The organism is Lyngbya sp. CCAP 1446/10, from assembly GCF_026130175.1.
Classification (GTDB): domain Bacteria; phylum Cyanobacteriota; class Cyanobacteriia; order Cyanobacteriales; family Microcoleaceae; genus Microcoleus.
On record NZ_JAIGNI010000001.1, the window covers coordinates 57,672 to 233,370 of the forward strand.

Annotated in this window: 172 protein-coding genes, 4 tRNA genes, 1 rRNA gene and 2 pseudogenes; 74 read left to right on the plus strand and 105 right to left on the minus strand. The window is 46.1% G+C overall.

The genetic code is table 11. From position 1 onward, the window contains the following. Positions 1–100: 100 nt before the first annotated feature. From K4039_RS00265 to K4039_RS00275, 3 genes are all read right to left on the minus strand, one after another. On the minus strand, positions 101–820 hold the full coding sequence (locus K4039_RS00265) for a pentapeptide repeat-containing protein (protein WP_265233111.1): 720 nt from the start codon (positions 818–820) through the stop codon (positions 101–103). 605 nt (positions 821–1,425) lie between these two features. Then, a complete protein-coding gene (locus K4039_RS00270) occupies positions 1,426–2,565 on the minus strand; it encodes a transposase (RefSeq protein WP_265233112.1) in 1,140 nt (379 codons plus the stop codon). A gap of 331 nt (positions 2,566–2,896) precedes the next feature. After that, positions 2,897–4,222 (minus strand): peptidylprolyl isomerase, encoded by a 1,326-nt coding sequence (locus tag K4039_RS00275; protein ID WP_265233113.1) that lies wholly within the window; start codon positions 4,220–4,222, stop codon positions 2,897–2,899. A gap of 237 nt (positions 4,223–4,459) precedes the next feature. Here K4039_RS00275 and K4039_RS00280 point away from each other — a divergent pair, with 237 nt between their 5' ends. Next, positions 4,460–5,011, plus strand: coding sequence for a peroxiredoxin (locus K4039_RS00280; RefSeq protein WP_265233274.1), 552 nt, complete (start codon positions 4,460–4,462; stop codon positions 5,009–5,011). 194 nt (positions 5,012–5,205) lie between these two features. Here K4039_RS00280 and K4039_RS00285 read toward each other — a convergent pair whose 3' ends face one another. Beyond that, positions 5,206–5,745 (minus strand): phosphate-starvation-inducible PsiE family protein, encoded by a 540-nt coding sequence (locus K4039_RS00285; RefSeq protein ID WP_265233114.1) that lies wholly within the window; start codon positions 5,743–5,745, stop codon positions 5,206–5,208. Positions 5,746–6,121: 376 nt separating this feature from the next. Between K4039_RS00285 and K4039_RS00290 the strand changes: the two genes are divergently transcribed. Together K4039_RS00290 and K4039_RS00295 are read left to right on the plus strand one after the other, a co-directional pair. Beyond that, the gene (locus tag K4039_RS00290; protein ID WP_265233115.1) at positions 6,122–6,724 is read left to right on the plus strand and encodes a superoxide dismutase; all 603 of its coding nucleotides are present in this window, start codon (positions 6,122–6,124) and stop codon (positions 6,722–6,724) included. Between the two features lie 501 nt (positions 6,725–7,225). Beyond that, positions 7,226–11,563, plus strand: a complete 4,338-nt coding sequence (locus tag K4039_RS00295) for an amino acid adenylation domain-containing protein (protein WP_265233116.1) — start codon at positions 7,226–7,228, stop codon at positions 11,561–11,563. A gap of 609 nt (positions 11,564–12,172) precedes the next feature. On the opposite strand, the gene K4039_RS00300 is transcribed toward K4039_RS00295, so the two are convergent. After that, positions 12,173–12,916, minus strand: a complete 744-nt coding sequence (locus K4039_RS00300) for an SGNH/GDSL hydrolase family protein (RefSeq protein WP_265233117.1) — start codon at positions 12,914–12,916, stop codon at positions 12,173–12,175. 290 nt (positions 12,917–13,206) lie between these two features. Then, positions 13,207–15,939 (minus strand): bifunctional acetate--CoA ligase family protein/GNAT family N-acetyltransferase, encoded by a 2,733-nt coding sequence (locus K4039_RS00305; protein WP_265233118.1) that lies wholly within the window; start codon positions 15,937–15,939, stop codon positions 13,207–13,209. Between the two features lie 477 nt (positions 15,940–16,416). Here K4039_RS00305 and K4039_RS00310 point away from each other — a divergent pair. From K4039_RS00310 to K4039_RS00330, 5 genes and pseudogenes are all read left to right on the plus strand, one after another. Continuing rightward, positions 16,417–17,859 (plus strand): annotated as a pseudogene (locus K4039_RS00310) (pyruvate formate lyase family protein); the annotation flags it as partial. 452 nt (positions 17,860–18,311) lie between these two features. Beyond that, positions 18,312–18,605 carry an ATP-dependent Clp protease adapter ClpS gene (clpS, locus tag K4039_RS00315; RefSeq protein WP_265233119.1) on the plus strand — a complete coding sequence of 98 codons (294 nt, stop codon included), beginning with the start codon at positions 18,312–18,314 and terminating at the stop codon, positions 18,603–18,605. A gap of 267 nt (positions 18,606–18,872) precedes the next feature. After that, positions 18,873–19,286: a hypothetical protein gene (locus K4039_RS00320; protein WP_265233120.1), complete on the plus strand. Its 414-nt coding sequence runs from the start codon at positions 18,873–18,875 to the stop codon at positions 19,284–19,286. 247 nt (positions 19,287–19,533) lie between these two features. After that, positions 19,534–19,710: a hypothetical protein gene (locus K4039_RS00325; protein WP_265233121.1), complete on the plus strand. Its 177-nt coding sequence runs from the start codon at positions 19,534–19,536 to the stop codon at positions 19,708–19,710. 115 nt (positions 19,711–19,825) lie between these two features. Next, positions 19,826–20,557, plus strand: coding sequence for a cytochrome c biogenesis protein CcdA (locus K4039_RS00330; RefSeq protein ID WP_375339772.1), 732 nt, complete (start codon positions 19,826–19,828; stop codon positions 20,555–20,557). Positions 20,558–20,704: 147 nt separating this feature from the next. Here the strand turns inward: K4039_RS00330 and K4039_RS00335 are convergent, their stop codons facing one another. After that, entirely contained in the window at positions 20,705–20,839 is a 135-nt protein-coding gene (locus tag K4039_RS00335) for a hypothetical protein (RefSeq protein WP_265233122.1), read from the minus strand. Between K4039_RS00335 and K4039_RS00340 the strand changes: the two genes are divergently transcribed. Further along, the gene (locus K4039_RS00340; protein WP_265233123.1) at positions 20,811–22,223 is read left to right on the plus strand and encodes a cytochrome c biogenesis protein; all 1,413 of its coding nucleotides are present in this window, start codon (positions 20,811–20,813) and stop codon (positions 22,221–22,223) included. The two genes, K4039_RS00335 and K4039_RS00340, sit on opposite strands and share 29 nt — an antisense overlap. 301 nt (positions 22,224–22,524) lie before the next feature. Next, positions 22,525–22,722 (plus strand): DUF2283 domain-containing protein, encoded by a 198-nt coding sequence (locus K4039_RS00345; RefSeq protein ID WP_265233124.1) that lies wholly within the window; start codon positions 22,525–22,527, stop codon positions 22,720–22,722. Positions 22,723–22,835: 113 nt separating this feature from the next. On the opposite strand, the gene queF is transcribed toward K4039_RS00345, so the two are convergent. Then, positions 22,836–23,255 (minus strand): preQ(1) synthase, encoded by a 420-nt coding sequence (queF, locus tag K4039_RS00350; RefSeq protein WP_265233125.1) that lies wholly within the window; start codon positions 23,253–23,255, stop codon positions 22,836–22,838. A 145-nt stretch (positions 23,256–23,400) separates the two neighbouring features. Here queF and K4039_RS00355 point away from each other — a divergent pair, with 145 nt between their 5' ends. Beyond that, complete coding sequence (locus K4039_RS00355; RefSeq protein WP_265233126.1) at positions 23,401–23,997, plus strand: hypothetical protein; 597 nt, start codon at positions 23,401–23,403, stop codon at positions 23,995–23,997. Between the two features lie 84 nt (positions 23,998–24,081). Here K4039_RS00355 and speD read toward each other — a convergent pair whose 3' ends face one another. From speD to K4039_RS00385, 6 genes are all read right to left on the minus strand, one after another. Then, on the minus strand, positions 24,082–24,504 hold the full coding sequence (speD, locus tag K4039_RS00360; RefSeq protein ID WP_265233127.1) for an adenosylmethionine decarboxylase: 423 nt from the start codon (positions 24,502–24,504) through the stop codon (positions 24,082–24,084). Positions 24,505–24,741: 237 nt separating this feature from the next. After that, positions 24,742–25,803, minus strand: coding sequence for a pentapeptide repeat-containing protein (locus K4039_RS00365; protein ID WP_265233128.1), 1,062 nt, complete (start codon positions 25,801–25,803; stop codon positions 24,742–24,744). A gap of 1,470 nt (positions 25,804–27,273) precedes the next feature. Next, entirely contained in the window at positions 27,274–28,482 is a 1,209-nt protein-coding gene (locus K4039_RS00370) for a general stress protein (RefSeq protein ID WP_265233129.1), read from the minus strand. A gap of 246 nt (positions 28,483–28,728) precedes the next feature. Then, positions 28,729–28,860, minus strand: a complete 132-nt coding sequence (locus K4039_RS00375) for a hypothetical protein (protein WP_265233130.1) — start codon at positions 28,858–28,860, stop codon at positions 28,729–28,731. Beyond that, on the minus strand, positions 28,857–29,333 hold the full coding sequence (locus K4039_RS00380) for a BON domain-containing protein (protein WP_265233131.1): 477 nt from the start codon (positions 29,331–29,333) through the stop codon (positions 28,857–28,859). Before K4039_RS00380 ends, K4039_RS00375 begins: the two co-directional genes overlap by 4 nt. A gap of 634 nt (positions 29,334–29,967) precedes the next feature. Then, the gene (locus K4039_RS00385; protein ID WP_265233132.1) at positions 29,968–30,513 is read right to left on the minus strand and encodes a hypothetical protein; all 546 of its coding nucleotides are present in this window, start codon (positions 30,511–30,513) and stop codon (positions 29,968–29,970) included. Positions 30,514–30,582: 69 nt separating this feature from the next. Here K4039_RS00385 and K4039_RS00390 point away from each other — a divergent pair, with 69 nt between their 5' ends. Together K4039_RS00390 and K4039_RS00395 are read left to right on the plus strand one after the other, a co-directional pair. Continuing rightward, entirely contained in the window at positions 30,583–31,983 is a 1,401-nt protein-coding gene (locus K4039_RS00390) for an S-layer homology domain-containing protein (protein WP_265233133.1), read from the plus strand. 489 nt (positions 31,984–32,472) lie between these two features. After that, positions 32,473–33,507: a histidine kinase gene (locus tag K4039_RS00395; protein ID WP_265233134.1), complete on the plus strand. Its 1,035-nt coding sequence runs from the start codon at positions 32,473–32,475 to the stop codon at positions 33,505–33,507. Between the two features lie 174 nt (positions 33,508–33,681). Here K4039_RS00395 and K4039_RS00400 read toward each other — a convergent pair whose 3' ends face one another. Next, entirely contained in the window at positions 33,682–34,428 is a 747-nt protein-coding gene (locus K4039_RS00400) for an FkbM family methyltransferase (RefSeq protein WP_265233135.1), read from the minus strand. 322 nt (positions 34,429–34,750) lie between these two features. Here K4039_RS00400 and K4039_RS00405 point away from each other — a divergent pair, with 322 nt between their 5' ends. Beyond that, on the plus strand, positions 34,751–35,797 hold the full coding sequence (locus K4039_RS00405) for a M42 family metallopeptidase (protein ID WP_265233136.1): 1,047 nt from the start codon (positions 34,751–34,753) through the stop codon (positions 35,795–35,797). A gap of 91 nt (positions 35,798–35,888) precedes the next feature. Next, positions 35,889–35,961, plus strand: a tRNA-Glu gene (locus K4039_RS00410). Between the two features lie 300 nt (positions 35,962–36,261). Here K4039_RS00410 and K4039_RS00415 read toward each other — a convergent pair. The 5 genes from K4039_RS00415 to K4039_RS00435 all read right to left on the minus strand — a co-directional run bounded on the left by K4039_RS00415 (position 36,262) and on the right by K4039_RS00435 (position 37,875). Further along, positions 36,262–36,468, minus strand: coding sequence for a hypothetical protein (locus K4039_RS00415; protein ID WP_265233137.1), 207 nt, complete (start codon positions 36,466–36,468; stop codon positions 36,262–36,264). After that, positions 36,465–36,641: a hypothetical protein gene (locus K4039_RS00420; RefSeq protein ID WP_265233138.1), complete on the minus strand. Its 177-nt coding sequence runs from the start codon at positions 36,639–36,641 to the stop codon at positions 36,465–36,467. The genes K4039_RS00415 and K4039_RS00420 overlap by 4 nt, the downstream gene beginning before the upstream one ends. A gap of 59 nt (positions 36,642–36,700) precedes the next feature. Then, positions 36,701–37,048 (minus strand): helix-turn-helix domain-containing protein, encoded by a 348-nt coding sequence (locus tag K4039_RS00425; RefSeq protein ID WP_265233139.1) that lies wholly within the window; start codon positions 37,046–37,048, stop codon positions 36,701–36,703. Positions 37,049–37,099: 51 nt separating this feature from the next. Next, positions 37,100–37,453: a helix-turn-helix domain-containing protein gene (locus K4039_RS00430; protein ID WP_265233140.1), complete on the minus strand. Its 354-nt coding sequence runs from the start codon at positions 37,451–37,453 to the stop codon at positions 37,100–37,102. A gap of 62 nt (positions 37,454–37,515) precedes the next feature. Then, complete coding sequence (locus tag K4039_RS00435; protein ID WP_265233141.1) at positions 37,516–37,875, minus strand: helix-turn-helix domain-containing protein; 360 nt, start codon at positions 37,873–37,875, stop codon at positions 37,516–37,518. Between the two features lie 136 nt (positions 37,876–38,011). On the opposite strand from K4039_RS00435, the gene K4039_RS00440 reads away from it, so the two are divergent. Beyond that, entirely contained in the window at positions 38,012–38,449 is a 438-nt protein-coding gene (locus tag K4039_RS00440; protein ID WP_265233142.1) for a hypothetical protein, read from the plus strand. A 33-nt stretch (positions 38,450–38,482) separates the two neighbouring features. Here K4039_RS00440 and K4039_RS00445 read toward each other — a convergent pair whose 3' ends face one another. The 35 genes from K4039_RS00445 to rplC all read right to left on the minus strand — a co-directional run bounded on the left by K4039_RS00445 (position 38,483) and on the right by rplC (position 61,065). Then, positions 38,483–38,971, minus strand: a complete 489-nt coding sequence (locus K4039_RS00445) for a hypothetical protein (RefSeq protein WP_265233143.1) — start codon at positions 38,969–38,971, stop codon at positions 38,483–38,485. Between the two features lie 46 nt (positions 38,972–39,017). Further along, positions 39,018–40,436 carry a type II toxin-antitoxin system HicA family toxin gene (locus K4039_RS00450; protein ID WP_265233144.1) on the minus strand — a complete coding sequence of 473 codons (1,419 nt, stop codon included), beginning with the start codon at positions 40,434–40,436 and terminating at the stop codon, positions 39,018–39,020. A gap of 138 nt (positions 40,437–40,574) precedes the next feature. After that, positions 40,575–40,943: a hypothetical protein gene (locus K4039_RS00455; RefSeq protein WP_265233145.1), complete on the minus strand. Its 369-nt coding sequence runs from the start codon at positions 40,941–40,943 to the stop codon at positions 40,575–40,577. A 309-nt stretch (positions 40,944–41,252) separates the two neighbouring features. After that, positions 41,253–42,347 (minus strand): peptide chain release factor 1, encoded by a 1,095-nt coding sequence (prfA, locus tag K4039_RS00460; RefSeq protein WP_265233146.1) that lies wholly within the window; start codon positions 42,345–42,347, stop codon positions 41,253–41,255. A 208-nt stretch (positions 42,348–42,555) separates the two neighbouring features. Next, on the minus strand, positions 42,556–42,852 hold the full coding sequence (rpmE, locus tag K4039_RS00465) for a 50S ribosomal protein L31 (protein ID WP_265233147.1): 297 nt from the start codon (positions 42,850–42,852) through the stop codon (positions 42,556–42,558). A 588-nt stretch (positions 42,853–43,440) separates the two neighbouring features. After that, on the minus strand, positions 43,441–43,854 hold the full coding sequence (rpsI, locus tag K4039_RS00470) for a 30S ribosomal protein S9 (protein WP_194067224.1): 414 nt from the start codon (positions 43,852–43,854) through the stop codon (positions 43,441–43,443). Then, entirely contained in the window at positions 43,854–44,309 is a 456-nt protein-coding gene (rplM, locus tag K4039_RS00475; RefSeq protein ID WP_265233148.1) for a 50S ribosomal protein L13, read from the minus strand. The genes rpsI and rplM overlap by 1 nt, the downstream gene beginning before the upstream one ends. A gap of 208 nt (positions 44,310–44,517) precedes the next feature. Then, the gene (gene truA / locus K4039_RS00480) at positions 44,518–45,360 is read right to left on the minus strand and encodes a tRNA pseudouridine(38-40) synthase TruA (protein WP_265233149.1); all 843 of its coding nucleotides are present in this window, start codon (positions 45,358–45,360) and stop codon (positions 44,518–44,520) included. A gap of 29 nt (positions 45,361–45,389) precedes the next feature. Then, the gene (gene rplQ / locus K4039_RS00485) at positions 45,390–45,740 is read right to left on the minus strand and encodes a 50S ribosomal protein L17 (RefSeq protein WP_242719721.1); all 351 of its coding nucleotides are present in this window, start codon (positions 45,738–45,740) and stop codon (positions 45,390–45,392) included. Between the two features lie 125 nt (positions 45,741–45,865). Continuing rightward, complete coding sequence (locus K4039_RS00490; protein ID WP_265233276.1) at positions 45,866–46,810, minus strand: DNA-directed RNA polymerase subunit alpha; 945 nt, start codon at positions 46,808–46,810, stop codon at positions 45,866–45,868. 174 nt (positions 46,811–46,984) lie between these two features. Next, positions 46,985–47,386, minus strand: coding sequence for a 30S ribosomal protein S11 (gene rpsK, locus K4039_RS00495; protein ID WP_265233150.1), 402 nt, complete (start codon positions 47,384–47,386; stop codon positions 46,985–46,987). Between the two features lie 87 nt (positions 47,387–47,473). Further along, positions 47,474–47,857 (minus strand): 30S ribosomal protein S13, encoded by a 384-nt coding sequence (rpsM, locus tag K4039_RS00500; RefSeq protein WP_265233151.1) that lies wholly within the window; start codon positions 47,855–47,857, stop codon positions 47,474–47,476. A gap of 83 nt (positions 47,858–47,940) precedes the next feature. Continuing rightward, entirely contained in the window at positions 47,941–48,054 is a 114-nt protein-coding gene (gene rpmJ, locus K4039_RS00505; protein ID WP_015178722.1) for a 50S ribosomal protein L36, read from the minus strand. A gap of 362 nt (positions 48,055–48,416) precedes the next feature. After that, positions 48,417–48,641 carry a translation initiation factor IF-1 gene (gene infA / locus K4039_RS00510; protein WP_006276978.1) on the minus strand — a complete coding sequence of 75 codons (225 nt, stop codon included), beginning with the start codon at positions 48,639–48,641 and terminating at the stop codon, positions 48,417–48,419. 292 nt (positions 48,642–48,933) lie between these two features. Continuing rightward, a complete protein-coding gene (locus K4039_RS00515) occupies positions 48,934–49,515 on the minus strand; it encodes an adenylate kinase (RefSeq protein ID WP_265233155.1) in 582 nt (193 codons plus the stop codon). Between the two features lie 5 nt (positions 49,516–49,520). Further along, positions 49,521–50,825, minus strand: coding sequence for a preprotein translocase subunit SecY (gene secY / locus K4039_RS00520; RefSeq protein WP_265233156.1), 1,305 nt, complete (start codon positions 50,823–50,825; stop codon positions 49,521–49,523). Between the two features lie 102 nt (positions 50,826–50,927). Continuing rightward, positions 50,928–51,374, minus strand: a complete 447-nt coding sequence (rplO, locus tag K4039_RS00525; RefSeq protein WP_265233157.1) for a 50S ribosomal protein L15 — start codon at positions 51,372–51,374, stop codon at positions 50,928–50,930. A gap of 144 nt (positions 51,375–51,518) precedes the next feature. Beyond that, positions 51,519–52,067: a 30S ribosomal protein S5 gene (gene rpsE / locus K4039_RS00530; protein WP_265233158.1), complete on the minus strand. Its 549-nt coding sequence runs from the start codon at positions 52,065–52,067 to the stop codon at positions 51,519–51,521. A 199-nt stretch (positions 52,068–52,266) separates the two neighbouring features. After that, a complete protein-coding gene (gene rplR, locus K4039_RS00535) occupies positions 52,267–52,629 on the minus strand; it encodes a 50S ribosomal protein L18 (RefSeq protein ID WP_265233159.1) in 363 nt (120 codons plus the stop codon). A gap of 2 nt (positions 52,630–52,631) precedes the next feature. Next, positions 52,632–53,180 (minus strand): 50S ribosomal protein L6, encoded by a 549-nt coding sequence (gene rplF / locus K4039_RS00540; protein ID WP_265233160.1) that lies wholly within the window; start codon positions 53,178–53,180, stop codon positions 52,632–52,634. A 122-nt stretch (positions 53,181–53,302) separates the two neighbouring features. After that, positions 53,303–53,707, minus strand: a complete 405-nt coding sequence (gene rpsH / locus K4039_RS00545; RefSeq protein ID WP_265233161.1) for a 30S ribosomal protein S8 — start codon at positions 53,705–53,707, stop codon at positions 53,303–53,305. A 22-nt stretch (positions 53,708–53,729) separates the two neighbouring features. Further along, positions 53,730–54,275: a 50S ribosomal protein L5 gene (gene rplE, locus K4039_RS00550; RefSeq protein ID WP_265233162.1), complete on the minus strand. Its 546-nt coding sequence runs from the start codon at positions 54,273–54,275 to the stop codon at positions 53,730–53,732. 113 nt (positions 54,276–54,388) lie between these two features. Next, positions 54,389–54,751: a 50S ribosomal protein L24 gene (gene rplX / locus K4039_RS00555; RefSeq protein WP_265233163.1), complete on the minus strand. Its 363-nt coding sequence runs from the start codon at positions 54,749–54,751 to the stop codon at positions 54,389–54,391. A 1-nt stretch (position 54,752) separates the two neighbouring features. Continuing rightward, complete coding sequence (gene rplN, locus K4039_RS00560) at positions 54,753–55,121, minus strand: 50S ribosomal protein L14 (RefSeq protein WP_193973611.1); 369 nt, start codon at positions 55,119–55,121, stop codon at positions 54,753–54,755. Between the two features lie 115 nt (positions 55,122–55,236). Further along, complete coding sequence (gene rpsQ / locus K4039_RS00565; RefSeq protein ID WP_265233165.1) at positions 55,237–55,485, minus strand: 30S ribosomal protein S17; 249 nt, start codon at positions 55,483–55,485, stop codon at positions 55,237–55,239. Positions 55,486–55,527: 42 nt separating this feature from the next. Continuing rightward, entirely contained in the window at positions 55,528–55,809 is a 282-nt protein-coding gene (gene rpmC / locus K4039_RS00570; protein ID WP_265233166.1) for a 50S ribosomal protein L29, read from the minus strand. Positions 55,810–55,959: 150 nt separating this feature from the next. Beyond that, positions 55,960–56,382, minus strand: a complete 423-nt coding sequence (gene rplP, locus K4039_RS00575) for a 50S ribosomal protein L16 (RefSeq protein WP_265233167.1) — start codon at positions 56,380–56,382, stop codon at positions 55,960–55,962. A 97-nt stretch (positions 56,383–56,479) separates the two neighbouring features. Next, entirely contained in the window at positions 56,480–57,208 is a 729-nt protein-coding gene (gene rpsC, locus K4039_RS00580; RefSeq protein WP_265233168.1) for a 30S ribosomal protein S3, read from the minus strand. A 193-nt stretch (positions 57,209–57,401) separates the two neighbouring features. Next, positions 57,402–57,761: a 50S ribosomal protein L22 gene (rplV, locus tag K4039_RS00585; protein ID WP_265233169.1), complete on the minus strand. Its 360-nt coding sequence runs from the start codon at positions 57,759–57,761 to the stop codon at positions 57,402–57,404. A gap of 97 nt (positions 57,762–57,858) precedes the next feature. Next, positions 57,859–58,140: a 30S ribosomal protein S19 gene (gene rpsS / locus K4039_RS00590; RefSeq protein ID WP_265233170.1), complete on the minus strand. Its 282-nt coding sequence runs from the start codon at positions 58,138–58,140 to the stop codon at positions 57,859–57,861. Continuing rightward, on the minus strand, positions 58,046–58,297 hold the full coding sequence (locus tag K4039_RS00595) for a hypothetical protein (protein WP_265233284.1): 252 nt from the start codon (positions 58,295–58,297) through the stop codon (positions 58,046–58,048). Before K4039_RS00595 ends, rpsS begins: the two co-directional genes overlap by 95 nt. Continuing rightward, positions 58,272–59,135 (minus strand): 50S ribosomal protein L2, encoded by an 864-nt coding sequence (gene rplB / locus K4039_RS00600; RefSeq protein WP_265233171.1) that lies wholly within the window; start codon positions 59,133–59,135, stop codon positions 58,272–58,274. The genes K4039_RS00595 and rplB overlap by 26 nt, the downstream gene beginning before the upstream one ends. Before the next feature lie 159 nt (positions 59,136–59,294). Beyond that, positions 59,295–59,603 (minus strand): 50S ribosomal protein L23, encoded by a 309-nt coding sequence (locus K4039_RS00605; protein WP_265233172.1) that lies wholly within the window; start codon positions 59,601–59,603, stop codon positions 59,295–59,297. Then, positions 59,596–60,228 carry a 50S ribosomal protein L4 gene (gene rplD, locus K4039_RS00610; protein ID WP_265233173.1) on the minus strand — a complete coding sequence of 211 codons (633 nt, stop codon included), beginning with the start codon at positions 60,226–60,228 and terminating at the stop codon, positions 59,596–59,598. The genes K4039_RS00605 and rplD overlap by 8 nt, the downstream gene beginning before the upstream one ends. Before the next feature lie 201 nt (positions 60,229–60,429). Then, complete coding sequence (gene rplC, locus K4039_RS00615) at positions 60,430–61,065, minus strand: 50S ribosomal protein L3 (protein WP_265233277.1); 636 nt, start codon at positions 61,063–61,065, stop codon at positions 60,430–60,432. A 429-nt stretch (positions 61,066–61,494) separates the two neighbouring features. Between rplC and K4039_RS00620 the strand changes: the two genes are divergently transcribed. From K4039_RS00620 to K4039_RS00630, 3 genes are all read left to right on the plus strand, one after another. Further along, positions 61,495–61,971: an NAD(P)H-quinone oxidoreductase subunit N gene (locus K4039_RS00620; protein WP_265233174.1), complete on the plus strand. Its 477-nt coding sequence runs from the start codon at positions 61,495–61,497 to the stop codon at positions 61,969–61,971. Between the two features lie 121 nt (positions 61,972–62,092). Next, the gene (locus K4039_RS00625) at positions 62,093–62,698 is read left to right on the plus strand and encodes a VWA domain-containing protein (protein WP_265233175.1); all 606 of its coding nucleotides are present in this window, start codon (positions 62,093–62,095) and stop codon (positions 62,696–62,698) included. Between the two features lie 220 nt (positions 62,699–62,918). Continuing rightward, positions 62,919–63,425 carry a salt stress protein, Slr1339 family gene (locus K4039_RS00630; RefSeq protein WP_265233176.1) on the plus strand — a complete coding sequence of 169 codons (507 nt, stop codon included), beginning with the start codon at positions 62,919–62,921 and terminating at the stop codon, positions 63,423–63,425. Between the two features lie 172 nt (positions 63,426–63,597). On the opposite strand, the gene K4039_RS00635 is transcribed toward K4039_RS00630, so the two are convergent. The 6 genes from K4039_RS00635 to K4039_RS00660 all read right to left on the minus strand — a co-directional run bounded on the left by K4039_RS00635 (position 63,598) and on the right by K4039_RS00660 (position 67,138). Then, positions 63,598–64,203, minus strand: a complete 606-nt coding sequence (locus K4039_RS00635; protein WP_265233177.1) for a dCMP deaminase family protein — start codon at positions 64,201–64,203, stop codon at positions 63,598–63,600. 43 nt (positions 64,204–64,246) lie between these two features. After that, entirely contained in the window at positions 64,247–64,675 is a 429-nt protein-coding gene (dut, locus tag K4039_RS00640) for a dUTP diphosphatase (protein ID WP_265233178.1), read from the minus strand. Between the two features lie 177 nt (positions 64,676–64,852). Continuing rightward, complete coding sequence (gene thyX / locus K4039_RS00645) at positions 64,853–65,575, minus strand: FAD-dependent thymidylate synthase (RefSeq protein ID WP_265233179.1); 723 nt, start codon at positions 65,573–65,575, stop codon at positions 64,853–64,855. Positions 65,576–65,787: 212 nt separating this feature from the next. Continuing rightward, positions 65,788–66,153: a DUF5615 family PIN-like protein gene (locus K4039_RS00650; protein WP_265233181.1), complete on the minus strand. Its 366-nt coding sequence runs from the start codon at positions 66,151–66,153 to the stop codon at positions 65,788–65,790. Between the two features lie 11 nt (positions 66,154–66,164). Then, complete coding sequence (locus K4039_RS00655) at positions 66,165–66,449, minus strand: DUF433 domain-containing protein (RefSeq protein ID WP_265233182.1); 285 nt, start codon at positions 66,447–66,449, stop codon at positions 66,165–66,167. A 101-nt stretch (positions 66,450–66,550) separates the two neighbouring features. Beyond that, complete coding sequence (locus K4039_RS00660) at positions 66,551–67,138, minus strand: Uma2 family endonuclease (protein ID WP_321161481.1); 588 nt, start codon at positions 67,136–67,138, stop codon at positions 66,551–66,553. Between the two features lie 65 nt (positions 67,139–67,203). Between K4039_RS00660 and K4039_RS00665 the strand changes: the two genes are divergently transcribed. The 4 genes from K4039_RS00665 to K4039_RS00680 all read left to right on the plus strand — a co-directional run bounded on the left by K4039_RS00665 (position 67,204) and on the right by K4039_RS00680 (position 69,602). Next, positions 67,204–67,779, plus strand: coding sequence for an HD domain-containing protein (locus K4039_RS00665; RefSeq protein WP_265233183.1), 576 nt, complete (start codon positions 67,204–67,206; stop codon positions 67,777–67,779). Between the two features lie 38 nt (positions 67,780–67,817). Further along, positions 67,818–68,951: an ABC transporter ATP-binding protein gene (locus K4039_RS00670; protein ID WP_265233184.1), complete on the plus strand. Its 1,134-nt coding sequence runs from the start codon at positions 67,818–67,820 to the stop codon at positions 68,949–68,951. An 82-nt stretch (positions 68,952–69,033) separates the two neighbouring features. After that, positions 69,034–69,198, plus strand: coding sequence for a hypothetical protein (locus K4039_RS00675; RefSeq protein ID WP_265233185.1), 165 nt, complete (start codon positions 69,034–69,036; stop codon positions 69,196–69,198). Beyond that, entirely contained in the window at positions 69,195–69,602 is a 408-nt protein-coding gene (locus K4039_RS00680; protein WP_265233186.1) for a hypothetical protein, read from the plus strand. Before K4039_RS00675 ends, K4039_RS00680 begins: the two co-directional genes overlap by 4 nt. A 73-nt stretch (positions 69,603–69,675) precedes the next feature. On the opposite strand, the gene K4039_RS00685 is transcribed toward K4039_RS00680, so the two are convergent. The 3 genes from K4039_RS00685 to rbfA all read right to left on the minus strand — a co-directional run bounded on the left by K4039_RS00685 (position 69,676) and on the right by rbfA (position 72,404). Further along, complete coding sequence (locus K4039_RS00685) at positions 69,676–69,909, minus strand: DUF4327 family protein (protein WP_265233187.1); 234 nt, start codon at positions 69,907–69,909, stop codon at positions 69,676–69,678. Positions 69,910–70,265: 356 nt separating this feature from the next. Beyond that, a complete protein-coding gene (locus tag K4039_RS00690) occupies positions 70,266–71,888 on the minus strand; it encodes a glycoside hydrolase family 3 N-terminal domain-containing protein (RefSeq protein WP_265233188.1) in 1,623 nt (540 codons plus the stop codon). A gap of 75 nt (positions 71,889–71,963) precedes the next feature. Then, positions 71,964–72,404, minus strand: coding sequence for a 30S ribosome-binding factor RbfA (gene rbfA, locus K4039_RS00695; protein WP_265233189.1), 441 nt, complete (start codon positions 72,402–72,404; stop codon positions 71,964–71,966). Between the two features lie 147 nt (positions 72,405–72,551). Between rbfA and sipA the strand changes: the two genes are divergently transcribed. Further along, complete coding sequence (gene sipA / locus K4039_RS00700; protein WP_265233279.1) at positions 72,552–72,776, plus strand: regulatory protein SipA; 225 nt, start codon at positions 72,552–72,554, stop codon at positions 72,774–72,776. On the opposite strand, the gene K4039_RS00705 is transcribed toward sipA, so the two are convergent. Both K4039_RS00705 and K4039_RS00710 read right to left on the minus strand, forming a co-directional pair. Beyond that, complete coding sequence (locus K4039_RS00705; RefSeq protein WP_265233190.1) at positions 72,763–72,942, minus strand: hypothetical protein; 180 nt, start codon at positions 72,940–72,942, stop codon at positions 72,763–72,765. The genes sipA and K4039_RS00705 overlap by 14 nt on opposite strands. 4 nt (positions 72,943–72,946) lie before the next feature. Beyond that, a complete protein-coding gene (locus K4039_RS00710; protein ID WP_375339774.1) occupies positions 72,947–76,312 on the minus strand; it encodes an EAL domain-containing protein in 3,366 nt (1,121 codons plus the stop codon). Positions 76,313–76,842: 530 nt separating this feature from the next. On the opposite strand from K4039_RS00710, the gene K4039_RS00715 reads away from it, so the two are divergent. From K4039_RS00715 to K4039_RS00725, 3 genes are all read left to right on the plus strand, one after another. After that, positions 76,843–77,283: a pentapeptide repeat-containing protein gene (locus tag K4039_RS00715; RefSeq protein WP_265233192.1), complete on the plus strand. Its 441-nt coding sequence runs from the start codon at positions 76,843–76,845 to the stop codon at positions 77,281–77,283. Between the two features lie 163 nt (positions 77,284–77,446). Continuing rightward, complete coding sequence (locus K4039_RS00720; protein ID WP_265233193.1) at positions 77,447–77,710, plus strand: type II toxin-antitoxin system Phd/YefM family antitoxin; 264 nt, start codon at positions 77,447–77,449, stop codon at positions 77,708–77,710. A 163-nt stretch (positions 77,711–77,873) separates the two neighbouring features. Further along, positions 77,874–78,110, plus strand: a complete 237-nt coding sequence (locus K4039_RS00725) for a type II toxin-antitoxin system RelE/ParE family toxin (protein ID WP_265233194.1) — start codon at positions 77,874–77,876, stop codon at positions 78,108–78,110. A 66-nt stretch (positions 78,111–78,176) separates the two neighbouring features. Here K4039_RS00725 and crtH read toward each other — a convergent pair whose 3' ends face one another. Continuing rightward, a complete protein-coding gene (gene crtH / locus K4039_RS00730) occupies positions 78,177–79,721 on the minus strand; it encodes a carotenoid isomerase (protein ID WP_265233195.1) in 1,545 nt (514 codons plus the stop codon). A 66-nt stretch (positions 79,722–79,787) separates the two neighbouring features. After that, on the minus strand, positions 79,788–80,006 hold the full coding sequence (locus K4039_RS00735) for a hypothetical protein (protein WP_265233196.1): 219 nt from the start codon (positions 80,004–80,006) through the stop codon (positions 79,788–79,790). A 310-nt stretch (positions 80,007–80,316) separates the two neighbouring features. Between K4039_RS00735 and upp the strand changes: the two genes are divergently transcribed. The 3 genes from upp to K4039_RS00750 all read left to right on the plus strand — a co-directional run bounded on the left by upp (position 80,317) and on the right by K4039_RS00750 (position 82,379). After that, positions 80,317–80,967, plus strand: a complete 651-nt coding sequence (upp, locus tag K4039_RS00740; protein ID WP_265233280.1) for a uracil phosphoribosyltransferase — start codon at positions 80,317–80,319, stop codon at positions 80,965–80,967. A gap of 352 nt (positions 80,968–81,319) precedes the next feature. Next, positions 81,320–81,787 (plus strand): TMEM165/GDT1 family protein, encoded by a 468-nt coding sequence (locus K4039_RS00745; protein WP_265233197.1) that lies wholly within the window; start codon positions 81,320–81,322, stop codon positions 81,785–81,787. Between the two features lie 298 nt (positions 81,788–82,085). Then, complete coding sequence (locus K4039_RS00750) at positions 82,086–82,379, plus strand: TMEM165/GDT1 family protein (RefSeq protein ID WP_265233198.1); 294 nt, start codon at positions 82,086–82,088, stop codon at positions 82,377–82,379. Positions 82,380–82,497: 118 nt separating this feature from the next. Here K4039_RS00750 and K4039_RS00755 read toward each other — a convergent pair whose 3' ends face one another. Beyond that, positions 82,498–83,001 (minus strand): DUF4149 domain-containing protein, encoded by a 504-nt coding sequence (locus tag K4039_RS00755; protein WP_265233199.1) that lies wholly within the window; start codon positions 82,999–83,001, stop codon positions 82,498–82,500. Between the two features lie 391 nt (positions 83,002–83,392). Here K4039_RS00755 and K4039_RS00760 point away from each other — a divergent pair, with 391 nt between their 5' ends. The 3 genes from K4039_RS00760 to K4039_RS00770 all read left to right on the plus strand — a co-directional run bounded on the left by K4039_RS00760 (position 83,393) and on the right by K4039_RS00770 (position 87,252). Continuing rightward, positions 83,393–84,673, plus strand: a complete 1,281-nt coding sequence (locus tag K4039_RS00760; protein ID WP_265233200.1) for an MFS transporter — start codon at positions 83,393–83,395, stop codon at positions 84,671–84,673. A 134-nt stretch (positions 84,674–84,807) separates the two neighbouring features. Next, positions 84,808–85,038, plus strand: a complete 231-nt coding sequence (locus K4039_RS00765) for a hypothetical protein (protein ID WP_265233201.1) — start codon at positions 84,808–84,810, stop codon at positions 85,036–85,038. A gap of 57 nt (positions 85,039–85,095) precedes the next feature. After that, positions 85,096–87,252, plus strand: a complete 2,157-nt coding sequence (locus tag K4039_RS00770) for an iron uptake porin (RefSeq protein ID WP_265233202.1) — start codon at positions 85,096–85,098, stop codon at positions 87,250–87,252. Positions 87,253–87,478: 226 nt separating this feature from the next. On the opposite strand, the gene hisIE is transcribed toward K4039_RS00770, so the two are convergent. After that, the gene (hisIE, locus tag K4039_RS00775) at positions 87,479–88,129 is read right to left on the minus strand and encodes a bifunctional phosphoribosyl-AMP cyclohydrolase/phosphoribosyl-ATP diphosphatase HisIE (RefSeq protein ID WP_265233203.1); all 651 of its coding nucleotides are present in this window, start codon (positions 88,127–88,129) and stop codon (positions 87,479–87,481) included. A gap of 327 nt (positions 88,130–88,456) precedes the next feature. On the opposite strand from hisIE, the gene hemL reads away from it, so the two are divergent. Further along, positions 88,457–89,758, plus strand: coding sequence for a glutamate-1-semialdehyde 2,1-aminomutase (gene hemL / locus K4039_RS00780; protein ID WP_265233204.1), 1,302 nt, complete (start codon positions 88,457–88,459; stop codon positions 89,756–89,758). A 106-nt stretch (positions 89,759–89,864) separates the two neighbouring features. Here hemL and K4039_RS00785 read toward each other — a convergent pair whose 3' ends face one another. Continuing rightward, positions 89,865–90,905 carry a tetratricopeptide repeat protein gene (locus tag K4039_RS00785; RefSeq protein WP_265233205.1) on the minus strand — a complete coding sequence of 347 codons (1,041 nt, stop codon included), beginning with the start codon at positions 90,903–90,905 and terminating at the stop codon, positions 89,865–89,867. Between the two features lie 428 nt (positions 90,906–91,333). Here K4039_RS00785 and K4039_RS00790 point away from each other — a divergent pair, with 428 nt between their 5' ends. Further along, on the plus strand, positions 91,334–91,543 hold the full coding sequence (locus K4039_RS00790; RefSeq protein WP_265233206.1) for a hypothetical protein: 210 nt from the start codon (positions 91,334–91,336) through the stop codon (positions 91,541–91,543). A gap of 94 nt (positions 91,544–91,637) precedes the next feature. Here the strand turns inward: K4039_RS00790 and K4039_RS00795 are convergent, their stop codons facing one another. From K4039_RS00795 to K4039_RS00820, 6 genes are all read right to left on the minus strand, one after another. Continuing rightward, on the minus strand, positions 91,638–92,411 hold the full coding sequence (locus tag K4039_RS00795) for a carbon dioxide-concentrating mechanism protein CcmK (RefSeq protein WP_265233207.1): 774 nt from the start codon (positions 92,409–92,411) through the stop codon (positions 91,638–91,640). Positions 92,412–92,615: 204 nt separating this feature from the next. Beyond that, the gene (locus K4039_RS00800; protein WP_265233208.1) at positions 92,616–93,281 is read right to left on the minus strand and encodes a carbon dioxide concentrating mechanism protein; all 666 of its coding nucleotides are present in this window, start codon (positions 93,279–93,281) and stop codon (positions 92,616–92,618) included. A gap of 388 nt (positions 93,282–93,669) precedes the next feature. Continuing rightward, positions 93,670–95,319 (minus strand): ribulose bisphosphate carboxylase small subunit, encoded by a 1,650-nt coding sequence (locus K4039_RS00805; protein WP_265233209.1) that lies wholly within the window; start codon positions 95,317–95,319, stop codon positions 93,670–93,672. Between the two features lie 155 nt (positions 95,320–95,474). Then, positions 95,475–95,780, minus strand: coding sequence for a EutN/CcmL family microcompartment protein (locus K4039_RS00810; protein ID WP_265233210.1), 306 nt, complete (start codon positions 95,778–95,780; stop codon positions 95,475–95,477). A gap of 284 nt (positions 95,781–96,064) precedes the next feature. Next, on the minus strand, positions 96,065–96,406 hold the full coding sequence (locus tag K4039_RS00815) for a carbon dioxide-concentrating mechanism protein CcmK (RefSeq protein WP_006635058.1): 342 nt from the start codon (positions 96,404–96,406) through the stop codon (positions 96,065–96,067). A 111-nt stretch (positions 96,407–96,517) separates the two neighbouring features. Continuing rightward, the gene (locus K4039_RS00820; protein ID WP_006635059.1) at positions 96,518–96,829 is read right to left on the minus strand and encodes a carbon dioxide-concentrating mechanism protein CcmK; all 312 of its coding nucleotides are present in this window, start codon (positions 96,827–96,829) and stop codon (positions 96,518–96,520) included. Between the two features lie 625 nt (positions 96,830–97,454). On the opposite strand from K4039_RS00820, the gene K4039_RS00825 reads away from it, so the two are divergent. The 3 genes from K4039_RS00825 (at position 97,455) to K4039_RS00835 (ending at position 102,693) form a co-directional block, all read left to right on the plus strand. After that, positions 97,455–99,329 (plus strand): NAD(P)H-quinone oxidoreductase subunit F, encoded by a 1,875-nt coding sequence (locus K4039_RS00825; RefSeq protein ID WP_265233212.1) that lies wholly within the window; start codon positions 97,455–97,457, stop codon positions 99,327–99,329. Positions 99,330–99,750: 421 nt separating this feature from the next. Then, on the plus strand, positions 99,751–101,265 hold the full coding sequence (locus K4039_RS00830; protein WP_265233213.1) for an NADH-quinone oxidoreductase subunit M: 1,515 nt from the start codon (positions 99,751–99,753) through the stop codon (positions 101,263–101,265). A 261-nt stretch (positions 101,266–101,526) separates the two neighbouring features. Further along, complete coding sequence (locus K4039_RS00835) at positions 101,527–102,693, plus strand: CO2 hydration protein (protein ID WP_265233214.1); 1,167 nt, start codon at positions 101,527–101,529, stop codon at positions 102,691–102,693. Between the two features lie 182 nt (positions 102,694–102,875). On the opposite strand, the gene K4039_RS00840 is transcribed toward K4039_RS00835, so the two are convergent. From K4039_RS00840 to K4039_RS00850, 3 genes are all read right to left on the minus strand, one after another. Beyond that, on the minus strand, positions 102,876–103,595 hold the full coding sequence (locus K4039_RS00840; RefSeq protein ID WP_265233215.1) for a PHP domain-containing protein: 720 nt from the start codon (positions 103,593–103,595) through the stop codon (positions 102,876–102,878). Positions 103,596–103,686: 91 nt separating this feature from the next. Beyond that, positions 103,687–106,089 (minus strand): bifunctional serine/threonine-protein kinase/ABC transporter substrate-binding protein, encoded by a 2,403-nt coding sequence (locus K4039_RS00845; RefSeq protein ID WP_265233216.1) that lies wholly within the window; start codon positions 106,087–106,089, stop codon positions 103,687–103,689. A 407-nt stretch (positions 106,090–106,496) separates the two neighbouring features. Next, positions 106,497–107,732, minus strand: a complete 1,236-nt coding sequence (locus tag K4039_RS00850; RefSeq protein WP_265233217.1) for a HetZ-related protein — start codon at positions 107,730–107,732, stop codon at positions 106,497–106,499. A 522-nt stretch (positions 107,733–108,254) separates the two neighbouring features. On the opposite strand from K4039_RS00850, the gene K4039_RS00855 reads away from it, so the two are divergent. Together K4039_RS00855 and K4039_RS00860 are read left to right on the plus strand one after the other, a co-directional pair. Next, entirely contained in the window at positions 108,255–108,431 is a 177-nt protein-coding gene (locus K4039_RS00855) for a hypothetical protein (RefSeq protein ID WP_265233218.1), read from the plus strand. 71 nt (positions 108,432–108,502) lie between these two features. Then, entirely contained in the window at positions 108,503–108,865 is a 363-nt protein-coding gene (locus K4039_RS00860) for a DOPA 4,5-dioxygenase family protein (protein ID WP_265233219.1), read from the plus strand. A gap of 83 nt (positions 108,866–108,948) precedes the next feature. Here the strand turns inward: K4039_RS00860 and K4039_RS00865 are convergent, their stop codons facing one another. From K4039_RS00865 to K4039_RS00880, 4 genes are all read right to left on the minus strand, one after another. Then, the gene (locus K4039_RS00865) at positions 108,949–112,335 is read right to left on the minus strand and encodes a tetratricopeptide repeat protein (protein ID WP_265233220.1); all 3,387 of its coding nucleotides are present in this window, start codon (positions 112,333–112,335) and stop codon (positions 108,949–108,951) included. Positions 112,336–112,364: 29 nt separating this feature from the next. Then, positions 112,365–113,267 carry a GPI inositol-deacylase gene (locus tag K4039_RS00870; RefSeq protein ID WP_265233221.1) on the minus strand — a complete coding sequence of 301 codons (903 nt, stop codon included), beginning with the start codon at positions 113,265–113,267 and terminating at the stop codon, positions 112,365–112,367. Between the two features lie 549 nt (positions 113,268–113,816). Continuing rightward, the gene (locus K4039_RS00875; RefSeq protein WP_265233281.1) at positions 113,817–114,971 is read right to left on the minus strand and encodes a GTP-binding protein; all 1,155 of its coding nucleotides are present in this window, start codon (positions 114,969–114,971) and stop codon (positions 113,817–113,819) included. A 492-nt stretch (positions 114,972–115,463) separates the two neighbouring features. Continuing rightward, on the minus strand, positions 115,464–115,865 hold the full coding sequence (locus tag K4039_RS00880) for a fasciclin domain-containing protein (RefSeq protein WP_265233282.1): 402 nt from the start codon (positions 115,863–115,865) through the stop codon (positions 115,464–115,466). Between the two features lie 432 nt (positions 115,866–116,297). Between K4039_RS00880 and K4039_RS00885 the strand changes: the two genes are divergently transcribed. Next, positions 116,298–117,203, plus strand: a complete 906-nt coding sequence (locus K4039_RS00885; protein WP_265233222.1) for a ferritin-like domain-containing protein — start codon at positions 116,298–116,300, stop codon at positions 117,201–117,203. A gap of 190 nt (positions 117,204–117,393) precedes the next feature. Further along, complete coding sequence (locus K4039_RS00890; RefSeq protein WP_265233223.1) at positions 117,394–117,897, plus strand: YbjN domain-containing protein; 504 nt, start codon at positions 117,394–117,396, stop codon at positions 117,895–117,897. A 95-nt stretch (positions 117,898–117,992) separates the two neighbouring features. On the opposite strand, the gene K4039_RS00895 is transcribed toward K4039_RS00890, so the two are convergent. The 3 genes from K4039_RS00895 to K4039_RS00905 form a co-directional block, all read right to left on the minus strand. Further along, positions 117,993–118,451, minus strand: a complete 459-nt coding sequence (locus tag K4039_RS00895) for a divergent PAP2 family protein (protein WP_265233224.1) — start codon at positions 118,449–118,451, stop codon at positions 117,993–117,995. Between the two features lie 14 nt (positions 118,452–118,465). Continuing rightward, on the minus strand, positions 118,466–119,395 hold the full coding sequence (gene crtE, locus K4039_RS00900; protein ID WP_265233225.1) for a geranylgeranyl diphosphate synthase CrtE: 930 nt from the start codon (positions 119,393–119,395) through the stop codon (positions 118,466–118,468). Between the two features lie 189 nt (positions 119,396–119,584). Next, positions 119,585–120,475 (minus strand): LysR family transcriptional regulator, encoded by an 891-nt coding sequence (locus K4039_RS00905; RefSeq protein WP_265233226.1) that lies wholly within the window; start codon positions 120,473–120,475, stop codon positions 119,585–119,587. A gap of 333 nt (positions 120,476–120,808) precedes the next feature. On the opposite strand from K4039_RS00905, the gene K4039_RS00910 reads away from it, so the two are divergent. Then, positions 120,809–121,573: a trans-aconitate 2-methyltransferase gene (locus K4039_RS00910; RefSeq protein ID WP_265233227.1), complete on the plus strand. Its 765-nt coding sequence runs from the start codon at positions 120,809–120,811 to the stop codon at positions 121,571–121,573. A gap of 144 nt (positions 121,574–121,717) precedes the next feature. On the opposite strand, the gene folD is transcribed toward K4039_RS00910, so the two are convergent. Then, complete coding sequence (gene folD / locus K4039_RS00915; RefSeq protein WP_265233228.1) at positions 121,718–122,593, minus strand: bifunctional methylenetetrahydrofolate dehydrogenase/methenyltetrahydrofolate cyclohydrolase FolD; 876 nt, start codon at positions 122,591–122,593, stop codon at positions 121,718–121,720. Positions 122,594–122,745: 152 nt separating this feature from the next. Between folD and K4039_RS00920 the strand changes: the two genes are divergently transcribed. Together K4039_RS00920 and K4039_RS00925 are read left to right on the plus strand one after the other, a co-directional pair. Beyond that, positions 122,746–123,177 carry a DNA-binding protein gene (locus K4039_RS00920; RefSeq protein WP_265233229.1) on the plus strand — a complete coding sequence of 144 codons (432 nt, stop codon included), beginning with the start codon at positions 122,746–122,748 and terminating at the stop codon, positions 123,175–123,177. Between the two features lie 142 nt (positions 123,178–123,319). Next, positions 123,320–123,742, plus strand: a complete 423-nt coding sequence (locus K4039_RS00925; RefSeq protein WP_265233230.1) for an NUDIX hydrolase — start codon at positions 123,320–123,322, stop codon at positions 123,740–123,742. A gap of 57 nt (positions 123,743–123,799) precedes the next feature. Here the strand turns inward: K4039_RS00925 and K4039_RS00930 are convergent, their stop codons facing one another. Continuing rightward, positions 123,800–124,348, minus strand: a complete 549-nt coding sequence (locus K4039_RS00930; RefSeq protein ID WP_265233231.1) for a 3-isopropylmalate dehydratase — start codon at positions 124,346–124,348, stop codon at positions 123,800–123,802. 180 nt (positions 124,349–124,528) lie between these two features. On the opposite strand from K4039_RS00930, the gene K4039_RS00935 reads away from it, so the two are divergent. The 3 genes from K4039_RS00935 (at position 124,529) to K4039_RS00945 (ending at position 130,130) form a co-directional block, all read left to right on the plus strand. After that, complete coding sequence (locus K4039_RS00935) at positions 124,529–125,401, plus strand: hypothetical protein (RefSeq protein ID WP_265233232.1); 873 nt, start codon at positions 124,529–124,531, stop codon at positions 125,399–125,401. Positions 125,402–125,929: 528 nt separating this feature from the next. Continuing rightward, the gene (locus tag K4039_RS00940; protein ID WP_265233233.1) at positions 125,930–128,152 is read left to right on the plus strand and encodes a GAF domain-containing sensor histidine kinase; all 2,223 of its coding nucleotides are present in this window, start codon (positions 125,930–125,932) and stop codon (positions 128,150–128,152) included. Positions 128,153–128,450: 298 nt separating this feature from the next. Further along, positions 128,451–130,130 (plus strand): AarF/ABC1/UbiB kinase family protein, encoded by a 1,680-nt coding sequence (locus tag K4039_RS00945; RefSeq protein ID WP_265233234.1) that lies wholly within the window; start codon positions 128,451–128,453, stop codon positions 130,128–130,130. Positions 130,131–130,304: 174 nt separating this feature from the next. Here K4039_RS00945 and K4039_RS00950 read toward each other — a convergent pair whose 3' ends face one another. Further along, positions 130,305–130,475 (minus strand): hypothetical protein, encoded by a 171-nt coding sequence (locus K4039_RS00950; RefSeq protein ID WP_265233235.1) that lies wholly within the window; start codon positions 130,473–130,475, stop codon positions 130,305–130,307. 230 nt (positions 130,476–130,705) lie between these two features. Between K4039_RS00950 and K4039_RS00955 the strand changes: the two genes are divergently transcribed. The 4 genes from K4039_RS00955 (at position 130,706) to K4039_RS00970 (ending at position 133,518) form a co-directional block, all read left to right on the plus strand. Further along, positions 130,706–130,912, plus strand: coding sequence for a hypothetical protein (locus tag K4039_RS00955; protein ID WP_265233236.1), 207 nt, complete (start codon positions 130,706–130,708; stop codon positions 130,910–130,912). A gap of 34 nt (positions 130,913–130,946) precedes the next feature. Beyond that, entirely contained in the window at positions 130,947–131,240 is a 294-nt protein-coding gene (locus K4039_RS00960; protein ID WP_265233237.1) for a BrnT family toxin, read from the plus strand. Beyond that, entirely contained in the window at positions 131,227–131,523 is a 297-nt protein-coding gene (locus K4039_RS00965; RefSeq protein ID WP_265233238.1) for a hypothetical protein, read from the plus strand. Before K4039_RS00960 ends, K4039_RS00965 begins: the two co-directional genes overlap by 14 nt. Positions 131,524–131,817: 294 nt before the next feature. After that, a complete protein-coding gene (locus K4039_RS00970) occupies positions 131,818–133,518 on the plus strand; it encodes an ABC-F family ATP-binding cassette domain-containing protein (protein WP_265233239.1) in 1,701 nt (566 codons plus the stop codon). 281 nt (positions 133,519–133,799) lie between these two features. Here K4039_RS00970 and K4039_RS00975 read toward each other — a convergent pair whose 3' ends face one another. Both K4039_RS00975 and K4039_RS00980 read right to left on the minus strand, forming a co-directional pair. Then, entirely contained in the window at positions 133,800–134,228 is a 429-nt protein-coding gene (locus K4039_RS00975) for a hypothetical protein (RefSeq protein ID WP_265233240.1), read from the minus strand. 35 nt (positions 134,229–134,263) lie between these two features. Continuing rightward, complete coding sequence (locus tag K4039_RS00980) at positions 134,264–135,181, minus strand: fructosamine kinase family protein (protein ID WP_265233241.1); 918 nt, start codon at positions 135,179–135,181, stop codon at positions 134,264–134,266. Positions 135,182–135,511: 330 nt separating this feature from the next. On the opposite strand from K4039_RS00980, the gene K4039_RS00985 reads away from it, so the two are divergent. From K4039_RS00985 to K4039_RS00995, 3 genes are all read left to right on the plus strand, one after another. Beyond that, positions 135,512–138,778, plus strand: a complete 3,267-nt coding sequence (locus K4039_RS00985; protein WP_265233242.1) for a DEAD/DEAH box helicase — start codon at positions 135,512–135,514, stop codon at positions 138,776–138,778. A gap of 12 nt (positions 138,779–138,790) precedes the next feature. After that, the gene (locus K4039_RS00990; RefSeq protein WP_265233243.1) at positions 138,791–139,615 is read left to right on the plus strand and encodes an SWIM zinc finger family protein; all 825 of its coding nucleotides are present in this window, start codon (positions 138,791–138,793) and stop codon (positions 139,613–139,615) included. Between the two features lie 623 nt (positions 139,616–140,238). Continuing rightward, the gene (locus K4039_RS00995) at positions 140,239–141,942 is read left to right on the plus strand and encodes a lipoxygenase family protein (protein ID WP_265233244.1); all 1,704 of its coding nucleotides are present in this window, start codon (positions 140,239–140,241) and stop codon (positions 141,940–141,942) included. A gap of 177 nt (positions 141,943–142,119) precedes the next feature. On the opposite strand, the gene K4039_RS01000 is transcribed toward K4039_RS00995, so the two are convergent. The 4 genes from K4039_RS01000 to K4039_RS01015 all read right to left on the minus strand — a co-directional run bounded on the left by K4039_RS01000 (position 142,120) and on the right by K4039_RS01015 (position 145,761). Next, positions 142,120–143,232, minus strand: a complete 1,113-nt coding sequence (locus K4039_RS01000; RefSeq protein ID WP_321161488.1) for a fatty acid desaturase — start codon at positions 143,230–143,232, stop codon at positions 142,120–142,122. Positions 143,233–143,765: 533 nt separating this feature from the next. Then, positions 143,766–145,031 (minus strand): glutamate-5-semialdehyde dehydrogenase, encoded by a 1,266-nt coding sequence (locus tag K4039_RS01005; protein ID WP_265233246.1) that lies wholly within the window; start codon positions 145,029–145,031, stop codon positions 143,766–143,768. Between the two features lie 4 nt (positions 145,032–145,035). Next, positions 145,036–145,440 carry a hypothetical protein gene (locus K4039_RS01010; protein ID WP_265233247.1) on the minus strand — a complete coding sequence of 135 codons (405 nt, stop codon included), beginning with the start codon at positions 145,438–145,440 and terminating at the stop codon, positions 145,036–145,038. Positions 145,441–145,689: 249 nt separating this feature from the next. Then, positions 145,690–145,761, minus strand: a tRNA-Gly gene (locus tag K4039_RS01015). Between the two features lie 221 nt (positions 145,762–145,982). On the opposite strand from K4039_RS01015, the gene K4039_RS01020 reads away from it, so the two are divergent. The 10 genes and pseudogenes from K4039_RS01020 to K4039_RS01065 all read left to right on the plus strand — a co-directional run bounded on the left by K4039_RS01020 (position 145,983) and on the right by K4039_RS01065 (position 156,552). Next, positions 145,983–146,123, plus strand: a complete 141-nt coding sequence (locus K4039_RS01020; protein ID WP_265233248.1) for a hypothetical protein — start codon at positions 145,983–145,985, stop codon at positions 146,121–146,123. 38 nt (positions 146,124–146,161) lie between these two features. Next, a pseudogene (locus K4039_RS01025) lies at positions 146,162–146,319 on the plus strand (IS1 family transposase); the annotation flags it as partial. 131 nt (positions 146,320–146,450) lie between these two features. Continuing rightward, on the plus strand, positions 146,451–148,751 hold the full coding sequence (locus tag K4039_RS01030; protein ID WP_265233249.1) for a family 2 encapsulin nanocompartment cargo protein terpene cyclase: 2,301 nt from the start codon (positions 146,451–146,453) through the stop codon (positions 148,749–148,751). A gap of 86 nt (positions 148,752–148,837) precedes the next feature. Then, positions 148,838–150,247, plus strand: coding sequence for a family 2B encapsulin nanocompartment shell protein (locus tag K4039_RS01035; protein ID WP_265233250.1), 1,410 nt, complete (start codon positions 148,838–148,840; stop codon positions 150,245–150,247). 148 nt (positions 150,248–150,395) lie between these two features. After that, positions 150,396–151,802, plus strand: a complete 1,407-nt coding sequence (locus tag K4039_RS01040) for a family 2B encapsulin nanocompartment shell protein (protein WP_265233251.1) — start codon at positions 150,396–150,398, stop codon at positions 151,800–151,802. A gap of 500 nt (positions 151,803–152,302) precedes the next feature. Then, positions 152,303–153,292, plus strand: a complete 990-nt coding sequence (gene crtE, locus K4039_RS01045; RefSeq protein ID WP_265233252.1) for a geranylgeranyl diphosphate synthase CrtE — start codon at positions 152,303–152,305, stop codon at positions 153,290–153,292. A 169-nt stretch (positions 153,293–153,461) separates the two neighbouring features. Continuing rightward, entirely contained in the window at positions 153,462–153,902 is a 441-nt protein-coding gene (locus K4039_RS01050; protein WP_265233253.1) for a hypothetical protein, read from the plus strand. A 226-nt stretch (positions 153,903–154,128) separates the two neighbouring features. After that, complete coding sequence (locus K4039_RS01055; protein WP_265233254.1) at positions 154,129–155,949, plus strand: ABC transporter ATP-binding protein; 1,821 nt, start codon at positions 154,129–154,131, stop codon at positions 155,947–155,949. A gap of 375 nt (positions 155,950–156,324) precedes the next feature. Then, positions 156,325–156,409 (plus strand) — tRNA-Tyr (locus tag K4039_RS01060). Positions 156,410–156,480: 71 nt separating this feature from the next. Then, a tRNA-Thr gene (locus K4039_RS01065) sits at positions 156,481–156,552 on the plus strand. Between the two features lie 160 nt (positions 156,553–156,712). Here the strand turns inward: K4039_RS01065 and K4039_RS01070 are convergent. Continuing rightward, on the minus strand, positions 156,713–156,886 hold the full coding sequence (locus tag K4039_RS01070) for a hypothetical protein (RefSeq protein WP_265233255.1): 174 nt from the start codon (positions 156,884–156,886) through the stop codon (positions 156,713–156,715). A gap of 318 nt (positions 156,887–157,204) precedes the next feature. Between K4039_RS01070 and K4039_RS01075 the strand changes: the two genes are divergently transcribed. Continuing rightward, positions 157,205–158,422: an HhoA/HhoB/HtrA family serine endopeptidase gene (locus K4039_RS01075; RefSeq protein ID WP_265233256.1), complete on the plus strand. Its 1,218-nt coding sequence runs from the start codon at positions 157,205–157,207 to the stop codon at positions 158,420–158,422. 199 nt (positions 158,423–158,621) lie between these two features. Here the strand turns inward: K4039_RS01075 and K4039_RS01080 are convergent, their stop codons facing one another. Then, positions 158,622–158,969 (minus strand): DUF760 domain-containing protein, encoded by a 348-nt coding sequence (locus tag K4039_RS01080; protein ID WP_265233257.1) that lies wholly within the window; start codon positions 158,967–158,969, stop codon positions 158,622–158,624. Positions 158,970–159,120: 151 nt separating this feature from the next. Here K4039_RS01080 and K4039_RS01085 point away from each other — a divergent pair, with 151 nt between their 5' ends. Then, entirely contained in the window at positions 159,121–160,257 is a 1,137-nt protein-coding gene (locus K4039_RS01085; RefSeq protein WP_265233259.1) for a transposase, read from the plus strand. 93 nt (positions 160,258–160,350) lie between these two features. On the opposite strand, the gene scpB is transcribed toward K4039_RS01085, so the two are convergent. The 5 genes from scpB to K4039_RS01110 form a co-directional block, all read right to left on the minus strand. Continuing rightward, the gene (gene scpB / locus K4039_RS01090) at positions 160,351–160,866 is read right to left on the minus strand and encodes an SMC-Scp complex subunit ScpB (protein ID WP_265233260.1); all 516 of its coding nucleotides are present in this window, start codon (positions 160,864–160,866) and stop codon (positions 160,351–160,353) included. 261 nt (positions 160,867–161,127) lie between these two features. Next, on the minus strand, positions 161,128–161,979 hold the full coding sequence (locus K4039_RS01095; protein WP_265233261.1) for an ABC transporter ATP-binding protein: 852 nt from the start codon (positions 161,977–161,979) through the stop codon (positions 161,128–161,130). A gap of 360 nt (positions 161,980–162,339) precedes the next feature. Then, positions 162,340–163,014, minus strand: coding sequence for a hypothetical protein (locus K4039_RS01100; RefSeq protein ID WP_265233262.1), 675 nt, complete (start codon positions 163,012–163,014; stop codon positions 162,340–162,342). Between the two features lie 65 nt (positions 163,015–163,079). After that, positions 163,080–163,331: a TIGR02450 family Trp-rich protein gene (locus tag K4039_RS01105; RefSeq protein WP_265233263.1), complete on the minus strand. Its 252-nt coding sequence runs from the start codon at positions 163,329–163,331 to the stop codon at positions 163,080–163,082. Positions 163,332–165,332: 2,001 nt separating this feature from the next. Then, a complete protein-coding gene (locus K4039_RS01110; RefSeq protein WP_265233264.1) occupies positions 165,333–167,168 on the minus strand; it encodes a caspase family protein in 1,836 nt (611 codons plus the stop codon). Between the two features lie 296 nt (positions 167,169–167,464). Here K4039_RS01110 and K4039_RS01115 point away from each other — a divergent pair, with 296 nt between their 5' ends. The 5 genes from K4039_RS01115 to K4039_RS01135 all read left to right on the plus strand — a co-directional run bounded on the left by K4039_RS01115 (position 167,465) and on the right by K4039_RS01135 (position 171,235). After that, a complete protein-coding gene (locus K4039_RS01115; RefSeq protein ID WP_265233265.1) occupies positions 167,465–168,166 on the plus strand; it encodes a V4R domain-containing protein in 702 nt (233 codons plus the stop codon). A 91-nt stretch (positions 168,167–168,257) separates the two neighbouring features. Further along, positions 168,258–168,524: a hypothetical protein gene (locus K4039_RS01120; RefSeq protein ID WP_265233266.1), complete on the plus strand. Its 267-nt coding sequence runs from the start codon at positions 168,258–168,260 to the stop codon at positions 168,522–168,524. A 116-nt stretch (positions 168,525–168,640) separates the two neighbouring features. Next, positions 168,641–169,114, plus strand: a complete 474-nt coding sequence (locus tag K4039_RS01125) for a phycobilisome protein (RefSeq protein WP_265233267.1) — start codon at positions 168,641–168,643, stop codon at positions 169,112–169,114. 46 nt (positions 169,115–169,160) lie between these two features. Further along, entirely contained in the window at positions 169,161–169,823 is a 663-nt protein-coding gene (locus tag K4039_RS01130) for a V4R domain-containing protein (protein ID WP_265233268.1), read from the plus strand. A gap of 245 nt (positions 169,824–170,068) precedes the next feature. Then, positions 170,069–171,235 carry a pentapeptide repeat-containing protein gene (locus tag K4039_RS01135; protein ID WP_265233269.1) on the plus strand — a complete coding sequence of 389 codons (1,167 nt, stop codon included), beginning with the start codon at positions 170,069–170,071 and terminating at the stop codon, positions 171,233–171,235. 19 nt (positions 171,236–171,254) lie between these two features. Here the strand turns inward: K4039_RS01135 and K4039_RS01140 are convergent, their stop codons facing one another. Further along, a complete protein-coding gene (locus K4039_RS01140) occupies positions 171,255–171,725 on the minus strand; it encodes a phycobilisome protein (protein ID WP_265233270.1) in 471 nt (156 codons plus the stop codon). Positions 171,726–171,763: 38 nt separating this feature from the next. Next, entirely contained in the window at positions 171,764–172,246 is a 483-nt protein-coding gene (locus K4039_RS01145) for a 2Fe-2S iron-sulfur cluster-binding protein (RefSeq protein WP_265233271.1), read from the minus strand. Between the two features lie 499 nt (positions 172,247–172,745). Here K4039_RS01145 and K4039_RS01150 point away from each other — a divergent pair, with 499 nt between their 5' ends. Together K4039_RS01150 and K4039_RS01155 are read left to right on the plus strand one after the other, a co-directional pair. Next, positions 172,746–174,668 (plus strand): serine/threonine-protein kinase, encoded by a 1,923-nt coding sequence (locus tag K4039_RS01150; protein WP_265233272.1) that lies wholly within the window; start codon positions 172,746–172,748, stop codon positions 174,666–174,668. Between the two features lie 964 nt (positions 174,669–175,632). After that, a 16S ribosomal RNA gene (locus K4039_RS01155) occupies positions 175,633–175,699 on the plus strand; the annotation flags it as partial.

Below are 175,699 nucleotides of genomic sequence, written 5' to 3' on the forward strand. Positions count from 1 at the left end.
ATTAGTCATTAGTCGGTCAACTGCCAACTGCCAACTGTCAACTGTCAACTGTCAACTGTCAACTGCCAACTGTCAACTGCCAACTGTCTTCAGACCGACTTTACTTTAAATTCAAGCCAATTTCTTCATTATTAATAGAGCCGTCGGGCATTATTGCCCCATTCAGCACCGCACCTCTGAGATTTGTTCCCGTTAAATTAGCACCTTCTAAATTAGCATTGCTGAGATTCGTAACTTGCTTGGAACCTCGGAAAAAGAAGCTGTGTAAGTCAGCATTTGTCAAATTACTGTCTGCCAAATTAGCATATTGCAAATCAGCACCGTGTAGCGTCGCATCAGTTAAATTAGCTTGAGTGAGATTGCTTCCCCAAAGTCGAGAATCCAACAAATTAGCATCTTGTAAATTAGCGCGACTCAGATTTGCCAAAGTCAGATTAGCATCCCACAATTTAGTTCGGTTTAAATTAGCTTCAGTCAAATTTGCTCGACGGAGATCCGTCCCCAAAATATCAGCATTTGCTAAATTAGCGCCACTGAGATCTGCGTCTGAAAGGTCAGCATTTTTTAAATTAGCGCCGGACAAGTTGGCGCCGGACAAATTAGCGCCGCTCAAGTTGGCTTCTTGCAGATTAGCTCCTCGCAAATCGGCAGCGCTCAAATCGCATTGCTTCCACAAAAAGCTGACGCACCAATTATCTTTTAATAGCTGACTCACATCCTCGGCATTCGCGGCCAGAACTGGAGGAGTCAAGTAGAGAGTGAACAGGACGATCGCCAATACTGCCACCGCTAAAGTTTTTAACCTCAGAACTCTTTTCATTGACACTAATTTGCGCAATAGATTCTTGATGTGTAATCAAAGCATACCAAAGAATCGGCAACTTTCATCAGCAATATTACTCAAAAATATTAGTGAAATGTCGATCGCCGTTAGCCCAGCCCCCAACTTAACTCGGCCAGTCACGGGCGAATCCTCTTACCTAGAAAACGGGTTGCTTCACAGATGCGTCGGTGCCAGACAATTTTTTTCCCGAAACCCGGTATCAGATGCTCGCAAGTGCGATCGGGATTTACTGATAGCATAAATCATTACAAGGTACTAAGCTTTTGCCCATTTAAATTGTATATTTCAATAAACTATTCCGCCTCCACAGTCAAATATTCTCGCTTTCCTCCTTTCTCCCCTCTTCCCCTCTCTTGAATCTGGGCAGCAATCAACCGCCCAGCTAGCCTGAAACTACGAGATTTAGCGGGTTATAGCAGCAATTATCCCTAATTGCGATCGACATCACTAACTAAGCCTAACTCAGAGCACACAAGTCAATCCGTTCTATGAAACCTACTCAAACCTACTCATGGCAGATTTAATGTTCACTTCCTGCTTCTTCCAAGGGAGTTGGCTCCTACTTGTCCACAGGCTTAACTTCAGACCGAACTGGTCTTACTCATGCCAGATTGACGAGCTAAATTAATCGCAGCATTCAAGTCGCGATTAATTGTTATACCGCAATTGGAACACTCAAAAACTCGCTCTTTCAGTGGCATTGACTGAATATGACCGCAACTTGAACAAGTCTTTGATGACGGATACCATCGATCGACCAATTCAACCGTCGTACCGTACATAGCTGACTTATATTCCAATTCACGCCGAAATTCATAAAAACCACAATCTGAAATAGCTGCCGCTAATTTATGATTAGCAATCATCCCACTCACATTCAAATCTTCGATGCAAATGTGGGCATATTTTCGGCTAATTTTTGTGGTGGTTTTCTGCAAAAAGTCTCGACGTTGATTGGCAATTTTAGCATGAATTTTGGCAATTTTACGATAATGTTTTCGGGCATTATTGGATGCTTTCACACCCAATCTGCTATTACCCAATTGCTTATGGCGATTTCTCCACTGTTCTTTGCTCAGCTTGGTTTTCGCTGTTTTGAGCGGACGGGGAGACTCGTAACAATTGCCATCGGAAAGAGTAGCAAAAGTTGACACACCCAAGTCAATGCCTACAGTTTCCACAACTGGGTGAAACAACAGTGGCATCTTTTCGGCTTTTATAACGAAGGAAACATACCATTTATCTGCGGTGCGCGAGATGGTAAATGTCTGCGCCATACAAGGAAATGGGATTGCTTCCTTGAGTTTAAAAGTCCCCAAGGTGGGAATTTTTATTAACTTTTGCGGTTTGAGTAAAACTGCATGATTCCAGTCAGCCGCATCTACTGTAAAAGAGTCGCCATCTTTTTTTCGTTTGAACTTTGGGAACTTTCCTAATCCTTTAAAGCATCGCGATAGTGCTTCACCGAAATAGCGGAATGTGGTTTTATAAACTCTGGAAGACAGAGTGGTAGTCCATTGATATTCTGGTAATTTCTTGACGTGGTTGGTGAAAACTCGTTCAATCGCTGCTACTTTTTTGCTGCTGCTACCCCTGTGTTCTTTAACACCTTGATATAGAGATAAGGCGAAATTGTAGCAAAATCTCGCATAGCCAGAATGCCGCGCCATCAAGGTACGTTCTTGATTATTAAGTTTTAGTTCTAGTTTGATGGCGTACATATCTAATTAAGATTTTTGAACAATTTCCTTCCGATTCCCAACGTCTCAAGGTTGAGACGCACTCGAATTGTTTCAATTCGGCTGCTGAGCGAAATTGTCAACTTACTCACGCATATATAGCACACTTAATAAGCAGCTTTAGGAATATTTAGGTAAATTTTTATGAACAGTTCTTACCCCCGCGCATCACCCAATCTCATCAAACTTATCACGTCCCTAAGAGTACGGATATCACCGTGAAATTTGGGAATGGAGAATGGAAAATGGATCGTGTGGCAAGGTGCGCACTGCGCACCCTACACCTATAATTATGGCATGAGTATTGTTAAAGTTAGCCAATTCTTAAGGCAGCATCGCCCACTGGTAAGTCATTGGGACGGGAAATAGTAGAAAAGTCAATTGCAAAAGCAGCGCTTTGAACTGCGGCGGGCGTGGCATTTTGAACAGTGGCCAAAGTAGCCCCTCCAACTTGAATTAAAGTATTGCTTCCAGACTGAGTGAAAGCAACGTTTGACAAACTGCTACCGCCAATGCCAATGCGATCGCCCTGGGCAGATATAAAATCAGTAATTGTGTCTGTTTCTGCACCACCTGCGATTAAAACAAAAATATCTGCACCTGCGTCACCAGTGAGAGTATCGTTGCCTACATCTCCCATCAAAATATCATTGCCATCGCCACCAGTTAGCAAGTCATTCCCTTTACCGCCTCTCAAAAAGTCGTTACCAGCATCGCCATTGACAGTATCGTCGTCGAGATTTCCGTTGATAATATCGTTACCAATACCGCCACTAATTAAGTCGCTACCTTTGCCGCCTCTAATAAAATCGTCGCCCGCTTCGCCCGTGAGAGTATCGTTGCCTTGGCCGCCGTTAATGGCATCATCAATCGGTGAACCGATAATGCGATCGTTTCCGCTACCTCCCCGCACGCCGATGGGGTTTTGCTGAGAATCTTGGGCGGTGACTTGATAGGTGTTCGGGGCATCAGGCAAGTTGAGCGATCGCAAAGGCAGATTTACAAAATTGGTATTATTGACAAAACTATTCAGCACAGCAGCATTGGTAATAATACTCGAAACCCGACTGGGGACAATCCCTGCAACGACTTTAGCACTGGAAATGCGATCGCCCTGCTGCACCGCATTAACCGTGTCAAAACCTTGAACAACATTGCCAAAAACAGCATAATTGCCATCCAAAAATGGCAAAGTATCCAAAGCAAAATAGAACTGCGAAGAAGCCGAATTCAAAGCGCTAGAACGAGCCATTGCCACAGCCCCTTTCGTGTGCGGCAACTGCGGCTTTTCGGTCACAACTTGGTTATAAACTGGTTGTGCCGCGCCTTGCGGTTTGATTTCCAAAGGAATAAAACGCGCCTGATTCGTATCCGGGTCAATAAAATTACCCGTTCCCAATTGACCCGCCGGAATGCTAGTATCCTTGCTGCGCGGATCGCCCCCTTGCACTACAAAAGGATCGGGCTGGCGCACAACTCGATGAAACATCACCCCATCATAGGTGCCACGTTCAACTAAATCCACAAAATTGCCCCCAGTAATCGGGGCATTAGTGCCGTCTACTTCGATCACCACCGGTTGACCATTAATTACCTGGACTACTGTAACTTTGCCTGTTAACGGGAGTGCAGCGCTCATAAGTAAATTGCTATTTGAGTGAGTGATATTTGGGTTTCATACCCAATCCTGGCTAAACATCCCCTTTACTTCTTAGCCCACAGACACCGGCTTCCTTGTATAGAAGCGGTTTTAATCGGCGAATCATAAAGGGGTAGGTAACTCGGATTTAGTATTAGAAGCAATCCGCGAATTGCTCCTACCCATTTAATCAGAAAACTGTAAACTTGTGTTATGTACAGTTCTACTTGTGAATTTATGATTTCCCGGCGCAAATTTTTTAGCACTTTATTGGTAATTTGTCTAGCCTTTGTGAGTTTCAATGTTGCTCCTCCAGCCTTTGCCCTCGGTGGCAAACTGCCGGCAGTGAATCAAGCCGCACCAGATTTTAGTTTACCGACAAACAGCGGCGACGGGCAAGTCTCGCTGTCCGATTATCGCGGTAAGTGGCTGGTAGTCTACTTCTATCCCAAAGATTTTACATCCGGTTGTACGATCGAAGCACGTCGATTCCAGCAAGACTTGCCGAAATACTTAGCAAAAAACACTCAAATCATCGGCATCAGTGCTGATGATGTCAACTCCCACGCGGAATTTTGCGACTCAGAAGGTTTGAAATTTCCGCTGTTAGCCGATACCGACGGCCAAGTCAGTAAAGCTTACGGTTCTTGGATGAGTTTTATCTCGTCCCGGCACAGTTTTATTATTGACCCTGAGGGGATTTTGCGGGAAACTTTTGTCAAAGTTAATCCGGCGATTCACTCCAAAGAAGTCTTGGCTCGTTTAGGCGAATTGCAGACTAACAGCTAATATTATCTCACCTAAATAACCGCAATCAAATAGGTTCGTAGTGAGGACTTTAGCCTTTATTCAGGATTTTAAATCCGACTAAAAACCCCACTACAAACCTGATATTAATTTAATTATTTTACGACACTTGATACCTGGTAACGAGACAAGCTATAAAGTCAATTTCAAATCGAAAATTGCCTATCCCGCCATATTCAGTGAGAATTGAACTTACTATTTACGGCAACAGGCTCTGAAGAAGATTCCGGCTCTGACAGATTTCTTTTTCGGCTAGCAAAACGGCGTTCCGGGTCAATCCCCTCAAAAGTTGGCGGCAACCAAACTCGGATGACCAACAATATTCCCAAAACCAGCAAAAATCCACCTGTTGATAATATTTGAACCCAGGGAGTTTCCAGCACACCCCGCACAATAACTTCTCGCAAAACTGAAACAATACAAACTTCAACCGCCACGCCGATAGAAACGCGCTGCTCTTGCAAATAAATAATCAGTAGCCGAAACAATTCCACCAAAACCAAGAGAAAGAGAATATCAGCAGTCACTTCCTGAAAATTCAAAGGAGGCAACAGCGAGAAAAACATTTCTCGCAGTTCGAGTACCATGAAACAGAACAAACCAATACACAAAGAAATTACAATTAAGTCTTGAACAGTTTCCAGACCGCTGACTATTAGTTTCAAATTTAACCATTTAGGAGGGGAATTGGTCTGGTTATTTGAACGGTTTTCCATTGACTGCTCCGGGAATCTGTTGGACTTGCTTACAGCTTAAGTTAAATTGAGCTGATCTTTGACAAAAAACAGGTTTAATTTATTTATAACCATCATCAAACTTCTGTCTGTTGAGAATTTTCCACAAACTTTTATTTATCACGCAGGCGGGTTGACTTGTTGCCAATGTTTGTGCTATGTGAAATCTGGTATTAGTAAATTTGGTGAAAATCATAATTCAAAATCCTAAAATGCTGTAACTGAGATAAAATATAAAAATTGTAAAGAATTATTTACGACAGCTTGATCAACTCAAGCTAGGAACTTTAGGCTCGAATCAACGAAAAGCCGGAAAGTCAACCGAAAAACAACAGCCACCTAGAGAGGATTGAACACAATGGCATTTACACTCGCACCATTACCCTTCGCCGCTGACGCATTAGAGTCAGGTCATATGTCGGCCAACACGTTTTCGTTCCACCACGACAAACACCACGCTGCTTACGTGACCAATCTCAACAAACTGATTGAAGGCACCGAACTAGCCAGCAAATCCCTCGAAGAAATTGTGATGGCATCTGCTAAAGACCCATCAAAAGCCGGCATCTTCAACAATGCAGGTCAAGTTTGGAACCACAATTTCTTTTGGAATTCCCTCAAAGCGGGTGGCGGCGGCACTCCGACAGGAGCTTTAGCTAATAAAATCAATGCCGACTTCGGCAGCTTCGACAAATTCAAAGAAGAATTCAAGGCTGCTGCGACAACTCAGTTCGGCAGCGGCTGGGCTTGGCTGGTTTTGGATAACGGTACTTTGAAAGTTACCAAAACAGCTAATGCTGACACCCCGCTAGCACATGGCCAAACTGCGTTGCTGACTTTGGATGTGTGGGAACACGCTTATTATTTGGATTTCCAAAACCGCCGTCCCGACTACATTACTAATTTCTTGGATAATTTGGCTAACTGGGATTTCGCAGCAGCAAATTTGGCTGCGGCTTAGTAGCACCTGATTTTTAGGATTGAAGTCCTCACTACGAATCTATTAAGTTTGTAGTGAGGATTTTATTGTTTATTTCCGAGGACTGAAGTTCTGACTACTAGCTTAATAGGTTCGCTTAAGTAGGTCGGCGCTGTAAAACGCAAATATGTAAACGATTGTAAAGTATTCAAATGCACATCTAGCAACACTCGTTAGCCTTGTTTACATATTTTTATATTGTGAAGTTTAATATCGCCTACAACTTAAGTGGATGTAAGAATAGGTGTGGTAGTTTGGGAACTTCCACTGCCTCACACGGTATCTAATTTGTGAAGATTTATAAACCCATTTGTAGCGAGGAAAGGATAGTAGAACTCTCCAATCCTCGCAAAATCGGGACGTTTCCCCTTGCTATAGCAATGTTGTTGTGATAGATAGAGTTCTGGACAGATAGATGTCTGAGAGATAGATTGTTAATATTGGAGGCAGCGACATTTAACACAACCTTTTGGAGTATAGAAAATGACAAAAAATGTATCAGTAGTGATTCCATCTTATAACAGCGCCCAATTTTTACCGGAAGCAATAGAGAGCATACTTGAGCAGACTCTACCCGTATTTGAGATTATTGTCGTAGATGATGGTTCTACTGATGAAACGAAAGAAATCTGCGATCGCTACCCAGCAGTAAAATACGTCTATCAAAACAACCAAGGCGTTGCTGCTGCACGCAATACTGGTCTGGGGGTTAGTACAGGAGAGTATATTGTTTTCCTGGATAGTGATGACTGCCTTTTACCTGAAGCGATCGAGATTGGAGTCAAGCACATCAACGCCCTACCAGAGGTGGGCTTTGTATTTGGTCGTTATTTCTTCTATTCCATTCAACCTGATGGCTCATACAAAGTAGAAGAAAAATATGAGGATCAGCCTGAAGTTGCTAATTATCAAACCATTTTAGCCACCCAGCATAAGATTCAATGCGGTTGTATTATGTTTCGGCGTGTTGCTCTGGAGTCCGTCTCTATTGAGTCTGTTGGTGCATTTGACCCAAGTCTTGTGCCGATGGAAGATATCAATTTGTTCCTGCGGGTAGCCCGTGATTTTCCGATCTATTTCCACGGTGAAGTCGTTTCTAAATATCGCTACACTGGCAATAACCTATCCAGTAAATCGGCAAAAATGCTGATCCAGGCAAGACTATCTCATGGTCGGCAATGGAGTTACATTCAACAGACTGGAAAAGAAGAATATATAGCGGCTTACGAACAAGGAAAAAGGTCTTGGACTAAGCTTTTTGCCGATCGATTGCCTTACGAAATCCTGAGATATATACGAGCTAAACAATGGGTTGCAGCGTTGGGTATTCTGAGATTGATCTTGTATTACGATCCTAAATTGCAGTGTATCGATCGGGAAATCTACGAAATATCCTATACAACTCTGATGTCAGAGCTACGCAAGCTCCCCCTTCAAGACTCCTTAGCGTATTGGCAAAAACAACTTGCGGGAGCCACCCCTTTATTACCCCTACCCACTGACCGGCCACGTCCCCCAGAGCAATCCCTCCAGGCAGCTTCTCTGTCTTTTGGCATTTCTGGGGAAATCACCACGGCCCTGGGTCGATTGGGCGGGCAGGAAGGCGTCGCCCTATCCACAACCCTGTTAGCCGCGTTTAATATCTTGCTCTATCGCTATACAGGTACGGAAGATGTGATTGTTGGCTCCCCCTTTGTGGGCCGTGTGAATTCAGAAAATTTCGTGAATGCTGTCCCCCTTCGTACAGATATGTCGGGTAATCCCACGTTCCCAGAGTTTCTGGGACGAATGCGGAAAGTTGTTTTGTTAGGGCAAGCCTATCAAGATGTGCCCTATTGCTTATTGGTCGATCAATTTTGTCCCCAGCCCGACTTAAGCTATTCCCCTCTGTTTCAAGTGACGTTTGTCTTTGAGGAAAATATTCCCTTCCAAAGGATCGATCTGTCAAGATTAACAGCCAGTCCGTGGGTGATTGAAAATAACGAGGGGAAGTTTGACTTAACTTTATTCTTAAAACCAACCAGCGCAGGATTGGAGGGGAGTTGGTACTACAGCACGGATTTGTTTGATGCAGAAACTATTGAACGAATGAACGAGCATTTCCAGATTTTGTTGTCTGGGATTGTGGCTCATCCAGAACAATCGATTTCTGCCTTGCCGCTGTTGCCAGACCAAGAGAAAAATCTGTTGCTTGTGGAATGGAATCAGACTCAAAAAGATGAGTCGCAAGATCTATGCCTGCACCAGTTAATAGCTCAACAAGCAGAAGTAACTCCAGATAAAATTGCGGTTTCCTTTGAAGGTCAAACATTGACTTACGAAGAACTACATCAACGCTCTAATCAACTGGCCAACTATTTGCAACAAAGAGGGGTGAAGCCGGATGATTTAGTGGGCATTTGTGTCGATCGCTCTCTGGAAATGCTGGTGGGATTATTAGGTGTGCTGAAGGCGGGCGGAGCCTATGTTCCCATAGACCCCAACTACCCTCCCGATCGCGTGGAATACATGATCGAGAATTCCCAAGCCAAAGTATTGTTAACACAACAGCAGCTTGTGAAGAGCCTACCTACGGAAGAATCATTGGTCATCTGTTTGGATACGGATTGGCCACTGATTGCTCAAGAGAGTCAGGAAATGCCGATCGCCAGTGTTACGCCAGAAAATATGGCCTATGTCATTTATACATCTGGTTCCACGGGTAAGCCCAAAGGTGTACAAGTTCTCCACCGTGGCGCAGTCAATTTTTTAAAGTCGATGCGCGAGCAACCGGGGATCAGTGCGACGGATATTTTGCTATCTGTCACAACACTTTCTTTTGATATTGCAGTCTTAGAACTGTTTTTACCCCTGACTGTGGGAGCGCAGGTTGTGATCCTGAGTCGGGAAGCTGCGATGGATGGCAGAAAGTTATTAAGGACGATCGCCCAATTAGGCATTACGATCCTGCAAGCAACTCCAGTGACTTGGCGATTATTGCTGGAATCGGGCTGGGAAGGTCAGTCCCCGATGAAAATGCTCTCCGGTGGGGAAGCCATACCGAAAGAATTAGCTGCTCAATTGTTAACCAAAGGTACGGAACTTTGGAATATGTACGGGCCAACGGAAACAACAGTTTGGTCAACGGTTTATCAAATCAAAGACCCCGAACAGCGAATTTTAATTGGTAAGCCGATCGCCAACACCGATATCTACATCTTAGATTCTCTCCTGCAACCCGTTCCCGTTGGGGTGGCTGGGGAATTACATATTGGTGGTTCAGGATTAGCGCGAGGCTATTTGCAACGTGACGATTTAACCACTGAGAGATTTATTCCTAATCCCTTTCGAGAAACCGAACGAATATATAAGACGGGGGACTTAGCACGTTATTTGCCAGATGGAAATATTGAGTGTTTAGGTCGCCTAGATTTTCAAGTCAAAATTCGCGGTTTTCGGATCGAACTCGGTGAAATCGAGTCTGTTTTGGTCAAACATTCCAACGTGCAGCAGGCAGTGGTCATCGTCAGGGAAGATTTTCCTGGCGACAAGCGTCTAGTGGGTTATATTGTCGCTCTCAACAATCAGAACCCAAGCATCCAAGAACTGCGAAGTCTGCTCAAGGAGTATGTACCAGAATATATGGTGCCGTCTATCTTTGTTTTCTTGGAAGCTCTACCCCTAACACCGAATGGTAAGGTAGATCGTAAAGCTCTACCTGTACCTGAACAATCTCGCGAAGCAGCAATCATACCCGCCACTCAAAAGGCTCTAGATTTGCCCGCCCCTACACCTCAAGAAAATCCAGAACAGCCAGGAGAATTTGCCAGTCCCCAGGATGATTTGGAAGTTCAACTCATCAATATTTGGGAACAAGTATTGAATATTTCATCCATCAGTACGACAGATAATTTCTTCGAGATGGGAGGACATTCCCTATTAGCGATATCCCTAATGCGTGAAATAGAGAAAACCTACAAGAAAGAGCTACCTTTACCTATCCTTTTCCAATCACCAACGATTCACCAGTTGGCTCACACCCTTCGTAAACAAAGATTATCGTCTTCTTCGCAGGCTTTAGTCACGATTCAGAAAGGTAGTTCCAAACTGCCTTTATTCTTTATTTACGGCATCTTCCTTTACTATAACTTATCAAGACACCTGGGCAAAGACCAAACCTGTTATGGAGTCTATGTCAAAGAGGAAGTCAATATGTTCCAAAAGAATAAACTTGACCAATCACCAACCCCTTCAGTGAGTATTCCAGAGCTGGCCACTCGCTACCTCAAAGAAATACAAAAACATCAGCCTAAAGGCCCTTACCTCCTAGCGGGTGAGTCATTAGGTGGCTTAGTAGCATTTGAAATGGCACATCAACTTCGTTTACAAGGTGAAGAAGTAGCTTTACTTTGCCTTTTGGATAGTGCGATTCCAGGAAAAAATCAACTGTCATTGAGTCAGAAGCTGGCTTTTCATATCAAAAAGCTGCGCCAAAAAGGGCTTTCATATTTGCTTCAAAAGATAGTAGAATCGAAGACTAAATCGACTCCTGATATTAACATTAATAATGTTAATAGTAATCCGGTAGATCCTCGATTACAGTTTCGGGAGTACGCTTTTAATAGTTACAAGCCACAGCCTTACCAAGGCAGGGCAGTTTTGTTCCGGGCGAAGGAGGAAAGTCACTTTAGCACTTTGGAAAACTGGAAGGAACTGTTGCTTGAAGGATTAGATATATATGATATCCCTGGAGATCATCTAAGTATCCTTCAAGAACCCAATGTCCCTCTCTTAGCCGAAAAAATGAGAGTGCATATCGATCAAGCTTTAGCAAAACTTTAGGCTGTTGAGTTGAACGACTTATACAAGCGATTCAACAAGCTATTACAGATCAAACAATGCGTCAACGCGCCGCCAGATTGGCGGCGCACATCCAAGGTGAAGATGGTATTATCAAGGCAGTTGCTATCGTACAGGAAATCTAAAATTGTGGGACTGTTTACGGATAACCCGTATTCTACTGGAGGAATTCAAAGAACCTTAAGTTAATCGTACTTATACCCAAATACGGTTTACTTAAGTTATAGAACCCATTTGATATCTATTCTGCGTAAATCTCAGAAACCGGGTTGAGCTCTATATTTCTCGTCACCCAACTAAAAACTCGTAGAAACCCGGTTTCTCGCCCCTTGCGTAAATCTCAGAAACCAGTTTCTCTCTATATTTATCGTCACCCAACCCAAAAACTCAAAGATTTCAAATGGGTTCTATAAGGATTGTGAATTAAATAATTTCCATTTTTCTTCTGGCCCATCCCACAACAATCAAATTTGGAAGTTATTTAATTCTCATTTCTAAGTTGTAGGGTGCGTCGCTCGTTTAATCTGGCGTTCCAGGGCGAGAGTTGTTTTTGGCGACGCAGCCTACGTTGACTTAAGTGAACCGTATTGGTTATCCCCCCTTCAGTATTTTTAATAAGGCTCTTCGATAAATCTGTCTGCCTTCTGAGTCAAGGTGAACGCCATCTGTTGTGACCTTATCTTTCAATACTGTCCCTTCGTACAGGGGCTGAATTTCTTTTTCTACTATCAATAACTTATCTGTCGCTGCCACTTGACGAGTCAAGGCTTGAATGGTTTTCACTCTTTCCAAAGGGCCCGCTAGTGTGATATCATGGCTGGCTTCAATCGTTGAGTAAAAAGCAGGGATTAACACTACTTTTTTGGTGTTCATTTTTGTTCTGACAGTGTGGATAATTTCCTGCATATTGTTAACAAATTGTGGATCATTTATCCGATAACCCGCATCATTAGTACCGATCGCAATAATTGCTGTATTACATTTAACGTTAGCAGCAGTTAATAGTTTTAGCTGGTCGATCAGAGAAATTGTTGACATTCCGGGCAAGGCAAAATTAAAAGTATCTTTACCCATTGTATTTCCCAGCCCAGAAGTGATAGAATCGCCCCAAATGCAAGCATTGATTTGAGTATTTTTAGTCAGATATAGTTGATAATCAACTTCATCTAGCCACCAAGAATTAGAACTTAGGGTGTCTGTCGATAATTCGATAGAATTTGCATTCAACATGACTAAAAATCTACCTAAATACCCCCTCTTCATCGTAAACTCTAAAATCCCTGTTAAGAGAATGACATTCAATAGCAGTGAAATGGTCGCGATATGTTTTTTCATTCAGGTATGAGCAAGCAAACTAACAGAAATTATCAATAGACCTCTTGCAAAAGTCCTTTTAATCCAATTGTGGAACAGGCTTTCCGGCCTGTTGCACGATAAACATTTTTTATTGTGGAACGGGCCGGAGAACCCGTCCTAGTTATTTTTGCAAGAGGTCTAATCACTACACTACCAAAAAGTAATTCACAATTATAATCAGTTTGTCAGATCGCGAATTATGAATTAAGCGATCGCACTGCTCCATCTTGTTTGAGATCGAATAGAGTGTGCGCGTAAGACTGGATTAGCTAGCAGACTAAAACAGCTTTTAACATTCCTTCGCCTTGGTCTAGTTGGAACTCAAATCCTAATTTTTTACAGAGACTCTGCATCTTGTAGTTGCTAGTGAGAATGTAACCGACGATCGCATTTAACTTCTCTTCCCGACCAATTTGCAGCAGCCGCCTCAATAATTCTGTTCCCAAACCGCGCTGCTGATAGCTATCGCTGACGATGAGCGCAAATTCGGCTTCGTTTGTGCCGTGGAGTTTGCTGAGACGTGCTACTCCCAAAATCCGGTGTTCTAAGGTTTCCGGGTCTTTGCGATCGGCTACTAACAGCATTTCCCGATCGTAGTCAATAAAACAAATCCGGGTCAAACGTTCGTGAGCGATGCGGTGCTTTAACTTTACCATGTGAGCGTAGCGCAAATACACGCTTTCTTCGGAAAGCTCTTGATGAAACAGCACCATCAGCGGCTCATCTTCTGGGCGAATCGGACGGATCATGATGGGATGATCTGTCAGAGTTGACCATTCTTGAACGTATTGCATAGGATAGGGGCGAATCGCGGGTAAAATGGCGTTTTCGGCAGAGTGGAGAACAACGCGGGCATCGAGGGCGATCGCACCTTCTGGAGAAACCAACAGCGGATTAATATCTATCTCGGCAATCTGAGGTTGCTCGACAATTAGTTGACTAAAACGAACTAATAACTGTTCGAGTTTTTCTAGGTCAATTGCCGATCGCCCGCGCACTCCTTGCAAAGCTTTATAGATGCGCGTTTGCTCCATCATCCGCCGCGCCAGGGTAGTATTTAAAGGCGGCAGTGCGAGCGATCGATCCTGAAACACTTCCACCAATTGTCCGCCGGAACCAAACAGCATTACTGGCCCAAATTGAGGGTCAATACTGCTACCCAAAATTAGTTCATAGCCTTCCAAATGCACCATTTGCTGCACAGTCACGCCGAGAAACGCTGCGGGATCGATCGCCCGTACCCGCTGGGCGATCGCTTCAAAGGCACTAATTACAGCCTTAGCATCGCCTAAATTTAGTTGTACGCCCCCCACATCGGTCTTGTGAGTAATCGTCTCAGAATGCAGTTTTAGCACCACTGGATAACCGAGGCGATCGGCAATTTCCACAGATTCGGCTGGGCTGAGGGCAATTTCGGTGGCTACAGTGGGAATTCCATAGGCTGCGAGTAACTGCTTTGATTCGTATTCTGTGAGCAAAGTGCGATCGCTTTTGACAACAGAAGTCAAAATATTTGTGGCCGCCGATCGATCGCAAGTCGGGATTTCCGCAGCGGAGAGAGCAGGCGTTTCGTAGATAGAGCGCAGGTTGTAGCTGTACCGCCACATATAATTAAACAACCTGACTGCGGTATCGGGATAGGGGAAAGTCGGAATATTTGCCTGATTCAGAATTTCCGTTGCCGCTAACACTCCCGCACCGCCCATCCAGCTTGTTAATAAGGGCTTTCCGAGTTGGCTGTAGGACTTGAGTAGTTCTGCGGTTTGGGTGGGATTTGTCATCGCTTGGGGTGTGAGGATGACCAGCAATCCGTCACTATTGCGATCGGGAGCGACTACTTCTAGAGTTTTGGCGTAGCGATCGCTACCAGCATCGCCCAAAATATCGATCGGGTTTTGATGGCTCCACTGAGGGGGTAAAAACTCATCAAGCTGTTGCAGCGTCTCCGGTGCAAGCTCTGCGAGGGCACCGCCGCCGCTAATTAAGGCATCAGTGGCGATCGCCCCTGGGCCTCCGGCATTGGTGACGATCGATAGGCGGTTCCCCTGGGGTCGCGGTTGCTTTGCCAGAATTTCTGCCATGTCGAACAAATCGGAAATTGTGTGTACGCGCAACGCGCCACAGCGCCGGAAAGCAGCGTTGAGCACGTCATCGCTGCCGGTCAAAGCTCCCGTATGGGAAGCGGCGGCTTTCGCGGCGGCGGCGGTACGTCCCACCTTGAGAATGATGATCGGTTTGTCGATCGCCACTGGGCGGGCGGCGGAGAGGAACGATCGAGCATCACCCATCGATTCCATGTACAAAACGATACTGTGGGTGTGGGGATCGTCGCCGAAATAATGAATCAGATCGCCCCAACCGACATCGAGCATGGAGCCGATCGACACAAAAGCGCTAAAACCGACATTTTCGCCCAAACTCCAGTCTAGAATCGAAGTACAGAGGGCGCCGCTTTGACTGATGAAGGCGACATTACCCGGACGGGCGATCGAGCCTGCAAAAGTAGCATTCAGCCCCAGCACAGGATTCATCACGCCGAGACAATTCGGGCCGATAATCCGCATTTCGCCCAGACGCGCTTCGGCCAGAATTTGCTGTTCTAAAGCAACTCCCGCCGGCCCAATTTCTTTAAAACCAGCCGAAACAATAACTGCTCCTTTCACCCCAGCAGCGATACATTCGCGGATCACTTGCGGCACACTAGCCGCCGGCGTAGCAATCACCGCGAGATCCACTATTTCCTGGACGCTAGCAATGTCAGGATAGGACTTGAGTCCCAAGACGCTGCGGCGCTGTGGATTCACCGGAAAAACCGTTCCGCCAAAGGGATTGCGAATCAAGTTCCACAGGAGAGTACGTCCGACGCTTCCTGCTCTCTCTGTTGCGCCGATTACAGCCACGGAGCGAGGATGAAAAATGTGATCGAGCGGATGACGCTGTTCTTTCCAAATATCGTGAGCCGGATCGCTCGCAGTGCTTTGAGTTCTTGAATTTATCTGCATAATACCCTACTTCAATTAATCAGCAATTAATATTGATCTGCTTTCGATAACAATTACCGCATCCAATCCAAACTATTTTTAGGCTCTTTTTCGGCTTTTTATTCATCTTCTTCGGATGTTCGCGGTTCCTGACCAAAAAATCTCATTGCGCGTTTCCGACCGACCCCTCTTAAACAACATTTTCGTTGTCCAACAGTTAGTTCGGAATCCCATTTTATTATAGCTTCCTCACAAATTACAGAGGATGTTCTGCATACTATCTATTTTAATTCTTCCCACCGAATTAGTAAGTCAATTTTTGTAACAAATAGCGAACAGAGTATTTAAAATATTGAGATTAAATATATGCTAGATATAGCGGTCGGAGAAGAAAAAATCGCTCGCTAACAAAAAATAAGGTGAAAGCAAGCTATATTAGTAGAATAGCACGGCTTTACTGAAGGCAACTCGACAAAGGAAGTCAACGTCAGAGACTTCATCCAAAAGAATTACACCCCCTACGAAGGGAATGCAGAATTTATCGCAGCACCAACAGAAAAAAACCAGCAACTTTGGCGCGCAGTTCTGGAACTAATGAAACAAGAGCGCGAAAAAGGTGTGTTGGATGTTGATACAAAAGTACCCACATCGATCGTCGCTCATGCTGCGGGATACATCGATCGCGATTTAGAAAAAATAGTAGGTTTGCAAACCGATCGACCTTTGATACGCGCGATTATGCCCTTCGGCGGAATTCGCGTGGTCAAGACAGGTTTAGAAGCTTACGGTTATCAACTCGATCCACAAACACAAGAAATATTTACGAAATATCGCAAAACACACAACGATGGTGTCTTCGATGTTTACACCCGCTCCATGCGTTTGGCGAGACGTTCTGGTATCATCACAGGTTTGCCAGATGCCTACGGACGCGGGCGCATCATCGGTGACTACCGGCGGGTTGCTCTGTACGGTGTCGATCGCCTGATTGACGATAAGAAACAACAGCAAGAATCGCTCGAACTAGAGGCGATGGAAGAGGGAACAATTCGTTTGCGCGAAGAGTTATCCGAGCAAATTCGCGCATTGTTGGAGTTGAAAGAAATGGCTGCTAACTACGGCTTTGATATTTGCAAGCCGGCGGCCAATGCACGAGAAGCTGTCCAGTGGCTGTATTTTGGCTACTTGGGAGCAGTGAAAGAACAAAACGGGGCGGCGATGTCTCTCGGTCGTGTATCGACGTTTTTAGACATTTATTTCGATCGCGATTTGCAAAGTGGCGCGAGTTCAGAACTGGAATTGCAAGAACTGATCGACCATTTTGTCATGAAACTCCGCATGGTGCGGTTTTTGCGAACTCCCGACTATAACCAACTGTTCTCTGGCGATCCAACTTGGGTAACAGAGGCGATCGGTGGTATGAGCAATGACGGGAGAACCTTGGTAACTCCCAACAGTTTCCGATTCCTCCACACTCTCTCAAACCTCGATACTGCACCAGAACCGAACCTCACCGTTTTGTGGTCGGAAAACTTGCCGGAAAGCTTCAAGGAATTCTGTGCAAAAATATCCAGCGATACGAGTTCGATTCAGTACGAAAACGACGATTTTATCCGTCATGGTTACGGCGATGATTATGCGATCGTTCGTTGCGTATCCGCCATGCGAATTGGTAAGCAAATGCAGTTTTTCGGGGCGCGAGTTAACTTAGCTAAGACTTTGCTCTATGCGATTAACGGCGGTATAAATGAGAAGTCCGGCGACCAAATCGCGCCGCAGTTTCCACCAATTACTTCCGAATATCTCGATTATGACGAGGTAAAAGCGCGGTTCCATGACATAATGGCGTGGTTAGCAAAAACCTATATCAATACGCTGAATGTCATTCACTATATGCACGATAAATACTGCTACGAGCGGCTAGAAATGGCATTGCACGATGCACGATTCAGGAGGCGATCGCCAGTCAGGGAATTAGCGATGATTTCTTTTTTGCTCGTGTTGAGGAAATGGCCGATCGCGCTTTTGACGATCAGTGCACCGGGGCTAACCCCCGCTACCCGCTGATTGAAGATTTAAAGCAGCTTCTGCTGCAAGCCTACTCTGACACCAACACTTCTGGGGTAGATCGAGAGTTAACTGTAGTTTGATAAGCTGTACTGCATCTAACGAGTAGCCAGAAACCGGGTTTTTCAACTAAAATCGTGGGTAGAAACCCTCAATTTCCTGAAAACCCGGTTTCTTTGTCCTCAAATCTAAAAATCTAAACATCGCCCTCGAAAATCGCCAAAGTCGATCTATTTGCCATAGGCGGTTTAAAAATTCAGAAATTGTGATATAGTTGAAAAGGTAACTGTTTTAAGAATTTTGTAATTTTAGTGGCTGTTCGCGCGATGACCTCTTCACCAACCATAGCACCCGTTCGATCGAGTCAAGTTACCCGCAAGTCTTATCCCAACTATCGGGTAATAGTCCTCAACGACGATTTCAACACATTTCAGCACGTCGTGGAATGTTTGACGAAATACATTCCAGGGATGACGAGCGATCAAGCTTGGAAACTAGCCGACCAAATCCACAACGAAGGCCAGGCCACCGTCTGGGTTGGGCCGCAAGAACAAGCAGAACTTTATCATATGCAATTGAGCCGTGCTGGACTGACAATGGCTCCGCTAGAGTCTACTTAACCGGTATTTACGTCTTGGCGACCTGACACCGAGGTCGGATGCTTGATGCTACCGTCTGGTCGTCGCTTGAATCTCGAAGATATTCACAGTGTGTTTTGGCGTAATTTCTCCGGTGTTTCCGTTCCACCTTTAAAAGATTTCAACCAACAGCAGGTCGCATTTAATGATTCAATGAGTACAGGTTGATCGAACTCGCTGGGTCAATTCCTGGCGTACCAATTTCACAAAGAAAAACCCCGACAACTGACTAAGGCAAAACAAATAGGTGTGACGATTCCTGCAACTTTAATCAGTAACGATGCAGCGGAAGTTAGGGAATTTATCAAAGCTTATCAAAAAGCAATTTTCAAGCCTGTTTATGGTGGTGCTCATAACAAGTTTATGACAGAGGCGCATTTAGAACTTAATCGGTTGAACATGGCTTTGAGTATTTCTTCAGTCACAATCCAAGAGTATATTTCTGGGACAAATATTCGCAGTTATGTGATTAGTGAATTAGTCTATACTGCCGAAATTCGGAGTCCAGCTTTGGACTTTCGGGAAGATTTGGACGCTGAGCTAATTCCGATAGATTTGCCAGAAGCAGTTCACAAACAATGTTTGGCAATATCCCAGGCATTTATGGTAGAGTGGACTGCGATTATTGGCGTGTCAAGCCAACGGGTGAGTATGTATTTTTAGAGGCAAATCCTAGTCCGATGTTTGTACATTTTGAGCGTCAGACTGGTTTTCCTATTACACAAGAATTGGTCAAGCTCTTAATGGATTAACTGGCGTTAAGAGGCGATCGCACGGGCTCTCGTGCCCATCCTACAATTATGAGACTTGAATTGCAAAAGTCCTTTTAATCAAATTTTCGGACGATGCTCAAAGCCCATCCCACAAGAAAAAAATGTGGGATAGGCTTTGAGCATCGTCCTAGCTATTTTTGCAAGAAGTCTACGATCGCCCTTTGCACTCTCAACCAGTCGATCGCGCTCAAATCTCAAATCTTAAACCGAAGCTGCCCGCATCTGTTACAATTTTCAACATAGCCAGAACAGCACGCCCGCCGGAACTCACCTGCATAGGGATACCAGCCCGCGATAGGAGTCGTGGAGATTGAAAAAAATTAGATATTTAGTTTCAGCTTCCAGATTCATCCGTGGAGTCAATCTAAAATCTAAAATCGACTGTGGAGTCAATCTAAAAATCTAAAATCTAAAATCTAAAATCGACTGATGGAAACCCTGCAAACCCAACTTTACGAACTCGCACAATTTGCTAATAATTTAGTCAACACTCAACTGACACACCTGAGTTTAGTCAGCGTGGGAGTGATTTTTCTGGCAGGATTGCTAACTAGCTTGACGCCCTGTATGCTTTCCATGTTGCCGATCACGATCGGCTACATCGGCGGATACGAAGCAAAAAGCCGTCTTCAAGCTGCCGCCCAGTCGGCGTGGTTTTCTCTGGGACTAGCCACAACCCTCGCGGGTTTAGGCATTGTAGCATCATTTGCGGGTCAAGTTTATGGCAAAATTGGTCTGGGTTTGCCGATCGTTGTCAGCATAATCGCGATTTTAATGGGGCTGAATTTACTCGAAGCTTTACCCTTACAAATGCCGTCTTTCGATGCTGTGGGGTGGGTGCCGAAGAATTTGCCTGCGGGCGTGCGATCGTACTTATTGGGCTTAACTTTTGGTTTAGTAGCATCTCCGTGCAGCACTCCGGTTTTAGCTACGCTCTTAGCTTGGGTTTCCAAAACGGGAGATACCGTTTTAGGTGGTGTATTGCTGCTGTTTTATGCTGCTGGTTATGTCGCTCCGCTAATTATAGCAGGTACTTTTACCGCGAGCATTAAAAAGTTGTTAGAATTACGCAGGTGGTCGAGTTGGATCACGCCTGTTAGCGGCGTTTTGCTAGTAGGATTTGGGGTTTTTTCCCTACTTTCCCGCATACTTCCCGCCTAAGGTTCGATCGTTCGGACTTCAGTTCTTATTTGAAGATATAGCAATCATTACAGGATTCGAGAACTATTTTTTTTGAATGAACCGCGTTGGCGTAGCCTGCGCGAAGCGCTTAGACGCTAAGAACACGAAGGAAGAAAAAGAAACAATTCACAATTGATTGAGAATTGCTAGATAAAGATAATATTTTCTTCCTTCTTCCCTCTTCCCTCTTCCCTCTTCCTTCTTCCCTCTTCCCTCTTCCTTCTTCCTTCCTATGACATCAAAAGAAGTATTTCTATCCAAACTATCAGACTGGGCGACTGCACCTCAAAAGTTCTTCAAGCGGGAAATATTGCCGGTGCTGGCAGATTTGCGGCTGGCAATTATCTTGCTGCTGGCGATCGCACTTTTCAGCATTTCCGGCACCGTCATCGAACAAGGCCAATCGGTAGAGTTTTACCAATCCAACTATCCAGAACACCCAGCCCTTTTCGGTTTCTTAACTTGGAAAGTTGTGATCATTGCAGGACTAGACCACGTTTACCGCACTTGGTGGTTTTTGTCAATCCTAATTTTGTTCGGCAGCAGCTTGACAGCTTGCACTTTTACTCGACAATTTCCCGCATTAAAATCGGCCCGCCGCTGGAAATTTTATGAGGAACCGAAGCAGTTTGAAAAATTAGCTCTCAGTGCGGAATTAGCAACAGTTGATTTAACTTCGTTAGAACAACTTCTACAGCAAAAAAACTACCGCATCTTCCGAGAAGGCGAAAAAGTTTATGCTCGTAAAGGCATAATTGGTAAAATTGGCCCGATTATTGTTCACGCCAGTATGCTAATTATTTTAGCTGGGTCGATATTGGGCTCGATGACTGGTTTTATGGGTCAAGAAATGGTTCCTAGCGGTGAAACGTTTCGGGTGCAGAATATCACGGATGCGGGGCCTTGGGCTGGGCCGCAAATACCGAAGGATTGGTCGATGCGTGTGAATCGGTTCTGGATCGATTATAGTCCGAGCGGGGCGATCGACCAATTTTACTCTGATTTGTCGGTTTTGGACAAAACAGGCCAAGAGGTCGATCGCAAAACCATTCACGTTAACGAGCCGCTGAGATACCGAGGAGTCACCTTTTATCAAGCAGATTGGGCCCTAGCCGCCGTGCGAGTTCGCCTCAACAAAAGCCCGGTTTTACAATTGCCAATGGCTCAGTTAGACACCCAGGGTAAAGGCAGAATTTGGGGTGCTTGGATTCCAACAAAACCCGATTTAAGTGCGGGAGTTTCTTTGCTAGCAAAGGACTTGCAAGGCACGATGTTAGTCTACGGTACGGATGGCAAATTGTTAACTACTGTTCGCGCCGGCAGCGCAGTCGAAGTTAACGGAGTGATGTTGGCAATTGACGAAGTTGTCGGGAGCACGGGATTGCAAATTAAAGCCGATCCGGGAATTCCGCTAGTTTATACGGGCTTTGGGTTGCTGATGCTTAGCGTGATGATGAGCTATCTATCTCACTCGCAGATTTGGGCTTTGGAAAAGGAAGGCAAACTCTATGTTGGCGGGCGCACTAATCGCGCTCAGGTGATATTTGAAAGAGAAGTTGTGGAGATTTTGGACAAGTTGGCAGAATTGAAAACAGCAGATGCAAAAAGTGCGATATCCCCGACTTCTGTTGCTAGTCAAACCTAACCGTAGGGTGCGCACTGCGCACCTTACACCAATGGATAAAACGAAAAATAAATGTGGATAAAAAAATAGAATTTAGTCAACACGCCTTGCTGAAAATAGAAATTCTTGAAAGTCACGGGGTTACAATTTCAACATATTTAATTTCCGAAACTGTTTAGAATGCCTAGTAAGATAGAAGCAAGTGGTGAAGGGAAGTTTATTTGTCAAAAGAGATTGAATGGACTTGTCCTAAGAGTGGTTTACCAAGAATATCTCGATCGAATTTTAGTAATTACTGCTTATCCTGGTAAGAGGTCAAGATATGAAAAAGATTAGATACAGCCCGGATGTAGATGCGATGCTGATCGAAATTTGCGATCGCCCGATCGCCTATGCCGAAGATGAAGGGCAAATTATTCTACACTATTCTAGCAGTGGAGAACTGGTATTGATCGAAATATTAGATGTCAAACAATTCATCTCATTAGAATCTGTCTCCGATCAAATACCTGCCCGCTAAAGCAGTCCATCCTCAAAATCAACTACTACAACGAACCGTAGGGTGCGCACTGCGCACCTTACACCAATTCCTAGGGCGATGTACAGCGCACCTGACTACAACTAATACTAGCCCTACTTCTCGTGCCGCACCTCAACCACAGTGTGCACGTTCCCCCGTGGCAAAAAATCGCCCTTAATTGTCACTTCCAGTGGCGCGCAAGCTGCGACAAAATCGTCTAAAATTTGATTGATCGATTCTTCGTGAGAAATGTAGCGATCGCGATAACTGTTAACGTACAGCTTCATCGCCTTTAACTCCACCACCCGCTCGTCGGGCACGTAAGTAACGTGAATCGTGGCAAAATCGGGATAGCCCGAAAACGGACACTTGCAAGTAAACTCTGGCAAAGTAATGTTAATCGTGTAACGCCGCCCGACTCGCGGGTTCGGGAAAGTAATTAACTCCCCGTCCAAAATCTCGCGTTCGCCATATTTCATTGCCTCGGTACTTGACTTTGGCGACACATCTTGTTCGGTTGGGTGGTTGTTCATAGCGATCGACTGAAAACTTCTAACATTTAACTAAACTCACTATTAATATTTTTAACAAATATATTGACGAATTGTGTTGCGATCGATCTAATTGCAAATACTCTCAGGCTAAACTTAAAAAAGTTCACCCTCGCCATCTACAATTATGCAAAATACTACCTTATCTGACAATACATCCCCTGAAAACTCAAATACTTACTCTCCATCGGTACCAATTTCCCTCTATCGAGAAGTCACCGCCGAATTGCAAGCCGCCCAAGCGATGCTCGACTCCCTCAAAACCCACAACCAGCAATTAGTCCAACAAAATCAACAACTGCGGCGAGAAGTAGAAACAGTAGTTCAAGTATCCCAGCAGCTACAGCAAGTCGTCAACTCAGCTCAGACTGTCACCCTGACTGGGATGCCCCAAATGCCCTCAGTCAAATTCAATTTCAGCGTTGAACCGGAGCCCCCAGCACCTGTCACCTCGCGGACTAACTCTACCATACCTCAACCACCTCAGACAGTGGCTTTCCCTTTCCCTCTACCGGAAGCGGAGCCCACAGCCCCCCGGATGCCTGACACACTTCCACAAAAATCATTTACAGAAGTGCCAGAAACTCCTTACCGTGTGCGATCTCAACCCAAAAAAGCCTCAGACTTAAACGGATTATGGTTGATGATCGCAATTTTTCTGATAGTCATTTCCGCCTTCGGCGCAGGTTATTTAGTTGTTCGTCCTTTATTAATGAAAAAGTAAATTCCAACAAGAATCCCACGACCTGAGCCGTGGGATTTTAACCGAAACCTAGCATAAAATGTTCAAAGTTACGCTAATTGGTCACTATACTCTGACGGCACTCGTTTCTACTGCACGAGGCGCATACTGCTCTTCACAAGCAGAACCTAGGCTGCCCACCCCGGGCTCGAAACCGCGCGTGAACTCAGTGAGTTTTACCTGTTTAGCTTCCAGAGCTGTTTGTAGCACCTTCATGGCTCGGTGAGGATCGCCGGCTCCGCAGAAAAATAAGTCTGCGGCAAAATAACCGTGTTCAGGCCAAGTATGGATTGCTATATGAGACTCTGCCAAAGTTGCAGTAGCCGTCACTCCGTGAGGACTAAACTGGTGTACGCACAAATCGATGAGAGTAGCTCCTCCGGCTTCGATCGCATCGAGTATGGCGCGGCGGATACGTTCAGGATCGTTGAGGATGTCTCCAGGAGACTCCCAAGCATCAGCGACCAGATGGGTTCCCAATTGTTTCATTCTGCGGGGTTTTACCTTTAATTGTAGTGTTCCAAACCTTTTGACGATAGCACAGAGTCAAGAAATTTTGCAAGTAAATTTCCAAAAATAAATCAGAAATAGCGGCGAGTTCTCTGGGCGGCAGCATACCACTGCAAAAAAAACGAAGGTAGTGAAGCTTTTTTTACTTTACTACGATCGCACGTTCCTGCGTTTAGCTCGTTCCCGACTGACAAGAACGACGTTATGAATATAGTATTAATCCCGGCTATGAGTAGCTCCATTCGGCAAAATAGCCCCGCTCAAAGCCGCTTCATTCAAATTAGCAACATTCAAGCTCGCTCCAATCAGATTCGCCTCCGACAGATTAGTTCCTGTCAAATTTGCCCCTGTCAGAGAACTCAGCAACAAACCCGCACCCGACAAATTGGCGTGACTCAGGTTCGCCCCACGCAAATCTGCTTCCAGCAAGCTAGCACCAGACAAATTTGCACCGCTCAAATCTGCTCCCCGCAAAGAAGCTTTATTTAAATTCGCAGCCCTCAAATCAGCATGGTGCAGAATCAAACCATTCAAATTGGCTTTACTTAAATTAGCTCCTTGCAAGTCAGCACCGCTCAAATTAGAGCCATTTAAATTAGCTCCTTTTAAGTCAGCACCGCTCAAGTCAGCATTGCTCAAATTAGCAGCGCAAATACAAGCCTCCCGCAGACTTGCTTCGCTCAAAATCGCCCCAACCAAATTAACACCGCTGAGATTTCCGCGATTGAGATAAGCCCGAATTAGAATTGCTCCGCTCAGGTTAGCCCCGTTCAAATCTACCTCGCTAAGAATCGCTCTAGTTAGATTTGCTCTGCTTAAATCAACTCCGCTCATAATGGCTCGGCTCAGCGTCGCGCCACTCAAATTGGCCTCAGTTAGTTTCGAGCCGCTGAGCAAACAAGCTCCTACTAAACTCGCTCCAGTCATCACAGCTTTGCTCAAGTCAGCGCGAGACAATATTGCTCCGCTGAGATTGGCTCCGCTAAAATCTGCTCCGATCGCCACCGTTCCAGTTAAACTAGAACTGCCGAGGTTAGCTTCAATTAATTTCGCCTTAGATAAATTAGCCCCGCTCAAGTCGGCACTGTTTAAATTAGCTCCAATTAGTTTGCTTCTAATTAAGTTAGCACCTTTTAAGTTAGCGCTGCTCAAATTTGTGCGACTGAGATTAGCTTCAATCAAATGAGCTGCAATGAGGTTAGCTCCTCGAAAATCTCGTTCCCCATTTCTATGTCTAGTTAAAAGTTCATCAGCACTTAAAAGCTCAGTGAAATTCATAAAAAAATTGAGTGAGTTTCCTTAATTTCTCGATGTTCTATGTTGTCTGAAAATTTGTATGTTCGTGTTTGCTAGTCAGGCTTTCAACCAATACTGCCACATTAACAATTATCAAAAGTGGTTGATTACTAGCGCTACCTTATTAACCTAGTTATAACTTACGCAAATTAACCAGGCTTTTCGGAGAAGATTTTGGGTTTGACCAGCGCAGTCATGAAGAAACAGAGTTTCTCGCCCGCGCGTGTAAGTTGTGTAAGTTTTATTTTGCTAGTAGTTAGTTATGGCTGATGTTAGTTGTTAATTGTTAGTTGTATTTATACTAACTGCTAATCACTAACTATTCACTACTCACTATTTACCAAAATACAGAGAATTTGTCGATCGCACTTCTGGTCAAGGTCGATCGCCGATTTGACCTATTGCTGGCGGCATCCGGGCCACATTCTGACCCGAAAAATTGCTGATACAGGCGATCGCATTTATTAGTGTCAGAAAGAAATAAGAACTCGAAGCTTCAACACCGAATGTCTTCTACTTTCTGCCTGTGCGATCGCCCATAAAAGCAGAGCCCGGTCAGCTCAGCTAGTGTCACCTCCCCCCACTGTGCTTGATGCCAGTGAAATCCAACAGGAAGGCTGTTTCCCTCTGAGTTCTGAACGGCTCACGGGCGAAGAAAGCAACACGCTATCACTCGTCTGCGATTTCCCAAAAAAGTGATCCGCGAGCCATTCCCGTGCTCCCGCGCTGCTGTGTTTGCTGTTAATGTTGATTCGATCCATGAGCGCTTGCGGTTCTAATTAACAGAAGACCCGACACCTGACGCACTCTCGGAGATCATAGCTGTTCCTGGGCTTCTCAAATGCTTCGCTGAGGCCTTCCCAGAAAAAATGTATTTCTGTAGCAGGTCTTACCGAGGGCAATTCTGCTACAGCCAACCAATGACTAGCCTAAGTCTTCCCCGAAGGCGACGACAATATTATTCTACTAATAGTTGCCGACCACCGCAGGCCATACTCGGTGCGCGGGACTGGCTACTTCACCTATACTGGTAAGTTGCATAAGTTGCTGAAATTAGCGGCCCCATAATTAAAGATAGTCGTTCTTTGACTAACTGGGCAATCTTTGCTGCAATTTAGGCCATCTAATTTGATAATACTGCGGAGTTTGCAATCGAGCAGTAGTGAGTGTTACAGACTCCAAAAGCGCTGCGGATTTAGGGTATCAAAATTAAGGGCGCCGATCGAGCTTCCAGCAAAAAGCCCAGCTCGCCAATCAAAATTAAACTTTTAACAAATCGCTTTTTTTAAACTTTCCAGGACAAAACAAAAGCCGGCTTTCACAGAAAAAGCCGACTTTTGAGATAATTTTACCGACATGGCGCTCAAGGCCTACGGCTTCGACAATCCAAGTGCGCCAGTGCGTCCATCCCTACGGGAAGTAGAAACAATAGCCAAACCAAACCTCAACTATCTAAACCCGACGGTGGCCCGTAACGCCCTGATTGGGGTCGTAAATATCAGCCGTAGTATCAACGCCCGGAGTGCCGGGAGCGCCGTAATCTGCGCGAGCGGTATCCACGCTGGGGTAGTCGTAGGTGTTCCAATGCTGAACGCCTCCGCGGCTCATAATTGCTTCAGCCTTAGCGACTTCTGCTTCGCTACCATCAAGCAGCACCAAGTAATCTCCTCTCGCGACTCGATCGTTATAAGCTCTGGCTTCCTCTTCGGGAATTCCCAAACCGACTAAAGCTCCGATCAAGCTGCCGGCAGCCGCACCCAAAGCAGTACCCGCGAGTGTAGTGGCGATCGTCGTAGCCGCAGCTCCAGCCAGCATAATCGGCCCGATACCCGGAATTGCCAGCGCGCCCAGGCCTACCAACAAGCCAGTCAAACCGCCCAGCGTGCCGCCTGTGAGCGCGCCCTTGGTCGCCCCTTCATCGGCTTTGTTGTCCGCGCTTTCCTGCACGTCAATCCCCGCGATATCCGCTTTAGAGTCGGCATCCTTCGCGATGACCGAAACCCGATCCATGTCGAAACCCGCAGTTCTCAGTTCTGCCAGCGCGTGTTCCGTCTCGCGGCGGGTAGAAAACACGCCCACAGCGCGCTTGTGGCGATCCATAGATCTGCGGCCAGTGTCTGCCGGCACATCATAAATGCCCCAATCCTGAATGCCCCGCACGCTCATAATTCCTTCGGCGGTAGCAAGTTCGGCATCCGTTCCTTCGACGAATACCAAATATTCTCCGCGCGAGATGCGATCGCTATAAATTTTAGCTTTGGCTTCGGGAACACCCAAACCGACCAAACCGCCCACCAAACCGCCCGCTGCTGCCCCAATCGCGCCTCCGACAACAGTGTCAGCCAGCAGAGTGGCGATCGCGCCCCCCGCCATCACCGGGCCAACTCCCGGAATCGCCAGCGCCCCAATGCTGCCCAGCAAGCCAATCAAACCGCCCGTCACTACTCCCGCCGTCGCGCCAGCTTTCGCGCCACCGCCCACTTTCTCGTCGGTACTCTTAGCAGTTGTAGCGCCCGCAATTTCGCTGCCATTGAGACTTTCCCCAACTACCGAAACTTTATTCATCGGAAAGCCAGCACTTTGCAGTTCCATCAAGGCTAGTTCCGTATCGCGGTAATTAGAAAACGATCCTACAGCTCGCTTGTATTGACCTAAAGACATTTTTTTTCTCCTTCAAAATAAACTACTTTTACACAGCTACAGAATTTATGCTCTGCTTGCTGCCATCAATCACATTTACTCATTTTTTCCCAACATTTTTCATCGGTCGCTGGGAATAAATTCAGTCTCTATCTTCAGGCTAATTTTCCACTCATTATCAGAAATTAGTCGGAAATTGGTAATGGGAATTTCAGGTATTAGTCGAGTTTTGAGTTGGGAGTTTTGATTGCATGAATCTTAAACTCTTCAACTTAAACCCCCGCTACCCGGAAGAGTCACGTAGGCGTTGCGATCAGCTTTATAGCCAATTTTAACAAGCCTAACTTTCCTTCTTCCTTCTTCCTTCTTCCTTCTTCCTTCTTCCTTCAAATTTATCACTTGCTAGGCGATGCGGGTGCTGCGGGAGCGACAACAGCCGTAACATTCACCGTTTTTACACCCTTAATCTCTTTAGCTAGGGGTTCAATTTTAGCTAAATCAGTTTGACTGGGAACTGTGCCACCTACGGTAACAGCCCCGTCTTTGGCGTCAACAGTTAGCTGACCTTTAGTGATGTTCACTTCCAACTTAGAACGAACTTCACTTTTGAGGTCACCATCGGCTCTCATTGCATCGCCGCCCGTCACGTTGTTGCGCTGTTCTCTGGCCCTAATATCAGAATTTGCTTGGTTTTGGCGAATCTGGCTAGTGGCGTCGCCCTGAGTTTTTTGAATATTCTCGGCTGGGGGCGGGCTCTTGACATTTTCTGTGGTAGAATTAGGAGCATCAGCGCTAGTTTTAGCGTCGCCAGTGCAAGCAGCAGCTCCAAATAATAGGAGACCGCTGATGAGAATAGGTGTTAATTTGTTCATGATATATTAGTACCCTCCGGGTAAGCTTTCGATGAGCCAGACTTCGTGGAAGTAAATTAAGCCACACAAAAATTTATGTGGTGCTTTCTACGATCTAAAAAGCGTTATATCAAATATATAAAATTGAGGAAGCTGCTACATCGCTCCACAGGTGTAACTTTTACCTCTATCGTTAGATAGAGTACAAAAAACAAATAAGGCCTTATGCGATTTGCGATTGGGCATGATCTACTGAATATGGGTTTGAATCTGACCTACAGTTGTATTCTTTTTGGAAAGTGGTATTAGATTAAATTTAACTTAATTATTCTGGGACGGACTATTCATCATAAATCAGGTTGATTCCGATATTTTTAGTTGCCAAAGCTAATATTTTCAGAGACACCAAGTTCAAAAATGTATAGCCTTTCTCAGAAAGATCAGGTACGCTTCCAGAATAGGGCAAACCGGGCATGGGGCATAGGGCATGAGGCTCTCCTCACTTTTTTGAGAACCGCTATAAGTTGTATTAATAGATCAGCTCGCCACTCAAAACTATTTTTTCCTAATGACTAATGACTAATGACTAATGACTGATGACTAATGACTGATGACTGATGACTGATGACTGACATCCCTTGCCGAACTTCCTGCTTCAATACAAACGAAAAGAGTCGAGAAATTTTTGAGCATTTTCTGGTTCTGGGGTAGTAGTAAGCAGCCCGTAAATGCGGGTTTCCACCAAAAAAACTTGACCTACACCTACAGGTTGTTTGGGGGAAAGTGGCTGAAACTCAAACTCTTTTCCCGGATAGCCACCCAGCGAAATATCCCGTACTTGCAGCAATTTAGCATTCGCAGCCACGACAAAAAAATCCACGGCATTATTTAAAGTAATTTTGATATTATTGTTGCTGATCCGAAAATCTAGGTCAAAGTATTGAAGTAAATAAGTTTCTTGGTTTTTTAAGATCGATCTGTATGTATGAGTGGTAATTTGAGTTGAAAAAGTTTCAGTATTAATTTTGGGAGTTCCCGGCATATCGATCGCAAATTGACCCATCGCCGAGCAAAACGGGTGCCACTCCGGCTGAGGAAGTGCCGTCCGCAGCGGGGCAACTTCAGCTTTTGCCGGACTGGTAAACTTGAGGGCCGAGACGAGTAATGTAGCAGTAACTAGGATGATATACAGAAATTTCATTTCGGTAAAAATTATATTTGTCCGATCGATCTGCGCTAGCCTAGAAATATATCCGCAAACGAGGGATTTATGCTGAATACTATATTTACTCAACGGCAACGCAACTCGATGGGGCAAGCTAAAACCAGTAAAACCAATAAAACTAATATACTCGCTGCTGTAAATACTTGGCTAGCTATGTGTCTGCTGGCTGCTGTCACAGCTTGCGCAAACAGCCCCAACAGTAAAGCCCTCGAAGAATCCATAGCCGCCGATCCCAAATTACAACAAAATCCAGCGGTTTTATCTTCCCCGTCACCAGCGACAGCAGTTGAAACCAGCACAACCGCCAGACTCCCGGACGATTTCCCGACAGAAATTCCACTCTATCCTAATGCTCAGTTGGTCGAAGTTGGTGCGCCAACCGATGCTTCGCCAAAAAATGTGCGGCTGCGTTGGGAAAGCACAGATCCGGTTAATTCGGTTCAAAACTTTTATCAGACAGAGTTTGGACGGCGCAATTGGCAAATAGTCAGCCGCCCAACCACCGAAGGACAAGGTTCTTTGGTAGCAACCAGAGATAAATTGCGGGTAACAGTGTCGCTTTCTCCGACTCAAAAAGTAGGGGGTTCTACAGAATTTGCGATCGACTATAGCAAAGACAGCCCAGAAATTGCAGCCAGTCCCCAACCTGACAATTCCGAGTCTACCGCATCTCCAACCGCTTCACCAACTCCATCGAATTCAGAGGGAACTACTCCCACGCCATCTCCTTCGCCCAAATCAGCAAAAGTTAGCCAGCTAGACACCAAAATTCCTCAACAGTTGCAGCAGTATGTGGCAGATTTGGCTCAGTTGGAAGTGCTGAAAGTGCGATTAAAAAGCGGTGCTAATTTAGAAACTGACAACACTTTACCCGAACCCAACAAAATTGTCACCCGCCGCGAATACGCCCGCTGGTTAGTAGCAGCAAACAATCAGATTTATACCAGCCGTCAAGCCAAACAAATTAGATTAGCAGTAGAATCTAGCGAACCGGCATTTTCCGACATACCCAAAACAGACCCAGATTTTTCAGCAATTCAAGGTTTAGCAGAAGCCGGTTTAATTCCGAGTTCGCTTTCTGGAGAAACGAAAGATCTGAAATTTCGTCCCGATGCACCTTTAACCCGCGAAACAATGATTCTCTGGAAAGTACCATTAGATACTCGTCAACTTTTACCCACAGCAAACATTGAGGGAGTGAAAGAAAAATGGGGTTTTCAAGATGCTTCTAAGATTGATTCCCAGTCGTCGCGGGCAGTTTTAGCTGATTTTAACAATGGAGACTTGGCGAATATTCGTCGCGTTTTTGGTTTTACAACTCTGTTTCAGCCCAAGAAATCCGTGACTCGCGCCGAAGCTGCTGCTAGTTTGTGGTATTTTGGCATTCAAGATCAGGGATTGTCGGCTGAAGATGCTCTCCAAGCCAAATCTCAACCAGCCCAGTAAAGTTGTTTGGGGCGGTAAACAGCATCGGAACTATTTATTTGTAGGGTGCGTGAGAACTAGAAATCATTAAATCCACACGCATGAGACTATTTACACTCACGCACCTGATCAAGAATTGAATAATACCGATGCTACCGGAAACGATATTACCCAGAAACCTAGTTCGACGCACGAAAACTCGCCGTAACAGCCGAGGGATAGTAGTAGAAAAGTCCCGTTTCTTAAATTTCTCTGCGCGAGTCAGCGTCAAAAATCCTTTCAAACACCATACACCAGCCTCTGTGTCCGCCAAGGCGCTCCTAAGCGATAGATTTTTTCTATTACCTAGTCTTAATTTCTGTATTATTCCGCACAATCGCTGCATTTTCCTGACCAATTTTGTACATATTTTAACCAACACTTTTCAAAACTCTCAGTATGATTCCGGATGGGGTAACGGACTTAAGGATAAATGAAAAAGAGTGTTTGAGTCTGGGAGAGCGTTTTTCAATGTACGATATTAGCCTATTTACCCCGCAAGACATCGCGAAATGCAGTTTAGTCCTGCGCCAGTTCGGTAGAAATTCTGCTAGTATGGAAGCCAGCAGCGAGAAAATTGTCAAGTATATTTACCAACATTTTTGCGATTCACAAACAGGAGAAAATAGCTGTGTTTTGGTGCGTTTGTTCAAGACTCATCCCTACGGGGAATTAGAAGACTCATTGCAACAATCCGCCCGCCGCTTAATGAACGGCAAATCCCCAGCAGCCGACATGAAATGCTGGACTTTGTTAGCAGCAGCAGGCGCAGACCCGCACTGGAATTCTCGGCACACAGCAGCAGAAAATATAGCTATTCCATTAGTTAGTACCGAATTAGTAGATAAAATGCCTGCGATTTCAGAAACAATCAAACAGTTCGGTTTAGACATTCCTACAGTGATCGGAATTGAGCCAGAAAGATTCCGGCAATTAGAACCCGCAGTATTAAATATTTTTCACGTATCCGAGGCAAAAGGCAGCCCTTTTATTCCCGAACAAGATTCCTTAATTATTCCCTACGGAGTCAAGTCTGTCTTGGCATTTGGGGGACTGCTAGAGTCGGGAAGTTTGTTTATTGTAGTCATTTTTATCAAAGTAAAAATTCCTGCAAGCACAGCCCAACTGTTTAAACATTTGGCACTTAGTGTCAAAACAGCCCTGTCTCTTTTCGACGAAAAAGATATTTTCACTTGTTCAAAAACATCGGAAAACATTGTACAATCTCACAATGTTTATGAAAATCAATTACTTGAACATCAGGTTGCTAACCTGATTCAATTGCTAGATTTTTCTGAACAGGAAATGCTCAAGCAAGCAGCTCGTTTTCAACAAATAATTGATAAGTTGCAGCGCGAAATTGCCGATCGCAAAAACAAGGAACAAGCTTTGCCACAAAGTCAAGAACCATCCACAGGTATCCTCAATATTCCCGAAGATACTATTGCGCACGTCGAGAAAAATCAAGGAATTCACCATTTCAATCAAGGTGAAGAACAGATTTAACCCAACTCCTGTTAAAATTGGTTCGTAGTGAGGACATCAGTCATTCTAAAACTTGGAGGACTGAAGTCCTCACTACAAACCTTCTTCCTTATTCTTTCTTCTTGCTTCTTCCTTCTTCCTTCTTCCTTATTCTTCCTTCTTGCTTCTTCCTTCTTGCTTCTTCCTTCTGCTATATTATTGAGGGTTGTGGGTTCGGGATGCTAAGATTAAGCCGTACCATTTATCTATTGGTATTTGTTTTCTGACCTCAAATCCTAAATTTTCAATAATTTGTCGGGTTTCGGCGTGAGTGTGACCAGACCACAAGTGATATTCTAAAGACAGGTTTTGCACGAGTTGCCAAGAATCTCGGTCTTCCAATAACAGCCATTCTGCACCTTCGCAGTCTACTTTGGCTAAATCGACGCTGCCGCCCATTCGCTCGATCGCCCTTTTCAACGATACCATCGGTATGTCGCCGTTTTCGCTGACAGTCGATCGCGTTTTTCCCGATACTTCCCGAATATCCAGCACTACTTTACCATCTCGGTCTCCTAAAGCTTCCATAAAATACGTAAAATTTGCGATTTCAGATTGATGTTTGAGGTAAATTTCTAAGTTGGGATTAGCTTCGTAGGCGTGAATCACCGCCTGGGGAAACCTATTCCTCGCCGCAATCGGAAATAACCCGACATTCGCTCCAACATCAATAATTGTCCTCAGCGATTGAGATAATTGTTCGACTCCGTAGCAGTCGTCTAAAAGCACTTCTATAAATTCTCCGTCCATACCTTTCTCTGAAGGCACGTTGACTTGATGACGCTTTCCTTGGACAAGCAAATTATCGGGTAATTGAAAGCTAGCAACTCTGTTAAATTCTATGCCTAACTTTTTTGCTCTAATTTTGCGCTGCATCAGTTGCTGAAGTTTATGGAAAAACATAGAAAGAAATTAATATTTTTTCAAGTTTATGATAACAATATTTCGGACTATATTTGACCTAGGGACGAAAAACCTGGTTTCTACGAATTTTAGGTTTGGTGACGAGAAGAATCGCAAGAAACCCGGTTTATGAGGTCAGCGCGCAAAGGTATCGGAAACCCAGTTTCTTTGGTGGCGAAGGTGTGTCAATGTTTAAACATCCCTCTGCGGTCTCTGTTGTTAATAAAAAAAAATCGGGTTCACTTCAGAAAATAGGATTGCTAGACAGAATAAATCTGCTTTAAAATATGTCAAAATACGCTCGAAAAGACGAGAATCAAAAATGTTAGAGTTCGATCGCCTATTCCAAACAATCGAAGAGTTAGTCATGCTACACTCACCCAGCGGTGCGGAGTCGGAAATTAACCAGCGGTTGATGGAAAAATTCGCAGCCCTGGGAGTGAATGCTTGGATCGATCGCGCGGATAATGCGATCGCCCTAATTAAAGGCCGCAATCCCGAAAAGTCGATCGCCATTACCGCCCACAAAGACGAAATTGGCGCCCTAGTTAAAACCATAGGCGATCGTGGCCGCGTTGAAGTTCGCAGGTTGGGCGGCGCCTTTCCTTGGGTTTATGGCGAAGGTGTTGTCGATTTGTTGGGAGACAAGCAAACAATTAGCGGCATTCTCAGCTTCGGGAGTCGCCACGTTTCTCACGAATCTCCTCAAAAAGCTCAGCAGGAAGATGCTGCTGTCAAGTGGGAAAATGCCTGGATTGAAACCAAGTGTACCGCCGAGGAATTGGCCGAGGCCGGAATTCGATCGGGCACGCGGATGGTGGTGGGAAAGCACCGCAAGCGCCCGCTGCGGTTGAAAGATTGGATCGCAAGCTACACCCTGGACAACAAGGCTTCAGTGGCGATTTTGCTGGCTCTGGCGGAATGTTTGACAGAGCCTGCGGTGAATGTTTATTTGGTGGCTTCGGCGAAGGAGGAGGTTGGGGCGATCGGAGCTTTGTATTTCACGCAGCGCCAGCCTTTGGAGGCGCTGATTGCTTTGGAAATTTGCCCTCTGGCTGCGGAATACCCGATCGACGACGGCGAAAACCCGGTTTTGCTGGTTCAGGACGGCTACGGAGTCTACGATGAAGGATTGAACGCCCAATTGCGCGCCGCAGCCACAGCAGCCAGCAAACAGGTGCAGTTGGCTGTGATTAGCGGTTTTGGGAGCGATGCTTCGATCGCCATGAAGTTCGGCCATGTAGCCCGCGCCGCTTGTTTGGCTTTCCCCACGCAGAACACCCACGGCTTTGAGATTGCTCACTTGGGGGCGATCGGCAACTGCGCCGCCATCCTCAAAGCCTACTGTGAGCAGCTTTCGGATGACTAGAAAAAAAACTTTCGCAAAGTAGTTGACAAATTCAGAAAGATTAGTTAAGGTAATAAAGGTGCGGAACACAAGCAAACGCAACGCAAAACGCGCCCCCATCGTCTAGAGGCCTAGGACACATCCCTTTCACGGATGCGACGGGGATTCGAATTCCCCTGGGGGTATTGAAAAATACAATTTTGATATCAAAATGATATCTAGCAACTGGTAAAGGCAACAAGCCCAACCCACACGCTAGGTATCATTTTTGTTTTGGCGATCGGCTTCAAGCTCCTCCCATGTTGGATAATTAATGAATTCTGTTGAAACTTTTTCTTAAACTTCGGATATTTACCCGTACCTTTGAAAAAGCGATCGCACTTTCTAATTCTTTTTATGCTTGGAGACTTGTGACTTGCGTTCGGGCGATCGCCTAACGTGCGGTATAATTATTCACAGTTACAACCAATATCGTAAGGATTGTTTTAACTGCTTTGGAGTAGCTGGGCATAAACATCATCCTCGGTATTATCCCAAATTTCATCTAGGGATACTCGGCTTGTCTGAAGCCAAAATTCAGATTCATCATCAGGCAGGAATGTTACCAGAATCCTTGCACCTTCGGGAATTTTGGCTGCTTCCAACAATTCAATTTTGCCTTGGCGAACGATCGCCCAAAGTGTCTTTATCATAGGGTAAGTCCAAAATCCTTCGGGTCGTATCTCAGTATATCGGATTGGTTGAGGACTTGCCCAATCATGACTGATAGTTCGATCGGGCGATCGTCCTCAGTGCGATTCCCTACGGGATAGCTTAGCCGCGCGTGTTTTGTGTTGGTTGGGAATTGACGAAAAGGCGATCGCACTTCAACAGCCTTTTTGCAGGCAATAAGACAACGTGGGGAAGAAGTGAGGAGAGAAGTGCTTAATCCCCAGAAACCTCAGCCGCCGCCGCGAATCTATCCGCCACAGCTCTGCCAATTAGCGCCACTTGACCCAGAGGCAAAAACTGGATTTTTTCGACAATATCGTTGATTTCTGGAGCTTCTGAAACTGCCTTGCCATCCAACAATCTCAGAAATTCTTCCAGCGTATAACCCGATCTCGCAGCGAGCTTAGCCAAGTTGTCCGTATCGGGAACCGTATCGCCTCTTTCCCAAAGCTGAACAGCAGTAGCGGAAACGCCCAAAAGCTTACCAAACGCTCGCTGACTCATTGTTCCGCGCGCTTTTCTGATAATTTCACTAAGTTTTTGTCTATTTTCGATATTCACGGCTCAAAGGTTACTCAACCGTCTCTACCAGTCTACTTGCCAACTGATACATCAACTATATTTTCCAGACGACTCAGCCGCAGCCGCGAGTCTATCCATCACCGCTCTACCAACCACGGCTAACTCACTGATAGGTATACATTGAATTTTTTTCAGCAGATCGTTAGTATCTACGGGCTCACGCATGGGCTTGCCTTCCAGATGAGCAAGCAACTCTTCAAGTGTAAACCCTGCCCTCACGGCAATCTGAGCCAAATTTTCTGTATCTGGGATACTCTGACCTTTTTCCCACAACTGAACCGCAGTCGCAGATACCCCAAGAAGCTTGCCAAATCCACGCTGACTCATAGAACCGCGAGCTAGTTTGACAATCTCGATTAATTTTTTCTTAGCTTCTGCGTTCACAACTGCCGTCACCAGATAAACAGAACTCCCAGTTTACCGCCCAATTGACTTGGACTCCAGCCCTAATTCCCAGAAACCTCAGCAGCAGCAGCCAACCGCTCCACACCGGCTCGAACAACCACGGCTAACTCACTAATCGGCATACATTGAATTTTCTTAAGCAGGTCGTTGGTATTGACAGGTTCCGGCATTGGCTTGCCTTCGAGATGGGCCATCAATTCTTCCATTGTAAAGCCCGCTCTTGCTGCAATCTGAGTCAAATTTTTCGTATCCGGGAGTACCTGTCCCTTCTCCCAATACTGAACAGCAGACCCAGAGACTCCCAATAGCCTACCAAAAGCGCTAAAACTCATGGAGCCACGGGCTAGCTTCACAACCTCAACCAGTTTTTTCCTAGCTTCTGCGTCCACAGTATTAGTCACCAGATCAACACAACTCCTAGTTTACTTATCTACCAAAAAAATTGTCTTTCTTGCTTGACAGCAAAAATTTTACCTGTTAATCTGTAAATAGATTTGTGATAATAATTCTATTTGTATAAATTCAGGGGAAGCAAAAATGACCAAAAGACGCAGCCAAAACACCCACAACTCACGTCGCAACCGTCAAAGCCTCACCGCCTCCGGTTGGCTCAAACCCCAGTGCTGGCAAATTTCCAAAACGGAAGCCGCCGAAGCCCTGAAAATGCCCGTCAACCGCATAGTCAAAGTCTACCCCAAACAACATCAAGTAATAGTCGTTTATCTGAACAAGAAAGGGCAAAAATGCAGTTCCTTTTTCAGCTACAGACTATTTGCCAGATGGGAGAAAGAGACGATCGCAGCGATCGCCAGTTGTAGAAACCAGCAAACCCTAGCGCCCCTAGAAATCATTGTACAATACGACCTCGAACATTTCAAATATCCCGTCCAGAGCGCCGACGCAATTTGGGACACCCTACTCAACCACATCCGCCAAGTCATCACAGAACAAAGGCTCAGCCTAGCTTGCGCCTAGTCCCCCATTAACCCCCACCTATGTTGATCATGGTTAATGCTTGGGAAAATCAATTCCTGAAATAGATATTCCTTGCATCTTCTGTACATATCGTCCTTGAGCCGCTACACACTCTGCCATTTTTTGAGCCTGTATAGGCTGACTCCTGGGATCTGGTGAGGTGCCTCTATACTCCCATACACCACCACGACCACTATTTATTACTTTTCCATTTTTTTCTAAGATTAACTCTTCTCCGGTAGCATCAATATAGAATTTCCCCTTTTGAAAAGACACGCTGCTAATTGTGATATCTTCCACTCCCTTGTAAGGATTTGCAGGGCCCTTGACAATCTTAATACAGATTCTATTGTTTTTATGTGCAATTTCTCTTCGGGAATTATTGAACATGGTTCCTTGAGAGTAGTAAGTTCCTGTGGGCAGAATTGTAGAACCTTGTTGATTACTTTGAGCAGATGACAAGGATGAAATTGATAAAAGAATAGAACTAGCAATTAGTGTTTCGAGTACCCTAAATTTCATTTTCTATTAAACTCCATTAAAATTAATTTTTTCAGATTCAACATGGTCATAAATTATTTTTAAACTCCTCTAGGGTGACATTTGCTTGGCCAAGAATATTAGCTAATGTCCCAGAAGCTAATTCATCATGGAGTGGCACATTACAACTATCTATTTGCTGTACAACCCGAACCCGTTTGAGAACAACGTGACTGCCACCCCCCCTATCTTGCCTGATGAATCCCAAACGTTCTAAAGACCCGATAGCTCTTCTGCCTGAAATTCTTGGCAATTGATTCCAAGGTATACCTGAATGGGAATTTTGCGACAGATTTTGAAGCTGAACGTTTAGATGTTCAATAGTATTTTCTAATGTTTGAGTGTTCTCTTGGGCTGCACTGAGTTGCCTTTTTAACTGCCTCTTTCGATCTTCTAAGAACTGAGTTCTGCTTTTAGATGTATCTAATTCGCTGTTTAACTGGACTTTTTCGCTGTTTAGCTGGACTTTTTCTTTTTCTAACCTATCAATTTCTTCCACATAATAATTTTCCCCATCTCTTGACTGTTCCTTACTCCGATCTAATTCTGCCCTAGCTCCTTCTAGTGCGGCGGTGAGTTCATTAATATTAGGTATTTCTTCTAACTGTTGCTCTAGCTGACGAGATTGCTGTTGTCTTAAATCTAGATCGCGCTTCAAATCAACTATTTTCTGATTGAGTTCTTCACTCTGCTGCTTTGCTTTAGATTCTCGCTGAGACGTTTTTTGCAACTTTTGCCGTAGTAATTGCAATTCTTTTGAAGTTTGAGCAGCTTTTTGCTGTTGCTGTTCTTTAAAAGCCAGTTCGCTTTCATAAGATGCAATTTGATTTTCCAGTTCTCTCTTATTTTGCTCCTGTTCTTGCCGGTAAGATTCCAGTTCAGCAAGACCTCTATCTCGCTGGTCAATTAATTCGATAGTTTGCTGGTTTTTTTCTTCTAATTGCAGCTTAATTTCCTGCTTTACTTCAGATTCTCGCTGAGACGTTTCTTGCAACTTTTGCCGTAGTAATTGCAAGTATTCTAAAGTTTGAGCAGTTTCTTGCTGTTGTTGTTCTTTAAAAGCCAGTTCGCTTTCATAATATGCAATTTGATTTTCCAGTTCTCTCTTATTTTGCTCCTGTTTTTGCCGATCAGATTCCAGTTCAGCAAGACCTCTCTCTCGCTGCTTAATTAATTCGATAGTTTGCTGGTTTTTATCTTCTAATTGCCGCTTAATCTGTTGAATTTCCCGTTGCAATTGTTCCTGTTGTTGCTGTGCAAGACGCTGCTCATTCCGTTTGGCAGATAAAACCACCTCAATAATTATCCACGCGCTCAAACCACTAACGAAAAATAAAGCAACTGTCGATGTGTAAAGACTCCGGGAACCTGTTACTTTAAATGGATCTTTAATCCAATTATTAGAATCTTCAATAAATGTCGGCGGTACTCCCCGGACATAGTACACACGACCGATTATTTCTCCTGAGTTAACTCTACCAGTAGGGATGGGTTTAATATCACGAGGTTTAGCATATTGCCGCTCTGCTTGCAGCGGAGGTGGACTTTGTAGTAAGTCGTATGGATGATTTGATAAAGTTGCTAATTAAATTTCCTTTGTCCACCTAAAAGAAGATTTGGATTGATAAAGAATTTGCTCGGATAGGCAATCTTTGGCAGCCATTTTGCAATCAGTAACAATCAGTCCAAATAATCCATAGTTACTGTCTAAAGTTCGTTGTAATTCTTCTATATTTCCTTGCAATAAGGTATAGAATAGTTTTCCTGGCAAAGTATGAGATAACATATTGAAATCAACTGTTTGCACAGCAAAAATTGTGCCATGCCAATATTTTTTATAATGTTCCCAGTTTTTTAAAGTCGCCAGACCCAAAGAAAATGTCGCGATCAGGGTAAATCGACCCAAACTCTTAATCAGCGTAGTCGGGTTGATCCGGGGAAGTTTTTGCTTCATAATGTGCTTCATAAGGTAAACAGCCAAATGAATCTGAGAAAGGCTATATCTAATATAACTTCAGCTACAGATTATTTGCCCGTTGGCAACAAGAGGCGATCGCAGCGATAAAAACCCGCCGAAACCAGCAAACCTTACAAGCACTAGAAGAAGTTGTACAATACGACCTCGAACATTTCAACTATCTGATCGCGTAGTCATAGCCAGCCGTAGGCATCGCCAACCAAATTTTGGACACCCTACTCCACCACATCCGCCGAGCCATCACAGAACAAAGGCACACCCCAAGATGTGCCTTCCATCGCTCCATCAATTAATAGAAGCAGCCAACTCAGCCAAACGATCCTGCTGATCCTGAGAAATGCAAGTCTGAATAATCTCCTCAATATCCCCTTCCAAAACACTATTGAGCGAGAAATTCTCCCCCAAACGGTGGTCAGTAGCCCGATTATCCTTATAGTTGTAAGTGCGAATCTTCTCCGATCGCGAACCAGTACCAACCTGAGCCAAACGCCGCGACTTCACCTCATCCTGCTGCTCCCGCAACTTAATGTCATAGAGCTTCGCGCGCAAAATCTGCATCGCCCGCTCCTTATTCTGCAACTGACTGCGCTCCTCAGTACAGAAAATCCGAATACCCGTCGGCTTGTGAAACAAATCCGCAGCAGTTTCCACCTTGTTCACATTTTGGCCGCCAGCACCGCCCGATCGAGCCGTACTCATCTCAATATCCTTCGGATCGATATGAATCTCCACATCATCAACTTCCGGCATCACAGCCACCGTCGCCGTCGAAGTATGAATCCGACCACTAGCCTCAGTCATCGGCACTCGCTGCACCCGGTGCACCCCAGCCTCAAACTTCAGCTTGCTATAAACGCTATCGCCCGTAATTTCCAGAATCACCTCTTTAAAGCCGCCCATGTCCGCCAGTGACTCGCTCACCAACTTCACCTGCCAGCCTTCAGTTTGAGCGTAGCGCGAATACAACCGCAGCAAATCACCCGCCCAAATACTAGCCTCATCTCCGCCAGTACCCGCCCGAATTTCCAGCATAATATTCTTGTCATCGTTCGGATCGCGCGGTAGCAGCAACACCTTCAAACGACTTTCCAAATTCTCCAGCTTCGACTCAAGTTCCTCAACTTCCATCCCGGCCATAAGCTGCATTTCTCGATCGCCCGCAGCTTCCTTGAGCACCTGTCGCGCGCCCACCAAATCTTCCTGAGTCGTTTTCCACAGATCAAAAGTATCTACCACTTCCTCCAAGGACGATCGAGCTTTTGCCACCCGTTGAAACTCATAATTGTCCCTAGCCACATCCGGGTCAGCCATGCGGCGAGTCAACTCATGAAAAGTTTGCTCCACCGACTTCAATTTATCCAGCAAATAAGATTCAGCCATTGTCAAATGTCCTCCGTCAGTTGTCAATCGATTTTAGATTTTAGATTTTAGATTTTAGACTTTAGATTTGAATAGCAGTTGGAGTAGAATCGCGATCGAACTCAACTGCCGCATTGCAACTCTTCAATCTAAAATCTAAAACCCGAGGGTGGCAAGTTGTCGTCAGCAAAAACTACTTTCAACAAACTGCGGACAATTGACAATCCGGCTACTTCTTCTTTTTGCCTTTAGCAGCATCTGATTTGGTTTCTTCCATTTTCAGAGGCCCAGAGGAAGCATCTGCCTGCGGCATTTCTACATCTGTCATGCCATATTTCCGCATAAAGCGTTCCACACGACCTTCAGTATCAATAATCTTCTGAGTGCCAGTATAAAAAGGATGATTCCCCGACCAAACATCAACTTGAAGCTTTGGTCTAGTCGAACCAACCGTCATCACGTGTTCCCCGTTGCAAAAAACCTGAGATTCGGGATACCACTCAGGGTGAATGCCAGCTTTCGCCATTTTTTTTACTCTCTAATTTTTGACTTTACAACCATTTTAGCTTTGACATCCTCTCCGGGCTAAAGCCACAGAGATTCCTCACCACGCCACAACCTACGAACAGGATGCGGTCGCTGAATGGGGTTGACGCTTCATCAAGCACAGCCTCCAAAGAGGTCTTACACGCTCTCAACGTCCATTTTGAGTCTCGAACTGCCCGCCCGCGACTAATGAAACACCATGCAATTAACTGTTTTTTTGCTTTCAGGCTGCAACGCATTGCCCTTCGGCTTCCCGGTCTTCAGAAGTCCACTCTCTACTTCGGTCTTGCAACGTACTGGAGCCTTCACTGTCCGGTGGGGGTTATGGATTAGTCCCACCCACATCGTATCAGAAAGCCGTGCTAGAAGCACGGGGCTTGAGTCCCATTTATTTGGTCATCGGACTTGCGTACTAACAACACCAGGAATTTTGTTGCCTTATATCTTTCGGAATCAGCAATCAGAAAGAGAATTGAAAAAAAAAGGAAGATAAAATCTGGATAATTTTGCCTTCTTCCTTCTTCCTTTTTCGGTTCCTGAGTGTAGTCGAACGGCTTTCTTCCTTCGATTACCGTTTCGAGTATTGAGGAGCTTTCCGAGCTTTCCGCAAACCGTACTTTTTGCGTTCTTTAGCCCGTGGGTCACGAGTCAAATAGCCTTCAGTCTTCAGAGGCTTCCGGTTGTCCGGGTCTAATTGACAAAGCGCTCTAGCGACACCCAAGCGAATCGAGTCAGCCTGACCTGTCAGCCCGCCGCCTTCGACTTTGACCAAAATATCATACTCATTTTCCAGACCCAAAGTTTCCAGAGGAGCCTTAGCAAGAGCCAAATAAGTAGGGTTGAATTGCAGGTACAAATCCCCCTCTTTACCATTGACAGTCAGTATGCCAGTGCCGGGAACCAAACGTACCCGCGCTACGGAACACTTGCGGCGACCGGTACCCCAGTACACAGCGCGGCCGGATGTATCTGTTGCTTGCATTAGTCATTTCCTCCCGGAATCGTGTGAATAATTAACTCTTCTGGTTGTTGAGCTTGGTGCGGGTGGTTAGGGCCAGCGTACACCTTCAGCTTCGTAAACAGTTGTCTGCCCAGAGAAGTGTGAGGCAGCATTCCTCGGATAGCTTCTTCAACAATTCTTTCGGGCAAACGTGCTTGCAATTTTGCAAAAGTTTCTGTTTTCATACCGCCCGGTCTACCAGAGTGGCGGCGGTAGATTTTCTGGGTACGTTTTTTCCCAGTAACAGCAATTTTGTCAGCATTGATGACAATTACGAAGTCGCCGGTATCCATTGAAGGAGTGTAAGTGGGTTTGTGTTTCCCCCGGAGGTGCGTGGCAACTTCAGTTGCCAGACGGCCCAGCCGCTGATCGGCGGCATCGACCACGTACCACTTGTGCTCTAGGGAGTCTTTAGTAGGGACGTAAGTTTTGTTCATTGGTAATTGTTAGTTGTTAGTTGGCAGTTGGCAGTTGGCAGTGGTCAGTTGTTAGTTGTTAGGTGGCAATTGTCAGTTGTTATCAATTGTTAGTTGTTATCAATTGTTAGTTGTCAGTTGGCAATTGTCAGTAATTAGTTTTTTATTTTTCGTAGTTACCCACTGACCACTGACCACTGACCACTGACTACTGACCACTGACTACTGACTACTGACTAATGACTAATTTTGGCTGAGTGTCGTACCAAACATCTGGGGGAAAGGGAAATTCTGAATAGCCAACCCGCAGCAGGCATAAACCTTGAGCGGGAGCGGCGTATTTTACCATTTCTCGGCGTTCGTTGACCCAGATATCTGTGAAATTGTCGATCGGTCTTTCCCCCCGACCCACCTGCACCAGCAACCCCACCAGCAGCCGCATCATCCCGTACAGAAACCCGCTCGCCTGAACCTCAATATAGATAAGAGGCCCAGAACGGTGACACTCTGCTGCTTGTACGTCCACCCAAGAATGGGGGCGGGCAGACCCCGCGCGGTGGAAAGCCGCCAAGTGATGCCGCCCGATTAGCGGTGTCAAAGCGGCCTGAATCAAAGATTCGTCCACAGGCGCGTGGTAGCAGTGCCAAGCATAAGGACGCACAAACAAATTAGGAATCGGGTCTGTATAAAGGGTGTAGCGATAGCGCCGCCAACTGGCTGAGAACCGAGCGTGCCAGGTAGGTTCCACCTTTGCCGAAGCTCGAATTAAAATATCTTTTGCCAGTCGAGAGTTGAGAACGCTTGCCCAGCGGTGAGCCGGAATTGGGCCATCAGCATCAAAATGGGCTACTTGAGCAGCGGCGTGAACTCCCGCATCAGTTCTCCCGGCGGCGTACAGCGTTACCGGCCGTTCCAGCACATTCGATATTGTTGTTTCAATTTCTTCTTGTACTGTACGCTGGTTCGGCTGTCGCTGCCAACCGTGAAAGTCAGTGCCGAGGTATTGGATCACCAGAGCAACGCGCTGCATCGATCGGGGATTTTCGATTGGGGATTTTGGATTGTTAGTCATGAATCAAAAATCTCCAACCCAAAATTGCATTAAACCAGTTCAACGATCGCCATTTCGGAATTGTCTCCTTGACGGGGGACAGTTCGCACTACACGGGTATAGCCCCCATTGCGCGAGCCGTACCGTTCTTGGGCAGCCTCAAACAAGGCGTGCACCAACTGTTTGTCATAGATATAGCCCATAGCTTGCCGACGAGCGGCCAAGGAGCCATCTTTGGCCAAAGTAATCATCCTGTCCGCCTCTGAGCGCAGCGCTTTAGCGCGGGCAAGAGTAGTAGTGATTTTACCGTGGCGGATTAATTCGGTAGTCAGCGAACGCAGTAGGGCGCGGCGCTGGTCAGCCGGTTTGCTAAGTTGAGGAACGCGACAGCGGTGGCGCATAGCAGTTAGTAATTGGTAATTGGTAATTGGGCGTAGGGATAGTCCGCGAGTTTTGAGCCGTGAATTCTTGAACCCAAGAACTCACCCACTTAAAATTCCGAACAGCTTTACCCGTTACCCGTTGATTAACTTTTAGCTGATTTTTCCTGAGGCAAAGTTATGCCCAAGCGTTTTTGTAAAGCTTCAATCACTTCCTCTGCGGATTTCTGCCCGAAGTTCTTAATCTCGAGCAAGTCTTCTTGGGTATAATCCAATAAGTCTGCAACTGAATTAATCTGAGCCCGCTTGAGACAGTTGTAAGCCCGGACAGACAACTGTAATTCCTCGATCGGGATTTGGCTCGTAGGATCGGCCTCACCTGGGTACTCTGGTTTCAGAGAATCTTGGGTGATATCTTTGAGAGGAGCAAACAAATCTACCAAGATATGGGCAGACTGACTCAGAGCTTCTTGAGGAGTCACACTGCCATCAGTCCAGATTTCCATCACCAATCGATCTTTCTCGACAGTGCCGCCCAGCCGAGCATCTTCAACACTGTAGTTAACCTTGCGAATCGGCATAAAGATAGCGTCAATTTGGAGAAAATCCAAAGCCGACCCATCATCGCGAGTGCGGTCTACCGCTCGGTATCCGATGCCTTTTTCAATTCTGAATTCCATTTCCAGAACAGAACCCGGAGAGAGAGTCGCAATATACTGCGATTTATCGATCAATTCCACCTCAGAGGGCAAATCGAATCGATCGGCAGTAACTGTGACTGGCCCCTCAATCCGCAACCTGCCGATTTGCGGCTGCTGAGAATGAGTTTTGAGAACAACCTCCTTCATGTTCAGGAGAATTTCCAGAACATCCTCACGTACCCCTTCGATCGTGGCAAACTCGTGATTGACACCCGCGATACGCACTGAAGTTACTGCCGTTCCTTCCAGATTTGACATCAGGACTCGCCGAAGCGCGTTCCCGACAGTTGTTCCTTGACCGCGATCGAGCGGTTCCAGGACAAATTTACCGTACTGACTCCGGTCTTTGTCAGTATTAGACTCTATACATTCAATCTGAAACTGCGCCACAGAGTGACCTCCCTTTTCCACTTTGGATTTTTGATTTTGGATTTTAGATTGCAGAGCATACCCCTGAACGGATTTCGGATTTTGGATGGACGGGGCAACAGTTAGAAGCATTATTTTTTCACTTTAAGCAGTTAGCCATTATCCAAAATCTAAAATCTAAAATCTCAAATCGTTTTAGACTCTACGCCGCTTGGGAGGGCGACAGCCGTTGTGAGGAATTGGGGTAACATCTCTAATCAGGGTAATTTCTAGTCCCGCCCCTTGCAGCGCCCGAATTGCAGTTTCTCGACCTGCTCCGGGCCCGCTCACCATTACTTCTATTTGACGCATTCCCTGGTCATTGGCTCTGCGGGCTGCACTTTCTGCTGCTGTTTGAGCTGCAAAGGGAGTACCTTTTTTAGCTCCTTTAAAACCGCTGGAACCTGCTGATGCCCAGGATATTACTTCGCCGTTAAGGTCGGTAATAGTTACGATCGTATTGTTAAAGGTAGACTGGATGTAGCCTACCCCATTCGGTACGTTACGTTTTTGCTTTTTTGCACCAGATTTCTTGCCTGTCTGTTGTCGTGGCGGCATATTAGTCTCTTTATCGTTTTCATTGAATTAGTCTCCCCAAAGGCGAGGAAACAGTCGGCAGGAACATAAATTTCCTGCAAACTGCTGTTATTTCTTGGACGGTGCTTTTTTCTTGCCCGCCACTGTACGGCGGACGCCTCGACGGGTTCTGGCGTTGGTACGGGTTCGTTGACCCCGCACCGGCAGACCCAAACGGTGACGGCGACCGCGGTAAGTCCCGATATCCATCAGGCGCTTGATGTTCATTGACTCCCAGCGCCGGAGGTCTCCTTCGATTTGGTAGGTGCTTTCTACGTGAGCCCGTAGAATGGTCACGTCGGCCTCTGTTAAATCCTTGACGCGAGTGTCAGGATTGACGCCTGTTGCAGCGATAATTTTTTGGGCCCGCGACAGGCCTATTCCGTAAATGTATGTCAGACCTATTTCGACGCGCTTATCGCGTGGAAGGTCTACCCCGGCAATCCGTGCCACACTTTTTGTCTCCCTAGTTTTCCTGTTTGGCTACAATGTTGAATTAGGCAGCACCTGTGTGCAGATCCCAATCTTCCTGTTTTCTAACCTTGGCGCTGTTTGTGTTTCGGGTTAGTGCATATCACCATCACTCGACCGCGACGGCGGATGACGCGACATTTTTCACAAATTTTTTTGACAGATGCTCGAACTTTCATCTTTCTTCCTGCCTGGAGAACCCCGCTCTACCGGAGAGCAGGCACGCTGGCCCGTAGAGCGGTGGGAGGAGAGGCTGGGCAAGGTGTAGACCTCTCCTCGATTAAATTGTATAAAGTGCGGGTTGTTTTATGAAGGAGCTCGCTTGCACCCACTCCCATTGCTGGGTAAAGTTCGCCTGCACAAAAATGTGGACGAGCGATACTTAAACGGCGTAGCAATGACTTAACCCGGTACGCCGCTGGGTTGTTGACGGCCTTCTCGGCAACACTACAAACGTAGCATTATAGCATAAATTTGAAGCTTTTTACCAAATTCTCTCTAATTAAACTTAGAATTAGTTTTTAGAAAGTTTTATCTAAGCCTATTTTTTCCGAAGGCGATAAGTAATCCTGCCTTTGGTCAAGTCGTAGGGAGTTAATTCAACTTTGACGCGATCGCCAGGCAGAATTTTGATGTAGTTGCGGCGGATCTTACCGGAAATGTGAGCTAGAACGTTAAACCCATTATCTAGGTCAACGCGAAACATCGCATTCGGCAGTGATTCCGTCACTGTCCCTTCCATTTCAATTAAATCTTGCTTAGACAATTTGGTATTTACCTCAACTCTACATTTGATTAACTAGGAGTGTCCCGGCGTTTGCTTCAAAACCTATTTACAAAGCAGGAGTCGAAGGGGCACGGGGCAATAATTCGGGTAACTCGATCGACTGCTTGACTTAATTAACCGATCGCTTCAGCTTTACTGGAGTAAAGTTGTGGCAAGTAGTATCGAGTTCAATCCTGTTTCTAGCAACCCTCACCAAACCCTATAGCACAAAAAGCTCCTAGTTAACACATCTTAGCAAAAGCTTGTAAGTAACAAGCCCTATTGAGAGGGTTCAAGAGTCGCCAGAGAGAGCTTGTTGCAGTTCTGCGGTGACTACTTCCATATCGCGATCGCCATCAACCGCAACCAACTGTTCGCGGGCGCGGTAAAAAGCAATTAAAGGCTCAGTTTGCTCGCGATAAACTTGCAACCGACGGCGGATCGTCTCCTCATTGTCATCCTGGCGCCCCCGCGACAGCAGGCGAGCCACCAAAATGTCGTCAGGTACGTCCAAATTGACAGCTCTGAGAGCGCAGTCCTTACCAGACGTTCCCCCAGCACCGCTAACATCACAGAGTAGTTTGTCAAAAAACGCTGCTTGTGGCACAGTGCGGGGAAATCCGTCTAGAATCCAGCCAGAACTAGCATCTGGTTGATTCATGCGTTCTTGTACGATATCCATCAATAACTGGTCGGGAACCAAATCACCAGCATCCATGTAGGCTTGGGCTTTTAAACCCAAGGGAGTTTTCGCTACCACGCAGGCGCGGAGGATGTCACCCGTAGAAATGTGGGGTATTTTCCAGAGAGCTGCTAAAACCTGAGCCTGAGTTCCCTTTCCTGCCCCTGGAGGCCCCATAAAAATCAGTTGCATTGCGATTACTTCACCATTCCTTCATATCGCTGGGAGATGACGTAAGTTTGAATTTGCTTAGCCGTTTCGATCGCCACACCCACTAGAATTAGTAGGGAAGTTGCACCAAACCCTCTAAAAGTTTGGACGCCGATCGCACTTTCTACAGCCGTTGGTACAATGGCCACCAGACCGAGAAAAATCGCTCCCAAGAAAGTCAAACGGTTCAAAACCTTCTCCACATAATCGCTGGTTTTCTGACCAGGACGAATTCCAGGGATGCTGGCGCCCATTTTCTTCAAGTTCTGAGACATATCTACGGGGTTGACAATCAACGAAGCGTAAAAATAGCTGAAGAACAGAATCAAAGTCAGATAAAACAGCGCGTAAGCCCAAGGCGCCGGGCCGTTCGGACTCAACACATTAGCAACTTGAACCAAAAACGGCTGATTGAGAGACTGAGCGAGGAAAGAAGGCACAATCAACACCGAAGATGCAAAAATAATCGGCATCACTCCGCCTTGATTTAAGCGCAGGGGTAGATAACTGCGACTCTCCCGATAAACCTTGCGACCGACTTGGCGACGGGCAGAAATAATCGGAATGCGACGAGTACCTTCCTGAACAAAAACAATCCCGACAATCGTCACCAAAAAGACCAGCAGCAGAACCACTACACGGCCGACAACTTGCGTGTCGCCACTTTGAGCCAACTCAAACGTTTGTCCCAAAGAACGCGGCAAAACCGACACAATGTTGATAAATATCAACAGCGAGGCTCCGTTCCCAATACCTCGTTCCGTCACCACTTCCGATATCCACATCACAAACATCGAGCCGGCTGTGAGAGCCAAAGCTGTTTGTGGGATGAAAAAAGGTCCCGGAGATTGAGCAAAAGGACTGACCCAAATCGCAATGCCAACGCTTTGCAGAATAGCCCAGCCCAAAGAAACGTAGCGAGTAATTTGAGAAATCTTGCGTCGCCCTGCTTCTCCATCATTTTTCTGCATATCTTCTAAACTGGGCAGAGCCGCAGTTAGAAGTTGCACGATAATTGAAGCATTAATGTAGGGCAAAATCCCCAGCGCGAAAATCCCCAAAGCTGATAGCCCACCTCCTGAAAACAAGTCCAAAAAGCCAATTAAAGGGCTGTTTTGGACGTTTTGGGCAAAGGCGGCGCGATCGATGCCGGGGACTGGCAAGTGGACACCCAGGCGCACTAAAATCAATAAGCCAATGGTGACGAGGATGCGGCCCCGCAGACCAGCTGCTTGAGCCATCTGCATGAATGTCTCTTGTGCAGTTGGCGCTTTTTCTCTACTAACGTCCATAGTTACGATTTTGGATTTTAGATTTGGGATTTTCGACTAAATGATTTTCTGATAGCCAGCTTGAGGATTTGAGATTTGGACATCTTCTCAAACCTCAAATCTTCATGCAATTAATTCGCAACTTCCGCCGGCGGCTTCAATTTTGGTGCGAGCACCTGCGGTAAAAGCCTTGGCGCGCACTTGCAAGGCCACATTCAATTCGCCATCTCCTAATATTTTCAGCGGCCCATCGTCTGTCGTGACAATTTTTGCTTGAATCAAAGAGGTGAGAGTAACTTCTGTGTTTGCTGGCAAGGATGCTAATTTACTTACATTAATGATAGTGTACTCTTTGCGGTTCACTAAAGGGAAGCTTTTCAGCTTGGGCAGGCGACGATAAAGAGGATTTTGACCACCTTCAAAACCGGGTCTAGTGCCACTACCGGCTCTAGCTTTTTGACCGCGCATCCCTTTACCGGAGCTCGCGCCTTGACCGGCAGAAATACCTCTGCCTAAGCGTCGGGGGCGCTTTTGGGAGCCTGCTTTGGGTCGGGCGTCTTGCAATCTCATAGTTTTAGTAATTGGTAATTGGTAATTGGTATTTAGAGAGCGGGTGCGCAGTAGTTTTGAGTGCGTGAGTTTTGAGTTGCGGATTTTTGATTCTCAACGCCAGCACTTAACACTCAAAACTTACGGTTTCCCATGCTCTATGCCCTAACCGTAGAGGTTTTCTACTGGAATTCCGCGTTCTTGAGCAACTTCGGACAAGGTGCGGAGGGTTGAGAGAGCGTTGACTGCTGCTCTGGCGTTGTTTAAGGGATTTCCGGAACCTAGCTGTTTGGCTAAGATGTTGCGGACTCCTGCTAGTTCGAGAACAGTTCGCACTGCTCCCCCTGCAATTACGCCGGTTCCGGGTGCTGCCGGACGCATCATTACTTTGGCTCCGCCACCTGCACCGTTGATCGGGTGAGGGATGGAGTTAGCTTTGGTGAGGGGGACTTCAATTAGGTGCTTTTTGCCGTCAGCAACGCCTTTTTTAACGGCACCGATTACGTCGCTAGCTTTGCCGACTCCCACTCCAACTTGACCGCGTTCGTTGCCGATGATGACTATGGCGCGGAAGCTGAGTTTTTTACCACCTTTGACTACTTTGGTAACGCGACGAATCTGAACAACTCGTTCTTGCCATTCGGATTCTTTTTCGCGCCCTTTGTTGTTACTGCTGCTTTTTTTCTTGTTGCGCTGTTCTTTTTGTTCTGCCATAGTTTTGTGTTGTGGGAATTGAAGATTGCTAACTGGTTGTTGGCAAGTAGAAATTAACAATTAGGAATTCAGAATTTTGTTCTCGATTGTTTCTTCTTTCTTTATCTAAAAAAATAAGAATTTGATTCGAGATTCGAGATTCCTGATTCCTGCTATCCGTTACATCCGTTACACAATCCGTTGCCGAACTTCCTGCTTCCTAAAATTCTAACCCGGCTTCGCGAGCTGCATCTGCGAGGGCTTTGACGCGACCGTGATAGAGGTTGCCTCCGCGATCGAAGACGACTTTAGCTATGCCAGCGCTGGAACAGCGTTTGGCAATCAACTGACCGACTTGGACGCTCGCGGAGCAGTTGCTGCCAGAACTGAGATCTGACTTCAGTTCTGGGTCGAGGGTTGACGCAGCAGCCAAAGTGTGCTGTGCCGTGTCGTCGATTACTTGAGCGTAGATGTGATTGGACGATCGAAATACCGCTAATCTGGGACGTTCGGCGGTGCCGAATACCTTGCGCCGCACGCGGCGGTGTCTGCGGTGGACTGATTCTTTGCGAGTAAGCTTCATGTTTACTTCTTACCTGTTTTGCCTGTTTTACCAGCTTTGCGACGGACGACTTCGCCGCTGTAGCGAATGCCTTTGCCCTTGTAAACTTCGGGCGGACGCACCGCGCGGATGCGGGCTGCTGTGTTGCCTACGAGTTCTTTGTCAATGCCGGAGACAATGACGTTGGTGTTGCCTTCAACTGCCACTGTGATGCCTTCTGGAGGGGGCATTTCAACTGGCTTACTGTAACCGACGTTTAAAATCAGGTTCCGTCCTTGAACCTGTGCCCGATAACCTGTGCCGATAATTTCTAGGCGACGCTGAAAACCTGCGGAGACACCTTCGACCATGTTGGCGACTAGGGTGCGGCAGAGGCCGTGCAGTTGTCTGGCGACGCGAGATTCGTCTCGGCGGGTAACGAGTAAAGTCTCACCTTCGAGTCCCATGACGATTTCGGCTGGGATTACTCGGGAAAGTTCACCTTTAGGGCCTTTGACGGCTACTTTTTGACCGTCTAGGGTGATGGTGACTTTGGTGGGGATGCTAATCGGACGCTTGCCAATTCGCGACATATTTTTTTGTCCTTTGTTTTTAGTTATTAGTCCTTGATTATTAGCCTTTAGTTATTAGTCCTTAGTGATTGATTCTTGAGTCTGTTTCCAATGACCAGTGACTAATGACTAATGACTAATGACTACCAAACATAACAAAGCACTTCACCGCCCAAACCTTGGCGTCGGGCTTCTCTATCGGTCATAATGCCGCTGGAGGTGGAGATAATGGCAATGCCAATTCCTCCTAATACTCTGGGCAGTTCTTTGCGGTTCGAGTAAACGCGAAGTCCTGGTTTGCTGACTCGCTTAAGTGCCGTGATAATGGGCTTGCGAGTTTTACCTTTGTACTTTAAAGAAAGCACTATAGTTCGCTTAATCCCTTCTGGTTCTGCTTCTTCAAATTCGCTGATAAAGCCTTCGTTTTTGAGAACTTGGGCGATGCTACGGGTCATTTTTGTAGCTGGAATCTGTGTTGTTTGGTGGCGCGCCATGCAAGAATTGCGAATGCGCGTCAACATATCTGCTATGGTATCGTTAGCTGCCATCTTTTGCTTCTTACTCTAGTGCTTAGTTGTCCCGGAACGGCATTCCCATTTCTTTAAGCAAGGCACGTCCTTCTTCGTCGGTATTTGCTGTGGTGATAATTGAAATGTCCATGCCTCGAATTTGATCGATGCGGTCATATTCTATTTCTGGAAAGATTAGCTGTTCTCTCAGACCCAAGCTGTAGTTGCCGCGCCCGTCAAAGCTTTTGGGACTGATGCCGCGGAAGTCGCGGATGCGGGGGAGTGCGAGGTTGATCAGCCGATCGAGAAAATCGTACATCCGATCGCCACGCAGCGTTACCATCACGCCGACTGGTACTCCTTTGCGGATTTTGAAGCCTGCGATCGCCTTTTTCGCCCGCGTCACCACGGGTTTTTGCCCGGTGATGATGGCAATTTCGCTGAGCGACGAATCGAGTGCCTTAGCATTTTGAGATGCTTCTCCCAAACCGCGGTTCACGGTAACTTTGACGAGTTTGGGAACCTGATGGATATTAGTATATTGAAACTGATCCATCAGTTTCGGAACGATTTTTCCTTGATAAAGAACTTTGAGTTTGTCCGGCATAGTTTTTGTGTTTCGTTAACTGTCCCTGGGCTTGGTCAGGGAATTGTTCTTTGTCAGTTGTCAGTTGTTAGTTGCCAGTTGTTAGTTGCCAATTAATGACTAAGGACTAATGACTAATTATCCAGAATTTCTCCGGTTTTTTTGAGTTGTCGCAGTTTACGGCCATCCTCACTAAATGTATAGCAGACGCGGCTGGCGATTTTCTCTTTTTCGGAATAGTGCATCACATTTGAGCTGTGAATGGGAGCCTCAAATGTGACGATTTTTCCCGATTCCCCTTCTTGTTGGGGCTTGACGTGCTTGGTTCTGATATTTACGCCTTTAACAATTACTTTGCTGACTTTAGGATATGTCTTTAAGATTTCTCCGACTTTTCCTTTCTCTTTGCCAGTAATTATTTGCACGGTGTCGCCTGCTTTGACGTGCATTCTGTAGCGCTGCGGCTCGCTAGTTGGTTTACCCTTTTTTCCGTACATTTTAAAGTACCTCTGGGGCTAAGGAAACGATTTTAGTAAAGTTTTTGTCGCGGAGTTCGCGGGCGACTGGCCCGAAAACGCGAGTGCCTTTGGGGTTGCCTTCGGGATTGATAATCACGGCGGCGTTGTCGTCAAAACGAATGCTCATGCCGCTGTCGCGACGTAAAGCTTTGCGGGTTCTGACAATGACGGCTCTGACGACATCGGATTTTTTGACTGCCATATTGGGGATGGCGTCTTTGACGACGGCAATGATGACATCGCCGACTCCGCCGTAGCGGCGGTTGCCGCCTCCCAATACGCGGATGCACATGAGCTTACGAGCTCCGCTATTGTCGGCGACATTGAGGTATGTCTGGGGTTGAATCATGGTGATTGGGGAAAAGGTAATTTGATGCTTACTAACTGCTAACTGCTAATTGCTAATGGATGGTCGATCGCTGGAGAAAGCCGATCGCACTACGCGAGCAATTAGAAATTAACTGTTAGCCATTTTTTGCACCGAAAATCTCAGCAACCATCCAGCGTTTGGTTTTGCTCAAGGGGCGAGTTTCGGTGATGCGGACGCGATCGCCCGATTTGCACTTATTCTCTTCGTCGTGAGCTTTGTAGCGCTTGGTGCGGACTACAATTTTGCCGTATTTGGTGTGGGAAGAGCGGTTTTCGATTGCTACCACGACGGTTTTATCCATCTTGTCGCTGACTACTACGCCAACTCGTTCTTTAACTGCCATAGCTACCTATCTTTGTTGTGCGATTGAGTTTTTTTGAGCTGCTCACTCTGGGCTGACTTCGGTTGGAGCTGCTTCTGCGGCTGCTTGAGATGCGGCTAATTTTTCAGCAGTAGCTTGTGCATCAGCAGCGACTTGGCGCTCGCGTTCAACTGTCATCAATTGAGCGACGCGGTGTTTGGCGTGCTTGAACAGGTGAGGCTTTTCCATGCGGCCAGTAGCTTGCTGAAGCCGCAATTCCATTAGTTGGCGCTTGACGGCTAAAATTTGCTCTGCTAGTGCTGCATCGCTTAATTCTCTAGCTTCTTTAATCTTGGGCAAAGACATAATTGTGTGCTTTCTCGTTAGCGGTCTAGTGACGACAGAATTGTCTAAATCCTGAAGGTCGAAGGACAGAAAAGTGATGAATGGCAGATTTTAAATTGCTGTAGCCCTTTAAAATTTTAACCAATGCCGACCTAATTCTACCTTCGATTATCACGATGACGGGTCTTCCGCGCGGGTGATGAACTTGGTTTTAATCGGTAATTTGAAAGATGCTAAACGCATTGCTTCGCGGGCAATTTCTTCGGTTACACCACCAATTTCAAACATAATCCGGCCGGGTTTGACCACGGCTACCCAAAACTCAGGTGCGCCTTTACCGGAACCCATCCGGGTTTCTGCTGCGCGCTGGGTGACTGGTTTGTCGGGAAAAATGCGAATCCAGATTTTGCCGCCCCGGCGAATATAGCGGGTCATGGCGCGCCGTCCGGCTTCTATTTGGCGGGAAGTGATCCAGGCGGGTTCGATCGCTTGGAGTGCGAAGTCGCCAAAGCTAACTGAGTTGCCGCGGGTGGCAATACCGCTCATTCGCCCGCGCTGTTGTTTGCGGAATTTTGTTCTTTTAGGGCTTAACATGGCTAGGGAATTCAGTAATTGGTAATCGGTATAGCAGACAGCACGAACTTACTCGCCCTTCGCTGTCAACTGTCAACTGTCAACTGTCAATTGACTGTTAGCCTTCGTTCGATCGATCTTCAAAGTTCTGACGGCGGCGCTTTTGTTTAGTCCGGGGCACTGCTGCATTCGGTGCGGATTCTTGTTCCTGTCCGGGAATAATTTCGCCTTTGAATACCCAAACTTTAATACCCAGAATACCGTAGATGGTTTGAGCGGTGCAGTAGGAGTAGTCGATGTCGGCCCGCAGCGTGTGCAAGGGGACTCGGCCTTCGCGCGTCCATTCGGTACGGGCGATTTCTGCGCCGTTGAGGCGTCCGCTGACTTGAATTTTGATGCCTTGGACGCCGACTTTTTGAGCGCGGGTGATTGCTTGGCGGACTACTCGGCGGAAGGATACGCGCCGTTCTAGTTGCTGGGCGATGTATTCTGCGATCAGCGTGGCATCTGCATCTACTCGTTGAACTTCGACGACGTTGATGCGAATTTGGCGATTGCTGCCAAGTTGTTGTTGCAAACCGACGCGCAAGGTTTCGATACCTGCTCCGCCGCGGCCTACGACAACGCCCGGTCTGGCGGTGAATACTTCTAGGTCGATTTGATCGGCTTTGCGTTCAATTCTGACCGAAGAAATGCCAGCATTGCTGAGGGTTTTGCGGACGTACTTGCGAATTTTGAAGTCTTCTTGCAAGAGTTCTGGATAGTTTTTCGGGTCAGCAAACCAGCGAGAGCGGTGCTCTTGGGTAATGCCGAGGCGAAAACCAATTGGATGTATTTTTTGGCCCATAATATTTGATGAGTTAATTGGTAATTGGTAATTGGTAACAGGGAAGGAAGAAGGAAGAAGGAAGAAGGAAGAAGAAAGAAGTAAAAAACAACTGTCTGCCACTCCGTGATTTCCGTGCCTTGAAGAAAAGTAATTGGTGATTACCTATTTTTTCTACTTTAAGCTGTTTATTACCTATTACGTTTTCCCTGGTTTAGTCTTCTGCGATCGGAGCAACTATTACCGTAATGTGGCAAGTTGGCTTGCGGATTTGGTAGGCGCGACCTTGAGCGCGTGGTCTAAAGCGTTTGAGGACTGGGCCTTGGTCTGCGTAAGCTTGAGAGACTACGAGCTTGCTTTTGTCCAATCCTGCGTTGTGTTCGGCGTTGGCTACTGCCGATCGCAAAACTTTGACAATTGGTTCGCAGGCGCGGTAGGGCATGAATTCGAGTAAAATCAGCGCTTCTTGGTAGCTTTTGCCGCGAATTTGGTCGAGGACTCGGCGCACTTTGAAGGGCGATGTTCGGATGTAACGGGCGATCGCCTTAATTTCGGATGTGGTATCTATAGCCATTTCGATTTGGGTAATTGGTAAATGGTAATTGGGGAAAAGGTAATTGGTAATTGGGGAAAAGTTTTTCCGCTTACCTATTACCTGTCACCTAATTAGGCTATCTTTTGGCCTTTTTATCACCACTTTTCGCGTGACCTCTAAAGGTGCGAGTGGGGGAGAATTCTCCGAGTTTGTGACCGACCATTTGGTCTGTCAGGTAGACTGGGACGTGCTGTTTGCCGTTGTGAACTGCGATCGTGTGACCTACCATTTGGGGCAGGATTGTGGAAGATCGCGACCAAGTTTTAATTACTTGTTTTTGGCCTGCGGCATTGAGCTTTTCGATCTTTGTCATCAGATGATCTGCGACAAACGGGCCTTTTTTTAACGATCGAGACATGATTTTGGTAATTAGTAATTAGTAGTTGGAATTGAATTGGGAAGAAAGTTGCAGGAATAAAAGAGCACGGAAAACTTTTTCGTTGTTCCTTCTTCCTTCTTCCTTCTTCCTTCTTCCTTCTTCCTTCTTCCTTAACTTTGTCTGCCGCCCTTGCCACGCTTGGAAGATTTGCGGCGGCGCCGAACGATTAAAGAGTCGCTGCGCTTGTTCTTGCTTCGAGTCTTGGCACCCAATGCTGGTTTTCCCCAAGGACTGACTGGCCCTGGACGCCCGATGGGCGCTCTGCCCTCGCCACCACCGTGCGGGTGATCTACCGGGTTCATGGCACTACCACGAACTGTTGGTCTGCGGCCTTTCCAGCGGGTGCGACCGGCTTTACCGAGGCTGACGTTTCTCGCGTCTGTGTTGCCAACTTGACCGATCGTAGCGTAGCAGTCGGCGCGGACTTTGCGTTGTTCACCGGATGGCAGTTTGAGGGTGACGTAGGTACCTTCTTTTGCCATTAGCTGAGCGCTGGAGCCTGCGGAACGGACGATTTGTCCGCCTTTACCTGGTACTAGCTCGACGTTGTGGATGCTGGTACCGAGGGGAATGTTTTTCAGGGGTAGGGCGTTGCCGATTTCGATCGGCGCGTCTGGGCCTGAGACAATTACTGTACCGACGTTTAAGTTGAGCGGGTGCAGAATGTACCGTTTTTCGCCGTCTTTATAGAACAGGAGGGCGATGCGGGCGTTGCGGTTGGGGTCATACTCGATCGCCTTGACAGTAGCAGGAATGCTGTGTTTGTCGCGGCGGAAGTCGATCGTTCTATAAAGCCGTTTGTGACCGCCTCCCCGGTGGCGACAGGTAATGACGCCTCGGTTGTTGCGGCCTTGTTTGGTGTGCTTGTTGCTGGTTAGAGACTTTTCTGGTTCTGATCTCGTAATTTCAGCAAAGTCCGAGACGGTCTTTTCTCGGGTACTAGAGGTATAAGGTCGGTAAGAACGAATGCCCATAATCGATTTTAGATTTTAGATTTTAGACTTGGGATTTTGGACTTTGCGGTTTTAGATTTTAGATTTGGGATTAATCAGTTAACTTGCCAGTTTCCTAGATGGGGAATTTGCACTAGCTAACTGCAATTCTTTAATCTAAAATCTAAAATCCAAAATTGGCTAAACTTCTGGGAATAGGAGTTTGCGGATCGAGTCTCCGTCTAGCAAAGTGACGGTTGCTCGCTTGTAACAAGGTTTAAAACCGACGAATTTACCAACTCGACGCTTTTTGCGCGGCGGGTTTTGGGTGTTGACAGCGGTGACTTTAACCTTAAATAGCTCTTCGATTGCAGCTTTGATTTGAGGTTTGGTCGCTTTCGGGGCTACGTCGAATGTGAATTGATTTAATTCCATCATTCGGGTAGCTTTCTCGGTGAGAATCGGACGCTGGATCAAATCTGCGTAGTCGCGGGGGTCGATTTTACTCACCGTAAATCTCCTGAATTTTAGCTATGGCTGTAGATGTAACGATAATTTTGTCAGCCGCAAGAACGTCGTAAACATTCAGGGAAGTTGCCAAGATGACGTTGACTAATTCGATGTTGCGTCCTGACAAGTAAACGTTGAGTTGCGGTTCTGGCAAGATTAACAGAACTTTTTTATTGGAGTCGATACCCCAACGGGCGATCGCACTCAGCAGTTCTTTGCTTTTCGGTCTCGGAAATTGCTCTGCAAATTCTTCAACCACAATCATGTCTTCGGTACGACTGAAGAATGCTGTCCGCAAAGCGAGACGGCGTTCCTTCTTGTTCATTTTGACTTCAAAGTCTCTCGGTTTTGGCCCGAAGATGACACCGCCGCCACGCCACAGTGGAGAACGGATCGAACCTGCTCTGGCTCGGCCGGTACCTTTTTGACGCCAGGGTTTGCGGCCACCGCCTCTGACTTCCGCTCTCGTTTTGGTGCAAGCATTGCCTTGACGGGCGTTATTCATTTGCCGCGTCAATGCTCTGTGAACAACGTGAGACGCATTTTCTTCTTTGGCTACGCGAAGCTCTAAAGTTGTTTCTCCAACTTCTTCGCCTTGCCAATTTCGCACTACACAGTTAACCATATCTTTTGTCCTTTGTCGCTTTGTGTTTGTTGTCTGTTTTTGAGTTTTCTGTTGTCTGTTTTTAGTTGTCTGTTGTCTGTTGTCTGTTATTAGCTCTTAGTTTTCAGCTTTTAGTTCTTAGTTATTGCTGACTGCTAACCGCCAACTAATGACTACTGACTGCTGACTACTGACTACTGACTACTGACTACTGGCTACTGACTAACGTCCTACTTTTTTCTCAGGCACAACATTGACTAAAGCGCCAGCTTTTCCGGGAACTGCTCCCTTAATTAGCAACAGATTCTGCTCTGTATCCACCCGGACAATTGTGAGTTTGCGGACGGTGACTTGAACGTTGCCCATACGTCCCGCCATTCTTTTACCGGGATAAACACGACCGGGAGTTGTTCCAGGCCCGATCGATCCAGGTTCGCGGTGATTTTTAGAACCGTGAGACATGGGGCCTCGTTTAAAGTTGTGGCGCTTTTGAAAGCCTGCAAAACCTTTACCGATGCTTGTACCGATGACATCTACTATCTGTCCCGGTGTAAAGGCATCAGCGTTTAGCTGTTGGCCTAATTCAAAGGAACTGGTGTCTTCCAAGCGGTATTCCTGCAAGTGGCGCAATGGATTCGCCCCCGACTTGGCAAGATGTCCCAATTCTGGCTTGTTGAGAGCCTTTGGTTTGACTTCACTGTATCCAATCTGAATGGCACCGTAGCCATCAGTTTGTTTTGTTTTGATTTGAGTTACTGTACAAGGCCCTGCTTGTATGACGGTGACGGGGATTGCTCTCCCTTCAGCGTCAAACACTTGAGTCATGCCTAGTTTAGTGCCAAGAATGCCTACAGACACGGATTTTTCTTCCTTTTGTTTACGCAAGAGGTTTCGGATTACGAAGTTTACGTCAATCCGCTTGCTCTTGTGCAGAAACATCTATTTCAGTGTTTCCGCAATTAACTGTTATCAACCAACAGCTTTCCTCGGTGTTTAAAATTTGAATTTTAAATTTGGGAGCTTGTGGAAGTCTTGCAAGGGTTGAGATTCGAGGCTTTTTGCCTGTTCTATCTCCGACTTTTATTTCGGTCTTGCTTGTTTGGGCTAGGACTTGAATAGTAATCTACTCAGTATCCTTGACAGCGCCAACTAATAACACTACATGAAGTGTTTGCAGTTTGTCAAGGCCTATCTTGATAACTTTTCGCCTCAGCTTTAGCATTTATAATACTTTAAGCTCGCTCTCCTGCGATCGACCAAATGTAAAACCACAGGCAAGACAAATTTATGGGACTGATTACCACTGGTGCGGATATGATTCGGGATTTGGAAAAGTCGGGGTCGCTGGCCCTGTACGTTCCTTTAGAGGGAGGATTTGAGGGGCGCTACCTGCGCAGGCTGAGGGCAAAAGGCTACGGTGCGTACACGATTACGGCGCGGGGCTTGGGCGATTTGGCGATGTATTTGACGGGGATTCATGGGGTGCGGCCGCCGCATTTGGGCAAGAAAACTACTGGCAACGAAGGGGCTGTGGGTTATACCTACTACGTGCCGCCGATGTTGCAAACTCAATTAGATAATTTGCCACCGAAAGCAAAAGGACTGGTACTCTGGATTATTGAAGGGCAGATTTTGTCTAGTCAGGAAGTTGAGTATTTGACTGTTTTGCCGACGCTAGAACCGCGAGTTAAAATAGCAGTAGAGATGGGGGGCGATCGCACTTTTACCTGGAAGCCGCTTAAAGATGCTTTAGTTGCAGCTTAAATTCCGGTATTGGCGATCGCACATCAACTAAAAAACGCAGCGAGCAAATCAAGCTCAACAGCTTAGGCTCGCTGGTTTTGCTCTTTTTGGGAAAAACTTCTTAATTAACAGGAAAAATAATATGCTTCAGAACCGCGATTATACAATAATCATTGACAAAAGCGGCAGTATGTACACGAAAGACCAAATGGGCGGGAAAAGTCGCTGGGCGCTGATGCAAGAATCGACGATCGCACTGGCGAATAAATGCGAAGAACTTGACCCTGATGGCATAACAGTTTATTTGTTTTCCGGTCGTTTCAAACGCTACGACAACGTAACAGCAGCTAAAGTCGTGCAAATATTCCTAGAAAACGAACCTTCCGGGACTACAAATTTGGCGGCGGTTCTCCAAGACGCTCTGAACAGTTATTTTCAGCGCAAAGCATCCGGTAAGACTAAGCAAAATGGGAAAACAATATTAGTGGTGACGGACGGGGAACCGGACGATCGCAAAGAAGTAATGAAAACGATTATAGAAGCATCGCGGAAGCTCGATCGAGATGAAGAGCTGGCGATTTCCTTCATTCAAGTAGGGAATGCCCCAGAAGCTACTAAGTTTCTCAAGATATTGGATGACGAACTGCAAAGCGCCGGGGCTAAATTCGATATCGTTGATACTGTGACGATGGATGATATTGAAGGAATGACCCTGACGGAAGTATTGCTGAATGCAATAACTGATTGAGAAAGCGGTTTATTCAGTTGACAGTTGATAGTTGACAGTTGACAGTTGACAGCTTGAGGGCGACCTCTACCTAGAAGGAAGAGGATTGGAGTGATGTAATAGTCTGCTTTTAATTTCTCCCTACAAGGGTTCCGGCTTTAAACCAATTCTTTCTGGTCAACTTCGCGCGATTGTATTTGTGTTAGTTGGCGCAACAGCATTTTTTAGGGGGTTTTAAGTCATGGAATCGATCGATCGCCTGTTAGCTGAACTTAAGGCAGAATATCAAGCATCTCAAAAAAAAGCTGAGTTGAAAAATCAGCCACCAGTGCCAGCCCAAGCGCCTTTGCCACCAGCAACAGTGCGGTCAAATCCAACAGTTAAAACATCAGATCTAAATTTGTATGCTGGTACTTTAGACAAGGATTTAGCCCAAATTAAGGCTGAGTACGAAGCACAAAATAAATCTCAGGAAGTGGCTGCACTGGAACCGCTTAAGCCTGAGCACGAAGCACAAAACAAAGCTCAGGAAGTGACTGCACTGGAACCGCGGCCAGCCGCAAAGGTTACGCAGCCGGAGTTGGAAGTACAAACGCACAGACAAAAAGTTAGGCAAGCTCAAGTTTGGCTGAAAAATTTGGATAAGAATTCCGATGAGAGATATTGGTTCGATCAGTTTGCTTTTAAGTATTCTTCCAGGATAGATGCGGCGATCGACTATTTGCAAGTTGTGAATGAGTTTGATTGAGATGCAGACGGCGGTTTCAACCGCTTCTTATCAAACGATGTCCGCCTCCGCTGACTGAAGAAAATAACGTCATTTTAACCGTTGAGTAGACCTCTTGCAAAAGTCGCAAACTATCTGCGTTAAATCTGCGGTTGACTGATCAATCAAAGATTTATACAATCTTGTCTAATCTTCAACCCGCGCACCATCCGGGTTTTGTTTGTATAGACGCGGTTTCAACCGCCCGTTCTTCTTTTAGCACTGATGTAGGATTCAGTAGAAATAGAGCCCCCTTTTTTGCTGTATCTTCAGATAGCTTAATTTGTGTAAACTCAACAATACCTTCAGCGATAAAAGAATCTCTCAATTCAGCTTTTTCTCCGCTGTTAAAACCTGTTTCATAAAACACTTCCCGAATCCCAGCAGAAATGACTAATTTCAAACAATAAATGCAGGGTTCTAAGGTGACGTAAATGCTAGCACCAGCGGTAGATATGCCATGTTTTGCAGCAGCGGCGATCGCATTTGCTTCAGCGTGAACCGCCCGCGACGGCAAAGTTTTACTAGCATCGCAACTGCTCAAACCGGGATAGCAGAAGCCTTGAGCCGTACAGTGTAAGGATCCTGACGGCGAACCGTTGTAACCCGTAGCTAGCACTTGCCTGTTTTTCGTGATTACCGCGCCGACGGGAAAAGCCAAACAAGTCGATCGAGTAGCAGCTAATTTTGCTAACATTAAAAAATATTCGTCCCAATTTGGTCTGTGAGGTGGTTCGTAGTTGTCTGGTGTATTGTTCATTTAAAATTTAGAATGAGAACTTTATCGCAACGAGAATTTATTGTCAGAGTCCAGTTGATCCAAATCCCTGATCTCCCCTAGAACTCGAACTTAACATTTTAATTTCTTCAATCTCAACGCGAATTACTGGCGCTATTACCATTTGAGCAATTTTCATGCCTCTTGTCACCTTAAATGAAGTTTGACCGTGATTGATTAAGATCACTCCGATTTCGCCTCGATAGCCCTCATCTATTGTACCTGGTGCATTGAGCACAGTGATTTTGTGATTGAGAGCTAAACCACTTCGGGGACGAATTTGAGCCTCAGTTTTTTCAGGTAATTCTATGGATATACCTGTATGAATTAACTTACTTTCTCCGGGATTAATTTCTAATTCATCTATAGAAAATAAGTCTAGTCCAGCATCAGATTCATGGGCGTATTGGGGAATTATCGCTAATTCATGGAGTTGCAGAATTTTTAATTTCATTTTGTTTGCTGTTTACTTGATTTTAGTCAACCTGAAATTTTCTTGTTTGAGATACCCGACTTTTTACACACAAAGCTCAAGAAACCGGGTTTTTTACAGATATTGAGGGTTTTTAGCTAAATTTGCTTAAAAAACCCGGTTTCTGGCCTACGCAATTAGCCAGAAAAGGCAATCATCTTACGGGGCTAGCCTTGCTTTTCCCAGACGAGTAGCTGTGTACCACTTAGCTATGCCCGGAGCCCAACTTTCAAAATGAGGCCACATCATTTCGCAGAGTTTTTGAATTTCAAGTTGAGCATTTTTCTTATTTCTCAAATCGGAAAAATGCAGAAAAGACCTTAAATTGAAACTGACTACAAAATGCTGACGATAATCAAAGGGTAATTTACCTCTGGCGTGTTCCTCGGACATCCCACCATCGAAGTCAATTTTGTAACGTTTAGCAGCTTCTAGACACCACTCTAAATCTTTTGCTCTTTGTTCAGGAGAATAGTAATATTTTTTGCCTTCCCGGTCAGTATAATAATCTACTGGACGCAGGTAAAAAATATCTTCGATATCTTTTTTGCCGACAGCGGCATCAAGAAATTGATTTCCCGTGTAGCGTAGAGATTGAACATCAAATGATACTCCGACACGATGAGTCCTCGCCTGCTGCATGACACTGTGAGGAAAATAGCCGCAATTAAAAATAATTTGGGGATGTTCTAAGGGGCCATAATGCCCACGATCGCCCGCCAGGAGCCTTTTAACAATTACTTCGCCACATTCTGCCTCTGATGGCCACGAATCCCGTTCGTCAAATACAAAATTCTCAGTATAGTCTTGATGGAGTGCAGCATAAACTACTTGCTGAGGATTTGGTGTCTGAGAAATAACTTCTACTCTGAATCTGTCCATGAGATTTTTATTTTTGATGCCAACTGTAGGTGGTTTGACATTACAACATCCTAGATTGTTTCACAAAAGAGCATTTATGGCAAGTTATTTTTACGCTAATAATTCGCCAACTGGGATGCTAAAACCTGCAAGTACAGCTTGGGTGTTTAGAACTTCATCCGTATTAAATAAACGCCAGCCTTGACTGCATTCACAAATGCGATCGCACATTCTCATAAAACCCAGTCACTGAGAAATTCTAATTGTCCCTGCATCTCGGCGGACGACTTAGTGTTGATCAACCTTAAAACTCCGCGCATTAAATCACCAATGCCGTATCGCTGCTGCGGAGCCAAAATAATTCCTGCATGAGACAAATTTTGCTCCAGCAGAGTTGCGTGTAATCGGTAAAAGTCTCTAGTGTTGAAACTAAAGATAACCCGACCATGTTCTCTTGCCCAATCTAGCTGCTCTTCATCGGATCGATGTAGCATTCCAACATCAGCAACCGTCAGTACATCCACATTACGCGATCTCAAGGCTTGTAAAAAGTCTTCATCCATTGAGTCTTCGTCAATGTACAGTAGTATTTTACTCATCTGCAAACCTGTTAAGCTTTGTTTTTGTGTAAGGTCGCCAGTCTCCAGTATTCAGCATCTTCCTCTGCTAAATCTGCCTCAATTTCATCACGATTAGCATGATAGTAAGCCAAAGCCGCATAAACTTGAGCAAGGCTCAGATGACTCATCCGACGGGCAATCTCTTCGGCTGCTGCGCCTTGTTTGTAAATAACTACTACTCTAGCAACAGAAGTTCTAGTCCCCGCAATCATTGGACGACTGCTAATCTCGGCAGAACGAGTTACTAATGTACCGATGTCAGTTGCAGTTGGCATAATTTGCAAAGTCCTCAGCTATAGTTCAGTCGTTTCTAGTTTATCATTTTATTTTTCGGATCAACTGGGTTTTTGGGATTATTCGCGATCGATTAAATTCCTCAAGCCAACAATTCACTAACTGCCATACTAAAACCTGCAAGTATAGTTTGAGTGTTAACTACTTCATCGGCATTAAACAAACGCCAGCCTTGACCTGCATTCACAAATACTAATCTCGCTTCAGGAAATAGCAGCCAGATTTCCTGACAGCCAGATTCCAAATATTCCTGAGCTTTAGCAAACAATTCCTCGGCGCTATCTTCAGGCGAAGCAACTTCGGCAATTAGGGGAAAACTTTGGGAAAATGCTGTAAAATTGCCTGATGGTGGCAGCAGTTCGGGAGTGATGTAAGCGACATCGGGACGGCGGCCCTGTTTAGCTGTTCGGCACAGTATTTCGGTAAGAACTTCTCCTCCCTGTCCGCTGGAGTCTTTGTAATTGCCCCAGTAACGGGCTAATTTAGATTGAGCCAGACTGTGTTTAAATGTCATGCCTGTTTTCTCCACTAAGTTACCGTCAACCCACTCCATTCTCTCCGGCGGCTTGACGAGAAATTCTTCCAAAGATATAATATTTTGGGGTTGTGTTTCAGTAAAATTTTCGGAGTTTTTTTGAGACATTTTTGATAAAATTAAAGTAGTTGTCATCGTGATTGCCTCGCTTTAGTCAAACATTCAAATCAATACTTTTACTCAACACATACTCTATTGCAATGATACTCTCAAACCGTTTTTCTGAAGCCCTTATCTATGCAGCCGAATTGCACGCAACTCAAATCCGCAAAGGTTCCGGCGTTCCGTATATTGCTCATTTGTTAGGTACTGCTAGTATAGCTTTAGAGTATGGGGCTTCGGAAGATGAGGCGATCGCAGCTTTGCTTCACGATGCGATCGAAGATCAGGGCGGGCCCACCACTCGCGAAGCCATCCGCCGTCGGTTTGGCGATACCGTCACAGCGATTGTAGACGGCTGTACCGACAGCGACGAGACACCGAAACCCCCTTGGCGCGATCGCAAACAAGCTTATATCGATCGCCTTCTCACAGCTTCAGGTTCGGTCAGATTAGTCTCGGCGGCTGATAAACTTTATAATGTGCGATCGATCCTCAAAGATTCCCGTCAATTGGGCGACTCGGTTTGGGAACGCTTTAAAGGCGGCAAAGACGGTTCTCTCTGGTACTATCGTTCTTTGGTACAAGCATTCCGCAAAGCTGAATCAACGCCTCTAGTTGAAGAATTAGACCGCACAGTTTTAGAATTAGAACAGTTTTCTGAAGGCAGAAGGTAAAAAACACTAATTACCAATTACCAATTACCAATTTACAAATGGCAAATGTTCGCTTAGAAAATATTACCAGACGCTACCAAAACGTCACCGCGATCGAAAACATCAGTTTCAAAATCCCGGATGGGGAATTTTGGGTATTAGTCGGGCCTTCCGGCTGCGGAAAGTCTACAATTATGCGGACAATTGCAGGTTTGGAAACCGCAACTTCTGGTAATCTTTATATTGGAGATCATTTAGTTAACAACATTCCGGCGAGACAGCGGGATGTGGCAATGGTGTTTCAAAATTACGCGCTTTATCCGCACATGACTGTCGCAGAAAATTTGGCTTTTGGATTGCGGATGCGGAATGTTGACTCGACTAAAATTCAAGAACGAGTTGAAACTGTAGCCCGATCGCTCTCGATCGACCACCTGCTCAAACGTAAGCCCAAACAGCTATCAGGCGGACAACAGCAGCGGGTAGCACTCGGAAGGGCGATCGCCCGCGAACCCAAAGTTTTCCTACTAGATGAACCACTTTCCAACCTCGATGCTCAACTGCGAGACGACACTAGGGCCGAACTAAAACAACTGCATCAACGACTAGGAATTACCACAGTTTATGTCACCCACGATCAAGTGGAAGCGATGACTTTAGCTGATAAGATTGTTGTCTTAAATGGGGGGAAAATTCAGCAAATTGGAGACCCGCAAAGCATTTATGCTAAACCTGCTAACCGGATGGTTGCGACTTTTTTAGGCAATCCGGCTATGAACATTTTGCCCGCCATTTATGCTAACGAATCTTTTCAGGTAGGAAGTCAATCTTTATCCTGTCCGCCATCGCTTCAAAAAAGATTGCAACCCAGCGAAGGACAAGCATTTGATTTGGGCATTCGTCCAGAAAATATAGAAATTTTTACGTCTCAAACAGCAGCAGATGATGATTTTAAAACTGATGTTTGGGCGTTAGAAAAAGTGCCTCTTGATGTGGAGGTAAAGGTAGTGGAACCTCTGGGGAGAGAAATTTTAATCCGGGCGAGTTTGCCTGCGTTGAGCGCTGAAACTACTGTACAGTTACAAGTACCGGCGGGTGTTCGTTTGCGTCCGGGCGATCGACTGACGGTACAGCTTGACTTCGATCGGCTATTTATATTTGACCCATCCACCGGAGAGGTGCTGTATCCTTAATTTGAAGCCCCCAGATCGATCGCTCGTTACAAAACTTTACACTTGACATTTCTCAATTCGCGAAGTAATGATACAATAAGCATTGCTCGAAAAAAAAGCATCCCCCGAAAGGCTGATTTTTCTGGAAGCGGGGCGATCGCGATCGACAACTTCGCATCTTCACGCCCAGAAGTGGCAAGCCCGCCAGCTCTTGGCAACTCGCGAACCAAAAACTCCGAAAAACGTTCTAGCGGCATTTTTTAGATGAATCCCGACAACCTGCCTCAAATGCTGCAAACAGGATTTCACCTAACTTTAGGTGCAACTTCCTTTTTAATTGAGACATTGCAAGATCCCGTGAAGCGAGAAGCAAATCTGGACAAACTTCGACAGCCAGATTTGAGTCTACTCGCGGATGAGTTGCTGGAAAAAGGAGAAATGACCGATCGAGAAGCGCGGAATTTTGTCGATACAATTTTCTCTCAACCGGGCGTGAGGGAGAATGCAGACAGCGACGCATCCGTCTCGCATCGGCAATCGGATACAGCAACTGACACTCCTCCCGACTCGGTTGTACAACCAGACGTAAAAGATATTCAAGAATTAACTGCACAGATGGCAGCGCTGAGGGCCGAATTGGAAAATTTGCGCTCCGAAAATTCCCAGGATTAAAGAGTAGATCATCTTTAATACAGCCGGAGTTTAGTTGCAACTTACTTGCAAAATTATTTAACAGAACAAAACTTTAGTCATTGTCCCAGTTTTCAGAACCGATCAGGTCGGCGATGCGATCGCGCAGCAAGAAGTCACATTTTTCGAGTTCTCCCTCGACACAAGCCCATTCTCGAGGCGGGATGAACTGACACAAGGTGTAGATAGGCTGTTGTCGGCTCAGGATGCCCTCATGTACGAGGTGGCGTGCTTCATCTTGAATCACATCTAAAGAGTAGCGAAGTTTGTGAATAGTGGAGTGAATCATAATGCGCCCTCAAGGTTTTACTAAAAAAAATTATGGCCCTGTTAATAATATAATCCAAACTTCTCAATATGTAAGTTATTTTTTTCTGTATACAGAGATACTATTTACTGGTCAATTTTAAAAAAGTTATAAGAATGATGAGTAAGCGATCGTATCTTTCTTTAGATGTTGAGACGCGGTACATTTTTTAGGCTAACAGGCTGAGCTGCTGCAAAGCTCTATTCAGGACTTAGGAGTCCGCGCCCGATTTCCGGTTTCTGGATGCTGCGCAGCTCAAAGCCAAATTTCTGGCGAGAAACCAGGTTGATCAATTTAAGTCCTGACTAAGCAAAGGAAAGATTCAGGAGTCCAAAAGCTCAAGCATTGCCCGTTTCGTTAATGCCGAACAGCAATTCTAAAGCGAGAGATTGCGCTATCGGCATCTGCCCGAAACAAAATACATAAGGAATACTCGGAGGCAAGTGCGGCAAAAATTGCTCTAAAACGTAGGGACTGCCGTAAATTAACACAGCTTGCAGTTCTCCCGTCCTTAATAATTTCTTAAACCAATCTTGGGCTGCTTCGGTCAAACCAGCACTGCCTCGAAAGCAATTACCGCGAATGAAAATTTGCAGCAGTGTCGGAGAAAAATGCTCTGCACCTGTATTATCAACGATCGCGCCTGTGCGATCGTCAATTAGTTGCAATTCGTAACCAAACTGTTCCGGCAGGGCGATCGCCGGAGTGTGTTTGCCCAAAAACTCGCAACCCAAAACATCATCTACAATAATCAAATTCCGCAAAACCTGGTTTTCTGAGGGCTTTTTCGCGACTAAAGGTAGATTTCCCCCAAATTTCAAAGAATCTCGCAAAATATCGACAGCCGTTGCCCTTGCTTCTGGATTTGCTAGCAAACTTAAGTCGATCGAGTCGATCGACATTGAATCTGCTGCTTTTTCCTTTTCCTTGATTAACAAACCGACTTTAGCTTTAGCTTCCCAGATTCGTTTGACAGATTCCTTGATTTGTGATATGGGAATCCGCCCTTGAGTCACAGCTTCGCAGACAGCCAGAATCGCCGCTTCCGGGTCAAGTGGCATCAGCAAAACATCAGCCCCAGCCTCAGCAGCCAAAACAGCAGCTTCATTAACACCATACTTATTGGCGATCGCACCCATCACCAAAGCATCCGTCACGATCAAACCATCAAACCCCAACTCTTCCCGCAGCTTCCCAATCAAAATTTTGCGAGAAAGAGTAGCAGGAAACTCGGCATCCCAAGCCGGAATCAGTAAGTGGGCGCTCATCACAGCATCGACCCCAGCGGCGATCGCCTCAACAAAAGGCGGCAACTCAACAGCAGCCAATCTCGCTGGCGAATGCGGCAAAACCGGCAATTCCAAGTGAGAATCAACCGCCGTATCTCCATGACCGGGAAAATGCTTAGCTGTAGTCAAAACCGGGTGCCCAAGAGCGCCGCGAATAAAAGCACTTGCCAATTTGCCGACAATTTCCGATGTCTCGCCAAAAGCGCGGACGTTAATCACGGGATTGTCGGGATTGTTGTTAACATCGACGACTGGTGCGAGAATCCAATTTAGACCGATCGCCCTAGCTTCGATCGCAGTCACAGATCCCATTTGTTCAGCATATCGATCGGCTTTACCTGCATCATGCGTCGCAATTTCAGCCATAGCCATCGGTGGCCCGAACCAAGTCGCCCCGGCGAACCGCTGGCCGACACCTTCCTCAATATCAGCCGCCAGCAGTAGCGGAAATTTGGCCCAAGACTGCAATTGGTGCGATCGCACCGCCAACTCAGCAGCACTTCCTCCCACCAAAATCACACCGCCCACGCCCAACTTTTCCAGATAATAGCGGAGTTTGTCGGCCGTTGGTTCCCAGGCCCGATAGCGAATTTGGTGGTCGAACAAGTAGCCTGAAGCGCGCACTACAAACATCTGGGCTACCAGTTCGGGTAAGGAAAGATTGTCAATCATGGGTAAGTGGGAATTGTTGACTGTTGACTGTTGACTGTTGACTGTTGACTGTTGATTGCCTTCAGATGCTAATTATTAATCCTCGTCTGCTTCATCATCATCATCATTGGTCAATTTTTCGCCATCACCCGTCAATTCTTCGTCATCAAACATACCTGGTTTGCGATCGATAGAAAGCTGATTTAACAGTGTCAGCATTTTATCACCGCGTTCCAAAGAACGGTCTTCGAGAAATATCACTTCCGGCGTGCGGCGCAGTTGCACCCGTTGGCCCAACTGGTTACGGACATAGCTAGTTGCTGATTTCAAACCCTCCATAGTCTCGGCTTTCGCCTCATCAGTACCGTAGATACTGACAAAAACCTTTGTATGCTGAAGGTCTCCCGAAACAATTACATCGGTAACGCTAACCATACCCGCACCTACGCGATCGTCCTTGATTCCATTCAGCAACATCAGGCTGACTTCCCGCTTAATCATTGAAGCTACACGCTCAATGCGACGATTTGTAGCCATATCAACTATCCCCTACTTTCAGATCAGCCATTTTCTATCAATTATTAGTGTGACACAAAGCTGTAGGGGGAAGTTCTGCCAAAGTGCGCCACAATGAATTTTGGCGACGCTAGCCGTGCCACGATCGCCAATAAAAGCATAAAAACTATGGAAAAAGAATTTACAATCGGTCAAAAAGTCCGAGTTGTGGCGATGCCGCCTTTCGTCAAAACTGCCGAACCGATGCCGATGCTGCGGCCTGCGAATGTAATTGCGATCGGCGCTGAGGGTATTGTACTCGATCGGCGTCCCGGCAATTATTGGGGCATTCGCTTTGAAAAAGGTGCTTTTCTCTTAGACAGTCAGTACATCGAAGCTGCTATTGACAGTTGACAGTTGACAGTTGACAGTTGACAGTTGGCAGTTGGCAGTTGTTAGTTGTTAGTTGGCAGTTGGGCAATTCTCCCTCTTCCCTCTTCCTTCTTCCTTCTTCCTTCTTCCCTCTTCCCTCTTCCTTCTTCCTTCTTCCTTCTTCCCTCTTCCTTCGGTCAACTGTCAACTCTTCAACAAGCTAACTTGCCCTTAAAAGCCAAAGAATCAACCGAAAATTCTCCCAAAACTTCCTCTGCAATAGGAGAGCATAAATTACAACGTTGAGGCTTTCCCAAAAAATAACCTTGAGCGTAATCTACCCCAAGCTCCTTAAGTTTATCCATAACTGCTTGACTTTCTACATACTCGGCAATAGTTTTAATTCCCATGACGTGAGCAATTTTAGTTATAGCTTCCACCATGACAATATCAATAGGATTCTCTGCCAGATGCTTAATAAAATTGCCATCTATTTTGATATAATCAACAGGCAAGTTTTTCAAGTAAGCAAAAGAAGACATCCCGCTGCCGAAGTCGTCCAAGGCAAACTGGCAGCCGAGTTCCTTGAGTTTCCAAATTAAGCTGGCTGCTTTGCTGAGATTCGCGATCGCCACGGTTTCGGTAATTTCAAAACAAATTATTTCCGGCGGTATTTGATAGATAGAAAACTGCTCTTGAATAAAGTCGATGAATTTTTCTTCGTTAATGCTATCCCCAGAAAGGTTGATTGAATAAAGGCTGCGATATTTGTCAAATGAAGATTGTGAATTAGACAAGGAGCAGCAAGTAGGCAAGGTTACTATTTTATCGCTTTCTTCTCCGGGGTTTTGGACTAAGAGATTTGCCGTGAAAGTTTGAGATAAATTGCTAAATAAAGTGCGAATTACCCAGCGATCGATCGCGTGCATCAAGTTGTAGCGTTCAGCCGCGGGGATAAATGCCATCGGCGACACCAACTGACCGTTTGCAAGCTGGAGGCGGAGCAGGATTTCGCCGTGGGTGCCGGTGGTGGGAGAGTTGAGCAAATGTACGATCGGCTGAAAATACAAACGAAAGCGATTCTCTTCTAAAGCTTGATTAATTTGTACTACCCACTGAGTTTCGTCGCGCTGTTTGATTAATTCTCGATCGCCCGCTTGATAAACCTGCACCCGATTGCGGCCTTTATTTTTAGCAGCATAGCAGGCAATATCGGCCGCGCTCAACACCCCAGATGTCGATGCTGTTTTGGGATTAATTGCCACCAAACCGATACTAACGCCGATCGAAAAAGTTTTGTCCTGCCACCCAAACCGGAATTCCTGAATGCTTTCTAGCAGCAATTTTGCAACCTCTAAGCCCTTTTCAGGTAGACACTGGTACAGGAGTACGGCAAATTCATCACCGCCCAGACGCGCTAAAATATCGGTTTTGCGGATATTGCTTTTAAATAGCAGGCTGACTTGGCGCAGCAGTTCGTCCCCTGCAATGTGACCGTTCGTGTCGTTAACTATTTTGAAGCGATCGAGATCCAGGTAAAGTAAAACGTGTTCTTGGCCGTAACCTTGAGCGCTGTGTAGGGCGTGTTCTAGCTGGTACTCAAATTCACGGCGGTTGACCAATTGCGTCAGGGGGTCGTGAGTTGCCTGCCAGGTGAGTTGCCGAGCTTGAGTTCGCACTTGGGTGACATCTCGGAACACAACGACTGCCCCGACAATTGTGCCGTTGCTGGCGTGGATGGGGGCAACGCAGTGGTCGATCGCAAATTCGCGATTGTGGCGGGCAATCAGTAAACTGTTGTGTCCTTGGTCAACAATTCGACCTTCGTACAAAGCGATTTGGGCGATATTTTCGATCGGTATCCGGGTAGTTTCGTCAACTATTCTCAGCACACTGGCGAGGGGCAAACCTTTAGCTTCCGAGGTTGACCAACCCGTGAGTTTTTCGGCAACTGGATTGAGGGTAGAAATACAGCCGTCGCTGTCAGTAGTGATGACTGCATCGCCGATCGATTGTAGAGTAACCTGAGCGAGTTCTTTTTCATCAAAAAAGGCTTGTTCCATGCGCTTGCGATCGCTAATATCCCGCTGCACAGACACCCAGTGCGTGAGGTTCCCGAACTCGTCAGCAACAGGGACGCTGTTGAGTTCCACCCAATAAGTTGAACCGTCTTTGCGGTAGTTGATCAATTCCAGGCGCAAGGGTGTTCGGCGAGAGAAAGCGCGGCGAATTTTGGCAACTTGAGCCGCGTTGCTTTCCGGGCCGCGCAAGCAACTGGGGGTTTGTCCGATGATTTCTGCGGGTAGGTAGCCCGTCATTTGGGTAAAAGCTTCGTTGGCGTAGATGATGCTGGGATCAGAGATCTCGCTGTCTCCGGCATCCATAATTACGATCGCATCGTTAGCATTAACTACGGCAGATTCTAATAGTTGCAGCCGCACCTCTGCCTGCTTGCGGGTAGCGATTTCGCTTTCTAGTCTGGCGTTAGTCAAGCTGAGGGTTGCGATCGCTTTTTGCAATTCGCTAGTCTGTTCTTGAACATTTGCGTGTAAAATGTCGATCGCCCCGGACATTTCCATCGGGTCAAGTACGCGCAGCAAACTGCTTTGAGTAACTATTCCCAACAGTTCTCCGCGTTCCCCGGTTACTACCAACCTGCGGACTAAACGCTGCTGCATTTCCTGATGAGCTACCCACAGCGAGTCTTCTGGCTTGAGACTAAATAAGGGGCTACTCATCACAGTTTGGGCGATCGTCTGCGACAAATCTATATCTAAAGCTTGAAATTCCACAATATCCCGTTCTGTGACTATACCTACTGGAATTGGGAACGGCAAATTCATCGATAATTCTGTTGATGCTGTAATTACGACGCAGCTAACGCGGTGCTGCGCCATCAACTCAGCTAAACTCAGAACAGACGCTGAGCGAGGCGCTTGAATGACTTCTGCGGTCATTACTTCTTTGACGCTGTGCATTTTTAAGATATTTGCCGGTTGCACCATTGCTAGGCGAATGCTTTCCGGGGTAATTACTCCTAGGAGTTGACCGCTGCGATCCAATACTGGCAGGTGGTGAATTCTGTGTTGGCTGAGCAGAATTAGGGCGCTAAAAATGTCTCTATCTTCACCATTTGTCAGCGTTGCCGTCGGCTGTCGCATAACTTCTGCGATCGTAACATTTTTTAATTTTTTGCCCGATGCAATCAAATCGACGAGATCCCTCTCGGTGAAAATTCCTTGCAATTGAGAATTTTGAGCAGATTGCGGGTCTGATTTTTCGATAGATGATTCCACAACAAAGACGCAGATACCTCTAGCATCTCTAACTGGGCTTGAGGTTACCGGATTTGCGATTTCTGTTAGTTGTTGGTAGATATCGGTTGGTGAAATGTCTGGGTTGAGAGGGCAACTTCCGCGCCGTTGGCCCATCAGGGTAATTACTTCTGCTAGTGGGGTATCGGGCGCAACTGTCAAGGGGGAGCAATCAATTACTTGATCTAAAGTCGGCAGATACTTGGAGGAATCATTTTTGAGCATATTGAATTGATTTTTGCGATCGCGCTGACTCTGCGAAATTCCCAAAAAGCGCTGCTTTCCAAGCAATATGTGGATTTTTACAGCGCTGCTGAGACATAATTAAAATTTATTGTTAAAAATGCACCCGATCTTTGGTTGGGGATCTGGCCAGTGACGGCTCTCGCTCTACCTATAAAGTTATAAGCCGATCTTTATTTTAAGTTAAATTTTCGGTCTCGTGACACTTTTATTAAAAATAGTGTATTCGTTTTGAATTTTTTGCGATCGAGCTACCTGCTAAAACTATCGATCGCGTTGTCAATTAGATCCTTCTTTAGAAAGACACATCGGCGGGCAATTTTAGCTAATATAGAAGATGTTACTACAAAAAAGCACTGTCTTAAACTTTGGCATTGTTAAGTTTTGCGACATTAAATTTTGCGAGCTTTTGGAAACCATCTGTGCGCTGTCAGGGGCAATCGATATCACAGTAGATATGTGATATCGATTGCAAGCTAGGAAAACAACCGTGGTAAAATTGTAGATATAAACAGTAGAACTTAAACACATAATAGGCAGAGGAAAAAAATATGAAACGCCATCTATTAACAGCTACTCTTTTAATTGCTCCTTTACTGTTCGCAGGCCCGGCTCGTGCCGAAAATCCGGCTCAAGTCAAGCAGTTACTCTCAACCGGGCAATGTTTTCAGTGCGACTTGTCTGGAGCAGATTTGACCGGGGCTCATTTAATTGGTGCAGATTTGAGAGAAGCAAATTTGAAAGGTGCCAACCTCTATCGCGCTAACCTCGAAGGTGCTGACTTGACGGGGGCTAACTTGACTGGTGCTAACTTAACGGCAGTTTTCCTGACTAACGCCAGTTTAAATGACGCAGACCTCGATCGGGCAAATCTGACCGCAGCCATCATCAACACGGCCGACGTATCCGGCGCATCAATGGAAGATATGACTATTACTGATGCCAAAATCTACAATACCAAAATCGGTGTCGGCGGCAGCTACGACCAGTAAACTCTTTTTAAAGAATGCAAAACACCCTTTTTCAGTTAAAAAACCCGGTTTCTCCCCAGAAACCGGGTTTTTAGTTGATACTTCGTATTTGAACCCAGGTGCTAAATTAAAATTAGTATTGCTTTAATTCTCATAATATTAATTCAAGTTGTACAATACAGCCATGTCCAAACGACTCACCATTGCCCAAGCACAGCAGCAGCTTCCCAACCTACTTCAAGAACTTACCGATCAGCCGATCGTGATCACTCAAGACGGTGTTCCCGTTATGGCGGCAATCAGCTACAACTATTTGACTGAACTCCTCGAAACCTTGGATATTCTCACCGATATTGAATTCGTTACCAAACTTCGCCAAAGCATCACCCAATCAGACGAAGGCAAAACTATTTCCTGGGAAAATGCTAAGGCAAAACTGGGACTATGAAAGGCGAAGCAAATTCAATCGAATACGAAATCCAACTTACGCCGTTGGCGCTGGAAATGTTGGCGGAAGTCAAAGATAGACGAGAACAGGAGAAACTGCGCGATCGCATCGATAAACTCAAAATTGAACCAGAGAAGCAAGGCAAAGCGCTTGTTGACAACTTATGGAGAAACTGCGCGATCGCATCGATAAACTCAAAATTGAACCAGAGAAGCAAGGCAAAGCGCTTGTTGACAACTTATCTGGATTTCGCAGTATCCGAGCCGTTGGACAGCGCTATCGCATTGTTTACAAAGTCGAGCAAGAGCGAGTTATGGTTGTTGTTGTAGGACTAGGGAGACGTAAAGATGGTGACAAAAAAGACATTTACTCTATCCGAGAAAAACTGTCAGATATTTGACAGAATTACCTCCCAATCCATAAGTCCTGAGTTAGAAATGGGGCAACCTGTGTTGCCACATTCCTCCTAGAACCCTAAATCCACAGCAATTCGGTGCGCGCACGCAAAGCCAGAAAACGCCACCGCATTTAAACCTTGTCCCGGAAACGTACTATCGCCCACACAATACAAACCAGGCATAGAAGTTCGATTAAACGGCATTCCCAACAAACCCATTAACTTTTGTCGCGGAATCGGCCCGTAAGTTCCGTCTTCGCGGCCCAAAAAGCGGCGGTGAGAACGCGCAGTCCCCACTTCCATATAATCCAAACCAGCATCTAAACCGGGGAAAATTGTTTCTAATCTGTCAATAATTCTCCCTGCAGCCTCTTCTTTTTTCTCCTCGTATTCCTGCGCCGAAAGTCCTTCCCACTCATCCATCCAACTCGAAGTAAAAGCGTGAACGATGTGATATCCTGTCGGAGCTAAATCCGGGTCTAGCACGGTCGGAATTGAGACTAAAATAGTTCCCTCCGGCGCTTCCATTTTGTCCCAAGCTTCTAATAAAATATGGTGACAGGCAGTACCAGCAGGGATTACGCTTGCTTCCACTCCCAAATGTAAACTCAGGAAACTGGGTGCTTTTTGATAGCGCTGCTGCCATTTCTTCTCGCTAGCTGGCATCTCTGCTGCGGGCAGTAATTTTTCAAAAGTATCCCAGCGCGTGGCGTTAGAAACTATTCGCTTAGCGCGGTAAACTTCGCCGGTTGTCAGTTCGACTCCGACAGCGCGGCCGTTTTCTGTGATAATTTTTTTTGCTTTAGCTTTGTATTGAATTTTCCCGCCACATTTTTCTAATCCTTCGACTAATTTTTGGGCAATTTGACCGACTCCGCCTTTGGGATAATTTATGCCACCGTAATGTCTGTCGGAAAATACCATTCCGGCGTTAATCATCGGTGTTAAGTCTGCGGGTACTACAGACCAGTAGTAGCATTCCATGTCGATAAATTTCAGTAAAGTCGGGTCTTTTATGTAGCGCCGCGCAATGTCGCCAGTATTTTGAGGTAAATATTTTACTAATCCCAAACAAGCTAAAGGATTTTGAAAGAATACTCGCACCAGATATCCGGGTTCTTCTAGGGATAGCAATTCCATGCCGTTGAGGCAATTGAAGACGTTCCAGCATTCGCCGTAAAATTTCTGGATTCCTTGACGTTCGTGGGGGAATCTGTCGGTTAATTCTTGCAAGTATTTGTCATAAGGCTGGGGAACTTCCAAATCCAAGCCGTCGGGTAGGTGATAGTGAAGCTGTACGGGGTCGGGAATTGTTTCTAGGGTGACGTTGACTGCTTTGAGGGCGCGGGTGAGGAGGTTTGTGGTGCCGCGCTGTCCGAATCCAAATATCATGGAGGCTCCGACATCAAATCTGTAGCCTTCTCGATCGAAATATCCAGCGCTACCGCCGGGAATTGTGTAGCTTTCGAGCACTAAAACTTTGACTTTCTTGGCTGCTAGCTGGGTTGCTGTCACGAGTCCGCCAATGCCGGAACCGATGACTATCACATCAAACTCTTGCTCTGTAGGGCCGGAGTTAGGAGAAAATAACTGGGATTGGGTAGGAGCTGACATTAGGTTAAAAATCTTAATATTTTTATAATATTACAGTCGATCGCCCTTCCTGAACTCTTGCCTCTGTCATTTTCCTTCTGCCTCTGGTGCGTCAGCCTGTTCTAAATTCTTCCTTCGGATGCCTTCTTCCCTCTTCCTTCTTCCTTCTTCCCTCTTCCTTCTTCCTTCTTCCCTCTTCCCTCTTCCTTCTTCCTTCTTCCCTCTTCCCTCTTCCTTCTTCCTTCTTCCCTCTTCCCTCTTCCTTCTTCCTTCTTCCTTCTTCCTTCGGAAAGCTTCTGGCTTCAAAAAAAATGCGAGAGCAGTCTACCATTGCCGACTGCCCCCGTCTGCCGATCCTTTGAGAGGAGAACACTAAAATGAATATAGCCTTGTTGCCAACTAATGTCAATACTATTGGCAAAGAATTTCAATAAGCTGGTCTTGAGGTTGGCAAACCAAGGTAGTGATACCATTTGGGATTTTAGATTTTCGATTAAAGATTGTGATAAGTTGCACAGAGCGATCGTTAGCGAATCCCGCCCCTAGGGGGGCTACAACAAAAACGATCGCTCTGTGCATCAAATCCCTCAAACCTAGCAATCTCGGCAATTTCCTCATGTCCCTGCAACTGCGCGTTTACGTTCCTCCACATCCGTTAATTAAACACTGGCTGGCTGTCGCCCGCGACGTTAGCACCCCATCGGTACTTTTTCGTTCTGCGATGACAGAATTGGGAAGGTGGCTGGCCTACGAGGCAATTCGAGAGTGGCTCCCGACTGTGGAGACAACGGTACAGACACCTTTGGCCCAATGTCCGGCGACGTTTATCAACCCCGAAGCTCCGTTAGTTGTGGTACCGATTTTGCGGGCGGGTTTGTCGCTGCTGGAAGGAATTCAGACTGTGGTGCCGCTGGCTTCGATTTACCATCTGGGGATGGTGAGGAATGAGGAGACGCTGAAACCGAGTTGTTATCTGAATAAATTGCCGGCGCAGTTTAACCCGGAAACGCGGGTGATAATTAGCGAGCCAATGCTGGCGACTGGTGGGACGATTGTGGCGACTATGCAGGAGTTGACTTCGCGGGGAATTGATCCGAGTTTGATTCGGATTATTTCTGTGGTGGTTGCTCCTCCAGCTTTGAAGATGCTGAGTGCAGAGTACCCGAGTTTGATTATTTACACGGCGACGATCGACGAAACAGTCAACGAACAGGGTTTTATTGTACCTGGTTTGGGTGATGCGGGCGATCGTACTTACGGCACTTAATACAATTTTAGATTTTGGATTGAAGATTTTGGATTAAAGATTTTGGATTGAAGATTGAAAAATTGATTCCACAGATAAATCTCGCGGTTGTACCATTTTTCCCAAATCGTACAACTGTAGGGAAGTGTCAAACTCATATCCAGTGAATCATCCCCAATCTAAAATCTAAAATCTAAAATCTAAAATTGTCTGGTTCGATTTGTCAGTATTTGGGCGCGGTGAGTGGTTTCGGGAATCAGTTTCTGGAAACTCCGGTAAAAAAGATTACCAGGTCGCAAGTAAAATCAGGCACAGAGAAAGTTAAGATTAAAACTAGAAGTCAAAAATAAATAGCGTTTAGCACTCATTGCCCGTGAAACTTGATTCTTTACCGCCAAGCTTGTCTGCTTCTGACTCACCAACCCCCAATTCCGATTTGCCGCAACACATACAAACACAAATAATAGAGGCTTCTAAGAGTTGTGCTGCTTTAACCCCGGAGCAGGTTGAACTCTCAGTGAGTACAAATGCCGATATTTGTCAGGAAGAAAAAGAACTGAAGCCTAAGCACTGGGCAATTTTTGCTTCGACGTTTGTAACTATTTTTTTGGCGGAAATTGGAGACAAAACTCAGCTCGCGATTTTGCTAATGACGGCTGAATCTCGGAATCCTTGGATTGTGTTTGCGGGTGCGGGTTCAGCTTTGATAGCAACCAGTTTGCTGGGGGTTGTGCTGGGAAGGTGGATGGCTAGTCGGATTGCTCCGAAAACTTTGGAGAGAGGTGCAGGGGTGATTTTGCTGGCGATTGCGGCGGCTTTGCTGTGGGAAGTGCTGCGCTAAACGATTGAAGAATTGAAGAATTGAAGAATTGAAGAATTGAAGAGTTGGTAATTATATGATGTCAGGTCGATTACCACAACAAAAATGGTTCGTAGTGCGGACTTTAGTCCGCAATCCGGGAGCGGACACCAGGACGCGCTACGAACCAATATTATTGTTGTCAATTTACCGGAAACGATATGACTGATGACGTGGGGGTAAGTCGAAAGAAACCGGGTTTCTGGGAGCCTGTGGGTAAGCCTACAAATTCAACCGGTGCGCGTTGTGCGCCCTACAAATTTATAACTAAAAAATAAACATGGATTGGCAACTTTTAGGAATAACTTTTATGACGGTGTTTTTGTCAGAATTGGGTGACAAAAGTCAATTAGCTGCGATCGCCCTTGGTAGCAGTTCTAACTCGCCCAGGGCTGTATTTTTTGGCACTGCGTCGGCGCTGTTGTTAGCTAGCTTAATTGGCGTTTTGGTTGGACAAGGCACGGCGGAGGTGTTACCAGAGCGATTGGTAAAGACGATCGCGGCGATCGGATTTGCGGTGATGGGCTTGCGGTTGCTGTGGCCAAAATCTGATGAGGCTGAAGCTTCCGAGTAGGATTGACTGAAATATATCAAGATGGCTAAAATTCCCAAAAATTAACGGCGAGTGTGAATTCACGCCCGCCGCTAATTTTTGAGTTTTTTCTCAACTCAACCTCTGAGAATTGTGTCGATTAAACTTGGTTTTGGTAGCACCAGCCGAGGAGGGTAGCGCCTACAGCCAACTTGATGGCTTCTAAGACAAAATATCCTTGGTGGAGTAAATTCATCCCGGCGGGAACTTCTGCTGCGGAGTCGAACAGATTTAGCTGCATTCCCAGGGCGCTCATTTGAGGTGTGAGGTTGTAGGTGTCAATCAGGGCGATCGCCAGAAGTACCAATGATAATATGATTGCTGTGCGGCTGCGCTTGCCGAAATCGCCGAATAAATTGCTCAAAACCATTAAACCGGTTGCTATCACGCCCGAACAAATTAATTCAACGCGGTTGAATCCCCAAAACATTAAGTTTCCGGCTGTGACAAATTCGGGAGATGTCATCATCCCCGATACAAACAGGCTAGGCATAATTACTAGGTCGATAATCAGGCTACCGCTGAGCCAAAAAATTAAGGCTACCATGACAATTGCTTGCCAGCGAGGTCTGATTGATTCCACTCTTGATGTAATAGCTGTCATATAATTAAACCCACTAAATTTTTTTCTGCCTTTCCTAGAGCTTAACTAACTTTTTCCGAAAATCGTGTTAAGTATTTTTAAATTAATGGTAACTTTTGTGTAACTGACTGAGAAGTATTGTTAAGCTGGCTGGCGATCGCACGATCGAACAGTTTAAAAGTTCTGGCGATCGCATTATTTATGTCATTGCGAGGAACTAAACAACCGCAAAGTCTATTTTTTATTAGTTCTATAAAATTGTAAGGTGCGTCAGCAGCGAATTGTGCGATCGATAATTAACGGCTAAAAGCTGACGCACCCTACCAACTTAATTCTTAAGTCTGCGGAGGCAGACATCGTTTGTCTAGGCGCGGTTTCAACCGCCGACTATTCCTGACTCTTATAAATAATAATGCCTAAATTTCAACTATCCTCTTGGCTTCCCCGTCTCCCCACTCAAGTCTGGATTCTCGCCGCAGGCAGATTCCTCTCGCAAAGCGGCACCGGTTTTACTTTATTTTACGCGCCGATCTTTTTTGTCGATCGCGTCGGTTTATCTGCAACTGCTGTTGGTATCGGTTTGGGTATCGGTTCAATTGCGGGAATATTCGGCCGCGTTTTGGGCGGTTCTTTTTGCGATTCTAAATTTTGGGGAAGGCGGCGAACTTTATTGCTGGCGACAATGATTGCGGCTGTCGCTTCTTTTGTGCTGGCGGCAACTAATGATTTTGCAGGTTTAGTTGCAGGAAATGTACTGATGGGTTTTGGCGTAGGTTTGTATTGGCCTCCAACCGAGACAATGGTGGCGGATTTAACGGAGGGCGATCGGCGACAAGAGGCTTTTGCTTTGACGCGGCTTGCTGATAATTTGGGTTTACAAGTTGGGATTATTTTTGGCGGTGTTTTGATTGCGGTGACGGGAAATTATCGATCGCTCTTTATTATCGACGGTATCTCGTTTATAGTGTTGTTTGCGGTGGTTTGGAGCGCAATTTCAGAAACCTACAAACCTTCTACTGCAACAGATGCAAGTCCAAAAAATCTGAAAAATGGCTGGATGGTGGCGTTGAACGATCGCACTTTGCTAGTATATGCCTCGGTAAATATTTTGTTCACTCTCTACATTTCCCAAATTCAAACCACGATGCCGCTGTATTTTAGTAAGTTTGTGCCGGTGGGGACATCGGAAATGGGCTTTTCTACGGGTACAATTACCGTTTTGTTTGCTTTTAGCACATTTTTAACTGTGGCTTTGCAAATGCCGATTGTTAAGGCTTTGAGGCGGTTTTCCCATCCGAAAGCTTTGATGATTTCGGCGCTGCTGTGGGGAATCGGATTTATCGCGATCGGCTTGACGGGAATGGCAGCAACTGGCAATCTATTTTTAGCTGTTTTAGGCTTGAGCTTTTTGTCCTTAGCGACAGTTGCTTATACGCCTTTTGCTTCGGCTTTGGTGGTAGATTTAGCGCCGGATTCTTTGCGGGGGGTGTATTTGGCGCTTAATTCTCAGTGTTGGGCGATCGGCTATTTAATCGGGCCGCCGCTGGGCGGTTTCGCCTTGGATCAGGGTAAATTGGGGGCGGATAATTTTTGGTTGGGTTTGGCTGTTAGCGTGATAGTGGCGATCGCAATTTTGCAAAAGCTCGATCCAATGTTGAAAGCAAAAATTATTGCAAAGAAACAACTTTTGTGATATGTAAACTAGACAAATAAAGAAATTGCCAAAAATGCCGATCGCCCTAAAACTGCGATCGGCATTTTTGGCACACATACCCGAACCAAAAAACCGGATTTTGGAACCAAAATAGAAAGTTTTAAGCAAATATTGTGCCGAAAAACCCGGTAGAGCGATCGTCGCCCCTGCCTCCGCAAACTAAGGCAATTATTTTATACAAAGTCGCCTCCGTACACAGTCTATCTGTATGGTACTTCGGCGCACCTGACACCTACCAAGAACACAGCGACACCATTTTTGCGTCATCTCTTACAGAGCTTATTAAAGATATAAAAAATCCAAAAGTTATGAACTTAAAAATTGTGATTTTGGCTGCCGAATAGATTTACAATCGCTAGAAAGCTACTAGCAATTTTAGAATTTCTTTGTGAGGAGTCGCAGTGAAAACACATTTACTATTTAGTGCCGGCGGAGCAGGTTTACTGTATCTACTTGTCGCTTCTTTACCATTGGCAGCCATGCCACCGGTTGCAGATCAAGAAACATTAAGCACTCAAGACTTAAAAGAGTCAGATGATAAAATTAGCCTGAATACAACTGTTGAAAATCCGCTCAAAATCCCTGAAACATCAGAATTCAAACAAATCGAGGAGCCACCAGTTGATAGTACCACCTCAACAGACGATCGCCTCGCCAACCTCAATCAGCCCGAAACAGCAGCATTAACCGCAGAAAATCCCCCAAAAAACTCATTAAACTCAGCCGAAAAACCAGCCAACCAAGCCCCAGCCGAAATCGCAGACACAACATCTGCGATTCCAGCCGAAAACCCGCAGACACCAGCCGAAGTCACAGAAACCACATCTGAGATTCCCGCCCCAAACCCGGCACCAGCCGAAATCGCAGAAACAACATCGGCGATTCCCGCCCCAAGCCCGGCACCAGCCATTGCTCAAACACAAACACCTACTTTAGAAAAGTTAGCTGAAATCGAAAACAGCGCTTCCTTAGAGCCCGCACCAACCAACAGCCAAACTCCCGAATCTACCGAACTCGAACAAGTAACATCTGTCTCACAACTCTCCGACGTGCGCCCGACAGATTGGGCATTTCAAGCCTTACAATCTCTCGTAGAAAGATACGGCTGCATAGCGGGATATCCAGACGGCACATTCCGAGGCAATCGGGCAATGACTCGCTACGAATTCGCCGCCGGTTTAAACGCTTGCTTGGATAAGGTAACAGAGCTAATTAAAGCAGGTACTGGAAATTTAGCGACAAAAGAAGACTTAACTACATTGCAAAGATTGCAAGAAGAATTTGCGGCAGAATTAGCAACTTTGCGCGGTAGAGTCGATGCTTTAGAATCCCGCACCGCCGAATTAGAAGCAAATCAATTTTCGACAACAACTAAACTCAGCGGCGAAGCCATTTTTAGTGTGGCTGACACTACCAAAAACAATAACAGCGATACTCAGACAGTCTTCAATTACCGAGTGCGCTTGAATCTGCTTACCAGTTTCACCGGCAAAGACACATTAATCACAGGCTTGCAAGCTTACAACATTCGCAGCTTTGGGCCAGATTTGGGTTTGTCAACGGGAGCATTTAGCGGTTTATCTGACAGTCAAGCAAGGCTGAGTTTTGAGCCGCAATTTCCCGGAATCAACCCTCAGAATTTATCTAGCGTTGGCGCTAACACAGTTGAACTTTATAAACTGCTTTACGTCTTTCCAGTTTCTAACAGCATTACTTTATTTGCTGGCCCGAAGGCGGAAACTTCCGATGCTTTTCAAGCAATCACTCCTTTTGCAGGAGAAGGGCAAGAAGCTATTTCTAGGTTTGGAGGTTACAACCCTGTAGTGCGCGTATCCGGCGGCACTTCTGGCAGCGGTTTGGCATCGGCAGGCGGGTTTATCTGGAACGTTTCTAAAAAGCTCAATCTTACGGCTTTGTACGGCAGTGTAAATGCTGCTTTGCCTAACGATTTAGGCTTTCCAGCTACTCCGTTGGGGGCTGGTTTATTTGAGGGAAGTACAATTGCTGCGGCGCAGTTAACGATTAAACCAACTAGCAGTATTGACATTGGTTTGAATTACGCTTACAGCCGCCACCAATTGAATATTCTGGCTACAGGATTATCTGATGCGGATTTGGGCTCGATTTTGGGAAGAGATAGAGAACCTGTTAACGGTGGCGTGAGGATGAATTCCTTTGGCGGTACTGCAACCTGGCGGCTTTCTCCGAAAGTTGCTGTTTCTACCTATGGAGCTTGGATAATTGCTGATGCTGAAAGAAGCAATGCTTCTACAACTTTCAACAGTTGGATGTTTGGTTTACATTTCCGAGATTTGTTCAAATCAGGAAATAATGCAGGTATTCTGTTTGGACAGCCTTTGGATCGCGATTCGGTAAGTGGCGGTGCTCGTTTCCAGGCTAACAAAGCAACTCCTTACCATTTGGAGGCTTATTATCGTTTCAAAGTTAACGATAATATCAGCATTACACCGGGGGCTTTTGTGTTGTTCAATCCTGAAGGTACTAAGGATAATGACACTGTAGGGGTGGGTGTTCTTCGCACTACTTTTACTTTCTAATAAGTGGCGATAATATAGCCTTTGCGTGGGGCGGGGGCGGGTTTGTTCAGCTTATTTGTGAGTGGCAAATATGGTTGATGAACCCGCCCCTACCAACCACTTTTCGGTGTTCGATCGCATATTAGACTTGCAGAGCATTAAATCGCTCTCAATTCTGGAAAATATCTGCGTTTATCTGTGTTTATCTGCCTCAAATCTGCGGTTTAAGTATCGATTTAATTGTCCATTATTTTCTGCGATCGCCCAATTTGCGATAAACTTCTCTCAAATCAACTTGATGGTGAGCCAAAGCAACCAAAGCGTGATAAAATAAATCCGCAACTTCCCCAGCAATCCCGTCTTTGTCGTCATCTTTGCAAGCCATCACAACTTCCGCCGACTCTTCGCCAATTTTCTTGAGAATCTTGTTGTCGCCTCCTTCAAACAACTTACAAGTATAAGAAGTTTCGTTAGGATTGTCTCTGCGATCGCAAATCACGTCAAATAATTGAGATAACATATCCCCCGGCGGCGGTGAAATTTCCCCATCAACTTGGTGAAAACAACTTCTTTCTCCCGTGTGACAAGCAATATCTCCAACTTGTTCCACTGTCACTAGCAAAGCATCGCTATCGCAGTCGTAACGCAGCCCTTTGACATTTTGAATGTGTCCCGAAGTCGCTCCTTTTGGCCACAACTCGGCGCGCGATCGACTCCAGAACCAAGTTTGACCCGTTGCGAGGGTTTTTTGCAGGGACTCGCGATTCATCCACGCCATCATCAACACTGTGCCGTCTAGGTAATCTTGGACGATCGCCGGTACTAAACCGCGATCGTCGTAATGAATCTTTTCAATGGGAATCGATCGGCTCAAACTAGACACATCATTAACAGACATAATTTTATTGCAGCTTTTCAGATAAATTAACGCTTTCGTGTCGGATATTTTTTTTTAATTAACCGCAGAGAGCGCAGAGGACACAGAGAGAAGAGAGGAGATTGGGCAAGTGATGGGCAAATTGTCAAGAACTATTTTACAAAAAATTACACTTTAGGGCGATCGCTGGCGGTGCTGTCAAAGCGTGAAAAATTTCACCCATATTGCTAGTCATTGGTTTGTATCATAGAATCTACTACTATAGTTTCTTTAATCGGCCTACCCTTTAACCTGAAGTCGATATATTAAGTATCCTATCAACAACAGACGTTCACTAAGGAGACAACTTTGGTTTCTACAACACACTTGAAAACCACCAAATCAGAAGAAATCTTTGCCGCAGCTCAGAAATTGATGCCCGGTGGCGTCAGTTCCCCCGTGCGCGCCTTCAAATCCGTAGGCGGAGGGCCAATAGTCTTTGACAGGGTAAAAGGAGCCTACATTTGGGATGTTGACAGCAACCAATACATTGACTACGTAGGCTCTTGGGGCCCAGCCATCTGCGGCCACGCCCACCCAGAAGTCATCAAAGCCCTTCACGAATCTTTAGAAAAAGGTACAAGTTTCGGCGCACCCTCGCTGTTGGAAAACGTGCTCGCCGAAATGGTCATTGATGCCGTTCCCAGCATTGAAATGGTGCGATTTGTCAATTCCGGCACCGAAGCCTGCATGGCCGTTTTGCGGCTGATGCGAGCCTTCACCGGACGCGATAAATTGATTAAATTTGAAGGCTGCTATCACGGGCACGCCGATATGTTTTTGGTAAAAGCAGGTTCCGGTGTCGCAACTCTCGGCCTTCCCGACTCGCCTGGGGTGCCAAAATCCACTACCGCCAACACCCTCAACGCTCCTTACAATGACTTAGAAGCAGTCAAAGCTTTATTTGCCGAATATCCGGGCGAAATCGCAGGCGTAATTCTCGAACCAGTTGTAGGAAATGCCGGATTTATTGTACCGGATGCGGGTTTCCTCGAAGGTTTGCGGGAAATTACCAAAGATAACGGCGCTTTGTTAGTTTTTGATGAAGTAATGACCGGTTTCCGCATCGCCTACGGTGGAGCTCAGCAAAAATTCGGTGTCACCCCAGATTTGACAACTTTGGGTAAAGTTATCGGCGGCGGTTTGCCGGTGGGAGCTTACGGCGGAAGGCGCGATATTATGGGGATGGTGGCTCCAGCGGGCCCGGTGTATCAAGCTGGTACGCTTTCGGGAAATCCTTTGGCGATGACTGCTGGGATTAAAACTTTGGAATTGCTACAAAAACCTGGCACTTACGAACAGTTGGATAGGATTACGAAAAAACTGTCCGACGGATTGCTGAAAATTGCTAAGGAAGCGGGACACGCGGTTTGTGGCGGGCAAATTAGCGGGATGTTTGGCTTGTTTTTTGCGGCGGGCCCGGTTCACAATTACGATGATGCGAAAAAGTCTGATGTAGCAAAGTTTGGCCGCTTTCATCGCGGAATGTTGGAGCACGGTATTTATCTGGCTCCTTCGCAGTTTGAGGCTGGATTTACTTCTTTGGCTCATACTGATGAGGATGTCGATCGCACTTTGGCCGCAGCGCGCGAAGTGATGGCTAGTATTTAAAGTTTGTAGTGAGGACTTTAGTCCTTGATGAATGCGGACTGAAGTCCTCACTACGAACCAATTTTATGAATGTGATTGGAGCAGACAGCTTGTGATTCTGACTAATTCACTCGTTGAGAAATTCACCTTCACAGATAATCGAGTCTCTGCTATCCAAATCTTCTTGATTCCAAATCGAGTTTAATGCTGCCGAACTTAGAGAAGTTGACATTGTATTTAATGTTGTGTTGTAGTATTCCACAGCATTATTCTGTTCCATCTGCGGCGCTTCCTTGAAGTAGGAATTAATATCCGGCGTGCAGCGCTGGGCTTGATAGTATAAATAAGCTTCAGCATTAATGCACATGACGTGGTAAAAATCCTTGTTTGCTGCTGCGATATCTCCGAGTTTGTACAGCGCTAAACCTCGGTTGAGATAAGCTTTGACATAATTCGGATCGAGTTCCACTGCTTTGTCAAAGTCTTCGATCGCCAACTGCATTTGTTTTAATTTATAGCGCACACATCCTCTGTTGTAATACGCATAAACATTGTTTGGATCGATGCCTAGTGCAGTGTTGTAATCGGCGATCGCCTGCGTATTGTCTTTTAATTGGTGGTAACAGAGGCCGCGATTGATGTAAGCTTTGATATATCTAGGATTCAACCGCAGCGTTTCGTTGAAATTCTCTATTGCGGCCTCTTTTTCTCCCAAAAGGTAGTAAGCGCGCCCCCGGTTGTAATAGGTTTTATAATTTTGGGAATTGATAGAGAGAGCTTGATTGTAGTCTTCTATTGCTTCTTCGTAATGCCCTAAATTAGCAAGTACGAGTCCCCGGTTGTTGTAAATAGCGTGACTGTCAGGTTTGTTTGCTAAAGCGCAGTTGAGATCCTCAATAGCTTTGTCGTTTTCTCCGAGATGCCGCCAAGCATTACCTCGATTCAGATAAGCCTCGAACAAATTAGGATTGATATCTAGTGCTTGGCTGAGGTCTTCGATCGCCTTTTGGTAGTCTTTCATATAATAGTAGACTAAGCCGCGATTGTTATATGCTTTGGCGTCGGCGGGATTTTCCTGCAATATCTGATCAAAGTCTTCGATCGCCGCTTCGTAGTTTCCTTTTTTGGCGCTATACAAACCGCGCTTGTAAAATTGTTTGAGGTTCATAGGTGAGTAGATTTTAGATTTTAGATTTTAGATTTTAGATTGACTTCCTGCTGGGTGAATCACCGGAGTTTGAACAAGCGTCTAAAGTGTTGGGAACTTCACATTTATAATATACCTCTTGCAAAAATCCGAAAATACCCTGAAACCATCTGCGTCAATCGGTGTTTATCTGCTCGATATCTGCGATTGCTCTATGACTCGAAGATTTCTGCAAGAGGTATATTGTCGGCGGCACGTTATCGGTTCTTGGGTGCGGTCAACTTTCAGGATGGCTTGATTGTGGGGGGTGATTCCTTTGTACTCTGTGTTGAGTTCGACAGGCGTTAATCTGTTGAAACATCATCCGTTTACACCCAGAGTAACTCTTGAGTTATTCCAGGAAATCTACCCAAAACAGGATTTAGGTCGATCTTAACAGCAGTTAAATCATGTTGAAAGAGCCTGCTCCTCGGCCGGATTTAATTTATGAGTTCGATTGTTTACCCGATGGCTTAGGCCCCGCTACGCTACGACTGTCGCTCAACATCCTAGTTGGCGCTGGCGCTCTGTGTCTCTCGATGCAGGTGCGATCGGCACGGGTAGCCAAATTAAGCTTGACGCGCCCCATCGGTATAAATTGGTGCACGCATTTCTCTTGAGTAAAATTTATATCCTGTTTAGCAACTTCATCTCAGTATTTCTAGCAGCAAGTATTGACAAAATTTTGCTGGCTAATTACATACAAATTACCGATTACCGCTCGACTTCCTCTTCCACATAAACTCTCAATTTCTCCAAATCTGGAAGTTCGATCAATTCTTTTTCCTTTTGCTCAACAGAGATTGGCATCATCACAGGTTTGCGGTGTTCTATCCAGCAACTCGCCAGCGGCAAAGTTTGTTCCAAATCTTCCAAAGGCCTCGGAATTACCATCACCGCGTTCAACTCGCCAATGCGTTCAGCTTCGTACATCCCCGCTTCCACCGCTACTGCGACATCTGCGACTGCACCGCGAATAATTGCCGTACACAAACCGGCGCCAATTTTCTCGTAGGCGGCCAAGTGTACGTCTGCGGATTTGAGCATAGCATCGCAAGCACCGACCATTGCCGGAAATCCCCGCGTTTCGAGCAAACCGATCGCCTGATTGCTCAGCCGCGAATAACTGCCACTTTCGGAGAGTTCAGTCAGCCGAAAGCCGATCGGCAAAACCACTTCCAAATTAGCCAAAGGTCTAGCAATCACCAACTTAGAAACAAACTGTCCGAACTGTTCTGCTGTCTGAGCTCCGGCTTCCACAGCCAAGCGCACGTCCGAAATTCTGCCCCGGACGATCGCCGTACAGTGACCGGAACCAATTTTTTCGTATCCTACTAAAATCACCCCCGCCGACTTCAGCATCATGTCAGCAGTCCCGACAATTGCCGGAAAACTTTTGGTAGATACCAAACCCAAAGCAGTGTCTTTGAAATATTCCTGGCGCTGCGAGCGATCGGGGTCACTTTTACGATCTATTTGTCCGTCCATCTTCAATTACCTTTAGAAACTTCTCAAAATAAAAATTTGTTGATAGTTTTAGTTTGTCAGATGAGAAGACAGATTACACGAGCTCTAAGACACACATTTCTGCTGCAAAGCCTTAAAAATTGTTGAGCTACCAATAATATCAGATTACCTATTTATATTTTTTGATTCTGCCTTCAGCATAACTGCCTTTTGCCGAAATGAGGGCTATCCAGAACCGCCCGATAAAGTTTGACCGTTTTCTTGCGATCGATTAAAAGCTTGCCGGTGCGGAAACAGCGTTCCCAGCAACTGATTGATGTGAGCTTGACCGTAGAGAATAGTTGGTGTATTTGCTGGTTGGGGCTGCTCTGAGGCCGCGTCTGACGGCTGTTCTGGGGCTGTCTCCGGCGGTGTTTGAGGCGGTGTTGGGGCGGGTTTTGGCTCAATCGGGCGATCGACTGGCGGTTCAACTGGTGGCGTACTGGCTTCGGGAGTTTCCGGTGCTGCTGTCGCTGCTGCGGTTGCTTCTGCTGCAACTTGGCGGCTGGTATCTCCGATCAGAGAACCTGCTGCTAAAATTTGCATTTGGTCGATACAAGGATTAATCAGCGTCGTCCCCGCGCCAATACAGGCATTTGCGCCGATCGTCCCCGCACCTACAACCAACACTCCTGCACCCAGAATCACGCCCGCTGCGATTTCGAGAGTACCTTCGCGGGCGTGAAGGATTACTCCCATGCCGATACAGGTACCGGCGGCGATCGAGATCCGGCTACCCGGATCTGCTTGCAGGATTACTCCTGGGGCGATCGCCGCACCCTCATTCACAACTACATCGCCACTCATCAAAATCTGAGAGTTGCTACTTAATTGCAGTGGCGATAAATACATTCAACTTTACCATGAAAGGAGCTATTTTTTTAGATAAAAGGACTTTAATTTATGGGTTTTATTGACCAAAGAAAATTTAACCTTATCCATCAAACAAGCGAGAATTTACTCATACTGAAAAGCTCGATCGAGACTGAATCTAAACCTAATTACGCAGGATTAACACTGCGTACCTTACCCATATAAGTAACGCATCAAACCTTTTTTGCCTAAGTTTTGTTCGGGCTTTAAGATTTTCTATAAAGTTTGAGAAAATCCTAAAGTTTGCCCAAAAATTCTCAATCGAGTTGTCTAACTCTCTCAAACCAAACTTGAATCCCAGGGCTGGTTCTCCCATTAGCCCAACGCGAGCACTTAACGGGAGAAACAAGCTAATTACCAGGCATTCTTAAGGGCGCTGGATGATTTCTTCGAGTACGCGGCGCTTGGCCTTGGAGTCGATACCGAGCAAGCGGACGTAATCGCCGCTGTGTTCTGTCATACAGCTTTCGAGAGCCGAAATTACTTCGGATTCGCGGTTGGAGTCGATCGGCGCGCAACTGCTCCAGGAACCGGTGCGGAAACGGCGCGGGTCGGCGTGTTCTGTGCCAATTTTGTAGCCTTGGGAGAGCAGGTTGCGGATTTGGTCGATCGTCTTGCCGGTCAAGATGCCGCTGCTGGCGACCGCACCTGTGTAAGCTTCTTTAAATTTCCCTGGTTTGAATCCCGATGTTGCAGCCGACTTAGCCGATTGAGCAACCGGGCCATCGGGACGCTGAATAATTTCTTCAACTATGCGGCGCTTAGCTTTCGGATCAATTCCGATCAAGCGCACATACTCGCCCGTATATTCCTTCATCACAGCTTCCAAAGCAGCGATCGCCTGAGATTCGTTTTTGACTTGCAGCGAAGCCCCACTTTGCCAAGAACCAGTACGGAAGCGACGCGCGTCGGCGTGTTCCGTCCCCACTTTATAGCCTTGAGCTAGCAAGCCGCGAACTTGAGCCACTGTTGCGTCGCTCAATTTGCCACTTGACGCAGAAGCTTGTGCAACTTTACCGCTACCGTTAGATTGGTAAGTTTTCGCACCGCTAGAACCGTTAGAACCATTAGAGCCATTGTCTCCGGGTCTTTGGACGATTTCTTCTAGTACGCGGCGCTTGGCTTTGGTGTCAATCCCGATCAAGCGGACGTATTCTCCTTGGTGGTCAGCCATGCAAGCTGACAAAGCCGCGACTACTTCAGATTCGCGGGTTGAGGAAATTGGGCCGCAAGTGCGCCAAGAACCGGTGCGGAAGCGGCGCGCGTCGGCGTGTTCGGCTCCCACGCTGTATCCTTGCGCTAGTAAATTGCGGATGCTATCGGCTAGAGAAGAACTCAATTGGGTGCCGGTTTGGGTAGAATAATTCATTTGAGTGATATTTGAGTTTTTAGCTTGCTCGTTGCGAATTGGTGCTAGACAAGCGATGTTGTCAGCGCAGCGATAACCCGTTCTCAAAGCGTCATTGATGCCAATGACGTGGGTCGCAAATTTAACATCTGAATCAAGAACATCTGGCAGGCGATCGGCTTGCTGCTGATTAGTGATGATGGCTCCCGAAGGTATATATTTACCTGGGGGAATCTCCACATCTTGAATTAATACGTGCATCATGACAATGCAGCCGTTGCCGACTCTGGCATTGAACACCGTAGAGCGAAAGCCGATAAAGCAATCCTCGCCCACGTAGGCTGGGCCATGAATTAAACTCATGTGGGTGAGGGAAGTATTTTTCCCCACCCATACGGAATAGGATTTGTCATCGTCTCCTGTGACTCGGCCTTGTTCTAGGCCGTGAATCACTACTCCGTCTTGAATGTTGCTTCCTTCTCCGATATAAAACGGAGTGCCTTCATCGGCGCGGATAGATGTCCCGGGGGCAATCATCACATTTGAACCGATATGTACATCCCCAATAATGTTAGAAAAGGAATGTACGTAGGCGGTGTCGTGAATTTTCGGCTCAGCCAAGTTTTTCGACCAAGGCGTCGGGGGAGCCGCAACGCTGCGGACTGCCATAAATTAAGTTCTCCTAAACTGAAAAAAAATTGTCAGTTGTTCTTTGTTAGTTGTTAGTTGTTAGTTGTTAGTTGTTCACTGTCAACTGTTCACTGTTAGCTATTAGCTGTTCACTGTTCACTGCCAACTGTCAACGGTCAACGGTCAACTGTCAACTAGCGGTATGGGTCGTCTTTTTTACTGTAAATGAGGCGATTTTCTACATTGACAGTATCTATAATGCCTACTACTAGAGCATCGATCGGACGATTTTCGCTGCCTGGGGCTATCCTGGCTGCGCTGCCGCGGGTCACTAAAACCCATTCATCGATACCAGCGCCCACACAGTCAGCGGCTACCTCATATCCGGGAACTGGCGAACCTTCTTGATCGATGAATTGCAGCAGTAGAAATTTCGATCCTCTCAGCGTCGGCTCTTTTTGGGTACTGACAACTGTGCCGAGAACTTTGGCCATTTGCATTTTAGGTAATAGGTAATTGGTAATTGGTAATTGTCATTCTTTTGCCGTCACTTGTCTTTTTTCAATTAGCTTTATTCAGTCTCATGTCTTCATTTTAGAGTTTTTCGTCTAGTAACTAATGACTAATGACTAATGACTAATGACTCGTGACTTATGACTAATAACCAATATCTCATGCCCACCTCAATTAAAAATTAAAAATGCTAAATCAAAAATATCGCGATTTTTAATTTGTGATTTTTAATTTTTAATTACCAAACGCCCCTAACAGCCTCGTGCCTATCTTAAGATCTGTTGAGGGGGCGAATGCCGCTCACGCCTTCGCGGAACTGTTCTACAGCTTCGGTGTAGCGAATGGGTAGCACGTACTCCAAGTTTTCGTGAGGGCGGGCGATAATGTGGGTGGACATCACTTGTCCGCCGTTAACGCGCTTCACTGACTCTACTCCAGCGGCGACGGAAGCTTGCACTTCCGAGACATCTCCTCTGACAATGACTGTAACGCGAGCGCTACCGATTTTTTCGTAGCCGACCAAGGTGACGCGGGCTGCTTTGACCATCGCGTCAGCAGCTTCTACCACTGCGGGGAAGCCTAAAGTTTCGATCATGCCAACTGCAATTGCCATTGGTTTTACTCCTGATTGAATATTTGGGTAACTAAACTGTAAATTTTTGACGATCATCGCACTGCTTTTCGTCCAACTTTTGGTCAAACGAAATTTCAGCGCGCTAAGAAATTAGTAGCCTCGGAACTGCTCTACTGCTTCTGTATAACGAATGGGTAGAACGTATTCTAGGTTTTCGTGGGGGCGAGCGATGATGTGGGTAGAGACGACTTCTCCGCCGTTCACCCGCTTGACGGATTCCACTCCTGCTGCCACTGAGGCTTGGACTTCCGACACGTTGCCGCGCACAATTACGGTGACGCGGGCGCTGCCGATTTTTTCATAGCCCACGAGGGTAACGCGAGCAGCTTTGACCATAGCGTCGGCAGCTTCCACAACAGCGGGAAAACCTTTTGTCTCAATCATTCCCACGGCAATTGACATTTTTGAATCTCCAAGTTGAGGATTAGTGGCATTACCGTTACAAATCTTTGAGAAATCTAAAAATTTGGACGGGGAGGCCCACATTATTTAGGAATGCAGTGTAAAGCTTCCTATCCTTATAGAATAGGGGAATCTGTCCACCTTGACAATATAAACTAACATCATAATGTTTAATAACAAAAATTAAAATTTTTTATGTTACTTAAAATAATTTAATATTTATTTAATAATCTTAATATATGCCGGAGTAGATGCGGGCGGCCAGCTTGCAGTCAAGTGAGTACAAATACCTGTAAGGTAGAGTTCGGTAAGTGAAGGCGAGACCGATCAGTGTCGATGAAATTGGGGATTTCCCATGAGGGATCACCAATAAATAGGCAAAAAAGACAGTCTGGGCCAATCGGCGGGCATTTTTTCTGTGAGTGCTGATTCTGAGAAGCTTGTAATTTTGTAGGGAGAAAATTCTCAGTTTTGATGCTTTCATGTATAGTGAATTTTAGGTGCAAATTATTTTGCCAGAACTATTAAGATCTGGTTTAGTCAAATTTTTACGGTGTGGCGCGATCGCCCGGAACTGCCTTTGGATCGAGGCAGCGAGTAATTTAAAATTTCAAGGATCAATTAAATGACCGAATTTCTCCTCCAAGCCTGTTGGTGGGTGCCTTTATATGGCTTAATTGGCGCAATTTTAACATTGCCGTGGTCTACAGGAACCGTTCGCACCACAGGGCCGAGACCCGCAGCTTACTTCAATTTGCTGATGACTGTGTTGGCTTTCATCCACGGATCGGTTATTTTTCGAGCAACTTGGGATCGACCCCCCCAACAGTTGCTCGTACACTGGGTGCAAGCAGCAGACTTAAATTTGTCTTTTGCCATCGAAATCTCCACCATCAGCGTCGGAGCAATGGAGTTAGTTACAGTTCTGAGTTTGCTAGCACAAATTTACGCGATCGGCTACATGGAAAAAGACTGGGCGCTAGCTCGATTTTTTGGGCTGCTCGGTTTTTTTGAAGGAGCAATTAGTGGCATTGCCATTAGCGACTCGCTGCTGCTAACTTACGCTTTGTTGGAAGTGCTGACGCTTTCAACTTATTTGCTAGTCGGGTTTTGGTACGCTCAACCGCTGGTAGTAACGGCGGCTAGAGATGCGTTTTTAACAAAGCGTGTAGGAGACGTACCGCTGCTGATGGGAGTAGTGACGCTTTCTACTTTAGCGGGAAGTTTGAATTTTTCCGATTTAGAAAAATGGGCGGAAACTGCCACTTTGTCTCCTTTGGTAGCGACTCTTTTAGGTTTGGCTTTAATCGCTGCACCTACAGCCAAGTGCGCTCAATTTCCGTTCCATTTGTGGCTGGACGAGGCGATGGAAGGGCCAAACCCGGCTTCGATTATGCGGAATACGGTTGTTGTAGGTGCTGGCGCTTATATTTTGATTAAACTTCAGCCTGTTTTAGCGCTGTCGCCGGTGACTGGTGTGGTGTTGGTCGTTTTGGGTGCGGTGACGGCTGTTGGCGCTTCCTTGGTGGCGATCGCCCAAATCGACATCAAAAGAGCCTTATCGCATTCTACCAGCGCTTCTATGGGTTTAGTGTTTATCGCGGTGGGACTCAATGAAGTAGACATTGCTTTGCTGTTGCTGTTCGCGCACTCGATCTCCAAAGCACTATTATTCATGAGCGTAGGGTCAATTATTCTCACAACCAACACTCAAGATTTAACAGAAATGGGAGGGTTGTGGTCAAAGATGCCTGCCACGACAATGGCTTATTTAGTAGGCGCTGCGGGGATGGTAGCACTATTACCGATGGGTAACTTTTGGGCGATGCGGCGCTGGCTCAACGGTTTTTGGACAGTGCCCTTGTGGTTGGTAGTTGTATTGCTTTTGGTTAACTGTTTAACAGCGCTAAATTTAACTCGCGTATTCGGTTTAGTGTTTGCGGGAAAACCGCAGCCGAAAACTCGCAGAGCTCCAGAAGTCGGTTGGACTATGGCATTACCGATGGTAACTTTGACCGTAATCGGGCTGTTAGTGCCTTGGATTTTGCAACGGTGGCAACTGTTAATTAGTTGGACTGGGCCTTGGGCGAAAACCTGGGATTTTGATACTTTAAATTTGCTGTTGAAGACTCTAAATGTTCCGCTTTTAATGCTATCTGGCTTGATTGGCGTTGGGATTGGGGTGGCGATTTATTGGTACGGGGTTTTACCTAGACCGGTACGGCTGCCGCTGCCGGCGGTGCAGGATTTGTTGGCTTACGACTTTTATATCGATCGAGTTTACGGCTTGACTGTGGTTTGGGCCGTGGCTTCTATTGCTAAACTCAGCGCTTGGACTGACAAGTACGTGGTAGATGGGGCGGTAAATTTGTTCGGTTTTGCCACAATTTTCAGCGGCGAAGGGTTGAAGTACAGTGGCACCGGTCAGTCACAGTTTTATGTGTTGACTATTGTGGCGGGGATTACTGCGTTGTTGGGGCTGATTGTTTGGCAGTTTTGAACCGCAGATGTCGGCAGATGAACGGGGATAAACGCAGATGAATTGTTTTGAGTTTGTCTGCTTCTTTTCTAGTTTTATTTAATGTCAATCGGTCACAATTGTGCAACCGGAATTTTCCCACCGGGTAAAATTTCGGGTAGTGAAATTGTGTCGTAGTGCGATCGTCCTCGCTCGCGAGTATTATACACCTCGCTCTTCGGGGACGATCGCACTCCCAGAAAAAATATTTTTTGCATAAATGAGATGCTCCCATTTAATTGGAAAATCTTATCGATCGCTAATACTTAAGGTTATAGGACGATTACCGAGACATTGGCATCTATCTTAACAAGAAAATTGACCGATCGCTTTTTTATGCAGTTGCTTTGCGTTAATGTTAAATATAGTTATCAAAGCTGCGTAACAAGGGAAGTTTTAATTGATGCTCAGTGCTTTAATCTGGATACCAATGTTGACCGCTGCTCTAATTGGGTTCTGGCCCAGTGCGGTAAGTTCTAAAGTAGTTCGGAATGCCTCTCTCGTCATGTCGGGCGTGACTTTTATTCTCTCGGTGATTGTAGCTGCTCAATTTGATATCAGTACGAGTCAGTTGCAGTTTTCGGAATTTGTTCCTTGGCTCGATGCTTTGGGATTGAATTACAATCTAGGCGTTGATGGTTTGTCTCTGCCTTTGGTGATTTTAAATACTCTACTGACAGGGGTCGCTATTTACGCTACGGATGACTCTATCCGCAGACCTCGACTTTATTATTCTTTGATGCTGTTAATTAGTGGTGGAGTCACGGGGGCTTTTTTATCTCAAAATTTGCTGCTATTTTTCCTGTTTTTTGAGGTAGAATTGATTCCGCTTTACTTGTTAATTGCGATTTGGGGCGGCGAGCGCCGGGGTTATGCTGCTACTAAGTTTTTAATCTATACTGCATTTTCTGGCATGGTGTTGCTGGCTTCTTTCTTGGGGGTAGTTTGGCTCAGCGGTGCTTCTAGTTTCGATATGGTTGGTGCAGCGGGTGCATCGCATTTACAAGGTGGATTGCCTTTACCTTTGGTGAGGCAACTTGTGTTGCTGGCTGGGGTGTTGTTGGCTTTTGGAATTAAGATTCCTTTGGTACCTTTTCATACTTGGCTGCCGGATGCTCACGTAGAAGCTTCGACTCCTGTTTCTGTGCTGTTAGCGGGGGTTCTGTTGAAGTTGGGAACCTACGGGATGCTGCGCTTTGGTTTGGGTTTGTTCCCCGATGCGTGGGCGGTGGCTGCACCTTGGTTGGCGAGTTGGGCGGTGGTGAGTGTGCTTTACGGGGCTAGTTGCGCGATCGCCCAAAAAGATATGAAAAAAATTGTAGCTTATAGTTCGATCGCCCACATGGGCTACATTTTGTTGGCCAGCGCCGCAGCTACTCCAATTAGTATGCTGGGAACTGTGTTGCAAATGGTTAGCCACGGTTTAATCTCGGCGCTGCTATTTTTGAGTGTCGGGATTGTTTACAAAAAATCCGGCAGTCGCAACATCGATGTGCTCAAAGGTTTGTTCAATCCCGATCGCGGTTTGCCGATGATTGGCAGTTTAATGATCCTTGGCGTGATGGCGAGTGCCGGCATTCCGGGGTTGGCGGGATTTATTGCTGAATTTTTGATATTTCGGGGCAGTTTACCAGTGTTTCCCGTGCAAACTTTGCTCTGCATGATCGGCACTGGTTTAACTTCAGTCTACTATTTAATTATGGTCAACCGCGCCTTTTTCGGCCGCCTTTCCGATTTGGTGGTGAATTTGCCACAAGTGCGGTGGCGCGATCGTATTCCTTCGCTGGTTTTAGCAGTAATTATCGCCATCATGGGAGTGCAGCCTGGTGTTTTAGTGGCTTTGAGCGAGAAAACTGCGATCGGCTTAGTATCGGCTGTGCCCGCGCAAGTTCAACAAGTTGCTCACAACTTGGAGTGAAATCTTCCATAGGTTCGTAGTGAGGACTTCCGTCTTTATAAACTTCTGAGGACTCAAGTCCTCACTACAAACATTTGGGAGCATCTCCGGCATTGCAAAAAGCATTTATTTTACAGTGCGAGCGTCCCCGATCGCGTGCATTTACTGCCGCTATCGAGCGGGGACAGCACTCTTAATGCAAAACACAGATGCTCCCAAACATTCTTTTGAATTCTGATTTGGTTGATAGGAAAACAGTTATTCAATTAAGGTTCAAATCAAATGACAAGTACCGTATTAAAACCCTCTGCCCATCCTCTATCCGCCTACATTGACATCTTGGAGTCAGGCAAAGCTTTGCTTCCAGAATCAACGGACAATGTAGTAGAAGTAGTCGGCATTCTCAAAAGTTACGGTGTGGTTCTAGATGCCTACTCCCTCAATCTTAACTACATCGCTGAAGAACAATTTTTAGTGCTTTTCCCGTTTTTTAAATATTTCAACGGAGAAGTGAATCGACCGAAATTAATCCGCTATTTGTGGCACGACCGCATTAATTTTGAGTATGCTGAGTATGTGATGAGAACCATGCTTTGGCACGGCGGTGGGGGTTTGGACACTTATTTGGATTCCCCGGAATTTAGCAGTTTGGTCGAAAAGGCGATCGCAGCTAAGTTAAAAGGCAATTTTTTCATGCAGGGACTGCACAAAGTTTTCCCTAATTTTTTGCCGGAACAAGTGCGGATGCTGGCTTACTACACCGGGCTTGGTCAGTTTTGGCGGGTAATGAGCGATTTATTTATTGATATGTCCGATCGCTACGAAGCCGGGGAAATTAAGTCGATCGCTGACGTAGTTGATTTTACCTTAGCAGGTTTGGTGGGTGCCGCCAGTCTACCAATCACCTACAGCGTCAAGATTGGCGATCGAGACTACGATATCATTCCAGCCTCGGCGGGCTTGACATTTTTAGCAGATGTAGCAGTGCCTTATGTAGAGGCAATTTTCTTTCGTGGAACAGCATTTTTTGGAGTAGTTTCATACAACGCCCAAGCGCACCAAATCCCCGAAGAACAAAAAGATTTTGGCTACGGGGCTTTATTTGCTGACCCTTTGCCGATCGGAGGTGCAGGGATTCCGCCGACTCAATTGATGCAAGATATGCGGCATTTTCTGCCGGATTATTTGCAAGAAGTTTACCGCACTAGCTGTCGCGGCGAAGATGATGTGCGCGTGCAAATTTGCCAAAGTTTTCAGAAGTCGATGTTTTGCGTGACGACAGCGACTATTTTTGGTTTAGCACCTCATCCGATGAACACCTCAGATCCAGAGGAAAAAAAGGCTAATCGAGCTTATTTGGAAGCTTGGATGGATCGATTTCCAAATTCTCGCTTGGATTGGGCAAATCAGCCAACTATCAGGGCTTGTCAGTTGTTCCCGGAACGGTAGTCAGTTGTCAGTTGATAGTTGACAGTTGTCAGTTGTCAGTTGTCAGTTGTCAGTTGACAGTTGACAGTTGACAGTTGACAGTTGAGATTTGTCATTCCAATTCCCAATTCCCAATTCCCAATTCCCAATTCCCAATTCCCAATTCCCAATTCCCAATTCCCAATTCCCAATTCCCGAATTATCTAGATTCGGACTAAAAGACTCAGGCCATGAGAATCAGTTCCGCAAGTTCCCAACAAACCATAAGTTTCAGCTAAATCTTTGACTAAAGCAGTTTGTTTGGGACTCGGTTTCCAAGGATTGGGATTAGCATAAGCATAGTAAATTTCTACACCGTCAATGCCAAGACGGGCTGCTTCTGGGATTAGTTGATCTGCTGTGGATCGATACCGGCAAGGATGTGCTAGAACTGCTAAACCTCCTGCTTCCTGAATCGCTTCAATTACCCTGGCTGCGGCATAAGAGGCGTGGCCTTCAGTACCTTTACCTCGCAAGTAAGGTTTGAGGCTGGAATGTTCCGGATCGAAAGCGTAAGCGAGAATGTGTACATCGTTGTTGAGCAATGCCGCATTAATTTCAGCGCCTGTCCAAAAACTAGGTGCTGCGGTAGTGCTGTCGGGATGGTTTAGTTTCCAATTATCCAGCCAAATTTGAGCTTGAACGTAGCCTTTGGCGCTGTGGTGGTCAGTGATAGCAAAGCCTTTCAAACCACCTGCGATCGCAAGTTCCATCAATTTCTCAGGCTGCAATCGCCCGTCTGAGTAAACTGTGTGCATATGGAAGTTATAGGAACCCGGACAGCTATCGGCATCAATTGTCTGCAAGACTTGTTTGAGTGCCCAGATATTCTGGGCTTCTGGTTTGAGGCTAGAACTGGTGGAGGGAGCGAGATTGACCGCCATAAGCATTATTATAAAAAAAACTAGCTTTGTTCACTATATCTAATTTTTTGTTTAAATGTTGGGGGCTGATACCCACAGGCACTGCAAAGCGTTAGTCGCATTTTAAGCCTGCGGCTGCGGCTGTGGGAAATTCGATCGGCACAAAGGTAAGACCAAATTGTTCTCTAGAACACAGAACAATATGCGCCACTCGTTTCGGAGGGTTTTTGCGATTTCCAGTCGTCGAGTCAAACTCAATTATACCCGTGGCTCCGTCAGCTTTGAAATCAGGAGAGGCTAAGGTTTTTTGCATTCCTTCGCGGCTGGGTTCTGGCTGCATTTCGAGGGCTTTTATCAGCGTCTTGGCTGCATCGTAGGTTAAAGCCGATCGAGTATTGACCGGGCCTCCCCACAATTTTTCAGCGTTGACTGGAAACTTTTTGTCAAAACTAATTGTCGGATGCCAAAACACGGATATGCCCAGTTTTTCAATGGATTTTAGCTGTTTTGCTACTTTTAGCGTTCTCGGCTCGTACAGCGTCCAGGGCCCGACAATCCAATTGCGATCGCCGTTAGCTTTAATCATTTCTAGCGCATTTTCTACAGCCTTAGTAACTTGACCGTCGGGAATGACCAATATCGCCGTTTTTCCGGTTTTCTCAACTTCTTTGATTGCTGATTTAGCGTTGAAATCATTTTTAGATAAGTCGTAATAATTACTGAGTCTAAAAGTCGAACCTCCTTGGGCTTCAAATTGCTTTTTGAATTCTTCCCACAAAGAAGCGCTGAACGGACTGTTGGGATTGTAAAAAACTGCAACTTTTTTCTGACCTACTGAGAGCAGTTGATTTACTAAACCTTCAGCTTCTATGCTAGTTGTCGGAGCCGTCCGAAAGAAAAATTTACGAGGTTTGCGTGTTAGTTCTTCTGTTGTGCTTCCCGAAGAAAGGGCGACCAGTTTATTTTGATTGTAAATATCTACTGTTGCCACGGTCATGTCGCTGGTGTAGTGTCCTATGACTGCTAGAATATCTGGCTGAGCGACTAGGTAATTTGCCCTTTGAACTGCGTAGGATTTGATATTGCCATCATCCGCAATGATGACTTTGAGACCTTTTCCTTTGATAGCTTTTGGTTCGAGAAATCCTTGACCTGGAAAATCTTTATTGCTGTCATTTGCAGCGAGGAGACCTAAATTTACTTCGGTTTGAGCTTGAGCAATGCCGCGCAGCAGTTCTTCTGCTAAATTGGCGTTAAGAATGCTGCCGTCATCCTTTCTGCGGATGGGAACAACAATTGCGATCGTGTAATAGTCTGCCTTGATTGTCTTTAGCAGAGCATTGTTGATGTAAATTAAAGTTTCTGGGTCTCTGCGGTCTTCTCGCCAGGACTGTTTGAGCAATTTTAAAGCTTCTGAATAATTAGAGTCTGCAAATTCATTAATTCCCCTTTGTTTTGGCCAAATGGCGAAGGTTTGTACTAGGAGTTTTTCACCGGAACTTACACCATCAGCGGAGGGTGTAGGCTGCGTTGGTGGCGGGGAAATTCTGGGGATTAGCGGGGAAATTCTGGGGATTAAAAGTACGATCGCCAATCCGACGCAAATTCCCGCAACGCCTAACAGCGGCCAGCGAAAGCGCACAGGTTTGGGTGACTTGGGCTGTTTGTCGATCGCCTCCAAGTCTTGCAAAACTTCAGAAACAGATTGGTAGCGCTCTTGAAAGTGGAAGCGCACCATCCGGGTTAATATATTTTTGAAACGGTCGCTCACTTGTACCGCAGGGCGATCGGACGTGGAGTAATCCCAGACTATTTCACAAGTCTGGGGGTCTTGCGGGAGATTTGTGGGAACCTTCCCGGTAAGAGCTTGAATCACGATGATTCCTAGGGCGTAAATATCGTTATATGGTTGCGGGACAGACCGGGGATTGTATTGTTCGGCAGGCATATAACCGCTTGTGCCGATCGCCTGCGATGTTATTTCACCTGTAGAGTCAGTGGTAAAAGTGCTGATTTCTTTGACAGCCCCAAAATCAATTAAAATAATTTGTTTATCTGTTTTTCGCCGAATTAAGTTAGAAGGTGTAACATCGCGGTGAATAATATTTTCTTTATGGACTAATTTTAAAATTTCCAGAATTGCTCGCAACAAGGCGATCGCTTTCTCCTCCGTCCACTGTTTGCCTGAAGTGAGTTCTTCCTTAAGCTGATGTCCTTGAATATATTCTTGAACTAAGTAAAAATGATCGTTTTTTTCAAAGTCAGCGGATAATTTGGGAATGCACGAGTGATTGTCGAGACTGTACAAAGCGCTAGCTTCCCTTTCAAATTGCCGCCTTGCCATTCTTAAAACGCGCGGATCGTTCGATGACGGAAAAGGAATTTCCTTGACAACGCACACATTTCCGGGTCTGCTTAGATCGTTAGCCGTGTAGGTTCTAGCAAACCCTCCCCGTCCTAATTGAGCAATAATTCTGTAGCGTTCAGCCAGTATATCTCCGGGATTGAGACACATAAATTTTATAGTTTCTCTTGGGGCGCGATCGTTGATGCTAATTATAATACAAAACCTGGGTTCACTACTTCATTTATGGGACTTTGTGGTTGAAACTCATACGTTTCAACCTTCTCAACAAGAGGCTCTCCGGCCCGTTCCACAAGAACATTGAATTTTTGTGGAACGGGCCAGAAAGCCCGTTCCTACTCTAAAAAAAAATTCCCATGGATTACCTGGGAATCATAAATATTAAGAAAAATTAGTGCTGTTTTAATATATTTAATTAGCTCAAAATCTATCATAATCTAGCATCCCCATTTGGAGATTTGAGAGCGGACGACGGGGCGGGCATTCCGGTTCCGGTGCCACACCCGATCGCATTTTCCAAACTCAAGAAAACAGTTGCGTTCATGTTGGATCACCCATTAAGCTTGGCTGCTGTTGCGAGTCTGGCTTGCCAGATCCAACAGTTGTGCCCAGCGTTTTTGAACTTGTTTGGGAGTGCAGTTGAGCGCAGTGGCGATCGCCTTGTCGCATTCTTGATTCCGCTTCATTTCTAACAGTTGCTGCATTTCTGGCGACAGTTGAGCACGAAATGCTTCCCATTTGTCCGAAGTCATTCCCAGCTTTTGATCGACATCAGCACCCAGCCATTCGTGAACCAGTTTCCAGTTTTGAGTACGGGAAAATTTTTCGACGTGGTACTTAAACCGTTGTTGCAAGTAGTCGCGCTGGCGGGAAGATAAACCGAGAACGCGATCGATTTCCGAAGCCGAAAGGTCTTGCAATTTCAACATTAAGTAACTCACACATTCGGGCTGATTTTGGGCTTCCAGATAAGCGATCAATTCAGCGACAACTCGATCGCGCAACACAGCATCAGCCGGATCAACAGTTTCCGAAACCATTTGTTCGCGGACTTGTTGCAGCGCCGGAGAACGGCTGTACATTTCCGCATCTTCTCCCTTGCCGGATTCTACTGCCATTTCAATGTCGATCGCAGTTTCTGGAGGTTGGCCCTTAGCAAATCCTTGAGCGCGGAGCACAATCAGGCGTTGGCGATTGCGGCCGGGTAAACCGATTTGACGTTTGGCGTATTGTTCGGTGAAAGCCATGTACTCAGCCAATTCTAGCTGCGTGTGGGGAGTGTAGTTGAGATCCAGTTGGTGTTCGCGGCGGAAAGCGCGCAAAGCTTCGATGTAAAAGCCTTGCAAAAAGTCTTCAATCATGTTGTAGCGAGCTTGGAAATTCAAGTTCGAGCGAAAAGAAGCAACATGACGGTAAATCATCGCCGCGAGGTGAGAGTGCAGTTCGACGCGGCCTTGTTTGGAACCGAGGCGATAGAATTGTAGAGTTTTTTGCAACCGGTGTTCAGCCAAGGTGATTTGCCAAGCTTCAACTTCGCCGGAAACTTGGATGCGATCGCTTTTTTGGCAAATCCGTTCGACTTCCTTAGCAATCCGCATCGCCACTGCTTGAGCGCTGCGGCTGGATTTTTTCATTTCCGCTTGCAATTCTTTGAGGGCGAATTCAGCCAAAGCCAGAACATCAATGCTCGACACTGTATTGATTTCGGCGGTTTGTTCGGAGGTGGCCGGAATGAAGTTGAGGTTAGAAGCGGTGTTGCAGTTGACGGTGTTGGTGGCAGTTTTGACAGTCATGGCGTTTATCCGGTAGTAGCGTAAGCGGGCAGGGAGTGAGGCGACAGTTGCTCGCGGTTTCGCTTGCTGTGCTGATTCAACTCTCTATGTATTGAATATAGGGAAATACAGATAGGCACAGTGATGCCAGTGTTCCACTCTCTCATGCAACAGTTTTTGGATACTGAATTTGATTCTAAGCGCTGGCTGTGGGAGATATATTTTATTACCCTTAAATCCTTACTGTACAAGCATTCTGAGCTGTAATTATGGTACGGCGATCGCGACAAAGATGGACGGTGTTCCGGGGCCGCTGAGTGGACAATTTACCAACTGGTCTTTTGAGGGGGTTTTCGGCGTTGGAGATTGCGGAATTGAGAGTCGGCAGAGTGTAGCGAACTGCACTATCTTCAGAACCTACGCCGCAGCAGTTGGGAAACCCGGTTAATCTGCAAATTTGTTTTTATGGCAGAAGGAAGAAGGAAGAAGCACAGTATTGTGTAGGGCGTGCACCGCCACCGATATCAACCTTTCAATCACCTCATGGGGAAACTGACGGAGTATTTCGCGTTTCCCCATGTCAATAATGTGCTGCGAGATGTGTACGGTATGGAACCGAAAGTGCTGTCGGCTGTTGGGGGAAGATGCGATCGCACTCGCCCCAATCAAAGCTACGGCCCGCGAGTGCCAACAACACTGCTGGCTGAATTTCGCACTTGAGCGCAAGTCAAGTTAACCTAAAGTTAACAGCCGTTTTGTGCAGATGTCGGCTCAATCACCCACTGCAAATCATGAAAGAAGACACCATCGAAATTGTTGATTTTCACGCCCATATTTACTTCGACACTGATAGCCGCGATGCTGCGGCCCGCGTGCGTGAAGGATTGAGTCGGTTTGAGGTACAGCTCGGGCGCTGGCATGACAAACCCATTGGCCCCCACCCCCAAGCGATGTATCAAGTTGCATTTTTACCGCAGCAGTTTGGCAAAGTCGTTCCCTGGTTAATGCTTCATCGCGAGGAACTAGATATTCTCGTTCATCCCGAAACAGGCGACGATGTTGAAGACCACACGACACATTCTTTGTGGCTGGGAAAGAAACTACAGTTGAATGTCGAATTTCTGCGACCTAAAACCACCAGTGCGAGTTTATAGTCATCGCTCTCTAATTGCTATATGTAGATAAAATACTACTTGCTGGGTGCGGAGCTACCGAAGAAACCAGAGCGGTTGGGAACTCAAGTGCGATCGGCATCAATTGAAGATAGATCGCGACTCGGACTCTCTCCCACTAAGGAAATAAACTGCTGGTCATTCCGCAAGGAGTCAAAGTCGGGGTTCGATCGAGCTTCCCGACAACAACGGCGCGGAGCGATCTGGATTGCTTGTTGAAGCGCAGCAATAGCTTGCTCGGTGTCACCTTGTCGGGCATAGCAACAGGCTTTTCCGTAGTAACCTTCCTCATTTTCTGGATGTTCGCGAATCACTCGATCGAACAATTTCATAGCTTGTGAGTATTCGCCTGCACGGGAGAGAACGATTCCTTTATTAACGAGTAATGGAGGTTTATTTCCTCCTAACTGAATTGCGCGATCGCAACTCTTTATCGCGGCTGGATAATCCCCCATTAGGCTTAAAGTCAAACCTTTGTTATGATACAACCCATAAATTTGAGGAGCTATTTTAATAGCTTGTTCACAACTAATAAGGGCGTCGTTATAGCGTTTTAACAAGGCTAGACAACAACTTTTATCCGAGTAATAATTAGGATTTACTGGGTCTATTTCAATAGCTTTGTTGATACTGACTAGGGCTTCTTCATAGCGTTCTAAATAATTCAATATTTCACTCTTTCTAGCGTAATAAGGAGACTTTTCTGATTCGGTTTCAATAGATATGTCGATACTAATTAATGCTGGTTCGTCTAAATCTATTGAATGAAAAGCTAAGGACAAATAAAAGTAAATGTCACCTAGAAAATGAGTATTATCGAAATTTTTAAGTGTCTCAATTTCTGCATGAGTTTGATTTAAAAGACTTAAAGCTCGCGTGTAGTCGTAATCACTCCGCAGACTGTAACTTATTAGAGCCAGACACTTTGCTAAACCTGTTAAATTCTGAATTTCACGGAAGCAAACATTTAGTCCCGACTCAATTTTGGACTTAATTTGACTCGAATCTTCTTCTCCCTGGATGTCAAGGCTATAGTTTTTTCGAGGAATGACGTACCATCCAAATACGATAGTTTTCTCTATGCTGTCTAGAAACTTCTGAATATCTTCCCGTAATAGTTTGTTTTCTTTTAGTTCGGCTTCTGAGGCAATTGCCAAAAATGCACTTCTTGCAATTAATGGTTTCTGAAAATAAGCCCCTTCAAAAAAACAAGTTAATAGTTGACGTTTTCCTTCAGTTTTATTGGCAAATAGTCTGTGATAAATGACTTCTATCATCAGCTCCTGCCATTCCGAATTTTCATATTTATCCAGGGGAGAGCGATCGGGTGATACTTCTCGCTCGGCAAGCTGCTCAAAATAATCGGCTATCCAATTGTGGATTTGAAAAAATTCTTGTTTATCTTCTTGATGCTGGGTTTTCCGAATCTCACTTCTGGCAACATCATCAATCCGATATCGATCGTCACAAATTGCAAAATCACGCTCTGTCAGCCACTTAAACCAATCGATATTGTTACCATTTTTGCAATCATTCAGAATGTCCGATACTTCAAATTTTTGAAGCAAATTGCGAATCAACGGTCGATCGAACCAACGACAGTGAGCTGCCAATTTTACCACTCGTTGTTCAGTTTCATTTAACCCCTCTAGCAGTAAGTCTACCATGCTAGATTGCCCACCAGACAAGGTGATTTTTCCGCTCTCTTCCTTTTGTTTTTTTAGCAAATTTAAGTAATAGGGATATCCTTGAGTTGCTCTCCAAATTCGCCTCACAAAACCCTTATCTGTCACTCCAATATCTGCTAGATATTTTTGAGTTTCTTGTTCGTCAAATTGAATCAGTGCATATTCACGAATCAGCGGATTCTCCCCCTCTTTAAACTTCCCCTGATAACGTCCATGACTCAGCTTGTAGCGTCCTGCCATCGCAATTCGGACTGGAAAATCTTGCAATGGCGTATCTTTGAGTAATTCATTACCCAAAAATTCATTAAAATCTTTCTGTGCTTTTTCATAGGTATCCAGCCATAACACGATCGGCATATCTTGCGACAACTGAATCAAGGTTTCTGCAAAAGCCTGAGTGAGCTTTAGCTGTGGATCGAGCATGATATCTCGCAAGCTCATCTTTTCCTGTGTAGATCCTTGCGTAGCTGGATGTTGCCTCAAAAGTTTCTCAAAGCGCTCTCTTGTTGAAAGCGGATTAAACGTGGATTCATCCTCGGTGACGATCGAACTTCGCGCCACTCCCATATATTCCCGAACCAAACTACTCTGCTCAGCGCTCACTTTTTGAGTTTCTTCCGCAGGCTCATTTTCCAGGCGTTGCAGCGTTTCTTCGTAGTGTTGATACCGAACTGTGAAGAGATCTGCCTCTGGCTGATGAATTGACAATTGCTGGTGTAAGTGTTTCATCAGTTTGATGGGTGTACTCAATCGGCTGTTGTTAAAATCAGCCTCCAGAAATTTCACCTTTCCGTGGTGCAGGCTTTTTAACTCATCTAGTAAGGTAGATTTGCCAATTCCCCCAATTCCATGAGCATAAAACATCAACGGTGCGGAGTCGGGTTGCTGAATCGCCTTAGCAAAATCATCCAGAAATCGTTTGGTCGAACTGCGAGAAACGAACAAACCTTTGCGGCCGGGTTTTGAGGCTTTTTCCCGACCTAAATTTGCTGAACTGGACTGTACTAAAGCAGTTGAGTTCGGCGATCGCGCTTTCGGGTTTTTGATGAAGGTTTGGGGATTTGCGCTATCGATATTGCTCAACGTCGCTTTTTGAGCGGAAGCCTTGGAGCGGAAATATTCGTTAATCTTATCCCTCAGTTTAGAAAGCTCTAAAAATTCGTCATTATCCTCCCAATCAGAATTTTTCAGTACGCTTACTAAAGCATCCACAAAATCACCATCACCTGCTTCTGTATCTGAATCTGTCGAACACAGAACGCAAAATCCCGATGGCTTGCGGGTACTCGATCCAGAAGTCAAGCTCTGAATAATCCCATTCGCACCCGCGGCTGCATAACAAACGTCCAGAATCAGTAAGACATTTTGAGGATAGTGATTATTTCCCTCAAATAGCAATCGAACGAGCTGTTGAGTTTCAATCGCTTTGGTACTTAAGATCTCGGGTCGAGAATTGAATGTGTAGAGATAGTGGGAACCTAGATTGCCATCGTCGCCTGCGTGTCCGGCATAATACAGGATAACGATATCGTCCTGACTTCTTTCCGAACTGCCAAACCATTTGGACAGGGCATTTTTGATGTCTTCAGCCTCTGCGTCGATCGAAATCTGATCGGATAAAACTCTGGTGTACCCCTGCTGTGTTCCTTTAAACAAATCCACGACTCGATCGACATCACTCTTGACTCTAGCTAAGTCTGCTAGTTCCATTTTAGGACACGATGCAGAGCCGATCGCAATCAAAAACCGTTTAGATTCAGTCATTGTCAGCCGAAATTATTTTGAACAGCACGTTAAACTATCAAGCCTGTGGCAACAGCAGCACCCGTTTCCTTTGCTGTTAAATACCTTTCCACCGAATGAGACTCCCATCCGTTATAAACAAGCCGATCAACAATTTTGCGATCGTCTCCATCTCCAAAGTATGGGGCTAAGGATTTCTGAAGTGCCACAATATCACCGCTATCAGCAATGTTAAACCATTGCTTGATATTCGGCCATGCACCTTTACGATTCTCCGGCGGAGGTGTCAGTTTATCGAAAATCAAATTAGGGATTCCCAAAGGAGAACCCAGCGTTACCAGCGTCTGTACATTCCATTCTGGATGAGCGCACAAAGCTTCATAGGCAACGACGGAACCCAAGGAATGGGCGATCACTACTTTTGTCTCTGTTGGCGAGACTTTGGCTTCTACCCGTTTCAACACTGCTTGTTTTATATCCGAATCGTGGAGAAATAAACCAACTTGCTTCAAGGCAAAAATTAATGTTTTTTCCGGGCCCAAGTTTCGGAAGAAGCGTGACTTAGACAACTGCCTTAATGCACGCTGCACAATCTCGGGAGTTCGTCCCCGACCTTGAAACTCCGGTTCTTGAATGCCGGGATCTTCGCCTAATGGGTCGCCAGCGCTACGATTCGCGATCGATAACTCTGCCGCTGCACGCCACCACTCAACGAGTAAGGCTTGCTCCCATTCCGTTTCAACATCCCGCGCTGTCAACTTGGGGACTCCGGCAGAACGCATTCCCGATGGGCGAAATAAGTCGCCATAAAAAACCATCCCAAATTCCGATCGTGTCAAGCGGGGCTGTTCGCTCAATTCTAGGCTTCCTTGTAGTGCAGGCAACCAAGCATTTTCAAGCTGTGGACTGCCCAAAAAGTCTTGGGCGATTCCATGAATACCAACTACTTTCATTTAAATTCTTCCCCATTACATTCTGTGATTTTAAGAGTTTTGACCTAATCTCACATCCTATTTTGTACCTGTGGCGCTCAAATCATAACACATAAACTCGCCTCTGGGCAACGATTTCATGTGTTATGAATTCATCCAATCGCTTGTTATTATTGCGTAACTACTCAGGCTTAAAAAAAATTGTATAAGCGGTTGAAACCGCCGAATTATAAAAATGGTAGTTAACTTGGATTTGGTATTACACATCAATATTAGACCTCTTGCCTCAGTCTTTTCAATCAAATTTTTAGACGGGCGGGACGCCCATCCCACAAATTTTTTTTGTGTGGGATGGGCGGGACGCCCGTCCTAGGTATTTTTGCAAGATGTCTACTAAAGAAACCGAGTTTTTCACCAGTATTAAATGCAAATATACAGGGATTGTGCAAAAATCTGGTTTCTGCACAATCCCTATATCTCAAAGAAACCGGGTTTTTCCCAGTATTAAAAGGCTGAATGCAATATTTAGCCACAAACCAGGTTTCTGTACAATTTGCGAATTTTCAAGCTTTAGTTTTTCCCAAAACCTTTGCCGCGATTGGGCGCAGGCATACAGAGACAGTTTTCGATTTGCGATCGCAAAGTCTCAGTATCCAAGCCCTGACCGATCATCACAAGTTGATTTTTTGGCTCACCTTTCCACTCGTCATCGTCCATCGAAAATCTCTTGCCGCTCAAGTGAAAAATATGCCGTTTGGGACTTTCTTCAAACCACATAATCCCTTTCGCGCGAAACACGTTGGTTGGTAGTTGATTGTCTAAGAAATATTGAAATTTTCTTAGAGAAAACGGCTTGTCACTCTGGAAAGAAATTGAGGTAAATCCGTCATTTTCTAAATGGTCGGAGTGGTCATGATGGCTATGGTCGTGAGCGCTATGGTCGTGATGTTCGTGTCCGTGAGCGCTATGGTCGTGAGCGCTATGGTCGTGATGTTCGTGTCCGTGAGCGCTATGGTCGTGAGCGCTATGATCGTGATGTTCGTGACTGCTCGGAGTTTCCTCAGAGAAATATTTCCCTGATTCAAACAATCCTATACTGAGGATGAGCGGTAGGGGAACTTCCGATTTTACTGCTCGGAGAATTCGAGCACCTTGTTTGACATCGCGAATCTTAACTTCCAACAAATCTAAATCTGCTTCTTCAACCAAATCTGTTTTGTTGAGGACAATAATATCGCCGTAAGCTATTTGACTGTGAGCTGCTTCTGAGTTGAACAAATCTAAGCTATAGTTGGCTGCGTCTACGACTGTAACTATCGAATCGAGACGAGTCATGTCTCGCAATTCTGTGCCTAAAAAAGTTAGAGCTACTGGTAGCGGATCGGCGAGTCCGGTGGTTTCTACTACTAGATAATCGAGCTTTTCTTGACGTTCTAAAACTTTGTAAACTGCATTCACCAAATCTTCGTTAATTGTGCAGCAGATGCAGCCGTTGTTCAGCTCAACCATGTTGTCGTCGCTGGTGACAATTAGTTCGTTGTCAATGCCGATTTCGCCAAATTCATTGACCAAAACTGCTGTTTTCAAACCTTGCTGGTTGCTCAGGATGTGGTTGAGCAGGGTTGTTTTGCCGCTGCCGAGAAATCCTGTAATGATGGTAACGGGTAAGCCGTGTTTGGGAGCGTCCATCGCCGGTGCTGTCTCGGACTGAGTTGTAGATTGCATAGCTTGATTGTCAAATAATGTCGATCGCACTTTCCTTGTGCTTCTCATTGTATCTTATTTAAGCCCAGCCCCCATCAACCCGGTTTCTGGGATAAATTTTGGGTTTGGAAGCATGGCATCTACCCATGAACCACAAATGGGCCCCAGAGTACGAAGGTGATTGGCTTACAGCCTGTTTTCTGGGTAAATCCAGCAGTGACAATTTTGGGGCAGACAATCGCTTCGTGCGATCGACCAATTTCCCCTGCTGTATCATAGTTTTAAAATAATTTTAATTATCTAGCGGGGTAAAATATTTATTTTTCAACCAAGTAAATACACTCAATTAAAAGTAAAATACGGAACCCTAAAAAACGGGCCGTATATATTTTCTGCCTTCTGCCTTCTGCCTTCTGCCTTCTGCCTTCTACCTTCTACTTATCAATTAAAACAGGGCGGTGGCTAACAATAGCCACCGCCCTCAAGATAGTATTGCACTATCTAAATCTGTGCTTACGCAGGAAGCAAGACTGTATCGATGATGTGGATGACACCATTATCAGCAGCAACATCGGCTGTGGTAACGGTAGAATCATTGATTTTGACGCCATTGGAAGCATCAATTTTCACTTCTGAACCTTCAACTGTCTTGGCAGATTTCAGCTTGACTACATCAGCAGCCATAACTTTGCCGGAAACGACATGATAAGTCAAGATTTTTGTGAGCTTAGGAATGTCCTTAAGCAGTGCTTCTACAGTACCTGCGGGAAGCTTAGCAAAAGCTTCGTCTGTAGGTGCGAAAACTGTGAAGGGCCCAGCGCCTTTGAGAGTGTCTACTAAACCAGCGGCTGTAACGGCAGCAACTAGGGTTGTGAATGAACCAGCCGCAACGGCGGTATCAACAATATCAGCCAAGTGAGTCACCTAGGTTTTGTATTCTGTAAATCAATATAACGCTAAAAAGTTAATTTAGCTACATAATTTTTGATCTAGGTCAGTCAGATTTTCTGATATAAACTATCAGGTTTTTTATATATAAATAATTCACACAATATCTATCTAAAGATACATGAAACTATTCCGGTTTAATAGTATTTTATATAAAACAATGTGTTTCTAAATACATGGATCAGCCGATCGCACAATTCGCGATCGCCACTGCGGTGTTAAACGTAAATACAGGAAAGTAAATCTAGGGCGATCGACTTTTTGATTAACTTGACAACACATTCAACATCGATCTTTGACAAGAGCGCACAACAACTTTTTTCTGCCGGGTGAGGGAATTGGTTGTCCTCAAAACTGCGTTACACTTATATAGGTATCTTTACAAAACAACATACAAACATGACAGTTGCCTATCCCCGTAAGCTTCGCAACGGCATGGGAGCGCGCGAGATTTTAAGTCAAGTGGTGCGCGATCGCGAAATCCACCTGATCACCCTCAACCGCTACCGCTTCAGCGAACAGCGCAGTTGCAAAGACCTCACGGACTTGATCGAACAGCTAGACGGCGAACCGGCAGAACTCGTGCGGGATCTTTCCCGGCACATTTCTGACGAAGCGCGACACGCCATGTGGCTTACCGACCTCCTGGTAGACATCGGCCAGAAGGTGGGAAAGCCGCCGGGAGTCTCCTACATTGACGAATTTGAAAGGTTGTTCGACAGCGAGCAACAAGACCCCACCAAAGACCGCGAAGATTTTGTAATTTCTTCCCTAGCCGCAATTAACGTCACCGAGAAGCGGGGATGCGAGTATTTCTCTGCCCACATCCACGCCCTCAAAAAGGCTCCTCAAACCGACGAAAACGTCAAAATCCGCGAAACCATCGAAAAGATTTTTCCCGAAGAAGCTGGTCACGTCCGCTGGGGCAACCGCTGGCTGGGCGCAATTGCTGCCAAGAGCCCCGCACATCGCCAGAAGGTGGAACAGGCAAAACGGAAGTATGTGGCGATCGAACAAGCAGCATTTGCATCGGGAATGGATATCATGCTGGGGGCAGAACTGCGTCGCGTCACCCATCTAGTGGATATTGCTAACACCATGCCCCTGTGGGAACGTCCGCAATACCTGATGGAACGCTTGCCGGCAACCCTGCTCGCCCCCGACTTGCAAATGACGAGAGTCGATGTAGCTCAACGCGCCTGGAATCGAGACCCGCAGGCATTTGTGGAAAAATTTGTGCCGATGTTTCTCAACGGATTAAAACCCATTGAGAAGAAGCCCGCGGCCGCTAAGCCCAAGGCTTAGATACAGGCGAAGCAGAGCCTTAGGACATGGGTTCCGAGGCTCTGTCTGGGAACCAGTAATTATTTAAGTCATACCCAATTCTTTAATCTCAAATCCAAAATCCTATCAGTCCTATTTAGGTAAGTCCTAAATAGGAAGTAAACTGTATTGGTAAAGATTATTGGAATACTTTTCCGTTTAAATATTAATCATGACTAACAGCGAGCCGAACCCACAAACAGCTTCCGCAGAAAGCCTATCGAGTGAAAGCGCGATCGCCTCTGAGCAGGTCGAAAAAGCCACAGCAGTCAGCTATGCAGAAGAAATTGAAACTGTGATTGCCAGCATGGCTGTAGACCAAAAAGTGATGGTCGGTCAAAATGAAGCTGGCGGACATCTTTGGAAATTTAAGTACGGTAGTGTTGAAGTGTTCGTGCAACTCACGGGCGAAACCGAAAATGATACTTTGACTGTCTGGGCTTTTGTGCTCCAGTTGCCGGCCAAGAATGAAGCGGAATTAATGCGGAAACTTCTAGAAATGAATTGGCTGTCTACTTTGGAATCTCATTTTGCGATCGTTGACAACCAAGTTGCGGTAATATCCAATCGGGCGATCGCCGAAATCTCTGCTGGGGAAATTTCACGCGCCATTACTATTGTCGCCACCATCGCCGACGACAACGACGACTTGCTGCAAGCAGAATTTGGGCAGTAGTCATTAGTCAGTAGTCAGTAGTTAACAGTCATTAGTCAGTAGTCAGTAGTTAACAGTCATTAGTTAACAGTTAACAGTCATTAGTTAACTGTTAACTAATATGCAGGCCCTGCGATCCAAGAAATAGCGATTCCCAGCCCCAAACCGACGAGCACTTGAAAAGGAGTGTGTCCCAGCAACTCTTTGAGGCGAGCCTCATTCAGGTTGTGGTCTTCTTCAAAAAACTCGTCGATAATTTGGTTGAGGATGCGAGCTTGTTTGCCGGCAGCTTGGCGCACTCCAGCAGCGTCGTACATGACAATAATTGCAAAGATCGCTGCGATCGCAAATTCTGGACTTTCCCATCCCATCGTTTGTCCGACTCCCGTAGCCAAAGAGCCCACAAAAGACGAGTGAGAGCTGGGCATTCCGCCCGTTGTTACCAAATACCGCAGATTAAACTTGCGATTTTTGATTAATTCGATCGGCAATTTAATGATTTGAGCCGACAGACAAGCGATCAAAGCAACTATCAGTACATGATTGTTTAAGATGCCGCTGCAAATTTCCTGCATATTCTTTAGTATTTCTAGTTACTGCGGCTGGTAATAAAATCCGCGATTCCCAATAAAGGTTGGGCTTTACTCCCAAACACTGCCAGTTGAGCCTTAGCATCAGCAACAAGCTGTTTGGCTTGGCGCCGAGACTCCTCAATTCCCCACAAACTAGGATAAGTCACTTTCCCTGCTTGAACATCTTTGCCAGCAGTTTTGCCCAATTCTTCTTGAGTAGCAGTAATATCCAGAATGTCATCAATTATCTGGAAAGCCAGCCCAATATTTTTAGCAAAACGAGACAACCGTTGCAAATCTGCTGCTGAGGCTCCACCCAAAATTCCCCCACAAACCACGCAGGCTTCTAACAGCGCGCCGGTTTTGTGAGCGTGAATGTAATTCAATGTTTCCAGAGAAACATCTGTTTTTCCTTCCGATTCCAGGTCAACCACCTGACCGCCTACGAGTCCAGCAGCGCCGGATGCGCGCGCCAAATGGGCGATCGTCTGCAACACCTGTTGGGGGAGTACGTTCTGAGTTTGAGTAGCGATAAATTCAAAAGCATAGGTCAACAAACCATCGCCAGCCAAAATGGCGATATCCTCGCCATAGACTTTGTGGTTCGTCAGTTTACCGCGCCGATAGTCGTCATTGTCCATTGCCGGCAAATCGTCGTGAATTAGCGACATTGTATGGATCATTTCCAAAGCGCAAGCTGTGGGAATTGCCATAGCAGCAGTGCCGCCAGCCAGTTCGCAGCTAGCCACACACAGGATTGGACGCAGGCGTTTTCCTCCCGCTAGCAGCGAGTAGCGCATTGCTTCGTAAATTTTCTCTGGGTAGATGACCGGTAGTGCACTGTCGAGAGCTACCTCGATCGCCTTTTTTTGCTCGACTAGGTAACTAGATAAGTCGAAAGCGGATTCCGGTTGGGACGAATCCATTTCTGTTGTTGCAAATACCATCCCTTGCTCTCTTGTACTGAATGTGATTGGGGATACTGTGAGCCGTTTGGGTCGGATCGCGCCGACTTTTACGGTAGTGGTTGCCCGAAATCCGAGCATCAATTAATTATTCTACGGGTGTTGTTGCACAGAAAATCTTTGAGTTTTAATAACTTTGTCAAATTAGCCGTCAATCTAAAATCAGCAGTCTCAAATCTCAAATCCGCCACTTTGTCTGGCGACTTCCAAAAACCGCTGCACCGCCTGGGTGGGAGAGTTGCGCCAAATTAGGGCGATCGCCACCATGCAGGTTGATTCTGGCAAAGATTTGTAAACAACCCCACTGCGCTGGAAGTTTTGCATGGATGCGGGGACGATCGCCACCCCCATCTCGGCTGCTACCAAACTGATAATTGTCTGCATTTGAATTGCTTCTTGACCTGCGATCGGGCTAAAGCCTGCTTGCAGACACAGACTGACGATCGCATCGTACAGTCCCGGAGCCTGGGAACGCGGAAATAAGATGAACGTTTCGGCAGAGAGTGATCGCAATTCCACAACAGCGCGTGAATCGGCTAAATAATGCGTTTCTGGCAGCGCCACGATCAGAGGCTCTCGAAAAACGATTTCTGAATTTATGCCATCTTCCTCGATCGGAGGGCGCACGAAGCCGATATCAATTCGTCCTTCCCGTAACCGCTGCAACTGTTCGTTTGTCGTCAGTTCGTGCAATTCGAGGCAGACTGCGGGATAGCGAGTGCGAAACGCCTGCAAGATGGCTGGAACTATATTGTGTGCTGCCGAGCTCACAAAGCCTACAGTCAGTTGGCCGAGTTCCCCGCGGCTTGTCTGTTTGCCGAGTTGAATTGCCCGATCGACTTGTAGCAGAATTTTTTGCGCTTCCTCAAAAAAAACCTGTCCCGCAGCGGTTAGCTGCACCGTCCGCTTGGTGCGGCGAAACAGTTGAAAGCCCAACTCTGCCTCCAAATGCTGAATTTGTTGGCTTAGCGGAGGTTGAGCCATGTGCAATTTTTCCGCTGCGCGAGTGAAATTCAGTTCCTCTGCAACGGCAATAAAGTAACGCAAATGTCGCAGTTCCATACATCTTCAAGCATTAATACTTTAAAAGTATAAGTTATGAATTAAAAAAATATTGGACATTAATGATGGCATTTAATACAGTGATTAATAAGCGAAGTTGAGAATTAAACAATGGCTAATTTGGATATCAGCGGAGATTTTGGAAAATATTAGATTTTGTCCTATTGAGGGGGATGCAATTGGTTTGCTTGCTGGTAAATAATTCAATAACCAATCGCGCACTTGTCTCAGCAACCCGGTTTATCGCTACACTCTTCAACCCGCGCACCATCCGGGTTTTGGTTGTATAGAAGCGGTTTCAAGCTCTGTAATTTACAAATTGAGGAATTTCAAATGTCACAAGATTCTTGGAATACAGCTCTTTATGAGCAAAATCATGCTTTTGTTTGGGAGTACGGTGAATCGCTTTTGGATTTGCTCGCTCCGAAGGCTGGAGAACGGATTCTAGATTTGGGCTGCGGTACAGGACAGTTAACTGAAAAAATTGCTCAAACTGGTGCTTTTGTTCAAGGTATTGATTCCTCTTTGTCTATGATTTCCACGGCTCAAGCAAATTATCCTCACATTAACTTTGCGGCTGCGGATGCGCAGGATTTTCAAGTGGAAGATCCGTTAGATGCGGTGTTTTCTAATGCTGTTTTGCACTGGATTAAGCAGCCGGATGCTGTGATTCATTGTGTGGAAAAAGCGCTGCGGCCGGGTGGGCGTTTTGTTGCTGAGTTTGGCGGTAAGGGGAATGTGGGAGCGATCGCCCGTGCACTTTTGAGCGTTTTGTCAGAAATTGGCTGTTCGGAGCCTGAATCGCTTAATCCTTGGTATTTTCCGAGTATCGGCGAGTATGCTCTGCTGCTGGAAAACCAGGGTTTTGAGGTGAGTTATGCGGTTTTGTTCGATCGCCCAACTCCCCTAGAAGGTGGCAGCGCTGGTATGGTAAATTGGATTGAGATGTTTGCAGGCGGGTTTTTGTCGGGTTTGTCGCAGGAAGTGCGATCGCACGTAATTCGTACAGTTGAAGAACGTTTGCGGCCCGCCCTTTACCACGACGGTAATTGGAGTGCAGACTATCGCCGAATTCGGGTTGTTGCTGTTAAGCAGTAGTCGGCGTAGGCGGCAGAGTTAGCCTCTGTAGTAGCGAATTATTTCGTCCGTCATTTGTGGTTTTATTCAGCGAATTTGCTATTGAATAAACCGCAGCACCTAATTATGTAGGTGCGCACTGCGCACCTTACCGCTATTCGCGCGTCAAACCATTTTTTTCGTATAACTCGAAACTGTATTTTCCAACAACATAGCAACAGTCATTGGCCCGATTCCTCCCGGCACCGGCGTAATCAATCCGGCTACTGTTTTCACATCATCAAAATCTACATCTCCGGCCAAACGGCTAGTACCATCTGGATTGACAACACGGTTAATACCAACATCAATTACTACTGCTCCCGGTTTAACCATATTAGCTGTAATCATTTCGGTGCGGCCGACCGCGGCTACTAAAATATCGGCTTGGCTAGTAATTGATTCTAGGTTTTGCGTCCGCGAATGAGCTACAGTAACAGTACAATCGGCTTCTAATAACATCAACGCCATCGGTTTACCCACCAAAATACTGCGTCCCAAAACAACAGCATTTTTTCCTTTCAAATCAATCTGATATTCCTGTAATAACCGCATCACTCCGGCGGGAGTACAACTGCGCAAACCTTGCTCCGATCGCACCAAGCGGCCTAAATTTATAGGGTGAAGTCCGTCAGCGTCTTTGTCTGGGGCAATTTGGTACAGCAGCGAAATTGCATCTAAGTTTTCTGGTAGCGGTAGTTGCACTAAAATGCCATCTACTCGATCGTCCTCGTTGAGTGCATGAATTGCAAGTTCGAGTTCCGCTTGAGTCACATTTGCTGGGTAATGCTGGCCAAAGGAAGCTATACCAACCTTAGCGCAGGCACGCTCTTTGTTACGCACGTAAGCCGCGCTGGCTGGGTTGTCGCCCACCATCAGCACCGCAAGTCCCGGAGGACGCCCCATCTGGGGCTGTAGGGCGCGGACTTGATCGCTCAGCTCGCTTTGAATCTTGGTCGCTAAAGCTTTACCATCTAGTATTTGAGCAGTTTTGGCATCCATTGTAGACTCTGGGTTAGGGGCTGACGATTTTAGATTTTAGCTTAATCGCCGTCAAGGATTGTACTAGAGAAATTTCTGACTTGCGATCGACTCTTGGGATTCTGTTAGAGTAAGTCGTATCTCACAATCTCAAATCTCAAATCATTTGACAAATGACTACTGTAATTCAGCAAGTTTGGGTTCAAAGATACTCCATAGGCTCTTTATTGCTAATACTTACCAGCGGTTTGCTCAGTTGTGGCAATTTACCCATGTCTCAACTCAATCTTGGTTTTAATGTTGCTAGTATTGGCGACATTCAACAAAAGCGGCAAGTCGATGGTGAAGTTTATCTCCGGGGAAAGGTGGAAAATCGCGCTCCGTTTGTGGGGAATGCGGCTTATCAACTTCAAGACGGTACTGGTAAGATTTGGATTTTAACTAAGCAAGCTTTGCCGAAGCTTGGCGATGAAGTATTGCTGAAGGGAGAAGTCCGTTATAAAAGTATTAAGCTGAAGGATTTGGTTGGTAAAGATTTAGGTGAAGTTTATGTTGAGGAAATGGAACAACTCAAGCGTACTCCAGTGGCTGATCAAGGAAAATAGCTACACGCTATTGTTTTTCAATCATTAAGTACGTCGATTTCATGAAAATCAAAAGTTTGTAATTCTACTTGGGCGCTGTGGGTATGTTTATTTATGCTGAAATCCGTTACATCCGTTACATAATCCGTTGCCGAACTTCTTTATGACTCAAATTCACGTTGCGATCGCAATTTTATACCAAGACGGCAAGTTTCTCTGCCAGTTGCGGGACGATGTTCCGAATATTAGGTATCCCGGACATTGGGCTTTGTTTGGTGGACACTTGGAACCCGGAGAAACTGCGGAAGTTGCTTTGCTGCGGGAATTAGTAGAGGAAATTAGCTGGGCTCCTGCAACTGTTTCTTTTTTCTGTCACGATGTCGAAGGAGATGTTCTTCGCCATGTCTTTCACTCACAACTTAGTGCGGATGTCAAGGATTTAGTTTTGCACGAGGGTTGGGATATGCAGTTGTTGACAACGGAGGATATTCGGGCTGGCAAATGCTATTCTGAAAAATCTGGAGATGTGCGACCTTTCGGCAGTGCTCACCAGCGGATTTTATTGAGTTTTATTGATGCGATTTGAGGCTCTACTGATATTTGTAAGGTGCGCCGAAGAACACCCTACATTTCAGGTTTTAGCTTAAGAACGAGCTGCGATCATTCCGGTTTGGCGTGCGTAGGCAAATAGCCCTCCGGCATCAATTACTGGCCCGACATCTCCTAAAGGCTTGAGGGAGTAAGTAACATTTAGAGTGTGGTTGATGATTTGATCGCCCGCAAAGTCGATCGTCACTTCCTGGCCTGTGACAAATAAGTCGCAAAGTCGATCGACCGATTCGATTGGGTACAATTCGCCAGTAGCCGAGCAATTGCGAAAGAAAATGCGCGCGTAAGACAAAGCCACCACCGCTTTGACACCCGCAGCCCCCAGAGCGATCGGAGCGTGTTCCCGCGAAGAACCGCAGCCAAAATTTTCGCCGGCAATGATAATCGGATACCGGGTTTTCTGTTCGTCGGGCGCGATAAACTTGTCGTAGCGATCGGGTAAACCAATCATCGCATAACTGCCTAGTTTCTCGTACTCGTCCGGTTTCGAGGGAACCAGAGTCAGGTATTCGGCAGGGATAATTTGATCTGTATCGATGTTGTCATCTAAAACAAAAATTTGACCGCTAATTACTTTGCCCATAGTTTATTTCCTCTTGGCTTCTCAGATGCTGCCGTGATATTTTTATGTCGGATTGGTAATGCAAGATTTGCATTTGTCCATTTTAACCGGGGAATGTCGGCGATAATCTGTATAGGCGAAAATCAGATCCGAGCATTTAGATTAACAGTTATACAGATTGCTAAGCATCAAGATATTTTTATGGCGAATCCAGTAGATGACATTGCTCGACAAGCTCGCGAGGGATCGGTTTCCTCAATTATTCAAATTCTGAACGATGAACTGGCACAGGCAGGCGTCAGGGCTAGAGCCGTGTTTGCCGATGGGGTGCTGCAACTACTGTGCGAAGCTGCAACATCCCAACTGCTCGAACAGTCTAGTTTGGTCGATCGAGTTCGAGAAATTTTGGAAGGCCTCTCGCCCCGCAATATTCGCCGAGTCAACATCAACAGCCGGCTGGTGCGAGAACACCAACTGCTGTGGCTCGAAGAAATTAGCCACGATCCAGAAAATCAATTACTGTGGTCTCAAGAAATTAAACTCAAAAAGCCGAATTTGTTCAAGCGTTTGGCCGCCGCCCATCACGAACGCCAAGCTCAAGGCAAGCGGGCTTTGCCGAGAATCGCTGCACCTCGATCAATGCGGCAACCGCGACCATTTCAGCGCAGTATCGTCGGCGGCATCAGCTTGACCGTGTTGTTGCTCGCTGCGGCGGCCGCCATCTACAAAGGACTCAATTCTCAAGTGCCAAACAGCACAACAGCCACCAGCCAAGCAGTTGCCAGTGCCACTCCCTTGGCAACGACACCTGCTGGGAAAACTTTTAAAGAAAATGCTAATTCTGCTGTTGACCCTTTTGGACAAGCAGTACGAGTGGCCCAGCAAGCAGCCACCGACGGCAAAACGGCTCAATCTCGCGAAAATTGGTTAGTAGTAGCAACTAAGTGGCAGCAAGCTTCGGATTTGATGGCTGCCGTGTCCCCGAATCATCCCCGCTATGCAACGGCTGTCAACCGGACGGCACTTTACCGCCAAAATAGCGATAAAGCCCAACAGGAAGCACAAAATAAGTAGGCAGGGAAGTCGGATAAATTTAACCAGAGAACTCGCCCAGCGTTTCTAGAAGTTGCGATCGATGAGTTTTTGACAGAAAACTCGAAAAATCTCAGATCTGTGATGACTAGAATTTTTTTTAGTTTAAATTTTTGCGATCGTAGTCACTCGATCGACTGATTTATATCACAATAAAATTTTATCAGGATCACAAACTTAAATAAGAAACATCACAGAGTCAGGAGAGGGGTGTCACTAAGCGGTCTGAAGAAAAGCTTCATACTCATAATAGTCAAAATTAGTGGGAATAGAATTTATCCTCAACTGCTCAAGGATGCTAAAGCTCAACCCGTACAGATGCAAGGCTAGAAAACAGCAAAATAGAACTTGGTCGGATCTGAGTAAGTCTTTTACAGATTTAGTTACCCGCCGACGGGCTGCGCGAACGCAGAAAGCAGGATCATAATAGTCGGTTGGAATGTTATGAACAGGTTTCTATATTTGTACCGTGATCCAGCTCAAATACTTTAAAATAAAGGCTTCGTTGCCATGATCGATTACCAGGGAAATCAAGACTTTACTTCGATCGACCGATCGCCGTCAGAGTCTTGCACTTTGCATCTACCACAAATCGCAGAACCAGTATCAGTCCAAAAATTTCTGGATCGTCTTATGCAGTACCAAGTCGATCCTGCCCTTCTGGGGCAGCAAATTTACCAAATTCTCGCGACCAACATCGATCGAGAAATCCTGCTGCTACAAATAGCCAATACTTTGGGGGTTGCTTGTGGGGCAGATTTCTGTTTGGTTGCTGCTGTAGCTGACCAGAAAGTAGTAATTCCGAATGCTTGCTGGCTTCAGAGGAGCGATCGACCAAACGCTGCGGACGCAACTCAAACACCCGAATACTCCCAAAGCACAAAATTAGCATCGTCTAGCATATCGCTCGAACATCCTGTCCTGGTAAACGTGCTAGCAGACGGTGAGATAGTGGCCATCTCCGACTATCTTGAGATTTCGGCAGCTTCATCGCCCAATTCCCCTGTGACACCGCTGCCTTGTCGGGCAATTTTGGCAGCGCCTGCGCGATTTGGAGGGGCTGTAAATGGGATGATCGTTCTTGGTAAGTCGCAACCTCATGAGTGGTCAGCAGCCGATCGCCAGCGCCTAGAAGCAGCATTAGAGGCGATCGGCATCGCGATTGCTGACATTCAAAAAACTCAAGAAATTGCCAGTTTAAACCAACAGTTACAACGACAAGCGAAATACAAAAATCTCCTCGGCAGAGTCGCTGCCGCGATCGACACGAATTCAGAAGTCGATCAAATTTTGCAGCGAGTAATTGAAAAAACCGCCGATACCCTGGAAGTAGATAGAGGTCAAATCCTGCTGTTGAAATATACAGACCCTCTATTTAAAACTCGCTCTCCCAATCAAACGCCACAAGCCAAGGTCGAATTAGTTTGCGAATCCAGTCAGAAAAAAGACCTAAATAAACCAGCAATAGAACCAAGCAATGCGGGCAAAAAAAGCTCGACATCAAAAACCAAAACCAAGGAAAAAACAGCTAATTCCAAATCCACAACACCAAGCTCACAATCAAATCATTTCCCTGCTTTTTGGATGTCGGAGTCTAGTTTGTGCCAGGAAGCATTCAACCGGGTTCCCCAATCCCTTGCGATTGCCGACGCCCGCGAACTGCTGGCGCAACAACCAGAACACATCAGACAAATTTTGAAACTACAGGATATCAGTGCCCTTTTGTTGGTTCCCCTAGTAGGGACAAGCGGACAAGGCACGGTATTGGGATTCTTGGTTTTGCAGCACTCATCGTCCCGGATCTGGCAAGTTGAAGAATTAGAGGTTGTAGAATTAATCGCCGCTCAATTGAGTACGGCGATCATCCAAACTCAAACTCTCAAGCAAGTACAAACTCTTGTCGAAAACCGAACTGCTCAGTTAAAGCACAGTCTTGACGTACAGGCAATATTGTACGAACAATCTCGCAAACAAGTAGAGCAACTGCAACGGTTAAATCAGCTCAAAGATGAATTTCTTGCTGCCGCGAGCGACCAGTTGCAACATCCTCTAACGAAGATCAAGATAGTTGTTGAACTCTTTCGGAAATGGGAATTATTATCGCCGGCGCAGATAACTCTGTATTTGGATATTCTGGATCAGGAATGTAATCAGGAAATCAATCTGATTAAGGATTTGCTGAAGCTAAAAGAATTAGATTCTCAGCAAACGCCTATGTCTCGCATCAGGATTGACCTCAAGCCTTTAATTCAGGATTTGGCTAAAGATTTTAACAAAAAATGGGCGGATCAAGGATTAAGTCTGGTGGTGAATTTACCGGAGCGCTCGTTGTGGTCCGAAACCAATTTCGATAGCTTGAATCGAATTCTGCTGGAATTGCTGACGAATGCTGGCAATTTCTCGGATGATGGGACTGCGGTAGTTTTGGATGTGTCTGAAGCAAGCAACCTTATTTTCTTGAGCGTCTCTAATTGCGGGCGCGGTATTTCTGATGATGATTTACCACACATCTTTGACAGGTTCCGCCGCGGCACTGGTGTGACTGACCAAAGTGGTATTCGGGGTACTGGTTTGGGTCTGGCTCTGGTAAAGAGCTTAGTACAGCACTTGAATGGTAATATTGATGTTTCTAGCAGTCCGTCAGAAAATTCTGAAACTGCTGATCAGTGGCGCACCTGTTTTACTCTGACTCTGCCCCAATTTGCAGCAGATGTCTCTAATCGGGAAGAATAGTTAAACAAAGGCGTTGGATTTTTGAGGTTTGCAGTTGCGCTTTCTTGGCCTCGTGGCGGAGACGAGGACACCTGCAAGCCAAATTCATTAGCCCTAGGCACATCAATATCAAAGAAACCGGGTTATTTGGGAATTCAAGGTTTTGATGCAGTATTGTCGTAAAAAACCCGGTTTCTGCTTCTATGGTAGTTCGCGTGTCATTTGCCGGTGTTGCTGTCGGTCTGAAGCACCGGTTCCCAATTCTGCCTTTTCCAGTTAAAATCTTTGCGGTGCACGAAAATCGATCGCGACGAATATTATGCTCACAAAAGCTGCACCGAAACTCCTGCGTTGGCAACGTTCTAAATATTCGCCGCTGGCACGACAAATAGACGTTTTTGCTGCGACGGCAAAGTTTATGTTTTTTTTGTGGTGGGATGGACTGCTGCAAAATAATTCTGCTCAAACTAGAAGAATTCGCGCCCATTGGTTGGTGAATACTTTGCTGGATTTAGGCCCGACTTTTATTAAAATCGGGCAGTCTCTCTCGACTCGCGCGGATTTGCTGCCGCTGGAGTACGTCAAGGAGTTGGAACAGTTGCAGGATCGGGTTCCTGAGTTTAGTTCCGAAGAGGCGATCGCCCTTGTAGAATCAGAGTTAGGCAAGGATATTTATGCTTTGTACCGCGATTTTGACCCGTTGCCGATCGCTGCTGCGAGTCTGGGACAGGTACACAAAGCGAGGCTGCACACCGGGGAAGATGTGATTGTCAAGGTGCAGCGCCCGGGTTTAGAAAGTTTATTTAATTTGGATGTGAAGGCGGTGCGGCAAGTGATGCGTTTTTGCGATCGCCATTTGCCTTGGACGCGCAAGTACGACCTAGAATCTATTTATCACGAGTTTTTTAAGATTTTATATCAAGAAATCGACTATGTGCAAGAAGGGAAAAATTCCGATCGCTTTAGCCATAATTTTCAGGAATTCCCTCAAATTATTGTCCCGAAAGTTTACTGGCAATACACGACACAAAAAGTGCTGACTTTAGAATATGTTCCCGGTATTAAAGTAGATGATAGGATTAGCTTAGAGGCGATTGGAGTAGATATTACGAAGCTCAATCAACTCGGAATTTCCTGTTACTTGAAGCAGTTGTTAATTGATGGTTTTTTTCAAGCTGACCCGCATCCGGGAAATTTAGCGGTGACAGAAGATGGCAGCTTAATTTTTTATGATTTCGGGATGATGGCAGAGGTGAAGTCTTTGGCTAAAGACGAAATGGTCAAGACTTTTTTTGCTGTGCTGAGAAAGGATACCGATCAGGTACTCGATACTTTAATTACGATCGGCTTAGTTGAGCCGATGCCGGATATGATGCCGGTGCGGAGACTGATTGCTTTTCTGTTGGATAAGTTTATTGATAAGCCGATCGACTTTCAAGCTTTTAATGAAATCAAGAACGAACTGTACATCATGTTCGAGCAACAACCGTTTCGCTTGCCTGCACAAATGATGTTTATTGTCAAGTCGCTGACGACTCTGGACGGCATTGCGAGAACTCTCGATCCTAACTACAATTTCCTAGTATGCGCTCAGCCTTTTGTGAAGACCATTGCGGTAAGTAAAGGACGGAAAAATGCGATCGGAGAATTGGCTCTTCAAGCGCGAAATTTCATCACCTACAAGTTGCAGCAGCCGAGCAAATCGCAAGTTTTCCTGAAGCGTTTGGAGCAGCGGATTGAAGATGGCGAGCTGCAAATTCGCGTCCGTAACATGGAGAGCGATCGCGCCCTGAAACGGATTAATTTAGCCTTAAAAACTCTGATTTTTGCCTGTATGACTGGTTTTGGGGTACTGACGGGTGCAGTGCTGCTGGTGGGCGGATATCAAACGGGGGCGATCGTAGCTTTTGCTGTTGCCGGATGTGGTGGCTTGTTTGTGCTGCGTTCTTTGTTAGATTTGTTGCTGAGGGAAAAACTCGATCGAATAGCCGAAAAATAAATATACTTGGGCAGGGGAAATTGGGAATCAAAAATTGGCGTTTTTCCCCTTCAGCATCATCTAAAATGTGATGACATATCGCCAACAACGTGAAAGATAACTCCAGCAAATTGAACAACGTTTCTGAGAGTTATACTAATTAGGAAAAGTGGCCCTAGATCGAGTGATAATTGGTTAAAACTTGGTCAAAGCACCGTCTGTTTTAAAAATGCTTAAACCTGCCACTGTCGTGACATAAGCCGAATTAACATCCGCGATTATCCGCAATCCCCTGATGGTTGCACCGGATACAAAGGTGGTGAAGGGCGATCGGACGATCGCCCTTTCACTCCTAAAAGCGATCACACTTCTCTCCTCACTTCTTCGCCACCTTGTCGAATTGCTTGCAAAAAGGCTGTTGAAGAGCGATCGCCCTTTCGTCAATTCCCAGCAAACACAAAACACGCGCGGCTAAGCTATCCCGTAGGGAATCGCCCTCATTGCGATCGCCCGATCGAACTATCAGTCATGATTGGGCAAGTCCTCAACGAATCCGATATATTGAGATACAACCCGAACGATTCTGGACTCACCCTATGATGCTAAAGACACTTTGGGCGATCGTTCGCCAAGGCAAAATTAAATTGTTGGAACCAATAGAAATTCCTGAAGGTGCAAGGATTCTCGTTACTTTCCTACCTGATGATGAGTCTGAATTCTGGCTTCAGACAAGCCGAGTATCGCTAGATGCAATTTGGGATAATACTGAGGATGATGTTTATGCCCAGCTACTCCAAAAATGACATTATTTAAATTTGACTGTGTTAAGATTCATATATGGATACTTTGTATCGCCTCCAAGACATTCAGTTTGAATGGAACAACAACAAAGCAGAAAGCAACCTAGAAAAACATGGTGTTACCTTTGAAGAAGCGACCGAAGTTTTCTTAGACCCCTTCTACAAGGAAGGTGATGCTAGTTCAGAGACTGAGAAATGTGATTTTATTATAGGGTACTCTATTACTCAACGCCTCTTGCTAGTGGTTTATGTAGAACGCAGCCTGCGAATCCGCATAATTTCTGCACGTCCAGTTACCCGTACAGAAAGAAAATTATATGAACAACACTGAAGAAGAACTTACATTAAAAGTCCGAGCGCGCCCAACAACAACTGTATCAATCGAAATCCCAACAGATACCTTAGAATCCCTAAACAAAATAGCACTGCATCGAGATATGCCTTTGTCAGCTTTGCTCAAGTTTTACATTGGGCAAGGTTTGCGGCAAGATTTAACAAAATTGTTTAGCGATCGCCTCCTAGAAGCAACAGCCCAAGTTTTGGCACGACATCTAGATTCAGAAGAAGAAGTTTCAACCATTATTCGAGAAATTCAATCTGAGACAGCACGATAGCCCTGTTTCCTCAACTTCCCCAAGTGCGATCGCCCTCACACACTCCTCGAAACCGGGTTTTTCGCGAATCTGGGGCTTGGTGCCAAGTATTTTCCTAAAAAAACCGGTTTCTCGCTAGCCCTGCGCCCAGAATCTAAAATCCAGAATCAAAAATCCAAAATCTCAAATCGATCGCCCTCCCAAACCCAAATCTTATCAATGTCTAAATTTAATTAAAATTTGTTAAGATTAACTCGACCTCAGCGCCGGCATCCCATCCGCCGCTAAACCTCCCCTTCCCCAGTCTCGATAACAATGCTGCGACTCGAACACATCAGTAAAATTTATCCCACAGGCGTCGTACTCAAAGATGTCACCTGGGAAGTCAAACCGGGCGATCGCATCGGCTTAGTAGGCGTCAACGGTGCCGGTAAATCCACCCAACTCAAAATCATCGCCGGCGAAATCGAACCCACCTCCGGCGAAGTCATTCGCCCCGCCAGCTTACACATCGCCTACCTCTCCCAAGAATTTGAAATCGACCCCACCCGCACCGTCAAAGAGGAATTTTGGCGCGCCTTCAGCGAAGCCAACGAAGTCCACGAATCTTTGATGGAGGTGCACCGAGAGCTCGAAGCCGCCACCCCAGAAAATCTCGACGACATGATCCACAAAATGGATCGGCTACAACGGCAATTTGAAGGCTTAAACGGCTACGGTTTAGAAGCCCAAATCGAGAAAATTTTACCAGAAATCGGATTTGAGCAAGAAGATAGCGATCGATTAGTCAGCGCCTTCAGCGGCGGCTGGCAAATGCGGATGAGTTTGGGCAAAATTCTTCTCCAAAAACCCGACATCCTGCTGTTAGACGAACCTACCAACCACCTCGACTTAGAAACGATCGAATGGCTCGAAGTTTACCTCAAAGGGCTGACAACCCCGATGGTAATCGTATCCCATGACCGCGAATTTCTCGATCGACTCTGCACCCAAATCGTCGAAACCGAACGCGGCGTTTCCAGCACCTACCTCGGCAACTATTCCTCATACTTACTGCAAAAAGCAGAAGCCAGAGAAGCCCAACTCAACGCCTACGAAAACCAGCAAAAAGAACTCGACAAACAGCAAGCATTCGTTGAAAAATTCCGCGCCAGCGCCACACGCAGCACCCAAGCCAAAAGTCGCGAGAAACAGTTAGACAAAATCGAGCGCATCGAAGCCCCCACCGGCGGCTTAAAAACCTTGCATTTCCGGTTTCCCCCCGCACCCCGCAGTGGCCGCGAAGTAGCAATAATTGAAAACTTAGTGCATACCTACGGTGAGAAAATCCTGTTTTTGGGAGCAGACTTATTAATTGAAAGAGGCGATCGAATAGCCTTTCTCGGCCCCAACGGTGCAGGCAAATCAACTCTGCTGCGCCTGATTATGGGTTTAGAAACGCCCACCGAAGGTTCCGTTAAAATGGGAGGCCACAACGTCATTCCCGGTTACTTTGAACAGAATCAAGCCGAAGCCTTAGATTTGAATAAAAGCGTGATGCAAACCATTCACGACGAAGTACCCGACTGGAAAAATGAAGAAGTTCGGACTTTGTTGGGGCGGTTCTTGTTTAACGGCGAAACAGTATTCAAACACGTTGGCGCTTTAAGCGGCGGAGAAAAAGCCCGTCTAGCTTTAGCAAAAATGCTCCTGGAACCGGTGAACTTGCTAATTTTGGACGAACCGACAAATCACCTCGACATTCCCGCGAAAGAGATGATGGAAGAGGCGATTAAAAATTACGACGGCACAGTAATTATCGTTTCGCACGATCGCTATTTTATTTCCCAAGTGGCTAACAAAATAGTAGAAGTTCGCGACGGGGACTTTCGAACTTATCTCGGAGACTACCACTACTATCTGGATAAAATAACGGAAGAGAAAGAATTAGCAAAGTTCGCCAAACTTGAAGCTGAGAAGGCGGCTAAGAAATCCGAGAAGGAGGCGAAGAAGAAAGCGGCGGCTAAACAGAAGTAAATAACTTGACTGGTAGGGACACGGCAGTGCCGTGTCCCTACGAATATGTAGCTGTCGGGACACGCCAATGTCGTGTCCTTACTAATATGTAGCTGTCGGGTGCGGATACATCGAAATTCATTAAAGTCCGATCGACAATCTCACAGCGACGCACCTTAATTCAGAAAAACTATATTAGTTAAACTACCACTTGTAGGAGTGCATCGCTATCAGATATTCGATTTGGTTGAAAGATTATGGAGGGCGACGCACCCTACAGCATCTAAATAAATGCACGCTTTTTAGCGAACGCCTCGGCCGCCTGATTTTTGTTTAAAGAAAGGCTTTTCGGAACTAAGACACTGCTGCAAATTATCATCTAAATTTCTAGAAAAACCATAATCTGCCACATACTTCATCAACTGATTTATCGGGCCGAATAAGACAGTATCTGTATCTTGTTGCAACAGAAATGTACCGTCAAATCCGTTGATTTTGTAGAAGTTTTCGCGTTTAGTATCCGTCGTAACGGAAGCCACAGTAACTCCGTTAGAAGAAAAGCCTTTGAAGCAGATTCTATTTTGTTTTTCAGCAATTTGAATGTATCGAGAACCGCCGCCGTGATAGACACCCACCTGTAAGGGTAAAGCAGCTAAAGCATTCTCAGCCCTGATGATGCTCAAAAACAAAACTATAAATCCCAATTTGGTGCAACAGTTCCAAAACTTCATTTGTGATTCGCTCTAATCCAATTAATATTGAAATCTTAACCCAAAATTCTATTAATCATTTGATTAGCCTGCGACTCGTAACTCCCGCCGAACAAATTAAAGTGATTCAAAATATGATATAAATTGTAAAGTATTTTGCGTCTTTCATAGCCTGAATCCAGCAACCAAACCTCATTATAACCCCGATAAAACGCTGCGGAAAAACCCCCGAATAGTTCAGTCATGGCAATATCGACTTCTCTGTCGCCCCAATAAGCAGCCGGGTCAAAAATTACCGGTTCCCCCGCCGCAGTTACCGACGCATTTCCTCCCCACAAATCCCCGTGAACCAGCGAAGGTTGAGGCTTGTAACCATCCAACAACTTCGGAATAGCTGCTAGCAAGCTTTCCCCCCGACTGAAATTTCCGCCCCGACGATTAGCCAACTTTAACTGATAGCCAATCCGATGTTCGGCCCAAAATTTCGCCCAGTCAGCAGTCCATTGATTAATTTGAGGAGTTGAGCCGATCGTATTATTAACACTCCAACCAAAACGTCCCCTCCACAAGCTATCATTAGGCTCTTCCCTCCCCATTGCCAAAGGTGGATTCGGGGGGATGTATTTGTGCATTTGAGCCAGTTTCCGCCCCATTTCTGACCAAGCTATCTCGCCCCCGCCACTTCGCAAATCCAGCCATTCCAACACAATATAAGCAGAATTGCCTTCTGTTCCCCAGCAAATCGGTTCAGGAACGCGAATCGTCTGAGTTTCTCCCATTTGCTGCAAACCCAAAGTCTCAGCTTCAAACATCGCGACTTGGGAAGCTTGATTTATTTTCGCGAAATAAGTGCGCTTACTACTGCTGATAGCATAGCCTTGGTTGATGCAGCCGCCGCTGACTGAACGGCGGTTGTCGATGGAAAATGTTTCTCCGGTTGCTTCAGAGATGTGCGCGGCAATTTTGTCCCACATAGCATCAAATTGTCTTGAGGGCGATCGCCATTAGTTTATCTGACTGCGGACACTTTACTGTTGATATTTTTGGTTAATTTGTCGATCGAACTTTGCCTCCGGGCCACCATAACTCACGCCACCGTCAAGAAGACTCGGCGGTTGAAACCGCGTCTACACAAGCAAAACCCGGATGGTGCGCGGGTTAAAGATAGCGCGGTAAAATTATGTTATTCTCTTTAGTCCCTCTGAGCTCGGACATTGTTTGTATAGGCGCGGTTTCAACCGCCGTCTTATTTTTGACTAATTCATGATATGATAGGCTGCCAAAGGTTGCATTTGGTATAACCTATGAAAATCCTGCACGGCACTTGGATTCCTCAAACAGAAGAAAGTTTTGTTCAAGGTGGAACGTTTTGTCTTTGGGTTGAAACTACTGAAAAGAAAAAGCAGCGTGCTAAGGCTCATCCCCGACAATTGGAGGCGGCACAGTTAACAGAGTTTCTAACGAAAGAAGCCGGGATTCAACTGTCACCAGTCAGCAATACAAGTGCTATGGGGCTAGAATACGCGATCGCCCCTCGGTACTTTTTACTCCCCACTGCCGACAAGCAGCCGTTACCATCTTTAGAGTTAGCGCGATATTTAGAGACAGAGTTACCCGAAACATTTGAGTTGGAATATTGGGAAGTCGATTGTGTGTCCATCGCTACCCACACTTTGACTAAAGTATTGAATGATTTGCATTTTTTTGCCCTCTACGATTTGGCAGAAGTTCAGTTCGGCTCAGACTTGCTGTTTTGGTATCACTACACCCAATTTTTTAAGCAAATTGTTCTGAAAGATCATTATATTCCGGCGCTGCGCTATCGAGAAACTGCTCCGATCGCACCCATCGAAACATCAGAACCCGCTGCAAAAGCCCCGCGCGGGCGCAAGAAAGCCGATGAAACAAAAACAACTGCAAAAACTGCAAAAACTACTAAAACAACTGCCAAGACTGCACCAAGCTTTGAGATTTATCCGGGATGGGAAATTGTTTCAGCGCAGTACGAAACTGATTTACAACGCTATGTTGAATGGATGCCTTTAGTTTGCGCGTCGGGTTTTAACAAGCTCAAACTAGCAGATATGACGCCAAAGTTCTACGATCGCGAAATGTTGCTGCGGCATTTTTCAGAATGTGCGATCGCAGAAATTGTTACTCAAACACCAATCACAGCAGCGTTTGAAAATAAGATTGCGGATTCTTTACTCCAAATCTGTCTCAACCAAACACGAAAAATCGCGGGAGTCAGCCTAGATCGATATCAGCAATGGCAAACCTGGCGCGATCGCATTACGCGCAATCAATCTGCTGACTCATTCTCCCTTTGCTTTCAATTGCAATCCCCCGAAAACCCCGAACAGCCTTGGATTTTAGAGTTTCAGGTGGCGGCAAAACAAGACCCATCTGTGCGGGTGCCGTTGCAGGATTATTGGCGATCGCGATCGACTGAACAAAAACAGTTACAGAAACAATTCGGCGACAACTTCGAGCAACATTTGCTGACAAATCTCGGTTACGCAGCGCGCATTTATCCCCAGCTTTGGAATGGGCTAGAAACCGACAAACCTGCTAACATTTCCCTCAGCTTAGATGATGCCTTTACCTTCCTCAGCGAGTCCGCTTGGGTACTAGAAGATGCCGGATATAAGGTGATTGTGCCGGCTTGGTGGACGCCGAAGGGACGACAGCGGGCGAAGATTCGGCTACAAGTCAAGGGCAGCAGTCAGAAAAGCGCTGCAATCAAGGGTAAGGGATTGTTTTCAGCGGACTCGTTGGTGGAATATCAGTATGAATTGGCGATCGGAGGCGAACGAGTTAGCGAACAAGAATGGGAGGCGTTAGTTAATAGTAAAACGCCGCTGGTACAGTTCCGAGGACAATGGATGGAACTGGACAAAGATAAAATGCAGGAAATGCTGGAGTTTTGGAAAAAACATCGCGAAGAGAATCCCGATGTCAGCCTGATTGACTTTATGAAGTTGACGGCCCAAGGAGAAGCCAGTGAAGAGTTGGAGGTGGAGCGCGATCAAGCTTTATCGGATATGTTGGAGAAGCTGCACGATAAGAGTCGGCTCGAATTAATTACAGATCCAGTAAGATTTCAGGGTAAGTTAAGGGATTATCAAAAGCGCGGTGTTTCTTGGCTGAGTTATTTGGAAAGTCTGGGATTAAATGGCTGTCTTGCCGACGATATGGGTTTGGGTAAATCGGCGCAGGTAATTGCTCGATTATTGCAAGAAAGGGAAGTTTTATCTACTACTAAAAAGAGCAAAAATGCGGTTTTACCCACGCTGTTAATTGCGCCAACTTCCGTAGTTGGCAACTGGCAAAAGGAAATGGAAAAGTTTGCTCCAGAATTGCGATCGCTGATTCACCACGGCCCTGGGCGCTTGCAAGATACCAAAGCATTTAAAGCCGCCGTCCAAGATTGCGATATGTTGATTACTTCGTTTACTTTGGCGCGCAAAGATGAGAAGCTGTTGAGCAGTGTTGAGTGGCATCGCTTGGTAATTGATGAAGCGCAAAATATTAAAAATCCGAAAGCGGCGCAAACAAAGGCGATTTTAAAGTTACCCGCCACCCATCGGTTAGCATTGACTGGAACACCAGTAGAAAATCGCTTGTTGGATTTATGGTCAATTTTTAATTTCCTCAATCCTGGATATTTGGGAAAAGAGACGCAGTTTCGGAAAATGTTTGAATTGCCGATTCAAAAACATGGGAGTCGCACACAATCAGCAGCGCTGAAAAAATTAGTAGAACCTTTTATCCTGCGCCGCCTGAAAACCGATAAGTCAATTATTCAGGATCTCCCCGACAAAGTTGAGCAAAAACTATACTGCAATCTTACCCGCGAGCAAGCTTCGCTTTATGAAGCCATTGTGAAAGAGGTAGAGCAAGAAATTGACGCGGCTGACGGGATGAAGCGCAAGGGGATGATTTTGGCGACGCTGCTGAAGCTGAAGCAAATTTGCAACCATCCGCGCCAGTTTTTGCAGGATGAAAGTGAGTTTACACCGGAGCGATCGCACAAATTGGAACGGCTGATCGAAATGATTGAAGAAGTGAAAGCTGAAGGCGAAAGTTTATTGGTATTTACGCAGTTTACTGAATTGGGAAGTGCGTTGGAAAAATACATCAAACAGACTTTACATTATAACACTTATTACATCCACGGGGGAACGAGTCGCGAAAAACGGGAACGGATGATTTCAGAGTTTCAAGATCCAGAATCAGAGCCTTCGGTATTTATTTTGTCACTGAAGGCGGGCGGTGTGGGAATTACGCTGACAAAAGCTAATCATGTGTTCCATTTCGATCGCTGGTGGAATCCGGCGGTGGAAGATCAGGCGACGGATCGGGCGTTTCGGATCGGGCAGCAAAAAAACGTGTTTGTCCATAAGTTTGTGGCAATTGGCACTTTGGAGGAAAAGATTGACCAAATGATTGAGGATAAAAAGAAATTGGCAGGCTCAATTATTGGTGCTGATGAGTCGTGGTTGACTGAGTTGGATAATGAGGCATTTAAGAAGTTAATTAGGCTGAATAAAAATGCAGTTTTAGATTAGGAGAAATTAAAGATGTCACAATTTACTCGGACTTGGTGGGGTAATGAATTTATCAGCGCGCTGGAAAAGTTTACCGATTCTGGACGACTCGGGCGGGGACGTTCCTATGCAAAGAATGGTAAGGTAAAAAGCTTTGGCATGAATGATGGCTTAGTTATGGCACAGGTGAGAGGCTCGGTTAATCCTTATTTTGGGGTTTATAAGGAGCCGCTTTACACAACTCAAATTGAGTTTGAGCCGATTAGTCAGGCCAAGTGGAAAGTGGCGATCGCCCAAATGGCATCGAAGGCCAGTTTCATTTCCCGGCTTTTGCTCAACGAAATGCCCGACAATATTGAAAAGGCTTTTTCACCCTTCGGATTGCACCTTTTACCCAGCAGCCGTGAGGATTTTAAAACGACTTGCTCTTGTCCAGACTATAGTAATCCCTGCAAACATATTGCGGGAGTTTATTATTTGGTGGCGGCCGAATTGGACAAAGATCCGTTTTTACTGTTTGAATTACGGGGACTTTCTAAGGAAGTGCTGCACCGCGAATTGGCAAAAACGCCTTTGGGAATGGCGCTTTCTGCTGAGTTGACGGCGGATGCAGCGGCCCCTGTGGCGGTGAATTCCTACTACACGCGGGCGATCGCCAATGAAGCGCAAACAATCAGCCTGAGAGAGTTTTGGCACGGTGCGAAGCGGCTGCCGCAGACGATTGAGGTGGGGGTGCAAAGTGGCGTAAGTGCGATCGTGGTCAAGAAACAGGGAGATTTTCCGCCGTTTTGGCAAAAGGATGGTTCGTTTATTGAGGCGATGGAAGAGCTATATATGCGGGTGAAAAAGAATAAGTAGTAGGCGTGAGGCGTTATTTTACTGTTGCTCTCTGATTGCTGATTCACGGTATGAATGAACTTCTAAGCAAAGACGCAAAGGCGCAAATAGTCTGTCTTAGGCAAAGACTAATACCAATTTGACAAAAGATTGCTACACAATAAATTTTGTGTTTCTTTATGAACCTATTGCGATCAGGTGCGTCGCTGTTAAATTGTCGATATGTAGCTAGAGATTGTTGGTGGCGACACACCCTACGACTACTGTTCCAATTTTACTTTCTTGGTATTCATTATCGTTAGATAACCGAACATGAACTCATTAGATTGACTTGAACCAAGGGAAACCGAAGCTACTGTTGCAGAGATTCTTTGAATTAGGATAAATTTCGCTTTGCTCTATGGCTTTGAGTTCGGGATGCAGCTTGACTGAGTATCCCAAAATCCCCGTACTTGGAGAGCTGCGAGTGGTAGCAGCAACATCAGTCGAAACTGTCCGGATCACAATTACCATCTACGAATTATGATAGTATCAAGTTCTATTATATAGTCACAAAATTCAGTTCATCCCATCCTCGTTTAGTGGTAATTTTTACCTATATGTTACTAAAAAACAAGGGTGAAATTTAATAACTGGTAAAAATCATGAAACCTTCCCTTCCTCAAGACGATCTGAACAAACAACAGCGCACCGATTACTTAACTCGCCAGCAACAAGCTTATCAGTTTGACTATAACAGTTTATCACCTTTGGCATTATTAAAAAGCGTGCCAGCGATCGAGAATTTTTCGAGCGACTATATTGGAGAACGAATACTAGCAACCGCTGAACTTCCTGTAAATATGTTGGCAGTCCAGGCGAGATCTTTTCTAGATCCTCTCGACGAACTCCAAGACTATAAAGACTTCTTTCCCGTGCTGCGGCTGCCTCAAGTTGCAAAGACTTACCAAACCGATCGCTCTTTTGCCGAACAGCGCTTGTCTGGGGCAAATCCGCTGGTGCTCCGCCTCTTAGATCCCAGCGATCCCCGCGCAGAAATCGTCACAAAACTGGCAACCGCGCAGCCATTATTGGAGCTCCCCACACTGTTACGGGAAAAAAGTATTTACATTGCCGATTACACAGGTACTGACCCAAACTATCGCACGCCTGCTCGAATTCAAGGAGGAACCTATGAAAAGGGCAGGAAATACTTGCCGAAACCCCGTGCTTTCTTCGCTTGGCGGTGGACGGGAGTGCGCGATCGCGGTGAAATGGCACCCATTGCCATTCAACTAGACCCCAAACCGGGCAGCCATATCTACACGCCATCCGATCCGCCCCTGGATTGGTTGTTTGCCAAAGTCTGCGTGCAGATAGCAGATGCCAATCACCACGAAATGAGCTCGCATTTAGGTCGAACCCATCTTGTCATGGAACCGATCGCGATCGTCACAGCCCGACAGTTAGCTGAAAATCATCCCCTCAGCTTACTGCTCAAACCCCACTTCCGCTTCATGTTGACCAACAACAATCTCGCACGCACTCAGTTGATCAGTTCTGGAGGCCCAGTTGATGAGTTGCTGGCAGGAACCTTGGCAGAAACGATCGAAATCAGCAGAGAAGCTTGCACTACCTGGAGTCTCGATCAATTTGCGTTCCCAACCGAACTTAAAAATCGGGAAATGGACAACACAACTCAACTACCTCACTACCCTTACCGAGATGATGGATTGCTGCTTTGGAACGCAATTAAAACCTTTGTATCCGGCTATCTCAACTACTTTTACCCGACGAAGGAGACAATTGCAGAGGATAGCGAACTGCAACGCTGGGCGCAAGAATTATCCTCAGATACAGGGGGTAAAGTCAAAGGAATGCCACAGCGCATTGACGATGTTCAACAATTGATTGAAATTGTCACAACAGTGATTTTTACCTGCGGGCCGCAGCATTCGGCTGTGAATTACACCCAGCATCAATACATGAGTTTTGCCGCCAATATGCCTTTGGCTGCCTACCGGGATATTCCGGCAATTCTCAAGCCAGATATTCCAGAAGTAATGACGGAACAGAAGCTTCTACAGTTGCTTCCGCCCTACAAACGAGCGGCAGACCAACTGCAAATTCTGTTTACTTTGTCAGCTTATAAATATGACCGTTTGGGTTATTACGATAGATCTTTCCGAGAACTCTACCGTGCCACCTTCGACGAAGTTTTTGAGGGAACTCCCATTCAACAGTTAGTCAGACAGTTCCAGCAAGATTTGAATATCGCAGAACAGAAGATTGATGCCAACAATAAAAAGCGATTAGTGCCATATATTGCTCTCAAACCTTCTTTAGTGATCAATAGCATCAGTATGTAATACCAAATCCGGGTTAAAAACCGCTGATCCTACTCGGCGGTTAAAACCGCCTCTATACAAACGAAGAGTCGGCGGTTGAAACCGCTTCTTGTCAAACGAAGTCCGCCTTCACGGACTGAAGAATCAAGTACCAGCCGTGGGTGCGCGGGCGCACCTTACTTTTAAAACATGACTAAATCAGCCTTTGTATTCTTCCAGAATACTGCAATTCACGGACATTTCTCCTAATGAATCAGTGAAGGTTACTTCATCTTTGTAATGCCGGGGTGTTTCCCTAAGCAACCGCCAAGCTTCTCCAGCATCAATTAAATTCATCCGATCGGGATAGTGAATTTGTAACAATTCTTGCACCATCGGGTAATAGTTTGAGTTGATGCTGGGGAAAATGTGATGTTCTGTGTGGTAGGAAAAATTCAAGTGCAGCAGGTCAAATATTTTAGGAACTCGCAGCGAAGCACTATTGATCAGCGGGTCATTAATGCTGGTCATCCGGCAACCCATGTGGTTGGTGTAGATGTAAAACATTGCTCCTGCATGACCAAGTGCGATCGGCAAAATGTACGCCAGAGTAACTTTAATCGGGTTAAAGTCTAGGTAAAACAAGATGCTGAGATGAATTCCTAGGATTCCCAGACATTCTAGGGCGATTGTCGATCGATCTTTCGGACTAACTGTAAACGCAGCCGGTACGTAATCCACAGATTTATCGTTGAATAACAACACCGAGGACACGTTGCGGAAGTTATGCACTGTCCACGATCCGGCCATTCCGACAATCAACCACAGCGGATTGACTTCTACCGACGGTACAAATAAATTTTGAATCCATTTTCCCCAAGTATCCGGTTGCTGGTACAGGTAATTGCGATCGGGGTCTGCTAAGGAATTTGTGGTATTGTGGTGTACGAGGTTGTGCAGGGATTTCCACTGAGTGGGTGGCATCAATAGCATACTTAGACCTAAAAAGGCGATCGGATAAGTCAGCCAAGACTTTTTCTGAACGCTACCGTGCATCAAGTCGTGGGAGCTAAATAGCAAAACTATGATACTATTGCCCATAATCGCGGCTAAAGGTAAGTAAAGCCATAAAAGATAGACAGGCCAGCGATCGAGATAGTCGGCAATCCCCCATCCCAACAATAAAATTCCCAGATTGATTAAGAGTATTGTTAACTTGCTAGGATCGGGTTCAAAAGCCTCTGGTGGCAGCAGCGGACGCAATTTTTTAATGTATGTCGATTGATTAATTAGCGTTTCGCGATCGACTGTCTCGTCTGAAGAAATGAGCATTTTTTCTGAATTCATTGTTTGCTAATTACACCCTAATTTCAGTCAGATTGTTTTTCCTTTTTTAATTATATCGACTTTGTGATAATTTAGGATTGGCAAATCATGATTTTGTGAAATTTATAACTGTTACCCAGACGTTTGACACATATAGCAGTTGACAGTTGACAGTTGCATAATGGGAATCAAATTATTGATGTTTGACGGGTATCGGCTCTATTCATTCCGGTTATTTATGTCCTCACCGATGTGGCAGTTGCTATATCATAAAAACGTAATTATTGGAAGTTTTTAATTCTCAGCCATCCGTATAGAAAATCAAATCAAGCCACAAAAATATATCCTATTGCTCTAGATTTGGAATCTCATGTCATCTCCGATCGATCGCCTACAATAATTTTTTTTCGTAGTACGGCTATTAGTCTTTGTTTACTAAAAGCCGACTGATAGGACTGAACTCCTCACTACAAAGTTTGTTTAAAAAAGATGCTCTCTCTTGAATTCCATTCAACAGCTAAGCCGGAGAACATAACTCCTTAAAATTGTCCGTTACCTTGAACAATTTCTTTAATTGTCGTCAGCGTATCTAGCCCGATCAATCCTCGACGATAGCCTTTTTGGTTGGACATTCCCAAAAATATCGCATCTCCCTGATTTTGATAGCGCCAAAACCGAGGCGAGGCATTAATAAAAGTAGAGGCGCTGTTCACATCCAGAGCAAATTGGCGGCTTTCTAGGTAAGATTCAGTGGCGATGCAGTCAGCGTGGCCACTGCTGTAGCGGTTGATCCAGCCGATCGCAATTTCCAGACTGTCAACAACTTTAAACGCGATGGTTTTGTTTAAATAAGGTTGAGTCCACTCGTAGGGCTCAGCCAGCTTCAACTCTGGGAAATCTGCGACGAGATCTGCGTCTCCGCTAATTTGAAAGCCTTTTTCTTTTAAACTGTTCCACAGCCTGACTAAAGAAGAAGGCTTTTGATTGCGATCGATCAGCACTTTCTCGATCGCATTTACCGGATCTGGCACACTTTGATGGCTGTCCAAAATCATCCACCTTGCCATCTCCAAACTACCAGTCGGCGACCAATAGAGGTAACAATTGCCCATTGCCGATCGCAACACGGGCGCTGTGCACAGCCTTACCACTTGCTGCACCAAACTCGGTCTACCGTAGGGAATAATTAAATTGAGATATTGGTCTTGAGTCACCAAATCCCGGATCGAAGCGCCCCGATCCGGCGGGAGTACCTGCAAACATCCTGACGGCAAACCGACCTCATCGATCGCCGAAATCAAAGCTTCTCCAATTACAGCATTAGTTTGCCAGCTTTCGCTGCCACCTTTGAGAATCAAGCTGTTAGCGCTTTTGAGACACAAACCAGCCGCGATCGCCCCCAACTCTGGAAACGCCTCGTAAATTAGCGCGATCGCCCCCAGCGGCAGCGATTGACAGTATACCTGACAGCGATCGACCTGATAAGAAGCATTGATCACTCTGCCGATCGGATCTGGCATTTCCCCCAACCGTTCCAGAATTTGAACAGTTGTCTTAATCCTTTCGGGTGTCAGCTTCAGCCACTCCACAATCAACTCAGGAATCGCCATATCGCGACTCGCTTCTAGATCCAGAGTATTTGCTTCTAAAATGTCATTTTGGCGACGTTTGAGTGCGATCGCCATCGCCTGCAAACCAGCAGCGCGATCCGTACTTTTTGTCGCCGCCAACTCCATAGAAGCTTGATAAGCGTGGCGGGCGACATTTGCCCCCTCTGATGAATGGCTAAAATCCTCTATGATCATTTAATTAACGCCTGTAAGCTAGCCATACCATCAACGCCGGCAGCATTGCTAGCAGCACAGCGACCATTGCCCACAGAATAACATTTGGGCCCGGCGAGTGTAGCGCCAGGGGCAACCAAATCACTATAGGCACCAAAATCATCCCCAGGGCCAGGGGCAAGTAGTGGGCTTTCAAACCCGGATTTGCTCTGTTCCAGTGCTCGCCAGTCCATCGCCAAGCCTGCTTGTAAGGATAGTTTGTTGATAGTTGCTCGATCACGTGTCCGCTTTCGTCCAACACAAATATTTGCTGACAACGGTTGCAGCCAAAGGCTTCTGTCAGTATTATCGGCACGAGACGACCCCTCCGCCGGCAAGGGCAGGGGTACTCATCGTTTAAGTCAATCTTTGGAGCTTTTTGGGATGGCACGGGCGATCGGATAAAAAAAGCGTTTTTGCAAAAATAATCGTTAACACATCTACTTAATCAGACTTTTCAATTCTGCCCAATTAAGACTTGTAACTGCCTGTTCCGAGCGATCGCCCGATCGACAATTTCTACTTGCAAGTTCTGGACTCAATTTTACCATCAACTTAGGTATTTTTAACCATTATCAAAGCAAAACCGAAAAGTTTCTTGCGATACTTTCCGGTTTTGTTTATTTTCTTGATTTTTCAAAGCGGGTGACGCGATTCGAACGCGCGACATTCACCTTGGCAAGGTGACGCTCTACCACTGAGCCACACCCGCATTTCCTGCGCACTTAAATATAATCTCTCACTTCTGGGGATTTGTCAAGTCTTTTTTGTAAGTTTTTTTTTCATAAACCCAGTCAAAGCGCCCCAATGCCTCTGCCAGCCTAAAATTCGAGCAGCCCGATTCTTAAAAAAATCAGTAATTGCATTGTTTTTGACCGTCATCCGCCGAAAGCAAAGCTACAATCAAGCTGCAATTGTGGGAGAACACTGCTCATGTCAGACTTAAATCGCGGAATCATGAAGTTCAAGGGAGCTGACAGCCCGATCGCGATCGCCATTTCGGCGATCGTCCTTGGCGGCGGCATCGGCTTCCTCATCTGGTGGGCGCTGCAATCAGCCTACACCTTCAGCTAAAAGACGAATAGAACGCAAAACCTAGAAAGCATTGCTCAGAAGGAGACCAGATTGTGAGCAAGACGTATATGACACGCCCGCCAGGGAGAGAACACTCTGTGGCGGCACTACTTGGCGCGGTTGCATCGCAAGACCTTGTGCTACTCCAAGTCTGCCCTTGATGTTGAAGCGATCGCTCCGCTTGCTGCTTCACTAATTGAAGGATGGGACAGTGCCTCGCTTAGCCAATTATAGTTTCAGCAACGACCTTTTTGGGGTATCGTTAACCAGGATTCAGAAGAAAAACAGCAACAAGAAGACCCGATCATAAAAGGTGAAGCGCAGATCATGCAACCTTTCAAACTCCCAGACTTTTATATGCCTTGGCCGGCGAGGCTCAACCCAAACCTGGAAGCAGCGCGATCGCATTCCAAGGCCTGGGCCTACGAGATGGGGATACTTGGCTCAGAAGAAGAAGCCCAAGGCGAGCCTATTTGGGATGAGCGCAAGTTTGACTCCCACGACTACGCCTTGCTTTGTTCCTATACCCATCCAGATGCCCCAGCAACAGAGCTTGACCTAGTAACCGACTGGTATGTCTGGGTGTTCTTCTTCGACGACCACTTCCTAGAAATCTACAAACGCAGCCAAGATATGGCAGGGGCAAAGGAGTATCTCGATCGACTCCCAGCATTCATGCCAGTGTACCCCACCGACACCCCTCCCGTTCCCACCAACCCCGTAGAGCGCGGCTTGGCAAACCTGTGGTCTCGCACCGCTTTTACTAAGTCTGTGGAATGGCGGAAGCGCTTCTTTGAGAGTACCAAGCACCTCTTGGAAGAGTCCATGTGGGAACTCGCCAATATCAACCAGAATCGGATTGCCAACCCGATCGAATATATCGAGATGCGGCGCAAAGTGGGCGGTGCCCCCTGGTCTGCGAATCTGGTGGAACACGCCGCCTTTGTAGAAGTTCCGGCGAAAATTGCCGCCACTCGACCGATGCGGGTGCTGAAAGACACCTTTGCCGATGGGGTGCATCTCCGCAACGACCTGTTCTCCTACCAGAGAGAAGTCGAAGAAGAAGGGGAGAATTCCAACTGCGTGTTGGTTTTGGAGCGCTTCTTGAATATCAGTACCCAAGAGGCAGCTAACCTGACCAACGAACTGTTAAGCTCGCGGTTATACCAGTTCGACAACACTGCTGTCACTGAGTTGCCCTCCCTGTTTGCGGAGTACGGTATAGACCCCGCAGAGCAGGTAAGCGTTCTGCTATATATCAAGGGACTTCAGGACTGGCAATCTGGGGGTCACGAGTGGCACATGAGATCCAGCCGCTACATGAACAAAACGGAAGCGGATAATTCTTCGACTCCTACGCTAACTCTGGGAGGGCCCACAGGGCTAGGCACATCGGCGACGCGGATCGAATCGTTATACGCCACCTTGGGTTTGGGGAGGTTCAAGAGCTTTACTCATACGCCATACAAGCCTGTCGGGCCAGTGAAACTGCCGAAGTTTTATATGCCCTTCTCTACCACGCTGAATCCCAATCTGGATACGGCGCGGAAGCATTCTAAGGAATGGGCGCGGCGGATGGGGATGCTGGCATCGCTACCGGGTATTCCCGATGCTTTCATCTGGAATGACCATAAATTTGATGTGGCTGACGTGGCTTTATGCGGGGCCTTGATCCATTCCAAAGGATCGGCCGACGAGCTAAATCTGACTGCCTGCTGGCTGGTCTGGGGAACCTATGCTGATGATTACTTCCCGGCTATCTACGGCAACCAACGGGATCTAATTGGGGCAAAAGTGTTCAACGCCAGACTAGGGGCGTTCATGCCTCTGGACGACTCCACACCTCCCGCCGTGCCGACTAATCCAGTAGAAATGGGCTTGGCAGATATTTGGTCTCGCACCGCTGGCCCGATGTCCTCTACCGCCCGGACTGAGTTCCGCCGCGCGATTCAGGATATGACAGATAGTTGGGTGTGGGAACTGGCTAACCAAGTGCAAAATCGGATTCCAGACCCGATCGATTATATTGAGATGCGTCGAAAGACCTTTGGCTCGGATTTGACCATGAGCCTGTCTCGACTATCCCAGGGCGGCGAGATTCCGCTGGAAATTTACTATAGCCGACCAATGCGATCGCTGGAAAATTCCGCCGCCGACTTTTCCTGTTTCACCAACGATATCTTCTCCTACCAGAAAGAAATCGAATTCGAGGGCGAAATCCATAACTGCGTGCTGGTTGTGCAGAATTTCCTCAACTGCGATATCCCCCAGGCTGTCGAGATTGTGAACAATCTGATGACGGCGCGGGCGCAACAGTTTCAACACATTGTTGCCACTGAATTGCCTGCCCTGTTCGATGATTTCAACCTGGATGAAAGTACCCGCAAGAAACTACTCGAATACGTTGAGAAATTAGAACAGTGGATGTGCGGCGTACTCAGGTGGCATATAACGGTAGACCGCTACAAGGAATTTGAATTGCGTAATAGTGCTTCCCCAATAGTGCGGCTGCTCAACGGGCCGACAGGACTGGGGACTTCGGCTGCAAGGCTTGTATCCTTGGTCGGCGCGAGCAGTTGCTCTAGCAATATTTCGTCAAACAATTCCGACCATTTTGTAGGAAAATAAGTTTTTCTGTTGTGTTTTTTTTGTGAGCATTCGGTCTAGTGAGACCGAGTAATTGTTTAGTAACCAGAAACGTAGAGGATTAAATTGTGACATATTCTAATGATTCGAGTCCCGATGTTGAAGGTCAACAACCCCAGTTAAGTTTAGGGACAGCCGCCGCCAGAAATTTGGCAACCACCACCAAATCTGCACCGCAGATGCAGGAAATTACATCCCGGTGGTTGTTGAAGCTGTTGCCGTGGGTACAGACAAAAGGTGGTGTGTTTCGCGTCAACCGTCGGTTGAGTTATACCGTGGGTGATGGACGAGTCACTTTCACCAACACTGGCGCAACGGTGCAGGTAATTCCACACGAACTCACCGAGTTGCCATTGCTGCGAGGGTTTGACAACGTTGATGTGTTGGCCGCCTTGGCGAACCAATTTGTGCAGCAGGAGTACGCCCCTGACGACATCATAGTTGAGCTGGGTCAGGCTGCCGATCGCATCATCCTAATTGCTCATGGCAAGGTGAACAAGATTGGTGCTGGCAAGTATGGCGATGAAGTCGTTGTGGATGTGCTTGCCGACGGCGACCATTTCGGCGATCGAACTGTGGTAGAGTCCGAGGACACCTGGCATTACACACTCAAGGCTGTTACCAGAACCATAGTGTTGTCGCTGCCCCAACAGGCATTTGAGCAACTGATGGGTCAGTCTGAGGAATTGCGTACTCATGTCGATCGGTTCCGCGCCCTCCAGAGTCAGCCCCAAACATCTCAAGGTGAAGCCGCCATTGAAGTGGCGACGGATCATGCTGAAGAGACTCCCTTAGCAGGAACCTTCGTTGATTACGATCTTTCTCCCCGCGAATATGAGTTGAGCATTGCTCAAACCGTGTTACGAGTAAGTACACGGGTCGCAGATTTGTACAACGAACCGATGAATCAGACCGAGCAACAATTACGGCTGACCGTCGAAGCATTACGAGAACGTCAAGAACACGAGTTGATCAATAACCGGGAATTCGGGTTGCTGCACAATGCCGACCTCAAACAGCGCATCCACAGCGCTAGCGGCACACCTAGTCCCGATGACATGGATGAATTGCTAGCAACGGTATGGAAGGAGCCGGCATTCTTCCTAGCTCACCCCCGCACGATCGCTGCCTTTGGTCGCGAGTGCAACCGCGTGGGTGTGTATCCCACCAGCATAGATATGAACGGCGCTCAAGTGACAGCTTGGCGCGGCGTACCGATTTTCCCCTGCAATAAGATCCCCGTCACCAAGGCCCGCACCAGTTCTATCCTCTTGCTCCGTACTGGTATGGAAAAACAAGGGGTGATCGGCTTACATCAAACTGGTATCCCAGATGAATACCAACCTAGCTTGTCTGTCCGCTTCATGGGCATCAGTGAAAAGGCCATCATCTCCTACCTCGTCACCGCCTACTACTCCGCAGCGGTGCTAGTTCCTGACGCACTCGGCATCCTCGAAGATGTCGAAATCGGGCGCTAAATATTCCTGAGAGGTTAAGGTAAACGAATTTTGTCAATAAGTAATTACGCTTAAAATCGAACGTAATTACTCATTGACAAAAGTGTTATTGCCTTAACCTCTTAATTATTTGAGCAGGCACTTTTGTTAGTAACTAGAGGATGAGGCAATGACTTATTCTAATGATTCGGGTTCTGATGTTGAGAGCGGACAATCTCAACTGAGTTTGGGTACAGCCGCCGCTAGAAATTTGGCAACAACCACCAAATCTGCACCGCAGATGCAGGAAATTACACCTCGGTGGTTGTTGAAGATGTTGCCGTGGGTGCAGACGAAGGGTGGCACCTATCGAGTCAACCGTCGGTTGACCTATACCGTGGCTGATGGGCGACTGACTTTCAGCAACACTGGAACGGTGGTGGAGGTGATTCCCCAAGAACTTTGTCAGTTGCCATTGCTGCGAGGGTTTAACGACACTGGAGTGTTGAGCGCCTTGGCTAGTAGGTTTGTGCAACAGGAGTTCGCGCCCGGTGACATCATCGTGCAGTCAGGTCAGCCAGCCGATCGCTTGTTCTTAATCGCTCATGGCAAGGTCAACAAGACGGTTGTTGGCAAGTATGGTGAGGAGCCTCTGCTGGATGGGCTGGCGGATGGCGACCATTTTGGCGATCGGGAGTTGGTGCAGTCAGAAAGCACTTGGAAGTTCACAATTAAGGCTGTCACCCGATGCACGGTATTGGCGCTACCACAACAGGCGTTTCGGGAAGCGATCGATCGGTCAGAGGCTTTGCAGGCTCATGTTGAGCAGTTGAGGATTCGTGCCCAACAACCACAGAATAAGCATGGTGAAGCTTTAATCGCGTTGTCTGCGGGTCATGTTGGGGAAACCGAGTTGCCAGGGACTTTCGTTGATTACGAACTCTCCCCCCGCGAATATCAGTTAAGCATTGCCCAGACTGTGTTGCGAGTCAATACTCGCGTTTCCGATCTGTACAATGAACCGATGAATCAGACGGAACAACAATTGCGGCTGACGATTGAGGCATTGCGGGAACGGCAAGAACACGATTTGATCAATAACCGGGAATTCGGGTTGCTACACAATGCTGACCTGAAACAGCGCATCCACACCCGCAGCGGCCCGCCTACCCCCGACGATTTGGATGAATTGATTACCCGTCGGAGGAAGTCGAAGTTTTTCCTAGCTCATCCTAAAACTATTGCAGCATTCGGTCGGCAGTGCAATCGTCTGGGTATCTCTACAGAAAGCATCGATATGGATGGAACCAAGGTAATGACTTGGCGCAATGTACCGATTCTTCCCTGTAACAAGATTCCCATTACCAAGAACCAAACCAGTTCGATTCTGGTGTTGCGGACTGGTGAGGAAGATCAGGGTGTGATCGGGCTACATCAAACGGGTATCCCGGACGAATACCAACCGAGTTTGTCGGTGAGATTTATGGGTATCGATGAAAAGGCGATCGCCTCCTATCTCGTCACTGCCTATTACTCTGCCGCCGTCCTTGTCCCTGATGCCCTTGGTATTCTGGAAGATGTGGCGATCGGGCGCTAAGCGTTCCTTGATTTTGTGTTTGTGCTATTAGTCCACCCCACAAGCAAACGGCAATTAAAGCTTTATAGCAGTTCTCACAAAGATTAGGTATGCCAAAACCTGTGTTGCCCAGCTTTTTAAACTACAGCATATTCCAAGTTCAGGAACTACAGTAGCTGGAGCTTGTAACCCACATTCGGCACCCTCAACTATCACAATCGGTTTTTGCTTGTTTTTATCGAGTAATTAAGTTTGAAATTATACTTTTGTAGCGCATATTTGCGGTGAATAACCTTTTAAAAGGCATAATTTATTACTTGAAAAATCGATTGTTGTGAGTAATTATACTGTGTGAAACTAAGCGGGTGGGGAATGTGGGTTAGGATCGTAGGTGCCACAAGGCTCGTAGAATGGTTAATTTAAGTGCTGTATTCCAAGTCCCTACGGCTTGAGTGTCCGTTGAAGCGGCTGGCTGGTGGCTCAATTTAGTTCAAATTAGAACAATTACAAAAAAACAAGAAATGATATTGGTAAATCAAACGTATTCGCCCCAACCGGAACCCTCTTTCGACTTATCGGTTTACCTAGCCGAACGCAACGCCGAAGTCGGGATGGCTCTCGACAGTGCCGTTCCCGTAGTCACGGATAAACTTGAGAAAATCTATGAGGCGATGCGCTACTCCCTGTTGGCGGGGGGTAAGCGCTTGCGCCCGATCCTGTGTTTGGCAAGCTGCGAACTGGTTGGCGGGACTGTGGAAATGGCGATGCCGACGGCTTGTGCTTTGGAGATGCTCCACACGAAGTCGCTGCTCCACAATGATTTGACAGGGATGGATCATGACGACTATCGGCGCGGTCAACTGACGAACCATAAGGTTTATAGCGAGGCGATCGCTATTTTGACTGGGGATGGTCTTTTGGCTTATGCTTTTGAGTTGATCGCTGCTAAAACGCAGAATGTACCACCTCAGCAGGTGTTGCAGGTTATTGCTCACTTGGGCCGCGCTGCTGGAGCGACGGGATTGGTGGGAGGGCAGGTAGTCGATCTTGATTCGGAGGGAGTTTCAGAGGTTTCTGAGGAAACTCTTACTTTTATCCACACTCACAAAACTGGTGCACTTATAGAAGCTTCTGTAGTTTGTGGGGCTATGCTTGCTGGGGCAACGCCTAGTGATGTGCTGCGGTTATCTCGGTATGGTCAGAATATTGGGCAGGCTTTCCAGATTGTTGATGACATTCTGGATATTACTGCCACTCCAGAGGAGTTAGGAAAAACTGTTGGCAAGGATGTGCAGGCGGTAAAAGTGAGTTATCCGAGTTGGTGGGGAATTGAGGAATCTGAAAGCCGTGCTAGACAATTGGTTGAGGCGGCTAAGCTGGAACTGGCAATCTTTGGGGAAAAAGCTGAACCTCTGATCGAGATCGCGGATTTTATTATTAGCCGCACTTCTGACGGGGTGACAACTCCGTCAAAAGCCCCAGAAGTGGGGGATTTATCCAACTTGAGCTAAAAAAAGATGGGGTCGAAATTGTTAAGTTGCCCCATCTAGAAATAATGTTTCTTCAATTTTACCAGAGCCATCTAGAAAAAAAACTCAAACTGGCAGAATACCTGACTCTAAAGATTCTGGTATATCTGTTGAGCCAAAAACAAGTTAGTGTTCCCTTGATGCTTCTTTGATGCCTGATCCGATTCAATTTGAGAGCCTCCGGCGCAGCCTGCAAAGATTTCTCAAATTAGACTGCCTCAACATAGAAGGTCTGTGGTTTCCACTTGTTAAAGCAGAAATCTTAAAAGCCAAATTTAAGAAATTGAAACCTTTGAAATTGGCGGTTGAGGGGCTATCAGTAGAGAGAGCATTTTCTCAATTAAGACCAATTTTAGCCCGCGAAGGTATCAAGACTGTCAGCACCGATGTGAGCATGGGTGTAATGAAAGCCGAAAATCCGGCAACAGCATTTCAGCGCGCTTTGCCGATCGATGTATTTGCGTCAGAGGATGACAATCTGTTAACTGTCGAGATGATTTTTACCCTTCCCAGTGGGGTGGGTGCAAGCAGAGACACCGTGAAGAAATATTTGTGCGATGCGCTAAATCAATTGTTGCCCAAAAGTCAGTAAACCTACCCAAATATTATGGTCGATCGACCGGACATCATATGAAATATGATCGCGGGCAATAAATCTGCTTCATTCGATCGCACTCAAAAGCGAGCTAGACTTCTCTACTGCGAGCCCCAGAGATATCCCCGATCCACCTTTTTTGTAGTACACTTGTAATCAAAACGCCAGGAGCGCGCAGTTATAAAACTCAAGTGTTTGCAAGGGTTGTATCTCAAAAAGAATTATGGCAAGCTTTCGGGACATCCTCAAATACTACAGCCGCTACTCGAAAATGTCGCTGTTGAGCATCGGTGCATCCAGCTTGTTTGCGATCGCCGATTTAGCTGTACCCTACGCGATCGGTCAATTATTAAACGTATTGTCGGGTCAACCTACAGATACAGTAACCCAAAAATCGATCGCAGCGATCGGCTCACTTACCCAGCAGCCAGCAAGTAAAATATTATCCTTATCCGTCTTGCTGGGCTTGATTTTTTTGGTAACAGTCGCCAAAGCACCCATACAGCCTTGGGTGGGAAATTGGTTCCACTGGGTAGTACCATTGACAGCGCGACGGGATCAGATGAGAGGAGCGATCGGCAAAATTCTCACCTTACCCCTAGAATTCTACGACGAAAACAACGCCGGACGGATTGCCAGCCGCATCGCCAAAGGCATCGCCAACCATACTTGGACATACCCAGAAATTGCCGCTGAATTCATCCCGGAAGTCGTTCGCTTAATCGGGATCTTTGTAGTTATCTGGTTAATAGAATGGCGCATCGGCTTATTAATTTTAGTTTCCTTCATATTCATCCTCAGTTTCACCCTCAAAAGTCTTCAATGGGTGACTGCGCGGGAAGAAATACTGGATGAATACATCGAAGATACCGAAAGTCACAACTCGGAAATTATCACCAACATCAAAACAGTCAAAGCTTTTGCCACTGAAACAGAGGAACTCAAAAAGCAAACAACCAGACTCGATCGCGAATTGAAAGTTGTAATTAATCGCATTCACAAAGGATACGTCACTCTGGGAACCTACCAGCAGACGATCGTGCAGATTTGCCTGTTTTCAGTTCTAGGTTTTAGCCTAGCAGCAACAGTCGCAGGCCAGATATCTCTGGGATACTTTGTTACGGTTTACACCTTAGCAAGCATGGCGTATTCCCAACTGCGTCCGATTAGCATTATCGCCGAATTATTGGCCCGCCGGTATTCTTCAATGATCCGGTTTCACGAGTTTATGCAATTGCCAGACGGTGTAGATGCAGCCAATTTAGCAACAGAAAATGCTGTATCCGCTTCGCCCTATAGATTTAGTGGGAAAATTGAGTTTTGCGGACTGACATTTGGGTACGATCGCCAAAAGCCGGTTTTCCAGGATGTAAATTTGTTGATCCATCCGTATCAAACAGTAGCATTAGTCGGGCGATCGGGTTCCGGGAAATCAACATTAGTTAAATTGCTGTTTCGGTATTTCGAGCTCAACTCCGGCCGCATTCTGATCGACGGAGAGGACATTTCCAGCTTAGACGTGACTGGCTACCGCAAACGTTTAGCCATTGTGCACCAAGAAGTAGACGTTTTTAACGGTGCTCTGCTGGAAAATTTGAAATACGGCAATCCAAAAGCAACTTTCGCGCAAGTTGAAGAAGCTTGTCGCATCGCCAGAGTAGACGAGTTTGTCAGCTTGTTGCCCCAAGGTTACTATACCGTTGTCGGGGAGCGGGGAATGCGGTTGTCCGGCGGTCAGCGGCAGCGGTTGGGAATTGCCAGGGCGCTGTTGGTGGAGCCGGACGTGTTAATCTTTGACGAAGCTACTTCTAGTTTGGATTATGAGTCAGAGCGATCGATCCAGCTAGCCATGCAGAATATTTTGGGTACACGTACCACCATAATTATCGCCCACCGACTGAGTACAATTCGCGAAGCCAATGCGATCGTCGTACTAGACGGCGGTAAAATCGTCGAAGTTGGCAGCCACGACGAACTCTTGAACCAAAAAGGCATTTACCGCCGCCTGCACTCCCTGCAAGAAACCGGCGAATTATTGAATTAGGAATTTCCGTTTAGCCTAGACTTGGTGCACTTCGTACCTATTCGCTTTTAATTCTGGAAATTATCTGCGTTTATCTCCGTTTATCTGCCTGACATCTGCGGTTGATCTATTAATCAAATATTGATCCAAGAAGTCTAAAGTATTCGTGGATGCACAGATGGCAACAAACCTGGTTTTTACCAAAATAGTCATTAAAACCCTCAGATTCGGTTAAAAACCCCGTTTCTTCAGTCGCAGTGCGTTAGCCCTGGAAAGTTTAATTTTCCTGTTTGCTAGACTTCGGCTTATGTGTTCAGCCTTGAATGATTAGAGTTTTAAATGTAATGTTGCAAAATCAAGATGAAGGTGCTAAGGTGTTTAACTGTGGGTACAAATGGGTCGGTGCCCGAGCGGTTAATGGGGGCGGACTGTAAATCCGCTGGCTACGCCTACGCTGGTTCAAATCCAGCCCGGCCCACCACAATTCACATAAAATTTAAAAGTTGAAAATTAAAAGTTAAACATTTTAGTTTAAGATTTTTAATATTTTATGCCCGTGTAACTCAGGGGTAGAGTACCTCCTTGGTAAGGAGGAAGTCGCGAGTTCAAATCTCGCCACGGGCTTAGCTTTCCAACCCTTATGGCTACGCCATTTAGGAATCTCACTTAATTAACCAGTTAACGGTTTGGGCTCATTTTGCGCTGATGTAGTCTTTAAGTATGCAAAAAAAAGGCATAACCACCCCTAATGTTAAGGTTTATGTTCCTTGCCCGTAGGTTGTTCCTAGGTTTTTTTAGTGTGGCGATGCGATCGAGCCAAAGCCGGCCCCAGGCAATCGCGACTCGGATCGGGGTTTTCTAAAGGCGCATCGGCAGGAAGATTTGCCGCCGTTTGCTGGGCGGGGCGATCGACCTTTAGGATCGCACAAATGACCAAAAATAAGCGTTTAAAAGTCATTATGCACGGAAAAAAGTATTCATTTCGGAGAATTGACAATTTTTTCGCCTGGTGAAAGTGCGTATTTGAAAGCTTTAGTCGCACCCGATACCGCAAATCCCAGGCCGAGCCAAGTTACGATAAGAATTATTGGTTTTCTTGGCTGTTTGAAAATCAAGCAATTTTTGCTTGTTGGGCACATCAGCACTTGTCTGTTAACAGCTATGTTCTTGAGGAAGCGGTAAGCCCCGCCCCGCTTCCTTAACCTGTGGCCAAGACAAAAATGCTTGATGCCAAAGGTTTCTGCGGGGATGAGGTATTCAACGGGAGTTGTTAAATATGAATTTATCTTTTAAGGAAATAACCCTTTATGTGACTTTGCTATCTATTGGCGGAGGCATCGGATGGTTGGGGAATCGCTATCTACAAGGATCAAACAATCTGGAAACCGGATTGGTTTTGCCCGTGGTGCGCCAGCAAATCCCGCCCTATGCGTCTCCTCCAGTTCAGGAAAATCGCCCAGTCGATCGCACCAATCCCAATTTTATTGCGGAAGCAGCCGAAAAAGTCGGCCCCGCTGTCGTGCGGATTGACGCATCAACCAAGGTACCGAATCAAGTGCCCGAAGCTTTCAAAAATCCTTTGTTTCGCAGGTTTTTTGGGGACAATTTGCCACAGCCGGAAGAACGAGTCAAGCGCGGTACGGGTTCGGGGTTTATTCTCACTGCTGATGGCCGCATCGTGACCAATGCTCATGTTGTCTCCGGGACGGATACTGTTAAGGTGACGCTCAAAGACGGCCGCGAGTTTGAGGGTAAGGTGCAGGGAGTCGATCCGCTGACGGATGTCGCTGTTGTGAAAATTAATGGCAAGGAACTGCCGCAGGTTACTATCGGTCGATCGGATAACATTGTACCGGGACAGTGGGCAATCGCGATCGGGAATCCTTTAGGTCTCGACAATACCGTGACTGTCGGCATTATTAGCGCCACCGGTAGAACCAGTTCCCAAGTCGGCATCCCCGATAAGCGAGTCCGCTTCATCCAAACCGACGCCGCCATCAACCCCGGCAATTCGGGCGGCCCGCTACTCAACGATCAAGGCGAAGTAATTGGCATCAATACCGCCATTCGCGCCGACGCTCAGGGCTTGGGATTTGCAATTCCGATCGAAACTGCCAAACGAGTTTCCGATCAGTTATTCGCCAAAGGAAAAGCCGAACATCCCTATCTCGGCATTCAAATGATCGCCTTGACTCCCGCCACCAAGGCAGAAGTCAACAAACAACTCGATAATAAAATTACGATCGATCAAGGCGTAGCCGTGATCCGAGTCGTGGAAAATTCCCCTGCTCAAAAAGCCGACTTGCGCGCCGGAGATGTCATCCAAAAAGTTGACGAAATTGCGGTCAACACTCCAGGAGACGTGCAAGAACGGGTGGAAAACACATCTGTAGGCAAAGAACTCGAAGTGGAAATTAACCGTTTGGGTCAAGTTCAGAAAATTAAAGTACGTCCCGGTGCTTTTCCCCTATCGGGTAGCCCCGCAGGTGGTTAGTTGCCACGGTGGAGGATGAAAGATGAATCTGATGCTCGATAGTCTAGATAGGCAGAAACCGGGTTTTTCCACCAAAATCCTCCGTGTATCGCGAGGTATATAGGATTAAAAACCCGGTTTCTTAATTCCCTGTCTGTCCAGGAATGTTTATTTTTTCAACAATTTTCATCTTTCTCGCTTACCCAACCCGTTGATATTTTTACTTTTCTTTGGGAGAGTTTGGTTGAATCGAACTCGTGCTTGCTAAATTTTCTTCTAGCTGCATCCTCTGCTCCATTTGCCTCAGAAAATAGCCTGTCATCATCGCTGAAGCTAGCAAACCTGCTAAGTTTTCGCGGTCAGTGGTAATTTCGACGTTAAAATTGTCCGAAGGCAAGACGCCGACAAGTCCTTGAACGTTATGAGAGATAATTTCTTTGATTTCAGGGCTGGCGGACTTGGCGATGCGGGCTAGAACCTCCGGAGATTGGTGTTGGAGGTACTTCAGAAGTGGGTTGACTGCGGTTTGTTGGGCATTGTCATGGTCAAAGTCAGGGTGAAAAACCATTTGGCGATTCTTAATTTCTGGCTGGCTACATTCTACCAAAGAAATGGGGACGCGAGCCTCCCCCTTCTAGGGGGACTTTCTCCGAATTCTGACAGATCGTTGAGTATTCCTATGACGAGTCTGCTATTGTAGGAACAGGAGGAATAGAAAAATGCTTGTTCTCGAATTCAAGGCTTACGCAAAACCAAATCAGTTTCAGTCGATCGATGAAGCGATTAGAATTTGTCAATTCATTCGCAATAAATCAATCCGGCTGTGGATGGATGGTGGTGCAAAATCTTGGTTCGATCTTTCTAAGTATTGTGCGATTTGGGCCAAAGAATTTGACTTTGCGAACAAGTTAGGTGCAATGGCTCGACAGGCAAGTGCGGAGAGAGCATGGGCTAGTATTTCCCGATTTTACGAAAATATCAAAAAGGGTATCAAAGGAAAGAAAGTTGGCTTCCCCAAATTCCAAAAAGACTGTCGATCCGTTGAATATAAAACTAATTCTTGGAAGCTTGCGGAAGATAGGAAATCAATCACTTTTACAGATAAGTGCGGCATTGGCAAGCTGAAGCTAAAAGGCACTCGCGATCTTAATTTCTATCAGCCAGACCAAATCAAACGAATTCGACTAATTAAACGAGCCGATGGATATTACGTCCAGTTTTGTATCCGAGTAGACCGAGTAGAACTCGCGACCATGACAGGCAAAACGATTGGATTAGATGTGGGACTTAAAGAGTTTTACACTGATTCAAATGGCGAAATGGTTCCCAACCCTAGATTTCTGCGTAGAGGTGAAGCAGGGTTAAAACGCTCTCAACGTCTTGTAAGCCGGAAAGTAAAAGGTGGTTTGAATCGCCGTAAAGCTAGAGTGATTTTAGGTAAGCGACACCTCAAAATAAGTAGACAACGTAAAGACCATGCTGTCAAGCTAGCAAGGTGCGTAATCACATCAAACGATGTAGTAGTTTACGAAAATTTGAGAGTGTCTAACATGATCAAAAATCACTGCTTAGCCAAATCGATTAGCGATGCTTCTTGGTATCAGTTCAGAATGTTCTTAGAATATTTTGGAAAAGTGTTCTGTCGGATTACCATTGCGGTGAATCCAGCTTACACAACCCAAGAATGCAGCAGTTGTGGTGTTGTGGTTAAGAAATCTCTATCCACTCGAACTCATACTTGTCAGTGTGGGTGTGAGATGGACAGAGATCGTAATGCCGCAATTAATATCCTCAATCGCGGGATAAGTACGACGGGGCACGTCGGAACTTCGATCTTTGAGATCGTAAACGCTTAGGGAGATTGGATCTCTGGGTCATGTGCAGCAATGTTCTTGATTTAAGTCCGGTCTAAGATCTAAGAATCCTTGTGCGTTCACGCGCCCGGAGTGTCAATCGTCATTGCTTGGGCCCAAATTTGCCTGAAAGTCAAGTTGCAGTTGTTTGGGTAGTTGGTCTACTTGAAAATACCGATGAAATTTTTCGGTAACTTGTAACCAATACGATCGCCCATCCGTTGGCTTCCGTTTCCGCACGAAACCCATTTCTACCAGTTCCTGCACCTGTTGGTAAGCCCCAGACCCCCGCAAATTCACTAAATCTGGCTGCGTGATGCCACCTTTCAGGGCGATCGCCGCCAGCGTCCGCAAAGCCCCAACACCTAATTCTGGAGGTATTAAAGTTTGCATTAAACTGGCAAACTCGTCTCTGAGTTGCAGGCTGTATCCCGTCGGCGTTTCAACAACTTCTAACGCACTGTCGCGGTGGGAAGAGTCAGACATGAGTTCGATGATGGCGTCTTCGGCTTCAGATCGATCGCACTTGGCAATCTCAGCAATCTCTGCAAGCGACACCGGCTGACCTTTTAAGTAAAGTATGGCTTCTATTGTTGTGGCTAAGCGAGTCATTTAGGAATTAGTAATTGGGAATTGAGACGTTGCAGGAATCAGGATTTAGTTATCTAGAAAATAAGTCGGAACGATTTATACCAAATCCTGCTCTGTTTCCTAGTCCGCGGAGGCGTACGAAAGTTTGTGTAGTAAGTAACTACACAAAATTAATTACATAAAGACTCCTTGCTAGGTAAGGCTTTCACGCGAAATATTGTGTAATTAATTTTGCACGACTACTTAGCGATTTCAATCGCCGAGTCTATTGTCGGCCATTAATCAATCCAACTGTCGGCCAGTCAGTTCTACAAAAATATCCTCTAAATTAGAAGGACGAACCATCATACCAGTCTTATCATCTTTCGCATCCAGATAAAAATTAGCCTCTTCCAGAGTCGGGAAAAACTTGTATTCCCAGCGATCGCCAATTTGCTTCATCACCAACCCTTGACCGTGTTCCTGCCGCAGTTGCGCCAACGTTCCCAGTTTAATTAACTTACCGCCATCCATAATCCCGATGCGATCGCACAAATACTCCACTTCATCCATATAATGCGTAGTCAACAGCATAGTCATTCCCTGCTTATTCAAATCTAGAATAATTTCCCACAATCGCCGTCGGGTTTGCGGATCTAACCCTACAGTCGGTTCATCCAAAAATAAGATTTCCGGTTCATGCAAAAGCGATCGGGCAATTTGCAACCTCCGCTTCATTCCGCCCGACAAAGTTTTTACTAAATCATCTCGCCTTTCCGCTAATTCTACATATCCCAACCACTGTTTAATCAACTGTTGCCGTTTCGGATTTGGGATGTGGTGCATCCGCCCGTGAAACTCCATATTTTCCCAGACAGAAAGCTCATTATCCACGCTGGTTTGTTGCAGGACAACCCCGATGGACTGTTTAACTTGCAAACTTTGGCGCATCACGTCATATCCAGCTACCTGAATTTGACCGCTGCTGGGTTTAGTCAGGGTAGTCAGCATCCGAATAGTCGTCGATTTGCCAGCACCGTTGGGGCCCAGGAGACCGAACATTTCTCCGGCTTCAATTGTGAACGAAAGGTCATTGACAACGGGAATTTTATTGTAGATTTTGCAGGCGTTTTGCAGGGAAACAGCGGCATTCATAGGTATTTCGGTATCATTTATTGTAATCAGGCTTTTTATTCTCAGTCAGAGCGTGTCGGGTCAATTAACATAATACTTGTTGGGGCGGGTTCGCAAACAATCTCTAATTCACATCTAAAATATCTATAAACCCGCCCCCACTAAGCGACAAAATGTGATTGCGGGCAATTCAACAGACATGATATCATCTCTGGATGCAGAAACAGGTGCGATCGATTAAATTTTCTGGTAACAGTCATCGGTACAAATAGCATAAAAACCTGGTTTTTATGCTATTTGTGCACGAGTTTTGTTAATGTAACTAATCTGAGTGTCATCAGCAGGTAGAAGGCTGATTTTTTTACCGCTTGCAGCACCCACTTATTGTGGTTTAGCTAAGTCGGGTTGCAATTCTATTATGCGTTTGTCAAGTTTGCTTGCGGCTTCGCTAATCGTTACAGGCGGTTTGCTGCCGTCGAGATACATAATTATCAGATAACTTCCTATTTTACCCCGCCGAAATACCGCGATTTCGACATTCATGGTTACACCTTGTATTTGTCCTTGATTTGTCCAACCACGCGATACCTCGCCAATCTTTTCTTCTAAGGTTAAAGCAGTAAGATTAGTAAAGTTAACTTCCTTGTTGCCACTACTATTTAAACCTTTCGAGAATTCTTTTGCAAAAATATCTTCACGCATTGCTGCATCAAATTGAGTTCGATCGATCAGGTTGGTCAGATCTTTGGTAAATCCTATGATTATTTGAAAGTGCTGGTCGTCGCTCTTGTTATAAGCAAACACGCTTGCTGGTTTCAATGTCTGGAGACCGCTGGACAGTTTTTGAACCGTCGCCGGTGGAATCTCTGCAAAACCTACGGGCAAGTCTTGTAAAGTCAGGATTAGTCTCGACAAGTCCACTGCGGGAGGTGGAATATCGGCAGACAGAATATTGTTGCTAGAGCAAACTGGAATTGCGATCGACTTTCCGTCAACTGCACCGCCCAATCCAGCACTAATTAGCAAACACACCAAGAACACAACTTTTTTGTTCATTACTTTACCTTCTTGCTATGACCGATTACCAATCTCTACCTTACTCTACCCCAAAGCGCTATCTTTTACTCTACCACTTCTAATTCCTCTAATTCTTGTGTAGACTGCCATCCAGCTTGCCAGAGCGATCGATCTTTGAGCTGTTTGGCGTTCAGCCAGAAACGGACATTGGGATCGCAAGCCGCCACCATTTCCGCAAATACCCATTGACCTTCGTTTTTTCTGTTGACTACTTGAAAGTGCCGCCACCCCCAAGTTTTTTGGTGAGAAGTCCATCGGGAACCAACTAAATAAGGAAATTTTTGTTTTTTCGGCACAGTATTTTTCTTGACAAATATATGAGAACTCTAAACTCTGTCTGCAAGTAGATGCGTTTCTTGTAACTTACAGCACTTGTGCCTCCGAACTCAAAAGTAAAGGCAGTCTCACGACTGCCCATGTAATTAGTTATATCTATTGGATAGGGTTGATTTTTCAGCCGATCCACAAATAGCAAATTTATCCAGCACGAACTCAATCTTGAATCTCAAATCTAAAAGCAAATAACCCAGGTTTTAGTGGACAATAATCCCGTTCTGTAAAACTTACTCAAATCTACTTTTAGAGCAGGTTTGACGTTCACTTCCTGTTTCTACCAAAGTGGTCGGCCACTTCTGATCCCCAGGCATTTTTTCGGGCCCAACTCTCCCTACAAACATTTTTTCAATCTGAATCGTGTCTCATTGACGCTGTACAGCTCAATAAAAAAGCACCTTTAGGCAAGATTGACTCCTTTATGTGATGCCGTCGCTGCCCCTTAATTACTTCCGTGTGAAGGCTTGTGGCCCGATAAATCCATAGGAAGTTGGGGAAGCCGGAGCCGCACCGCATTTGTTTGCAGCCAGAGAGTGATGGCGTACTTCCGTTGTGGAGTCACGTACTCTCCGGGTCTGATCACGCCAGCACAGACGCCGATGTTTTTAATAAGGGTTTCTCGCTCCGATGAACTTGCACCCTGTAGCAACCTGACTTGGGCTTTGATAAAATCCACGTTCATAGCAGAAAGTAAAAGTAACTAAAGAACTCAGTTAAATAGCGATGCTTTGCTTCCAATTGTAACTCTAAAACCACTTGGTACGAATCCAATTGATTCAACATCCCCTGGATGGGGATCGGGGCCTCTAGAGCTAGCCAACTTTATTTACTTTATCTGTTTTTGCTAGCAAAAGTGTCACTATACTAGCAGTTTTGACAGAATTATTCATAGTTAAGAACTGTTACAAATTTGGCTCGAATCCTACAATAATGCAGAGTTTAGTGCTAACGCTACTCTCCGGGGTTCAAAAAAATCAGCACAGTCTCCAGATCCTTGCCTTCGTAGGTTTCAGCCTCCCCGATTAGGAAGAGATCGATCGCCGAATATTCCTCTTGGAGCACTCCTCTTAACACCCAGACACTACCACATCACCCTATTGATTTAGATCCCGCCACCTGCTTCGCTGTGGACTATAACTTCAGGCATACGTATTGTTACGGTGGCTACAATAAGCGAGCAAGTTTTTATTCTTGTTTCTTGATGATATATTTTTTGCTTTTCTTGCAAATCCCTGATTTGTGTTAATTAAGGCAGCTTTATGATGTCCGCGCCAACGAAGACTCGCAGCTTGCGAATCCAGACATTTTACTCTCTGTAGCGGTGAATTTGTTTTCTGAATTCATTAGAGGCGATCGCACGCCGACTAGAATTGCCAGGTACGGCTCATTTTGTATAATTTATAACAAAGCGATTAATTCTAATAATTTAAAAGCAGCACAATTTTTCACAGTTTTCCATCCGTCACTCGCTCCTAACAGCCCAAAAATTTGATCAAACAAATCAACACGTCAATACCCGTACCATCAAGCTTGAAAGTGCCGATTTGAGCTTCGCAGTTAATGCTTGATAGCAGTTATATATCGCCGATTATGCAATTCACTAAATTAGTTGATATCCAGTATAATTAACTGGTTGATCTGAAGTGATAAAATACCAATTAGTGAAAGAATCAGGAGGTTTTTAACTTTGGTGTGGCGGGTCGATCTAGGTCGTACATGAAAGATATTAATAAAACCGCCTCTAGGATATGTTTTACCCTCCCAAAACGCATCGACCCGACAGCATAGAAAATCCCCTCTCGCTGGGTCGTCGGAGGGGAAATAGTCGATTATATTATGGTTTATTTAATACGATCGATGTATCGGTGTCTTCTTGCAGTGTCAAGAGGTATCGATTGCTAGACCTATCTGGGCTCCTAGCTAAGATAATTTCCCGGTGGGAAACCGGGAAATTATTAACTAAATCAACCTTTTTTCTGGCGTTGCAGCTTAGTTTTCCAATTGGCGATCGCCTTTTGAGCAGGCTCATAACTCTTGGTATCTGACGGCACCAGTGAAGCAGTTTCAACTGCATCTTTCAGCTTTCCTTGAGAGGCACGCAACTGAGCAATTTTGAGAATAGCTTCGCTCCACTCTCCAATCAACTGCTGAGCTTCTTCATGCTTTGGCTGACCGGGTTGAATTTTATTCGCTTGCTGGATTCCTTTACTGTAAGAAGAGGCAGCCCCCCGCTTAATTTGGCTCGCAGCCGCCAATAGCAAAGCAACATTGACATCCTGCTCTTTGGATAGCTCCTCCCACTGAGCGATCGCCTGTTTCGACTGATTGTAAACCGCTTGATTCACATCAGGCATCAATTTAGCCGCGCCGATCGCCCCGGAGAAATTGCCCCGAGCAGCCCGCCCGTTAGCAATATCCAAAATCACCAAACTCCAGCGCTCAATATCCTGCTGAGCCTGCGGGTAGAGCGGATCGCTAGGCGGAATCGTTCGAGCCTTAACCACCGCTCGATTAAAACTAGAAGCCGAACCATCCTTGAGGAAAGTTTTCGCCTCAGCCCACACCTGCTGGCTCGACGGAGGTTGCTTGCTATCAGTCGCTGCTTGCACCGCACGCGGTTGGTTCTGCGCCACTCCACCACCAGCAGCTTTTGGAGGGCCGGGGTTTTGGGAATTCTCAGTAGTCGATCGAGGATCTCCTTCCTGCTGACCAATAAAAATTGATTTGTTTGTCAAAAAAACACCCAACAGCAGCACCAAAGCCGTAGCTCCACTCCACAAAATTAGCTGCTGTAAAAATGACTTGTCCGACCCCCCGTTATCCGTATCATCGGGCTTTTGCAAATTCGGTCGATCGCCCCCCCCACCTGCGCGAACCACAGTATTCGGCTGCTTCGATACCGCTGGCATCTCAACCGGCCCATCAATCGCGTTGCGAGTAGCCTCCGGCATCTCAATTTGAGCCGTAGCCGTCGCCATTTGCGGGCGATCGATCCCATCAGCCATAGCAACCGCCATATTGCCGTTGCGTCCTGCCAACACAGCAGTCGCCACTCCAAGAGCATCCGGCAAAATCACCAAATGAGCCTTTCCTGGAGGATTCACCACCATCAAAGGTTCTTGTTTCGGACGCAAATGGTGATCGCATAGCTCCGGGAGTCGATCGGTCAAAAAACGGTCTAAACCCTTAAGCGTGGTACACTGTCCCGATCGCAACCCCTCTAAAAGCGCCGTCGTAAAAAATCCTTGACGCAAAGCAGAAGTTTCCCGCGAAACTTGATTCGGGCGGCAAGAAAGCACCGTCGGGATTTCCAGCTCCCGCGCCAGCTCTGCCGTTTGAGTGCCGATCGTTTCCCCCGCCTTCACAATCTGGCTGCGGTTCATATCAACCAGCACCAAAACCGTTTCCGTAGGAGCATTTTTCAGAGTATTCAACAGCAACTCTACCGGAATTCCCGTACCCTGAATATCAGCCGGATCACCATCAACCGGCATCAAATAATCCTTGCCTTCATAGCTGACACCGTAGCCGCTAAAAAAACACCAGAGTAAATCTCCCTGTTGTAGATGTTCCGCGCACAGACTTTCCGTCAACCTCAGAATATTTTCCCGATTCGGATACGTAGATTGACCCCACAGCGACGGCGAGTTATCCGTCATCAACAGACATCCATCCGGCGCAAAACCAGCCTCCTCAGTCAAAAAACCGTAAAGTGCCTCTGCATCCTCTTGCGCATAACTCAAAGGCTGGAGTAACTGATATTGATTGATGCCGATCGCAATACAAGCGTGATGTTTCATCCCCATATGCCCTATATATAGTGAACAACTTGCACAAAACGATAACACATCGCCGTTTAACCTTATACCGACTTTCGCCTCCAAGCGTCAGATAGCAATTGTCCAAAGGCAGAAGTCCCAACACGCGCCTAAATTCAGCATCCTAAAATTTTCACATCTTAATAATATTGCAGTAAAAATTTATTCCCTGTGCCTGCATTCAGAAAAATAACGTTAAATTGGATACACAGGTAAATCTATTTCTTCTATTTGACCCTATTTTTCAGCAATTACACCAAAAAGGAGTAACCCGCTAAATGGTCTCTACAGCTCAAAAAAAAATCTCCACCCACAGCGAATCCCTACTGAAGCAAAAGCATCCTAAAACTCACAGCCACTATAGGTTTCAGGATTTTTTTGTCTTCGATCGCGAGCTTGGTACACTTAACGATTGGAACGAGTCGCGCAACATTTTTACCAGCGAAGACTTCATCATCGGTTTGGTAGAAGGACTCGAAGAAGAAGTAGGCCCGGCTTCCTCTGTAATCATGTATACTATTGGTTGCCAGTGGGGGCTGCAAGATTCCGAATTTTTTCAAAAATGGTTTAGCGCCGAATTCGGCCAGAACATTCGCCAGTCGAATCTGATGTTTCTGCTAGAAACTTGGTGGTGGCCTTTCACGGCTCAAGGTTGGGGTCGCTGGGAAGTTGACATGAGCGATCGCAAAAACGGCTGCATCTTCATCAACGTCTTTGACTCAGCAGTTGCTCGCACTTTGGGCGACGTAGGCAAACCAGTTTGTCACATTTACGCCGGTTTATTTGCCGGTTTCTTCGGATCTCTAGTCAAAAAGCCTCTCAGTTGCATAGAACTCCAATGTTATTCAATGGGAGAAACCTATTGTAAATTCCTCCTCGGCAACCCAGATAAAATTGATGCAGCAGCATTCTGGCTCAACGAAGGTGCCAACGCCCGCGATATTCAAAATCGACTCGAACACGGTGAAATATTGCGGTAAACAACCCGGAAAGGCATATCCCCTGCCCTGCCTTTCTCTCACCAATTTCGCGATGTACAGTGATGGTGAGCCTCTCCAGGCAGGAAGAAAGATGAAAAGTCAAACTTCATGGTTGGACAAATCTGTCCAAGACTTCTTTAGTCACTACAATTGGCTGGGAAAACCTTTAGAAACCCAAAATGGCTCGACTTCTGGTCAAGTCATGACTTTAACCCGATCGGTAGCAGACTTTTTTCAAGCTATTTCTTGGGAAGGAATTCCCGAAGTGGGCGCCCTGCCGCTACCGCCACCCTTGCCAGTAATTTATATTTCCGAACCCGCAGAAATCACCATTGACGACCTATTCGACCTCTTTTAATCTGTGTGGAAAATGGAAAACAAAAAATAGGGCAATCCCTCATTCTTCCTTCTTCCTTCTTCCTTCTTCCTGCTTCCTTCCTTTGATCAATTACCGATTACCACTTAAGAAAAATCATGCACCCTGAGATTGAGGCCCTGCTGGATCAGGCAGAAACCCGCTTTCTAAAAGGCGAAGAACTCATAGCTTTTAAGCGTCAAGCTGCAATCCTAGCCCAGCGCTTAAAAATTTACGAATTTTTGCGAGAGAAGGAAGCAAGCATCTTCCAACCAGTAGCCAACAAGCTACAAGAAAAATTCCCCGACGAACAACAAGAAACCTTAGAACGATCGCTCAAACATTGGCTCTTAGTCTTGCGGTACTGCGCTATGGCCATGCTGCTGAACGATGGAGTTTTTCTCGAACAGCGACTCCTCGACTGGGTTCCCGGCATAGTCGCAGCCCACCAAACTCAAAAAATCGAAGCAACTGTTTGCAATTTGCTGCAAACTCGCTTGAAAGAACTGCTTTCCGAGCAAGCACGAGCCATATTGCAACCATTTTTTGACCAAGCACAGTCAATGATTATTGACGCAGGTAATAAAGAGTAGACAAATTCCCAATTCCCAATTCCCAATTCCCAATTCCCAATTCCCGATGATTAATATTTCCGACTTACTCAAACAGCCCCGACTTCCTGGAAACTACTTTGCCAGCGATGCCTACGTCCGAGGCGACCTCGAACTTGGCCTGCTCGAAAACCGCCGGGGCGATCGGCTCATTGCACTCCCAGAAACACTAATTAAAGCCATTTATATCGGCTTAGAAAAAGAAACAGGTCAAGCTTCCCGCCTCGTGCTATTTAACTGCGGCCGCTGGTGGGGGAAAAACTTCTACGTGCGTTTTTGCGAAGAAGTCAGCGAATACTATAATCAGCCAGTTTCCGAAATGGAAATGGTAGAATTTATTCAGTCCTTGCAACAGTGCTGGAAAACTCACGGATGGGGAACATTTGAACTTGATCCCAGCCATTCCGAACAGGGATTTTTAATAGTAAAGATTGCCAACTCTCTTTTTGCTAAAACAGCTCCCAAGTCGAAGCGACCAGCCTGTTTTCTAGAAGCAGGCATCTTAAGTTCCTTCTTTAGTCAGCTTACAGGTCGAGAACTCCACTGCCTACAAACCTCCTGTGAATCCTTGGGATCGGACTGCAACCGCTTTATTTTAGGGTTGCGCGATCGCCTCCAACCAGCAGATTCTATGGTCGAAGAAGGACAAGCTCACGAAGCTATTATCAGTCAGCTTTGCCAAAAAAATTGATTTTTTTTTTACAGCTATTAGTTGGTTGATAATAGCTGTTATCTCGATTTTTCGGCAACGATTTTATCCACCATATCATCAAAGCTGAGAGTTAAATTATCAAAAAACTACCAAATTTAAAAAACTGGTTTTAGCTATTTAAAAACCCCCTAATTATAACTCCCAGCTAGACGATTTATAAAGTCCCCAATAAACTCATAAAAATTCAAAAGCAACCACAACCTCAAATTTTTTGGTCGAACTTAATGGATGCCAATGAACTTCTAAATAGATATGCAGCCGGCGAAAGAGATTTTAGACAAGCAAACCTGCGCGGCATTGTGTTGAGTCCGATCGATTTATACCGTTCCAACGATACCCCAACTCTACGTTTAGCCAACCTCAACGAACACCAGCACAGACCCTACTTAATCGGTGTCAACCTCAGTCAAGCCGACCTCACCAAAGCCCATCTGAGCCGAGCCAACCTCAGCAAAGCCAACCTCACCGGAGCCAATCTCACCGGCGCCAACCTCATCGCCGCAAGTCTCAGCGGCGCCAATCTCAGCGGCGCCAATCTCAGCGGCGCCAACCTCGCCGGAACTCACATGAATTGGGCAAACCTCACCGGCGCCAACCTCGCCGGAGCCAATCTCATGGGTGCAGATATGAGCGCAGCAAACCTCACCAAAGCCGTTTTCAGCAAGGCAAATCTCAGTAAAGCCTATTTGATTAAAGCCAATCTCAACGGGGCCAACTTCAAAGATGCAGACTTGAGTCAAGCGAGTCTCAAAGAGGCAGACTTGAGCGAAGCACAGCTTACCGGAGCCCAATTGTCCAAAGCAAACCTAGCCGGAGCCAACTTAACCCGTGCTAACCTCAGCAAAGCCAACCTGTTAAAAGCCAATCTTAGGAGAACTAACCTCACTCAAGCCTATTTAAACGGTGCGTGTTTAAGCGAATCAGACCTCAGCGAAGCTTGCTTGGACAGAGCCAATTTGTGCAAAGCAGACCTGAGCAAAACCTACCTGAGAAAGATTACTTTGAATGGCTCCCACTTAAGCGGTATCAACCTCAGTGGGGCAGATCTGGGCGGTGTAGACTTGAGCCGCAAACTTTTAACTGGAATCAATATGGCAGACGCATTGTTGAACGAAGCCAACTTCAGCGGTGCTTATCTGATGGAAGCTAACTTGAGCGGGGCAAACCTCAGCAAAGCCAACTTGAGCCTAGCTTACCTGATCAGTGCCGACCTTTCTAATTCTTGCCTGCATGAAATTGACTTGAGCAAAGCTAACCTGAGTAAAGCCAACTTGCGGAAAGCTGACTTGACAGGAGCCAACCTCCGGGGAGCCATTCTGAGTGAGGCGGATTTGAGGGGAGCGAACTTTATTGGAGCTATTCTTCCTAACGGCAAAATCTATCGCGGTTAAGGCGATACCAGTACCTTGATTATTTGCCGAGTAAAGTGCGGTTCATGTCCAGAATCGGAAAAAATAGGCTGACTTCTTCAGCAGTGAGATATTGTTTGAGTACCTTTTTCATCACATCGTAGGTCACTGTCGCACTATTGCGAACTTGAACAGCGCCTAAAATAGTTTGCAACCAAAGCAGCAGCCGATCGCGCAACCGTTCAGTATCATTAATCAACAGTGCTGCCGCCGAATGCCTCAACACCCGCAGAATATCTCCACGGCACTTTTCAGTCACATCTTGAGACCCCCGGCGAAATAAACTAGGGTCGATAGACTGCATTTGTGCTTCCACCAGTCGCATAATTTCTTTTTCAGAGGCTTGAATTTTTTTATAAGCACTCATTCGGTGATTCAAAGACTGAAAATAGTCTTTCAAAAATACCAGTTCTTCAGCGGTCGCGTAGCGTCCATCTGCTTCCATGCTTAAACGCGCAAGTTGGCTCAACATAGGTTTTTCTCTACTACTAAAATACAAACATATCAGTTTTAAGCTTCTTTAGTCCGAACTAAATACTGTCCTACTTGGAAGCGGGTTTCATTAAGCTGTGTAACGATCGAACGAGTAATCAACTTTCCCGATTCCACAACTACTTGACCGGTAATTGGGTGCAGCAAATCTTGCTGGGCCCGGCGGCCGATCAGAGCTTCCACGTTTTCGATAGCATTAATGTACATCCCCGCAGGTATCTGTACAACTACACCCTCGCCCATAATTTGGGCCTGACAAGCAAGTCGCGAATTGGCTTTAGCTGTAGTAATGACTTCCAGCGTCCTCTTTTCCCGGCGGTTCATGTCAGACAAGCCTTCCATGCCCTCTTTAATGTAAACGTGGCAGGTAGCACACATTCCACGCCCCCCGCATTCCTTGAGAACGTCTAAGTCTTTGGAAAGTAAGGCAGACAGGATATTCGATCGGGTTTCCACTGCCATTTCTTCGGCAATTGGATCTAGTCTAATAATTTTAACCATATTGATTTTTCATCCTGTCAAATTGACTATTTAGCAAGTACGATCGACATATTCAAAGCCAAAAAAAATTGGCTAACACTCAAAAAGGTGAAGATGGCTTGACGACATTATGGGCTTCCGGCTCTAAAACCCATATTGCATAACCGCGCTTCTGTTGTAGTAATTGCTGTTGAGTCGCCCCTATTCCTCAGCTTAGCCGAGAACAAGCTAAAACCTTAGATGGTTCTTGGACGGCCTTGAAAAAACTGTAATACTCGCGATCGACTAAAATAGCAGCCACAGGCAGTTCCAGATCAGGCACCCGAATCTGACAAGATTTATACTCCCCGGCGAAACTCAAAGATTTTAGTAGATGCTACGAGAGCGATCGATCTTAGCCGACGGAGAATGAACCTGAGATAATATAGCAGTACCTGGCGATCGATTCAAAAATTTGAATTTTTGTCAGAATTCTTTACATATTTTAATACTAGCTCAAGCTTTTTCTATAATTAGACCGATGCAACATTCTAAATACCGCATTTTAGGGCTAGTCGGACAAGGGCAATTTGGCCGAGTCTTTTGTGCCAGTGTTCGAGAAACTCCCGCCAAAGATTCCCGGCTTACCAGCCAACTGGTTGCTCTCAAAGAACTCAGCCATCAAAAAGCCCCAACTAGCGAATTCTTGCGAGAGTTGTGGTTTCTGATCACCTTGCAACACCCCAACATTGTCACCTGCCGAGCTCTCGAACACACAGCTACAGGCAGGTACTTGGTTATGGACTACTGCGAAGGAGGAACCCTCCGCAACCTGCTCAAACAAGACCGCCCCTTGCGGCTGCTCGAAGGTTTACAGCTAGTCATGGAACTTTTAGCAGGTTTAGACTACGCCCACCGCCGAGGCGTAGTTCACTGCGACATCAAACCCGAAAATATCCTCCTAACTTTAGGCTCCAAAGGTTGGTCGCCCAGGCTGTCTGACTTTGGTATCGCGCGCCGCCTACCAGAAATCGGTACAACTCGCCTCCACCAAGAAATTTCTCCCGACGCTACCGTAGGTTCCCCCGCTTACATGGCCCCAGAGCGGTTTTACGGTCTTTATTCCCCCATGTCAGATATATATGCAGTGGGAATTCTACTATTTGAGTTACTAATGGGCTACCGTCCTTTCGGTGGAGCCCCCGGAGACTTGAGGTGGGCGCACCTGAATCAACGCTTGCAACTTCCCGATGCCATCCCCGAACCTTTGCAAGCAATAGTCAAAAAGTCCTTGGAAAAGCTGCCGGCCCGCCGTTTTGCCAGTGCTTCCCAAATGGCTCAAGCTTTGCGGCTAATCATGTACGACCCCGCTGTCAGGCAATTGGGCGACTGCATTGTCCCTTGGGAAAATCCCGCAACCCGCGGCGCTAAAAGTCTGAAGTCGGACACTGACTCTGCGAGCGAAGTCGAAGAGGAAAAATCATCACAACCGGCTATTAATTTACTTCGGACTGTGCGGTATTGGGTTTCGCAGCCAAAGCCGCTGATACTTCCTGCACCGCTGACTGCTTTAATTGCCACGGAAAAGTATCTCTACGCTGCTGTAGGTAAAGAGGTGAAGGTTTGGTGTCAGCCGGGACAACAGCTAGTTACAGAAGAAATGCCGACTTCTATATTAATGCCGGAAATCGTGCGTGGCATTTTACCTGCTTCCCAGGGCTGCTTCATTCTCACTCAGCAAAAACTTTACTGGCTAAACGACGATCGCTCTCTTGAGCCTCAGTGCCTACTGGATATGGGTTTAAGGCAAGGTGCAGATGCTTTTAAAGCTGCTATTGATTCTCACGGTCGCTGGTTGACAGTAGCTGTTCCCGGCGAGCTGCGTTTTTATGCTTTAGTTGGCAATAGTAATGCGGGCGATCGAGAAAAAGTCTTGAAGCCGATCGCTACTGTGCCACTACCCGAACACTATTTACCAGAATTAACATTCTTGGATCGACGACACGTTTTAGCAATTTGGCCTGACAACGAACCTAAAAATCCCCAAACTATTTTTAGGGTTTACACTCGCCGTGGCACATCAGTCGGTTCCGTAAAATTATCTGCCTGTATCAGACAAATGCTCTTGACACCTGAGCCTTATACGTTGATGGGAATTCCCCAAAATGGTAAAGCCGCCGTGTTGTCCATGAAATTGTGGCCGCTCAAGCTAGCGCGAATTCCCATGACAAGTTTACCCGTGTCTGCTTGTGTAACAAATTGGGGATGGGTGTTGGCAGATGTTGAGGGGCAGATAGCAGTATTAAACAGTCAAGGCATTCAAGTAGGGAATTTTAGTGGCCCTGCCTCACCTCGGGCGATCGCCCCTTGGGGGAAAACTGGTTTGGTGATTGCTGCGAATACTGAGTCCGAGAGTTATTTACACTTTTTAGATATAGATGTTGAGGAGACTAACTTGCGTTAGCGAAGCTTGCAGCAGAGGATCGAGTCTTAACGGCTGATAGTGGTTGTAATCAATTTCTGTATCACAGCACTTGCACGCGGGCGATCGGCTTTAGGGCATACCCCACTCTCGGTCAGTCAAGTCGAAGGAATGGAGACACTACTTATATATATGAGTGAGATGCAGCAACTACCCGGTGGTGTGATGGTGAAGCGGGCGATCGGGCCTCACACCCTAACAAAAGCCTGATCTCTGAGTAAGTCCCAAGATCTTTCACCTCTGGAGAATTCGGTAGTCCTATTTAGGTAAGGATGGACATAGCTCTTTTCATGTAAGGCTTTCAGAGCTTGGAGCCAACCTTACAGACCTGAAGTATCCTGGCTTTTTTAATGTATTTGCAGCTACAAAGCCAAGACATGAACGAAATAATCAGCACTTTGAACCCTGTCCTGAGCAGATACTTGGATCTTTCTACACGGTAGTAAATCAATGAACTCCAGACTGCCAAGGAATTTCAACCATCCTTACCTTTAGGGCACTACCGAGAATTCTACCTACCCTTCATGACCAACCGCCGATCAAAACCGACTTTCCAGGTCAAAAAGCAGCCCCCAACCATAAAGCAGAGTGGGCGAGCGGAGTTTTGAACCAGCCTGAGCAGGTAAAACCCTGACACTGCAAGCTTCAAAAAAAAACTCAAAAATAGTTTCCCAAAAAGCTTGACAACCCCTTGCGAAATAAGTATATTAATAAAGCGCCAGAGAGAAGGCGGTTCACACCGCGGACTTAAGGCACAGAACTGAACCTAGAAAAAAGAATAGTTTGAAAGCTTAAAGCACTATTAACCTCGTCAAAAAAATCAAAGATAGAGAGTAAAAGCATCGCTAATACTTAATATCACAAACAACGAGAAAAAAGTCAAGGGAAAGAGTGAACATTTATGTGAAACTCAAATAACTTGACTCTCAGCCAAAAAAAACAATCCAACACGGAGAGTTTGATCCTGGCTCAGGATGAACGCTGGCGGTCTGCTTAACACATGCAAGTCGAAC

Bases quoted from the DNA above. Each gene is read 5' to 3' on its own strand.
- K4039_RS00265 (WP_265233111.1), bottom strand. From the start codon at position 820: ATGAAAAGAGTTCTGAGGTTAAAAACTTTAGCGGTGGCAGTATTGGCG.
- K4039_RS00270 (WP_265233112.1), bottom strand. From the start codon at position 2,565: ATGTACGCCATCAAACTAGAACTAAAACTTAATAATCAAGAACGTACC.
- K4039_RS00275 (WP_265233113.1), bottom strand. From the start codon at position 4,222: ATGAGCGCTGCACTCCCGTTAACAGGCAAAGTTACAGTAGTCCAGGTA.
- K4039_RS00280 (WP_265233274.1), top strand. From the start codon at position 4,460: ATGATTTCCCGGCGCAAATTTTTTAGCACTTTATTGGTAATTTGTCTA.
- K4039_RS00285 (WP_265233114.1), bottom strand. From the start codon at position 5,745: ATGGAAAACCGTTCAAATAACCAGACCAATTCCCCTCCTAAATGGTTA.
- K4039_RS00290 (WP_265233115.1), top strand. From the start codon at position 6,122: ATGGCATTTACACTCGCACCATTACCCTTCGCCGCTGACGCATTAGAG.
- K4039_RS00295 (WP_265233116.1), top strand. From the start codon at position 7,226: ATGACAAAAAATGTATCAGTAGTGATTCCATCTTATAACAGCGCCCAA.
- K4039_RS00300 (WP_265233117.1), bottom strand. From the start codon at position 12,916: ATGAAAAAACATATCGCGACCATTTCACTGCTATTGAATGTCATTCTC.
- K4039_RS00305 (WP_265233118.1), bottom strand. From the start codon at position 15,939: ATGCAGATAAATTCAAGAACTCAAAGCACTGCGAGCGATCCGGCTCAC.
- clpS (WP_265233119.1), top strand. From the start codon at position 18,312: ATGACCTCTTCACCAACCATAGCACCCGTTCGATCGAGTCAAGTTACC.
- K4039_RS00330 (WP_375339772.1), top strand. From the start codon at position 19,826: ATGGAAACCCTGCAAACCCAACTTTACGAACTCGCACAATTTGCTAAT.
- K4039_RS00340 (WP_265233123.1), top strand. From the start codon at position 20,811: ATGACATCAAAAGAAGTATTTCTATCCAAACTATCAGACTGGGCGACT.
- K4039_RS00345 (WP_265233124.1), top strand. From the start codon at position 22,525: ATGAAAAAGATTAGATACAGCCCGGATGTAGATGCGATGCTGATCGAA.
- queF (WP_265233125.1), bottom strand. From the start codon at position 23,255: ATGAACAACCACCCAACCGAACAAGATGTGTCGCCAAAGTCAAGTACC.
- K4039_RS00355 (WP_265233126.1), top strand. From the start codon at position 23,401: ATGCAAAATACTACCTTATCTGACAATACATCCCCTGAAAACTCAAAT.
- speD (WP_265233127.1), bottom strand. From the start codon at position 24,504: ATGAAACAATTGGGAACCCATCTGGTCGCTGATGCTTGGGAGTCTCCT.
- K4039_RS00365 (WP_265233128.1), bottom strand. From the start codon at position 25,803: ATGAATTTCACTGAGCTTTTAAGTGCTGATGAACTTTTAACTAGACAT.
- K4039_RS00370 (WP_265233129.1), bottom strand. From the start codon at position 28,482: ATGTCTTTAGGTCAATACAAGCGAGCTGTAGGATCGTTTTCTAATTAC.
- K4039_RS00380 (WP_265233131.1), bottom strand. From the start codon at position 29,333: ATGAACAAATTAACACCTATTCTCATCAGCGGTCTCCTATTATTTGGA.
- K4039_RS00385 (WP_265233132.1), bottom strand. From the start codon at position 30,513: ATGAAATTTCTGTATATCATCCTAGTTACTGCTACATTACTCGTCTCG.
- K4039_RS00390 (WP_265233133.1), top strand. From the start codon at position 30,583: ATGCTGAATACTATATTTACTCAACGGCAACGCAACTCGATGGGGCAA.
- K4039_RS00395 (WP_265233134.1), top strand. From the start codon at position 32,473: ATGTACGATATTAGCCTATTTACCCCGCAAGACATCGCGAAATGCAGT.
- K4039_RS00400 (WP_265233135.1), bottom strand. From the start codon at position 34,428: ATGTTTTTCCATAAACTTCAGCAACTGATGCAGCGCAAAATTAGAGCA.
- K4039_RS00405 (WP_265233136.1), top strand. From the start codon at position 34,751: ATGTTAGAGTTCGATCGCCTATTCCAAACAATCGAAGAGTTAGTCATG.
- K4039_RS00415 (WP_265233137.1), bottom strand. From the start codon at position 36,468: ATGATAAAGACACTTTGGGCGATCGTTCGCCAAGGCAAAATTGAATTG.
- K4039_RS00440 (WP_265233142.1), top strand. From the start codon at position 38,012: ATGACCAAAAGACGCAGCCAAAACACCCACAACTCACGTCGCAACCGT.
- K4039_RS00445 (WP_265233143.1), bottom strand. From the start codon at position 38,971: ATGAAATTTAGGGTACTCGAAACACTAATTGCTAGTTCTATTCTTTTA.
- K4039_RS00455 (WP_265233145.1), bottom strand. From the start codon at position 40,943: ATGAAGCAAAAACTTCCCCGGATCAACCCGACTACGCTGATTAAGAGT.
- prfA (WP_265233146.1), bottom strand. From the start codon at position 42,347: ATGGCTGAATCTTATTTGCTGGATAAATTGAAGTCGGTGGAGCAAACT.
- rpmE (WP_265233147.1), bottom strand. From the start codon at position 42,852: ATGGCGAAAGCTGGCATTCACCCTGAGTGGTATCCCGAATCTCAGGTT.
- rpsI (WP_194067224.1), bottom strand. From the start codon at position 43,854: ATGCAAGCAACAGATACATCCGGCCGCGCTGTGTACTGGGGTACCGGT.
- rplM (WP_265233148.1), bottom strand. From the start codon at position 44,309: ATGAACAAAACTTACGTCCCTACTAAAGACTCCCTAGAGCACAAGTGG.
- truA (WP_265233149.1), bottom strand. From the start codon at position 45,360: ATGACTAACAATCCAAAATCCCCAATCGAAAATCCCCGATCGATGCAG.
- rplQ (WP_242719721.1), bottom strand. From the start codon at position 45,740: ATGCGCCACCGCTGTCGCGTTCCTCAACTTAGCAAACCGGCTGACCAG.
- rpsK (WP_265233150.1), bottom strand. From the start codon at position 47,386: ATGCCGCCACGACAACAGACAGGCAAGAAATCTGGTGCAAAAAAGCAA.
- rpmJ (WP_015178722.1), bottom strand. From the start codon at position 48,054: ATGAAAGTTCGAGCATCTGTCAAAAAAATTTGTGAAAAATGTCGCGTC.
- K4039_RS00515 (WP_265233155.1), bottom strand. From the start codon at position 49,515: ATGCAACTGATTTTTATGGGGCCTCCAGGGGCAGGAAAGGGAACTCAG.
- secY (WP_265233156.1), bottom strand. From the start codon at position 50,825: ATGGACGTTAGTAGAGAAAAAGCGCCAACTGCACAAGAGACATTCATG.
- rplO (WP_265233157.1), bottom strand. From the start codon at position 51,374: ATGAGATTGCAAGACGCCCGACCCAAAGCAGGCTCCCAAAAGCGCCCC.
- rpsE (WP_265233158.1), bottom strand. From the start codon at position 52,067: ATGGCAGAACAAAAAGAACAGCGCAACAAGAAAAAAAGCAGCAGTAAC.
- rplR (WP_265233159.1), bottom strand. From the start codon at position 52,629: ATGAAGCTTACTCGCAAAGAATCAGTCCACCGCAGACACCGCCGCGTG.
- rplF (WP_265233160.1), bottom strand. From the start codon at position 53,180: ATGTCGCGAATTGGCAAGCGTCCGATTAGCATCCCCACCAAAGTCACC.
- rpsH (WP_265233161.1), bottom strand. From the start codon at position 53,707: ATGGCAGCTAACGATACCATAGCAGATATGTTGACGCGCATTCGCAAT.
- rplE (WP_265233162.1), bottom strand. From the start codon at position 54,275: ATGCCGGACAAACTCAAAGTTCTTTATCAAGGAAAAATCGTTCCGAAA.
- rplX (WP_265233163.1), bottom strand. From the start codon at position 54,751: ATGTACGGAAAAAAGGGTAAACCAACTAGCGAGCCGCAGCGCTACAGA.
- rplN (WP_193973611.1), bottom strand. From the start codon at position 55,121: ATGATTCAACCCCAGACATACCTCAATGTCGCCGACAATAGCGGAGCT.
- rpsQ (WP_265233165.1), bottom strand. From the start codon at position 55,485: ATGGCAGTTAAAGAACGAGTTGGCGTAGTAGTCAGCGACAAGATGGAT.
- rpmC (WP_265233166.1), bottom strand. From the start codon at position 55,809: ATGTCTTTGCCCAAGATTAAAGAAGCTAGAGAATTAAGCGATGCAGCA.
- rplP (WP_265233167.1), bottom strand. From the start codon at position 56,382: ATGTTAAGCCCTAAAAGAACAAAATTCCGCAAACAACAGCGCGGGCGA.
- rpsC (WP_265233168.1), bottom strand. From the start codon at position 57,208: ATGGGCCAAAAAATACATCCAATTGGTTTTCGCCTCGGCATTACCCAA.
- rplV (WP_265233169.1), bottom strand. From the start codon at position 57,761: ATGGCTATAGATACCACATCCGAAATTAAGGCGATCGCCCGTTACATC.
- rpsS (WP_265233170.1), bottom strand. From the start codon at position 58,140: ATGTCTCGATCGTTAAAAAAAGGCCCGTTTGTCGCAGATCATCTGATG.
- rplB (WP_265233171.1), bottom strand. From the start codon at position 59,135: ATGGGCATTCGTTCTTACCGACCTTATACCTCTAGTACCCGAGAAAAG.
- rplD (WP_265233173.1), bottom strand. From the start codon at position 60,228: ATGGTTAACTGTGTAGTGCGAAATTGGCAAGGCGAAGAAGTTGGAGAA.
- K4039_RS00620 (WP_265233174.1), top strand. From the start codon at position 61,495: ATGGGACTGATTACCACTGGTGCGGATATGATTCGGGATTTGGAAAAG.
- K4039_RS00625 (WP_265233175.1), top strand. From the start codon at position 62,093: ATGCTTCAGAACCGCGATTATACAATAATCATTGACAAAAGCGGCAGT.
- K4039_RS00630 (WP_265233176.1), top strand. From the start codon at position 62,919: ATGGAATCGATCGATCGCCTGTTAGCTGAACTTAAGGCAGAATATCAA.
- K4039_RS00635 (WP_265233177.1), bottom strand. From the start codon at position 64,203: ATGAACAATACACCAGACAACTACGAACCACCTCACAGACCAAATTGG.
- dut (WP_265233178.1), bottom strand. From the start codon at position 64,675: ATGAAATTAAAAATTCTGCAACTCCATGAATTAGCGATAATTCCCCAA.
- thyX (WP_265233179.1), bottom strand. From the start codon at position 65,575: ATGGACAGATTCAGAGTAGAAGTTATTTCTCAGACACCAAATCCTCAG.
- K4039_RS00650 (WP_265233181.1), bottom strand. From the start codon at position 66,153: ATGAGTAAAATACTACTGTACATTGACGAAGACTCAATGGATGAAGAC.
- K4039_RS00655 (WP_265233182.1), bottom strand. From the start codon at position 66,449: ATGCCAACTGCAACTGACATCGGTACATTAGTAACTCGTTCTGCCGAG.
- K4039_RS00660 (WP_321161481.1), bottom strand. From the start codon at position 67,138: ATGACAACTACTTTAATTTTATCAAAAATGTCTCAAAAAAACTCCGAA.
- K4039_RS00665 (WP_265233183.1), top strand. From the start codon at position 67,204: ATGATACTCTCAAACCGTTTTTCTGAAGCCCTTATCTATGCAGCCGAA.
- K4039_RS00670 (WP_265233184.1), top strand. From the start codon at position 67,818: ATGGCAAATGTTCGCTTAGAAAATATTACCAGACGCTACCAAAACGTC.
- K4039_RS00680 (WP_265233186.1), top strand. From the start codon at position 69,195: ATGAATCCCGACAACCTGCCTCAAATGCTGCAAACAGGATTTCACCTA.
- K4039_RS00685 (WP_265233187.1), bottom strand. From the start codon at position 69,909: ATGATTCACTCCACTATTCACAAACTTCGCTACTCTTTAGATGTGATT.
- K4039_RS00690 (WP_265233188.1), bottom strand. From the start codon at position 71,888: ATGATTGACAATCTTTCCTTACCCGAACTGGTAGCCCAGATGTTTGTA.
- rbfA (WP_265233189.1), bottom strand. From the start codon at position 72,404: ATGGCTACAAATCGTCGCATTGAGCGTGTAGCTTCAATGATTAAGCGG.
- sipA (WP_265233279.1), top strand. From the start codon at position 72,552: ATGGAAAAAGAATTTACAATCGGTCAAAAAGTCCGAGTTGTGGCGATG.
- K4039_RS00715 (WP_265233192.1), top strand. From the start codon at position 76,843: ATGAAACGCCATCTATTAACAGCTACTCTTTTAATTGCTCCTTTACTG.
- K4039_RS00720 (WP_265233193.1), top strand. From the start codon at position 77,447: ATGTCCAAACGACTCACCATTGCCCAAGCACAGCAGCAGCTTCCCAAC.
- K4039_RS00725 (WP_265233194.1), top strand. From the start codon at position 77,874: ATGGAGAAACTGCGCGATCGCATCGATAAACTCAAAATTGAACCAGAG.
- crtH (WP_265233195.1), bottom strand. From the start codon at position 79,721: ATGTCAGCTCCTACCCAATCCCAGTTATTTTCTCCTAACTCCGGCCCT.
- upp (WP_265233280.1), top strand. From the start codon at position 80,317: ATGTCCCTGCAACTGCGCGTTTACGTTCCTCCACATCCGTTAATTAAA.
- K4039_RS00750 (WP_265233198.1), top strand. From the start codon at position 82,086: ATGGATTGGCAACTTTTAGGAATAACTTTTATGACGGTGTTTTTGTCA.
- K4039_RS00755 (WP_265233199.1), bottom strand. From the start codon at position 83,001: ATGACAGCTATTACATCAAGAGTGGAATCAATCAGACCTCGCTGGCAA.
- K4039_RS00760 (WP_265233200.1), top strand. From the start codon at position 83,393: ATGCCTAAATTTCAACTATCCTCTTGGCTTCCCCGTCTCCCCACTCAA.
- hisIE (WP_265233203.1), bottom strand. From the start codon at position 88,129: ATGTCTGTTAATGATGTGTCTAGTTTGAGCCGATCGATTCCCATTGAA.
- K4039_RS00785 (WP_265233205.1), bottom strand. From the start codon at position 90,905: ATGAACCTCAAACAATTTTACAAGCGCGGTTTGTATAGCGCCAAAAAA.
- K4039_RS00790 (WP_265233206.1), top strand. From the start codon at position 91,334: ATGTTGAAAGAGCCTGCTCCTCGGCCGGATTTAATTTATGAGTTCGAT.
- K4039_RS00795 (WP_265233207.1), bottom strand. From the start codon at position 92,411: ATGGACGGACAAATAGATCGTAAAAGTGACCCCGATCGCTCGCAGCGC.
- K4039_RS00800 (WP_265233208.1), bottom strand. From the start codon at position 93,281: ATGTATTTATCGCCACTGCAATTAAGTAGCAACTCTCAGATTTTGATG.
- K4039_RS00805 (WP_265233209.1), bottom strand. From the start codon at position 95,319: ATGGCAGTCCGCAGCGTTGCGGCTCCCCCGACGCCTTGGTCGAAAAAC.
- K4039_RS00810 (WP_265233210.1), bottom strand. From the start codon at position 95,780: ATGCAAATGGCCAAAGTTCTCGGCACAGTTGTCAGTACCCAAAAAGAG.
- K4039_RS00815 (WP_006635058.1), bottom strand. From the start codon at position 96,406: ATGGCAATTGCAGTTGGCATGATCGAAACTTTAGGCTTCCCCGCAGTG.
- K4039_RS00820 (WP_006635059.1), bottom strand. From the start codon at position 96,829: ATGTCAATTGCCGTGGGAATGATTGAGACAAAAGGTTTTCCCGCTGTT.
- K4039_RS00825 (WP_265233212.1), top strand. From the start codon at position 97,455: ATGACCGAATTTCTCCTCCAAGCCTGTTGGTGGGTGCCTTTATATGGC.
- K4039_RS00830 (WP_265233213.1), top strand. From the start codon at position 99,751: ATGCTCAGTGCTTTAATCTGGATACCAATGTTGACCGCTGCTCTAATT.
- K4039_RS00835 (WP_265233214.1), top strand. From the start codon at position 101,527: ATGACAAGTACCGTATTAAAACCCTCTGCCCATCCTCTATCCGCCTAC.
- K4039_RS00840 (WP_265233215.1), bottom strand. From the start codon at position 103,595: ATGGCGGTCAATCTCGCTCCCTCCACCAGTTCTAGCCTCAAACCAGAA.
- K4039_RS00845 (WP_265233216.1), bottom strand. From the start codon at position 106,089: ATGTGTCTCAATCCCGGAGATATACTGGCTGAACGCTACAGAATTATT.
- K4039_RS00850 (WP_265233217.1), bottom strand. From the start codon at position 107,732: ATGACTGTCAAAACTGCCACCAACACCGTCAACTGCAACACCGCTTCT.
- K4039_RS00855 (WP_265233218.1), top strand. From the start codon at position 108,255: ATGGGGAAACTGACGGAGTATTTCGCGTTTCCCCATGTCAATAATGTG.
- K4039_RS00860 (WP_265233219.1), top strand. From the start codon at position 108,503: ATGAAAGAAGACACCATCGAAATTGTTGATTTTCACGCCCATATTTAC.
- K4039_RS00865 (WP_265233220.1), bottom strand. From the start codon at position 112,335: ATGACTGAATCTAAACGGTTTTTGATTGCGATCGGCTCTGCATCGTGT.
- K4039_RS00870 (WP_265233221.1), bottom strand. From the start codon at position 113,267: ATGAAAGTAGTTGGTATTCATGGAATCGCCCAAGACTTTTTGGGCAGT.
- K4039_RS00875 (WP_265233281.1), bottom strand. From the start codon at position 114,971: ATGCAATCTACAACTCAGTCCGAGACAGCACCGGCGATGGACGCTCCC.
- K4039_RS00885 (WP_265233222.1), top strand. From the start codon at position 116,298: ATGACAGTTGCCTATCCCCGTAAGCTTCGCAACGGCATGGGAGCGCGC.
- K4039_RS00890 (WP_265233223.1), top strand. From the start codon at position 117,394: ATGACTAACAGCGAGCCGAACCCACAAACAGCTTCCGCAGAAAGCCTA.
- K4039_RS00895 (WP_265233224.1), bottom strand. From the start codon at position 118,451: ATGCAGGAAATTTGCAGCGGCATCTTAAACAATCATGTACTGATAGTT.
- crtE (WP_265233225.1), bottom strand. From the start codon at position 119,395: ATGGTATTTGCAACAACAGAAATGGATTCGTCCCAACCGGAATCCGCT.
- K4039_RS00905 (WP_265233226.1), bottom strand. From the start codon at position 120,475: ATGGAACTGCGACATTTGCGTTACTTTATTGCCGTTGCAGAGGAACTG.
- K4039_RS00910 (WP_265233227.1), top strand. From the start codon at position 120,809: ATGTCACAAGATTCTTGGAATACAGCTCTTTATGAGCAAAATCATGCT.
- folD (WP_265233228.1), bottom strand. From the start codon at position 122,593: ATGGATGCCAAAACTGCTCAAATACTAGATGGTAAAGCTTTAGCGACC.
- K4039_RS00920 (WP_265233229.1), top strand. From the start codon at position 122,746: ATGACTACTGTAATTCAGCAAGTTTGGGTTCAAAGATACTCCATAGGC.
- K4039_RS00925 (WP_265233230.1), top strand. From the start codon at position 123,320: ATGACTCAAATTCACGTTGCGATCGCAATTTTATACCAAGACGGCAAG.
- K4039_RS00930 (WP_265233231.1), bottom strand. From the start codon at position 124,348: ATGGGCAAAGTAATTAGCGGTCAAATTTTTGTTTTAGATGACAACATC.
- K4039_RS00935 (WP_265233232.1), top strand. From the start codon at position 124,529: ATGGCGAATCCAGTAGATGACATTGCTCGACAAGCTCGCGAGGGATCG.
- K4039_RS00940 (WP_265233233.1), top strand. From the start codon at position 125,930: ATGATCGATTACCAGGGAAATCAAGACTTTACTTCGATCGACCGATCG.
- K4039_RS00945 (WP_265233234.1), top strand. From the start codon at position 128,451: ATGCTCACAAAAGCTGCACCGAAACTCCTGCGTTGGCAACGTTCTAAA.
- K4039_RS00955 (WP_265233236.1), top strand. From the start codon at position 130,706: ATGATGCTAAAGACACTTTGGGCGATCGTTCGCCAAGGCAAAATTAAA.
- K4039_RS00960 (WP_265233237.1), top strand. From the start codon at position 130,947: ATGGATACTTTGTATCGCCTCCAAGACATTCAGTTTGAATGGAACAAC.
- K4039_RS00965 (WP_265233238.1), top strand. From the start codon at position 131,227: ATGAACAACACTGAAGAAGAACTTACATTAAAAGTCCGAGCGCGCCCA.
- K4039_RS00970 (WP_265233239.1), top strand. From the start codon at position 131,818: ATGCTGCGACTCGAACACATCAGTAAAATTTATCCCACAGGCGTCGTA.
- K4039_RS00975 (WP_265233240.1), bottom strand. From the start codon at position 134,228: ATGAAGTTTTGGAACTGTTGCACCAAATTGGGATTTATAGTTTTGTTT.
- K4039_RS00980 (WP_265233241.1), bottom strand. From the start codon at position 135,181: ATGTGGGACAAAATTGCCGCGCACATCTCTGAAGCAACCGGAGAAACA.
- K4039_RS00985 (WP_265233242.1), top strand. From the start codon at position 135,512: ATGAAAATCCTGCACGGCACTTGGATTCCTCAAACAGAAGAAAGTTTT.
- K4039_RS00990 (WP_265233243.1), top strand. From the start codon at position 138,791: ATGTCACAATTTACTCGGACTTGGTGGGGTAATGAATTTATCAGCGCG.
- K4039_RS00995 (WP_265233244.1), top strand. From the start codon at position 140,239: ATGAAACCTTCCCTTCCTCAAGACGATCTGAACAAACAACAGCGCACC.
- K4039_RS01000 (WP_321161488.1), bottom strand. From the start codon at position 143,232: ATGCTCATTTCTTCAGACGAGACAGTCGATCGCGAAACGCTAATTAAT.
- K4039_RS01005 (WP_265233246.1), bottom strand. From the start codon at position 145,031: ATGATCATAGAGGATTTTAGCCATTCATCAGAGGGGGCAAATGTCGCC.
- K4039_RS01020 (WP_265233248.1), top strand. From the start codon at position 145,983: ATGTCAGACTTAAATCGCGGAATCATGAAGTTCAAGGGAGCTGACAGC.
- K4039_RS01030 (WP_265233249.1), top strand. From the start codon at position 146,451: ATGCAACCTTTCAAACTCCCAGACTTTTATATGCCTTGGCCGGCGAGG.
- K4039_RS01040 (WP_265233251.1), top strand. From the start codon at position 150,396: ATGACTTATTCTAATGATTCGGGTTCTGATGTTGAGAGCGGACAATCT.
- crtE (WP_265233252.1), top strand. From the start codon at position 152,303: ATGATATTGGTAAATCAAACGTATTCGCCCCAACCGGAACCCTCTTTC.
- K4039_RS01050 (WP_265233253.1), top strand. From the start codon at position 153,462: ATGCCTGATCCGATTCAATTTGAGAGCCTCCGGCGCAGCCTGCAAAGA.
- K4039_RS01055 (WP_265233254.1), top strand. From the start codon at position 154,129: ATGGCAAGCTTTCGGGACATCCTCAAATACTACAGCCGCTACTCGAAA.
- K4039_RS01070 (WP_265233255.1), bottom strand. From the start codon at position 156,886: ATGACTTTTAAACGCTTATTTTTGGTCATTTGTGCGATCCTAAAGGTC.
- K4039_RS01075 (WP_265233256.1), top strand. From the start codon at position 157,205: ATGAATTTATCTTTTAAGGAAATAACCCTTTATGTGACTTTGCTATCT.
- K4039_RS01080 (WP_265233257.1), bottom strand. From the start codon at position 158,969: ATGGTTTTTCACCCTGACTTTGACCATGACAATGCCCAACAAACCGCA.
- K4039_RS01085 (WP_265233259.1), top strand. From the start codon at position 159,121: ATGCTTGTTCTCGAATTCAAGGCTTACGCAAAACCAAATCAGTTTCAG.
- scpB (WP_265233260.1), bottom strand. From the start codon at position 160,866: ATGACTCGCTTAGCCACAACAATAGAAGCCATACTTTACTTAAAAGGT.
- K4039_RS01095 (WP_265233261.1), bottom strand. From the start codon at position 161,979: ATGAATGCCGCTGTTTCCCTGCAAAACGCCTGCAAAATCTACAATAAA.
- K4039_RS01100 (WP_265233262.1), bottom strand. From the start codon at position 163,014: ATGAACAAAAAAGTTGTGTTCTTGGTGTGTTTGCTAATTAGTGCTGGA.
- K4039_RS01110 (WP_265233264.1), bottom strand. From the start codon at position 167,168: ATGAAACATCACGCTTGTATTGCGATCGGCATCAATCAATATCAGTTA.
- K4039_RS01115 (WP_265233265.1), top strand. From the start codon at position 167,465: ATGGTCTCTACAGCTCAAAAAAAAATCTCCACCCACAGCGAATCCCTA.
- K4039_RS01120 (WP_265233266.1), top strand. From the start codon at position 168,258: ATGAAAAGTCAAACTTCATGGTTGGACAAATCTGTCCAAGACTTCTTT.
- K4039_RS01125 (WP_265233267.1), top strand. From the start codon at position 168,641: ATGCACCCTGAGATTGAGGCCCTGCTGGATCAGGCAGAAACCCGCTTT.
- K4039_RS01130 (WP_265233268.1), top strand. From the start codon at position 169,161: ATGATTAATATTTCCGACTTACTCAAACAGCCCCGACTTCCTGGAAAC.
- K4039_RS01135 (WP_265233269.1), top strand. From the start codon at position 170,069: ATGGATGCCAATGAACTTCTAAATAGATATGCAGCCGGCGAAAGAGAT.
- K4039_RS01140 (WP_265233270.1), bottom strand. From the start codon at position 171,725: ATGTTGAGCCAACTTGCGCGTTTAAGCATGGAAGCAGATGGACGCTAC.
- K4039_RS01145 (WP_265233271.1), bottom strand. From the start codon at position 172,246: ATGGTTAAAATTATTAGACTAGATCCAATTGCCGAAGAAATGGCAGTG.
- K4039_RS01150 (WP_265233272.1), top strand. From the start codon at position 172,746: ATGCAACATTCTAAATACCGCATTTTAGGGCTAGTCGGACAAGGGCAA.